We start from the raw sequence: 230,686 nt of genomic DNA on the forward strand, positions 1-230,686 counted from the left end.
GAAAAAGGTTGTTTTTTGCTGTGAAGGAGGGTTTCCAATTTGAAGAAAGAAGCATTTGCATTTCGTTTTCACCATTCTGATGTGACATTGCCGGCACAAATCTGGTCTGTTGGCTGGGAAGTTCAATCTTCTTCGTTATATAGCTGGAATGGCGTGGAGCGGAAGGATCAAGGCAAGTGCATCTTTCAGCTCACACTGTCTGGACATGGCATGATTGAAATCGGAGAGAAACGTTTCAAAGTATTGCCCGGTCAGGCCTTTCTCGTGAAAAGCCCAAGTGCCTACCAATATTATTTTCCAGAAGACAGTGAGCATTGGGAATTTCTCTATTTAACGCTTTACGGGGAAGCCTGCGATCTTTGCTTTGACCAATTTATTGACCAAGGAAAGCAGGTCATGCGTTTTCATCCGAATTCCAGACCGATCCGCCTGCTCAAGACCATTTATGATGAAGCCAGTGAAAGACGGATTACCAATCCATTTGAGGGGTCTAGCCTTGCTTATCAATTTGTCATGGAACTGTATTCATATTTGCCAAAGCTTGAGGGACAAATGGAGAAATGGCCCGAGCCCATCGTTCAAGCTGCCTTGTTTGCCAGCCATCATTTTCACGAGGAAATTGGCCCAGACGATATGGCAGCTGCGGCACGTTTATCCAAAAGTCATTTTACAAGGGAATTCAAAAAGGCCACTGGCTTCACACCTATTCACTATCTAACCAATATTCGGTTAGAAAAGGCGGAAACGTTATTGAAAACAACAAAATACTCGATTGAAGAAATCGCCATACAGTGCGGCTACAGAAATGCGAATTACTTGAATAAAGTCTTTCGAAAGAAAATCGGCATGTCTCCAAAGCAACTGCGGGAAACAAGCGATGCATAATAAAAAGCAGCCGCTTTCACAATTGGCTGCTTCTTTTACGCTTTCATCAGATCAACATGAATTCTCCCTTGTCTTAAAACAATGGTCATTTGCGTGTCAGGTGTCATTAAGTTTTCCAAAATGTCCGTTGCTGTTTGAAGCGCAATGTCCATTCGGTTGATCTTTTCCTTTTCTTGTTCCGAAAACGCTTCTGGATGTGCGGTCATTTCTTTGACTAGCCTCAGCACTTGTTCATGCTGCTTTTCTGTTTGCTGATATATGACATCATATAATTCGTCTGGCCTGCTGCTCATTTCACATCACCTATCTTTTTTCATGTGTTAAATCGCATCTTCTTTTGTTTTCTTGAAGACGAACCATTTGCTGGCGACATAATTCACGACCACAATCACAAAGTTGACAAGAATTTTTGCGACAGTTTCATTGAGCGCCATTTGGCTCACAAATAAAATCATCAACCCTAGATCTACACCGAGAGACATGAGACGAACACTAAAAAATGAAGAAAGCTCACGCATAAGGCTTTTCGTATCACGAGCCTTTTGCTTGAAGACATACTTCTTATTGGTGATATAAGCAAAGAGAACAGCAAATACCCATGAAACAACTGTAGCTGTTTTATAATCCATGGAAAACATCTCAACGAATAAGTAGAAGCTGACTATGTTGACGATGGTTGTACACACACCCATCACAAGATACATGACAACTTCTTGATACTTTTGAAAAAGGCTATACATGTCTTTCTTCATTCCTTCTTGGTGGTTTCTGTTTCTTTTAGAATACCATCTTGAGAAGAACTTCCCAAACGAACAATATGTACGTCCTGCACAGATGAAATTTGTTCTACTCGATGGCAAATGTCAACCTAATTGGTTTATATAAGCCAAATGTTTTAGGTCTTTTTCATTATTTTAATTTATAATCTTTTAACTGACTTTACAATTGTTTATTATTAGAAGTAAGAAATCAATATTTATGGGTTTTTTAGTCATTTTTTTAGGAACGTGGTAGGTGATAGATTTTACAAAATAGGTTAAATGTCATCATTTTTCGACAAAATCTATTTTGCGCTGTTTTCATCCACACGTACAGTTACTAGACGGTTTGTTCAAGTCATTGGTTGCAGATGAATATGTCTTATTGAACTGGAGGATATTATGGATACGCAAGTGAAAAGAAGAGTTGACGAAGAGTGGGTTTATTTGATTCAGGAAGCGAAAAAAATGGGACTAGCCATCGAAGAAATACAAGCTTTTTTAACATCCAACGGTGATCAGAAGATGATAAACAAACCGTAAATCAACGCCGTTATCCTTTGTCTTTCAGACTGCTTTGGCTAAAAGTTCTGACTTGTCAATTGACCTTTTGAAAATCCTTTCATGACGATACGCTACAGTAGAACACCCCTTCATACCAATCCCTTCCACTCATGGGGTTCTGTCTTTCTATATTAGGAGGACAGTCCGTTTCCCGTTCTTTATATGATCCCTTTTTAGCCACTATTCATGAAAATTGTCCTTCTCTCGTTATAAAACCAAGCTCCCCACCCATATATTAAGCATGAAAGCATTGAGAAAGCAGAGAGGTGGGTAGAGCGTGAGTTCAGATTCCCTTTCCTATTATCACCAAAAAAAGGATCAGTATTATCATGGCGTGAACCCGGTCATTGTCAGCCGTATCCGCGCGGAATGGACGTCTTTATTGGATATCGGATGCGGCACAGGCAAGCTTGGAAAAGTCCTGAAACAAAAGGACCGGACCATTTATGGAATTGAATCGTTTGAGGATGCAGCAAAAGAGGCTGAGCAGGAGCTAGATCATGTGCTATGCGGAAATATTGAACAGATGACGCTCCCTTACGAACAGGAACAATTTGACTGCATCATATTCGGAGATGTCCTTGAACATTTATTGGACCCGTGGGCCGTTTTAAAGAAGGTCAAACCCTTCCTTAAAAAAGAAGGAGCCATCTTGTCATCCATTCCGAATATCGGTCACATATCAACCGTTTTAGAATTATTAGCCGGCAGATTCACTTATACAGATGCAGGATTAATGGATCAAACTCATTTACGTTTCTTCACTCTTCATGAAATTCATGCACTCTTTCATTCAGCAGGCTTTCGTATTCGCGAACTCGAAACCATTCGCGTACAGCACCCTTCCTACGAGAGCGTGATGAATGATTTACATGAATTACTCATGAAGCATGGCATTCGTTCAGATTTTCATGAGGCCGCTACCGCCTATCAATATGTGGTTGAGGCGGTTCAGCTTCATGAGTAACCCCACCATCCTGTTTGTTTTATGTGTAAATGATGAGTCTATGTTTCAGGCTTGCTTTCGGCAGCTCGCTTCACTTCCCGCTCCCCATGGATATCATGTGGAGGTTTTGCCGATTAGACATGCATCTAGTATGACCTCTGCCTATAATGAAGCCATCACTCATCCAGCTCAGTTTAAAATTTATCTTCATCAAGATACATTGATTGTCAAACAGCATATGCTTCTTGAGTTGATCCCGCTTTTTTTACAGCATCCATCCCTTGGGATGGTTGGGGTCATAGGTGCAGAAAGCGTGCCTGACAATGGGATCTGGTGGGAAAGTTCTGATTGCAGGGGAAAAGTCATTGAATATCGTCACGACACCTATCAGCTGCTTTCATTTGAAAGTGGTCGTCAACAGGCAGAAGCGCAAGATTATATGAACGCTTCGGCGATTGATGGTCTTTTCATGGCGACGCAGTATGATGTGAAGTGGCGTGAGGATCTCTTTGATGGCTTTCATTTTTATGATGTTTCGCAATCCTTTGAATTCATGCAACAGGGCTATGAGGTTGGCATTGTGAGGCAAGAAGAGCCTTGGTGCATCCACAAATGCGGAGATCATTTTGATGCGGAAGCGTATGAAAAAGCGAGACAAACATTTCTTGCAAATTATCGATAGAAAGCACCCTTTTCGGGTGCCTTTTTTATGATATACTGTCATAAACAGCCAGATCGTCTCTTATGCATTGGAGTACCTTGTCCCTAATTCGTACAAAGGAGGAAACAATGGCAGACAAAAAAGTTCATTATAAGAAGGTTGCCGCTTCAGAGGATTTTCGAAAACTTCTTGAGGAAAAACGCAGATTTATCGTACCGATGACGATTTTCTTTTTTCTCTATTACTTTTCACTTCCGGTTGCTACATCCTACTTCACCTTTTTGAACACGCCGGCAATTGGCGCGATCTCATGGGCTTGGTTATTCGCCCTCACACAATTTGTGATGACCTGGGTTTTATGTGGACTTTATGCAAGGAAAGCTGCTCAGTTTGACAAATATGTAAGCGCTTTAAAAATTGATTCAAGAGGTGATGACGAATGAGCATGACCGCTTTTATTTTATTCATTGCGATCGTAGGGCTCACATTGGTCATCACATATTTTGCTGCGAAAAAAACGAGCAATGCGAGCGATTTTTACACAGCAGGCGGAGGTCTGACTGGGTTTCAGAACGGCCTTGCCATCGCCGGGGACTATATGTCTGCCGCTTCATTTTTAGGGATCGCTGGAATGATCGCTTTAAATGGATTTGACGGCTTTTTCTATAGCATTGGCTTTCTAGTGGCGTATCTTGTCGTTCTTTACGTTGTGGCCGAACCGCTTCGAAATCTAGGAAAATATACGATGGCCGATATGATTGCTGCACGATTTAAGCGTCCTGCCATTCGAGGGGTAGCCGCGTTTAACACAATCACAGTCTCTACTTTTTATATGATTGCACAGCTTGTTGGGGCAGGTGCATTAATCAAGCTGCTTCTTGGCATTGATTACTGGATCGCGGTGCTGATCGTAGGTGTCTTGATGACCATTTATGTCGTGTTTGGCGGCATGATTGCGACCAGCTGGGTACAGATCACAAAGGCTGTGCTTCTCATGCTCGGGACGTTAATTATTTCTCTGCTTGTGTTTGCAAAGTTTGATTTTAGTCTGCTGAAGATGTTTGAAGAGATGAAAACAGCGACCCCGCTCGGTGGGGCATTTCTTCACCCGGGAAATAAATATGATGTGCCTTTAGAGACCTTGTCTTTGAACCTTGCTCTAGTGCTTGGGACAGCAGGTTTGCCGCACATTTTGATCCGGTTTTATACGGTGAAGGATGCCATTTCTGCGCGTAAATCGGTTCTATCCGCTACGTGGATCATCGGTATTTTCTATTTAATGACGGTATTCCTTGGCTTCGGTGCTGCTGCCTTTGTTGGAACAGACGCGATCACCGCAGCAGATGCAGCAGGAAATATGGCCGCCCCTCTACTCGCTCAAGCCCTTGGAGGAGATTTGTTATTTGCCTTTGTTTCCGCTATTGCCTTTGCGACCATTTTGGCGGTCGTAACTGGTCTCGTCCTATCTGCTGCGTCTGCCTTTGCGCATGACTTTTATAGTCAGATCATCCGCAAAGGGAAAGCGAGCGAACGGGAACAGGTGAAGGCGGCACGCTTTGCTTCCATCGGCGTGGCCATTCTTTCTATCATTCTCGCATTATTTGCCCAATCGTTAAACGTTGCTTTCCTTGTGTCACTTGCTTTCGCAGTGGCAGCAAGTGCAAATTTACCATTGATTATCTTCACTGTCTTTTGGAAACGATTTAATTCTACGGGTGCCATTGCAGGGAGCTTAGTTGGACTTTTGAGCGCACTGATTATCGTCTCGCTCAGCCCAAGCGTCTGGGACCCATCGGGAGCAGCCATCTTTACAGGAGACCCGCTCATCCCGCTGTCGAACCCTGGAATTATCTCGATCCCGCTCGGATTCCTTGCCGCTTACTTAGGCACGATCTTCTCCTCTGAAAAAGCTGATGAAGACACCTTTACGGAAATTCAAGTAAAGGCACATACAGGAATGCATATGGACACTGATTCATAAGGAAATGCCGGCCTCAGATTGTTGACAAAGGGCTAAAAATGATCTTGATTTTAGCCCTTTGTCTTCTTTTCAGCGTGAAGAAAACCTTTGCAGCCCTAGGAAGGACGAGTACTGGCGCGGAGCGAATTTGACATTCGTGAGCACCAGCACGCAGGACTGACACCGAATGCGAGGGTTTGTCTACACGCTGGAGCCGGCTTTTTTGTGTTCTTCTTTTCCTTAGTAAGGTATAAATTGACCCTTCAATTTATTTTTATACTTTTCTAACCTGGCAAATTTTCTACACGTAATAAGAGAGCATAAGGTGACGATGATCAACAAAATTTCATGCGTTTCTCCTCTATTATCAATCACTTTCTTCATGCCTATCCCCCCATTATTGATCTATTTCTCCTACACTACGTCATTCATATGTTATCATTTTATACACATACTGGAAATCATTTTACACGTTGAGACACTCATATTTGTACAATGATAAGCTGCAAGAAAGAAGTGACATTACTTATGCTTCAGATATATTCTGCCAAGTTATTATTTGAATCCATCTCATCACCAAGCAATATGCCCAATAAAATATTTGAAGAACGAATCATTTTGGTGCGAGCCAAAAACCATCGTAAAGTAAAAGATATCGTCCAAAAAAGCTTTCCAGAAGAAACCTTTGATAATGCTGAAGGTGGACAAACGACCATAAAATTAGCAGCCATATTAGATGTCTTTGAGCTTGTAGATCACTTAGAACAAGAATCGCTGCATTTAAGTGAGGTGTACAGCCGCCACCTTATTTTTGATAAAGAAACTTCGGCGAAAGAAGCCATCGAGGCTTATTCTTTAGACAAATAAAAGAAGCCGGCTGATGAGCCGGCTTTTTAATAGCGCTGAAATAACTCTGGATTTTTCGGAACGTTTTCTAAATAAACGATCTTTCCTTTGTCGTCTAGTTCTGCAATATCAATTCCTTCTGCTGTATACACACGACCATCCGAAAGTTTTCCACAAACGGCCCAGTTGGTTTCATACTTGCCATCTTCTCTTTTTTTCCATCCATCCCACATATGCTTGATGTCTTCATGCACGTGGAAAAATGTGTTTAAAAACTGTGTAAACGCTTGGATACCAGGCTTCTCTGCACCATTTAAGACAATCATGACATCGTCAGAAAACAATGCGAGCAATTCATCCATTTGCTCCTGCCCTTTTCCAGCTTCATCGTAGCGGCGAAAATACGTATCGAGCACTTCCATTGTTCATTCTCCTTTATTTACCTGTCATTTCGATAAAAATCGAACAATTTGATTGTACACAATTGTTTCTCACCTGTCTATTTTCACCGAAATCAGAAAAGACATGAATTGAATCAATCCATGTCCCCTACAAATTAAAAAGATGCTTTTTCTGATGCAACAAGTGCTTTCAATTCTTCTGCTGCTTTCTTAGGGTCAGCACTCTGGCTAATGGCACTGATGATGCTGATACCATCTGCCCCTGCTTGTATGACTGGTGCTGCATTGCCATATGTGATACCCCCAATGCCAACAATCGGAATATGAAGACCATGATGACGTACTTTAGTGATCAATGATACTCCTTGGACACTGCGTGTATCCTTTTTCGTTTCTGTTGGATAAACTGGACCCATGCCTACATAATCTGCACCGTCCTTCATGGCTTGTTTCACTTCATCTAGGTTATGCGTAGACACACCTAAGAAAAAGCCGGCTGATGAGCCGGCTTTTTTAAACTTCGCTAATTCAAATTTTCCACATCAGAAATCTAAACGCTTTTTACATGTTATAAATTGTGAACATTTTAGACACACACAACTTACATTATTCTCAACTTAAAATTTAACAGTAAAAGTGACTACTTTAGAATAACCAACTGATTGACCAACAACATTCATACCATACAACTTTGTTCCTCGTACATAGGCCTTACCACCAGTTTTTTTAGCGTTTAACTTATGCCATGTGGACTTTTCTGTCCAAGTAATAGCAAGCATGAGACCGACTTGCTCACTCCATACTTTTACACCACTTACTTTGCTACCAACTCTTGTTACACGTGCATAAGAAGCAATATATCCAACTCCATTATGTTCCTTAAAGCTATACGTTTTTGTAGATTTTTTTGCTTTAGCTTTTTTAGCGGCTAAAGCCTTTACAGTATTCCCAATAACACCTTGATCAGTTTCATCATTTTCGAGATCCCCATTTGACGCTTTAGCGTTTTCTTCTTTAAGGAATTTCTCAAACTCTTCAACAGAATTAAAATCTAGTGAATTCTCCGGATTTTTTTTAGCATCAGTAGCAATATCGAAACCATATTTTTTAGCTATTTCATTAGCTTTACTCACTGTTAGTTTATCTTCTTTCTGTACTTCTGCCTTAGTATAATTTCCCCCTACGAAAAGTGAAGAAATAGAAAACAACAAAATAGTCAAAACAACAAATAAATTCTTCAAAATAACCCTCCTAAATATTTAAATCTTCCAAATCATAGCACATTATAGAAAAAGAGGGTTAATTAACCTATTTTTTTAAGGTGATTTTAAGCTTTCTCATTATTTGAATATTTTAAAAAAAGCTTCATATTGTTTTATTCATTTTTTATTATCTCATTCCATCTAAAAAATATTTTCTCTAACTCTTTTCTAAATCAACAAGTGCTTCCAATTCTTCTGCTGCTTTTTTAGGATCAGCGCTCTGGCTAATGGCGCTGATGATGCTGATACCATCTGCCCCTGCTTGTATGACTGGTGCTGCATTGCCGTATGTGATACCCCCGATGCCAACAATCGGAATATGAAGACCATGATGACGTACTTCAGTGATCAGTGATACTCCTTGGACACTACGTGTATCCTTTTTCGTTTCTGTTGGATAAACTGGACCCATGCCTACATAATCTGCACCGTCCTTCATGGCTTGTTTCACTTCATCTAGGTTATGCGTAGACACACCTAATATTTTATTCCCGATTTTTTGTCTGACGTCTTCTGCATTTGTATCTTCCTGTCCAACATGAACGCCATCTGCATCAAGATCTATCGCTAGCTGCACATCATCATTTACAATAAAAGGAACATCCGCTTCTTGGCAGAGTACTTGAAGTTGGCGAGCCAATTGTTTCTTCTCTTCTCCTTGCAAGGCTCCCTCACCCTTTTCTCGAAATTGAAACATGGTGATTCCGCCTTGAATCGCCTCTTTCAACACATCAAGCGGCTGCCGGCTTGTATTCGCTGTTCCCATAATAAAATAAACCGATAATTGCTGTTTGATTTGCTGTTGATCAGCCTTTGTCATGTGACATTCCCCCTATTTTCCCCAGCGTTAACACATCATCGCCAGTTGTGTGTGTAAGTGCATTGAGCAATTCCATTTGAAACGTACCTGGCCCTTTATTCTGGGTATACTGAGCTGCCTTTTCAGCTGCGACACCATAAAACAATAGAGCAGCTGCCGACGCGTGAAGCGGCCTTTCATCTGCTGCACAAAATGCCCCGATGACAGACGTCAGTAAACAGCCTGTTCCCGTCACCTTGGTGAGCCATTCATGTCCATTATAAATAGACAACACGTCCTCTCCATCTGACACCACATCAACTTTCCCAGTGATCACCACAACGGTTTGAAGTGTCCTCGCTGCTTGTTTGACTAGTGCCGATACATCTCCGTTCGCTGCTTTCGCATCAACGCCTTTTGACTCCCACCCATCTACTTCAAGTAAATGAGCAATTTCTGCAGCATTCCCTCTGACAACGGTCATGTTTACTTGCTCTAACAGCTGTTTTGCCGCTTTCATTCGGAACGCTGTCGCACCGACGCCGACAGGGTCTAATAGAACAGGTATCCCCTTTTTATTGGCAGATTGTCCAGCCAGAATCATGGCCTCCACCGTCTCCTTGGTCAGCGTACCAATATTCAGTACAAGCGCATCGGCTAATTGCGCCATTTCAGCCACTTCTTCTTTGGCATTTGCCATGACTGGCGAAGCGCCTAAAGCAAGCAGACCATTTGCTGTAAAGTTCGTCACGACTTGATTGGTGATATTATGAACAAGTGGATTTTCCGCTCGAACCTTCTCCAATAAATGAGATGCGCTGCTTGTTTTCATCCGTATCGTCCTCCCTTTTACTCTGCTCCCCATACATAGGATTTCGTATGCTTTAACCATTCTCTTGCCGCAAACGACAAATAGCGGTCTTTTCGCCAAATGACACCTAAATGCCATGGGATTGACGTATTTAAGGAAATGACTTTCACCTTTTCTGGATCAAGATCACGGCAGATCCGCTCAGGCAGAAGGCCAATTCCCAAGTTCTCGGCTACCATCTCACTAATGAAATCCCATTGAGACGTTTCATAAATGACATTGGGACGGAAGCCCGCATTCATACATTCATTCAATATCCGGCTATGCAGAACAAAGTCTTCTCGAAAGAAAATAAAAGACTCTTCCTTTAAATCAGCTAAATCAACCTTATCTCGACCTGCCATCGGATGTGATGGATGCGTCACGAGCTTCATGTCCTCTTTAATAATGGTGTATGTATGAAAGATTTTATCATTTGCAGGCAGAACAATGACACCAATATCTAATGAACCATCTTCGACCCCTTCCTCTACTTTAATAGAGCCGTGCTCCACTAATTGAAAGGTGACATCAGGATATTGCTGGCGAAATTCTCCCATAACGTTCGGGAAAAAACTCGATCCAATCATCGGTGGCAGCCCGATGCGAATATGCCCTTTTTTGACATTCATTAAATCATTTAGCTCGCTCGTTAAATTTTGAAATGATTGTGTGATTTCACTCGCCTGGGTATACATCGTTTGTCCAGCATCTGTCATTTCAACCTGCCGGCCATTCCGATAAAACAACTGCACCCCCAGCTCATCCTCGAGATTTTTGACCATCTTGGAAATGGTAGGCTGCGACACATAAAGAGATTGTGATGCTTTTGTGAAGCTTTTTAACCTCGCCACTTCTAAGAAATATGTTAAATGTCTAATGTCCACATGACTCACCCTTCCTATAGACAAAAGGAATAATAATTATTCGATATATGTATTTTACCTATAACTGAACGTGCTGTACACTTTAAAGTAAGCGAATCAATTGGAACGTTGTCATGTTTTTGTGAAACAGTGAACAATTTATATAGAAAAAGGAGTGAACAGAAAGTGAAATTGCTCAAAACGCCGCTGATTGCTGTCCTTCAGATTATGGCTTTGTTTGTTTTTGCGAAATTGATGAATGTGCTCGCGGCCTTTTTGCATTTAAGAATTCCGGGCACGATTTTAGGCATTCTGGTCATTTTCTTATTACTTCATTTTAAAATTATTCAATTAAAATGGATTGAACTTGGTGCCGTATGGCTGCTCGGAGAACTGCTTCTATTCTTTATCCCGTCAGCCGTTGGTGTCATTGATTATGGAACATTGCTTTCTCAATCTGGTACAAGTATTGTTCTTGTCGTCTTACTGAGTACCTTTGTCGTCATGCTCTCGACTGGTATCATGACGCAAATGATTGCGAAAAGAAAGGAGCGAAAAAAGCTATGTTAATTGGCGCATTATTTCTGATCTTAACGGTTCTTTTATATCTCGGATCAAAAGCGATATATAAACGACACCCGAAGGTTTATGTATCCCCATTACTTGTGACACCGCTTGTCCTTGTCGTCTTTCTGTTAATCGTCAACATTCCTTACGACGCATACAATCAAGGCGGGAAATGGCTGACGAATATGCTTCAGCCTGCGACTGTTGCTTTTGCCATTCCCCTCTATAAGTATTTTCACATTCTGAAGAAGCATGCAGTGGAAATCATTTTGAATGTGGCTTGCGGTTCTGTCATTGCGATCCTATCTACGGCATTTATCGCGAAGTTGTTTCATTTGGATACAGGCCTAATTGAAAGTCTTGTGCCAAGGTCGGTCACAACACCAGTAGCGATGAGTGTGTCAGAAATGATTGGCGGGATGCCGTCCGTTACGGCAGTATTCGTCATTTTAACCGCACTGTTTGGGTCAATCATCGGTCCAATGATCATTCGTTATTTCCGTATTGATAATGACATTGCCATGGGCGTCCTGCTTGGTACAGGTGCACACGGGGCAGGAACATCGAAGGCATTTGAAATGAGCTCCGTCTCAGGGACGATCTCAAGTGTATCCATGATTATTTCAGCCATTATTACTTTATGTGCAGCGCCTATCCTCATGTCGTTCGCCTTATAAAAAAAGCCATTTCCTTTAACGGAAAATGGCTTTTTTCTTATGTTTGTATGAAGACAACCTTTAAATAATTTCCTTCCGGATAATTCTTCGTCGTACGGAAATCCTCAGGAAGGGTATATTCTTCAAGAATACGATAGCTTTGCCCTGATTCTTTAAAGGCCTGCGCAATAAATCCTTTGAATTTTTTCATACCAAATGCACTGCTATTCGTTGATGCCACAATGACGCCGTTCTCAGCTGTGATTTGGATGGCTTCTTTTAATAGCTTCTTATAATCCTTCGCTGCACTGAATGTGTGCTTTTTCGTGCGTGCAAAGGAAGGCGGGTCTAAGATGACAAGATCATAGGTCCATCCTTTTTTCGCAGCAAACGGAAAATACTTAAAGACGTCCATGACTTTAATATCCTGCCCGTCCACATCTATATCGTTGACTTCAAACTGTTCACATGTTTTTTTCAAACTGCGGTTCGCGACATCTACACTTGTCGTCCGGCTCGCTCCGCCAAGCGCTGCTGCCACGGAGAATGCACCTGTGTAAGAAAATGTATTGAGCACGGTCTTTCCTTTTGCATAACGATCTCGAATTGCTTTTCTCACATGACGTTGATCAAGAAAAATGCCTGTCATCGCACCATCATTTAAGTAAACCGCTACATTCATGCCATTTTCTTTCACGATGAGAGGGAATTCACCTTTCTCTCCCTTTACAAAATCATCATCTTCTATATACTGTCCCGACGTATCAAATCGTTTCTTTTCATAAATGCCTTTATAGTCTGGATATACATGCTCAAGTGCAGCCAATACTTCCGCCTTGAATGTATACACTCCTTCGCTATACCACTGGATGAGATAGAAACCGTCATAATGATCAATCGTGAACCCGCCTATGCCATCTCCCTCTCCGTTGAACACACGGAAAGCAGTCGTCAGTGCATCACGAAATAAATGCGTTCTGCTTTTCGCTGCCTGCTCAAGCTTGGAGACAAAAAAGGCATGGTCTATTTTTTCGTTGGCATCAAAGGTGAGCACCCAGCCGATCCCTTTATTTTGCACACCATAATATCCTTTTCCTAAAAAGGCGCCTCGCTCATCCACCCATTCAATTAGCTCGCCTTCTTTCACACTGCTTACATGCGATACAGCATCTTTAGAAATGAGTGGATATCCCTTTTTCACTTGTTCTGCAAATGTTTGTTTTAATGAGATTTTTTTCATTTGTGTCATCCTTATCCTAAATTGACTCTCTCTATCCTATCATATGAATGTATACGTTACTTCTATTATGATAAGATGAGGAGAAAAATATCAACACACCATTGAGGAGGCTCTTTTTTTGACGACATTACGATTAGATCATACAGGTATTATGGTTTCAAATATTGATACGTCCATTGATTTTTATGAAAAGGTCGTGGGCATGAAATTAAAGGATCGCATCACTCATACAAACGGAGTGATTGAGCTTGCATTTCTCGGCTTTAAAGATGAGGCAGAAACGGAAATTGAGCTCATCCAAGGGTACAGCAGCGACCTGCCATCTGAAGGAAAGGTTCACCATCTTGCCTTTACAACAGACAATATTCATGCTGAATTCAATCGTATTCAAAAGCTGCAAATTGAATTGATTGATGAAGAAATTACGACGCTGCCAAATGGATACTGCTACTTCTTTTTCAGAGGGCCAGACCAAGAATGGATCGAATTCTTCCAGCGCTAATATTTCCTAGGAAATGAGGCTGGCTATGCCCCATAAAAGAAAAAGAGTAAGAGCATCCATATGCTCTTACTCTTTTTTTATAACACCTTACTAAGAAATAATTTTGTACGCTCATGCTGCGGGTTTCCAAAGAGAGCTTCCGGTTTGTCTTCTTCGACAATATATCCACCATCCATAAAGATCACGCGGTCTCCCACCTCTCGTGCAAAGCCCATTTCATGTGTGACCACAATCATTGTCATGCCTTCGACGGCTAATTGTTTCATAACTGCTAATACATCCCCGACGACTTCAGGATCAAGAGCAGATGTCGGTTCATCGAATAATAACACTTTCGGGTCCATTGCCAAGGCTCTTGCGATGGCGACACGCTGTTTTTGTCCACCAGATAATTGGTTCGGGTAGCTTTTGGCTTTGTCTTTTAAGCCGACCTTTTCAAGCAGGTCCATTGCTTTATCAACTGCCACCTTCTTGTCTGTGCCTTTTACCTTCATCGGCGCGATCGTGATGTTTTCTAAAACGGTTTTATGAGGAAATAAATTAAAGTGCTGAAACACCATCCCCACTTCTTGACGTACCTTATTGATATTCACCTTTGGATCTGTAATCGTATGTCCGTGGACAACGACTTCACCAGCTGTAATATCTTCTAATTTATTGAGACATCTTAGAAACGTGCTTTTGCCCGATCCAGAAGGACCAATCACACACACTACTTCCTTTTCTTCGATGACTGCATTAATATCCTTTAACACTTCGTGATCGCCAAAGGATTTCTTTAAATTTTTCACCGTAATCATACTCATTTGATATCAAATCTCCTTTCTGCGTAGCTAGCCAGTAGAGAAAGTAAATAAATGATCACGAAATAAATGATTCCGACAATGAGCCAGACATTCAAAGGATCAAATGTTGCCGATGCCTGTACTTGTCCTCGCTGCATAATATCGGCAATTCCGATAATAGATAAGAGAGATGTATCCTTCAAGCTGATGATGGCTTGGTTTGTAATTGCTGGAAGCATGCGGCGGAATGCCTGTGGAAGGACGATAAAGCGCATGTTTTGCCCCCCTGTAAAGCCTAAAGAGCGCGCAGCTTCTGTTTGTCCTTTATCAATGGACTGAATCCCTGCACGAATAATTTCTGAGAAATAAGCCCCTGCATTAATTGCTACTGTAATAATCCCTGCCGGCACTCGATCAAGCGAAATGAATTCAAGTGTATTCAAACCAAAATAAATGAAGAATAGCTGTACGATAAATGGTGTGCCTCGAATGGCATTGACAAAGACAAGTGCGATGAAATTTAAGATTTTAAAAGGTGATAGACGGAATAATGCCACTATTAAACCGATGATAAATCCTAAAATGATGGCAACAACAAAGATATATAAAGTGGTTTGCAAACCGTCCATTAAATACGGGAATGCATTAATAATCGTGTCCATGTTTCTCCCTCCCTAATTCACATACGGCGCATCATAAAGAAAGCGCGCTCGGAACGCGCCTCGCTTGTATTATGACTTCAAATATTTATCAATAATTTTGTCATATTCACCATTTTTCTTTAGGTTCTCTAGACCTTTATTGATCTTTTTCAATAGGTCTTGGTTTTTCCCCTTCATCACAGAGATACCATACTGGTCTCCATTTAATCGGTCTCCAACTGTTTTCAATTTTAAATCTTGCTGTGCAATTGCATACGTAATGACAGGATAATCCTCAATTAAGGCATCTGCGTTTCCGTTTGAAACTTCTTGGAACATCGATGGGCTGTCATTAAATTGAACCACTTCATACCCATATTTATCTGCGTTATCTGATGCAAATTTTGCACCCGTCGTCCCATTTTTAACAGCTAGCTTTTTCCCCTTTAAATCATCAATTGATTTGATGCTGCTGTCCTTTTTCACAACAACTGTCAATCCAGCGTCGAAGTACGGATCTGAGAAATCTACCTTCTTCTTACGCTCATCTGTAATGCTCATTCCGCCCATCCCTACATCAAGCTGACCTGCCTGCATTGCCGGAATAATGCCTGAGAAGTCCATCGCTTCAAGTTTCACTTTGAAGTCTTGGTCTTTCGCGATGGCGTTAATCAGATCAACGTCGATTCCTTCAGTTTTACCGCCCTTTTCAAATTCAAATGGCGGATATGTTACATCTATCCCAATTTTATATGTGTCTTTGCCTTCTCCCGAACCGCTGTCCGATTTTGATCCACAGGCTGCCATGACGAGCACAACTATGAGTCCCATGATCAGTAACATCGATTTTTTCATAAAACACGCCCCCTATTGTCAGTTTTGTCTAAATATTCACAATACCAATAATACTATACCATGCTAAAGCTATAGTGTGTGATGTTTTTTATCAATACCAAAGATCCATACAATCCTAGATCAATAGTCTCTTTAAATTTTACTTTTTTGCGAATAACTCATTTTATTCTAAAAGAAGAGCGATTCACAATCATAATGTGAGATAATCTTACATAAAACGAGATATCACCTTGATAACCGCCGTTTTTTCTAATATACAAAAACAGACACTTGAATGATCTTCTTCTCTCTATTGATATCGTAATATATCTTCTCTAAAACCCTCTTTTTACCTAAAAATATGTAAGCGCATACAAATAGACACCTGATCCCTATTTCTTTCACAACTGGTTGAATTTACATCAAAAAACATGTTTTACAAATTGCGAGAGAGCGCTTAAAATATAAGAAGATACTGAATATGGAAAGTGAATTCAGATGAACGGAAATCGAACGAGATGGATAGATGAAGAAAGGAGGATATAAATTGGAAGAAACAGGTGTTTTGTCGTCCGTTGATGTAGCGAATATGTTAAATGACTGGTATGTCATGATGAAAAAAAGAGAAATACAAGGTGCGATCAAGCTAAAAGAAGAAATCCTTCAAGCGTTTGATCGCATGGAAGAGAATCAAGACGTCTTACTTTACTATCAATTGCTAGAGTACCGTTTTAAGGATCTCATTGAAGATACAGCTTCGCTGGATCATAGTCTTTTTGTTGATGAAAATGCAATCCGTACAGATGACATGCTCAGCTACTATTTCTATTTCTTTAAAGGGATGTATGAAATGCGCAGAGGCAATCAGGATACCGCATTTCACCTTTTAAAATTGGCAGAGGATAAATTAGATCTCGTCCACGATGACATTGAAAAAGCAGAATTTTATTATAAAACAGGGTGTCTTTACTATAATATAAGATCCACGCTCCTCTCCATACACCACTTGAAAATGGCTTCATCTATTTATGACGCAGATCCATGTTATGTGAAAAAATCAATCAGCTGTCAAATGATGCTCGCTTTGAATTATGCTGATCAATCAAAATATGATGAGGCAGAGTCATTATTTAAAAAAGTGATTCATTCACTAGAACAAATGGAAGATCCAGATTTGCTTGGTCATGCGTATTGCAATGCAGCTTTTATTAAAAGTCTTAGAAATGAATACAATGAAGCTGTGCCGCTCCTAGAAAAAGCTTTATTAATTGAGACATTTGAAACGTCTTCTCCAGGCGGCTACTTACTGGCCATGTATGCCTACACAAAAGCACTATTCAAGCTGAAAAAGCCTGGTTTGTTCCACTATTATGTACAGCTTTCACTTCAAAAAGCAGAAAATTTAAAACAACGAAACATTTCACTTAAATTATCTATTTTAGAAACACTTATGCTTCAGCAAGACAACATGATAGAGCAAATCAAGTCTTATTGTAATCAATTAGAATCTATGAATTTTCTTGTCGATCTTGAAGCCATCTGTCAGGATGCAGCTGCTTACTTAACAGATCTTGGACTTCATGAAGAATCCACTTATTTCTCGAACAAGGCGTTGTCCTTAAAAACAGATATGGAGTGATGTAAGATGAAAAAATGGCTTATCACAAGTGCGATTTTGACACTCTTGATAACAGGTGTTTCCATTGGCGTTTCCATCCAAAAAGACAGCCAATCTGCACAATCTCAAGATATCATTCAAAAGAGAGACCGCGGCACCAATCCTTAAACATGAAAAAGAGCAGCTGTGAATATCGCAGCTGCTCTTTTTTATGCGTTAATCGATTTCTCGTTTAATATTTTGCATTTTTTCATCTAAGTAATGGGCTATATCAGCCGCTTCCTTCAGTTCATCGGTTAGCTGATGAGGGACATCGTTTTGCAGTTTATAATAGATTTTATGCTCAAGACTCGCCCAAAAATCCATCGCTATGGTCCGCACCTGAATCTCAACCTTTACATGTTCCACACGATTCGTTAAGTACACAGGGATCTCCACAATTAAATGAAGACTTCTGTAGCCATTTGGTTTTGGATGTTGAATATAATCCTTCACTTCAAGGATTTTCAGATCCTCTCTTTGCCTCAATACATCCATAATATTATAGATATCTTGAATAAAGGAGCAGATGATGCGGACACCTGCGATATCATGAATATACTCCTTGGCACATTGTGTTGTGATGTCGCATCCTTTTCTTGCTAATTTATTTACAATGCTTTCAAAGGATTTGATCCGTGATTTTGTATGCTCTATTGGATTGTGCCCATGGATTAAATTATATTCCTGGCTGATGATTGAAAACTTCGTATCCATTTCATCTAATGCAAATTTATATACTAATAATTCATTTTTCCAGTCTTCCATGACGTTTTTCAAATCTTCTACATGAGTTGCTGACATATTCATTTCTATTTGTCATCTCCTTTTGGGAAACGGCGGCTGCACCGCTTTCCGTTTACTAGACGGAGATGAGACTCGAAAGGTTTTAAAAAATACGTCGTCAGCCTCGCTGTTTGTAATACGTCAACGCCAGCGCAAGCGCGAGTACAGAGCCTTTCACAATATCCATCGCGTAATAAGGGACAGACATCATCACAAGCCCATTTTGCAAAATTCCGATCAGTACAGCCCCAATAAAAGTACCAAATGCATTTGGTTTTCCTGCTCCCATGACGGAAAAACCGATAAAAGCTGCCGCTACGCCATCCATTAAATAAGGTGTGCCCGCATTTATTTCCGCTGTCATCACCCTTGATGCCAGCACAATACCACCGATTGCTGCAAATAAAGCCGAGAGCAGATATGCCGCGATTTTATATTTATTCACATGAATACCAGACAATCGAGCCGCTTCCTTATTTCCTCCAATGATGTACATAAATCGTCCGTGCTTTGTGTATGTCATGAAAACATGTGCAAATAGCACAATCACTGCCATTAAAAGAATGATATATGGCACCTGTCCAATTTTGCTGAAAAAGGCGGGGATTGTACCCGTTGAGAATGTACCGTCAGGCAGCACCATGTTTTCAGAAATAGTCGCCCCTTTCGTATACGTTTGAGCCAAACCTTGAATGATAAACATCATGGCTAATGTCATGAGCATATCTGGAATTTTCATTTTGACAATCATCAAGGCATTGAGTAACCCAACAATAAGGGCAGCCGCTAGCGCAGAAAGGATCGCAATCAGCGGGTTTTGCGAAAACCACACAAACATAGAAATCACGATTGCATTCGATAACGTTGCGATTGATCCGACTGATAGATCAAAGCCGTTGACTGCCAATGAGATGGTAAGACCCACCGCAATAATGGTCACAATGGAGATAGACCGTAAAATATTGATGATATTCCCTGTTTGTAAAAATGCTGGATTCGATGCCGCAAATACCACAATCAATAAAGCAATGGTTAAGATCGTGCCATATCGATAAAAGAAATCAAATAGATGAAAGGATGGCCGCTGTTTTTTCGTTTGCTGTACAGGGGCTGGAATTTGTTGTTCACTCATGATTGTCCTCCTGTTGAATGATATAAAAGCTCTTCCTCAGTCGTTGGAGCCGTCATTTCCCGGGCAATGCTGCCATCATACAGCACATAGACGCGGTCTGCGATACCTGCAATCTCTGATAGCTCACTTGACGCATAAATCACAGATTTCCCGCGGGCAGCAAGCTCTGCAATCAGCGTGAAAATATCTTTTTTCGCTCCAACGTCTACTCCTTTAGTTGGTTCATCAAAGAGATAGACATCCGCTTCAGCAAGCAGCCATTTTCCGATGGCAATCTTCTGTTGATTTCCACCGGATAGATGCTTCGCCTTCGCTTCAAGAGATGGGGTTTTGACACCAAGTCGTTTGACGATTTCGTCTGCTTTCCGCTGTTCCTTCGAACGATATAAGAAGCTGAACACGCTTGAGAATGAACGAAGACTTGCGGCCGTTAAGTTCCAGCCCACGCTCTCTTCCGTTAGAATCCCTTCCTTTCTCCGTTCTTCTGGCACAAGGGCCATTCCAGCTCTCACGGCTTGATGAGACGATGTGATGCGAACGATTTGACCATGAAGCTTTACAGTCCCAGTCTTTTTTTCTGAGGCGCCGAAAAGAGCTTTACACAATTCTGTTTTTCCAGCACCGACAAGGCCAGCAATTCCGAGAATTTCTCCCTTTTTCACATGAAGATGAATGTTGCGTAATTTATGCTGGTCATTTAGCTGCTTCACTTCAAGGACAATGGGTGCATCCTTCAAAGGTGTACGGGGCGGAAATTGCTCCTCTAATGGCGCACCTAGCATTTCTTCAATGATCTGCTGCGGATTTGTATTTTGAACAAGATGAGCTGCGACATCGGTTCCATTTCGCATCACTGTTAGTTCATCACAGATGGTGAAAATTTCAGGCATACGATGAGAGATAAACACAATGCCCGTTCCATTCTGTTTCAGCCGATCAATCATTGAAAATAACTTGTTTGTTTCTGTATGACTTAGCGGAGCTGTTGGTTCATCTAAGATTAAAATGCTGCATTTGATTGAAACGGCTTTGGCGATGAGCACCAGCTGTTTTTCCGCAAGGGTTAGATCACTCACAAGGCGTTTTGTGGAGATGTCGATGTCCAGTTCTTTTAATCGTTGCGCTGCCTTACGGTGCAGCTCTTTCCAGTCGACAAATGTTTTTTTCTCAATCTGATGCATCATCATATTCTCACCAACACTTAAGTAGGGAACGAGAGCTGTATCCACTTCTTGATGAACCGTCTGCACACCATATGAGACCGCATCCTTTGGGGTTTGAATCGATGCCGCCTGACCATTAATTTGGATGCTTCCTTCATAGTGCGAATGAGCGCCAGAAAGAACTTTCATTAACGTGGACTTCCCAGCACCATTTGCTCCAATCAGTGCATGAACTGTCCCTTTTTTTAATGTGAAATTCACTTGATCTAACGCTTTTACTCCTGGGAATTCAATCGAAATATGTTTCATACAAACTAGCGGCGAAGTCATAGATGTCCTCCTTCTCATGATCATCATCTGAAAAACGAAACACCCTCTATAGAAGAGAGTGCACGGTGTTTATTTTGTATAATGCTTCTTCAAGGTCTTCATCCAATCTTCTTCAAAGGCAGTCGATGAGCCGAACCCCTTCACTTCGTCCGCAAGATTGACCATATTGATGGCTTTTCCTGATTGTTGAAGCTGTTTTTGTGAGATGAGAGAGGCCTCAAGGTCATAGGAAGACGGGGTTTTCTCACCCGCTATTTTCTTCGCAAGAATTCTCACGTCAACTGCGCCAATAAGCTTCGGATCAACCGCTGCTGTGTACTTCCATGGACTGTCTTTTGCTGTCATTTCTTGAAGATCAGCATTTGATACATCAATCCCATAAATCTTCACTTCTGTTCTTCCTGCTTCCTTTAGCGCTCTTGCTGCGCCAATGGCAAAGGCATCCCACGTGGCAAAAATAGCGTCAAGCTTACCCTTTGGATATTTATTCAGCATCGCTGCCACTGCATTTTGTGTTTGAACAGACGTATCAGAGGAGGCAATACCAAAGCGGTCAAGTTCCTTGATCCCTGAATGTTGTTTGAGCGTTTCTTGATAGACCTTATTCCGTCTCACCATTGGCGGGAATCCATCTACCCAGAGGTACGCAATATTTGCTTTTCCTTTAAAATCAGACACGAGTGCATCTAGTGATTTTTTCGCTAATTGTTCGTCATCTTGAGACGTCACTGTGACTCCTTTGATGTCCTTCAGCTTAGGATTTGAATCGAACGCTACGACTGGAATGCCCTTCGATGTGATCTTTTTCACATCAGCGACGGTCGCCTCGTCATCCCCATGAGAGATGATAAAGCCATCATAATTTTCTTCCAGCGCCTGAGAGATCGCGTCATGGAACTTCGCTGTATCTCCATTTGCGGTGTAGACATCTACCGTAAAGCCAAGCGCTTCACCTTCTGCCTTCGTCCCAGCTAAAAACTGTGCTGTATGATCATCTCCTCCGATTTTACGGATGACTTTAATTTTCGCTCCCTGTCCCTTTGCAAATCGCTTCGGTACATTGTCAAAGGAGACCTTTTCGTTCGCATTTGCCTTTGAGCCTGCACTTGATCCAGTGCCGCAGCCTGTTAATAGGACGGTCAATACCGTTAATAATATAAGACATGATGTAAAATACTTACGCTTCATTGCTGTTCCTCCTCAAGTTGTTTTTTATTTTTCACATCGGAAAACTAGGTAAAAATGTGAGAAAACGCCAGTAAACTGTTCTTCCATTTGAAAAAGAGACGAAAAAAAGCCTCTCTTGGAAAGAGAGGCTTGATCACCGTTGCATGAAACATGTATCGGGAATTCTTCCTCTCTTATCTGTCAAAGCTGTCACAGCTTTGCAGGAATTAGCACCAATTTCTATAGTAGAAACGGTTGCCGGGCGTCATAGGGCCAGTCCCTCTGCCTCTCTTGATAAGAGATCCGTTATGAAATTTTGTTTTAGTTGAAATGTCTTCTTTACTTTAATGTGATGTCACATCAATGTCAATGATTTTTTTGAAAATTTAAAACAATAAGCTTGTGGCTCAGACATGCTTAACTTCCGATGATTTTCTTAGCAGGTGATGATTTCTTCAGGCGAAAATCATATTTTTTCTCATTCACAAATTGTGGATTGAGGTGTGCTGATCCTCTATCTTGGCCGCTTGTAGAGAGATACGTTTTGTAGCCTTCCATCCATTTCCCGCGCCATACCCACTGTGATGCCTTCGCACCTTTGCGGTCATCATATACGTTCTTTTCGAAGGTATTCTTTTGGTTCACTCCATAAAGATTCACAACTAAGTAATGCGAGGCACTCGCTGTCATGATATTGCTCTTGATACGATTGTTCACGGCTTGATATTGCATCAACAATTGACCGCCTTCTAAGCCGGCTGTGTCATTTTTGTATAAAATATTATGTGAAATCGTCGTATTTATAGTTCCGCCTCGCTTTTTATCATAACCGCCAATTGAAATGCCTGTATAACGGTTCAAATACACTTGATTGTGTTCAATTCGAATACGATCTGCCATTTTTTCTTTATGTTCACTTGTGACTTCAATCCCAAGGTCATTGTGATGTGTGATGTTATGATCAATCACAATGTCCTTCCCGCCATCGACATAAATTCCACCAGCGGAGATGTCTTTGCCATAGGCTGGATTTCCTACACTCGTAATCTCATACACTTTGTTTCTTGATACAACACCATTTCTGACTTGATCGTACTTTTTAGAAGGTGCTACGTTTTCAAAACCAATTAAATCAATCCCTATATTATCAGTATGGCGGACGGTGTTATGTGTCACACGGAACTTATTGACGTTCCCATTGAGCACAAGCGCTTCACTGAAGCCAAGCTTTAATTTTTCAACAGTGTTTCCTTTGATTTCAATGTCTTCAATAGCCGCAGGAGCTTTTGTTCCATAGACCGCAATACCGTGCGCATTCCCATTTTTGTGTGTCGTCTGAATGTCATACACTCGGTTGTTGAGCAGTTTGACGCCTTTCCCGCTTCCTTTGATAAAAATACCGACTGGAGTCAGATCTTCCTTATTTGTCTTGAGATGTCCCACCGTCAGCCCTTTGAGGGTAATGTAACTTTTTTGATCGATCGTGACAAGACCACCATCTGCTTGATTTCCTTTTAGTGAAGCCCCGCTAATGACAGGTTTTTCTTTTCCGTAAGCTTGAAAGATAACAGGTGCTTTCTTTGTACCTGAATGGCGGACAATCAATTTTTCTTTGTATGTACCGCCTCTCACGTATATAGTTGCCCCGGCTTTTGCCATACTTGATGCCTTTTTCAGCGTGCGAAAAGGTTTTTGCTTCGTTCCTGGGTTTTTATCGTTTCCGTTTGTCGCTACGTAATAGGCTGTGCTTTGCTTAGCGCCCGCCTTCTCTGTCATCGCTTGACAGCCGAAGCTGATCACGGTCATGAATAAAATAAGGAAAATGCCTGGTATCGCTCGTTTCATCTTGTTGTTTGCTCCTTTCGCTTCTCTTCTTTCTTTATCGGTTAAAAAAAAGAGGATTAAAATATGAGAATGCCCCTTGCAATGTACTGGTCAAAAGGTGTATGGTTGAAAGAATATCTTACAGGAAATTTATCCGCTTTTAAATTGTCAGATTAATCAGTTAATAATGTATTTGGATTTTATTTCTTTATTAAAAAGGGGTGACATGAGGCAGACTGACGGCAGAGAGAAGGAAAGCGCTTTAACAGATTTTTCTTGTCTGAATTCCAGAAAACCTATTGCTAATATTTTGTGAAGGTATAGAATAGAATCATAATTATTTCATATTATTAGAATTTTCAAATAATCAAACAGCAAGGAGATTTACGATGCCAAAACAACCCATCCGCGTTGAACTTAGTTCAACAAAAAAACCAAAACCTCAATCTGATCAACTTGAATTCGGAAAAATCTTCACAGATCACATGTTTGTGATGGATTATTCCATTGATCAAGGCTGGTATGATCCAAGAATTATCCCTTATCAAGCCATTCCAATGGACCCAGCTTCGATGGTCTACCATTATGGGCAATCTGTTTTTGAAGGCTTGAAGGCTTATGTTTCTGAGGATCAGAAAATTCTCTTATTCCGTCCGGAAAAGAATATGGAACGCTTAAACAGATCCAATGACCGCCTGTGCATCCCACAAATTGATACAGAAACGGTTTTAGAGGGCTTAAATGAACTCATTCGCATTGATAAGGATTGGGTACCTGATGCAGAGGGCACTTCCTTGTATATCCGTCCATTCATTATTTCCACTGAACCATATTTAGGCGTTGCGCCGTCAAGCACATATAAGCTGCTTATTATCCTATCTCCAGTGGGATCTTACTATAAAGAAGGCATCCATCCGGTCAAAATTGCCGTTGAAAACGAATTTGTCCGTGCCGTTAAAGGCGGAACAGGTAATGCCAAAACAGCTGGAAACTACGCTTCAAGCCTCAAGGCACAGCAAGTTGCTGAAACCAAAGGTTTTTCACAAGTTCTTTGGCTTGATGGAGTTGAGAAAAAGTACATTGAAGAAGTCGGGAGTATGAATATCTTCTTTAAAATCAATGGCGAAATCGTGACGCCTGAATTGAACGGCAGCATTTTAGAAGGCATCACACGTAACTCTGTACTTGAGCTATTAAAACACTGGGGAATTCCAGTGACAGAGCGTAAAATTTCGATTGATGAGTTAATTGAAGCACATCAATCAGGCGAGCTTGAAGAAATCTTTGGAACTGGAACGGCGGCCGTCATCTCTCCTGTCGGGGAATTAATTTATCACGATCAGCCATATGTGATTCAAGATGGTCAAACAGGCGAAGTATCGAAGAAATTGTATGAGGCCATTACGGGTATTCAAAAAGGAACACAGCCAGATATCTTCGGCTGGACAGTAGAAGTCGACTCGGTCGTCAAACAAGCTTAAGCATGTAAAAGAACCTTTCATTCATGAAGGGTTCTTTTTTTGTTTATTTACCTTTCTAATATACCTTATAATGGTAATCACACATATAAGGAGTGATGGTATGTTTTTTACTTATCTACTAGCGTTTTTGGGATTTGCATCGGATCGATGATCATCGCTACAGGTTTCGACGATTCACCGTTCCACACCCGTGTTCTATTTAAGTTTCTCGGAATTTCTATCTTTGTTCTTTCTATTACTTTTGTAAAGGTGAGACGAAAAAGGTTACGCAGTAAAAAGGCGAAATAGACTTAGATGTCCAGTCAGCCTCCCATCAAATCGTGCACCAAAATAAGACCGATACCCCCACAATCGCCCCTGCATATATCCACTGTTTCCCTTTGATGCTCCGCTTTCTTTCAATCAGTAAAAAGATCTCTGGTAAAAAGACGATGATGATTTCTATGAAAAAGACAAGATAATAAACAAACGGCATCGGCTGAAAATCAAAGTCTCTTTCATCTCCACCAATTGTTGCGAAATACATCAACAGGTTGGTTACTGGAATGGTAAAACAAACGAGCAGGCGAAGAACATACATCCACACATACTGTCTATGACGAATAAGACCAATAAATGAAGCGATGATGCCATACAAAAACAAGACCACTGTGCCATAACTCAACAGAGGTTGAACGACAAAGCCGTAAAGCATTAAACCAATTGCAACCATACTCAAACCGTCCCTTCTTTGAAGCCATACATGTTGTTTTTTACTATCATACACTTCTTTCTTGAATTTCCATATGGGGCCATGATAAAAAAACGACCCCATAAAGGGGCCATTTTGTTTTATGCTTTGACTGATTTGAAGAATTGCGGTAAATATTCACGATGCGCTTCGAGCATTTCATCTAAAATTTGCTTTGCAATTTCGTCAGATGGGACAAGCGGATTGATCGTCATTGCTACAAGAGCCGTCTCGTAATCTCCTGTGACTGCCGCTTCTGCTGCCACACGCTCGAATGATTTGATTTGTTGAACGAGCCCTCTCACAGCCACAGGCAGATCACCCGTCGCAATTGGTTTTGGTCCGTACTTCGTAATGATACAGTTCACTTCAACCGCTGAATCAGCCGGAATGCTGGCAATCGCCCCTCTGTTCACTGTATTGACTGGTTGGATGTCATGCTTATCATTATAGATGGAGCTGATTAAGTTACATGCCGCATCACTGTAATATGCCCCGCCTCTTTTTTCGAGCTGCGGTGGTTTAATCGATAAATCAGGATCTTTATAGAGCTCAAATAATTCGTGCTCAACCTGCTGGACTACCTCTGCTCTTGTTCCTTTTTCTTGGGCTGCCTTTTGCTCTTCTTCCAGCATATCTTTTGTTTTATAGTAATAGCGATGATATGGACATGGGATGACCCCTAAGCCTTTCACAAAAGAAGGTTCCCAGTTTTTCGCTTCAATGTTCTTCATAGACCACTGACTATTCGGATTTCCTAATTCTTCGAGCACTTGATCCATAATGCTGACCCCGTCTAAATACACGTCTAATCCATAGACCATGTGATTGAGGCCTGCAAACTGTACCTCGATCCGTTCAACATTTACATCAAGCGCCTTGGCAATTCCCATTTTTATCCCAATTGGGACATTGCATAGTCCGACTACTTTTTTTAGATTCGTGTAGCGCAGCACAGCTTCTGTGACCATGCCGGCTGGATTTGTAAAGTTCACAAGCCATGCATCTGGACAAAGCTCTTCCATATCCTTCACGATGTCTAAAATGACTGGGATGGTTCGAAGACCTTTAAATAAGCCACCTGGTCCGTTCGTTTCCTGACCGATGACACCATATTTAAGCGGGATTCTCTCATCCTTTGCCCGTGCTTCCAGCAGTCCTACACGAAATTGTGTTGTCACAAAATCTGCGTCCTTCAGGGCTTCCCTTCGGTCGAGTGTCAGGTGTACCTCAATCGGCAGCCCGGCTTTTTCGACCATGCGTTTCGCGAGAGCACCCACGATGTTTAACTTTTCCTGACCCGCTTCAATATCCACGAGCCATAATTCCTTTACAGGCAATTCATGATATCGTTTGATAAATCCTTCGACAAGCTCAGGCGTATAGCTCGATCCTCCGCCTATTGTGACAATTTTGATTCCATCTTTCATGAATTGACACCTCCAAGTTGCTTCATTTTTTCATGGAGCTCGATGATTTCCGCCGCAAGCTCCTTGACAGTCATTGCGTTCATGAGATGATCCTGTGCATGGATCATTAAGAGACTGATGTCGGTCTTTTCTCCTCTAATTTCTCCTTGGATCAGCTCTGTCTGTGCGTGATGCGCCTCATTTAACGCGTCTTGTGCTTCCTGCAATTTTTGCTTCGCCTCATCAAAGTTTCCTTCCTTTGCACATGTAATGGCCTCCATCGCGGAGCTTCTGCCATTCCCGCCGTGTAAGATGAGTTGAAACACAATTTGTTCCATTTCCATCGGCCGCATCCCCCTTGTTCCCTCAATTACATGCTGACGACATTTTCATCAGTTGTTGCTTTTGTTTCTAGTTCACTTTCTTCTTTTAATTTCTGCTTATCCCACATTCTAAAGAATGGGTAGTATAAAGCGAATGACAACGCCAGGTTAATCAGCTGCATGACAGCACCAGAGATTTTGCCTCCTGTGGCGAGATAGCCTGAAATGATAGGGGGCATCGTCCATGGAACTGCAATCCCCGCCGGTTTTGCCACAAGCCCTGTGCTCATTCCGATATATGTGGTAATGATCATCATGATTGGCGTAAGGATAAACGGAATCAAAAGCATTGGGTTCATGACAATCGGCATTCCGAAAATGATCGGTTCGTTGATGTTAAAGATGGCTGGCCCAATGGCAAGTCGGCCAAGCTGTTTCATTTGTTTACTTCTGGCACGTAAGATCATCGTCAGCACCAAGGCAAGCGTTGCACCGCTTCCGCCGACATTGATGAAGATTTCAAAGAACTGCGCTGTGAAGATATTTGGCAGCACTTCTCCTGCTTGGAATGCGAGACGGTTCTCATCCATCGCACCGAGCCAAATTGGTCCCATGACGCCGCCGACAATGGTTGCTCCGTGAATACCACAAGCCCAGAGGAGCATTTGCACGCCTATGGCGACAATACTTCCGCCTAAGCTTCCACCAAGAATGGAAAGCGGTGTGCCAATTAAGACCGTGATGATATTATGAATACTTTCAAATGGTGTCATCTCAATCAAAAGTCTAGCGACCCAGATCAGTGTGATGACCACAAAACCTGGAATAAGTGCGATAAACGATTTACTCACTGCTGGCGGTACACCATCAGGCATCTTAATGACGATATTCCGCTGGACAATGAATCGGTAAATTTCAGTTGAAAGCATGGCAATAATCATGGCAACGAATAACCCTTTACTGCCCATCAATGTGACTGGAATTCCTCCACCTACTAGGATGGCTTCTGTTGAGCCCTCAGGTGTAAAAGGAACTTGATATGGTGTCGCCAAAAGAAATGCTGCAACAGCGATTGCACCAGATGATAGGGCATCCACTGCATACTTTTCAGCAAGCCTGTAGGCAATCCCGAAAGTTGCAACAAGTGCCATAATGTCAAAGGTTGCATTAACAGGATAGGATAATTTCGTGGCCCATTCTGCTCCGAAGATACTTGCCATAAAATCGCTGTATCCTGGGATCGGAAGGTTGGCTAAAATGAGAAACAGTGAACCGACAATAATGAGAGGCATGGTTAAAACAATTCCGTCACGCAATGCTTGTAAATGTCTTTGAGCGGCAATCTTCCCTGCAAACGGCATGACCTTCTCTTCTAGAAATCGGTTGAATCCATTCATCCCTTCCGCCCCCTTTATCCGTTCACTAACTGTTCAGCAGATTTTAAAACCTCAGCCCCATTACATACGCCATAATGCACGGTATTGATGACGTCGACTGGAATCCCTTTTTCTTCTCCGAGCTTTTTCATTTGTGGTAATAAATATCGAACCTGTGGTCCTAATAAAAGCACATCGGCTTGATCAATATGATTTTTTGCTGAATCTCCAGATACTGCCCAAATACGATAGTCTTTTCCTTGTTCTTGTGCGCTTTTCTCCATTTTTGTGACTAGTAAGCTTGTTGACATACCTGCTGCACAAACCAATAAGATGTTCATGTGTAAACGCCCCCTTTTGAAAGTGTGTAGCTTTTCTTTACACATTCATCATATTATGAAACCGCTTTCATAAACACCTATACTTTTTCCTTTAGGAAGCGGAAAAAGTTAAGATCACACAGTTAATTCTTGTACGAAGGGGTCTTTTTATACATGATATCGAGCATGTCTTCAAATGTATCACAGGCGATGAGGTGCTGAATGAATTTCACATTGTGCACAAGCTCGCCCAGCAGACGGTACATCCCTTTTAAATCTTTTGCATTCTCTTTTTCGACACAAAGCAAGCACACAAATTGAACTTTTTTCTCTCCCCATATGATCGGTTTTTCTAATGTACATATCGCCCAAAACGTCTCTTCTGTCAGCGGCGTCATAGGGTGCGGAATGGCTGTATAATGCCCAAAGGATGTGGGAGCAGCCTCTTCTCTTTCCATCACATAAGATGTAAGCTCTGCTGATGCTAAGCCCATGTCGATGACTTTTTCCGTGAGAAAGGTGATGACCTCTTCCTTTGTTTGAAAGGCGCGTTTTGTAAAAACCAATTCCTTTTTCATATATTGAGAGGCCAATGTCACTCTTGTTTCACTCGTCAGGGCTTCTTCAATTTTCAAAAAGTCGCCGCCTCCCAAAATCGTATTCACTTGTATGACGGGAATCGGTATATCCATCTGAATCGGGACCGTTGTAATAATCAAATCAAGGGCATGTAAAGAGACATGCGGAAGCGAATAAAGCTCTGCTGTGCCTAAAATGGTCAGCTTCGACCCAAATTGTGACCGCAGACGATCTTGAAGCAGTCTTGCACTTCCTGCACCAGACGCACAGACGATGAGACATCGCTTCGGTGGAATCTCCATCTTTCTCCGTTCTAAAGCCGCACCAAAATGAAGCGCCATATATCCGATTTCATTCTCATGAATACATAGACCCGTTTCTTCTTCAATCACCCGGCTGGCGATAATTCCTGCTTCAAAGGCAAGTGGATACCCCGCCTTTATTTCATCCAGCATCGGATTTCTTAAGTTCATCCCATATTTACACCGGGTCATGGCTGGCTTTAAGTGCAGACTGAGCCCAATCAGCAATTCCGCATCTCCCGCTAAATTCAGCTGCAATTTTTGGTCAATGGCTTTCAGCATGAGCTGAACAAGACGGCTCGTGTCATCATCCACAATTTGTTTTTGACCGCTCGATGAAAAGGACTGTACCATTTTGGCTGTTCCTAATAAATGAATGGCGATATAGACGATTTCCTCTTGTGGAAAAGAAACGTCCAGCAGTCCTTCAAGGCATTCCACTATTTTTTTAGCGACCTTGTATTCCTTTGCCTGTGGAATCTCATTGATTTCCTCTGGCAAGACAGATACATAGTTCCCGTGCCTAATCCGCTTGCAGGCAATCGCAACATGAACGATTAAATTATTCATGCAAATGTCTGATAGATTCATTCTTTCTTTATTGATATAATCAATGATTGTTTTCTGAATCAATTCCAATTCATGTTTCGGCAAAATGGTCACTGCTGTGTTCAGCATCGTTTGGTAAGATCGCCGTTCACTGAATAGATATTCTGACATACAATAACGGATTTTCATCTCCGATCCTTTGAGCCTGCAGCCTTTATTCGGCTTTGCTTCTAGCTTCAGATCAAAAGGCTCAAGCTTGCGTTTGACCCATTTCATATCGTTACTCATCGTCGATTTACTAATAAACAGCTGTTCCTGTAAGTCTTCCAGTTTCACATAAGACTCTGCGAGAAGGAGCTTTTTTAAAATAAACCGAACACGCTCCTCCGGCAGAACAGCCAGCGGCTCTTCCTGTTCGACCTCTTCTTTCATAAAACGGCGAAAGGCATTCTCATCGTTGATCAACAGCTCATAACCAGCTCCTCGAACAGCTATTACAGACGCTTGATAAGGAGCGAGACGGTCGTTCAGTTCCTTGATGTCTGTACGAATGGTGCGGCTTGTCACTTGTAAGCTGACAGAAAGCGCAGCGCTTGTGAGCGGGTTCTCCGCTGCCATTAACTGACTTAAAATGTGCGCCAGTCTTTTACTCAGCATCAGATCGGCCTCCTTATGTAAGGGTGAAGAATCTGCCTTGTCTGGACAGGTTGTATACGCTTGCAGTTCTCTTCATTACTCATATTCTACTGAAAAGAAATAAAAATTGCCAACTCATTTATATGACAAACGCCCCTATTTATACAACAAACCATTTCTAATGACCTATGAATCTTTTTGTAGGACCGTTTGGAAGAAATGAAAAAAAGGCGCTGCACCTTCGTGTCATCGCCTTTTTTATGAAGAGGTCAGCTGCGTAAAGACAACCAATCTTTTTTCGTGAGTTCCTGCTGCATGATCAAATGTCCCTGTACATGTGATTAAATTGAGATTCCGTGTAAAGGCATACCCGAAAAATGCATGTGGCTTTTCTTCACGTGGATAACTTTGCACTTTGATGACTTCAAAGGTTCGCTTTTTTCCTGATGAGGACGTCACGATCACCTTATTTCCCTTTTTTAGCTCCTTTAGTCGATAAAAAACAGAAGGTCCCCATTTATTATCAACATGACCATTCATGACGGCATTCCCTTTATCTCCTGGTTTTGGACCATCTTTAAACCAAGCTGTGTTGTCCGTATTTTTTGGAACGCCCATACTGCCATCCTTAGATAAAGTGGTTTTCTCTACTTTTGCTTTGACATCAATCGCTGGAATCGCAATTTCAGCTGGAACAATACCGGACGGTTCGTCTTTTAACATGCTTTTTGCATGAGACTGTTTTGCAGCTTGGTTTGTTGTCATTTTTTCAGGAGATGTGGTTGTTTTTGCAGATGACGAATCATCCATTGTTTGTGATGCGCAGCCCGTGATGGTGAGCAGCATCAGAAGACCAAACACCCATCTTTTCAAATCAGTCTGCCTCCTTTTAAAGAAAGGAACGGCACAAATGTGCACGTTCCCCTTTAGTTTTTACGAGCTTAATTTGATGTCTTGCGGCGAATAAGGAAGAACGCACCCATTGCACCACCGGCTAGGATCAAGCTAGCGATTAATCCCGCAAAGGCTTCATATGACATACCTAGAGGACCGGCTGTACCTCCCATACCTGTTTTAGGCATTTCATTAGGCATCTTGGATTTGAACATTTCAGGATGCTGATCAACAATTGCTGATGCGACATCCTGTCCAACCATGAACATATGACCGTACGCCTCTCGCACTGTTGGATAAAGCTGATCATAATCGCCATTATGGTATGACGTATATGTTTTGATCAGTTCATCAATATGCATTTTTAAGCCAGCTTCTAAATCTGCTGCCTTCAAACGTCCATCTGTCGCTTGATCTAAAAATTTCGCTTGCTTCATTCGATACGCATCTAAGTTTTTCATAGCTTTTTCTTTCGCTTCTTTGTCTCCTGATGCATCCGCTTTGACATAATCAACTAAATAACCGATATGGCTTGACCAAATGTCTTTAAATTGTTTTCCTGCATCCTTGCCATAAACAGAGGCAATCGCATCTGATAAATCATTTGTGTTTTCGTTCAAAGCTGCAGCTGCTTGATCAAAGTCCTTGCTGCCATCATTTCCTTTTTGCATAGCAACGACCGCAAGCGCCAAATGCTCTGAGAACAAGTAGTTTAAATCTTCACGAAGGTCTGCGGCTGGTGTGTCGACTGATTTGTGATCAAATTTCCCAGGAAATTGATCTGTGATCGCCCACGATACGCCTTTGCCTACTTCAAACATATGATGAATAGATTTTCTAACCGTTTCATAGGTCGTATCAAAATCCTTTTCAGTGTAGCTATCAAACGCTTTTAACAGTTCATTGACGTGCATTTTTAAGCCTTCTTCTAGTTCGCTAGCTTTCAATCTGCCGTCTGTTGCTTGATCGAGCATATCGGCTTGTTTCATGCGATATTGGTCAAGCTGCTTCATGGCTTTCTTTTTACCTGCTTCATCTTTCTTTGCCGTTGCTTGCACATAGTCAACAAAGTAGCCGATATGACTTGACCAAATGTCTTTAAATTGTTTCCCTGCTTTTTTTCCGTACACAGAGGCGATGGCATCCGATAAATCATTTGTGTTGTCGTTTAGCGCTGCCGCTGCTTGATCAAAATCTTTACTGCCATCAATTCCCTTTTGCATCGTGATGACTGCTAAATAAGCGTGCTCTGAAAACAGCTGGTCTAGAGCTGCTCGAAGATCGGTTGCTTTGTTTGACACCTCTTGTGACGAAGATGTCTTCTTTGCCTCTCCATGCATATGTCCTTCGTGTGCACTTGCGCTATGAGCTGCCGGAAATAGTAATGCTGCGCTAAGCGGGATGGTTAAAATCGCTTTTTTCATGTTCATCTGTTATTGCCTCCTCTTTCCGTTTGTTATGTACTTAACGGAGTGAGGCATGACTTGGATCATTCAAATCTATCTTTTTTTTCATTCATTGCGAAATCGGTGTGTATGCATAAAAAAAAGCCGGATTATCCGGCTGATACGTTACGACGTTTAGATGCTTTCCGTTCTTTATATATTTTTCTCACCACTGGATAAACCACAGGTGCCCATTTAAAAATTTGTTTCAGCCATTTTTTCATTTCTCCCGCGCCTCCTTATTGTCATTCTTACAAAGAAGATTCCCCATCTTGTCATGAAATAAACAGGTGCGGGAGAGCAGGAGTTAAATCACGCCTTGTGCGATCATCGCATCTGCCACTTTGCGAAATCCTGCAATATTTGCTCCTACTATTAAGTTTCCAGAGTGTCCATATTCATCAGCTGTCTCTGTACACTGACGATAAATCGTCTGCATCATTTGTTTCAGCTGATCATCTACTTCCTCAAAAGTCCAAGACATTCTCGCACTATTTTGCGCCATTTCCAGTGCTGAGACACCTACCCCGCCAGCATTCGCCGCTTTTGCCGGCGCAAAAAGAATATCATTCTGTTCAAAAACTTTGACTGCCTTTAGAGTAGAGGGCATATTGGCTCCTTCTCCTACCGCAATGACACCATTTTCCACAAGCTGCTGTGCCTGCATCTCAGATATTTCATTTTGCGTTGCACATGGAAGCGCAATGTCACAAGGAACAGACCAAATTTGTTCGCAATCTTCAATCAATTCAGCATGCGGGTGAATGTCTATGTATGCCCCAATTCGTTGATTGCTTCCTTCCTTCAGCTGTTTCACTGTTTCTAATGAAATGCCTTGTGGATCATAAATCGCTCCGCTTGAATCACTGCACGCAACGACCTTACCGCCTAGCTCTATGACCTTCTCCATCGCATAAATAGACACATTTCCTGAACCAGACACAACAACTGAACGTCCTTCAAATTGAAGTCCATGCGCTTTTAACATTTCTTCCATAAAGTACACCAATCCATAGCCTGTCGCTTCTTTTCTCGCTAAGCTGCCTCCAAATCCAGGGCTTTTTCCTGTAAGCACACCTGCCTCATAAGCACCACGCATTTTCTTGTACTGCCCGAACATATAGCCAATTTCGCGTGCCCCTACACCAATATCACCTGCTGGTACATCTTGATCAGGTCCAATATATCGGCTGAGTTCACTCATAAAGCTTTGGACGAAACGCATGATTTCTCCATCCGATTTTCCTTTAGGATCAAAATCTGATCCACCTTTTCCTCCACCGATCGGCATACCAGTCAGTGCGTTTTTAAAGATTTGTTCAAATCCTAAAAACTTAATAATGCTTGCATTGACAGATGGGTGGAAACGAATGCCTCCTTTATAAGGACCGATGGCACTATTGAATTGAACCCTAAATCCCCGATTGACTTGTACTTTCCCCTCATCGTCTACCCATGGTACGCGAAATACCACAAGCCGCTCAGGCTCGATGAGTCGTTCTAAAATGCCTTGTTTTTCATACTCTGGATGCTTTGCAAAAACAGGAACGAGTGATTCTAGAATTTCTCTTACGGCTTGCTGAAATTCCTCCTCACCAGGATTTCGTTTTTCCACCTCTTCTAACACACGGTCGATGTAGCTTTGTGCTGTTTGTGCTGCTCGATCTAAGGTCAACATGTCTCATCTGCCTCCTTTGTATATCTTCACACATTTATCCTGTTAGATTTTCTAACGCATATTGAGATTAATTTAACACCATTTGTAAAAACTGATCAATACTGATAACAGATGAAAATGATGCCGATTTGAGATGGATCAAGCAACCGCCGCAATCGTTTTTAGAAAGTATCTCTTACAGAATGACTATTGAGCTAGAAATCATGATTAAGACGTTATATATCCCGCACTCTTTGACAATTAGATGAATCATGAATGATTTCTAGTTGATCTTCAACACGAAAAAAAGGCCTAAAGTTTTATAGGCCGTCTGCTCAATCTTTTCGGATCTTCCCCTCTTTTTTTCGATCAGGGTACACGACACAAAGCCAATATAAAATAGAAGACGATGGGAAGTTAATTAAACCGACAATGCCCCAAAACCACTTATAACGTCCTCTTTTCTTTGCATCCATAAATAAAAGAAAGCCCTGCGCAAATAGTAACGGCAATGCGCACAATAAGATGATCATCTCCGTCTGACTCATAAGGAAGACCCTCCTTTAATATGTTGATATTCCTTGATGCCGACAACGACGCAGAGCGGCACACTCACTACTTGAAGAAGAATGAAGATGATAGGCATATGGGTGATGGCAGCGACAAATAGTGCCAGAATGGTCAGACTGATGAGAACGTACGCCAGTACTTCTTGTTTAAAACGCCTTTTCTCTTGTTCCTTCGCCTGCTTCAGCATGATCATGACAGCCTGTTCACTTGGCTCTTTCACTTCAATTTGTTCATCTAGCTGCTGTAACTCTTCCTTGAAACGTTCTGTGAATTGATCTTCCTTCACTGAGACCACTCCTTTCGAATTTTCTTTAATCCATGATGAACCCTCGACTTCACAGTGCCTTCTCTCATCGCGAGCATTGAAGCAATCTCTGGATAAGTAAAGCCATAATAATAGTGCAAAATAATCGGTGCTCTCTCCTCAGCCTTCAATTCGTTTAGAGCATCCCACATCTCATGCCATGTATAGCCCTTTTGCTGAACCTCCCATTTAAAACGGCGTATCGTCTCTTGATTCGCCTTTCCTTCCCTCAATTGTTCACGTTTCCTTTTCTTCTGGTGATCCAAAAATTGTCTAGATGCAATGGATATGAGCCATGTTGAAAATAAGGAATCTCCTCTAAATGAAGAGAGTTTCATGTACGCTTTCAGCATCGTTTCTTGCATGATTTCTTCTGCAAGCTCTTGTTGAAGGGTGAGCTTCATTATATAACGGTAAAGAAAGGAATAATGATGACGATATAGGGCTGTAAATGCAGCATCATCCCCCTGTTTTGCCCCCTGAATCAATGTCTCTTCTGTCTGCTCCAAACACACCCCTCCTTCCTTTTTCTTCTCTTATTCATGAGACGACACGTATGACGATATCGTTCAAAATACACTTTATTTTTTTAGCTTGTTGTATTTGAAGCATTGAATAAACAGTTTTTTCTTATGTAATGATTATGACATTCCTTCGTCTCTAACAAAATGATGCGTTCTGATTTTCTATCAAGCGGAGATGCTCTCCCCCATAATCACTAGGTCATCCCAATACCTATCGTCAATGATCCTTGTCTCATTTAGTTGAAAATAAAATAATCATGGCCTTAGTTTTCTAGAAAATCATGGAATACACAGCGCCAATTCTTAGCCGATGATACCTTTTTGCATGCTATGCTCTTCCTACATTCCGAAAAAGGCGATACAAGCGAAGAAAGGAGGAGCAGTTGAATTGCAGCTTATTTTTGGAAACGTTTACATTAAAACAAAAATGAATGGAGATGTTGACTTTGAAGAAAAAAGTTCCAATGTTAGCTGGTGTGTTAGCGGTTGGTCTCGTGACTTCATTATTTGCACCAAATGGGGAGGCAAAAGCGGCAGCAAAGTATCCCGAAAGCCCTTCTATTATGGCCAATTTTAATCAACAAGGATTCTCCACATTAAATGGCGGTACAACAGGCGGTGAAGGCGGTAAAACCGTCACAGTCAAAACTGGAAATGAACTATTGGCTGCCCTCAAAAGTAAAGGAACAAACGAAAAGCTAAAAATTGTTGTCGACGGGACGATAACCCCTTCTAATACATCTGCCAATAAAATCGATGTGAAAGATACAAACAATGTCTCGATCGTCGGCAAAGGCACGAAAGGTGAATTTAATGGAATTGGCATTAAAGTATGGCGTGCCAATAACATCATCATCCGCAACCTGAAAATCCATCACAGCAACATCGGTGACAAGGATGCCATCGGAATCGAAGGCGCTTCTAAAAACGTATGGGTCGATCATAATGAATTGTACAATACATTAAACTCTGGTAAAGATGATTATGATGGATTATTTGATGTGAAAAATGACTCCGACTATATTACCTTCTCATGGAACTATGTTCATGACAGCTGGAAAACGATGCTCATGGGCAGCTCTGATAACGACAACTACAACCGAAAAATCACATTCCACAACAACCGTTTTGAAAACCTGAATTCTCGTGTACCATCTATGCGCTTTGGGGAAGGTCATGTGTATAACAACTACTATAAAGGTATCCATACGACAGCGATCAACTCTCGCATGGGCGCAAAAATGAGAATTGAGCACAACGTATTTGAAAATACAAAAAATGCGATCGGCAGCTGGGACAGCCGCCAGGTCGGTACATGGCATGTCATCAACAACTCATATATTAACAGCTCAGGCAGTCTGCCAACGTCTTCTACAGGTACGTACAACCCTCCTTATAACTACTCTTTGCTTAACGTGAACAATGTCAAATCAGAAGTGGTATCAAATGCTGGTGTCGGAAAAGTAAACCCTTAAAACCACAAAACGTTCGGGCAGAAATCTCTGTCCGAACGTTCTTGTCATTTCATCTATTTATATTGTAGAAAACGGACGATCCATCTCATACAATTTTTGATAGCGTGGGTTTTCTTTCAGTAAATCCTGATGCTCCCCCTGCATTTCAATTTGTCCATCTTCAATAAACATAATGCGGTCACATGCCTCACAGCCAGTGAGATGGTGGGTAATCCAAATGACCGTTTTTCCTTTTAACACACGGAAAATGGTTTCAAGCAGCTCACGCTCTGTGCGTGGGTCAAGTCCAACGGTGGGTTCATCTAATACAACAATCGGGGTGTTTTGCAGCAAAATCCGTGCTAACGCCATCCGTTGTCTTTCTCCGCCTGAGAAACGAATTCCTGTCTCCTGCACACCGGTGTGATACCCCTCTGGCAATGATTCGATTGTATCGTGAAGCTGTACTTGTCTCGCTGCTTCTTTTACTTGCTCCTCTGTCGCATTTGGAGAGCCTAAGCGAATATTGTTTAAAACAGAGGTATCGAATAAATACGGCTGTTGATTGAGTACTGACACATAGGTGGACACGTTCTCTCGAATGCTTTCGACCGGTTTCCCCTGGATACTGACAGCTCCTTGATTTGGCACGACAGCTCCTTCTAACAACTTCAAAATAGTCGATTTTCCTGCACCGCTTTTTCCTAAGAGAGCGAGTGATTCTCCTTGCTTCAATGAAAATGACAGGTGCTTTAGCACGTGTTGGTGCGAATCATACCCAAAGGACACTCGATCAAAAGAAACAGCTTCATTTTGAGAAACAGCTGACTGATCCGCTGTCTTGCGCTCAGATTCTCCTTCATACGAAAGCTTTTCATAATGATGTAATCTGCTGACAGCATGCTGATAGACTGGAATATCACCTGCTGCATCTGAGAGTGGAAGAAAGGCTTCTGTTAACGGAAAAAGCACAAGCACGAAGGCTGCAATCAGGGTGTGTGACATCGAGCCTGACTGCACAACTGAACCGCTCCAATACACGACAAGCACGACAGCTCCTCCAATGATAAGCTGTGCCATAAATTGGCGCAGACGGATAAATCGGTGCTTGGCTGCTTCAAGCGCTAACAGCTGCGCTTCTTTCTGTTCATATTCATCAACAAAATCTTTCTGCCTGCCGCTAAACAACCAGTCACTCACACCCATGACGGCATCTGTTAAATGGCTGTACAGTTCATTTCTGCCTTTTTTCATTTGAATTTGTCTCGCCCGGTTCACTAGCACTGTGACGTATGGAAAAACAAATACGAGAAGTGCCATATAAAGCAGCATCAAGCCAGCAAAAGGCCACGAGAATAGACCAAGTGCCCCAATGGATGCAGCATATAAAAGCAGCGCACCGATGGATGGAAAGATGGTTTTTAAATAGGCGTCCTGCAGTCTCTCAACATCATCTGACAAGAGCCCAAGCATTTCACCTGTACCTAGCTTTGTCTGTTTCGCACTTCGTTCAGCCATGTCATACAGACGGACACGCATTTTTTCAATCATGGTCAAAATGAGCTGGTGGCTCGCCAGTCTTTCTGCGTAGCGGGCAGCTGAGCGCGAAATACCAAAGGTACGGACAGCTACAATTGGGACGTAGACCATAAGTATATTCTCAGGTCTTGTGGCAGCTTTTGAAATGAGAAATCCTGACGTATACATCAGCATAGAAGCAGAGAATACTGCAATTGCCCCTAGAAATAAAACCAGCGCAAACAGCTTTTGATTCTCCTTGATATAAGGTATAAACCAGCCTTTACTTACCATGTGTGACCGCCCCCATTTGCTCCTGTACCAATTGATAATACACGCCTTTTCTTTGCATTAATGATTCATGTGTACCCATTTCTGCAATCGTTCCTTGATCCATGACAATAATCTCATCCATGGCTGGCATCCAATGGAGCCTATGTGTCGCTAAGAACACAAGTTTATCTTCAAACAGTAGAAGCATTGTTTTCTTCAATTCATACTCTGTCTCAATATCGAGATGCGCCGTTGGTTCATCTAACAGCATAATGGACCGCTTGCCCAGCACCGTTCGCGCAAGCGCAATTCTTTGTGCCTGTCCCCCGCTTAGCCCTCTTCCCTGTTCTCCAATGACCTCATCGAGCCCATTTGGCAGCTGCGCTACGAGCTGAGATAAGCCAGCTTCACTGGCAGCTCTTTCCACTTCTTCATCTGTTGCATGCGGCTCATAAAAACGAATGTTTTCTCTTAATGTCATGTGAAATAAATAAGGGTGCTGCGGCATATAGACGACTTCCTTTTGCCATTCCTTCATCTGTAAATGAACAAGCGGCTGGCCGTTTAGCGTGATTTGACCTGAGGTCGGTTCAACAAAGCCGCCGAGCACATCGGTCAACGTCGATTTCCCTGAACCACTGGCACCAATGATCCCGATTTTTTTCTTCCCTTTGACAGTGAGGTCTACATCCTGAATCGAATAAGGGGCATGCTCGTCATGCTGGACACTCACATCTTGCAGGGTGAGCGCAGATTGTTCATTCCACTCGTTCAACTGCACTGATTGTGTCTCCTGCATGCGGAAGCCCTTTTCTTCTAAAATGACCTGCATCGCCTCATTCGCTTCTTTTCCATTTAGTGTGGCATGATAATCATTCCCCACTTCACGTACTGGCAGGAAATATTCCGGTGCCAGCATGAGCGCCGTCAGAGCCGGCAATAACAGAAGCTCTCCTTCAATCAATCGCAAGCCAAGAAAGACAGCGACGGTTGCAATTGATAGCATGGAAAAGAAATCAAGCGCAAACGATGAAAGAAATGCGACCTTCAGCGTGCTCATGGTCGCCTTTCGATATCGCTTTGACACTTCTCCGATATTGCGGGAGTGTTTTTTGCTAATGCCTAAGTAACGAAGCGTTTCAAGGCCGCGGAGAGAATCAGTGAAATGATTGGATAATTTCTCATACGATCTCCATTGTTTGGCCGCTTTACGCTGAGCGACAAGACCTAGCAAAATCATAAAGACAATTAAAATTGGCAGCGTCACGATTAAAATGACGGCAGATGTTTCGTCTAATGTCCAAACATAGATGAGAACCATTGCCGGTATCACAGCCATGTTCACCATTTTCGGTAAAAACAGCTGTAAATACTGACGATATTGAGCAATCCCCTCCATCGCTAATGTGACAAGCTTTCCTGTACCCTTTTTCTTTGTGAAAGCAGGACCTAAACGAAAGAGTTGGTCTAACAGCTGTTTTCTGACGTCTGCTCCAATTCGGGAAGAGTAGGTAAACATGACCTTCTCCCGAATCAAGGTGAGACCGTGCCGCACCAGAAAGGCAGCAAGAAACAGCAGGACATAAGGCGTTGCCTGCGAAAGGCTTTTCCCGTCAAACAGCGTAGTAATGGCATGTGCCAGCCACTGTGCTTGGAAAATAATACTTGCTCCTTGGATGAGTGACACAATACCTAAGAGGGCAAGAAGCCCTCTCATTCCTTTTAATTGAAGCAAACGTTTATCCATTAGTAGGTCATTGGCTCCTTACCGCTTACACGTTTACGGAAGACGTAATAGCTCCAAATTTGATACCCAAGCACAAAGGGCAGCAAAGAAATGGCAACAATCGTCATGACCGTTAGTGAGTAAGATCCAGATGCAGCGTTTTGAATGGTCAGATCAAATGTATGGTTGATTGAGCTAATCATGACGCGCGGGAACAATGCAGTGAAAAGCATCGTCACTGTCACCATGATGCCCGCACCTGTGAATAGGAATGTCCAGCCATCACGTTTCTTTTTCATAAAGAATAGAGCCGCTACGTAACAAACCACAATGAGGACAGTTAACGGAATGGTGATGATCGGGCGTACCGTATAAATGTCTGTCTCCATGATAGATACACCAACAAATAGGACAAGAACTGGCAGCGCAATAAGCAGGACACGCTTGCCAAGCTTTCTCGCACGATCTCTTAAATCACCCTCTGTACGAAGTGTAACGAAAATCAATCCGTGCAGAAGGCAAAGAACCGTTACAGCTAACCCGCCAATCACTGAATAAAGGTTCACAAAATCCGTAAAACCAGCGTACATGTTCATGTCTTGATCAATTGGCATCCCGCGTAAAATACTTGTGAAGAGCACACCGAGTAAAAACGGCGGCAGCAGACTGCCAAAGAAGATGACCCAGTCCCATGCTTTGATCCAAGAGGCTTTCTCAACCTTCCCTCGGAATTCAAAGGCGACACCGCGCCCGATAAGTGCTAAGAGGAGAACCGCAAACGGTATATAGTATCCACTGAACATCGTGGCATACCAGTGAGGGAAAGCAGCGAAAATAGCGCCCCCAGCTGTAATCAGCCAGACCTCATTCGCATCCCAGAAAGGACCAATCGTGTTAATTAAAATGCGGCGTTCGTGTGCATCCTTTCCAAGCAGCTGCATGGACATCCCAACTCCAAAATCAAACCCCTCTAAGAAGAAAAATCCAATAAACAATACTGCGACAAGAATAAACCAAATCTCGTTAAGATATGCCATGATATGCGCCTCCATCAAATGGATCTGTAGACAGGTCCGTTTCATCCTTTTGATCTGTATCCTCTTCCGAATGTGCACCCTTTTTAATTTCTCGAATGAATAGGTAGGCAAGCAAGATGGCAAGAATCAGATAAATCGTCGTAAAGCTAATGACTGAGAATAACAGCATGCCGTACGATACGTTTGGCGAAATCGATTGAGCCGTCGTCATCATACCAAAGACCGTCCACGGCTGACGCCCAATTTCGGTCATAATCCAGCCAGCTGAGTTCGCAATAAACGGGAACGCAATCATCCCTACCATGAAGCGTAAAAACCATTTGTTCGTTTCGAGTTTTTTTCTAAAGCTCAAGTACAAGCCCATCATACTGGCAAAAATCATCAACATGCCGGCACCAACCATGATTCTAAAGCTCCAGAAGGTTGTTTTTACTGGCGGAATATAGTCTCCAGGACCAAACTTTGCTTCATATTCTTTTTGAAGTGTCAGCATGCCTGGCACATCTCCACTAAACTTCGAATAAGCCAAGTAACTTAAAGCAAACGGAATATTGATCTCCGCAGAGTTTTCTTTTTTATCTGTATCAATGTTGACAAATAGTGTCCAAGCCGCTGGATCTCCACTATCCTTCCAAAGGGCTTCACTTGCCGCCATCTTCATCGGCTGTGATTCCATTAAGTGCTTCGCTTGATCATGTCCAGAGAACGCCACACCTAAGCCAGAAATTAAAGCGAGAACCATGGCAATCTGGAAGGACTTTTTGAAAAAGGAAATTTCTTGTTTTTTGATCATTTTATAGGCACTAACTCCTGCAATAAAGAATGCACCTGTAGCCAGCGCACCAAACAGAACGTGCGGGAATTCAACCCAAAGCTGCGGGTTTGTTACAAGTGCGCCAAAGTCATTCATTTCTGCACGGCCATTTTTAATGACAAACCCAACTGGCTCTTGCATAAATGAGTTGGCGAGTAAAATCCAAAATGCCGAAAAGATCGTACCAAGGGAAACAAGCCAAATACACAATAAATGAATCTTCTTCGGCAGACGATCCCAGCCGAATATCCAAAGTCCAATAAATGTAGATTCAAGGAAAAAGGCAAGCAGTGCTTCAATGGCAAGCGGTGCACCAAATACATCACCGACAAACCTTGAATAATCTGACCAGTTCATCCCAAATTGGAATTCCTGGAGAATCCCTGTCACTACACCTACTGCAAAATTGAGTAAGAATAGATGACCCCAAAACTTCGCCATTTTTTTATAAATCTCTTTTTTCTTGACAACATAAAGGGTCTGCATCAATGCAACGATAAACACCAAACCTATTGACATAGGAACAAAAATAAAATGAAATAATGTCGTTGAAGCAAATTGAAATCTTGCTAAAAACAGCTCACTCACAGCCTTACATCCTCCCTTACTTTCACATGCCGAATGATTGGAAACGCTTATGCTCATCACTTCACAAAATATTCACTATTTGTTCAATGGTTCACAAATAATAGCCTGTTTGAAATGATTTACTCGGTGAAATTTTACCCTTGCTTTTCATTCGGTTAGTTATTTATACCTGTACTTTACACCCATACGCTTCAAAAATAAAGTAAATTTTACCTAAAAATTGGATGGTATTGTGTCAGTTGTTTGAATACTTTGTCAAAAATATGTGACAGAAAGTAAAAAAATAGCGCTGCACGTGAGCTGCAGCGCTGTGTTTCTTTTTTAAGCTTTTTTCTGTAAGGCTGGTCTAGTAACTTGCACTTCATAGTACGTAATTTTATTTTTTAATAGGCCTTCAGGTTTCGCTTTTCCATGAGCATGCGCATCACCAAATGCCTGAGATTTTGTCCAATTCACAAAGTCTTCTTTTCGATTCCAGCGTGTATGAATGGTCACTTCATCGTAATCGGTTGTCTGCTGTGTGACCCATACTTCCATACCTAAAAACCCTTCCATGAATTCTACTTGTCCCTGCTTGTTAAAACGCTTGACGAGGTGGTCGGCACTGCCTTTTTCTACTCTTACCTGGTTGTTGACAATGATCATGTTTTGTTCATCTCCCTTTTGTTGTTGGATCGAAGCGATCGGAATAATCAGCGGGTGCTCACCGTCTAAGTGAACCTCAGCCTGAATCCCAAAGACCTCTTTGAAGAAGCTTTCTGTTAATACTTCTTTTGGTGTCCCTATTTGATAAACCTGACCACGCTTCATCGCAATAAGGCGGTCACAATATTTTGCTGCCTGCTGCAGGTCGTGAAGAACCATTAAAATGGTGATTCCATGCGTCTTATTCAGCTGTTTGAGCAACTCTAGTAAATCAAGCTGATGCGCAATATCTAAGTAAGTCGTCGGCTCATCCAGAATAATCGTCTCTGTCTTCTGAGCGAGTGCCATCGCAATATACGCTTTTTGCCTTTCTCCGCCAGACAATGTATGCAGCATTCTATTTTCATTGATACGGCTATTGGTCACATCAAGCGCCCACTCAATCGCTTCTTGATCTGTCTTCGAGCTTTTTTTCCAGATCGAACGATGCGGGCTGCGTCCAAGTGCGACCAGCTCCCGTACGGTCATAGATGGAATGGCTGTTCTCGTCTGCATGAGAACGGCGATTTCCTTTGCAATCTCCTGAGCTGTCATCTCTTTTTGCGGTATATCGTGAATGTATATCGTGCCGCTTTCGATTGACGTAAGACGTGCGGCTGCTTTGATAAAAGTCGACTTCCCTGATCCATTTGGTCCAATAATTCCTGTCACGCTTCCTTTAGGAACAGCTGCTGATATAGAGGACAACTGAAAGCCTCCTTGACTGAGACTCACGTCATCCATAGCGATCACATCCAACTTAACCCCTCCCTTTCTTTTTTAATAAATAGAGGAAGAAAGGTGCACCGATGCAGGCAAGCAGGATACCGACAGGCAGTTCAACTGGTGTAAACCATACCCTTGCCGCTGTATCTGCAAAAACCACAAGCACGCCTCCGCCCAGCATCGAGATCGGCAACAGGTACCTATAGTCATCTCCAATTAAAAGACGGATAAAATGAGGAACGACCAGTCCGACAAAGCCAATTAAGCCGCTCACACTTACTGCTGCACCAGCTAAAAGTGCCGCCAGTGCAATTAAGAAAAACCGGGTGCGCTCTACTCTGAGACCGAGCAGCTGAGCCGATTCATCGCCAAGCAAAAGAAGATTTGCCGGCTTGATGGCAAAAAAACAAAGGCACAGCCCAGCGAGCGCATAAGGCGACACGAAGGTTAGATGATGCCAACTCCGTCCATTTAATCCTCCTGATAAAAAGGGCAGGACTGCCTGCACACGCTCACTATAAAGCACCATAAACCCATTCATCACCGCCCCAAGCAGGGCATTGACTGCCACTCCCGCCAAAATCAGCTTCAGCGGTGAAACCCCTTGATCAAATGAGAGCATATACACCACAAGTGCCGCTAATAAAGCGCCAAGGAAAGCAGCGGCTGGCAGCAAATACGTGAATTGCGGAAACACAATCATGCTGAGCACAGCAGCCAATCCGCCGCCAGCCGTCACACCGATGATGCCAGGGTCAGCGAGTGGATTTCGGACGACTCCTTGTAAAATCGCCCCTGATGCCGCGAGACAGGCCCCAACGATGAAACCGATGAGAACGCGCGGCAGGCGTAAATCCATCACAATTTTCTCATGGACAGGCTGACCTGATCCCGTCAAAGCAGCGAATAAATCTTGCAGTGATAATTGAACAGAACCTAATGCAAGCCCTAGGCATGCACCTACAACTAACGAGATGAATAGTCCGGGTATCAGCCATCTTCGCCTCGACTGTCTTTTTTGAAAATCTAATTCTGCATTCATTTTCATGATGACAATCGCTTCAATCTTTTCTCTAGCTCATCAATCGCTCTGATCACATCTGCGCCTGGATTCGTTCCAAATAGATCACTAGGCAGAATCTCGACGTGTCCATGTTTGACGGCTGATACATCGTGCCATGCGGCATTCTGTTTCATTTCACTCATAAAGCCCGCTTTCACATCTTCAGGATTGCTATGGGTCATGAGCAGGATAAGATCAGGATCAGCTTCGATGACCTTTTCTGCATTGATTTGAGCGTATTGAGGGAATTTCTCGAGTGCTGGTTCATTCTCAGCAATGTTCGTCCCTCCAGCGATGTGTAGTAAATCTCCGCTTAAGGATTGAGGAAGAGCCGCCATATATGTGCCAGGTGCCCCGTACACAACGAGTGTCTTCACTTTTTTCTCAGGCTGTTTGACCTGCTTTTTCCGCTGATCGATTTGCTTGTTAAGCTCTTTTGCCTTTCGCTGCTTCCCTAGCAAATCTCCAAATAACGTAATTTGGCGCTGGATGTCCTTCACGGAATTGGCACTTGTCAAAAGAAGCTGTGAACCAATTCCTTCTATTGTAGAGATGTCCTTGCGGTTTAATTGTTCATTCCCAAGTACAACATCGGGCTTTAAGCTTGTGATGAGCTCTACATCAAATTGATGTGTTGTACCAATTGTTTGGACTGATGCAGCCTGTTGTAAGCTGTCTGGTAATTCGGCGGCCGGACGACCGACCACCTCACCGCCTAAGGCATATAGGATGCTCATGTCTCCAGTCGACAATGAGACAATGCGCTGAGGGGATTCTTCAAACGACAGCGTTCTGCCGGCAAAGTCCTTAATCTTCAGCGCACCTTGACCGCTCCCTTTCTCTACAGGTGCTGCCTGACTGCATCCGCCGAGGAGAAGCATCAAGACAAGTCCCATGAAGATCACATGTGAAAATTTCAACCGCCTGTCTCTCCTTTTCTAGTAAACTTTCTTTAGCTTTGCCTGTACCACGAGACGCCCGTTTTTCGGTGCAAGCACATGATCACAGGTCGATAGAGTGAGAATAAGGTCATCTGTGGACACGTCTGTCTTCGTTTGGTAGATTGATTTTTTTCGCACAGATTGCAAGTAGTGCGCATATTCGCCAAGATCTTGAAAATCGGTTTGTATATAATCAAAGTCCACCGTTGTTTCATACACGGCAAAAATCTCCGCCTCATAGCTTTGATACAGCGTATCGTACTGAAATGTCCGATGCTCATCGAAGAAATCCCCTTTTAAATAGTTTGTGAGTCCAGCGAACATGGACCCATCCCTCATTCGATGCCCGTACACCACAGTATTCGGGCTTTCATGCAAGACATCATTGCGATAATCCATAAAAATACTGCCTGCCCTGGTGTCGTTTTTTAAGTAATTACGGGTTAAGTAGAACGCATTGTCGCGAGATTGGACGATTGGGTACTGGATCATCGTGTCCTTCATATTGATCCAGCCGACAATGTCATCGTTTACTTTCCGCAGTTCATCAAATGACGTACGAATGGTCCCCGACTCCCGGTTTTCATTCATTCCTTGCTCATGTCCATACATCGTCTGAGCCTTTGCTAGCACCTGACGATTTTGATAATAGCCGAACAGTTCTAAGCCAATGGCCGAACCACTATAAATGAATACACCTAAACAGACGATTGTCAGCACACGCTGACAGACCCGTTTTCCTCTTTTCACACTGTCTCACCTGCTTTTTGCACAGCTTATATCCCAACAGGCACGATGTACATCCCTGTTTCTGCATCCTGTTTAATCGTGACAGACACATCATAAATGTGCCGCACATTCTCTTCTGTTAACACATCGCTTGGCTGTCCTTCACTCATAATCCGGCCATTCTTCATCGCAATGATGACATCACTGTAGCGGACAGCCTGGTTCATGTCGTGCAGTACCATAACAATTGTTAGTCCATGTACGACATTGAGTTCACGGATCAGCTCAAGAATGTCAAATTGATAGTAGATATCCAAATAGGTTGTCGGTTCATCTAAGAAAAGGATTGGTGTTTTTTGCGCAAGTGCCATCGCGATCCATACTCGCTGCCGCTCACCACCTGACAATGAGGCGAGCGGCACCTTTCGTTTTTCCGTTAGCTTTGTACTGGAAAGTGCCCACTCTATCGCTCTCTCATCCTCTTCCTTGTCTCCACCTCGCATCGTCTGGTACGGCGTTCTGCCGAATGCCACGACCCTCTCGATCGTTAAATCAAGCGGTGCTTCGTTTTGCTGATGGACGACCGCCAGCTTTTTTGCCAGCTCCTTTGGCTTAAACGCATTCAACGCTTGGCCATCTAAATGAATCTGCCCTTTGTTTGGCGCATGGTTATGCGCCATTAATGAAAGCAATGTGGATTTCCCTGAGCCATTCGGACCGATAATGGTTGTGATTTTTCCCTTTTCAATCTGTGTTGTGACCGATTGAAGGATGTCCTTCTGCTGGTCATATGAGAATGACACCTCACGAATGTCCATGGAGACGATCCCCCCTTCTTAGTAAAAAGATCAGAAATGGCCCGCCAATCACGGCCATGATCGTAGAAGCAGGAATTTCATTTGGTGCGACAAGCGTCCTGCCGAGCGTATCAGCCGTCAGAATCAGCAACGCCCCGCTTAACGCAGAAAATGGAATGAGTACCCGGTGATCCGACCCGACAAGTCTTCTTGAAATGTGCGGGATAAGCAAACCGACAAAGGCAATCACGCCCGCTACCGCTGCTGTCACCGCCGCAAGCAATACAGCTGTGATGGAAATCAAAAGGCGCATTCTGGTCACACGCAATCCTAAATTTTTCGCTGTCTTGTCCTGAAGAGCCAAGAGGTTACACCATCTGCTAAAGAAAAGTGCTACGACAAGGCCGACGACGCCATAGACTCCGATTAAACGGACATCCCCCCACGTTTTCATCGTGAGATTCGACTGTCCTGACTGATTGATCGTGATATTGAAATAACTGCAAATGGTCACAAATGCTTCAGCCATTCCAGTAAACATGGCATTGATGGCAATCCCAACCAAAATCATACGGATGGGGCTTAATCCACCCTTCCAAGACAGAACGTATACGAGGAAACACGCAATGGCTCCGCCTAACACCGAAAATAAAGGAGAGTAGAAATAAAATTGAGGAAGTGCTGTTATTGCCATTAAAGAAAAGAAGCTGGCTCCTGATGAAATTCCAATGACGCCGGCATCAGCTAATGGATTCCTCATGACCGACTGCAGCAGTACACCGGAGACAGATAAGGCGGCCCCTGTAAACATGGCAATGAGTATGCGAGGAATTCTGAGATCTTTAATGATTTCTACCTGTGCATGTTGACCGGTGATGAGCCCTTCCAATAATTCAATCGGGGTGACATGAATGCTCCCAGTAATGGCGGAATAAATAAACACGCACACCAGTAAGACACTGACTGTCAGAAATAAAATCCCTGTTTTTTTCATCTTAAACGTCCTTTTATCATTCAGATTCGTCACTTATAACGGATACAGCATACGCGTTAGTTCATCTAATGCTTCAGCTGCTTTTAAATTGCCCGTTGTCCCAAATAAGCTTTCTTCGAGGTCATACACTCGATCTTGCTTGACTGCATGAAAATGCTTCCAAATGTCATTTGTTTTAAATTCTTGATCAAACATGCGGACGACTTCATCTGGCATCCCATGTGCGGCCCGGAGGATGATATCTGGATTGGCTTTTTGTAAATACTCCGTATTGGAAGCCAAGTACTCCATTTTCTCACCTTTGACAATATTCTCCCCGCCTGCGATACGTACAAGATCACCAATATATGAATGCTCTGTCGCCACCAAATAACTGCCTGGTACACCAAGCAAAATCAGAACGGATGGCTTTCGTTTTCCCTTCGTCTTCTCTTGTATGTCTTTCTTTTTTTGCTCAAAATCAGACACAATGCGCTCAGCTTGTTTCTTTCTGTCATACTGATCTCCGAGCTTCGTGATCGCCTTCTCCATGTTAGCCATGCTCTCGAGATTTAAGTATGTGGTAGGGACACCTGCTTGCTGAAAGGGTGTCTCTAAATCATATTGAAGGGTTGTCACAGACAGGACATCTGTCGGTTGAAGTGATTGGATGATTTCCATGTCCGGGCTCATTGGATTGCCGACTTCCGGCAGTCCTTTATAACGAGCTGGCAAGGATTTTTGGCTTGTTGGCACCCCGACAAGATCGATCTCTAAGGCATCCATGATCTCCACAGCAGCTACAGTTGTTGCCACAATGCGTTCACTTGATTCTACGCTTTTTTTGCCTTTTGCTGAGCTTGCAGCTGACTGTGAGCAGCCCGATAAGATCACGCACACACTAAGGGCAGCGATCAAGGCACATAACATTCGATGCTTCAAAAACAAAAGCCTCCTTTCGAAAAAAGAGAGTGGATGCGTCGATGATCTCGGCGCATCTCACTTCAACTAAACCATCTATCTTGTTCTTGTTTGATACTTTCTGACGAGTACGAATAATGACCCGCCGAATAAAAGAATATACACCCAAAGAAGAGAGGTATCTCCTGTTTTTGGATTCAACTGTCCAGTCTCAGACTTGGTTTGGTCATCTGATGGAGTAAATGTTAGCTGCTCTGCGCCTGTTTCCTCTGGCGCTAAATTCTCAAGTTGATTTGGTTGATTTGATTGAGAATCGCGATCATTTGGATTTTTGACAAAGCCGATACTCTCATCGTCTCCGATGATCGATCGAATCCCACTTCCTTCACCAAGAGCAATTCCTTTTGTGTCATAGATAAGTTTGACATCGTACTGCTCATGATAATTCGCAGCTGGAATATCAATTTTCACGCGTGCTGCCTGAGCCGTGCTTAAGCTTTTGGCTTCGTATTGAATCACTCGTGTATCTGATTTTTGATCTGTTTTTGCAACAAGCGTCTCTTCAAACTTTCCACCTGATCCTACTTGGAAGGACGTGATAGCTGAGCTATTCTTCACTGTATAAGAAACGAAATGGCGGCCATTTTTCACAACCAATGTCGCAGGGCTCACGACGTAATCGTTCATACGAGAAAGCTCATCCTTGTCTGCTTTCTTCATTGAGAAAGGAAGCTTGTATACACCATCTTTAAGCTGAGCCGTCTCTTGAGGAGCTCCGCCGTTATTTGTTTCTGGTGATGGTGTGTTTGGTTTTGGTGTTTCTGGTGCAGCAGGTGTTTCTTCCTCTACCTGTCCGCCTTTAAGTGGCGCGATACTCTTTGCATTGAATTGAAAACGAATATCGTAGGTTTGCTCATAGTGAGCGGCTGCTACTACAACGTGTACTTTTCCTTTGACCGCTTTTTTCAAATCAGCGACATCAAATGACACCACTCTTGTGTTCTTTGCTTTATCTGTGCTGACAGTCTTCACTTCTTGAAAAGAACCGTTTTTCTCTGTTTTCAAGGAAGCGACAGATGTATCGTCCTTCACCGTAAAGGAGATGGTTAGCTTCCCATTTTTGATGGTTAAGGATGCAGGATGTGAGAAGTATTGGTTCATCCGAGATGCCTCATCCTCATCCCCTTTGAGCACACTGTAATTGATGCGGTACTCGCCATCTTTCAGTTGATTTTGCCTAGGTTCCACTGGCTTTGTGCCATTGTTAGTGCCTGGTGTTGTCTGCTGATCGTCTGGCTTTGTGCCATTTTGATCATCCGGCTTTGTTTCGTTATCGTCTGGCTTTGTGCCATTTTGGTCATCCGGCTTTGTTTCGCTATCGCCTGGCTTTGTGCCATTTTGGTCATCTGGTTTTGTTTCGTTATCGTCTGGCTTTGCAGGTGTAACGAGCGTTAGGCTGCTTTGATCGAATGCAAGCTGTACGTCATATGCTTCGTCATAGATAAGGCCGCCTAAATCCCAGTAAATTTTCACCCAGCCGTTTAATTTGGCTGATAAGTCAGCAACATCAAACTTGATTACACGTGTATTGGCAGTTTCATCCTCACTGACGGTTTCAGTGGTGACAAGCGCGCCATTTTGTTCAACCTTGAAATCTGTAATCTCTTTGCTTTGCTTCAGTGTGACATAGGCAGTCGTCTTGCCATTTTCCACAATCAGCTTAGCTGGCTTTTCTGTATACGTATCCATCATGGACGCTTCTGTGCTGCCATTTTTTAAAATGGTGAATCCGACCGTGTATTCACCATCAACAAATGATGCAGCTTGAGCCGTTCCTTGAGGAATCTGAAATGCAGTCAATAAACTGAATAAAACGAGCAGAATGGCTGCCTTTAGATGAAAAAGACGTTTCAAATGGTGACACTTCCTTCCTTAATGCTTAATGATCCACTTTCTTGCTAAAAATCCGCCTGAGCATAGAGCAAGCACAAGGAGCCACCCTGTCTGGTTTGTATCACCAGTTTGAGGATTCTCTTCTTGTTTTGTCGTGGATGAATCAGATGTTTTCGTTGATTCTTTTGATGGCTGCTGCTTTTCTGCTTCACCTGCTGTTTTGTTTGTGCTGTTAGACGAAAGTGATTTCATGCTGCTCTCATCAAATTTCAGCTGAATGGTATAATCATGATCATAATCAGCAGATTTTACAGTGACATGAATTTTTGATTTGATTGGTTTAGACAAGCTCTGAGCTTTGAACTGAACAATCCTTGTGTTGGCTTTTTTATTGGTTGAGAGAACCGTTGTATCGACATAGCCGCCATTTCCGGGAACTTTAAATTCCGTCACCCAGCTGCTATTTTTAATGGTCATTTGTACTGTCAGCTTCCCATTTTTTGCAATCACTTTTGCTGGCTTCAGCCAGTAGTCATTTGCCATGGAGACCGCATTTCCTTCAGCCTTGAGCACAGTATAGTTGACAGAGTATGTACCATCCTTTAACGTGGCAGCCTGTGCGTTTGAAAAAGGCAGCATGAGTGCCAATAATAAAGCGGTCATGAAGACTGATAGCCTCATCATTTTTTTCATCAAGCGAATTTCCTCCCTTTTTATTGAACAGATGCTGCATCAAACTTGAGACGGATGTCGTAATTGCCTGTATATCCAATGACCGGTACAGTCACGCTCACTTTTGCTGGTACGACTTCCGTCAGGCTGTTCACGTTAAATTCTACTGTTCTCTTATTCGCAGCTGTGTTTGTACTGATCACCTTCGCATCTTTGTAGACACCTTGTTCAAGTGTTTTAAAGCTAGTGATCCAAGAGCTATTTGTTAACGTGACTTGTGCTTTGATTTTTCCATCCTTCACGACAAGCTTTGCTGGTTTTTCAAAATACGTATTCGCTGTTGAAGTCGAATCGCTATCTGCCTTCCATACCACATATTGTGCCGAATGTTGACCATCTGCTAAGCCTGCTGCTGAGGCTGAGCTAATCGGAGCTAGAGCAAATAATAGAACAAAACTAAAGAACAATAATGCGTGTGATGTTGAACGAATGGCTTTCATGTGAACCCTCCTAAATGATATTGATAATTATTCTCAACAGACAATAAAAAAAATAACCTTCATAAGCGCTTGAACACACTTATAGATGATTATGATAATCATTATCAATTGAGTTGAAAAAATAAATCTTTGCTTCTTAAAAGCCAAAGATGTCTGTTTCTAAATGATGATTTGACACGTGTTTTAGGCAATCTGTCCCATTCATGATTCCATGGCATGACCTCCATTCCATTACAGGGAAAAGAACCCTCTTCTTCTTGATCTTATATGATGGGTGAATTTATTGTCAACATCATTTTTCATACTATTGACTTAGATTTCTGGAAAATCGCACAAAAAAATTTCGATCAGACAGACTGATCGAAATCGATTAGGAAGGAACATGTTCCACTTTTTTGCTATTTTTACGTTCTAAAGACCAAGCATACATTTCACGAATAATCGGCTCTATTTTCTTCCCTTGCGCTGTTAATTCGTATTCAATCCGTACTGGAATGTCAGGGTATACGTTTTTCTCAACGAGTCCTTCAGCCTCTAAATCCTTCAGCCTTTCAGATAATAATCTGCCGCTGATGTTCATTTCATTTTCAAGCTGACAGAAACGCTTAGGGCCTGTCAGAAGCTGATTGATGATGAGAATGACCCACTTCTTGCCTAGAATCTCCATGGCATCTGTGATTGGACAGCCATCTACTTGAGCCATACCTTACTCCCTCCCGCTTTTCTCTCTTTTTTTCATTATAACATAATTAATTACTTGAAATAAGTCACTAACTATTATATAGTTTAGTTACTAAAAGTAACAAGGTATTCATTTTTATCAATTTTCAATAAACCATTGAACATGCAGATGCATATAACATGAAGGAGATGACCGAGCTTTGAATACAATAGAGCAGGTAAGATTAGGTGTAACAGAATTACATGTATCCAGCTTTGAGCGTTCTTTGCCTTTTTATACAGACATTTTAGGTTTTACTTTATTAGAACAGACGGAATCCACCGTCACTCTTGGAAGCAATGCAAAGGAACCAATCCTTTTGTTAAAAGAAGATGCACAGCTCAAGGAGAAGCCTGATCATGAGCCAGGCCTTTATCATTTTGCTGTTTTATTACCTACCAGAAAAAACCTGGGCACATGGCTGGCACATGTGATCAAAAAAGGCTATCCTTTAATTGGAGCAAGCGATCACTTTTTCAGTGAAGCCATTTATTTAAGTGACCCTGACGGCATTGGCGTAGAAATATATGCTGATCGCCCTGAGGACGTTTGGGTAGGTGAGCATGGAGAACTGAAAGGTGGCGGAAATGCACCTCTTGATGGAGATGGTCTCCTGCAAGAAGCCGCTGATACGACGTGGGAAGGAATTCCAGCTGGGACAGTCATGGGACACTTACATTTCCATCTGAACCCAGAAGAAGCTGATTCCTTTTATGTCAATACGCTCGGTTTTCATATCCGAATGGCTCCCACAGCAAGCTTATTCATTGCAGGTGGCGTCTATCATCACCACCTTGCCTTTAATGCATGGGGACGCGGAAGAAAAGGAGCCATTGATCCACGTTTTTCAGGAATTAGAAGCTATACACTCGTATTCCCACAAGAAGCAGACAGACAGTCCGTCGTTGAGCGCCTAACAAAAGCAGGCACTCAAGTGAAAACAATAGGGGAAAGTAACGAATTTGTTGATCCATTTGGCGTTCTCGTTCGTTTACAGATTGAAGAAACAGACAAAAAAGAAGGTGCAGAATATGGACAAACACACAGATCTTAAAACAGCCATTTTAAAAGATAAAATCAAACGAGTACAGCAAGAAGACGGGTATATATATATCACTGGACCCATTAAATTGCCAGTGAATTTAGACGGCAGAACGGTGATGTTCAACTGGTATTCATGGTTAAAAGACGACGGATTAGAGCCATTGTCAGATGAAGCTTTAATCGAAAGCCTCTCGTCCCGCCAGCTTGCCGATCATCAGCAGTCAAGCGTGCTAGTGTATGGAGATTTCGAGCACGCTGACGAAGCTCTTATCCGCATGCATTCCATCTGCCATACTGGTGATATTTTTGGAAGCAAGCGCTGCGACTGCGGATTCCAATTGAAGCAGTCCATGCGAATGATTGAGGACAATGGTGCAGGTGCCCTGTTCTATTTAGCCAACCATGAAGGCCGCGGCATTGGACTTTTCACGAAAGCCATGGCTTATATCCTTCAAGAAAATGGCTACGATACAGTAGAAGCGAACGAAGCTCTCGGCTTTGAAGATGACACGCGTCAATATGAAGAAGCCATTGCGGTTCTTCAAACACTTCGTACAAAGCCAGTCAGACTCATTACCAATAATCCGAAAAAGACAGATGCCATCAGCCATGCAGGTTTATCTCTTTCTGGACGTATTCCGCTTTGGGGTGATGTCTCGGAGTTTAATGAAAAATACTTGCAGACAAAAATTAACCGCTCAGGTCACATGAAGGCGGATCAAGAGGTGCGTACGATTGCCACATCATGAGCGATATATGAATCTAGCACTTGAAAATGCACGGGCAATGAAAGGTCAGACATCTCCAAACCCGCTCGTCGGGGCTGTGATTGTGCGTGAGAATGAGATTGTTGGTGTCGGTGCTCACATGAAAGCCGGTGAACCACATGCTGAAATTCATGCACTTAAAATGGCCGGAGACAAGGCAAAAGGAGCCACCATTTATGTGACCCTCGAGCCTTGTTCTCACCATGGCCGTACAGGTCCTTGTGCGGAGGCACTTGTGAAAGCAGGCGTCGAAACGGTTGTCGTGGCGGCTCTTGACCCGAACCCGCTTGTCGCTGGCCGCGGAATCGCCATTTTACAAGATGCTGGCATCCAAGTGATTACAGGCGTACTTGAACAGGAATCCATTCTCATGAATGAAGTGTTTAATCATTTTATTACGAAAAAAACACCTTTCGTGACGCTCAAGGCAGGTATTACCTTAGACGGAAAAATTGCGTCTGCTACGTCTGACAGCAAATGGATTACATCTGAGACATCCCGTTATGATGCTCATCATATCCGCAGTATCAATGATGCGATTTTGGTCGGTGCTCAAACGGTTATTCATGACGACCCTTCACTAACTGCACGGATTCCAAATGGGAATCATCCGATTCGAATTGTTTTAGACTCTAAGCTATCAACACCGCTGACAGCAAAGATCGTCACTGATCAGATGGCACCTACTTGGATCTTTACAACAAAGCAAGCCGATGAGGAAAAACGAGACGCTTTAGAAGCAGCCGGCGTCAGCGTCTTTGTAACAGACAGCGAGACGCGGGTGCCCCTGCAAGAAGTGCTTCAAACGCTGGGAGAAAGAAATGTCTCCTCCCTCATGATTGAAGGCGGCGGCCAGATCAATGCTTCATTTTTAGAACAGCAGCTTGTAGATAAATTGGTCATTTATATGGCACCCAAACTCATTGGCGGAAGACTTTCTCCTTCCTTTTTCGGAGGCGAAGGCATACGCCTCATGAGTGATGCCATTGAACTCGATCAGCTCTCAGTAGAAACACTAGGGAAAGATATTAAAATAACGGGATATCCCGTTTATCAATAAACAAAAAAGCTTGTAGACCCCATCTACAGGCTTTTTTAAAATGACAGTTTGAGGTGGATGTGATGTCGATAAAAGGAATGAATCATTTGTTATTTTCTGTTTCTGATTTAGAAACCTCTATTGATTTTTACACAAAAGTATTTGACGCCACTTTATTAGTAAAAGGGAAAAAAACAGCTTACTTTGATTTAAATGGGCTATGGCTTGCACTGAATGTGGAAAAGGACATTCCTCGTCAAGACATCCAGCACTCTTACACACACATCGCTTTTTCAATCGATGAAAAGGATATAGATCACATGTACAACAAGCTAAAACATTTGAATGTCAACATCTTACCAGGTCGCCCAAGAGATGAAAAAGATCATCAGTCGATCTACTTTACGGACCCTGACGGACATAAATTTGAGTTTCATACAGGTACCATGAAAGATCGAATCGATTATTACAAACAAGAAAAAGCACATATGGAATTTTTTGATGAATGATAAAAAAACAGAACTTCCATTTACATGAATGTTCTGTTTCGCTTTTGAACCGCCAATGTCGATTCACCCATCATCACCGTGAAACTTGTCGTAAATTGTTTCATGTGAAACATTTATCGTTAATTCCCTTCTACCAGCCTGCCAAAGCTTTCTGGTGAAAGTCCCGGTGAAATGCGGACGCGGTGCAAGGACATCATGCCTTGTTCCTTTTTCGCATGTCCTGGTTCAGTGGTGACAGCCATTTGATAACCGGCTTGCTTCGCCAGTTTTAGCGTGTCTTCGTTATAGCGCCCGACAGGATAGCTGACCATTCGCGTACGCTGAGAAAAACGTTGATCAAAGAATGCCTTTGATCCTTTTAATTCCTCTTTCTGCTGCTCCTTTGATAAACGATTGAGCTCTAAATGATGTATTGTATGACTCTCGATCGACAGCCCATTTGCTATCATTTCATCCATCTGTTCATCCGTTAAATGGTTCGGACGGCCAATGGATTGCTCAATCATGAAAATCGTTGCCTTCATTCCATACTGCTTTAAAATCGGAAATGCCTTTGTATAGTTATCGGTATATCCATCATCGAATGTAATGAGGACACACTTTTCACTTGGCTTCGTATTTGTTGTGAAGACGCGGTACGCTTCTTCTGGCGACAGCGTGACATAACCATTGTCCTTCAGCCATTTCATATGAGCCGCAAACTCGCTCTTTGGTACACGCAGCGAGTTACCACTGGAGATGCTGTGATACATCAAAATCGGAAGCTCTACCGGCTCCTTTTGCTCAATCCAGCTCTGTGTATCAATATCTATCGCTTCTGTCTGCTGAATCTCTTCTGTTTCTTTTAATTGTAATGAACCCTTTTCCTCTTTGACCACCTGCTGGTTTCCTTCCGTTTGCTCCTTCGTTCCCATACAGCCCGAAATGAGCAGCGCCAAAAGACCAACCGTCATCAACATACATGTTTTTTTCATTCACCAATCCTGCTTTCTCTCTATCTATCGAATGATTATAACAGAAATTGGTTACTAGCTGATATCTATTTTGACAGGGTGTTCATTTTTTTACACATTTCAATCATTTCGATGGCAAGCAGATGAATGGTCTCTGTTGTGAGCATTTGATCTTCTGCATGTATTAGCAGCAAAGAAAAGGGAAGCTGCTCACCTGCCGCCTCTTTTTGGATCAGCGACAAGTGCAGGTGGTGGATGCTTCGAAACGCTTCCTCCCCTTTTTCAATCAACTGCTGTGCTTTTTCAAAATCATCAGCTCTTGCTAGACGAATGGCTTCGACATAATGGCTTCTTGCCTCGCCCGCATGAGCAATGATTTGAAAGGCTGCTCCCTGCATTTCCTCTAATACCGTCATCTGCTTCTCCTCCAATTACTTAAGATTCATTTGCTAGTTTCAGAGCATGTTCTAGTATTTTTTCTCCGTTCGCTGTTCCGTATAATCTCACATTGATGACATCGACAGGTACTTGGTAAGGTGCCGCTGTTTTTTCTGCTGCCTTTTTCATAAAGCTTACTTGCGGTCCAAGTAAAATCACCTGCACATCTTCTCCGTGCTCTTCTAATTCATCCGCAATTGCCCCTTCAGGTATAGCGTATATATCATATTCCAGCCCCTTAGCTTCTGCGGCTGCCTTCATTTTGGACACTACAATGGACGTCGACATTCCTGCGGCACAAGCGAGAATGATTCGTTTCATATCCCAACACTCCTATCGATAGTTGACTTCTGTTTCGACCTTCAGTTCCCTTGTTTTAATTAATGTCTGGTACCAATATGCTGATGCTTTCAACTGGCGATTCCGTTCATTTTCCAGCTGGATTTCGACTAAACCGTAGCGGTTTTTAAAGGCATTCATCGGCGATACATTATCCGTAAAAGCCCAAAGCATATAGCCCGTGCAATTTGAGCCTTCTGCTTTTGCTTGAAGTGCTCGCTTTAAATGCTGGCTGATAAATGAAATGCGATACTGATCATCAATGATACCGTCTTCTCTTTTAAAACGTTCTTCTTTTTCCACACCCATGCCGTTTTCAGCCACAAACCACTCAATATTTCCGTATTCTTCTTTTATTCTCATGCCCATATCATAGACAATGTCCGGGTAGATTTCCCAGCCTCTGAATGGATTCATTTTTCTTCCTGGAAGCTCAAACATATCGTAATAATAAGACGGGTGAAATGGCGTCATCTCATTCCACGCCTTACTCGGTGCTTTGACCCGATGCGGATAGTATAAGTTGAGCCCGACGACATCGACCGTATGATTCTTGATGACCTGAAGCTCTGCCTCTGTCGCATCAAAAAGAATCTCATGCTTTTTCAACACATCGAGCAATTCCTCTGGATACTCCCCTTTGATGGAGGGATCTAAGAACATTCGATTGAAAAACAAATCATACATCCGTGCCGCTTCTTGATCATGCGGAGCAGAGGACCTTGCATACGTCACTTCTGGATTGAGAATCACCCCAATTTTTGCACCTGTTGATTCCTTCAATCCCATCTCCCGAAACAGCTTCACCACTTTTGCTGTTGCCAGTGCTTTATGATAGTTCCAATGCATCCATTTCTTCGTATTTTGCTCAAAGGGATAACGGATAGCATCTAAGTACACACGTGTTTGGACAACAATCGGTTCATTAAAGCTAAACCAATGCTTGACCCTGTCTCCATATCGCTCAAACACCTTTTCCGCATAGAGAACAAACAGCTCGACGACATGCTTTGATGACCATCCGTCGTACTTTTCAAGCAGCACGGCTGGAAGCTCATAATGCTCTAAGCAAAACATCGGCTCTACACCTGCTGCGATTAATTCATTGATCAAATCATCAATGTAACGAGCATAGTCCTCATCCACAATCCCCTTCTCGTAATCGATAAAAAATCTCGACCAATTGATCGATGTCCTATAATGAGTCAGGCCGATTTCTTTCATGATGGCTACATCTTCTGGATAGCGCTCGTAAAAGTTCGTCGCACCAGCCGGTCCATATCCTTCGTGCCATACGTGATACCCATTCTTATACCATAAATCGATATACGAATCCTGATGTGCCTCCTTTCCCTTCCATCCCTCCGTTTGCCAAGCAGAGGCCGCAGCACCTAGGATAAAATCTCTTGGAATCTCGATTCTGTTCATGTCGCCACCTTTCCTTTCCTCGTTTGAACGTGAAGTCCTTCCCAAATTCCTTGCAAATACATAGCCCCAAGCGCCCGATCATATAAACCGTAGCCAGGCCTGCCTGTCTCGCCAAAGATCATACGCCCATGATCCGGACGGACATAGCCAGCAAATCCCTCTTCATACAAAGCCTTCACAATTGTCCCCATATCGAGACTTCCTGCTGATGAAAGGTGCGCTGACTCTTCAAAATCACCGTTTTCATGCACGAGAACATTGCGCAAATGAGCAAAGTGGATGCGTCCTTTTTTCGCATATTTACGTGCAAGTGACGGTACATCGTTCTGCGCATGACAGCCGAGTGATCCCGAGCAAAACGTAAAACCGTGCTGGGAGCGTCCATCGATTTGAAGAATACGATCCAACTGCTTTTCATTACTGACAATACGAGGCAGTCCGAAAATATCCCAAGGAGGGTCATCTGGATGGAGTGCCATGTTGACCTTTTCTTCTTCTGCTACCGGAATGATATGTTGCAAGAAATAAGACAGGTTCTCGAATAGCCTTTCTGCCCCTAATTCCCTGTAATCAGCCATCAATTGTTTCATTTCCACCTGTGTATAAGAGGTATCCCATCCTGGCAGTGAAAATGGGTCTTTCTCTATGTCCATATGTTCTAGTTGATGCTGAAAATAGGCTAGGGTCGTCGATTGATCAGCCAATGAAAGGTCGAGCTGCGTTCGTGTCCAATCGAGGACAGGCATGAAGTTATAACAAATGACCTTCACACCGTGCTTCGCTAATCGTCGAATATTTTCTTGATAATGCTTGATATAAACGTCCCTCTTTGGTTTACCGAGTTTGATGTCTTCATGGACCGGAAGACTTTCGAAAACCTCGAAGGAGAGATCATGTTTCTCAATCTGTTCTTTTACATGAGCAATCCTTTCCTCAGGCCACAGGTCACCAGCTGGCACATCATAGACGGCACTCACAATGCCTTTCATGCCTGGGATTTGACGTATATGCGCGAGTGATACGGGATCACCCTCTCCGTACCACCTGAATTGCATGTTCATTCATGTCACTCCTTTTATTCTGAATCTGGTGCCGCTTCTGGTTTGCGGTTAGACAAGAGAACAAATGGCAAATAGATGAAGACTGCGACCAAAATACAGATGAGCTGTGTGATGACAGCCCCCATGCTGCCGGCGGTGGACAGCCATGCATTCACAATCGGTGGTGTCGTCCACGGCACCATCACGACGGCTTTTCCAGCAAACCCTGTAGCCGTCGCAATGTAACCAATCGTTCCTGTCACAAGCGGTGTGACGATAAATGGAATTGCCATCACAGGATTTAACATGACAGGCAAGCCAAAAATAACGGGTTCATTGATGTTGAAGAGGCCCGGACCAGATGAGAGCTTGGCAATACTTCGCATCTCTTCCCTTCTTCCAGCAATAAAAATCGCAATCAAAAGCCCAATGGTCACACCTGAACCACCGATGCTCATATACACATCCCAAAATGGCATCGTGATGATATTCGGAATCTCTTTTCCTTCTTGAAATGCTGTCATATTTACTGCAATTGATCCTAATAAGAGCGGCTCCCGAATCGGTTTGATCATCTGGTTGCCATGGATGCCGATCACCCAGAAAAATTGCGCCACAAACATCAACGTTAAAATCCCTGGCAGACCCTGTACAACACTTTCTAGCGGGCGCTGCACCACGTTATACACTGCTTCATGCAAATAAATGCCTGTCAAGCGATGAAATGCAAAGCCGAATGAACTAATGATCGTAATCGTAATGATCGAAGGAAAAAGTGACGAAAAAGATGTTGCCACATTCGATGGAACAGAATCCGGCATCTTGATTTGCAGCCATTTCACCTTGGTCAGCTTACAAAAGATTTCCACAGATACGATTGCAATGATCATCCCTAAAAATAAACTTTTTGGATCGGAAAATTGCCTTGCCAGTACATCTACAACTTCACGCATCGATCCATCCACTTCAAGAAGAAGTGTCGTTGGAATAACAGATATAAATGAAATCAATGCCATCAGCCCTGGGAACAGAGACTTGTGCCCGTTGATTTTCCCAAGCTCTATCCCGATGAGGAACACAGCCCCAATGGTTAAAAAGTTCAGCGTGGCATAATTGATTGCCTTCATAATTGGCTGAAGCTCCGCTAAAAATCTGAACATCTCAAAATGAGCAAGCCCTGTTTCCGGGCTCATGATCATATTTGCCACCAATACAGCAAAAGCCCCTGTAATGATGATTGGCATCAATGTGACAAATGCCTGTTTAATCGCCATAATATATTTTTGATTCGTGATACGATAAGCCACATTCCCCATGACGTCTGCCGCTTTCTCCTTAAAGCTCATGATCTGTCTCCCCCTTTGCAAAAACTCGTGATCATCCTCCTTTGATGTTATTTTAAAAGCGCTTTCATTAACATCTAATCTTTTTCCTCACAGATGCGGAAATGGGTGTCCCGTTTTTTCATTTGGATGCTCCAATACTTGCAGCGCCGCCGTCAGTTCCTCAAATGAAGCGGCCTTGATGAGTTGCTCTACCACTTCCTTGCGCTCTGTCAGCCGTACAAGAAATTGATACAGAGACTGTAACTCTTTTTGATACGTCTTCTGGATACTCAACAAACAAACGACTTGCACCCGATTTTCACCCCACAACACCGGTTTTTTCAACGTACAGATCGCACAAAACGTGTCATCTGTTGCTGGCTTAATCGGATGAGGAATCGCAACTAAATGACCGAACGATGTCGGTGACACTTGCTCTCTTTCCAGCAATAATTGTTCAAACTCTTCCGGGATGCGATCCTGTTCCTTGAGCACATTTACGAAAAATTGCAGTACCTCTTCCCTTGATTGAAGGTCTTGCTGAAAATATGTCAGCTCCGGACTTACATACCGCAAAACCCCTGTATCCTGCGGACCCTGCACAAAGCGTTTCAGCCGCACAATATCATCGTCACTTAGAATCGTATGTACATCAATTACTGGCACCGGCAACGTGTTCTGAAGCGGAATGGTACTAATAATAAAATCAATGCTTCTCAAATCGTACGAAGAAATTTCCCCAACACTTGCAGAACCAGCGATATCCAGCCTTCCGCTAAAAGCTGCTTTCAGCTTATGAAGAAGGAGCTGACTGCTGGCGACACCCGTCGCACACACAATCAGGCATCTCTTTTTCACATGCTGTGATTTTGTCCGCTCGATTGCAGCCCCAATATGAAGCGCCAAATACCCAATCTCATCCTCATGAATCTCAATTCCCTCTTTTTCTTTCAGCCATCTCCCCATATAAACGCCTGCTTCAAATGCAATGGGATAATGCCTTTTAATGTCCGTTAAATAAGGATTACGAATGTTCATACCGTACCTAAAACGATGAATAGCGGAACGTAAATGAAGACTTAATCCAACGATGAATTCTTTATCAAATTGAATACCAAGTGACATGTGCTCCTCTACATAAGCAAGCAATTGGTGGATGAAGCGAAAGTGATCTTCTTCTAGAAGGTGAAATAGCGTATGACCCGCATCTCCGTAAGCCATCATCTTAGCTCCCATCAAGTGAATCGCAATATACGCCATTTCAGATAATGGAAAATCAATTGCTAGGACATGCCGAATATCCTCTGCCATTTGTTGAGCTACTTGGAAAACAGGCTGCACTTGGATCTCTTTTAATTCCGTTTCTGGCATCATGACTAGTTTTTTCTCTTCAATTCGTTTGCATGCTATGGCGATGTGGGTGACTAAATTACTTAAACCGATTTCTGACAGATAAAGTCCACTAGCTTTTGTACGTGAACGCACGATATCCTGGATCAATTGATACGTTTCTTCAGGTAACAGCGCCGAGTTCGCATGCGCTTGCTGAAACACATGCTCAGCCATACAATATCTCAATTTCATTTCATCTCCTGTCAGCCGCAGTCCATATTTAGGACGATGTGACACAGAAAGTCCATGTAATGAAAACAAATGTCTGACCGCTTTCAAATCATTTTTCACTGTCGATTCACTCACAAATAATTCCTCTGCCAACGCATCTAACTTAATATAGTCTTCTGATAGAAGCAGCCTTTTCAATAGAAAGGCTACACGGTCTTCAGGCTGATTGGGAATGATCTGTTCCTTTTTTTCGCTTCTTTCTCTCAATGACTTTTTCAAAAATGTACGAAAAGACCCATAATCCTCGACGGTCAATGTATACCCTGCCCCGCGTTTGATATGCAGTACGGCTCCACATTCTTCTAAAATATATTTAAGCGCTTTCATATCTGTTCGGATCGTTCTTGATGTGACGCCAATCATGCGGGCAATTTCTTCACTAGTCAGTTCCTGTTCCGCTTGCATCAGTCGTTTCAGAAGCTCCTCCTGACGTAGAGATAGCATGATCTCTCCTCCCTTGGCATTTACTTTTGCCTATCATCATAAACGAAAGTAGAACTCTTTGCCCAGTTTTTCTTTCAAGTCGGGAACCACGATATGGCTCATTCGTATGAATAGAAAACAAGAGGAGGGATGCATCATGGGTTCTTTTATGTTTGTTATTATGATGATATTGGCTTCTTTAGGAGCAATCATTGCCCATTTATTCACATCAAAGGATCAGCGTACGTCTGCTAAGCGTTCTTCACATCACAGTTCAACATCAAGTAACTATACTGATTCTTATACTCATCACGCTTCTGATGCCTCCTGCGGAGGAGATTCCGGGGATAGTGGTGGTGGATGTGACTAAACAAAAAAACAGCCGCTCGCTAATGAGACGGCTGTTTTTATTATTTTAAAGAGCCTTCCAGCCCCGTTCAATCAGATGTTTAACATCGAGTGCAAAATCCTCACCCTTTTCCATCACGTCCTGGGCTCTTCCGGCAAAGTTACTGGCAACAGCCAGCTCCATTTTTTTCAATTCAAAGTGCAAGATTTTTTGATCAATCTCTGCGATATATTTTTCATACTCATTGTTCACGATGTCATGCATGACATGATAAGCATCTTTTCGGTGGCGATGAAAGTCGGTTCCTCTCTCACCTTTCCATGACGAATCTAGAGCAGGCTTCTTGATTTCCTTTATGTCAGACTGCGCAAGATCTTGTTCTGTTCGAATATTGCTTTTGGCTGTCTTTAACCGAGAGATCATGTCATCAAATTCTGCACGTCTGTTTTCAATTCCCATATGCAGATGGTGTAGCATCTCGGATAAACTCATGTCATCCACCTCTATCGGACCTCATACGAAAGCACAGATCAGAGCCTTGGAAACGATCGACTCACTTGATTTTTCCAAACCTGGCATTTCTATCGTTTGGCTTTCATTAAGTATAGTATAAGGTGAAAAGCCTCAGTCTTAAATAGGGAAAAGGTGTCCTTTTAGTGACGTGTTTGGAAGAAAAGAGGAATAATACAAGGTCTTACATCCCGTTTTATATATGAGTCCTTAGATCTATATTTCGCATCATACCATGAAACCCATTAGAAAAATGATTGCCATTATTTTGCCGCAATCGCTTCGTCTTGTTCTTTTAAGGTTTTCACATTCGAGCGCGTGTCCTGGACATTTTTGGTTAAGGCTTCTTTAAAACTTGAGACCATTTCGTTCACCTCTGCCTCGCGTGCCGTCCACTTGGTTACAAATTCAAGGCTGTTTTCACCTGCTTTATCTGCTGCTTTTTTCATCGTTAATGCTTCGACTGCTTGGGAGACTTCATCTAGTTGATCCATAACTGTTTGGTAGTTTAATTTAATTTGTCCCATCTTGATATCCTCCAGGTTTGTTCAGCATGAAGGGGCTTATAAGCTGCTCCATGCTTTTGAGATCAAGCGTTTGGCGTCCTCTACTGCGTCTTCTCCTTTTTCAGCAAGACGTGCGGCGTCTCCAGCTAGGGAACTGGCAAAGGATAACGCAGCTTGTTCGGCTTCCAACGTACTGATTTTGAATTCGATGCGGCTCACGTAACGCGGGTACTTATCGTTTACAATCGTTTGCAGCGCATCATGTGCTTCATTCCGCTCTGATTTGAAATCCTGGCTTCGTTCACCTTTCCAAGAGGTCCCAAGCTTTGGCTGCTTGATTTGCTTCAGGTCTGTTTCTGCCGCATCTTGTTCACGTTCGACCTTACTTTTCGCCTTTTTCAGTCGAGCGATTTTTTCTTCGATTTCTGCTTTTTTACTTGTAATGCCACCATTTAGGGCAGACAGCATATCCGATAAGCTCATTATGGGTTCCTCCTCCTGACAAAAAATAAAAACGCTGCTTAGAGTTCATCTAAACAAGCGTAAGGTGAATAGCACTTTTTCCATTATTGTTATTATAAGGTTCAAAGACTCACGTTTGAATAGGGATTTGTACCCTTTTTATGGGATAAATATGCTTTCATTCTGCTTCTCATTACCCCTTAAGACCTCTTTTATAGGGGGTCTTAAATCCTGATTATTTGTTGCATGTCACATATAGCTATAAAGACCTAGGACAAACAAAAGCCGCCCGGTTGAGGAGCGGCTTTTGTAAACGGCTTATGAAGCCGATTCTTCTGATTCTTGTGGATTCTTAACGTACCAGATGAATTTCCCTGTATATCCATAAATAATAGCAAGACCGATGGCAACAAAGCTCAACCACATGAATGGTAAATAAGAGAATGTGGATACGCCTAGAATTCCCGCCATATAAATCCCGTTATCTGACCAAGGGACCATACCAGACGTCATTGTTCCACCGACTTCAGCGTTTCTAGATAGAACGCGTCTGTCTATTTTCAATTTATCGTAGCTTTTCTCCATTATTTTCGGTGTAAGAATTAATGAAACGTACATTGCACATCCAAAAATATTGGCAAAGAATGCTACAACAAGTGTAGATAGGGTTACATTTCCTGCATTATATAATTTCTTCTCAAAAGTAGAGACAATCACTTTTAGAACGCCTAGATATTCAAGTACGCCACCAAACCCAAGCCCGAGAATAATGACCACTAAAGATCCAAGCATATTCACAATACCACCACGATTTAACAGCGTATTTAAGAAATCTACATCTGAATTAATAGAGAAGCCATTGTATGCTGAACCAATCGCATCTGCCGGATTCATTCCTTGGAAAGCCATTGCCCAAATAGATCCTAAAAGAGCACCAATGGCAATAACAGGCATTGAAGGTTTCTTAAATACGAGCAGTAATACAACCACTACTGCTGGGATGACCATCCAAATGTTAATGGTAAATGTATCATGCAGGGCATTTTTCAAAAATTCTACTTTATTTTGATCAATGTTGCGTCCGCCATACATAAAGCCTGTAACCGTAAACATAATGGCCGTAATGACAAAGGCTGGTATGGATAAAACCATCATCGCTCGAACATGTGCCAGCACGTCCACTTTTGAAAGAGAGGAAGCGAGCACTGTACTATCTGATAATGGGGATAATTTATCTCCAAAATAAGCACCGGATAAGACGGCACCTGCCACGATCGGAAGTGGAATACCTAGCCCTTCACCAATTGCGATCATCGCAATCCCTGCCGTTCCAACCGTCCCCCAAGAGGTTCCTGTTGCAATGGACATGAGTGCACAGATGACAAGTGTAGCTAATAAGAAGATATTAGGATGAATAAATTCTAAACCATAATAGATTAACGTAGGTACAACCCCACCTGCAATCCATGTACCAACAAGTGCACCTACTGCAATTAAGATTAAAATGGCTTCTAAACCATTCGATATCCCTTTTGTGATCGCATTTTGAAGATCCTTATAGGAATGCCCCAATCGAATACCTAATGCGATAACCATAAACCATGAGATAAACAATGCTAGTTGAATATCCAATTTGAAATAAAGAGTAAAAGATAAAACAATTGCTAAAAACAAGCCAAGTACAGACACGACTTCTAACATAGACGGCAGACGTGGTGATTTCATTGTGTTTCCTCCCTTTGTGTACGCGTTAAGCGTTTTCAAAATATTGTGAAAAAAGTGTGTCAATTCGAAAGAAAGTGAATTGCCTGTTTTTCTCTATTTCACAGGCAATTCTACATATTAATAAAATAAAATTTTTGATATTATTATCGCTCTAGGAGCTCTGCACCCGCAATTCCAGGCTTTGTCATCTCGAATGGATTCAAAATAATATCAAGTTCTTCTTCTGTTAACACATCATTTTGCAAGCAAAGATCTCTGATCGATTGTCCTGTCAAAATGGCTTCCCTTGCGATTCTAGCCGCTGCTTCATAGCCTAAATGAGGATTCACGGCAGTGATCACGCCTGCGCTTTTTTCTACATATTCTTTCAAACGTTTTTCATTTGCTTCAATGTCCACTAAGCAATGATCTGTGAATGAACGGAATCCGTTATTCATTATACTAATAGATTGAAGTAAGTTAAAGACCAAAACAGGCTCCATCACATTTAACTCAAGCTGACCTGCTTCAGAGGCAAGACAGATGGTGTGGTCATTCCCAATGACCTGGAATGCGATTTGGTTAATGAGCTCTGCCATGACTGGATTGACTTTCCCAGGCATAATGGATGATCCTGGCTGACGAGCTGGCAATGCAATTTCAGCAAGACCTGCACGCGGACCAGAAGCCATTAGACGAAGGTCATTGGCAATCTTAGACATGTTCATCATGCATACTTTTAATGCGGCAGAGACTTCTGTGTAAGCATCTGTATTTTGCGTCGCATCCACAAGATGTTCTGCGCCTACAAGTGGAAGACCAGAAATATCGGCTAGCTTCTTCACGACGATCTCAATATAACGAGGATCTGCGTTTAAGCCTGTCCCAACTGCTGTTGCCCCCATATTGACTTCATATAAATGCTGTTTTGATTGGTTGATCCGCTTAATATCGCGGCTGAGCACGCGGCTGTAAGCTTCAAATTCCTGTCCTAAACGAATTGGAACAGCATCCTGCAGGTGCGTACGTCCCATTTTGATCACATGATCAAATTCTTTCGCTTTCTTTTGGAATACGTCCTGCATCGTTTGCATTGTCTCAAGCAGAATGTCTAACTGCTTCAATACAGCAATATGGATCGCTGTTGGAAACGAGTCATTCGTTGATTGTGACATGTTTACATGTGTGTTTGGGCTTAAATGGATGTATTCACCCTTTTGATGTCCCATGATTTCTAGCGCTCTGTTTCCAATTACTTCATTGGCATTCATATTCATCGACGTTCCTGCGCCGCCTTGGATTGGGTCTACAATAAAGTACTCATGCAGTTTGCCTTCAATGACCTCATCAGAAGCTTGTACGATGGCATTTCCAATTCCTTCATATAAACGCCCAACTTCCATATTGGCTTGAGCTGCTGCTTTTTTCACGATGGCAAAGGCTCTAATCAGTTCCTCGTGCATGCGGTATCCAGTTATCGGGAAATTTTCCTTTGCACGAAGGGTTTGAACTCCATAATACACGTCTGCCAGAATTTCTTTTTCTCCAAGAAAATCCTTCTCATAGCGATAAGTTGCTTGAACCATCTGATATGACCTGCTTTCTATAGAATAGTTAAATCACTAAATCTTCTGCGATCGGCGTTTCCATAATCTTTTTCACTTCTCTTGGGTCTGTTGTTTTACCTAGTGCCCACATGAGTTTCGGCACAATGGCCTCTGTGTTCATGTTTCGTGAACGTGCCACTAGTTCTTGATTGATTTTGCGTCCTACTTCATACACGCTCATGTCTTCTCCTTCTTCAAGACACTGAGTTGTGATGACAACAGAAATGCCTTCTTCGAGCAATTCGTTGATTTTCTCTAAAAGGTTTCTTCCTTCGAAAGGAATTCCGCCGCTGCCGTAGCTTTCGATGACGACTCCTTTGTATACACCTTTGATTGCATCTAAGAATTCAGGCTTTAGACCTGGGTGCAATTTCAAGAGACAAACGTCGGTGTTTAAGGATGCGTCTAATTTAAGCGGTTTCATTGACGATCTTTTTACTTTGCTATTGTATTCAATTTGATGGTTTTCAATCGATGCAATATATGGATAGTTAATACTTTCAAATGCATCATAGCTTTTCGTTCTTAGTTTGATTGCGCGTGTCCCTTGAATGACTCTGCCATCAAAGACAACATATACGCCGCCTACGCCGTCACATGCAAAGCGAATGGCATCGGTAATGTTTTTCTTTGCATCTGTTTTCTTGAACGTAATCGGAATTTGTGAGCCTGTAATGACAATTGGCTTATCCGGATTTTGCAGCATATAAGATAGTGCTGCTGATGTATAGGCCATTGTATCGGTTCCATGCGTTACGACAAAGCCGTCATATTGATCATAATTTTCATAAATGGCTGTTGCGATATCCACCCAGTATTCAGGCTGCATATTTGTACTATCTATACTCATTAGGGACTTTGTGTCCATTGTGTAATCTGCATTAATTTCGTTTAAATAGCTTAAAAGGTCCTCAGCCTTAACACCTGGAGCCAAACCATTTTCACTCTCTACAGATGCAATTGTCCCTCCAGTGGTTAAAAGCAATAATTTCTTCAACAGGTCCACCTCTTTCAGTAAAATTACTTCGTTTGTCACACATATTATAAGCCAGCTTGTGCTATTCTATAATATACGCTTTACGCGTACCTTCATTGCCATTATAGTCACATAACGCGAATTAATCAAGAAATTATTACGCATAACGCGTACATTCTATTACAAAATATGATATACTGTTGTTGTATATAAAGGAGCGTTCATGTAATGATACTCGATCGTTTAACCACTCTTAGAAAAAAGAAAAAATGGTCTCTCCAGCATACGGCAGATCGCCTAGGTATCGCCAAAAGCACCTATGCCGGTTACGAATCTGGGTACCGACGACCTTCGCTTGAAGCAGTGAAGCGCCTGGCTGATTTGTATGATACGTCCATTGATTTTTTACTTGGTAGAACGGACGAGCCAGAGATACAACGTAAAATCTCTGATATCAAAATTGAACTGACGGAAGCAAAAGAAGGAACAATCCTTGTAGACGGGGTTCCCCTAAATGATGAAGAAATCAAACAGCTTGTTGCCTTTATTCGGGCGAAAAACACCCTAAAAGTATAAAACACAGAAAAGAGAGGCCCCTATTAATCGGGTGCCTCTCTTTCCTTTTTCAGCTGCTTAAGAATAAGGAGAAGACAGCTGACTTAATTCCTCTAAGCGCCGCTTCGCTTCTTCTTTATTAAATGAACTATAATAGCGATAATTCTCATCATCTAAGATGCGGTAATGCTGACTCAGCACATTTTGCTGAAGACGAAATGTGCCTTTTTTGATAGACGTCCGCCACCAAACCTTTCCGCCGATTGTACGTTCCACCGATAGATGCAATTCATCATGTGCCACAACTTCCAGAATCTCAAGCGGATCATCCCCGAGTGTCCCTTTTAAAATGTCACTGTCCCTGAATAATGCACATACGGCCGCAGTTTGCGTCCAATTGAGGCGAAGCCTGTTTTTTTCAACCTGCTGCAAATGCCGTTTCGATAAACCAAGTACCTCAGCCATGCGGTCCTGCGTATAATTCTTTTCTTTTCGAATCCGTGCCATTTGTTCTGTGACGAGGTCGATTACCATCTCTTTATCCATCTCTCATCACCTCTCCGAGTGTTCAGTGTTTACTGACATCATACACGATTTTTTCGAAAAAGTGGCGCCTCATCCTTTAGAATATTGGAAAATACTACCTAGTTAATCTATTCTTCGACCTGACCATGCTGCTGTCTCCAGCTCTCTTGGGCTGCCTGATTTAAATGTGGGTAGATCTCTTGTTTGACGGTTTGCTCGAATACTTCTTCATCTAAAATACTGTACGCTGGAATCTTAATCAATTTCCCATCTATTGTCCGAATGAGCACATCCATGAAGAGAAATCCTCTTACACTGTACCGATGCCTGCGCATATCAATGGATTGAATATCATGAAAAGGGATCGTCCGCTCTCGATGCAGAACAGCACCATTTTTTCCGCGCTGAATGCGAAAAATCACGTTTCCCCTCTTCGTAAAAGCCGGTAGAATCATCAAAAAAGAGATCAAGCCATAGAAAATGCCTAATAATCCGCCTAAAAATAAAAACAATGTATAATTCGATTCAAATGTAAGAGCTTCTGAAAACAGCCAAATACCGATGATACCGAAGCCGCCCGTTGCTAAGAATGCCCATACCCTTAGAAAGGTCCTGCTTCTCACTTCTATTACATCACTTGGATTCAAGCGTCATTCTCCTTTTCTCCATTAGAATATAGAACGTAATCCGTCTCTATGAGCCGTCTCCACGCGAAATTCACTTTCTTTTATTCCCGACACAAGCCACGACTGTTTCTCACCTGGAATGACAAATAACATGGATTCCACATCAGGCGTATTATTTTTGTCGTAGACGACCTTCATTAGGGAGTCCATCTTTCCTTTTCTCTTCTGTACATCAGAAACAAATGCCTGCACGAGTTCTTCGTTCTCTGCTCGATGAAGGAAGGAGGGCCACTCATTATTCGCCTCACTTGCTTGCTCTAATAGCTTTTCAAATTCCTCTGCTTGCAGAGTAATGACAGATTCAGGGTGATCACTCATCTTTATGTTGAAAAAGGCCGTCACTTGCTTCTCTGCCTGCTGGTCGTCTTTCAGTTTTTGAATCTGATGGACTTGTTGATCATACAGCGTATGGTGCGCATATACGCCCATCTGTGTCGTATGAAAGGAGGTACTGACTTCTTCATCTTCATCCCCAAATCGAGACGCCTTGACGGTGTGAGATGCGTCATTCATCGCCTGGATGAAATGACGGTATTCCGCTTTATAACGATATTGTCTGTTTCGAAATTCAAGTACACCTTTTGCGAGCAAAGAGCGACATGCAATTTCAAATAAAAACCCTAGGCGCTCGTCCTCTACATCAGGATAATAGGCTTCCTTTAAGGACATGCCTTGTTCAAAATAGCCTTCACTGTAAAAACTAAAGATGAGTTCCTCAATACTTAGACTTAGCTGATCCAACTTGATCTCTCCTTATCCAAAAGAAAATGCACCCTTAAAGAAATCGCCTGCACCTTTTATGAGCGAATCTGCGGTTTCTTTTGTTTTTTCTATCCCTTTATGTATCACCTGATTTGCCTGATCAATGGTGTCATTAACTGCTTTCACACCTTGACCCGCCAGCTCGAATGCTTGTTTCCCTTTATCCACGACCGCATGAATTGGGTCCTTTAATTTCACTGCAACCTGCTCAGCAAAGCCTGATGTCAACTTGGCGACTTTTTCTCCTATAAATCCACCGACTGCGGAACCAATGGCTCCTCCAACGACGGTTCCAATCGGTCCCGCAAAGCTTCCAAGAGCTCCTCCGACAACGGCACCTGCGACAGACCCGCCAGCAATAAAGACCGTATTGTTCACTGCATTTCCAACAGCCTTCGCATTTTCACGCTTAAGGACTTCTGGCTGATCACCGAATTCTGCATAGTTCTCAGCAATTTTCAAACCACAACCGACCGTTTCTGTTGCGCCAGTGACAACCGTTGCAATGATGGCATTTCCTTTGGCGAATCTTGATCCATTTTTCAAAACAGACTTGATCGCAGCTGTGTCCTTCCAATTGATACTTCCTTTTGTAAAGTCACGGACACTATTCGTGAATGCAACTGTATCGTCAGGATAAAATTTTGTGAATTTCTTATGAACCAAATCAGCCATCGACCAGTTTGATCGTTTTAATAATTCTTTTTTACTCAGCCAAATCCTTGCTAGTCGGTCAAATCTCGTTCCTTCTACCCGGCTGGTCAGATCAAGCAGCAGCTTTGAATGCTGCGCTGCATAACGGCCATTGTCTTTAATGAAGGTTGTCATCCCAAGCCCGTAGTATTTCGCCTGCATCATCACAATACCAGCTAAGCTCGTGAGTGTACCATATTGATCATAGATACTGTACAATTTCCGTAAAATATCATCCGCTTCGACCATTTTATCTTTTGCATGACGAATCGCAATATCATCACTGCTCAATTTACTGATCAACGCTTGTCCTGCTCCCCATGCATCCCCGACGCCTGAAAAACAGCTTCTATACCGAGGATCACAGCCTAAAATGAGACCATCCAGTTCACTATGTAAATCGCGGTGCTTCGTTTCTATGACAGAAAGTTCGCCTACAACATCATTCGCCAGCCCTGTCAGCTGATCTGGATCAACCACTATGTCACGTGCCATCACATCATCTCCCTTCTCGATTTCTTTCTCTCCGTTCTTCTTGTCTCTTTCGCTCAAGCTCTTCCATTCTGGCTATTTCAGCTTTCCGTTCCTCGATTTTAACTGCTGCATCGCGCAGTTCCTGACTTGTTTCAAGCAAATCCTTTTCGAATTGATCATAGCGTGCCGTTGTTTCCTCAAAGCTTTGATCAAATTTATTCCTTGCTTCTCCCTGCCAGCCTGATCCTACTGCCTTGAGCCGATTCACAAGCAACTGCTTTGACTGCCGAATCTCCTCAGCTGCTTCCTGAAACTTTTGAGCGAGTGCCAGCGTTTGACTAGAATCCAACTTTCGCACCCCTTTCTCCCAATTTAACGTACAAATGGATGATTTTATATGTCCTCATTATAAATAAAAAGACACCCAAAAAAATCACCCTAAAGAACCATTCAACACATCACAAAATGAAAGTAGGTCTTTTTCCTCTCTAATTGCCAGAGAAAGCCTTTCTTGTTATGAAGCGCATTCAAGACGTGATAAAATGAACGTATTCTACAAAAGGAGTGACGTATACATGAAAGAAGAAATGATTCAGCGATTCACAAGTTATGTGAAAGTAGATACACAGTCGGATGCAGATAAGGAAAGCTGCCCATCGACTGAAGGACAGTTGAACTTAGCGAGACAGCTAGTTGAAGAAATGAAGTCCATCGGAATTCAAGAAGTGACAATGGATGAAAACGGCTATGTCATGGGAACGATCCCGTCTAACACAGAAAAAGACGTACCCACTATTGGCTTCCTGGCTCACATCGACACAGCGACTGACTTCACTGGCAAGAATGTGAAACCGCAGCTTCATGAAAACTATCAAGGCGGCGACATCACCTTAAATGAAGATTTACATATCGTTTTATCTCCATCACAGTTTCCAAATTTACAAAAGTATCAAGGACATACGCTGATCACAACAGATGGCACAACCTTGCTTGGTGCAGATAACAAAGCGGGTATCGCAGAAATTATGACTGCCATGCATTACCTGATCGAGCATCCAGAAATCAAGCATGGAAAAATTCGCGTCGCCTTTACACCAGATGAAGAGATTGGCAGAGGGCCGCACAAATTTGATGTGGATGCCTTTGGCGCTTCCTATGCGTATACAATTGACGGAGGACCGCTCGGGGAGCTGCAATATGAAAGCTTCAATGCAGCAGGTGCGAAAGTATCCATTAAAGGAAACAACGTCCACCCTGGGACAGCAAAGGACAAAATGGTCAGCGCTGCGAAGATTGGGATGCTCTTCCATAACAAGCTTCCTTCTGATGAATCTCCGGAATACACAGAAGGCTACGAAGGATTTTTCCATCTCACGAAGTTTGTAGGAGAAGTTGAAGAAGCAGAGCTGCAATATATTATTCGTGATTTTGATAAAGACAAATTTAACGATCGCAAAGCACTATTTAAAAAAATAGCAAATGACTTAAAAGCCATTTACGGAGAAAACAGCATCAATCTCAAAATTCAAGATCAATATTATAATATGAGAGAAAAAATTGAGCCGGTGAAACATATTGTGGATATTGCCCATGAAGCAATGGAAAACCGCTCAGTGACACCTGTGATCGAACCGATCCGCGGCGGTACAGATGGCTCCCAGCTTTCATATAAAGGTCTTCCAACGCCAAACATCTTTACTGGCGGGGAAAACTTCCACGGTAAATATGAATTTATTTCTGTCGAGAACATGGTGAAAGCAACAGAAGTCATCCTTGAAATCGCCCGTCTATTTGAAGAAAAAGCATAGATATGTTTAAAACCGTTCCTGTTCGGGAACGGTTTTTTAATAAAAGTTTACAATTTTCTGAAACTTTTATGACACTTATTCGTACTAATAGAGACAACCCCAGAAAAATTCTTCTTGACGAGTGCAATAACTGGAAATATAATAGTTAAAAACAACCGGTATTTTAGACCTAAATTAGCAGATCATCTAAACCTTAAGAACTAAACCGATTTGCTGCTTATTTTCAGTTATAAACATCACTCACCCTGTCTACACTTAAAGAATAGGATGAATTGGAGGAATGTCATATGATGATTTTATTGATTATCGCTTCACTTTGCTGCTACTTACTATTCTCTTTCAAAAAAGATAACCGCACACCAAAACGAAAAAGCGCAGAGCTTTCGGAGTTTGAAATCTTTCGTATGCGCCGCCACTACAACGGAAAACGCCGTCACCCACTAAACGAGGCACCTAAACAAGTATAAATCTAAAAAAAGAGCCTCATAAGGGGCTCTTTTTGATTGAGTAAATAGCAAAAAACGACCAGATACAGTGGTCGTTTTTTTATTTATATACCTTCGCAGGAACTTGAATCATCGGAATTCCTACATAGTAAGGTGAAATCTCATATGGTTGGAAGACAACAGCAATTCCCTTTTTCGTGAAGTAATACTGCGTGTTGTAGTTAATTTCAATGTCTCTTTTTTTCAGGTTCGCATAGAATTTGCTTTTATGTTTCTTTGTGTAGTTATAAATATAATCTCTTACTTTTGTACGCTTTTTCTTTGTTTTCACAACGTCTGTCAAGAACACTTGCTTTGTCTTTTTCTTCGTTAGCACATAGTTCATGCTGGAAACCATCGTATCGCCGTGCATTCCACCATCATTCATGTAGTCATAGTTTAAGATACTGAGTTTCTTCCCATTGTTAAATTTCGTTTTAAACGATCTTTCGTACGTGATCTTCCCAAAGCCTTCCTTTTTCGCTTCGTCCTTTAAGAACAAGTAAGTAGAATAAGAGAACGCGATGTCTTCTTTTAAATCACGATTGATGGTTTTCATATGCGCCTTACTTAGGTTTTTCACCTGTGCATATTTAAACGTTTTTTTCTTTTTATAATAGTGTGTGCTTACTTTCGCTTTTTTTGCTTGTTTGGCATCCGCAGATCCAACTGGCGCAAACAACGAAACAATCAGTGAAAAAATGAGCAGACTGATCGTTAGGCCTTTTTTCATTGTCATAGTAAAAACCCCCATTTTTGTCTATTACCAATTGAGTATACCATGACAAAAGAACCAAAAGAAGCAATATTTCCATATTATTCTTCCTTTTTCCACTTCGGGTTTGTTTACCGTTTTCATAAGTTCCTGTATGCTTAATGTAGAATGCTAGATGAAGTGTGGTGTTTATCATAGAAGAGAATATTTTTAGTCACATTCGGACGACGTTTCATAGTTTGTCTCCAACCCAGAAAAAGATTGCCAATTACATTTTAGAAAACCCTCAGAAAGTTGTGCTTCATTCCATTAGTGCACTCGCTGCTGAATGCAATACAAGTGAAACGACGATCTTTCGGTTTTTACGGAAAATTGGCTATGAATCGTACCAAGTGTTTCGTGTCCATGTCGCACAGGATATAGCAACCAATACACCCCAGTCCATATACGGTGAGATCGAGGCATCCGATAGTGTAGCTGACATTAAACATAAGGTCATAGAGTTAACAACAAACTCTATTCAAGACATGAAACATATATTAGAAGACCATGCCGTCACGCAATTCATTGAACAAATGAATCAGGCACATAAAACCGTCTTCTTCGGAGCCGGTGCATCCAGCTTTATTGCTGGGGATGCTTATCATAAGTTCCTCCAGCTTGGTTTTGAAGTGAGTCTATGCAGTGATCCGCATATGATGAACATGATTGCAACTCACGCCACGGAACACGATTTTATCGTTGCGATCTCCCATTCAGGAGAGAGTAGAGAAATTCTTGATGCCGTGCAATTTGCTAAAGAAAAGGGAGCAAAGGTTGCCTCTATCACCAGCTATCCGAAATCAGAGCTCGCAAAGCGATCTGACTTTCATCTGCTCAGTTCCTCTAGGGAGACAACCTATCGATCTGACTCCATGATCTCCCGTATTAACCAGCTTGTGATCATTGATGTACTATACGTTGCCGCTGTTTTAGAACTAGGATCAAATGCCATAGAAAATGTGAAAAGATCTCGATTAGCCGTAGCTAAAAATAAAACATGAACGCAAAAGGCCGGAGCTGATTCCGGTCTTTTTTTGTGACTTTTCTCATATTTTCCGTTGACACATTCCTAACACGTCATGTACATTAAATGGACAATAGTTTATTTACTACTATCAAAAACGAAAGATAGTATATATACTAACAAATGAAAAAGAAAGCGCTTTTTGTAAGGGTTTTCTATAGGAGGCGTTCCATGTGACAAAGAAAATTGGATTCATTGGATTAGGTATTATGGGAAAGCCTATGGCACTCAATCTATTAAAAGCCGGTCATACTGTGACTGTGTTCGATCTAAATGAGGAAGCGATTCAAGCGTTACAAAAAGCCGGAGCAAAAGGTGCCGTTTCAGCAGCTGATGCCGCTACTGAAAGCGATATCATTATTACAATGCTTCCTAAAGGAGAGCATGTAGAGGCAGTTGTTTCAGGTGATCATGGTATTTTAGCTACAGCTAAACCTGGCACTATTGTCGTAGATATGAGCTCAATTTCCCCTGTTACTTCTAGAGCTTTAGCTGCTCTTACAAAACAGCATCAGGTGGAATTTATCGATGCGCCTGTCAGCGGCGGAGAACCGAAGGCAATAGACGGAACACTTGCCATCATGGCTGGCGGCGAAGAAGCCATCTTTGAGCAAGTGAAGGATGTCCTGCTTGCGATGGGCACAGAGGTTGTATTAGTTGGCACAAATGGAAGCGGAACAACAGCGAAGCTCGCCAATCAAATCATCGTCAACTTAAATATTGCCGCTATGTCCGAGGCGCTCGTTCTTGCTGCTAAATCGGGCATTGCCATTGACAAAATGTATGAAGCCATTCGCGGTGGGCTGGCAGGAAGTGCTGTTCTCGATGCAAAGGTCCCTCTCATTTTAGAACGAAACTTTGAACCAGGCGGACGTATCGACATCAACTTAAAGGATTTAACCAATGTGATGGAAACTGCTCATGATATCGGCGTTCCTCTCCCGCTTTCTAGCCAGCTGCTCGAAATTTTCCACGCGCTCAAAGCGGACGGAAAATCTGGGCTTGACCATTGCGGCATCGTTCAATATTACGAAAAAATGGCTCATGTCGAAGTGAAGAAAGGATGAGATAGTCATGAAGAAAAGCACTGACATACTGAATACCCTTCCGAAAACGGATGTAAAGATTATTCAATCAGCATACGAACAAGCACTGAACAGCTTTCATCATAAAGTCATTGTATTAGATGATGATCCAACAGGGATTCAAACCGTACATGGCGTCTCTGTTTTCACCGATTGGTCAGAAGAAAGCATCGAAGCCGGTTTTCTTGAAGACAGCCGCATGTTCTTTATTTTGACCAACTCTCGCAGTATGACAGAGAAGGAAACGGCGGCTGTGCACGAAACAATCGCTTCAACCATTGTAAAGGTAGCGGAACGGGTTGATCAGGATTTCATCATTATCAGCCGAGGAGATTCCACTCTTCGTGGACACTTTCCGCTGGAAACTGAAGTACTCAGAACCACTATTGAACAACAAAGTTCCCGCCAATTCGATGGAGAAATCCTTCTTCCTTTTTTCCAAGAAGGTGGACGCTTGACGATCAACAATATTCATTACGTCCAAGAAGGACACGAATTCATTCCTGCTGGTGACACAGAATTTGCACGAGATCGCACATTCGGCTTTCAGTCATCTCATCTAGGAGAATGGATTGAAGAAAAGTCAGACGGATTGTTCACGAAAGAGAACACCACCTACATTTCGTTAGATGATCTACGGGCTTTACGGATTGATCAAATAAAAAAACAGCTCTTGAGTGTGACCGATTTTAAAAAGGTGGTTGTAAACGCTGTGGACTATGACGATGTCAAAGTCTTTGTCACCGCTCTCATTGAGGCCATTCAAGCAGGAAAGCAACTCATGTTCAGAAGTGCGGCGGCACTTACAAAAGTTCTTGGCGGTATAGGGGATCGTGCCTTATTAACAAGACATGACTTGATACAGGAAGAAAGCTCGCACGGTGGTCTCATTATGATTGGTTCTCATGTGAAGAAGACAACAGATCAATTAAAGGCGCTTCAACAAAATAAAGAGGTAGCTTTTATTGAATTCAATACACACCTCGTGCTAGAGCCTGAAGCATTCCAACAAGAAATTGACCGCGTGATTCAGCAAACTGAAGCATTATTAGCATCTGGTCAATCTGTGGCTGTTTATACAAGAAGAGAACGGCTTGATCTTGGGAATGATCGTCAGGAGGAAGAATTAAAGCTCTCTGTAAAAATTAGTGATGCTGTGACAAGCATTGTCCAGCGTCTCACAATTCGTCCTAAGTATCTCATTGCCAAAGGTGGCATTACCTCGAGCGATATTGGTACTAGAGGACTTCACGTGAAACGTGCAACCGTAGCAGGGCAGATCAGACCAGGCATTCCCGTGTGGCAAACAGGCGAAGATAGTAAATTCCCTTTTATGTCTTATGTGATTTTCCCGGGAAATGTTGGTTCAAGGGATACGTTAAAAGAAGCTGTAGACATACTTGAAGGATAAAGCATAGGGGGTGTTTTCGCGCTCCCTTATGCACCACAAAGGAGGAAAGATCATGTCGTTAGTGTTTATCGGAATTGGCGTTTTATTATTGCTTTTACTCATGGTTGTCTTTAAGTTAAACGCTTTCATATCTTTGATTATTGTTTCTTTAATTGTTGCTGTTTTAGAAGGAATGTCACCACTTGAAGCGATTGCTTCCGTCGAAAAAGGACTCGGCAGTACGCTCGGGCACCTCGCACTCGTTCTCGGTTTTGGTGCGATGCTTGGTAAATTGATGGCTGATTCTGGCGGAGCTCAGCGTATTGCGATGACACTCATTGACCGATTCGGTATTGGAAGAATTCAATGGGCAACGATGCTGACTGGATTTGTAATCGGAATTGCTCTATTTTATGAAACCGGATTCATTATCTTAATTCCACTAGTCTTTACGATCGCACAAGCTGCAAGACTTCCTGTGCTTTATGTGGGTATGCCCCTCGTCGCTGCACTCATCACCACACATGGCTTCCTCCCTCCTCATCCAGGGCCGACTGCCATTGCAAATGTCTTTCAAGCAAACATGGGACAAACTTTATTAGTTGGGATTATTTTAGCGATTCCTGCTGTTTTAATAGGCGGACTTCTCTTTACAAAACTATTTAAACAAGAACAGTTACACGCACATATTCCAAAGAACTTGTTTAATCCAAAGGAATTTACAGAAGAAGAAATGCCAAGCTTCGGCATTAGCATTTTCACCGCTGTTTTGCCTGTACTGCTCATGACATTCAGAGCATTTTTAGAAATTTTCTTCCCGTCCTCTCCATTACTGCCAACCGCTGAGTTTTTAGGCGAACCGGCCATTGCACTGTTAATCTCCGTGCTTCTTGCTATCTACACGTTTGGACTTGGCAGAGGCAAGAGCATGCAGGATGTGATGAAATCGATCACAGATTCTATCGGTTCTATTGCAATGATTTTATTAATTATTGCAGGTGGCGGCGCCTTTAAACAGGTGCTCATTGATAGCGGTGTTGATCAATACATTGCAGGAGTCATGCAAGGAAGCACACTTTCTCCACTGCTTCTCACCTGGCTGATTGCCGCGGTCCTTCGTGTATCTTTAGGATCAGCCACTGTCGCGGGTCTCACAGCGGCTGGCATTTCTGCTCCTTTGATTGGATTGACAGGTGTAAGCCCAGAATTAATGGTGATCGCAACAGGTGCCGGCAGTATTACGTTCTCTCACGTGAATGATGCGGGTTTCTGGATTTATAAAGAATACTTTAACCTGTCTATGGCCCAAACCTTTAAAACGTGGACCTTGATGGTGACCGTTCTGTCACTTGTCGGACTAGCAGGTGTTCTCGTCGCTGATTTGTTCATGTAGAAAATTAACTGTAAAAACCATTGACTTTCTCTCGCAAAAGTTGAATAATTATGTTTATTAAGAAAATTGAATCAAAAGGTAACCTTATTAAGAGTGGTGGAGGGACTGGCCCTGTGAAACCCGGCAACCGCTGTTCCTTGGAACAGAATGGTGCTAATTCCTTAAGCAAGCAGATGCTTGTTTGAAGATAAGGCAGAGTTCTCTCAGTATATGATGCTCTTCCTTATCCAAGGAAGAGCTTTTTTATTTGATTTTTAACCTGTAGAAAGAAGGGATTCAGCATGACACAAGTACAAACCATTGGAAAGAAAACAACGAAACCGCCATTTCGCGCAGATCAAGTAGGCAGTTTACTTCGTTCAGAACGTATCAAGGAAGCACGCAAGCAAAAAGCAGACGGTACACTCACAGCAGAGCAGCTCCGACAAATTGAAAATGAAGAAATTACTCGTATTGTCGAGAAGCAAAAGGAGATTGGATTAGAGGTTGTCACAGATGGAGAGTTCAGACGTGCTTGGTGGCATTTTGACTTTCTTGAGGGATTAGATGGAGTCGAAGGATTTGAAGCGGATCAAGGTATTCAATTCCACAATACGACGACAAAAGCGCGGGGCATCAAGGTAACGGGCAAGATCGACTTTACCGATCATCCAATGCTGGAGGATTATCGATTCCTTCACAGCATCGCTGGTGATCATACAGCTAAAATGACGATTCCAAGTCCGAATATGCTCTTTTTCCGTGGAAAGCTTGAAGAAGGAGTATACGACAGCCTAGAGGCATTCCACCATGATGTGGCACAAGCGTATAAGAAAGCCATCCGTGCTTTTTATGATGCAGGCTGCCGTTATCTACAGCTGGATGATACAGCATGGGCCGTGTTCTTTTCTGAAAAAGGGCATGAACAAATCAAAGCCTTTGGCCGAGAAGAAGATGAACTGCGTGAGTCATTTGCGAAGACAATCAATGAAGCGGTTGCTGATCGTCCAGAGGATTTGGTGATCACTATGCACATTTGCCGTGGTAACTTTAAATCGACGTGGGCAGCTGAAGGCGGATATGAAGCAGCGGCAGAAACGATTTTTGCTGGCTTAGATCTGGATGGTCTCTTTTTAGAATTCGACGATGATCGTTCTGGCGGTTTTGAACCTCTTCGCTATGTGAAAAACCCAAATCTCCAAATCGTACTAGGGCTTGTCACTTCAAAATACGGTGAGCTTGAGCCGGCTGAACAGATTAAAAAACGAATCGCGGAAGCGGCTCAATACGTCGATATTAACCAGATTTGCTTAAGTCCGCAATGCGGGTTCGCCTCAACGGAGGAAGGCAATCTGTTAACAGAAGAGCAGCAATGGGAAAAGCTTCGTCATGTGATTGAGATTGCAGATCAAGTGTGGACTTCATAGTCCCCTTGACGAAAAAAAGACAAACCGCAGTATAAACGGTTTGTCCTTTTTCTTTTATGCATCTAAATGATCACCATTTGTCGCAATCACTTGTTTATACCAATCAAAGCTTTTCTTTTTCTTTCTATCTAATGTACCTTTTCCTTCGTTATCACGGTCGACATAAATGAAGCCGTAGCGTTTTTTCATTTCAGCTGTTGATGCGCTGACAAGGTCAATTGGGCCCCAGCTTGTATAACCCATCAAGTCTACTCCGTCTGCAATGGCTTCTCTCGCCTCTAGCAAATGGCTTCTGAGGTAATCAATTCGGTAATCGTCTTGAATGGAACCGTCTTCTTCTACTTGATCCACAGCACCTAATCCATTTTCTACGATAAACAACGGTTTTTGGTAGCGGTCATATAGTTGGTTTAGTGTTGTACGAAGTCCTTTTGGATCAATTTGCCATCCCCAATCACTTGCTTCTAGATAAGGGTTTTTCACGCCTTCAAATAGGTTACCACCAGTCACTTGTCCAAGAACCTCTGGATCTGTACTTGTCACAAAGCTCATATAATAGCTGAAGCCAATATAGTCCACTGTATGGTTTCTTAGGATGTCTTCATCACCATCTTGGATCTCAATATGAATTCCATTTTCGCGGAAGTATCGTTTCATGTAACCTGGGTAGTAACCTCTTGCCTGTACATCTGAGAAGAACAATGTTTTACGGTCCTGATCCATTGCAGCAAACATATCTTCTGGTCTTGAGCTGTACGGATAAGTTGTCATCGCTGCAATCATACAGCCGATTTTCGCATCAGGAATGATTTCGTGTCCTGCTTTGACAGCTAAAGCACTTGCAACAAATTGGTGATGCGCTGCTTGATATTGAATGCTCTTCTCGTCTTCGCCCTCTTCAAACACAAGGCCGCCCCCTGTGAAAGGTGCATGTAACACGACGTTGATTTCATTAAAGGTCATCCAATATTTCACTTTGTCTTTATAGCGAGTAAACAACGTTTTCGCATATGTTTCATAAAGATCGACAAGCTTACGGTTTCTCCAACCACCGTAATTTTTCACAAGTGCAAGCGGCATTTCATAATGAGAAATCGTAACAACTGGTTCAATTCCATGCTTATGCAGTTCATCGAATACTTTGTCATAAAAAGCAAGGCCTGCTTCATTTGGTTCCGCATCGTCGCCATTTGGGAAAATACGCGGCCAAGAAATAGAGAGTCTGAAGCATTTGAATCCCATTTCTGCAAAGAGTGCAATATCTTCTTTATAGCGATGGTAGAAGTCAATCGCATCATGATATAAGTTTAAGTCTTTCATTGATTCATCGAATGGATGCATAATCCCGTGCGGTGATACATCAGCTGTCGATAAGCCTTTTCCATCTTTATTATAAGCACCTTCAATTTGGTTGCCCGCAACAGCGCCGCCCCATAAGAAACCTTTAGGAAATGTTTTTTCTAACTTGTTCATGTTGAATGCCCTCCTCATTTTCTTCTACACTGACTGTGAGCAGTGTCTCTAGTACTGAAATCGTGCCTTCTGTTTTCGCGTCAACTTGTGCAAAATCATTTGTGTTGGTCACAATAATTGGTGTGGTGACATCATAGCCTTCTTGCTGAATGCTCTCGATATCAAATTCAACGAGCACATCTCCTGCTTGAACAAGATCACCTGACTCTACATGACTTGTGAAATGTTTTCCGTCGAGCTTCACCGTATCAATTCCAACATGAATGAGAAGCTCAGTGCCATGGTCACTCTTTAAGCCAATGGCATGTTTCGTTTGAAAAATGGTTTCAACCTTGCCGTTAAATGGTGCTACTACACGTCCAACTGCTGGGACAATAGCTGTACCTTTACCCATGATTTCATTAGAGAATGTTGCATCATTTACTTGATTTAGCGGCTTTAGTTGACCTTCAAGCGGGCTTTGTACCACTTCATTTTGAAGTGTTACTGTGTCTTTCTTTTCTTCTGGTTTATCTGCTTTTGTATCATCTTTCACTGGTACATCTTTGAATCCTAGAACAAGTGTCATGATCGTTGCTAAGACAAAGGCGATTACTAAGCCGATGATAGAGTAGACAAATGTTGGGCCAATGAATGTCGGGAGACCCGGGAGACCTGCTGATCCAGATATCACATATGATTTTACTTTAAAGATCGACATGAACACGCCGCCTCCTGCTGCACCAATGAGGGCTGCAAGGAACGGTTTTTTCAATCGCATGTTCACACCATACATAGCAGGTTCAGTAATACCCATTAATGCAGTGATACTTGTAGACATCGCCAATGATTTAAATGTTTTGTTTTTTGATCTTAAGAAGACACCGAATGCTGCGCCTGCTTGTGCCATATTTGCTACAAACATCATTGGAAGAATGAAGTCAAAACCGTTTAACGTAATGTTGTTGATCATAATTGGGAGTAGTGCATAGTGCATGCCCGTAATGATCAATGGTGACATGAAGCCACCGATCAAGAGTCCAGCCAAAATACCTGAATGTTTGAACAATAAATCAATTCCACCTGAAAGGCCATTTCCGATAATCCCACCAAGCGGTCCTACTGCAATAAGCATAATTGGTACTACGACAAGAAGTGTGACCGTTGGAACAAGGATAATCTTCAATGATTTTGGGCTATATTTTTCCGCGAATCTTTCAACATATGAGCCGAGCCAGATGGTGAGTAGAATCGGAATGACCGATGAAGAGTACACAACGGCAACCACTGGTAGCCCTAGAAATTCTGTATTTCCTGCGCCTAGTAAAGCCGTTAACTGCGGGTGCAGTGCGGCGGCTGCAATGGCAGCGGCGATATACTGATTTGTGCCAATTTTTTTGGCTACGCTTACAGCAAGCAGAATCGGTAAGAAGTAAAAGGCTCCGTCGCCGATAGCTGTTAAAATTGCATATGTGCTGCTTTTATCCGATATCCACTGGAACGTAAGCATGAGTGCCAAGATCCCTTTGATCATACCGGCACCAGCAATGGCTGGAAGAATCGGTGTGAAGACACCAGAGATAAAATCGAAAAGCTTAGATATCACATTTTGTTTTGACGCTTCTTCTGTACCGCCTGATTTTACATCTGTTGACAGGCCTGAGTCAGCAATCATCGCTTGATAGACATTTGAAACATCATTGCCAATAATGACATGATATTGACCTCCGCTTTGATTCACACCCATGACCCCGTCTGTTGATTGCAGCTTCTCTTTATCCGCTTTGCCTTCATCGTATAAGTTGAAGCGAAGTCTTGTCATACAATGCGTGACTTGCTTTACATTCTTTTCACCGCCGACAAGCTCTAGAACTTCTTTTGCTGTTTGTTTGTGGTTCATTGTATTACCCTCCAATCGTTGATTAAATCATGATATAGAAAAAACCTAAACATCCATTAATGTCCGAAAAATAGCGATTCAGACATTAATCGATATTTAGGTTTTGCCTGCTTAACCAGTAACAATCCTTCATAGCGATTGATCGTTATTTAATTTTTATAAGTCTTTGGATACAAAAAAACCTAAATCACGCCTTATCAAAGATAGGGACAATGATTTAGGTTTTGCCTGCTTGACCAGTAACAATCCTAAAAGATTGTGGGTTATGTTGTTTATAGTTATAAAGTATCATGTTAATTTTATGATGTCAACGCTTTCTTTTTAAATTTATTTTCTTTTTATCACTCTGTCGATATGCAAAGTTAAATATAGCATCTCATCTTCTATGAGACTTCGGTTGTGTTCTTTTTGAACATAATCGTTAATTTTCTCAGCACATTGGAAAGCTGCAGTGTTTTTCTCTTTTACGACTTCATACAGGAATTCATTTTGATTTTCCATTTGTGTTTCGTTAAACAGACGCTGTCCAAAAAACTTCAAATGCGTGACAAAACGGAAATAGTTTAATGATTCCTCGTCTAAATCAATTTGAAAGTGATACTTAACGATATTTAAAATATCTTGAATGAGTTTGGTAATTTGAATTACGTTCGGCATTTCTTCATTGAGCTCTGCATTGACAATATGCATCGCAATAAAACCGGCTTCATCCTCAGGAAGATGAATATTAAGCTTGTCCTGAATAATCCGAATCGCTTCTACACCACACATAAACTCATCTTTGTACAACCGCTTAATTTCCCATAGTAGGGCATTTTTGATGTCCATTCCTTTTTGATGACGTTCAATAGCAAAGGTGATATGATCTGTCAGTGTTACATAGATACTGTCATTCAAATTTTTATTAAGGGTTGTTCTCGCATGATCAATAATCGCCTCACACACTTGCATATACTCGATTGGAATATCATAAAGCAGGGTTTTGAATTTTTCTGATATATCTTTATTTTGAATGGAAAATACTTTTTCAATACGTTCTTCGTCAATCGGGTCTCCACTTTTCTTTTGAAAAGCGATCCCTCTGCCCATAATGACCAGCTCATGCTGCTCGTCATCATACGCACTGACCACATTATTATTGATTACTTTCGAAATGATCAATTGATACCCCCCAGTACATTCCGCTTTTTCGAGCATCTCATTGTTGATTGATATGTCATGTTATTATTATTTTCAAAAAAGAGGACTTTAAGATGATTTTACATTTTTTTTTGATACGGTCAACTAGAAAGAATGACATATTACCTCTCAAAAATGACGAAATAGGGGCAAAAAAGTCTAAAAACATACACAAAAACACTCTATAAAGAGTGTTTTTTACAAAATCAGGAGCAATCCCAATTATAGACGACATTCTCGAAATTTTTTCGTTTGAGGTCTTCTGGTTTGATAAAAAAGTTGGCGATTCCGCAATCTCCCCACAGCATATCCACTTCATCATCTGAGTCGATTTGTAATAACAGAACGGTATGTTCCTGATCTTCGTAGGTACGCGGGTCCTCTTGTGTAAAGCCTGGATATCCACCCAATTTGTGACCAAAGCCACTCTCTGTTTCATAAAATTCATCTAACAAAGCATCCGCTTCATCTCCATCAATACCTTCAACATCTTCGAATAGGTCCCAGCTCCGCTTACCTGTGATTTTCTCAAAGCGGAAATCTCCTACACTAATCGTTTCACTTGATCGTTCACCTGTAATGGCGCCTTCCTTCGTTACAGGAAAATAAAAATCATCAGGAATTTTCACAAAAGAAAAATCAGTCAACAACTCTTCTTCTGCCAAGAAAGGTTCCTCAATAAATTTGATCCGAAAATCTTTTTGCTCTGTTTTATGGTCAATATTCATCCCATAAAGATCATCATGCACAGAAATAAAAATTTGCAGAAGTCCTGTTTCTGGATAATCTTTCAGCTTCGGCAGCTGGCCAAAATTAATTTGTGCCAAAAGCTTCATAGGGTGTCCTTCACCATCAACTGGATATTCGTCGTTTTTAGGGAAGTAAGGATCACCTGCAATTTTGCTGTCGTATGGTCTTGTTTTTCCTTGTTTCATCTTTAGTTGAATCGTTGGCTGTTCAGTTTGATCTAACATTTTACGGTAAGGTGCTATGATTTCTTGCAGCTTCGCTGATTGTGTCACGATGGTCTTCCTCCTTATGTATGGGTCTACTGACCAGACTAGTATCTCTTTTTCTATCATACAGAAGTGTACCCTGCCTGTCAGCGATAAATCGGTCAATATCCTAACAACTTTCCCACCTTAAAACGAAAAAAACCTCCATTTTATTTGGAGGTTTTGGTCAATCTATTTTTTATTTCACTTGATAATTCACTAAGTCTTCTGCGAGTGATTTCATCGTTTCATTTGTTTCATGAAGGCCTTCAATAATTTTTGTGAACGTGCCTACAAGCTCTGCTTGATGCTCAGAAGAAGCGACAATTTGTGCTATTTCTTCTTCCATTCCTTTAATCGATCCCTGCACATCTTTTAAAGCTGTTTCAATATCAGTCGTCGCTTGTTTCGCATGAGTTGACAGCTTTCTCACTTCCGTTGCGACCACTCCAAAGCCTGCTCCTGCTTCACCTACTCTTGCAGCCTCTATTGATGCGTTGAGTCCAAGTAAGTTCGTTTGATCAGAGATACCTTTGATAAGATTGGACACTTGATTGATTTTAGAGGAATTTTCTACAGTGGTTTTCGTGTTTTGTAGAATTTGTTCACTTGTCGCTTGTAGTTCCTCTGAATGTGCAGCAACTTGCTGTACCATTGCGACTAGTTTTTCGGAAGCTTGGTTGCTCTCTGTCATGATGTCATCTAATCGTTGTTGATTGGTCTGGTCATAGGCCACGCAGAAAGCAGCGACTACTTGACCCGTTTCATCTTTAATTGGAACGGCTACAATATCCATTGGAATCCCGTATACTTCTTTCGGAATTTGAATAAACGATGGCTCTCTCCCATTTTTCAACATAGAAAAGTTTTCGAATCCTGGAGCTACGATATCTCCAGCTTTAAACCCTAGGTCAATGTTTCCGTGTTGCTGATAATAAAGAACCTTCTCTTTCCCTAAAACAGAAAAGGTTAGTTGCTCTCTCATAGCTAGTCCAATGATTGGTAAAGCGTCTATTATGTTATCAATTTTCTGTGACATTCGCTCACGTTCATCCTCTCTTTTTCTCAGTACATCCTCTTTATCGGTTCGTTATAAGATCTATTACAGCCTGTAATGTGTACTAATATCAATCAAATGATCTAAGACATATAAAAAGCCCACATTCTATCAAGAGAATGTGGGGGTTTTTAAAAAAAGGTCATGCATATCAAGACACTGATAACGATGAGCAAAAGATACATATAGTCGATCCATGAAGTGCTGATGACATGATAATACGTCCGCTCCCTCTCACCCGTGAAGCCTCTTGCTTCCATCGCAATGGCCAAACGTTCTGATTTTCGTACGCCCTGTGTAAAAAGTGGCAGTGCATAACGCATAAAGGCTTTCCAGCTGTTTTTTTGCTTATAGCCTCTGATTTTATGTGCCGCCTTCATTTGCTTTAATTCACTTTGAAATAACGGAATAAACCGGAAGCCAGCAAGCATTCCATACGCCCATTTTGGCGACATTTTGCACTGATGAATGAGGCTCATCATAAATGCTGTCAAATCTGTTGTGGACGTAAACAAAAGACCGAATGTCACAAAGCCAAGCATTCTGAGAGCGATGGTGAGTCCATTTCTTAAACTCTCCTCTGTCATATGAAACCATGCCCATTTCCAAACAGTATGATCCCCCTTGCCAAAGGCCGCCATCATCCAAAACACGAGAATAAAAAAGAGCAGATAAGGGACAAGCCTTGTGAAAAGATACTTCAAATTCCATCCGCCTAAGACAAGTCCAACACAAAGTGCAAACAGCCAGATGATGAAGGTTGTTTTAGGATCAGATATCGCCATGAGACAACACATTGCAAGCAGATGAGCGAGTAATTTGATGACTGGATTCACAGTGGAAAGAAAGGAGTGATTACTTTGCAATCGTCAGCACGTCCTTTCTTTCAGCCACATAGCGATAATGCAGCGGGGCTCTCAGCTGATAAGCATCGACAAGTTCCTGATTTGAAAACAAATCATAAGGCGTGCCATCATAAACATGCTTTCCTTGATGAAAAAGAAGCACTTGATCGGCACACTCATCGACAAGGTCCATATCATGTGTGACCATTAAAATTGTGGTACCTTGGCGTTGACGCTCTTTCAAGCGCCTGATTAATTCCTTCGCTGTTCTTTCATCCTGTCCGAAAGTTGGTTCGTCTAACAATAGGACATCCTGATCAAAAAGGAGCATTGTGGCCACACTCAACCTTCTTTTTTGGCCTAAGCTTAAAGTGAAAGGATGAGCTTTTGCATGTTTTTCTAAACCGAACTCTTTCAATAGCTGAATTGTTTTTTCTTGCACAACGGATTCTGGCCAATTACGCTGCCTTCCACCAAATGCAATTTCATCGAACACTGTATCTTGTATGAATTGAAGCTCCGGATTTTGAAACACAAAGCCTGCTTTTTCATATAGTTCTCGGTCAGACCACTGTTTTAGAAGCGTCTCTTTTAAAAAAATACGGCCTTTTTTCGCAGGCTCTAAACGAACCAAATGTTTAAGACATGTACTTTTCCCGCTTCCATTTTCCCCAATGATCGCCACCCAATCCCCTGCTTTGATATCAAGCTGAAGATCATTCATAATCCTTTTTTTCCCGTAGCTTAATTGAAGATCTTCTGAGCGAATGATGGTCTCACGCTCAGTCGACGGCACTTGTTTATGCTGCTCTTTTCTCGTTTCAAAGGTTTGCTTAAGCGTGTGACTCATCGGATGAAATGGATCTTGAAGGATCGTAGACCATTTCTCGGGAAATAATTTCGGCCGCCAAATTCCTGCCTCTTTCATTTCTTTTTCATATGTCACGAGCACATCTTTTGGAGAACCATCTGCTAAAATGCTGCCTTGATCGTCTAATAAAATCACCCGGTCCATCCATTCGATGACTCCATCTAACACATGCTCTACAAAAATCATCGTTTGCCGCTCATCAGTTGCAAGCTGCTGTAGAAGTTGAAATATCTCCATTCTGCCTGCTGGATCAAGCTGTGCGGTCGGTTCATCAAAGAACAGCACATCTGGCTCTAATGCTAGTAAACAAGCAAGCGCCAATCGCTGTTTCATGCCGCCAGATAATGTGTGAATGTCTGTATTCGGATCGACATCGAGTTGAACTTTTTGCATGAGCTGTTGAATGATGCCATCCATCTCGACACGAGGGACGGAGCGGTTCTCTAAGCTAAAGGCAATTTCTTCATTGACGCGATGCATACAAAACTGGGAATCAGGGTCCTGAAACATGACGCCTGTATGTCTTTGCAATATCACTTCACCCTGCATGTCAGCTTCTAAATGTTCTGGAATGATGCCAGCCAGAACGGAGATGAGCGTGGATTTACCGCTGCCGCTTGGTCCTAAAATAAGCACCTTTTCTCCTTTTTGAATGGAAAGAGAGATTTGATGCAAAACGGGCTGAGGCTGTTCATAAAATCGGACAGTGAGATTATTGCACGCGAGAAATGAATCCATGCTGTTCACCTTTGTTTCGTTTTTCTTTCATGATGGCATATTGATTTAGTACACCGGTTTTAGATAATGCGTCCACCACTACTTTCGCTAAACATCCGCCCAGTATCATTCCGCTAATGATTTGAGTCATCAGTGTGATGAGTAAAACTTGAGGCGTGTAATAACCAAAGCCGTTTGCGACGAGGCTGTAAGCCATTGCTCCAACAGCTGCAAAGGCACCTGACAGCATCAGTGTCCACATGCGATATTGTTTATAACCAAAAAGAGCAAAGGCGATTTCTGCCCCAAGTCCTTGGCATACACCAATCAGCAGGGCTGAAAGACCGAAATGGCTACCTGTCAATAATTCCACAGCGGCAGCGGCTGTTTCTGCAATCAGGGCAGCTCCCGGCTTTTGGATGATATACGCGACGATTGGACTGGCAATTACCCAAATGCCAAACATGATGTTGCCTCCTGCTGGGCCAACAAGTGCTGTAATGGGTAAGTAAAGTGTGGACCATCCTAAATAGATGACACCACATGCAACGGATAAAATGACAGCAAGGACAACTTCTTTCATCTTCCATGTCATGATGAATGCACCTCCAATGGAACTGGCCAATCTTCCACCGTAAACGCCATGTCCCAAAACTTGTACTCAAGCTGACAGCTTAAGATAAAGTGCTGTTTCATTTTTTCCTTTTCTTTCTCACTTGCTGCTTCCGCCAGCTGATCGAGCCGCTTGCAAAGCTCTACTGTAATAGAGTCGGTTAGCCCTCCATAAAATGTGATCCATTCATAAAACGGATGTGATGGGTGAGGCTGCACATCTGCGAGCATTCGTTTTCCAATTTCCCAATATGTCCAAGGGCATGGAAGCAGGACAGCGATGATTTCCCCAAGCGTGCCTTCCTTGGCGACTTGCAGCATATGATGAATATAGTGATGAGCGCTCGGAGCAAGCGGGGCACCTTGGAGCTCATCATAAGATACACCTGCCACTCGGCAAAGATTTTGATGAGGGTGTGTCTCGCTATCTAGTACAAACGCAATCTGCTGATGGAAGAAGGAAATATCTTCTTTGTCTGCACATCTGCTAAGAGCCGCTGCATAAATTTTAATAAAAGCATGTAAGTATTCTGCATCTTGTTTGACGTAATGAATGATCTGTTCCTTTTCCAGCTTTCCTGCTGCCAGCCCTCTGACAAACGGATGCTGATAAATAGCTTCAAATAATGGTTCTGTTTCTTCTCTTAATTGCGCTGAAAACGTCATAAAAAAAGCCTCCTCTTCTTCAGTTGAATAAATGAAAAAGCCACCCCGAATGGAGCGGCCTTCTTATCAATTCAATCATGAATAAGACGAGGTCCAGCTCCACTTCCCTCCGCTAGTACAAACTAGATCAGGTTCAAAGGGTCCAAGATTTCCTCTTGTCTCAGTCATACATGACTCCCCTAGTGGACTTTTGTCATTTAATTATCTTTACTCTACACATGTGGAGATTTGCTGTCAACCGCCTTTCTTAATTCAACGTTCTGATCGTAGGCAGCTTTTCGATCCCTGCAGCATAGTAAAAATTAAGGACACTGAAGAAATCAATTGGTTTTCCCGTTTTCAAATCAACAGCTAAAATATGATCGCCATAATTTGTCATATCATCAATATCTAAACGCCTTGGCGTTGTCTTCCCAAGTGTATCAACAAAGCTACTATGGTAGTATTGCCCGCTAGCAAACGATGATTCATGATACATAAATAACGTCTCCACATCTAAGTAGACGAGAATAGCCTCAGATGAACTCGCATAAGGAGCAGAGTACGATACTGGTGCAGAAATACTTTTCACTTTCACACTTTCAACAGAATGGGTTCTCTGATCATATTTTCCGTCATACGAGAAATAAAATACACGCTCCCATTTATAATCGGCGGTCTTAGATTGTTTGTTATACACTTTAGTCCCATTAGCGAAAACATCCCCATTCGCATACTCAGCTACAAAGTATTGCAAGGTTGAGGAGAGGGAAACAGCCCCAGTGAAATTGGGTGGGTTTTTTGCATTCACTTGTAACGTGTAAGAGTCTCCGAAATCTCCACCGCTTGTGATACCGAATGCGTAGTCACCTGCTGGTAAATTGGTCAAACCAAGGAGACTGCCTGCCGGCTGAATCAAGTCCGTCGGATAAGCTTGTCCAGTTTCATAATCAACAACAAATAATTGTACGAAATAATCGGGATTTGAAGAGGTAATTCGGCTGATGAGTGCCTGAGGTGAAGTCGTACTTAACAACCATAAATCGACTGGGTCATTTTCTGATAAGACAACCGATTGGTTGATGGCTAGTCCATCAATGGAGCGAACAGAAGATGTACGCATCTGACCATCTTTAGCGGCTTTTCGTTTGATACTGATTCCATTTTTCTTATCTACTTTAAAAGATTTTTTTAGCTGCTTCTTTTGGATAGCGGTTCCTTCATCCTGTTTCAAAAACGAGTCTTGCACTTGCTGAATGGCTTTTTCCGTCAGTGGTGACAATTTCCCATCTGATTTCGGTGCTTCTTCTGCTTTTAATGCTGGTGAAAATAAACCTGTTGTGACGAGTAGAATGGATAATAAAGCTGCAGTGATTTTTCCAAAAATTGCTCTCACAGGAACATCCCCTTTTTCCTTAATTGGGTTTTATACCCTGTGAATATTTTACCATTGTTTTATTCTATTTTTGGACTTTTTTAGGAAATTTTTATGACAAAAAAACCAGCCGTTTTTGCTACGACTGGTTTTTTGATCACTTTATGAAATGGTTTTAACAAACAGGCGTGCTGTTTCTGCACTAGACCCTGGGTTTTGTCCAGTAATGATTTGTCCGTCAACTACAGCGAATGGAGCAAAGGCATCTCCTTTTTCAAACGCTGCCCCTTGCTCACGAAGTTTTGTTTCCAGTAAAAATGGAACTTTTGATGTCAGCTGAACAGCTTCCTCTTCTTCGTTTGTGAAGCCTGTCACTTTTTTACCTTCGATAAATGATTTTCCATCTTGATCCTTCACATCAATGAATGCTGAAACACCGTGACAAACAGCTCCGACTGCACCATTTTTGTTTGAAATAGCTAAGATTGCATCAGCTACCAGTTGATTAGACGCAAAATCGATCATTGGACCGTGTCCTCCCGCAAAGAAGATGCCATCATAATCAGCTGGGATCACATCTGTAAGCGCCTTTGTGTCTTGAAGTAATTCATATACATCTTCATATTGCGCTGGAACACCTTCTGGAATTGAATTTTTATCAATCGGGACAGTTCCACCTTGAATAGAGACTATTTGAACATCTAGTTCATTTTCTTTAAAAATATGAAACGGCTCTGCCAATTCTTCTAGCCATAAGCCTGTTGGATGTCCGTTCATTTCTGAACTGCTTGTCGATACTAATAACACTTTCTTACTCACCTTGATCATCCTTTCGATTTATCATGTGGCTATTTTACATTTTGCACAATTAAATATCAAGCAATTGAACTTCGATGTAACTCTTTATGGTATACCCGATTTCCTGAAAATTATGGCATGACATCAAATCTAATCAATATGTCACATTCTATTGGCAGGGAATTTCATGTAAAATTGTCATTGAGTGATATCATATGAAGTAAGATGGATAGACCTCACGGATGTAAGGGGACTTTTAAAGGAGTGGAAAAGAGATGAAAACCTATTCGATTGTGATGATCATCATCACGCTCTGTATCATATTGGCTGTCTTTTTGATGAACTTAACAGGGGTCATGTATGGAAAAATTATTTTGGCTGTTGCCGTTGCACTATGTCTAACATCCATTATTCGTCTGATGGGTCTTCGAAAAAGATAAAAACCGCCCTTCACTAGAGCGGTTTTATTTATGGTTAAATTGCTAGGATAAGCGCAATTAACGCAAGAAGCGCTGGTACTCCTTGCTTGACAATAATTGATTTATTAGAGGTCACACCGCCAAATACTGCAGCGATGATCACACAAAGAATGAAAAATAGCTGAATCATATATCCAACAGTATTCGATCCGAGAATGAGCCCCCAAATCAGTCCTGCAGCTAAAAACCCGTTATAAAGCCCCTGATTGGCAAACATCACTTTTACATTTGGATCCTTTTGCAAGTGTTCTGGCAGCTTAAAGGATCTCTTTGCCATCTTTGATTCCATAAAAAACATTTCTAATAACATAATGACAAGGTGTTCTAATGCGACAATTCCTACTAGTATTATTGCTAAAATATTCAATTTAGTTAATTCCTTTCTGATAGACGATCACGAATCTCTATTTTATCCGTGTATAAATCAAAGTCTTGTATTAATTCAAGCGCTTCAGTAAAGCGGCTTTGTGGAATGTCTTTCATTTTCCTCACACCAAACTCCTTTTTAATAAAAGCCATGATGGTATTGATATGAAGCTTACCGTGACCATCATACTCCAAATGGCTGCAAAAAGTCTGCATCGTCCCTCTTATCACCTTTAATTGCTTAGCAGTGACACAACTCATTGGTAACGCTCATCCTTTCCTTTGTTTTAACAGCTAAAAAGAACCATGTATGAAAGAAAAACCTTCCAGTCTCTATTATATAATGATTTCATTCGGATATCAAAATAAAAAAGAACAGACATTCGACCAAAAAGCCGCCTTTTTCATCAAAAACAATTTATTATCATATCAAAAAGCCGGATTCAATGGTAGAATCCGGCTTTCTATTTAGTTACTTTTAGAAATTAATACCTTTCCAACAGAACGATCCTTACTTTGTCCAACAACTTTAAAGGATAGACCGTATGTTGGGACGTCACGCCCTGCATCTGGATTATTTGGATTCACATAATTCTTTTTATCACTAAATGTACGAGTCGGGCGAATATAGCGATCTACCAATGTTAAGCCAGTTGTCGCTGTATAATCAATATTGAGCTTCGTACTTGGATTCAAAGAAAATGCGGCATCATGTACTTGGAAACCTGTAGCAGCAATGGAGCCGTCACTCCACTTCAATACTTGCTGATCTGCATCTACTACCCCAAGGAAACCGTTCCCTGGGTGTTTTCCTACCCAGTTATCACTGTAGGATTGATCGACATACCACACGACCAAACCGTTATTATAGCTCATGAGGCTTGCCCCTCGTTTGATATGCTTTAACCCTTTATCGACATCAGCATATGAGCGCCACTCTAGTAAATAATATTGTGCTGCATATTGTTTTCCATTCGATTTCGAGAATCCGTTAAAGGTGAAAGTAGACGTGCCCTCTGCATCATCTGACCACACTTTCGTTCCATCTGCAGTGATGTTTAAATCATCTACAAATAACCCTGGCAATGAATAGCCTGCATCGGTTGTGTAGCGGAATTGCAGGTCAATTTTCTTCCCTGCATAAGCAGAAAGATCAAAGGCTGCATCTACCCATCCGTCTGATTTTCCATCAATGCCATTGCCTTCGTTCGCTCCAGCTTCATTTCGATCGTTCGTGATGTTACCAGCAATGGTCTTCCACTGATCAGTTCCTGTTTCACGAACTTCTACATACGCATAGTCATAATCCTCTTCGATATCGTACCATGCTTTAAATGTCAGCTCTGCTTTGCTCCCTTTCGACAAATCGATACCTGTTGTCGTCATGGTCGCATTTAAATTGTCACCCGTTCCGCTAAAGTACGCATTTTGTCCTTGAGCAGGTTTTGTGACCACAATCTCTTTATCTGGTAAATCCACTCGAACCGCATCATGATTCGTTCCTTTTGTTGCTGCTTCATCAATCAGCACTGTTTTGCTTTTCTTTAATGTTTTACCATCAATGGTTTGTCCAGTAAGCCAGTTACCGCCATGCAAATTTTGAAGCATTTCTTTCGCATATGGACTAAAGCCTGTTGGTTCCGTACCAGGGACTTTACCTGCCCAGCTTCCGCTTGACATGATCGACCAGTAGGAAACAGGTTCGCCCCCGCCTGTGTACTGTGTATCGTACTCATCAGGAAGACCCAGATCATGTCCGAATTCGTGTGTGAATACGCCTGCCGCGCCATCTTCAGGCTCAATGGTGTAATCTAACGCGCCTAATTTTCCGCCTTGTCCGACTTCAGATTCAGTGTTTGGAATTTCAAATACATCACCAAGTGACCAGCGGTGCGACCAAATCGCATCAGAGCCAAGTTGTCCGCCGCCTGCTTCTTCACCTACGCCAGCATGAACGACCATCAGATGGTCAATGATGCCGTCTGGTTCGTTATAAACGCCGTCGCCATCCATATCATATCGATCCCATTGATCATATTCACCGAGATCAATGTTCGGGTCCTTTGCTGCTGCTTCGAGTGCTTCTTTCACCAATTCACGCGGTCTGCCGTCACTGCCTGATTCATCAGGTACATTCCCGCCATAATAGGCTGCTTCATGCTTCGCAGTATACCAGCCAGCAACCGTTCCACTGATCGTGTAACTGCCGCCAGACTGTTTCTCATAATATTGCTTCATGGATACTTTTCGTTTCCCATCTGGACCAATGTAGCCATTTTTTCCGAAAAGCATGTCTTGATAGTGCTGTTGATCGTACTTGTCATAGTACATATCAGTCTCTTCTTTTTTAATACTATTATGCTTATAATCTTTAAAATCTACTAATAAAACTAATACCTTATCATTGCGAACTTCGCCTTTATACTTTTCCTTTTTGACCGGTTTTACATGATTGCTTTCTTTTCCTTTATGCTTCTTTAACTTTTTCTTTTTAGCTAATTTGTTATGTACCTTTTGTTTGTATTCTTTCAGAAATTCAGGCTCTTCTGTTAAAGTGCTTGCACTTTGTTTCATAGCAGATTCTTCTTTTTTCTTAAGATAGTTCTTTAGTGCTTTTTGGGTTTCTGCTTCATTGGCATTCTTTTTGATCTTTCCTTGTTTTTTCAAGGCTTTGATGAGACGGTCTTCATTCACGACACTTGCGTCAAATGGAATACCTGAATAATGACCGCCATCTGAGGATGTTGATTTCTCTGTGGTGTGGGCAGATAGAGGGGTGCTGAAAGCTGCCAATGTGCCTAAACTGAGGACAGCCGTTAGTGCAATACTCGTCCATTTCCCTTTTTTCATATTGGTTCCTCCCTAATTTGGTAATAAATAATATCTAATTCTAGCATATTCCAATATACTTAAGTCGAAAAACATTTTATTTTCAGAAACTTTGTGGAAAATGCACAATACGGGAATGAAATGGGTGGAACAAGGTGTCGAAAATAAAAGAACCCTAGACGATAACCGCCTAGGGTGTTTGTTGTTTTACTATGAAAGTTGCTGGCCTTGAAAGGCAACAACGTCAAGTGGAGCGGCTAAGAATTCTTTTGCTTTCGCGACGAAAGCTTGGAAATGAGCACTAGCATTATGACTCTGAACCGCAGCGTCATCTTTCCACACTTCTACCATTAAGAAGGTATTTTCCTTATCTGTATCCTTGAACAGCTTGTAGGATACATTGCCTTCTTCCGCTTGTGAAGCTTTCATTAATGCATTGATTTCTTCTAGAAATACGTTTTCTTTTTCTGGATGAATGGTCATCCCTGCATGAATAATAATCATCTAATCGTCTCCTTTTTAAAAAATATTATTTCCACTCTGTAATGCGTTCAATCGGTAAGCGGTAAGATGCATAACCTTCGTCAGCAGCTTTCCCAATTGATAACAGCATCACTGGTACAAAACGTTCTTTATCCCAGCCAAATGTTTCAGCGATGACTTCTTTATCAAATCCGCCAATCGGGTTTGTATCATAGCCATGAGCACGAGCAGCAAGCATCAGCTGCATAGACACAAGTCCACCGTCAATTAAGATCGTTTCACGATTCACTTGCTCTGGAAGAGCTTCAAAATGTGCAGTTAATGCAGCAATTTGTCTTTCTTTTACTTCTTGCGGCATGTAGCCATTTTCTACTGCTTTTGAATAAATTTCTTCTAAGTATTCATTGTTTTTCATATCTGCAAACACTGCGATGACAGCTGATGATGTTGCCACTTGTGTTTGGTTGAATTTTGCAAGTGGTGCAAGCTTTTCTTTTCCTTCTGGGCTGTCAATGACCATGAAGCGCCAAGGCTGTGCATTCACTGACGATGGTGCAGTTGTTGCTTCTTCTAGAATCTCTGCCATTTCTTCTTTGCTGATTTTCACAGCTGGGTCATAGTTACGAATGGAGCGGCGTCCTTTCATAATTTCCATAAAATCGTTTGTTTTTAATGTTGTAGCCATGTTGAAACACTCCTTTAGGTTGTTTGAATCTTTTCGATGTTTTGTTGTATTCGGATGAGCACATCAGTGAGAAGCTTTCGTTCTTCGTCACTTACGTTTTCAAGCATTTCTGAGATAAATCGTTCTTTTTCTTTTTTAGAAGCTTCAATTCTCGTTCTGCCTTCTTCTGTCAGACGAACAAGCGTGACTCGATTATCTTCTGGCTTTCTTCTGCGCGTGACCATTCCTTTTGTTTCTAACTGTTTTAAGTGACGCGTCACAGCCGCACTATCAATATTTACTTTTTTCTGCAAATCTGACTGGCTGATTTCGTCTGCTTGAAATAACAGTGAGAGCAACTCTAGTCTTGATTGGCTGATGCCCGTGCATGCTTCGAACTTCACGCCCATCATACGGTTCACACACTGCAAACGGTATAATACCTCTGCTTCTTCAGAGCAAAATGCAGTCAATGCCATCCCCTCTTTTCTATTCAGATCAATTAGTTGATATATCAATCATTGACTCGTCAACTAATATACACCCATTATTTCATGATTGCAAGAGGTTTGTTTCATAAAGTGAAATTTTTTATCTCAATAGAAAAAGACGAGCTGAACGCCCGCCTTTTTAAACACCATACAGGTGGGAATCCCCACCTAAATCTTACATAAAAAAGGACAAAAGCGACGAAGCACTTTTGTCCTTTTTTCTTTATTCTGTGATCACCGTGTGAATGAGAGTTGGTGCATCAGCATGATCTGCGATGCGGATGTTGTCATAAATTTTCTCCATGACATTCGCAACATCTTCACGATTTGCATGAAGTGTCACGAGTGAATCTCCTTTTTCAACACGATCGCCGACTTTTTTGTTCAGCATGATACCAACAGATAGGTCGATATCGTCCTCTTTTGTTGCACGCCCTGCTCCAAGAATCATCGCTGCAACACCGATTTCGTCTGCGACGATTTCAGCAACGACACCTGCTTCTTTTGCAGGCACTTCGATTTGGTAAGGGGCTTGCGGCAGTTTTTCTGGTTGATCTACAATCGAGCCGTCTCCACCTTGGTTTTCTAAGAATTCCTTGAATTTCTCAAGTGCTTTACCGTTTTTCATGACTTCAATTAGCTTTTCTCTTGCTTCATCAAGCGTTTCTGCTTTTTTCGCAAGAACGACCATTTGACTTCCTAAAGTGAGCACAAGCTCGTTTAAGTCTTCAGGGCCTTCGCCTTTAAGTGTGTCAATCGCTTCTTTCACTTCAAGGGAATTTCCAATCGCTAATCCTAACGGCTGAGACATATCAGAGATGACAGCCATCGTTTGTCTGCCAACGTTGTTTCCGATGCGGACCATGGCTTTTGCAAGCTTCTCAGAGTCTTCAGGTGTTTTCATGAAGGCACCTGCACCTGTTTTCACATCTAATACGATCGCATCTGCGCCAGCAGCAATTTTCTTACTCATAATCGAGCTTGCAATGAGCGGGATCGAGTTAACGGTTCCTGTTACATCACGAAGGGCATAAAGCTTTTTATCTGCTGGTGTCAGGTTGCCTGATTGACCAATGACCGCTACTTTATGACGGTTCACGAGCTCGATAAATTCATCTTTTGTAATTTCTACGTGGAAGCCTTTTACCGCTTCAAGCTTATCCACTGTACCGCCTGTATGTCCAAGACCGCGGCCAGACATTTTCGCAACAGGTACATCAAGTGCAGCCACAAGAGGAGCAAGTACAAGCGTTGTTGTATCACCTACACCGCCTGTTGAGTGCTTGTCTACTTTAATGCCCTCAATGGCAGACAGGTCAATCGTGTCCCCTGAGTTCGCCATAGCGAGCGTTAAGTCAGCACGTTCTTGATCCGTCATATCTTGGAAGAAAATCGCCATCGCCAAGGCACTTGCTTGGTAGTCAGGAATTGTTCCGTCCGTATATCCTTTGACAAAGAAAGAAATTTCCTCTGAAGATAATTCTTTTCCGTCACGTTTTTTCGCAATGATATCTACCATTCTCATTGTTTTCACCATTCCTTTTTTTAAATTAGTAAATCAAACCGACAACGCCTGCTGTTAAGAAGCTGACAAGTGTTGCACCAAATAGAAGCTTTAATCCAAAGCGTGCAACAACGTTTCCTTGTTTTTCGTTTAAGCCTTTGACTGCTCCAGCAATGATACCGATAGAAGAGAAGTTCGCAAATGATACAAGGAATACAGAAATGATCGCTTCTGTACGAGCAGTGAAATGCAGACCGTCTCCAGATAGAGCGAGCATCGCCACAAATTCGTTAGATACCATTTTGGTTGCCATAATACTTCCTGCTTGTACCGCTTCACTCCAAGGTACACCAACAAGGAAAGCAAATGGTGCAAATACATATCCAAGTACATCTTGGAAAGAAACACCGATGACAGCTGTGAAAATGCCATTAATCATCGCAATTAATGCAACGAATCCAATCAACATCGCAGCGACAACAATCGCTACTTTGAAACCATCCATAATATATTCGCCAAGCATTTCAAAGAAGGATTGCTTTTCTTCTTCAACGACTTCGAGCATGTCTTCGTCCTTAGCTACTTCATATGGATTGATAATAGACGCGATAATAAATCCACCAAATAGGTTCAGCACAAGTGCTGTGACCACGTATTCTGGTTTAATCATTTGCATGTACGCACCGACAATGGACATTGAAACAGTCGACATCGCAGATGCACACAATGTATAAAGACGCTGTTGAGGTAATAATCCGAGCTGTTTCTTAATGGAAATGAAGACTTCGGATTGACCTAAAATCGCTGACGCCACTGCGTTGTACGATTCTAATTTCCCCATTCCATTGACTTTACTAAGCAAGTATCCAATTCCGCGTACGATCAACGGAAGGATACGCCAATGCTGCAAAATACCGATCAATGCTGAAATAAAGACGATCGGCAGTAAGACGTTGATGAAGAAAGTTGATGCCTTATCATTCATTAATCCGCCAAATACGAAGTTGATTCCTTCACCGGCATAGCCTAAAAGCATTTGGAATCCTTTTGCAAAGCCCCCGACTAGGAAGTTCCCAACACCTGTATTGAGCAGAATATAACCTAAAATAAATTGCAGTACAATCATGACAATTACTGGACGGAATTTTACTCGTTTTTTGCCGTTACTAGCAAGCCATGCAATGGCGAGAATCACCAGCAAACCGATGATACCAATCACGTATTTCATGTTTTTCCTCCTCGAATGAATTCGTTTACATTAATGCGCTTGTATGGAACAAACCCTATTTCGTAAACAAATTGCGGAAGAAATTCCCAGAAGTGAGATCCTTCCGCATATGACTTTTTCATTATTTATGAGTCACGAATGTTATCCTACCATAGGATCGTATGAATTAATAGTCTTTCGAAGGAGCTGATTGATCCCCTTTGATAATAGAAACACCTGCACTCGCACCAATTCGGGTAGCGCCTGCAGCTAGCATTGCATCAACATCTTCTTTTGTTCTCACGCCGCCTGATGCTTTCACACCAATGTCAGGTCCTACTGTTTTACGCATTAATGCGATATCCTCAGCAGTTGCACCGCCTGTACTAAATCCAGTCGATGTTTTCACAAAATCAGCGCCAGCTTTCACTGAAAGCTCACAAGCTTTGACTTTCTCTTCATCTGTGAGTAAACACGCTTCAATAATGACTTTCACAAGTGCTTTCCCTTTTGCCGCGTCTACAACTGCACGAATATCTTCCTCAACTGCATCATATTCGCCGTCTTTCAATGCCGCGATATTGATGACCATGTCCACTTCGGTTGCACCGTTCTCAATGGCATCCTTTGTTTCAAATGCTTTCACTGCTGTTGTGTTTGCACCTAGTGGGAAACCGATGACTGTACAAACATCAACGCCTGTTCCTGCTAGTTCTTTCGCCGCAAGAGACACCCATGTTGGATTCACACAAACAGATGCGAACTGATGAGTCTTTGCTTCTTCAAGTAACTGCATGATTGCAGCTTTCGATGTATCTGGTTTTAGTGCTGTATGATCAATGAGCTTTGCTATCGTCATGCTTACACTTCCTTTTATTTATGATACTTTCATCATATATGACCGATGAACAATTGTAAACATAGTTATGAAATTTTGTTCATCTATTTTGTGACATTTAAAAGAGCCTTTGCTGTATGCTGATCAATAATCAATACGTTCGCATATTTTCCTCTTAGTGCCCCGTGGATAGAAGCAACCTTGCGATGTCCACCAGCAACAAGAATAGAACGTTCTTTTGCCCTTAAATCATCAAGCTCCACGCCAATCGTACGGTTGTTAATCGCTTCGCTGCAAATGCGTCCTTCTTGATCATAAAAGCGCGAACAGATGTCGCCAACGCTGGTTGCTTTGAGCAGTGCTTTTTCTTCTTCACGGAAGTAACCAAGTCTAAACAAAAGTGCCTCGTCTCTTACCGTTCCAACAGTGAACACAGCAATATTCGCCTGTTTGCCCATTTCAATGATGCGCTGAATATGTCTGTCCTGTTCAACCATCTCTTTGACGGCAGCACTGTCAAATACAACAGGAAGCGGCAAATAGCGGGGTGCTGTTTGAAAGGCCTCGGCAAACAGCTGGATGGTTTCCGCAGAATATGTATTCACATGGGAGTGGCTAATCCCACCCTTCAGCTGGACAACTTCTACACCTTTGACCTGTTTAGGTTGCATCTTTTGGGCAATTTGATACATGGTGGTTCCCCAGCTCACCCCAACGATATCACCGTCCTTTACTGTGTTTTGCAAGTACTCGGCACCAAATTGGCTCAAGTATTCGGTGATCGTTGGATAATCATCTTTGGGCGAAAATACCACATGAGCTTCGAGCAGGTCATATTTTTCCTTAAGCAATGAAGACAGCTCATTCAAGTCTTCAAACGGGTCCATTACCGTTATCTGGACGTACCCCTTCTCCTTTGCATATTGAAGCAGCCGAGATACAGTTGGTCTCGACAGGTCGAGCTGTTTGGCAATTTCCTGCTGGCTGTAATCCGATAAATAATATAGCCTTGCCGCTTCAATACTCAGTTGTTGTTTCTCCCGATCCATTCGTACGCCTCCTTTTTTCTTCTATCATAACAAATTGTTCAACCTATCATGCACAAATGTTCATTTAAAGAAAATCGTATAGGCGGCTTGGAAGGTCTCATTCTTCTCTAAAGTTTGAATACCGAACTTTTCCTTGTACTGCCCATTCGTCCCTTCAACATCGGCAATACCGTACCAAGGCTCAATACAAACAAAAGGAGCCATTGTGCCATTTTCTTGATGATAAGGTGACCAAATACCAACGAACGGAAAACCAGTGAGATCAACCTCAACCCCGTGACCTGCCTGAGACGTCAATGACACTCGATTGATATGACTAAAGATCATCGCATCATGCTGAAAAAGTTCTGGTCGAAGCTGAATTGGTTGAAGCTGAATGCTTTTTTCTTTCTCCCTGACAAGTGAATTTTTCAGTTCATATTGGGCAGGAAGATGCTCAGTAGAAGGCGTCAATGTCAGAGAGTAATCTGCTGTGCGCTCTCCTTCAACAAGCGGGACTTGGAATGCAGGGTGGCCTCCGATGGAGAAGTACATCGTGTCATCCCCGGCATAATCAATTTCCCAGGAAATCGTCAGACCATTTTCTGATAGCTCGTACCGAATACGGGCGGTAAATTCATAAGGATACTGCTCGATGTGACGGCCTTTTGATTCATATTGAAAGGTCACTGTATGTTTCGTTTCTTCATGTAAATCAAAATCAACATCACGCAAGAATCCATGCTGCGTGAGCTCATAGGTTTGATCACCTATCTTATATTGGTCATTCTTTAATCGTCCAACAATCGGGAATAAGACAGGCGACACCCTGCCCCAGTAAGCAGGATCGCCAGACCACATATATTGACGTCCACTTTCCTTATGAAGCACCTCTCTGACCTCGGCACCTCTCTCATTGATCTGAATCAATAACTGATTATTTTCAAGTCTTCTCATTTCACACATCCCCTTTCCATCTTCTTTTATTATGACAGGGATTTTGGTTTTGAGTATAAAAGAGTTATTTATAATAAAAAAGACTTCTCCCTTCTAGGGAAAAGCCTTTAAAATAACTTATTCATCATCTTCTTGTATAGTCCATTTAAGACCTTTGATTTGTTTTAAACTCTCAATTTCTTCTTCGTTTTCAGGAAAAATATAGCTCTCCTCTTCATGTGAGCTTGAAACCATCCACTCTTTTCCATTTTTGAAGAATGATAAATCCTCCAGTAAATTAGGGTGAACCCACCCGTATAGAGAGTTCGAAAGTTCTTTTAACAAATTTTTTGTGTGTTCATTGGCATAATAATAATAAACATAAGCTGTTTGACCATCTCCTAGAATCGTGGTAGCCCACTCAGACTCTTCCTTCATTTCTTTAAGAGATGGTGAAAGTTTATTTAGAATTTCACGATAATCATCAAAATCAGCTAAATCTTTTCTAAAAACTAATTGGAATTCATCACATACTTCACAACATAAATCGATGAGCGCATTGTATTCCTTGTTTCTTGGTTGACGATTAAGAACAATCATCGAAAACCTCCTCTATCTGGATTTCTTATCTAGGAGCGCCAAAAAAAGCATGTGCTCCAGTTCTTTCATATTTACCTTTTAATTTATAAACTGGATGATAGTGATAGTGTTTATTTTTGCCTTTTTTGTCAATTTCCGCACCTATTACTTTTCCAATCGGACTGGCTGCTTTAGCAATAGATTGTGCATTGCTTTTGGAAGTAGACCATGTATCTTTTTTCTGAGCTAATCTTTTTATAGCGTTTGCTCGACTTATACCTTTTCCAATAAACAAATGAGGTTTATCTTTGTCTCGATAAGCAATAAAGTGATTATGTTTATTGTCTTTCCTTTTTATAAATTCAGAATAAGCAATATAGGTAACACCTACTACTGTTACTGCAAGTCCCAAAGCTAATAAATGTTCTAATAAAACTGCACCAATAGCAATACCAATAGGAATAACAAATGCAAAAGATGCTTGAATATCTTCAGAGTTCACTTCATATTTCTTATCATCTTTTGTATCTTTAAACGTAACATCTAAATTATCATTTATAAGTGTCTGCAAGTCAACTTCATAATCCTTTGAAACCTTTTCACCTTCACTACTAATTTCTTCAGTTTTATAACTGATTTCTGTTGTTTCTTTATTTAGAGTTAGAATACCAGTTACTCCGTCTTGCTCCTGTGAAATTATATATTTTTCATTACTATCTTCTAAAACATGAAAATCTTTTGTGGTAACAGCCTCTGTTTTATTCGGAAATTGGAAAAACAAAGTTATAACCAGCGATAGACATATAACAATTGAGAATAACTTACTTATTTTATTCATCCTAAACTAAACCTCCGAGTTTCTTGTTTATCAATACCATTTTTTTAAGATTTTATATATTTGTTGGTTTAAACTTTCTTCAGAATTAATATTAAAACGTTCCCGGTACTGTAATATTAAGCTTACTACACCTGTAATATGAGCACTCGCTAAAGAGGTGCCACTTTCAATCGCATAGTTGTTATGAGGCCTTAGAACTGGTATATCTACACCAGGAGCAGCAAAATTGTAATTTCCTTTAGATGAAAATTCAGCTACCTTCTTATGCTTATCCACAGCGGTTACAGAAAAAACATTCTCATAAGCAGCTGGGTAATCCATTTTCCTTCCATACTTATTACCAACAGCAGCTACTATAATTATGTTTCTTTGTATTGCTTTGTCTATAATCTTCTTAACAGATGGATCATCTTTCATTAATCCAAAACTAGCATTGATAACATCAATTTTATTATCAATACACCATTGAACAGCTTTGACAAAATATTTTTTTGAACCCTTGCCTTTTGAATCTAGAATTTTAACAGGATATAACTCTACATTCTGTGTTATACCCACAAGTCCAATTTCATTATCATTAGCTGTGATTATTCCAGCTACAGCAGTTCCGTGCCCTAAACTGTCCTCTTGTGCTCCTCCTGTACCAATTGTGTTAAGTCCTTTTTTAACTTTACCTACCAAATCAGGGTGTGTCCCATCTATCCCACTATCAATTATTGCTATTCGTACACTTTCTCCTTCCCTATTATTTTCCACATATTTTTTTGTTAACTTTATGCTCCATGGAATCTGTTGATGAATATTACTAGTGTAGTTTAAATTTTTTGAGTGCAATTCAAAGCACTTAAAATAAATTAAAAGAACTATTAATATTATCAAAAATCTCTTTATCAAACTATTGATTCATCACCACTCCTTTTTTCATATATTATTCTATATTATGGTTTTTAGTCAATATAAAACCAGATATGTTATATATTAATATTTTGGTTTACAATAAAAATTTATTGAATAAATTCAAACTAAATATTATGCGTTGACGTCTATTATATATACAATATATGAGTAACCATTATTAAATACAGGTTTCTTTACAATTGATGGGGGATTCATTTTCATGAACAGCAAGGAGAATCGTTTACGTTATATATTAGGATTGGATGGGCTAAGAGCCGTTGCTGTATTGGCGGTCATTGCTTATCACTTACATATTGGACCTGCGAGCGGCGGGTTTCTTGGCGTTGATTTGTTTTTTGTGATCTCTGGTTACTTGATCACGACGATCTTGTTATATAAACAGGATCTAAGCTATCAAGAGCTTTTGCCATTTTGGATGGGCCGGATCAGAAGGCTTCTCCCAGCTGCTTACGTGATGATTTTCTTAACCGTCAGCTGGTGTGCGATTGCGGGCTCGAATGCACTATTGTCCATTCGTGGCGATGCCTTATCGTCCTTTTTTTATGTCAGTAACTGGTGGTACATCTTCCATCAGCTGTCTTATTTTGATAGCTTCAATGCTGTATCTCCACTGAAAAATTTGTGGTCTTTGGCGATAGAAGAGCAATTTTATATCATTTGGCCGGTACTACTGATTGCAGGTCTAAAATGGGTGAAAAATAGATCCCATCTGCCAATGATCACCTTTGGCCTTGCACTTGTCTCCGCCTTATGGATGGCGATTCTTTATTCACCAGATACGGACCCAAGCAGGGTTTATTATGGAACAGATACTCGTGCATTTGCACTTCTGATTGGGTGCAGCCTGGCATTTGTATGGCCCATGCAAAGACTGTCCAGCAAAAAGCTACTTCCTGTTGGCAGACGTATTTTACATATCGCTGGTTTTGGTTCGTTTGCGATTTTTCTTCTATGTGTTTATGCAGTGGACGAATTTGACGGTTTCCTCTATCAAGGCGGCATGCTTTTATTCTGTCTGAATGCGGCGATTTTAATTGCGTGTATCTGTCACCCTGCAAGCCTACTAGGAAAATGGCTCTCCTATCAGCCGCTCGTCTGGCTTGGAAAGCGTTCTTATGGTATTTACCTGTGGCATTATCCCATCATCGTGCTGACCACCCCTGTCATTGAAATTGGACAGCCTTCTATAGGGCGTGTCGCATTGCAGATCATTGCCATTTTACTCATTGCAGAGGCTTCTTACCGCTTCCTCGAGCAGCCGATTCGCCGGCTTGGCTTCAGACAATATTTTGCCTCTTGGTCTATTTGGAAAAAGGGTTTCAAACAATGGTCTACGTCTCATAAAGTGTTCCTTGGAATCACTGCAGCTCTTTTGATCTTATTTACCATTGGCATGTCCAGCTCGTCCCATACATCTCCACATGCCAAGGAAGTGACTCAAATTAAGACGGCACCGAAAAAGGCAGGAGACTCTGCTGAATCAAAAACGAAGAAAAAGAAAGAAACACACGAGAAGAAAGCAGTAGATCAGAAGCAGTTTCACCAAATTCTTGCTATTGGTGACTCCGTCATGCTAGACATAGCGCCGAATCTTGAAAAAGCATATGCCCAAATCACCATCGATGCAAAGGTTGGCAGACAAATGAACGAAGCCGTCAGCATCGCTCCTCAGTATGCTTCATTTAATCAATCTAATGCCGCTGTTATTATTGAGCTTGGCACGAATGGCTATTTTACTGAGGGCACATTGACCGCATTTATTCAGCAATTTTCAAAGGCGCACATTTTCCTTGTGAACACGAAAGTCCCAAGGTCTTGGGAAAATGATGTGAATGCCGTCATTCAGCGAGTAGCCGATCAACATTCCAATGTGACCCTGATCGATTGGCATTCAGCCGCTACCGGACAGCCATCTTATTTTCAGCCTGATGGTGTTCACCTTTCAACAAAAGGCTCTGACACATTGACCCAGCTCATTACAGCGAGCATCAAGAAAAAAGGAGATGTGTCATCGTCATCATAAGAAGACTAGCATCCTGTGAAGAAATTTGTGCAATTGCTCTACTAATAATAGAAGATGAAAAAAAGACATGCTTTCCCATGATTGGGGGCATGTCTTTTTTGTGATGGATGGCAGGAGCATCTGCACTCGGAGCTGCATTATGTTTTACTTTTAAAAGACCAAACTATGACAGGTATGAGAATTAACGATAAAATTCCTCCGCTTAAAGATAATGCAGCATAACTCGTATTCGCAACGATCATTCCTGAAAGAGCACCGCCAGAAGCACCTGCTAACGCCACAAAAACATCGAGTGTTCCTTGGGTTTTTGCCCGGGTTGATGGTTCTGTAGAATCAACTATTTGAGCAGTACCACTAATTAAACCAAAGTTCCATCCCAATCCAAGTAAAGACAGAGCAATGATTAATAGAATCATTGAATCACTTGGTGCGAATGCTGCTAATAAACCAGCAAGTAACAATGTGATGCCCGACGCTATGCTCATAGCTGTTCGTCCTAGTTTATCTACAAGTACACCCGTGATAGGTGAAGGAAGATACATCGCACCTATATGAAAACCAATCACAATGCCCACTTCGGCTAACCCATGACCATGATGCTGCATATGCACCGGTGTCATGGTCATGAGTGCAACCATGACGATTTGAGTTAAAATCATAACCGTGGCACCTACTGTAAGCCCTTTTCTATCTATTTTTTGATCGGCAGAATCTCGTTTATTTCCATGCCCATGCTCTGCTTTGTAAGCTGCTATTTTTTGGGCAATGACTAACGGATCAGGACGCAGCAGAATAAAAAGGACAAGACCTGCTACAACAAATGCTGCTGCTGATAAAATAAAGGGACCCGCAAGTGCTGGAACACCAATTGATACTGCAAATTTACCCATCATTTCAACTAAATTCGGACCTGCTACTGCTCCAAATGTTGTCATGACCATTGTCATACTAATTGCTGTTGCACGTTGTTTAGAATTCGCTAAGTCAGTCCCAGCATAACGAGCTTGTAAATTTGTGGCTGTTCCTGCACCGTAAATGAAGAGCGATGCAAATAATAAAATGACACTATTCATCATAGCTGCAACCACAACACCAATTGCTCCTAGCCCTCCAGCAACAAAACCTGTCGATAAACCGATGCGCCGTCCATAACGTTGCGAAAGCTTTCCTACAATGAAAGCTGACCCAGCTGACCCCAAAGTAAATAAAGCGATTGGCACACCTGCATAGGCTTCAGTTCCAAGCATTTGTTGAGCTAAAAGTGCACCTACCGTAATTCCTGCGGCTATACCAGCCCCTCCAAATATTTGCGATAGACTGACAACGAACAATACTCGTTTAAATAATTTTTTCAATTTTTGGGGTGAATCTATATAATTCTTCACTACATCTTGTTCTGTATCTAACACTTGTAAACACCCACTTGAGATTTATTTGCAAAATGTAACCATTATATCAGTTCAGCCTACAATCCTCGATTCGAATCTTTTTCAATCTCGGCCATTTACATTGAGGACAACTTGTTTTTCAAGCAGATCATGAATAAAGCTGCCACATGACTGATCTATTCTTTTGAACTGACGCATATCTTAGAGTGAAAATGTCTTCATCTCGTTACCCAGACTAGCATCCTGCTAGTCTTCTTTTATGCCGTTAAAAGGCTGGCTTTCAGCGCTAACACACGCTTTCCCTTCGTTTTTTGATCCACCAACGCAAAATCACCATTCTCATACGCTAATGAAAATAATTGTTCGATATGAAACACACCTGTCTGAAACCGCCTGCTCAATAAATGCAGTGCTGCAGCAGAGGCGACTTGAGCTGTTGCTTGAGACTCATCATGCCCTTTTATTCCAAGCGCTGCTTGATGAATCTTGTTCCCCTCCATTCCTGTCGCCTCCACTTTCACTGCATATTGATCTGTTCCCATTTGAGCAGATTGAATCATGGAAATAGCACGTTCCTTAATTTTCGGCACATTGAGGAGGGACGTCATTCCAAGGCTCCTTGTGAAGGCAAATGCCCGCGTTGCCGCGCGAGAATCAAAACAAAGCCTTGTTGTCACAGAAGGCACGCTGAGCGTCAAAGGCAATGTTTGCTGATCAGAGAAGGGGAACTGATAGGCTTGCCGCTTTCCAAGTTTCACACCAAAGTCTATACGCTTGCCTCCGGTAAAGCTTTTGACTCTTTTATGCTGATGATGCTTAGTAATCACATAGTCAGTATGGACATTGTCAAGCGTCCATTCAATGGCGGCTTTTCCATGCTGATCACCCAATCCAAGCATAATCCCTATATCTATTTGATTCACTGATGAGAGCATAGATGCTGCTTTTGCTGCCAATAAGTTCGTAAGACCAGGCGCAAGCCCGACACTGAGTAAAGCCGTTGCACGGGTGTGCTGCTGATCCAGCTTTGCCACCTGTTCCATGTACGACCCTTTCGCAGAGATATCTATATAATCAATACCTGACCGCAGAACTGTTTCGGCAAATGACGGATCTTCTTGATCAAGGCACATGATCACCAGTTTTGTTTGATCCACCCAGTCCGAAAATAACGGCTCACTGACATCTAGTTGATAGGGAAGAACTTTCCCTTTTGTCTGGCGTGAAAATTTCTCTGCCTTCTCATAGCTTCTGCCTGCCGCTACAATTTGCCCGGGATACACTTCGCTTAGCTGAAGACATATTTGCTGTCCAACATGTCCATAGCCGCCTATTACCATCACCTGTGATCTCATTTCTCATCCGCCTCTCTACGACCTCGCTTACAAACAAGCCCCTTAATCATTCCTGCCTGAAAATAAGGTCTGATGTCTTCAAATCCTGCTTTGATTAAATGCTCTTTTATTTCTTCATCGGGAACAGGGTGTGTCGTGTGTCCCAGTCTGTTTTTAAAGGACGTAAACACTTCTTTTTCTAGGCCTTGCCGCTGCATGAAAAGAGAAAGCATGTGAAGCTCCTGTTGAAATGCTTGGGACTTCAACTCTCCCTGTATAAATGCCAACACAAACGGCGCACCTGGTTGAAGCCTGCGGGCAACCTCCTCTAAAAAGAGCTGGCGCTTTTCTATAAAATGAATGACAAGCAAGCTCACCGCTGCATCGTAAACAGTTTCAGCTGAAACTTTATCTAATGAGGCCTCATGCCATGTGACACGCGCCTCCATCTCAAGCTGTGCAACTCGCTGTTTCGCCATGTCCAGCATAGAAGGTGACGGATCGACCCCTGTGATGAGCCAGTCTTCCTTTCTTTGAAGCATGTTGATGATCTCTTCGCCCCCGCCCGCTCCAACAGTCAGGATGCAGGAAGCCGCTCCCTTTAATCCAGTTTCTAATATGTCTATTGTCAACTCATGCAATAGCTGATAGCCGGGTACTTTATGGGCAATCGTCGCTGCATATGACTCAGCAACGGGATCGTGCCAATGCTGGTTTCCTTTCATATCCTTCTCCTCCAGTTCCTTTCCGCTTTACATCGTTTCCTGTACACTAACGGTATGATATCTTTATTGTAAAAAGAGACAACAGAAAACACGATCCCTAAAAGTGGGGATTTTTGAGGAGGAGATTATGTGACCAATCCAGCCACTCATTTTCAGCAGCTGAGACAACACATTCGGGACGAACTTGCTGCCGTCCTTGATTTTGATGCCGCCTGTATCACGACCATTGATCCAGCCACTCTCCTCTCGACAGGTTCCTTCACAGATGAACCAATTGAAGAAATTCATGACCAGCTGTTTCAAAATGAGTTCTTAAAAAAGGACGTGCATCAGCATGAGACTCTAGCCAAAGGCCCTGTTCATGCTGCTAGCCTAGTCCAAAGCGGGGAATATCTCGACAGTGAGCGCTACCAAGACATTTTGTTACCTAAAGGATGGTCTGATGAATTGCGGGCAGCTCTTGTGATTCAAGGAGAATGCTGGGGCATTGCCAGCCTCTATCGTCTAAAGGACAAGGAACCTTTTCAAGAAAAAGATATCCGAGTGGTCATCGAACAAACGCCTAGACTCGCAGCCAAGCTGAGAGATGAACTTTTCAAGAAAAGAGATACGGAAGAGGACGCGGCGGCGGAGCAGCAAGGCTTCCTCATTCTCTCGCACGATTACAACCTTCTTTATGGAAATGAAACGGGTCTTCATTGGCTTCAGACGTTTCAAGCCTTTGAACAAATTCATGACAAGGCGATTATGCCGCGCCCGTTTAGAGCATTAGGGGCTAAACTTTTATACGGCGGTATTGAGCAAACAGCGGCAAGTATGACGAGATTGCCTACGGGGCTGTTCCTCTCTCTTCAAGCATTTCGATTAACTCAGGCAGCAGGGCAGGAAGAAGCTGTCATGATTCACATCAAGAGAGCCCAAACCAGTGATATTCTTCCTTATGCGGCAAAAACGTACAAGCTGACAGAAAGAGAGATGAACGTCCTAGACTGCTTATTAAAGGGACAGTCTACAAAGGAAATTGCCAGTACTTTATTTATTTCAACCCATACCGTCCATGACCATGTGAAGGCGATGCTGCAAAAGACAAATTTGAGCAGCAGACGGATGCTTGTTTACTTTTTCTCTCACATTTAAAAAAAGCGGCTACCTAACTGGTAGACCGCTTTTTTGTTTATTTTCCTAGAACTAACTCATGCAGGATATGTGCAACGCCGGCTTCATTATTGGATTTTGTCACAACATCCGCTACTGCTTTGACATCATCAATGGCATTTCCCATGGCAACGCCGCAGCCCGCAAATTCCAGCATCGATACGTCGTTGCCATTGTCACCAATGGCCATGACCTCTTCACGAGCAATCCCCAGCTCTTTCGCTAGAAGCTTCACGGCATTCCCTTTGCTGACTTCAGGATGCAGGATTTCAAGGAAGAAATCTGTGCTTTTCACCATCATGTACTTGTCTTTTACTTCAGATGGAATGGCTTGTATCGTCTTTTCCAACCGTTCTGGCTGATCAATATACATCATCTTCGGAAGTCTCATTGATGGATCTGCCTCTTCAACAGGTAAATATTTAAGCGGCAGCTTTGTTAAATAAGATTCAAGTACTGTGTACTCACTAATATCACGATTCGGTGTGTACAAATGAGCGGAATCGAAATAATGCATCGGTGTATCAAGCTCACGGCTCAGCTTATATAAAGAAGTTAAATCCTCATAGGATAACGTCAGTTCTGACACTACTTCATTTGTGTGACTGTTTTGGACAAGCGCCCCATTGTAGGCAATCACATAATCTCCCTCTTGATTGAGCTGAAGATCATCTAGATAGCGATTCACTCCGCCAATAGGCCGTCCTGTACATAATACAATTTTAACGCCCTCTGCTTTCGCCTGTTGAATGGCTTCAAACACCTCATCCGGCACCATATGTTGATCATTTAATAACGTACCATCCATATCAATTGCAACTAATTTATACATTCACTGGTCCCCTTTTCTCAGCAAAAAACGTGCTGCACTATTTTGAGCCATCATCTAATGATGACAGGTTATATCATTACTATTTACCTATTTTAGCCTATCGTTTTTTCATCACGCTGTCTACTTGTTCTCACCTGTAACAAAATTGTCATATGCCTTCTCTATTATATCGTATTCTATTCATCCTGCTTTAAATAGAGTTTCTGCCCTTTTCCAACGTGAAAATGAAGACAAATGTTCACCAGTGAATATTTTGAAACTAGCAAATCTAATTGTATGATGGATAGCAAAGAAAGGAGGTGCAGGGAATGATTACGTTTACTAGAGGTAAATTGTCAAAAATGTCTGGTGTGCATATTGAAACCATTCGTTTTTATGAAAATGAGGGTGTGCTCCCCGAACCAAAAAGAGCACACAATGGCTATCGTTTATATGATAAAAAATATGTACTCATGCTATCCTTTATCACAGAAGCTAGAAAGCTAGATTTCTCACTCAAAGAAATTCGCGAAATTATCAAATCGCTATTTGAAAAACAATCAAAGACAGAAGCTGAACAGCTGCTCGAACAAAAAGTTGAGGATATTCAACACTCCATTCAAGAGTTAAAGAAGAGGAAAGCTGCCATTCAATTGTTAACAAAACAAACATTAGCGAACATCAGCTAATTGTAAGGGCTGCCAAAGATGTGCCAGTGTTTGCCGCTGGCGCCCCTCTCCGCCCAGGTGCCAAGTGCGCGTGCGATTCAAACATCAGTTATACTAGAGACAGCTTTACTTGATATCAAACGAGTGGAAGGGGTTTTGAATAGAATGAACATTGCAACCATTGGAACAGGTGTGATTGTGGAAAGCTTCTTGCAAGCGATTGACCAGCTTGACGGCGCTTCTTGTCATGCCGTCTATTCAAGAAAGGAAGCAACGGCAAAGAAGCTCGCAGACCAATTTGGTGTAAAAACGACTTATACAGATTTAACGGCTATGCTAGAAGATCCAAATATTGAAGCCGTTTATATTGCTTCACCGAATCGATTACATAGCGAGCATGCCACGGCTGCATTAAGAAACGGAAAACATGTGATTTGCGAAAAGCCTTTCACCTCTAATGTCAAAGAGCTGGAAGCCTTAATCGCACTCGCAAAGGAAAAGCAGCTTCTCCTATTTGAAGCCATTACGACCGTTCATATGCCAAACTATCATTTAATCAAAAAACACCTTCATCAATTAGGTAAAATCAAACTGGTTCAATGCAACTATAGTCAATATTCAAGCAAATATAATCAGCTGCTAGCCGGCGAAACGCCAAATGTCTTTAACCCTGAATTCTCAGGAGGAGCATTGATGGACATTAATATCTATAATGTCCATTTCATCATGAATCTCTTCGGATTACCGGAGCAGGTCCGCTACCAGGCAAACCGTCACCCAAATGGCATCGATACATCTGGTGTTTTAACTTTCACCTACAATGATTTCATTGCGACAAGTGCCGGCAGTAAGGATACAAGCAGCATGAATTTTGCATTGATTCAAGGTGAAAAGGGCTTCATTCATGTGAAAAATGGGGCGAATGGCTGCGAGGAAGTGCTGCTTCATGTGAATGACCAGGTGATCTCACTCAATGCACAAACAAATTCAAACCGCCTGTTTTATGAAGCAGAGGCTTTTCAGCACATCATTGAAACAAATAATCATGAACAGTGCTATGCATGGCTTGATGAAAGTCTCTCCGTCATGAAAGTCCTTGATTCTGCAAGAAAAGATGCAGGTATTGTTTTCCCAGCAGATCAATTTTAATGAAAAAACCGCCTTCTATGCGAGGGCGGTTTTTGATGATTAAATACTCTTTGAATAGGCAACAAGGCGCTGAGACATGTGGTTCACTTCATCGACTGAAGCATTTACTTGCTCTGTTAAAGCAGCCTGTGTTTGTGTAAGAGCTGTCATGTTCGAAATATTTTCAAGAATTTCATCAATTTGTGTTTTCATTTCCGTTAAACTAGATTCGATATTCTCCGTTGCATTGGCACTATGAAGCGCCAGTTTACGCACTTCATCTGCAACGACTGAGAATCCTCTTCCTTGTTCACCAGCTCTTGCTGCCTCAATCGCAGCATTTAGACCAAGCAAGTTCGTTTGGTTCGCTACTTCTTTGATCAAGTCAGAAATATTTTTCGTCTCATCTGCACTATTTTTTGCTAAATTGGCAGCAGATGTTGACTGCTCCTGTGCGACAGCAAGCTCTTGCGCTTGGTTTGTCACAGAGCTGATGCCTGATACCATCTCGCTGATTGAACTTGATAGCTGTTCTACTTGTGAAGCCATTTCATTCGCTGTTTTCTCTTTGTTTTTTTCTAACGTGATGTCACGAATGGTTCCAGCCACACGAAGAGGAACACCTTTTTCATCACGAATGGTTTCACCACCGGCATGATACCAGCGATACTCGCCATTTTTGCTCTGCAATCTGTAATCAATATCAAATGGTGTGCGTCCAGAGTGATCATTTAAATGATCTGCAAAAGCTTGGAGAGCTTTTTCTTGATCCTCAGGATGCAGACGGTCGCTCCAGCTGCTTAATACGTTCGGGAAATCCTTTTCGTCCGTAAAACCAAGCGTTTTTCTGAATTGCGGGGACCACCAGAACTCGTTATTCGGGTTGACTGGATCGCCGGCCTCTACGACCATGTCCCAAGGAGCCTCCACAAGCGCACGGTTGATTAAGTCATATCTCGTCACGAATGCTTGCAGTTCTTCTTCTTTCAATTTCTGATCATGAATATCAAAAAGAGCTCCCGCCACACGAAGAGGGACACCATTTCGATCACGAATGGTCGTGCCAGTTGCTTTGAACCAGCGATAATCTCCGTTCTTCAACTTCAAGCGATATTCGATATCATATGGTGTACGTCCCGAATGATCCGATAAATGCGAAGAGAATGCATTTAGGGTATATTCTTGTTCATCCGGGTGAATTCGAGATGCCCAGCTGTCTAAAACGTTCGGAAAATCGTGCTCGTTTTGAAAGCCGATCATTTTGCGGAAATCATCCGTCCATGTGAATTCATTTTTTGGATTGACTGGATCTCCAGCGATCACGACCATATCCCATAAACCAACTTGAATGGCTTTTGTCACTAAATTCATCCGCATTTGAATATCTTCATTTACTTCCTGCATCTTTTGCAAAGCTTCATTTATTTGGGCTACTGCTTCAATCGTTTGACTTGAAGAGAATGCAGCAGTATCTATTCTTGCTGAAAGGTCTCCCTTCTCAATTCGTTCTACTAATCGACTGCTCTCATTTAAAAGGGTTCCCGACGATGAATCATTTGCTTTTCTCATAAACATCTTTCATAACTCCTTTCATTCCTTCATACTTTTTTGAAATATTTTACAGTTATAAACAATTCTTTATTAGGACTTTAGTAATACAAAAGATATATCGACAAAAACTGAAAATTGTTTATGTCAGAATGAAGGCAAATGTTCATTTTTTCACGAAGTTTCAGATTATGGGGGTGGGTCATGAATGATTCTATGGAAAAAAACGGCTCATTTGATAGAATCAACCGCCTTTTTTGTCTGAAAAATCTCTTTTTTATATTGACACTGACGTCCCGAAAAAAGAAAATGGAACATAAGCATTTTTAAAAAAGGAGAACGTTATGAGCGCGAATCAGGAACAACAAGAATTAAAAAAGCTTTTATCACCGCGTCACATTCGCATGATTGCATTGGGCGGGGTCATTGGTACAGGAATCTTTAAAGGAAGTGCCGATACAATCGGTTTAGCAGGTCCTGGGGTCATCTTTTCCTATGTATTTGCTGGATTATTATTGCTCATCGTAATGGCAGCCTTAGCTGAAATGGCGATTGTCTATCCGGGAAATAACCTTCGCGACCTGATACAGATTGCGCTTGGTCAACGTTTTTCATTTGTTGTCGGCTGGGTTTACTGTTTCATGTGGCTCACTGTGTGTGTCATCGAGATTATTGCGGCAGGCAGCCTGCTTCAATACTGGTTACCGAACGTGCCGCTATGGTCACTTTGTTTACTCTGTTCTCTCTTAGTCATCGGAATTAACTTAAATAATGTAAAATACTTTGGTGAAATTGAGTTTTGGTTCGCTGGAATGAAGATTTTCGTTATTATTGTGTTTATTATTCTTGGTGCAGCTCTATTATTTGGGATCATTCCGAACGAACAAAGCACATCGGCACTCACCAACTATCAAAACTTCGTCCCGAACGGATGGGGGGCGATCTTTGCATCTTTATTAGTTGTTATTTTCTCTTATGGAGGCTCTGAATTGATTGGGCTAACCATTACAGAAACAAAGGATGCCGAAAAGGTCTTACCTGGTGTTGTTAAAAGTATGATGTGGCGTATTATCTTATTTTACACTTTGCCGATTTTGATCATCTGCGGACTCATTCCTTGGAATCAAATTGATCCAAATAACAGTCCATTTGTTCAAGTCTTTTCAGCAGCCGGTATGCAAGGTGCTTCTCACTTCATTAATTTTGTATTGATTACAGCCGTTCTATCAGCTGCCAATTCTGGCATTTATGGAACAACGAGAATGATGCATTCTCTCTCTAAATCAGATGGCGGTCCGAAAAAACTGGCACAGGTCAACAAAAGAGGCGTACCCATTTTGAGTTTATGGGTGACCGTTCTGTTTCTTCTCATCGGAACATTCTTTGCTTACTTATATCCAGAGCAAATTTTCAGTTATATGCTGGCTATTCCTGGTTTTGCTGTTTCACTCATTTGGATTAGCATTTGCCTGGCACATCTGAAACTTCGCCCGAAATATCCACAGGAGCCGTATTTCAAAGTGTGGCTGTTTCCGTATTTGACATTATTTGCAGGTCTTGTGTTAAGTGTGAGTTTTGTGATGTTTCTATTCAGACAAGAAAACTTGCCTAGCTCGATTATCAGCATCGGTTTCTTAATCGCAGCCATCATCGCTTCATTCTTAATGAAAAAGAAGGCTTAAACACTAAAACCCGCCATTGAGGCGGGTTTTTTCATAAACTGCTGTCTTTTGTCACTTCAAAATCAACAGACGCTTTCGGTATGCCGTTGATGATGATTGTTAATGTATGAGTCCCCTCATAATGTTTTCTCGTCGTCATATTTTGAAAAGACTGTGACCTGACGAATTCTCTATGTAACGTTGCGTCTGTTTCAAACTCTGTGATTTTAAATACCTTCTGATTGCGGGTACCCCGAGCTTTGACGTAGTCTATGGCATACTCTACACGCAGCTTTAGCGGCTTTTCAGCTTGTAGGGTAAAATGAAATGTCATTTTCTCTCCGATTCGAATAGGATCTTGTACAATCTTCAAATCCGTTACCTGAACGGATGGATCGTCCCCATAGCCAAACAACGCCATAATAGCTGGATCTCCTTTTTTGAGTAAGGTACGAGATGCATGTTTGACAATCCAGTTCGTATGTTTGTTAGTTCCATACCAGCTTTGAACCGTCTGCTTCATCAGATCTGGCTGAATTGCAGAGATATCATTTAAATGATTCGCTACACTTTTTTGCACATACCGCGATGGGTCAGCATTCAAGTTTTCCAAAATGGGCAGCGTGACCGAAGGATTCTTTTTAAGTGAAGGGACAGATAAGCCCCATGGCAGACGCGGTCTGCAGCCTTCACTAGCCAGCCTCCGCAAATGTTCATCATGATCCTGAGACCATATGAGCATTTGCGCCAGCATTTTGTCCTGATCTTGAATCAGAAATGGCCGAACGGCAAATTCAGAAGTGGAAAAGGGTGTGAAGAATTCGAGCGCTTTGATCGAGAGGTCCCAGTATGCAAGGCCGTACGTCTCGACGTAGTCTGGAAATACGAGCGCACTAAGCCCTGAAAAATGCGGGGCTGCCTGACGCAGTACCTCAATTGCCTTCTCATAGTTTTGAGGCAGACAGGCGTGCATCGATTCAGTGACTCGTCGCATCCGCCCTTTTAATTCAAGCTGCTGCCAATCCTCTTGAAATACGAGCCGCTTGAATGGCTCAGCATCAAATCCAGACGAAGCCTGCGCAAGTTTCTCCGCTAATTCTTGGATAAATAATTCATTGTACACATGTTTTAATGGTTCGATCGTGTCCGCCTCCCACATCTCAATATCATTATTTTACCCCAATCTGAAGAAAGTGGTATCACATCACACAAAAACAGCCCGACTCATATGAATCAGACTGCTTGTTCGCTATATAAACATATTAATAATCATAATAAATGCAATGGCACTAACGGAAATGATCGTCTCCATAGCCGTCCATGTCAAAAACGTCTCTTTAATGGTCATACCAAAATACTCCTTGATCAGCCAAAAACCAGAATCATTGACGTGAGATAAAATTAACGAACCCGCTCCTGTTGCTAACACAAGCAGCTCCCTGCTCACATCCGGCATAGTTGCAGCAATTGGTGCTACAATACCTGCTGCCGTCATCATGGATACCGTCGCAGATCCTGTTGCCACACGAATCACTGCAGCAATCAGCCAGCTAAGCAAAATCGGTGAAATCGGCGAGTGTTTGGCTAAATCTGCAATATAATCACCAACACCCGAATCAATGAGCACATTGTTGAAAGCTCCGCCTGCTCCAATAACAAGCAAAATGGAAGCGATCGGACCTAAGCACTCATTACTAAAGGAAAGCACCCGGTCACGGCTCATTCCTTGCATAAAGCCAAGACTGAAGAAAGAATAAACCGTTGCAATCAGCAATGCTGTTATCGGATCTCCGATGTACTTGAATACCTGAAACCACATATTGCCCTCTGGTAAGATAATGTCCGCCAATGTGGCAAGAAGCATCAGAATCACCGGCACCAATATGGTAAACATCGTATTCACAAAGCCGGGGAGTCTTCGATCTTCATTGCGTTCAGTGAATTGCTTTCTCAGCATCTCCGGAACGGGTTTATGTATACGTTTTCCAATCCACTTACCATATAGCGGTCCAGCAATAATCGCTGTCGGCAATCCCACAATAATAGAGAAGAAAATGGTTTTCCCCACGTTGGCATGATAGATGCCAACGGCTGCCATTGCCGCTGGATGAGGCGGGACTAGCCCATGCACGACAGACAGGCCAGCGATTAACGAGATCCCAATGGTCACGAGCGAGATGCCTGTTTCAATGGCAATTGTAAAAAGTAAAGGAATGAGAAGAACGAAACCGACCTGGAAAAAGACAGGTATCCCCACGATAAAAGCAACAAACATCATTGCCCAATGCACATTTTTCGTCCCAAACCGCCCGATTAGAGTTTGCGCTATTCGCTCTGCTCCCCCTGATTCAGCCATCATTTTCCCAAGCATGGTACCAAGCGCTAGAACAATAGCCAGCAATGATAACGTATTGCCTAATCCCGTTTTAATCGATTGAATGATTTCCTGCAAATCCATCCCCGTCGCAAAGCCTACTAGCATCGAAGTAATAATTAAGCTCACAAACGGATTCAACTTAGCGACTGTAATGAGAATGAGTAAAAGGACAATCGCCGCAATCACAATGAATAAAAGCATGTTCTCCCACCTTTTCCCTGATGTTTAACGATTTTGTTTTAATTGCAGCGCACTAATGACATCAAATTCATCCTTCAGTTTGTCGTAGAGGCGCTCATATAAATAAAACAACTCTATGTAAGTTTCATTGTTTTTCATATTAGGTTCATGACGAGCAGAGATTCGAATCCACTCTTGAACCTCTTCTATCTCTTCCATATGACCTAAACTATGTAGTGCAAGGACAGCAGCCCCCAGTGCTGACGCCTCGTAGCTTTCTGGAACAAGCACTTCTCTACCCATCGTATCCGCTAAAATTTGCCGCCACAGCGGAGATCGTGCAAATCCGCCCGAAGCTCTGACATCTTTTGCTGAACCGGTTAAATCTCTTAAGGCAACACCGATCGAGAAAACACTCATAATGACGCCTTCTAACACAGCTCTAATAAAATGCTCTCGCTTATGCTGAAGACCAATTCCAAAGAAGGTGCCTCTCGCATTTGGATTCCAATAAGGTGCACGCTCACCTGATAAAAATGGCAGAAACAGCAAACCCTCAGAACCAGCTGGAACCTTTTCCGCGATATCCATCATCAGATCGTAAGGGTCCACCCCTAGACGCTTTGCTACCTCCACCTCTGATGACCCGAATTCATCCTTCAGCCATCTCAGCATGATCCCGCCATTATTGGTCGGTCCTCCTACAACCCAATGCTTATCTGTCAGGGCATAGCAGAACGTTCTTGATTGCTCATCTGTAATTGGTTTGTCTACAACCGTACGGACTGCACCGCTTGTCCCAATCGTCACAGCTACCTCTCCTTGACCAATCGCGCCCACACCTAAATTCGCTAGAACGCCATCATTCGCACCAATGACAAATGGTGTATCTTCTTTAATGCCCATACGCAGTGCAATCTCTGGCTGAAGTCCTCTCAGTTGATATGTCGTTGGGACAAGTTCGGATAGTTGACTGGCTTCAATTCCAGCAATACGAAGCGCCTTCTCATCCCATTGAAGCGTTTCCAAATGAAACATGCCCGTTGCTGAAGCGATTGAATAATCGACGACATACTGACCGAAGAAATGATAAAGAATATATTCTTTGATCGAGATAAATTTTGCTGCCTTCTTAAAGACATGTGGTGCCATTTCTTTCATCCAACGTATTTTTGAAAGCGGTGACATTGGATGAATCGGAGTACCTGTCCTTTTATAAATGTGGAAGCCATCCATATCTGATTTAATTCGTTTCGCTTGTTCTGCACTTCTGTTATCTGCCCAAATGATACTGTTCGTTAGCGTCTTTCCATCCTGATCCATCACAATTAAGGAATGCATCGCTGTACTGATCCCGATGCCTATAAGATTTTCTTCATCAAATGCTGCTTCCGTCAATGCACCTCTTACACTCGCAATGACGGCTTCTAATATCTTCTCAGGGTCCTGCTCAACCCATGCTGGCTGGGGCTGAATGAGCTCGTAAGGAACTGAATGCTTCGATAATACCTTCCCCTGAGGTCCAAACAGAACCGCCTTTGTACTTGTTGTTCCTATATCCAAACCAATTACCGCCTGGTTCCCCTTCATCTGTATCACGCCCAATCATTGATTTGAAGTCACATATGTAGTTTTTGAATGCCTGCTAAATCCCATTATAAAAATAATTTTTTCGACATTCAACGACCGAAAAGAAAATTATTTTCAATAAAAAGCTCACAATCGTTACCACATCAGCATTTTTCATTATCAGAAAAATTTATTTTTGGAATAACTACACCCTTTTTTGTGAAATGGTTTCTCGCATTTGTTTTAAATTCGTTATTGTTTCCTGCTGCCTTAAATGAGCAAGTGCAAAATATAGAACGTCAATGACCGTCAGCTGAGCAAGTCTTGCGGACATTGCTTCTGTTCGAAAAGCCGTTTCTTGCGTTGCTGTATACAACGTGACATCTGCAAGCTGGCTCAATGGAGAGCGCTGATAGCTTGTAATGCCAATGGTTTTGGCTCCTTTTTCCTTTGCAGTTTTCATCGCATCAAGCAAATCTTTATTACGTCCAGAATGAGAAATACCGATCACTGTACTGTGCCGGTCAAGAAGACCAGCAGACATCGCTTGAAAGTGAGAATCTGTGTGAACAATACAGTTGATGCCTGTCCTCATAAATTTATGAAAAGCGTCAGTCGCAATGAGGCCAGACCCACCACTCCCATAAAACTCTAAGCGTTTTGCTTCATGAATGATTTGGATAGCCTTTTCTACATCCCCTGGATTCAATAATTGAAAGCTATCCTTTAATGCAGATATATTCGTCTGAAAAACCTTTTGCATAAAAACAGCCATATCATCATCAAGACTCATTTCTTCATCTACATAATTAGGCTTTGTTTGGTCTATTTCCTGGGCAATAGCAATCTTCAAATCTTGAAAGCCCTCAAATCCAAGCCTTTTACAAAGGCGAAAAATCGTTGCCTCTGAGCTTGCGGTCTTTTTCGCAAGTTCCACGATAGACAAATGGATGATGTCGCGGGGCTCACTCGTAATATGCTCTGCAATTGCTTTCAGCTTTGGCGGCAACCCTCTGCTTGCTGCTCGTATTTTTTCAATACTACTTAAACTAACAGAAGCCAATTGACTTCACTCCTCCCTTATTCATGTGAACGCATACATTTCCTCATGTTCCCATCTTATAAAAAAGAAGCCTGTTTGCACAGACTTCTTTTTTAAGCGCTCATTGTTTTGATCAATAAATCAAAGAATGCGTCAGCATCTACATCCGTACACACTTGAACGTTTCGTTCTTTCTCCCATTGATGCTGAAAATCACAGATCATCTGTCCATCACAAAGCTCACTCTTCGTCTCGACATCCACATGAAAGGCCTGTGTGCTCACGAGCTGCTTGTCAATGGCAAGACTGACAGCAAGCGGATCATGCATGGCACACGCCCACACACCATTCCGCTCAAAATAGCGCTGACGGTAAATGCTTGTGCTCTCTCTAATATAATGGGCTACTGTTTCATTCTGAATCGCATCGATTCTTTCATCCGTAAGCAAGACCTGTCTCGTGACATCTAATCCCACTTGAGTTAATGTAGGGAACCCTGCATTCAGCACTAACTTTGCCGCTTCTGGGTCTGCATATGTATTAAATTCCGCAACCGGCGTGACATTCCCCTGTCCTTCAACGACACCACCCATAAAAATGACTTCTTTCACGTGATGAATCAGCTCAGGACACTTTTTCACTGCAAGGGCTAAATTCGTTAAAGGTCCTGTCAACACAAGCGTAACCTGCTTCGAATACTGCATCACCCGGTCGATGATAAAATCAGGCGCAAAACCAGCATCTGCTTTTTTCATAGGCTGAGCATCCTTTAAAGCACCGCCAATCCCATCCTCTCCGTGAACCAGATGTTCATAATGGGGCGCTCTTAAAAGAGGCGTTGCTGCACCTTTGATGACAGGAATATCATCTGTCTCAACCAGCTCAAGCACTTTACACGTATTCAATGTAGCCGCATCGACAGACACATTCCCACACACCGTTGTAATCCCCAACATATCAAACCGATTACTTTTCACTGCCAGCAATATCCCGATGGCATCATCTATTCCAGTGTCTACGTCCAAGATCAATTTCTTTTTATTTGCCATGGTTGAAATCTCTCCCTTATTTGAAAGTGTTGTTAGGGGAATGATAGCATATGCCTTTTTCAACGATTGGGAGATAATCAGAAGTTGAACACTTGTAATTACTCTTTTTCTCCGATGTCTTTGAGATACTGTTCGCGTTCTTTTTCAGAGAGTCTTTTAAGATAGTTTTCCTTTATTTCAGGCTCATCTTTATATTTATCCCAGTCTTTAAATCGATAAGACAACTCTGGAGAATAGCTCATTGAACCAATTTCCTTAGATTTATGCATTAATGATGCTGAGAAATAAAATTTTTCAGGCTCATCATTTATATAACCATCAACTGTTACATATCCCATTGGACTTATGACTACCTTTTTTTTGAATGTTATTTTCTCTATAAAATGATGGATATCTTTATTTTGTAATCGTTCTTCTATTTTGGATTTCATCTTCTCTGCATAATCTTCTGCTTTTTCTTGATCGCTTTTCTCTTGCACCGCATCATTCGATTGACTTTGCTTATTGTGCTGAACGATTAATGAAGTTACTGAGAAAAAGATGATCCCAATCAATACAGATACAAGTTTTATTGTATTTTTCATATCTAGCACTTCCACCTTTTTATGAATGAAACATAAAAAAGGCACGTAAATACCTGTTTTACTCTTTTTCTCCAATGTCTTTCAGATACTGTTCGCGTTACTTCTTGGTGAAACATTTAAGGTAATTTTCTTTTATTTCCGGCTCATCTTTATATTCTTCCCAATCTATGAAGCGGTCGGATAAATCAGAGTCAAAACTCATTGAACCTATTTTTTTAGCTCTATATTGTAAAGAAGCTGAGAATCCGTACTTCTCCGGTTCATCATTTATATATCCATCAATCGTAATATCTCCCATAGGGTTGATGTTCACGTCTTTTTCAAATGTTATGGTTTTAATAAATTGATGAATGTCTCTTTTATGTAAATGCTCTTCTATCTTAGGCTTCATCTTCTCTGCGAGTTCTTCTGCCTTTTCTTCATCGCTCTTCTCTTCCACTACATCATCTGACAGACTCTGATTCATGTACTCTACAACAAACGCAGTTACTGAGATGATAACGACCACAATTAATATAGAAAATTTCATTGTATTTCTCATAAAAAATAAAAACTCCTTAATGAACCTTTAATCAATCTACCAATGAAATTGACACAAATAAAAACAGGTAGGTGAGTACCTGCTTCCTGCTCTACTCTTTTTCTCCAATATCCTTAAGATACTGTTCGCGTTCTTTTTCGGAAAGGCTATTTAGAAAATCTTCTTTCACTTGCGGATCAAAATCATCCCAATTCTCGAAACGGTCTGATAGGTCAGGATCATAGCTCATCGAATCTACTTTGTCAGATTCGTATCTTAATAATGCTTCAAAACCAAATCTCTCAGGGTCATCATTGATATATCCTCTAATCATGATATGTCCCATCGGATTGATCGTGACTTGATTTTTAAACGTAATCTTTTTTATGAATCCGTGAATATCTGACTCACGTAAATCCTCTTCTACTTTTGGCTTCATTTTCTTTGCATACTCTTCTGCCTTTTCTTGGTCGCTTTTCTCTTTTTGTTGCATACTGTTATTCCCTCCAGCATCATGGGATTGGTCTCGCTTATGTTGGATAATTAAAACGGCTGACATAATAATGATAATAAGGATAAAAACAAACAAAAAAATTTTGAGGTATTTCATGTTATAATATCCACCTTTTCAACTTCAAATGTACCTCTAATCATAGTTAAATATTTTTACTTAAAATAGATATTTATCCCATAGTATATTATAATTTACATCATTGTTAATATTATTATAGGAGTGACTACTTTGTCTAAGTTAAGACCATATGCACTAACAGATGAGGATTATAATTTGATCTCTTCTAGATCTTATAGTATAGAAAGCTATAAAAAATCTAAGGCAATAAAAATTAGCAACGGTAGAAAAATGTATGTCGTTGATTATAAAGAAACAAAAAAAGGTCTAAATGCACTAACCCTTGTCTCAAGAGAAGATTATCGAATTTCTAACAAAGGAAAAGACCTCACCAAAATCAAAAACGCAGTCATCGCCTACCGCGGGTCAGAACCGATTGGCGCTGGCCAATATAAAGATACCATTAAAAAACATGGAAAAAAAGAGTCAGATGATCTTCTTTCTACCATTTTGACGAAGCTGCCTCCTTTTCGTCAGTCACAGACGTCAAAGGAAGTCACGACGAAGGTGGCGACAGGGACAACGACCTATACAAATGAGATTGTGCAAGATTGGCTGATATCAGATACAAAGTATTTGATTAAAAATATTCCCTTTGAACACGGCGCAGAGAATCAAATGGTGCAGGCGGACAGGTATGCGAAAGAAATACATAAGAAAATGCCAAATGCCAAGATGTATGTGACAGGGCATTCACTTGGCGGGTCGAATGCGTCCTATGTCCTTGTCAAAAATGATTTTATTAAAGGCGGGGTCACCTTTGAGAATCCGAATATTTACCCCAATCTATCGGATGGCCTCCAAGCCAAAGCATTAAAAGGTGATTACCGTAGTAGATTAACAGAATATATCAATCTCAATGACGGGCTTTCTCTTTTAAATCGACATACGACAGAAATCGGACGTGTGAAAGTGATGTATGATGCCGCTTTACCTGAAGGCGTCGATTACTCCGAAGACCCCTCCAAAGCCGTCCAATTTATGAAAAATCTCCTTAATCGGGCAATGAGCGTTAATCCTTCATTGGATGCAAATTTGTTTCTTGAAGCCCTTGCTGGCAGCCATGGCTTAAATCGGTATGCCTTTTCATCAGATGGCTCTGTTGAAACCATTGATGACATGTTGAGAAAAAACCCTTCTCTCACTGCCGCCATGTTACATCAATTGAGTCAGTCGAATGTTCATCCGCAAAGTGTGGTGGCAATTTTAATCAAGTCCCATGTTCTCATGAACACAGGTCGTAAATTCTCGACATATGCCGAGCACCATATGCAGCAAATTATCCGCAAAATCGAGAAACTCGATGACAAAGTGGATCAATCTGTGGAACAGGTACGCTCGAGATACAAACAGATTGTTGGCTTTGGTTCCTATGATCAGCTGACGGCTTCTGATGTGGATGCCGTGATTCGTCATTTAAAAACGGAGGGACTTGAGAATGAGTTCTATTCCGTCAAAGAGTATGATACAGCGATTGATAGCGCGATGAATATAAAAAGGTGGCTGGACTCAATATCAGATGATATGAGCCAGCTAGGGAAAGAATACCATGATGCAGATACAGCCCTAGCAAAGAATATGGGCATTTCATAAGGAGAACGAGGAATGGAATTTTCAAAGAAACAACCAACAGATGCAGACCGTTTTTTGCAACGAATGACAGATACGCATACATCAAGCTCCATCTTTTCTCAAACAAACTTTCGCACTGAAGACATGACACCAGCAGAGCTGGCTGCTTTGAAAGCAAAGATCAAAGAAGAGCAGAAAACAGCGCTAAGCAGAGCCATCCGGCATCAGCTGCAACATGAATTTGCAGAAGACCGCCAAGAAGCGGGGAAAATTTTAGATCTAATTGATGAACTTCAGAACAAAGTGTATAAACATCAAAAGCGTATTCATACGCATATGTCAGGACAAGCCATTGACGCTTTAACAGAGAAAATCGAGCAAAGACTCAAGTTTTACGAACTGAAAGAAGATGTTCAATCCGCCATCGACTCGATTGGCATTTAGATGAACCTTCCGTTCGATGAATCTTTTCCCCGTCTCACTCGTATATACTAAAAGAGTAATTGATTTGAAAGGAGATCTGTTTGTGGGATATATTTTGTTATTTTCGGTTGTGATCGGTCTTGTCTTGACCCTCTTGCTCACACCGCTCAGATTAATCGTTAGAAAGAAAGGGACAGAACAGCAGGTTCCGCTTATGTGGATTGCAGGCCTTGCTTTACTGTTTATGGTCGGAATTTTTGTATTCTATTACATCACCAATTTGGATCGCAATCCTTCATCCCTCTGGTTGATTGGACTTGTTGTGACAGCAGCAGGCGCCTTTTTATCAGTTGGATTGGAGCGTAAGATCAAAGGCGTGCTGTTTCTTATTCTCTTACTGCTCGGTGTTTATATGGCGACAGCTTTTCTATTCAATGCGAATGAGAAATTTGATGTCTCCAAAATGGAACAAAAGGTAGAAATCAAAGCGTTTGATGAGACGGAAACACCTGCAAGTGTACCGCCTCAATTTGCTCGGAACAAAATGAAGAAATCGTTCGGACAGGTTCCGAACACAAGCTACTATGAGCTTGGCAGTCTGCAAATCCAGAAGGTCAACGGTGAGTATGTATACATCGCCCCAGTGGAATTCTCGGATTTCTTTAAATGGATTCGTTCAGGGAGTACGCCGGGTTACTTTACATTAAGTGCGACCGACTCATCTGCCAATCCAAAGTTTGTGAAAACAGAGATGGTCTACACACCTTCCTCTTATTTCAACAAAGAAATTGAGCGGCATATCCGCCTTCAATACCCTGATTTGATTTTCTACGGCGACACACAGCTGGAAATCAATGATGATGGAAAGCCTTATTACATTCGTACGTATGGCGATTTTATCTCTGCCCGAAACGGCTTTAAAGCTTCCGGCGTGGTCGTTGTTGATGCCAAAACAGGTGCAACGAAGAAATATTCGCTAGATCAAGTACCTGCTTTTATTGATGGCGCTGTTTCACCAGAGGCCGTTAGTCTGCAAAACAGCTATTTCGGAAACTATATTCACGGGTTCTGGAACAGCATGTTTGGAAAATCAGATGTGAAGCTGCCTTCAGATGAAGGAACAGAAGCCAATGTGAGTCCAGTATTTGATTCAAAAGGAGATATGTACTACTTCACAGATTTCACAAGTCCGAAAGAGGGCGTTGATTCGATGCTTGGATATGCCCTGACAAATGCCCGAACAGGAAAAGCGACTTATTATACCGGTAATCTTGAAGCGTCCTATATGGATTCTCAAGGCGCTCTGCAAATTATCGAGAAACGTTTCATCGAGAAGAAATGGAAAGGCCGCATGCCGATTCTGTATAATTTCTATGGAGAAGCCAGTTGGCTCACGCCGGTTCTCGATTCAAATGGATTCCTGCAAAACTACTTTATCGTGTCGGCAGCCAATCCAGAAATCGCTGCGTACGCTTCTACACCAAACGAAGCACTGAGAGCCTATAAGACAGCTCTGCAAAAAGGCGGCGGTACCGTTAACAGTTCCTCTAAGCAGGAAAAGAAAGAAACTACAGGGAAAGTCAAACGAGTGTATAAAGAAAAGACCGGTGATTATACAACCGTCACCTTCCTGCTAGACGATGGAAAAAGCTACACCATGTCATCTGAAAAAGAACCTCTCGTCATTTATTTAAAAGAAGGCGATCAGGTCGCCATGAAATACACAGATACAGGTGAAATCTTCCTTCCAGTTGATGAAATCACCATTAAAGGGTTATAAAAAAGATGCTTCTCCTACCGAGGAGAAGCATCTTTTTTCTCTTTCCTTAACAATTCAACAAGCAATTCCTTATTTTTATTTCCCCCTGTCATAGGTGACTCGACATAGGAGAATTTTCGTTTGAAATCCATTCCTCTCACAGAAAGGACAGCCAATTCCCCCCCAATGCTGCCTCGCTGGAGGACATATTTAGATAAAACAGAAAGCCCCATTCCATGAATTACAGCCTCTTTAATCGCTTGATTGCTGCTAAATGTTACAAATGTCCGGGCTTTCAGTCCATTTGATTTCAGGACGTGCTGTAAGTATTCTCCGGTACCTGATCCCTCTTCTCTCGTGATCCATGTTTCGTTTTGCAATTGATCAATCGTGACATCCTTTTTCTTAGCAAAGGGGTGATCTAATGGTGCGACGATATAAAGCTCGTCTTCTAGAAAAGTTTCTACTGTCAATTCTTTGTCATTCGTCTGTCCTTCAATCAAACCGATGTCGACATGGAATAAGCGGACATGACTGGCAATCGCCTCTGTGTTATCAATGACCACCTCAATGTCCACATGCGGATAGAGCTGATGAAACTCTGCCAATATTTGCGGCAGCACATACTCTCCAATGGTAAAACTCGCCCCGATTGTCAGCTTCCCTCTTGCCAGATGATGATGTTCATAAATATCCTGCTTCGCCTGTTCATATAAACGAATGATTTGTTTTGATCGATGGTACAGCATATCCCCAGTTGGTGTAACAGTTAGTTGCTTTGGCGAACGATTGAGCAGAACGGTCTGGAATTCCTGCTCCAAGTTCTTAATATGAAGACTGACACTCGGCTGAGAAATCCGCAGCTTTTGGGCTGCCTTTGTAAAGTTTTTCTCTTCCACAACTGTCACAAATGTCTTCAGTGCATCGTAATACATCGGTCCCTCTCCTATCAGAAATCTTAATCCAAAACCTTTCTTATATATATCTTACTAATTCCTTCCCAGTGCGTAAAGAAGCGCTTTACTGAAAACAATTTAATAAAAATATTTACTAATTTTTTTAAAGACTCTATACTAGAAGGAGATATTTTCTATAGGAGGTGCTGATTTGGCAGCTAAAATAAAGGACATTGCTGAAAAAGCCGGATTATCCATTGCGACTGTATCTCGCGTACTGAACCAAGATCCCAACCTATCTGTCACGGATCAAACACGCGAGAAAGTATACGCCGCCGCTGAAGCTTTGTCCTATCAAAAGAAGACATTCAAACATTCATTAAAAAAAATCGCCTTTCTCTATTGGATGACAGAAAAGGAAGAGCTTGAAGATATTTATTTTAAATCCATCCGTCTGGGCATTGAGGAACTTACGAATACTCGTAGTTTAAATGTCACCGCTTACAAACCATCTGACGGGCTTCACTCCATTGATCCTTCTACAGAAGGGATCATTGCCATCGGCCGATTTAAAAAGTCAGAGCTTGACCAATTATATGCGATCACCCAGCATATCGTTTTTATTGATACGTCACCAGATGAAGACCGTTTTGATTCTGTAAAGCCAAACCTGAAACGCATTGTTGAAAAGATCATCGATTCTTTTATTGAAAAAGAACATACATCCATTGGATTTGTTGGCGGCACAGACCTTGATCTGAATACGAATATGCATATTCCAGATATTCGTGAAACGACTTTCCGTGAATATATGATGGCTCACAATGTCCTTGATGAGCGATTGGTCTATGTCGGTCACCATTTCTCAGTGGATGAAGGTTACGCGCTGATGATGAAGGCGATTGATGAGCTTGGAGATGACTTGCCATCCGCATTTTGTGTCGCTAGTGATCCTCTTGCCATCGGCTGCTTACAAGCATTAAACGAGCGCGGATTTTCTCTGCCGAACCGCGTGAGCGTCTTTAGTATCAACGATATTCATGTGTCTCAATATGTATCACCACCGCTCACCACGTATCATATCCACACATCTTTGCTTTGTGAAACAGCAGTCGATTTACTGTTAGAAAGACTTGTAGACGGCAGAACATTACCGAAAACTGTGCTGATTGCCTCAGAGCCTGTCTTTCGAAAAAGTACAATCTAAACAACTGGAAGCCCCGTCCAATCTGGAGGGCTTCTTTTCTCTCTATATGAGTAAAAAATTTTACTTAATAAATTTAATAAAACATGTTTACTTTTTTTACTTAAGTTGATATTCTCACATTAAGAAAGCGTTTTCTTATTATCTATGAAAAAAGAACGAGAGGGGATTACGAATGAAAAAGGGAAAATGGGCGACATTATCAGCAGTCGTTGGGACTGCTGTGCTTCTGCTTTCAGCTTGCGGACCGGGAGATGACAATTCTAGCGGAACACAGCCAGCATCTACAGGTACAAAGACCTTGCTAGTGTGGGAGGATGTCAAAAAATCTGATGGGATTCAAGACGCTGTAAAAGAATTCGAAAAACAACATGATGTGAAAATCAAAGTGGTCGAAAAAGCTTATGCCGACCAAATTGAAGCTCTCCGCCTAGATGGAGCAGCTGGGACAGGTCCAGATGTCATCACGATGCCTCACGATCAAATTGGATCAGCTGTCACTGAAGGGCTATTACAGGAAATGAAGCCCGATCAAAAAGTGATGAACTCCTTCACAGACGAATCCATTCAATCACAAACGGTAAACGGCAAGCTGTATGGTCTTCCTAAATCCGTTGAAACGACAGTGCTTTTCTATAATAAAGATCTTGTCAAAAAGGCACCAACGACACTTGATGGCTGGTATGATCTTTCGAAAAAGCTGACAAAAGACGGAAAGTACGGTTTTGTTGCGAAATGGGATGAAATTTACTACGCACAAAGTGTTTTAGGCGGATCTGGGGGTTATATTTTCAAGCAGAAAAGCGATGGCTCTTATGATGTCAATGACATTGGTCTGAACAATGATGGCGCCATCCAAGGCGGAGAATACATTCAAAAATTCTTTAGCGAAGGACTTTTCCCGAAAGGCATCATTGGTGAACAAGGAATCAACGTCCTCAACTCCTTATTCACAGAGAAAAAAGCGGCTGCTGTCATTTCTGGTCCATGGTCATTTGGTCCATTTAAAGAGGCGGGTATTGACTATGGCGTGGCCGAGCTGCCAACACTCCCTAACGGAAAACATATGAGCTCATTCTTAGGTGTGAAGAGCTACAACGTCTCCTCTTATTCTAAAAATAAAGAACTAGCTGAGAAATTTGTTGAATTTATCACGAATGAAAAAAATTCGAAGAAGCGCTTTGAATTGACAGAGGAAATTCCACCAGTGAAAAAACTGATGAAAGATCCAATCATTACGGAAAACGCGAATGCGGATGCTGTTTCAAAACAAACGAAATACGCCACACTGACACCGAACAATCCTGAAATGGCAGAGGTGTGGAAGCCGATTGACAGTGCATTAGGTCTCATTGCAACTGGTCGTACAGATGTGAAAAAGGCATTTGATGATGCGGTCAATCAAATCGACTCTCAAATTAAAGCAAATCACTCCAAATAACATCAAATGCGGGTAGTCGGTAGTCTATCAAACTGCCCGTAGTTGATCTAATTTCATATGAAGTAGGTGTTAGACGTGACGGGTAACCTTGAACTAGACCGCACACACACAATGGAATCAAAGACACACCGGAGACGGGCGCTAATGTTCTCCTTTATACCCGGGATGGGGCAGATATACAACAAACAGTACGGCAAAGGGGCACTCTTTTTCCTGTTCGGCGTCGCTTTTTTGATTGTATTTTATGATTTATTCAATATTGGCTTCTGGGGACTGTTCACACTGGGGACGATGCTGCCTCGTGACAACTCTGTTTTTCTTTTAGCAAAGGGGATTATTGCGCTGTTAACAGCTGGTTTTGGTATCGGCTTTTATGTACTCATGATGCGTGATGCTTTTATGAATGGAAAGAAACGGGATCAAGGGGTACCACTTCATTCCATCCGTGCTCAATATCATCAGCTCATCGATCAAGGCTTTCCTTACTTAATGAGCACTCCTGCTTTCTTTTTACTTCTATTTTCTGTTGTCTTTCCTATTATGTTCAGCTTTGCGCTTGCCTTTACGAACTATGATTTATACCACTCGCCTCCTGCCAATCTGATCGACTGGGTAGGAATCAAGAACTTTCAAAATATCTTTTCCATTGATATTTGGAGAGACACCTTCATTGATGTACTTGGCTGGACCGTCGTATGGACTTTGGCTGCATCGACCCTTCAATGTGCCCTCGGCATCTTTTTAGCGGTTCTGCTCAATCAGAAGGATTTAAAGGGAAAACGGTTTTTCAGAACCATTTTGATTCTTCCTTGGGCTGTTCCAGGCTTTGTGACCATTTTGGTGTTTGCTGGACTGTTCAATGATACATTCGGGGCCATTAACAATACACTTTTTGCATCGATAGGGATTGATCCAAAACCATGGCTGACAGATCCATTTTGGAGCAAAATCGCCCTCATTGCGATGCAGACTTGGCTTGGATTTCCTTTCGTTTTCATTATGACAACAGGCGTTTTGCAGGCAATTCCCGAGGATTTATATGAGGCTGCGACCATTGATGGAGCCAATTTTTTTCAGAAATTCCGGTCCATCACGTTACCGCTTGTTCTCTATTCCATTGCCCCCATCCTCATCACACAATATACGTTTAACTTTAACAACTTTAATATCATCTACTTATTTAATGGCGGAGGACCGCCTGTTGCGGGGTCAACCGCTGGAGGAACGGACATCTTGGTATCTTGGATTTATAAACTCACAATGCGGTCCTCTCAATATGCACTCGCTGCGGCTGTCACGATTTTACTTTCAATCTTTGTCATCGCCATTGCACTCTGGCAGTTTAAGAGAACGAATTCATTCAAAGAGGAGGACATGATGTGATATGGGATCAAAACAAAACAAGCTCATTCGCCTGAGCATTACTTATTTTATCCTTTTCATTGCCTCCATTTGTATTCTATATCCACTGCTTTGGACAATCGGTGCTTCCTTTAATCCTGGAAACAGCCTCATGAGCACAAGTATGTTTCCGAAGAATCCAACGTTCAGTCACTTTACCGAGCTCTTCTTTGGCCAAGGCGCACTTTATGCAAAATGGTATTGGAACTCCATGAAGATCAGTATTGCCACAATGTTGTTAACGCTGATTCTTGTTAGTTTTACAGGCTATGCCTTTTCTAGATTCCGTTTCAAAGGACGGAAAAATGGGCTGATGCTCTTTTTGCTGCTGCAAATGATTCCTCAATTTTCAGCGCTGATTGCGATTTTCGTTTTGGCTCAAATGCTTGGACTGATTAACAGCCATCTTGCACTGATTTTGATTTATGCAGGCGGACAAATTCCGATGAATACGTATTTAATGAAAGGCTATCTTGATGCGATTCCGAAAGATCTTGATGAATCGGCCAGAATGGACGGCGCAGGGCATTTCCGAATTTTCATCCAAATTATTATGCCGCTTGCTAAACCCATTTTGGCGGTTGTCGCCATCAACTCATTTACAGGACCACTGGGTGATTTCATCATCTCCAGTGTCATTGTCCGCTCACCCGAAATGTATACACTCCCGATCGGTCTGTACAATCTAGTGTCAGACAAAATGGGGGCCAGCTACACGACCTTTGCAGCCGGGGCTTTACTCATTGCGATTCCAGTCGCTTTATTGTTCCTTGTGTTACAAAAACAATTTGTGTCCGGCCTCACACAAGGTGGGACAAAAGGATAAGGGGAGATTTGATGAAGAAATGGATGCTTGTGACGGTTATCGTTTTCTTTTTGATGGGGTTAGGGATTTTACCTGAAGCAAAAGCGGATGCCATTTCCGTTCAGCCGATCAATGGACTGCAAGGTGATTTCATTAAAGGAGCCGATATCTCCATGCTTGCGGAGGTGGAGAGAAGCGGGGGCAGATACTTCGACCAGAACGGAACACAGGTGGACCCGCTCAAGCTATTAAAGGAAAAAGGCGTCAACTATGTGCGCATTAGACTGTGGAACCATCCATACGACAACCAAGGTCGTGCCTATAATGGCGGGACAAATGATCTTAATACAGCCATCGCTTTATCGAAACGCGCAAAAGCACAAAATATGAAAGTACTGCTTGATTTTCATTACAGTGATTTCTGGACCGATCCTGGTAAACAGTTCAAACCGAAAGCATGGGCATCTCTTTCACAAAACGATTTGGTAAAAGCGGTTGGCACTTACACTGGGGATGTACTCAAAACGATGAGAGCCCAAAATGCACTGCCGAACATGGTACAGGTTGGAAACGAATTGAACTCAGGTATGCTCTGGCCGAACGGCAAAAGCTGGGGTGAAGGCGGGGGTGAATTTGACCGGCTTGCTGCTTTGCTAAAAGCGGGAACAAATGCGGTTCGCTCTGTCGATTCAAACATGAAAGTCATGCTTCACCTTGCCCATGGCGGGGACAACGGGGCCTCCCGCTGGTGGTTTGATGAAATCACCAAAAGAGGCGTCTCATTCGATACGATCGGTTTATCTTACTACCCGTATTGGGACGGGGGATTTAGCGGTCTTACTAACAATATGAATGACATTAGCGCCCGCTATCACAAAGACGTCATCGTGGTAGAAACCGCCTATGGCTTCACAACAGCAAATGGCGACAACCTAGAAAACTCATTTAACCAAGATTCAGTCAATACTGCTGGCTACCCAGCTTCACCTCAAGGCCAGGCATCTTTTATACGAGATCTATCAGAAAAAATTTCACAAGTGAAAAACAATCGCGGGAAAGGGTTCTTTTATTGGGAGCCGCTTTGGATTCCAGCGAAAGGTGCCCCGTGGTCAAGTCAATATGGGCTGGCTTATATCCAAACAACCGGTACAGTCGGAAATGCTTGGGAAAATCAAGCGATGTTTGATTTCAACGGAAAAGCACTGCCTTCTCTAGACGTATTTAAACAAATGACACCGTAATTAAAAGGATAGGACGTGACAAAATGGGAAAGCGTTACCCACTCGTTCACCCAAATGTGAAAGGCTTTTTGCATGGTGGCGATTATAATCCAGATCAATGGCTTCATATGCCAGAAATCATTGACGAAGATTTTCGATTAATGAAGCTTGCACATTGTCAAACATTCTCCATCAACATTTTCGCATGGAGTAAGCTAGAGCCAAAAGAAGGTCAGTATGATTTTGCATGGCTGGATGACATCATGGACCGCTTGGCAGCTCAGGGGGCACACGCCATTCTTGCAACACCAAGCGGAGCTAGGCCTGCTTGGCTGTCACAAGCATATCCTGAGGTATTGCGCGTCGAAGCGAACCGTCAGCGTAATTTACATGGACTGCGCCATAATCATTGCTTCACCTCACCAGTTTATCGAGAAAAAACGAATACGCTCAATCGTTTGCTCGCTGAACGCTACAAGGATCACCCAGCACTGATCATGTGGCACATTTCGAATGAGTACGGCGGCGAATGTCATTGTGATCTCTGTCAGGAAGCATTTCGAGGCTATTTGAAAGACAAGTACAATCATGACCTTGAAGCTTTAAACCAAGCATGGTGGACGGGGTTTTGGAGCCACACGTATAGTGATTGGTCACAAATCGAATCACCTGCACCGCACGGGGAGCACATGATTCACGGAATGAACCTAGACTGGAAACGCTTTGTCACAGCGCAAACGATCAATTTTTATCAAAATGAAATTGAACCGCTGCGGGAATTGACGCCTCACATCCCAGTGACCACCAACTTTATGGGCGACTACCCGCATATGCGCCCATTTCTCGGACTGGATTATCATGAATTTGCAAAAGAGGTTGACGTGATTTCATGGGATAGTTATCCAGCATGGCATAGCGGCAGAGAAACAACCGCTGAATTAGCGTCAAACGTAGCCTTCGTTCACGACTTATATCGTTCATTAAAGGACGGTCAGCCATTTCTCGTGATGGAGAGTACACCTAGCCTTGTGAACTGGCATGAAGTGAATAAGGTCAAACACAAAGGCATGGCACACCTTTCTGCCATACAGGCGATTGCCCACGGATCAGACTCTGTGCTTTACTTCCAGTGGCGCCAAGGACGAGGTGCCTCCGAGAAATTCCATGGCGCCGTAGTCGATCATTCTGGACATGAACATACGCGCGTGTTTCAAGAAGTCGCTGATCTAGGGAAACAGCTGGAGCAGCTGCAGCCCATCGCAGGGACATCCGTTCAACCAGAAGTCGCCATCATATACGATTGGGAAAACCACTGGGCCATTGATGATGCGCAAGGCTTAAATAATACAAACAAACGCTATGTAGAGGCTTGTCAAACTCATTATCGAAGCTTTTGGAAAAAAGGCGTCCCTGTTGACATTGTCGGCATGGAAAAGGATTTCTCATCCTATCGTGTGCTCATTGGTCCAATGCTCTACATGATCAAACCAGGCGTTGCAGAAAAAATTGAAGCCTTTGTTAAAGCGGGCGGCATTTTTATCGCAACCTATTGGAGCGGTATGGTCGACGAAAATGACCTCTGTTTCCTCGGCGGTTTCCCGGGTCCTCTCCGCCATGTACTTGGCATTTGGGCGGAAGAAATCAACACATTGATGCCAGATGAACACGTATTAATGACCACAGGAAATGGACGCACCTACCATGTCGGGCAATATTGCGAATCCATCCATCCTGAAACGGCCTCTGTGTTAGGACATTTTGAGAATGGCTGCTACGAAGGACAGCCAGCCCTGACTGTCCATCCTTTTGGAGATGGAAAGGCATACTATATGGCTTCCGAAAATGAGCAGATTTTTTATGATGATTTTTACGAGGATCTCATCGCAGGAATGGAGATACAGCCCGTCCTATCAGCGGTGATTCCAGAGGGAGTCAGTGTCCAAAAACGAACAGATGGGTCGCAGGACTATGTGTTTATGATGAATTTTACGGAAAAACAGCAGCTCCTTTCACTAGATTCAGAAGAGAGCTATCAAAATATGCTGACAGGGCAACATGTGCCTCAAGAGCTTCACCTTGATCCTTACGAGTACATTATTATGAAAAAATAGATTGAAAGAGGCGTCTACTCATTGGACGCTTCTTTCATTTTAATAGATCTAAATACCTATATAAATTTATGTATTTTATATATAAACTTGAATCTTTATATTTTATCTAAATTTTTTGACATGTTTCATCCTGCGCCAATACTGGTTCGACCATCCTTTTTCACCATTTTATAGGTATGAAAGCGGTTGCCTAATACTCATATTTTTGATACCTTTTTTTCAATGCAGATATGGGACTGCATTGTCATAAAAAGAGCAAGAAAATGTAAACGGTTTATTGTAGGGGGAGGGACTTATGTTAACGTTTGTTGGATTGTTGATTATTTTAACGATTGTTGTATTGCTGATTTGGGGGAAAGCAAGTCCAATTGTTGCCATGGTCATGGTGCCTTTAATCGGGGCATTCATCGCAGGATTTGGGATTAATGACATTCAAACATTCTTTGAAGAAGGGATTATCAAAGTACTGCCAGTGGCGACCATGTTCATTTTCGCCATTTTATTTTTTGGCATTTTACAAGATACAGGGTTCTTTGAACCTGTAATAAAAACGCTGATTAAACTGACTAGGGGAAATGTAGTCACGGTTGCGATGGGGACAGCTCTAATAGGAGTCATCGCTCATTTAGACGGAGCAGGAGCGACTACATTTTTATTAACTGTCCCTGCACTGCTTCCACTTTATAAAAAATTACATATGAGTCCGTACTTATTGCTGCTTTTGATCGGGACGAGTGCCGGCTTAACGAATATGGTGCCGTGGGCTGGCCCCACAGGACGGGCAGCAAGTGTGTTGAACATGGACCCATCCGAACTTTGGGTGCCGCTCATCCCCATTCAGCTCATTGGGGTCGTTCTCGTATTAGGAATGGCATTTATTTTAGGAAAAAGAGAAGAAAAACGCATTCGCGTCAAAATCGCCGCAAATGAAATCGCTGCTGTTCAATTAGAAGGCGCAGATTGGGACCGGGCTATTCAATCCATTAGTGAGACAGGTGATGCTGCTTTAAAACGTTATCACTTAATTTGGGTGAATTTCATTCTGTTTATAGCCGTAGTTGTCCTTCTTGTGCTCAACGTGATTCCGGCTAGTTATATGTTTATGATTGGTCTTTCTCTCGCACTATTAATTAACTATCCGAAAGTGGATGTACAAATGGAGAGAATCAAGGCGCATGCACCTAGTGCACTCATGATGGCCGCTGTTATTTTCTCCGCAGGTTCGTTTCTAGGCATTCTCGAAGGAACGGGAATGCTAAAAGCTATCGCTGTGGACAGCATTCAAATTCTACCTGCTTTCCTGCTTCCATTTTTACATATCATTGTCGGGATGTTTGGGGTACCACTGGATATGCTGACAAGTACAGACGCTTATTATTATGCACTTCTGCCAATTGTCGAATCCATCACATCTGAGGTTGGTGTGACGGGCACTTCCGCGGCGTATGCCATGATGATCGGAAACATCATAGGAACCTTTGTCAGTCCTCTCGCTCCAGCCGTTTGGCTTGCAATCGGCCTTGCAGGAGTCGATATGGGGAAACATATTCGCTACTCTTTCTTCTGGATGTGGGGATTCAGTATTGTTCTACTGATCGTTGCCAAACTGATAGGCATTATTTAAATAAAAAAAGACATGCGCACAGCGACGCATGTCTTTTTTATTTATGAAGGATATTCACTTGTGTGAATGTCTGTATTCGGCTTTCTAATAAGAGACATTAATCCAATGATAAACAATAGAACCATTGGAGCGAATGCAAGACCGATTGTTCCAATTAAAAGAGTCACAGCAGACACCAAGAAAAGAACACCTGAAATCACGGCACGGCGGTCTGTTTTCAAAAGAATCACAGCGACAATCGACAGCACTGCTGCAATTCCAGAAACGACCATAAACTGCGTACCAAATGCATTGACTGAAGCTTGAAGCGTTTCTATCGGTAATGTTTCGCCTTCCTCTTGTAACACTTCATTAATTTCATTATAAAATGATGGACCTACCGAGAGGATTAAGGCTCCAAATCCAACACCAATGGCATTGAGGACAATACTAATAATCCCCATAATTTTTTCACCTTTACGACTAATCATGTGTAAACCTCCTAAAAATTTTTAAAATTTAACTGCCTGTTTTCACTTCTCGTTTTTGGAAGACAATTAAGGCAATGGCTAAGAAAATAGCCCAATAGATGACTAGGACGATTAGTGAGAATCCTAGAGACATACCTTCGATAACAGTAACCTGTTCCATAAAGTATTGGGATGGATCGTTTGCAAATAACAAATATTTTGACCAATCAAAGAAGAGCATTAAAATACCTGTAACTGATCCACCCACAATATAAGCTAACACACTAATGGCAATGGAGATGGCTTCACTTCTAAATACTGTAGAAATGGCAAACGAAAGGGTTCCCAAAACGACAAACATTGCACAATGAGCAAGATAATAATAGATCATATTTGCAAACTGCGAACGTTCAATCACTTCACCATTGTGATACACCAAATTCACATAATCAGTGCTAAGTCCAAAGAAAATAGCACCCAATATGAAGGACAAAATAAATAGAACCACAACAAGTAATAGAGCATACAGCTGTACTGTAATATATTTAGATATTAGGATCTTTAGCCTTGATGGTGGACGAATCAATAATAATTTTATTGTACCATGCTTGTATTCAGCCGACACAATAGTGGAAGCAATAATGATCACAAACACACCTACTAGCTGAAGTAAATTGGCGTTTGTTTTCACATAATCCCATACACTGTGGCTAAACTGATCAGCTGGCGGCAAGTTATGCTTGATTCGATAATCATTAATAGCGATCTCTTTTTCAAGGTTTCTTTTAAAAAAACCAGCCTCTGTCTCTTTGAGCTCTTTCTTGTTTTCCTTATTCATCATTTCTAGCTGGGTTTTCCAATCACCTGAAGCTTGATCTTTGTCATTTGTTTTCACTACAAAGATCAGTGTAGCAATCATCCCTAAAACAAGAAGTCCAACCATAATCCAAGTTCCAATACGATAACTGATCTTCATCCACTCGTTTTGAATGAGGCGAATCATACGTCTGCCTCCTTTTTACCTGTTAAGCTTAAGAACTTATCTTCTAAGGTTTGTTTTTCTATTTTGATTTCGTACAAATGAATGGACGCGCCGCTTAAATGACGAATCAATTCCGGCATTTTCTCTTCTGACAAGGAGAAGAATAAATACTGCTCCTCTTCTCGTACAGTCGTGCCCTCCTCAAATATACCAATGAGCTTCTGTGTTTCTTCCAGCTCACCAGATGCGACCTTCATTCGATAATTGACCAATTCGTCTTGATTCGTCTCTGCACGCTGATCCTCAATCGCAATCAGCTTTCCTTTTTGGATAATCGCAAAACGATCACACATCAATTCCATTTCTGACATGAGGTGACTTGAAACAATGACAGCAAGCCCTTCTTCCTTTGCCAGCCTTCTCAAGTAATCTCGTATCATACGAATTCCCTCTGGATCTAGTCCATTGGTCGGCTCATCTAATATCAACAGTTTCGGTCTATGTATAAGTGCTTGCGCAATGCCTAAACGCTGCTTCATTCCTAATGAAAATGTTCGGACACGCTTATGTTTCACGTGCTGTAAGCTGACTAGTTCTAGCAACTCATCAATTCGCCCTTCATCCACTTTCCCATTCATTCTGGCAAAGTGAACAAGATTTTGTCTGGCTGTTAAATGATTATACATTTCTGGGTTTTCAATAATGGCACCAACATCTTGGATGGCATGCTGATATGAAGATTGAATACTATGACCATTAATCAGAATGTCACCAGATGTAATTGGAGAAAGACCGACCATCATACGAATGGTTGTCGTTTTCCCTGCGCCGTTTGGTCCTAAGAAGCCAAAAACTTCGCCCGCTTGGACAGAAAAGCTCAAGTCTTGAACGATCTTTTTCCCGTGAATATGCCTAGATACATTATGCAGTTCTAAAACGTTCGTCACGTTACCTCTCCTTCTTTGTCTAAGTATCATCTATCATCTATTTCCAAATAAACACCATGATCCGTTAAAAATAGAAGAACACTTCCATATGGTACAGCAATGCCCAAAAGTTGTGAAGGGGATGAGCCAAAATTTAGTGAATCATCTGTCTTTTTTAAGGTAGGGTTAAGAAAACAACCATTTTTTATGTGAAAAGAGGCTTGATTTTTTAAAAATGAATTATTTTCAACAGGTACATATGTATGGAATTTTGTTTAAGTTTATTCCTTTCACCTATAAATAAAGAAAAAGAGGCTTCTGACTGACAGCCTCTTTTCTCTCATTATACCTTTTTCACAAACTCTGATTTTAACTTCATTGCACCGAAGCTAGGAATTTTACAATCAATGTTATGATCGCCTTCCACTAAACGAATGCCTTTGACCTTCGTCCCTATTTTTAAGACAGAAGAAGAACCTTTTACTTTTAAATCTTTAATGACAGAGACCGTATCCCCATCACTCAATAGATTTCCATTCGCATCTTTGACCACTAGCTGCTCATCTGCCGCTTGTTCTTGTTCAAGTGACCATTCATGCGCACATTCAGGACAAACCAGCAGACTGCCATCCTCATAAGTATACGTTGAACTGCATGAAGGACAATTTGGTAGATTAGACATTTGTGTTTCCTCCAACTTTCTATTTCATTTCATACAATTTTACCACATTTCTATAGAAAGAATGTGATAGAAAAGGAAACATTATTCATCGTTTACTTATTTTTTCCAATTGATATAACAGCCGCAATATTTCGAGCGGTTCTCTCTACATGAATAGCCCCATCTCTCATCGCCTCAGAAAGAGAAGTGACACCTGGAACGATACTAAAAAGGGCATCAATGCCATGCTCATGTACGACTGCACTATCCCTTGAGAGAGAGCCCGCGATGCCGATCACAGGCAGGTGATACTGCTTTGCTGCTTTAGCTACACCAATTGGGGTTTTTCCATAAATGGTTTGCTGGTCAATTCGGCCTTCACCAGTAACAACTAGGTCTGCCTCCTTGATGACATCATCAAACTGAACTGCCTTCAGCACAATATCAATGCCTCGCTGCAAATCAGCGTGTAAAAAGCCTAATAAACTCGCACCAAGTCCTCCTGCCGCTCCTGCCCCTTCTGCATCTTCAAAAGATACATTAAACTGCTTTTCTGCTATTTGAGCAAAATGAGCTAAATTCTTGTCTAGCACTTGAACCATATGTTCATCTGCACCTTTTTGAGGGCCGAACACAGCAGACGCTCCTCTCTCACCCGTTAAAGGATTATCCACATCACAGGCTGCCTCCAGCCGAACGGATTGCAGTCTAGGGTCAAGTCCAGTTAGATCAATTGAAGCTAATTGATGAAGGGTCCCACCGCCTGGCGACAGCTCCTGTCCTGCTTGATCAAGAAAAGCCGCACCTAATCCTTGCATCATCCCAACGCCGCCATCATTTGTTGCACTTCCGCCAAGCCCAATGATGACATGTTTTGCTCCTTGATCTAGCGCCGCAAGCATTAATTCCCCAGTTCCTCTCGATGTCGTGAGTAACGGATTGCGTTTTTCTTGCGGAACAAGGTGTAACCCAGAGGCTGCGGCCATCTCTATAACGGCCGTCTCACCGTCTCCTAACATGCCAAAAAAGGCATCGACGGGGTCACCAAGCGGGCCTGTGACCACATGATTGATTATGTACCCACCCGTCGCATCAACTAGCGATTGAACAGTTCCCTCTCCTCCATCTGCCATGGGAAGTTTGATATATTCAGCGTCTGGCAAAATCGCATGAAATCCCCGTTCGATGGCACATGCTGTCTCATATGCAGATAAACTTTCTTTAAATGAATCTGGTGCAATCACAATTTTCATCCTAAAGCCCCTCGTTTCTTATCAAATGTCATCAGCCAAACAACTGGAAAACGCCAAATATAATGGTCGATACGACGGTTAATGTCAAACCAATTAACGATTCAAAAGGCATGAGCTTCAACCGCTCTTTGATATCCATTTGAACACTTCCTGCTGTTGCATGGAAAAAGCTCCCATGCGGCATATGATCAAGCACAGTTGAACCAGCATGAATCATCGCTGCCCCTGAAAGAGCCGATACGCCGAGGCCAAGTAACGTACCGCTAAATACGCCACTCGCTACTGCTGTTCCTGCTGTTGTCGAAGCAGTGGCGGCAGACATAAAGATCCCTGAAGCTGGTGCAAGTAAATACGGAGGTAATCCCGATGCATCAAGTGCTTGTATAAACACATCTTTTAAGGAAGAATTTGATACAATTCCTGCTAGTGTGCCTGTCCCTAATAACATAATCGCTACACCCGACATTTTGTTCAGCCCGGACATCGCATAATCATTAATAAATTTCCCTTTTTTCATGAAAAGAGCGCCTACAATGCCTCCGATCGGTAAGGCGATCATTGGGTCTATATTAATTTGAAAAAGCGGTCTTAAAGCCAACAATAAAATGGTGACAAGTGGACCGACCACCGCTGGTAAAAAGGCAGGTACTTGAAACTGGCTTTGATTAACTTCTTCTTCAAGTACAGGCGCTCCTTTCTTAGCAAGCTTTTTGGCTAACACGTATGTGACAGCTAAGCCAAATATAGCCGGAATGACACCTGCTGCCATCATTGAAGTAAGCGGTACACCAAACGCATCAGAAGCGGCAATGGCATTCGGATTCGGTGACATGATATTCCCCGCTTTCCCTCCTCCAATCATAGCAAGTAGAATTCCCGTTTTTGACAGCTTTGCCCGTTTGGCAATGGCAAGTGCAATAGGTGCCACCGTGATAACGGCTACATCTACAAAAACGCCCACTGTCGTTAAAATCATGGTTGCAAGTGCCAGTGCTAAAAGCGCTCTCGCCTCTCCAAGCTTTTTCACGATCGCCTCAGCGATAGATAAAGCTGCACCCGATTCAATTAAAACGCCAGCCAGCACCCCTGCCGCCATAATTCTAAGGACAGCCGGAATCATGCCTTTAGCACCTTCCATCATGACATTGACGGTCTGAGCAATATCTACGCCGCCAATTAAACCGCCTATAAATGCACCTGCCAGCATGCCATACGCAGGTGATACTTTTTTTAGAATAAGAACAATCGCAATAACCAGTGCCATAATGGCTCCCAGTGTACTTACAGTCACATCACCATTCATCCTCGATCCCCCCAAAATTGTCTTTCTTTTATTGTAAGCGTTTACTAATCGGAATCGGGTTGTGAATCTAGATGAACTTTTTTCATTTATCACTTCAGCTCATTGTGCATATGCACAATCAAGATAATTGATACATCAACTGCGCCATATAAAGCTCCATCAACTGTTTTACATGACGAGGATCTTTTCCGGTCAAAGCTTGTATCTTATCTAAACGATATCTCAATGTATTCCTGTGAATATATAACCGATCAACAATTCTTTGTAAATCACCACCCTCTTCAATGTAACTTCTTAATGTGTGGGCAAGTTCCGCTTCTTGTGTTAATGGCTTGTAAAAGTCAGCCCAACTACCGTTTTCTTCAACAGCTCCTGCAGTGATGAATAGCCTTTCCAGCTGATAAGATTCAAAAAAATAAATACTTCCCTCCGGATCAAGAGCCTTCCCTAACCGCAATGAATCTCTAGCGTGTTCAAAGGACAATGACAGCCGGCTTATGTCGTCTGCGACAGTTCCTATCGCCACCAGCACCTGGCCTCCTACTGCATTTTCCATTGTTCTTTGCAGCTGCCCAACCACATGCTTTAAATGATGATCAGAAATCGGCTGCCTTAAAAGAACCAATTCATGACGAAAAGTCATGCCAAGCAAATCATCCGCATTCTTATCGTATTGAATTGCATGCATCATTTTATGCACAGCGTCTTCTGAGGATGGAACTGGCTGAAAAATGATGGCCATTCGGCGCTTATCTAAATCCATTCCCAGCCATGCAGCTCGGTTCTTTAGCTGATGATCACCAACGTCCGAATCAGAAATTAACTGATTGACAATTTCACTCTCTATCCGCTGCCGCCACTGCACTCGTTCAAGCAGAAAAGACTGCTCTAACACTAGCTCAGCTGCCATTTTCACCAGCTCGGCATGATGCCGAATGTCCTCTGGCTCACCAGTAATGCCAATCACACCAACCACTTGTTCACGAAAGCAAATGGGCAAATTGATTCCTGGTCTTACTCCTTCTAAGTGCAAGGACGCATCGTGGTCAATTTCCATACTGTTCCCGTTTGTGAGCACAAGTCGTGCACCATCATGTTTCTGACCAATCCTTTTTCGTTCACCAGAACCAATGATGACACCATCCGCATTCATTACATTGATATTTTTATCTAAAATACGCATCGTACGTTCAACCATTTCTTGTGCCAATTCAGTGGTTAAAAATTGCATGAGGCATCTCTCCTGAAGGTGTTTTCATTCAATGTAACATAGTGTCATTGCACAATAAATGCAAAGTGTTTAAAAATGAGCCATTGACAAAGGTACATTGAAAAGTGTTTAATCAAATCAAAGGACCGACCGACAGTCTAGTCAAAAGAAAGGATGGCTTTATGAGAACCGTTAAACATCCTGAGGAACGTAAAAATGACATCTTAAACGCATCAGAAGAGCTCTTTTCTACCAAAGGCTATCAGCAAACAACGATTATCGACATTCTGAAAGCTGTTGGCATTGCAAAAGGCACTTTTTATTATTACTTTTCATCCAAAGAAGAAGTGATGGATGCCATTATTGACAGGATCATCAAAGCAGATATCATCGTGGCAAAGCGTATTGCGGCAGAGCCAGCCCTTCCAGTCGTCGACAAACTATTTCGCATCATCATGGCGCAATCGCCAAAGCAAGGAAGCAATAAACAGGGCATGATTGAACAATTTCACCAGCCTTCTAATGCAGAGATGCACCAAAAAAGCTTAATCAAAGCGATTAAAGAACTATCACCCGTTTTAGCTGATGTCATTCAGCAAGGGGTGGAAGAAGGAACATTTAAAACAAATTACCCTCAAGAAACGGTGGAATTCCTTCTTGCTTCTGCACAGGTCATATTTGATGAGGGCCTTTTTCAATGGACAGCCGAAGAGAGTATGCAGCGAGCGCTAGCTTTTATTGATATCCTCGAATCCTCATTACATGCAGAAAAGGGGAGCTTCTCCTTTCTTCTGAAACGTTTAACTGGAGAGCTTGATGAACACAATCAGTGATTGGTCACTTCAATACCAATCCTGCATACATTATAGACTGACGGTCGGTCTAAAAGGAGAGTGATACCCTTGTCTTTATTATCTAAAAGAGGTTCATCCGACTTTATTTACCTCGTGCTCGGACAGATTATTTCCGTTTTTGGGTCTTCCTTAATTCGGTTTGTTCTATCTTTACACGTGCTGGATATGACTCAGCGCGTTGACTTATATGCCTTACTATTCGCTTTATCCAATGTCCCGCTCCTTCTTTCCCCCTTAGCAGGCGCAATCGCTGACCGGTATAACAGAAGGAACTTGATGATTTTATTTGATGTTCTCACCGGCATCATGATTCTGGCTTTTTATTTTTGGTTATTCTCAGGCAATGATTCACTCTTTATGATCGGAGCGGTCATGGTGCTTCTTGGTGTGATGAGCACGTTCTATGCTCCCGCTGTGATGTCCAGCATTCCACAGTTAGTAAAACAGGAACACTTAGAACAAGCAAACGGGATCGTTAATGGCGTGCAGGCACTTTCAGGTGTTCTCGCTCCTATTATCGGCGGAGTTCTGTACGGACTGATTGGAAGTCAATCCATCATAGGTGCCAGTGCCATCGTGTTTTTTCTATCAGCATGCATGCTTTTACGGTTAAACATCTCCTTCTCCCCTAGCCCCTTAACGGAAAATATGGGCAAAGTGCTCGTAAAAGATATGAAACAAGGATTTACCTATATTGGCAGTCAGACATTTTTAAAAAGAGCCATGTTGCTTGCTGCAATGTTAAATTTCATCCTCACGCCATTTTTTATCGTAGGTGGTCCAATTATTTTAAGGGTCACAATGAAAAGCAGTGACATCATGTATGGTGTAGGCATGGGCTTAATTGAGTTCGCTGTCATCGCAGGAGCTCTGCTAGTTGGACTTGTAGCAAAGCATTGGCGCATCCCTACTTTATATCGCTGGCTGATCGTCATCGCGATCATCTTGCTACCTGTCGCATTCTCAACATCCAACACAGCTCTTCAATTTGGCACTTATCCAGCTTATTTTCTCTTTCTAGCAGGATGTCTTCCAATTGCTATGCTGCTTACAATGATCTCAATCGTTGTGATTTCACATGTTCAAAAGAAAACGCCAAATAATCAATTAGGAAAAGTGATGGCCAATCTGACAATGGTTTCTCAATGTGCTGCCCCGCTTGGTCAAATGATGTATGGGTTCTTGTTCAATACGTTTTCAGCAAACATGTATGTGACAGTACTAATAGTCAGTACTTTCATGTTTGCCCTTGCCTATTTAACAAAAAATATGCTGCAACATGAAGGAGAATCAGCCTCATGAGACTGACGTTTATCAAGAAAGACTTAACCCGCCATCGTCTCATTTCCATCGGTTTAATCATTTGCATTATGATGACATCATTTCTAGCAACAAGTGCCGCTCAAATGATAGTACAGCTGAATGGTTCCATTTCTAATCTGCTCCATTCAGCTAAGGCACCAGACTTTGTCCAAATGCATGACGGCAGCCTAAAGGAAAAAGATATTGAGGCATTTTCAAGAAAGCAGTCCATGGTAAAAGCACATCAAATCGTCCCGATGATTCCAATTGAACATGCAAATATCAAGTTCGGAAACGAACCCGCTAAAGCAGGTGTGATGGATCATTTATTTGTAAAACAAAATCGTTATTTTGATTTTCTTTTAAATGAACAAAATGAAAAGCTCACTGTCAGTAAAGGTGAAGTGGCTGTGCCTATCTACTTTCAGCAAAGGTATCATCTGAAAATAGGAGAAACGTTACTGATTGGGAAAGGGTCTCATCAATTCTCTTTCCGCATTAAAGCATTCTTGCGAGATGCACAAATGAACCCCAGTCTTGTTAGTTCGAAAAGATTCCTTCTTCATCACAAAGATTGGGACGCAATGAATCAAGTGTTTCATAAAAAGGAATATTTAATTGAATTTTTACTGCATGATGCCGCTCAGGCAGATGCCTTTCAAGCAATCTACCAGTCATCACAGCTTCCACAACAAGGGCCAGCTGTCACATTACCTTTGCTGCGTATGCTGAACGCATTGACAGATGGAATGGTGATCGCCATTCTCCTACTTGTTTGCATGCTGCTCATCGGTATAGCTCTTCTCTCTCTTCATCTTGCTATGACTGCTTCTATAGAAGAGGACGAACGTGAAATTGGAATATTGAAGGTGCTTGGGATTCCTTTAACAAGAATCAAGCAATTATACGTTGGAAAATATGCCTTCCTTGCTAGTATAGGGTGTACAGCAGGATATGGGTTAACTCTTATATTTGGTGATATGTTTACAGCCAATATTCAGCGATACATGGGGAGTCAGCCTTCTTTTACTTCTTGGTTCATCCCGCTTTGTGTTTCTATTGTGATGGCAGTGATCATCATTTCTTGCAGCTATACTGTCCTAAGAAAGTTTGGCCGAGTATCAGCCGCTCAAGCACTTCAAGGCAGCGTCATTTCAACGAATGATAAAAAACAAATACCCTTGCATCTCAAGAAAAACAGGTTCATCTCAGTCAATATTTGGCTTGGTTTAAAAGATCTGTTATCACGAAAGAAGTTGTACACAACAATTACTTGTATTATCGCCCTTTGTACATTTTTGATGCTGCTGCCTATTCAACTATGGTACACCTTACAATCACCGGATTTCATCACATATCTTGGCTCTGGTCAAAGTGACCTTCGAATTGATATACGACAAGGAAATCATCTAGAAGAAAATACTAATAACATAGAATCAATGATCCGTGAAGATCGAGATATTCATGCATCAGCCATATATGAAACAACCTCTCTTCAGGCAAAATCAAAGGAGAATTCATTAGAAACACTCTATTTAGAAACAGGGAATCTCTCAGCATTTCCTCTCACCTATTTAAAAGGACGACAGCCTTTAAAGAAGAAAGAAATTGCCTTATCAGTTCTCAGTTCAGATTCACTCCAAAAAAAGATAGGAGAAAAAATTACTCTCGTAACAAATGGACAGGAAATTCAAAAAACTGTGACTGGCATTTATCAGGATGTCACCAACGGCGGGAAAACAGCAAAAGCAATAACACAGCCCTTTCCTCAATCAGTCCTTTGGAAAACCATTCAAATTCAACTAAACCAAGGAATAGAAATTGCGGAGAAAAAGACAGTATTTGAAAAAGAGATATCTCCTGCAAAAGTGACAGATATGAAAGAATACGTTCATCAAACAATCGGCAGCACAGCATCTTTAGTAAAAGTCGTTGCATTTTTGTCTATATTAGCTGCTTTTGGAACTGCCAGTTTGATGTTATTCATGTTTCTGCATATGTTAAAAGCAAAAGATTCAAGTCGAAACCATTTATTACGAACGATTGGATTTTCTAAAAAAGATGTAACAGTACAATATATGACAAGTTTTATCGTCGTTATCTCTTTGGGCATCTTTATTGGCACGATCGCTGTCCACACAATTGGACCAGCTTTAATGAGTGTAGGTGGAGCATCCTTAGGGGCATCAAGCCTTCAGTGGCTGGCACCACAATGGGTGTCAGTTGTGTACCCAATCACACTGTTGATTGTCAGCTTAGCTTTAACCGCTTCGTTATTGAAGACGTTTTTTACTAGTCAAACTACTCGTCATACACTTTCATAAGGAGATGTTTCACATGGAACACTTGATTGAAACAAAACGATTGTCTTTGCAAATTAATTCTTTAATCATTCTTAAAGATATCCATTTATCGATAAATCCTGGGGAATTTGTGACGATTATGGGCCCTTCCGGATGCGGGAAAACCTCCTTGCTTTATCAGCTTAGCGGGATAGAAACAGCCTCAACAGGAGAGATCAAATATAAGGGCCATTTATTATCAGAAATGACAGATAAACAGTTAACTGCTCTGCGTTTAACAGATATGGGATTTGTCTTTCAACACAGCCACTTACTAAAAAACCTTAATCTGTTTGATAACATCATTGCTGCAGCTTACTTAACAAAGAAAAAGCCAAGAAAAGAAGTGAATGAACGAGCTAAATATTTAATGGAGAAACTTGATATTGATCATTTAGCAGATAGATATTTGTCAGAAGTATCAGGAGGTCAGCTTCAAAGAGCCTCTATCTGTCGAGCGCTTATGAATGAACCAGACATTCTTTTTGCTGATGAACCAACAGGTGCTCTTAACTCTCATGCAACGAAGGATGTGATGAATATATTTTCGAAAATCCATTCTGAAGGAGCAACACTATTGCTTGTCACACATGACCCAAAGGTTGCTCTTCGTTCTGAAAGAATCATGTTTATGAATGACGGAGAAATAACAGCCAGCTTACATTTAGGGAAATTTGATGAGGCAAGTGCCGAGAAACGGGAGACCAGATTAAATCAATGGCTTCAAGATTTAGGTTTTTAAGTTGGAATAAAACAGGCAGCTTTCTGCCTGTTTTACTTTTCCTGGCACTCAAATGAATAATCCATAGACAAACTATTAGTTTCTAATATGATTTTGCCGCCTACTTGTTGGCAAGATTCTGTCAGCAATTCTATTTCTTTGCTATAAAAATATCTCTTTGACATATAAAGAGTCAATAAAACAAGTAACAGTGTCGCCATAATCACTGTGATTTGCCAGTTTAAGATTTTAAATCTTTTTTTCATATCAACATCCTTTCCAACAGACTAGTGTTTGTGCTTGCTATTTATTTTGTCTGCTTCTATCAGTTTCTATTCCAAATTTGATCTAGCATCATCATAACTGATTTTCTTTAATGGATCTACCTTCCAACTTACCCACAGATCACATAAAATCCCTTTATTTGTAATATACCAGTGATATTTTCGATCATAATCATAAAACCCATTGTATATATTCCTTTTTCAGACGATTAAAAAAAGATGTTAATCATTTGTAAAAACATTCAATCATCATTACAATTTCGTACATCACATGACCATAGGTCCTTTTTATTACCTCTTGGCAATCACCTCACAGAAATGATTATATTTTTCCGAAAATTGTGATATCGTTTTTTATGAAACAGGTGAAAGGATCTTAAAGAGGTGAAATTTCATGGCTATCATTTCTGCTGAACAGGTGGGGAACCGTTTAAATGATTGGCGAATTGCGATTCGCAAACATGATGTACAAAGTGCTAACGCAATGTACACAGAATTAAAGCAATTACTTCAAGAAATGGAAGAGAATCAGGAGGTATTGACTTATTATTCATTGCTAGAAGGCAAGTATAAACTCATGATATATGAACGAAGAGGTAAAAAGCTGAATGAACAGACAGAGCTAGATTGCCCCTCTAAAACAAACGACTTAATTGAATACTATTTTTACCTATACAAAGCCCTTTACGCTTCATATAACAGAGACTATGCATCAGCCATTGGACTGTTTAAAATTGCCTAGAAAAAACTGCAAAACATTCCGGATGAAATAGAAGTAGCTGAATTCCATACGAAAATCGCCAACTTATATATGCTACTTCGTCAGAGCCTAATTTCTCTTCACTATATTCAGAATGCTATAGATATTTTCAAAAGTCATGAAGGGTATGAAAGAAGACTAGCGACAGCCATTGTCATCGCTGCTGCTAATTATATGGATATTGGCGACTTCACAAGAGCAGAAAACTACTACAAAAAAGCATTACACATCGCTGACAGTCTAAATGATCATTTTCTAACTTCACAGCTTTTTCATAATATCAGTATTCTTTATGCCGAAGCTGGAGAATCGAAAAAATGTATCGATGCCCTAGAAAAGGCTCTAAGTGATGAAAACTACCTCTCATCGTGCTATTTCCATCACACCATGTTTATGTTAGTCAAAGAGCTGCTCTCTATTGATGAAAGAACACAAGCTCTCTATTACTTCGAATTGGTCAAACAAAAACATGAATCAGAGAAATGCCCCATCTATACAGCAAAAATGAATTTGCTTTACCATCTATACTTTACTGAGGATATGTCTCAAAAAGCTCAAGCCTGTTTCGAGGAAATCAGTATTCTAAAAGAATTAAAGGATGCTGAAGGTGTCTGTGAATTAAGTGCACTAGCTGCAAAACACTTTGAAGATTTAGGTGCCATTCATCTAGCCTATCTCTTTTTGAAGGAAGCCTATCACATGAACCATCCTATATTTGAATGGAGGAATTCTAATGAAAAAAATGAGTTTATTGATCATCGCATTAACCATCGTCGTTTTCGGACAAACAGTGTCTTTCAATTCGTTAAATGAGACGAATTCTGGCACAACAGAACGACCTATCGGAACTTAATATAAAATTGATCACAGCAAAGAACCACTTGCCCGATCACAAGGCAAGTGGTTCCACCATTATTTTAATTGCTGATAAGATATGAGGCGGTGTATATGTACCGCAAGATAAGTAAGCTCATCATTAGGAATGACGATACTATGCACCTGTTTAATATAATCTTTGATTTTAAAAGCAACATCCATCGCCTGAGGATACAAGTGTGCAATTTGTTCAAACAACTCATTTTCTTGATCCGAGAGTAATTTATTTGCATAAAACCTCTCTACAAAGAACTTCACATGTGTAATGAACCGACTGTAATGAATATTTTCTTGGTCCATTTTCATATTCAGTGTATAGCGCACAAGATTGACAATGCTTCCGATCATTTTGGCATATTTCATGCTATCTTTCGAATCGGATTCTTCACCTAATGCATTGATTAAGTGAAAGGCGATATTGGCAGCTTCTTCTTTTGGCAATTGTATGCCCAATGTATCATTGACTAACTCAAGAGCGTACTTCCCTACTTCAAATTCTTCAGTATAGTAATTTTTGATTTCCCAGTACACTCGGTTCGTAATATTAATATTCTTTTTATGTCGTTCAACAGCAAAATTCAAATGATCCATTAAGGTAAAATAAACCCCTGAATTTAGATTTGAATTTAACCTTTTTTCTGCATATTGGACGATGCGCTGAGTTAAATCGATAAACTCTTGAGGCATTGAATCTAACAATTGAAGAAATTCCTTTGCTCTCATGTTATCGACTGACATAAAGACTTGGTCCGCTTTTTTCTCTTCTATCATTTGACCCGGTTTCTGTCCGTAGCCAATCCCACGGCCAAACAAAACCATCTCCTGTTGGTTCTGATCTTCCGCCAGGACCACACTCGAGTTTAAAACTTTTTTTATTTTAAACATCGTCATCACCTGTTTTCATGATTGTGGTGTTCAATCAAGCGATTCACCATTTGTCTCAATGACTTTTTGGTACCAATAAAATGAGTCTTTTCGAGATCGTTTTAACGTTCCGTTTCCATCATCATCTTGATCTACGTGAATAAAGCCATAGCGTTTTGACATTTGTGATGTACCTGCACTAATAATATCAATTGAGCCCCAGCTCGTATATCCAAAGAGATCGACGCCCTCTTCAATCGCTTCTCTCATCTGGCGGAAATGCTCTTTAAAATAGTTAATCCGATAGTCGTCATGGATAGAGCCATCACTTTCAACTACATCCTTTGCACCCATTCCATTCTCGACAATGATAAGAGGTTTTTGATAGCGATCATACAGTTCAATTAAAGAAATTTTCAGACCAACCGGATCAATTTGCCAGCCCCAGTCAGTTGAAGGCAGGTAAGGATTTTTGACTCCACGAATCGTGTTTCCTTCTGTCTGTTCTAACCCTTCTTGAGCTGATTCAGTTAAAGACATATAGTAGCTAAATGAAATGAAATCGACTGTGTTTTCTTTTAGAATGTTGAGGTCTTCTGCCTCCATATGAATATGAATATTTTTTCTCTCAAGCATCCGTGTAATCAGTGGTGGATATTCGCCAAACACCTGAACATCTGCATAGAAATAGTTTTCTAAGTTTTGTTTTAAGGCTTGTTCCACATCATTCGGGTGACACGTATGCGGATACGTTGTCAATTTTGTCAGCATACACCCAACCTGGCTGCCTGGGATAATACGATGGCAATCAGCTGTGACAAGAGCAGATGCAACAAATTGATGATGAAGTGCTTGATACACCGTCTCTTCTACTTTACCTTCTGGGCAACGATCAGGAATAATTCCTGCTGTAATGAATGAGTGGCGGTGAATACTATCAATTTCATTAAAGGTGAGCCAATATTTCACATCATGTTGATAACGTTCGAAACATACATTGGCGAACTTCACAAAGAGATTGACCACTTTTCTTTCCACCCAGCCGTTATATTTCACACTAAGGGCTAAAGGCATTTCATAATGAGAGAGTGTCACAATCGGTTCTATATTGAGTTTTTTCATTTCGGCAAATACACGATCATAAAATTGCAGCCCTTTTTCATTTGGTTCAGCTTCTTCTCCAGTAGGGAAGATCCGACTCCACGCAATAGAAATGCGAAGTGTTTTAAAGCCCATTTCAGCAAATAGAGCCAAATCCTCTTTATAGTGATGATAGAAATCAACCCCTCTGCGTTTAGGGTACTTTTTATCGTCTGGGTCTTTTATTGCACGATCTATATTTTCAGAAGTCACAGCAAGATGTCCTTCATAATCTTCTACACTTAAATTGGAACGATACATTGCAATATCTGCAACTGATGGTCCCTTTCCATCTATATTCCAAGCGCCTTCTGCTTGGTTGGCGGCAATGGCGCCGCCCCATAAAAATCCTTTTGGAAAACCTTTAATTGTTGTCATCTGTTTAGCCTCCTAATTGTGTGACAACCATCAATGTATCTTGACGATTGACCTCTTGTAATGGCTGTACCTTTATTTCATATTGATCTGTATTTGTAATGACAGCAAGTGTAACTGGATCATAACCTGCTGCTATGATTTTTTCTACATCAAATTCAATCAGTAAATCTCCTGCTTGAACACGTTCCCCTGCCTGCACTTTTGGATGAAAATACTGTCCTTCCAGTTGAACGGTATCAAGGCCAATGTGGAATAATACTTCAACCCCTTGGTCCGTTTTCATACCAAGTGCATGATTTGTTTCGAACAGCATGGTCACTTCACCATCTACTGGTGCGTAAAGCGCACCTTCTGAAGGGACAATGGCAATCCCGTCTCCCATGACCTTTGAAGAGAAAATATCATCTTTCACTTCAGATAGAGAGATCATTTGACCAATCACAGGACTTTTGAATGTTTCACCCGCTCCAATTTGTTCAGCAAATGCAGCTTGATCATTTGTCTTTTCTTCTACTGTTTTATCCTTACCTAATACAAAAGCAGCGATAAAAGCGACAATAAAGGAAATGATTGCTCCAATGATAGCAAACATTAGATTTCGTGGGAGCTCATCTGATATAAACATTGACATACTTGCTAATCCAGGGCCAACAAGTACAAAGGCTTGTATACCAACTAATCCAATGAATATCCCGCCAACAAACGAACCAATCATGACACTTCCAAGAACTCGCTTATTTTGAAGTGTCACACCATACAAAGCAGGCTCTGTGATACCAAAAAATGCTGAAATTCCTGCCGAAATGGCTGTTGATCTGAGTACCTTGTCTTTTGTGCGTAGTGCTACAGCGAAACACGCTCCACTCTCCGCAATATTATGTGCAAGTGATGCAGGTAAATAAAGTGCTTCTTTCCCAAGGGTTCCCATCGTTGTGACTGCATAAGGGACCATTGCTTTGTGCATACCTGATGCGACCATGAATGGGAGGACTGCTGCTAAAATCGCGACAGCTACCCAGCCTACTGTATTAAACATTGCGAGAATGATGGATGAAAAACCTTGTCCTGCTGTAAAACCAATCGGTCCTAATAGAAGTAATGTAATTGGTACAGTAATGACCAATGACATCATTGGAACAAAGAAAATCCGAATTGGTTTTGGTGAAAATCGTGTAAAGAATTTTTCCATTTGAGCGTATAGCAATACAGAAAGGATTGCTGGGAACACTTGATACGCATAAGCTATATTTTTCACGTCGAATGACAGCAATTGCGCACCTTCAGTAAGCATAGCCGTCATGTTAGGAAGAAGAAGCGCGCCGACTGCTGATAGTGCGACCAGTGGATTTACCTTTAGTTTATTCGCCGTCGTTACAGCGACTAGTAAAGGCAGGAAGTAAAGAGGTGCGTCCCCTACCATATTCAATATTTGATAGGTTTGACCTTTTGCATCCATCCAGCCTAATAGAGAAAAAAGGAGAAGAAATGATTTTAAAATCCCTCCGCCTGCGATAGCTGGAACAAGCGGCTGGAAGACACCGACAATGAAATCTAACAGAACTGTGCCTATTTTTCTTTTTTCTTTTGGCTGATTGGATGGCATGACTTGCCCCGATGAGCTGCCACCCATTAGACTTGTTACCTTTTGATACACTTCAATCACGTCATTCCCAATCACCACTTGGCATTGTCCTGACATTCTGACAGCTATGACACCTGGTGTTTTTTCTAGTGCTGGTACATCTGCTTTTTTCTGATCAATTAGCGTGAAGCGAAGTCTAGTTGAACAGTGCTCAAGGTGCGCAATGTTTTCTTTACCACCTACATGCTGTAAAACGTCTTTGGCAACTTGTGTATAATTCATTTTTCCTCCCCCTTTTCCTCATACATGAGACCTATATTTGGGCAATAAAAAAAGGACCTAAAACGACAAATTAAAGAAATTCATCGTTTTTAGATCCTGCCTGCATGACCAGTCACATGTCTAATTTATTTATATTGGATTTGATTTTAGTATATATTGATTATATGAAAGCGTCAACATTTATTTTTCAGAAATTTATTAAGGTCTATATACCTAAATTGATTTTCTTTGATTTAGTTAAAACAACCTTTCTCGCTTGTTTATACATCGATATCCTTTTATCATCACTAAGAACTATCTCCATTATAAAAACCAGATAAGTTTACTCATCTGGTTTCCATCATCTATTTTTTTCTTTCTTCTGCCTGCTTTTTGAATGCTTTCGCTTGTTTTTGGTATTCCTGTTTCGTAACCGCTTTTAACTCTACGGTACCGCCTGTCATTTTAAATGGAAGTTTGATTGATTTTACATCTCGATCAGTGGAACCTTGAATGATCCCATCTTCAATTGAAGGCTCATGGCCCATTACAAAAGTTCTTCCATCCGTATCACCCATGACTTCTAATCTCATTTCTTTATAAGGCTTACACTCTTCTCCGGGAACAGTTGTGATTAGAAGGAAGCCGGACCATCCAAGTTCCATATGCATCGTTTTCACCTGTAAAAATAATTGTTTGTCCTTTGCCGTATAGAGAAAGCCATATACCTTTGCCACTTTCTCCTTGAAGTTTCTCATACTATCATAAAACCTATCTTCCGCGGTATCAAATAGATAATCATATTGTTTTTGGATATCTTTATGATATTTCTCTAGCTTTTTTTGATTGATTGCCTTATAAATCGTGCTTTTCTTTTCGCCTTGTTTTTTCACTGAAAGGTTTTTTCCTGAAAAATGAACATCGTATACGATCGTTTCTTTACCTTGTGTGACTCTGAATTCATACCCATTTTCTTTTGAACTGCCGGATACGACAAATTGTTTTTTATAGATATGCGGATACCATCTTTCTTCTTCTATATACTTTTCATTCAAATGCCCTGTTACTTTCCCTTTGCTCTCAGATACCTTAAACCAGCTCATGCTATCCTTCGTTTTATACGCAAATGCATAGGAATGATTCAATGAATTCTTTTGTGCGATTGCTTGATATGCTGTCCAGCCGCCTCCACCTAAGATGAGTACTGCCAGGATAGACACGACCCACATTTTCAATTTACTCATACGTACCTCCACTAATATATGATTTAAAAAACCTTCATGATCCCTATTTAGATATTCAACTAAATTCTGATCGCCCTGAAATGCCATTCACAACATTCATCTGTTCCAACACGATCTACTTTTGCAATTCTTTCGCCTTCTTTTTGAATTCTTCTGTTTGTTCTTGATATTCCTCTTTCGTGACCGCTTTAAATTCTATTGTCCCGCCTGCCATTTTAAAAGGAAATTTAATGTATGTTGCGTCTCGGTCAGTTTCACCTAAAATAAAACCCTTTTCAATTGCAGGATAAGTACTCAAATCAAACATCATCCCATCTGAAACTCCACCAGCTGTATGTTTCGTTTCTTTATAAGGTTCACCACCATCTCCTGGGGTCTTTCTCATTAGAAAAGAACCTGCCCATTCAGACTGCATATACATTCGTTTTACTTTTAGAAATAGTTGGTACGAACCATCCTCTGCCGTATACAAATAACCATAAGCGCCTGTTACTTTCTTAATGAAGTTTCGTACATAATCATGAAATCTATTTTCCGTGTCATCCATCAGTTTCTCATATCGAGTATGAATGTCCTGTTGAACAGCACGTAGGTTTTTTTGATCAACTGCTTTGTATGTGATGCTGTGCTTTTCACCTTGTTTTTTCACAGAAAGATCCTTTTCGGCAAGGTGAACTTCATATGTGACCGTTTCTTTCCCTTGCTTCACATAAAATTCGTAACCGTTTTCAATTGATTTCCCAGTTAATTGATATTTGTTGATAAACATATTGGGATCATAATGCCTTTTCGGATTTTCCTCTAAAATGGTTTCATTCAGATGACCTGTTACTTTTCCGTTTCTTTCCGTTACCTTGAACCAGTTCACACGATCATGAGTCTTATATGCAAAGGCGTAGGGGTGATTTAAACCACTCTTTTTTGCGATTGCTTGATAGGCTATCCAGCCGCCTCCACCAATAATTAGTACTGCCAAAATAGCCATGGTCCAGACTTTGTATTTACTCATATGTCCCCCTCCAAAATATGATCTTTCAATCTATATGAATGATTCATTTCATGAATTAACAAATCAGTGATCTCTTCACCTCCTTTCTAGCATTTGTTTTTTTCTCATACATCTTGTGTCTGCAGCTATACATCGTTTATTATATATCTAAATGATATATCTTTTAGATAGGTGTGCTGATATGAAAAAATACAATGATACGACGTATGCGATTTTAGGTATTTTAACGACAGATTGTAAGTCAGGGTATGAAGTGAAGCAATTAATTGATAGGAGCTTGCATCACTTTTGGAAAATTAGTTATGGACAAATTTATCCAGCTTTAAAGTTAATAGTCGAGGAAGGGCTTGCGAAGGTTTCACCCGCTTCTACAACTGGGCGCTCAGACAAGCGGGAGTATCATCTGACTGAAAAAGGGCTGGACACGTTGAGGCAATGGCTGGCGCATCCGCTCGATCAAGTACCATCAGAACGAAATGAAGTGTTATTAAAGTTATTCTTTGGTCAATATCTTTCGTTTGAGAAAAAATTGGTGCTTTTACAGGATTATGAGAGGCAGCTCCGTATCCGTTATGAGACATATGTTGCGATTGAACAAAACATTCAAGAGCTGTATCCAGATGAAGCTGATGCGAAGTATTGGCTGTATACGTTAGATTACGGAAAGAAAGTGGCGCAGGCTGGAATTGATTGGTGCGTGGAGACCTGTGAATCGATGAAGAAAGAAGGGTGAACAAGTGAAAAAAAATATACGTGCTGGCAGGTATACAACAGACAATTCTGAGCCGATTGTTGTGTTCATTATCGGAATGAGAATCAATAAACGCTGGGCTGTCCATCAATGGCTGCCAGTATTTAAGGCGATGCCGGGGATGATCAAAGAACTTTATACACATCAAGAAGAACTTGGTTTTCTAGGGACAGAAAATTACTTCGGTTTACGCACAACCACCATGATCCAATATTGGAAATCAACAGAGGACCTCCTTGCCTACGCCAAGATGGAGAAGCATTTGGCTGCTTGGAAAGGATTTAACCAAAGAGCACGAAATAATGACGCGGTCGGAATTTATCATGAAACGTATCAAATTCAAGCCGGCTCATATGAATCTATCTACGTGAACATGCCTTCATATGGATTGAGCCAAGCTAAAGCGCCCATCCTAATTGGAAAAGGGAAAGGAAAAGAAACCGCAAAAGAACGCCTTTCTACAACAAATTCCTAGAGCTGATTCTCTAGGAATTTCTTTTTGCAACCATCACAAAATGTTTTAATATGCGGGCAGTTAATCCCCAAATGGTGTAACGATCGTAATCATAAAACCACTCCTCAATCGAACGACTCCCCCAGCTGTATTTTTCTCCATTCATGATTTTTTCATAAGGAAAGTCCTCTCCTGGTGTTGGCTGCACCGATACATGGTGTAAGTACGGTTCGTATTGGATGAGCCATGATAGAGGCACAGTAAAGGTCTCCTCTACTTCTTCTTGATTAAAGGAATGTTTGACCTGCTGTTCATCAATGATTCCGACAAATGGATATACCACAAAGGATGGAGAGGCAATATAAGGACTGAGCTGTCCTAACACCTTGACGGATTCGGGCGGAATCCCTAGTTCTTCATATGTTTCCCGCAGTGCAGCTTCCTGTGCGGTTTCGCCGCCGTCGAGTTTGCCTCCTGGGAAGCTAATATCGCCAGGCTGTTTTCTCATCGTCAGTGATCGTACTTCAAATAAAACATGCCATTCCCCGTTTACTTGCACCAAAGGGACAAGGACTGCAGCTTTGAACGCTGTTTCTTCTCCAATAAATAAAGGTTGAGATTGATGTAAGTCATTTTTTAATTGGTCAATGAACACGGGCATCACCTATTTTCTGTTTCTCTTTCTTTTAGCGTATCATGGTTCATCTTTTGAAGAAAGATGATCTTTCTGACAATTATTTTTATCAATTTGACAACTTTACTTGTCAAATTGAATAATATGCTTTACAATCAAAGAAAGATTCAGATCAAATTGAGGTGACAGAATGAAAAATCGATTAAAAGAGCTTCGTGCGCGTGATGGTTTGAACCAAACTGAGCTTGCCAATCGTGCAAAAGTTTCTCGTCAGACCATCAGCTTAATGGAGCGAGATGAACTAATGCCATCTCTCTTGCTCGCTGTTAAGCTTTCACGAATTTTTCAGGAACCCATTGAACGTATTTTTCTATTCGAGGAGGATGAACTATCATGAAAACTGTATACAAAATGCTCTTAGGTGCTCTCCTTGGCTTTCTCGGTGCTTACTGTCTGCTTGCAGCTGAATTTGAGATGACCCTTCTTGATGTTGCATTTGAAGCGACTCTTGTCATCAGCGGCTTGACGATTGTATTAATTGTTTATTGTTTTTCAGGGATTTCACGTATGAAGAAAAGAGTATCACTTTCGGTATCTGGAGATGAAGAGGATGAACTCGAAGTAAAACAGTATCGCACCTTTACTGATTCGACTTTAGCCAATACGGTAAGTACCATTTTATCCATTATTGCCATCGGTATGGCTATCGTCACCGAACAGCCTATTTGGCTGATTCTCGTCAATGTTGCTATATTTATCGTCACCATTATCAGTTCTTACGTAGCAATATCCGTTCTAAAACTTGTCTACCCTAATCGCAATCTCCCAAGCCCTTCTGACAAAGATTATAGTAAAAAACTGCTTGCTATTTCCGACGAAGGTGAAAAGCATGTGATGCTTGGCGGATTGTTTCACACGTATCAAATGATGAACATCTTATTGACCGGTGCCATGTTTATTCTGATCGTGTATTCCCTTGGAGCCAATCACTCTCAGCTCTTTTCAATCATCGTGATTGGACTTGTTTTAATTATTTTGAATGCAAATTATATGTTCAGGATTAGAAATCGTTAAATAAACAAAAAGCACAGCCTAATACAAAGGCTGTGCTTTTTTCTGTCCATTATGACGCACGGCGTTTCTTTCGTGCATAAATCAATAATAAGAAACCAAACCAAACCGGTGTTAACAAGAGCGCCGGACGTGTTGCATCCGCAAACAGCATGATCACAAGAATGGCAGCAAAAAGGACAAGAACACAAATGTTTACAAAAGGTGTGAACGGTGCTTTAAAGGTAGATGCTGCATGCAGTTCAGGCTTTGTTTTTTTATATTTCAAATGGCAAATTAGAATTATACTCCATACCCAAATGAAACAAATGGCGCTGATGGTTGTGACAATACCAAAGGCTTGTTCTGGAATCAGCTTGCTTAAAAGAGCACCGACCGAAACTACAATCGTTGAAACGAATAGTGCATTACTTGGAACAGCGTGCTTGTTCAGGCGGCCAAAGGAAGATGGGCCCTGTTTTTGATGACTGAGATTATACAAAATTCGGCTCGTTGAGAACATACCGCTATTACAAGCCGAAGCCGCAGACGTCAAGACAACAAAATTAATGAGTCCCGCTGCTACTGGAATTCCAATCAGCCCAAAGGTTTTCACAAAAGGACTTTCTGATGCACTGAGCTCAGTCCATGGATTGATACACAGTAAGACAAAAATGGCGCCCACATAGAAAAAGAGAATTCTTAATGGAATTTTATTAATCGCAGATGGGATGTTTTTTTGCGGATTGGCTGTTTCTGCTGCGGACACACCGACCAGTTCCACTCCCACATACGCAAAGATGACCATTTGGAATGACAGTAAGAAGCCTGTGACACCATGCGGGAATAGTCCGCCGTGTGACCAAAGATTCGTTACCGTCACCGGCCCTGCATCTGTTTGGAAACCAATGATTAAAAGGACAATTCCAACGCCGATCAGCAATAGAATCGTAATCACTTTAATGAGTGCAAACCAAAATTCCATTTCTCCGAAAAGCTTCACCGTTAATAAATTAAACCCTAGTAAAATCAACAAACAAATAATAGCAGGAATCCATTGCGGGATATCAAACCAATACTGCACATACACTCCGACCGCAATAACATCCGCCATCGCGGTCATAATCCAGCAAAACCAATACGTCCACCCTGTCACAAAGGAAGCCCACGGACCAAGGTAATCCTCTGCAATATCGGTTAATGACTGATAGCCTGTCTTCGATAAGAGTAGTTCACCAAGTGCCCTCATGACAAAAAAGATCGCCATTCCGACAATTAAATAAGCAAAAATGATCGATGGCCCTGCCAACTGAATGGCCTTTCCAGAGCCTAAAAATAGCCCAGTTCCAATGGTTCCGCCAATTGCAATCAACTGAACATGGCGGTTTGATAAATCTCGTTTTAATTCTTGTTGTTCCAATGCTAACGCCCTCCTACGACACGATCTTATACTGAAATAATGAACTCTCAAAAAGTCCATAAAAAAAGAGATTGGATGCGCTCCAATCTCACGGTCATAAAAGAATAGCAAAATAGAGAAAAGCAATACATGGCTTCATCCATGCATTACAAATACAATATTTCGTACTCTTCTGTCCTTTTGCCTGAGATTGTGAACCCTTCGGCGCCGCACATACATGCGGTCTCTCCAGAAGCTGCTCCTGCTATAGTGTGACCCACAGCAATCATAGCCTTCGTTATTTACTTAAAATGTTGCTATTTCTGAATAATTTCATATTTTACGCCTCTAAAAGAAAGCTGTCAATGGAAATCTTTTATGAGTGACGGTGGCAGCCATATAACTTCACTTCATCAATCCCCCTTGATTCATGTATAATAAATCAAAAGATGTTCGGCTCGTTTGATGGAGAAATCCCTCTTGATCAAGAACAAAGTTAGGTAATCCATGGAAGTTGGTGAAAACAAATGAAAAAAATGAACAAACAGCGTGTCACATTACAGGAAGTCGCCAAGCATGCCGGTGTTTCGACTTCAACGGCATCACTTGTTGTTCGAAATAATCCTAGAATCTCTGAAGCCACTCGAAAAAAAGTACTGCAATCCATGGAGGACTTAGGATACGTATACGACCGCGTTGCTGCCAACATGCGGTCAAAAAGCTCAAATATCGTTGGCGTGATTGTCACGGATATTTCTAACACCTTTATTTCTGAGTTTTTAATTGGCGTGCAAACCACACTTGAGTCACTGGGCTATACTGTTCTACTTGGTACGACCTTTGACAGTGTCGATAAACAGGAGCGGCTCATTTCCACAATGGTAGAGCACCGAGTGGGCGGGATTATTTTAAACCCAGCTTCAAAAAGCTCTGCACGAACGGTTAAACAATTAAATCAAATTCGCACCCCAAAAGTACTGGCAAATCGTGAATTATCAGATGTGCAATGTGACTATGTCGGTGTTGATTATGAACAAGGTGCTTGGATGGCGGTTCATCATCTTCTTCAAAAGGGGCATCGGCGTATCGCCTTCTTAGGCGGCATCAAGACCTCATCGACTTGGATTGAGCGGATGAAAGGTTTCAAAAAAGCACATGACGAAGAAAATCTGACGATTGATGATTCTCTTATTATTGACATAGAACCTACTCGTGAAGGCGGGAAAGAAGCACTTGGCCAAGTGCTTGATCAGCCTGAGCCTCCTACTGCTATTTTTTGTTTTAGCGATCTAGTCGCATTTGGGGTCATTCAAGAACTGTCAGCACAGGACATTAAGCCTGGTGAAGATATCGATGTGGTTGGATTCGATAATGTTCCTGAAGCAGAGATGTACCATCCGCCGCTCACCACTGTTTCCTCCTTCCCCCGATCCATCGGGGTAAAAGCAGCGAACCTTTTATATCATAAAATGAACGAACAGGATGAAGAGCTGCAGAGATTGATCTTAAAGCCTCAACTTCATATTAGAGAAACCGCTCCCTCATGATGAAAAAGAGAATTGCATGCAGCAATTCTCTTTTTTTGTTGATCAAGTCAATGATTTCTTTGTTTCATTTTCCTTTTTTTAAATCACAAAGTCATAAACTTGACACATTTAAAACACAGGAGTATATTTATCTCGTTGCTTCTTTTAGTATATCGTTATACCTATTTCATCTTATCGTTATTTCTATTAAAAAACAGGTGAAATTGATTTTTTATGATTCTGATCAAATCATGAACTGTCATTTTCTAATCAAGACTGGTATTATTTTTTACATTTTAGTAGAACGATGTACTTAAATGAAGAACAGATGAATATTCATTATTTTACTCATCAATCACACAAGGGGTGTTGTGATGGACTTATGTACATGTAAGGAAATATCAAAGGGTATACAAAGAATTTAACCTTAAAGGGGTTTCAAATATAGGAGTGGGAACATGAAAAATCCTTATATTAAATCATCACTTGGAATGTATTTAAACTACTTCATGCTTGGCATGATCAATATTATTGTAGCTTCTAACATGGACAGCTTATCTGAACGTTACCATGTAGATATTCCGAAAATCAGCTTGCTTGTATCGGCGATCGGAATTGGTAAACTCATTGCTCTCTTTTTCTCAGGCCGGTTAGCCGACAGTTGGGGACGTAAGCCTGTCATTATTACAGGAAATTTTCTTTACTTATTATTCTTAATCGGTATTCCAACGACAACGAGTTATACACTGGCATTCATCCTTGCGATTTCAGCAGGTATTGCAAATTCACTGCTTGATTCAGGAACCTATCCTGCTTTGACAGAGTCATTTCCGAAGAAAGCAAGTTCGGCTTCTGTTTTAGTGAAGGCGTCTGTATCCATTGGTGCGACTGTTCTTCCATTTATCTTGGCGTTCCTAGTGGCACATGACATCTTTTGGGGCTGGGCTTTCTTTGGACTAGGACTTCTTTATTTACTTGTTGGGATTTACTTAATCTTTATGCCCTTCCCGAACCATAAGCAAGTTTCTTCACAAGACGCTCTTCCAGTACAGGAGCAGCTGAAAGAAGAACCAAAAATGCTTGGCGAAGGCTTAGCTGTTGTACTCATGGGATTCACGTCAACTGCATTATTTGTCGTATGGCAGACATGGCTTCCGCAGCTCGGGTTAAAATTAATCGGACTTGGCACAGAACAAGCCACACAGCTTCTATCTTATTTTAGTATCGGTGCACTGGTATCTGTTCTCTTGCTATCGATCGTCTTAGATAAATTCATTTCACCGATTATGGTAGCGATCATTTATCCAATTGGGGCGTTCCTTGCAATGCTTTCACTTTTCCAAATCGAAGCATACAGCATTGTCATTATCAGCACTTTTTTCTTAGGGCTATTTACAGCGGGAATCTTCCAGCTGGCGATGAGTATTATGATGAAACTATTCCCGACAAACAAAGCAACGGCTTCATCCTACGTCAACATTGCGGCAAGCTCCGCGTTTATTCTCGTGCCGCTCATTACAAGTGGATTGGTCAGCACGTACGATATTAAAATGACGTTATTTTTCGATATGATCATTGCGGTTATGAGCGTATTGCTAGCGGTCTTTGTTCTTGGACGCATGAAAAAATTATTTAGATAATTAAGGAGATGTCAATCATGACAAACATACATGAACGAAATATTGATGGGAAAACAAAATTAGTCGGTCTTCTTGCTACACCAATCGGGCACAGCCTTTCACCACGGATGCATAACCTTGGCTATACACTAACAGGGATCAACTATGCTTATCTCGCATTTGAAGTAGGGAACGATGAACTAGAAGCAGCCGTATACGGTATGAAAGCAATGGGTGCAGCTGGATTTAACGTCTCTATGCCGAACAAAATGAAAGTACTAGATTACTTAGACGAACTAGACGATTCTGCAAGATACACACGTGCAAGCAATACCGTTGTCAACAAGGATGGTAAGCTCATCGGTTACAACACAGACGGTCTTGGGTATGTGAGAAACTTGATTGAACATGGCGTTGAATTAGCCGGTAAAAAGGTCACTCTCGTTGGCTCTGGCGGTGCGGCGACTCCGATTGCGATTCAGCTTGCACAATCTGGCATTCGTGAAATTAGTATTTTCGCTCGTAATGATCAATACTTTGTTCAAGCAGAAGAAAATGTAAATTATATCAACAACGAAATGAAATCTTTCGGTGTCAAAGCAAACATTTTCCCACTTGAAGACAAAGACGCGTTCCGCCGTGAAGTAGCAGAAAGCGCGATTCTAGCAAATGGGACAAGCCTTGGCATGAAACCACTAGATCAACTCAGCATTATCGATGATACACTTGATGTACTTCGTGAAGATTTGATCGTGACTGATGTCGTATACAACCCGCAAAAAACAAAGCTTCTTGCGCAAGCACAGGAAGCTGGCGCCAAAACCATTAACGGTCTTGGAATGATGCTATGGCAAGGTGCACTTGCTTACAAACTCTTTACTGGTGAAGATATGCCAGTTGATCAAGTAAAACAAATTCTTTTTGAAAATGACCGATTCTAATACAAAAAAAAGACGACTTCCCTGAACGGAGGTCGTCTTTTTTTAATCATGTACCATGATTTGGCGGTATCGATACAGGATATACAATGCGCCGATAATGGCCGCAACAGCCACCACTGCATCGAACATAAAGATTTGTAAAATGGACGAGTGACTCTGAATTAAACCTGTTACAACCGGGATGACGATAGCCGACACGCCGCCCGCAGTGGAGATAATCCCTGTCATCGTCCCTTTGTTTTTCCAGAAGAATTCAGCCATCACAGTTAACGTCAGCTGAAAGACTCCTGCTGTTGAAAATCCCAATACAAACGCATTGACGGTTCCGATGACTGGGGATTTCACGACCAAGAGCACACAAATGGAAACAAGCGTAATGATTGGATAGATCAGCAGCACAGTGACTGGACGGACAAAACGGCGCAACAGAAATGCGAGCATCACGACAGACAGCAGCCCGCCCATGCTATAGTAACTGAGCAGTTTCACAGCACTGCCCGATGCCATCCCCAATATAGCCTCACCGTACGTAGGAAGCCAAATTTGCGGCAAAGCATATAACCCATTTGACGTAAAGCTGATCACAATGAGTGCGATCCCTTCTCTCCAAAATGTAGGCTCTGTCGAGAAGCGCGGAAGTCCGTCATGGTCCGTTACCTGGACTTGTTCTACCTTGCGATGATTCGGAAATGGCAAGGTCCACAGCATCAAAACATTCACAAGATAGATCAGAGCAGGAACAAAAAATGCCATTCCATAAAACAAATCATGCTCTGCCAAAAAGAAAATCGCGAGTGGCAAAATGGTTGCCCCAATTGATATAAAGGCCTTCACCATCACATTCGCAGATCCCGAGTTTTGCGGGAAAGCCTCCATTAATGCAGGATACGTCCCAGCATCCATCGCTGAATTCGCGACTCCTGCCAAAATCGCAAACGCAAACGCAATTTGATAATTCGGAGACAATGGAATTCCGATCAGGAACACCGCCATGAGCACACCCGAAACCAAAATGACCGGCTTCCGCCCAAAACGATCTGACAGCACGCCCGATAAACCATACGTAAGTACCCTGCCAATGCCAAGCGCCGAAATCATATAACTAATTCCTGCACTATTGGTATCTAACTGTTTGATTAAAAATGGCATATTGGAAGCCAAAATTATATTGACCATACCTAATAAAAAGTAATTAATATACAGACTAGAAGCCGTTCTCACATACGGATTCCTCATCCTGACACACCCCTCAACACCATCGCAATGAAGTGACCGCTTATAAGATCTCATGTGTGAGGAAGAACAGCTTTACAGCCTTCACGTTCATACATCTCATCATGTCATGCAGCTCGCAGCTTACATGCCCTTCATGTATCAAGCATTTCTTCAATTTTTCACTGCTCTTATTTTATATGAATGTGAAAAGTAATGATAGTGAATTGCTTAAATTTGAGGGAATTGAGACGCTCTCGGTAGTGGTTTCCATGTATTTGAATTTTATCTTCTCTTGATTGAAGGAAAGTAAAAACCTTTTGACAAAACAATTGATTTTCTTCGATATCTAAAAATACGTTTCCTGGTAGTGTCATATAGCTTAATTCGTTCATTAAGTGCTTTCTTCTGCTTCTTCTTTTTAAGGTGTCCATTTTTGCTTTAGAGTTATTCATGTTAGCGACCTTAATCTTCCCTTTCCATCTCGTACTTATCATTACGATACATACTTCATTAGAAAATTCATTACATCAAATCATGTAATAAAACCTATTCATATCTTTATCTCTTTTCAACCTCTGCAGCGATATGAGACAATGCTAACTAAAAACAAACCACTCTCAAAAGGAGTATCCATATGTATAAAAAAATTATTCCTGTTGTTATGGTAATATTCGTCCTTTGGATTCTTCTTCAAATATCCTTGAACATGAATATCCTTCACAATCCAATGAACTATTTTGTCGCTATTACTCTCTTTTTTCTTTGTATTCAGTCTCTATTAAAACATAAACGATGAAAAACCCGAACAAGCATATACCACGCTCATCCGGGCTTCTATTATTTTCTTTATTACACTTCTTCACCATTCGTGGCAATGACGTTTTGGTACCAAGTAAACGAATCTTTTTTGAGTCTCTTCATTGAACCGTTGCCTTCGTTGTCGCGGTCAACATAGATCATGCCGTAGCGTTTTTTCATTTCGCCTGTTGTGAATGACACGATGTCAATGATACCCCAAGGTGTGTAGCCAATCAGGTCAACACCGTCGTATTCGATGGCCTTTTTCAGTGCTTCGATATGAGAAGCGAGATATTGAATTCGTTCTGGATCATGAATGGAGCCGTCTTCCTCCACTTGATCAATGGCACCAAACCCATTTTCAACGATGAAGAGCGGGATTTGATAACGATCGTAAAAACGATTCAACGTATATCTTAAGCCTGTTGGGTCAATGGACCAGCCCCAGTCGCTTGATTTGATATAAGGATTATCTACACCATGCGGAAGGGCTCCGTTGACAATGTCTCCGTCGTTATCAGACACCGCATCACTTTTAACCGTTGTCGACATGTAGTAGCTAAAGCCAAGATAATCTACTTTCCCTTTTCTTAAGCTTTCTTCATCACCTTCTTCAAACGGAATATGATAGCCTTCGCGTTCGAATTCTTTCAGTGCATAGCTTGGATAGTAGCCCCGAACTTGTACATCTGGAAAGAAATAGCGTTGTCTCATATATTCTTCAGCAAGCATGACATCCTCTGGATTTGAGGAATATGGATAGATTGGCACATGAGAAACCATTGCACCAATTTGAAAAGCAGGATTGATTTCTTTTCCTTTGGCTACTGCCCATGCACTTGCAAGTAATTCATGGTGTCCTGCTTGATACATGACTTCTTTGGCATTTTCGCCTTCTTTGACTGATACCCCTGAGTTTGTCCAAAGGAACAGTGGGTTGTTGACATCCATTTTGTTATTGATTTCATTAAATGTCATCCAGTATGTGACCTTGTCCTTGTATCGATTGAAGCACACTTCTGCGAATTTTGCGAAGTATTCAGCAACTTTTCGGCTTCTGAATCCGCCGTATTCTCTTGCCAAGTGAAGCGGCATCTCAAAGTGAGACAGCGTAATCACAGGCTCGATGCCATGCTTGAGAAGTTCATCGAATACATCATCATAGAATTGTAAACCTGCTTCATTCGGTTCCGCTTCATCCCCCTTAGGGAAAATCCGGCTCCAGCCGATCGATGTACGCAGGCATTTTAACCCCATTTCAGCAAACATCGCGATATCTTCCTTGTAACGATGATAGAAATCGATTGCTTCATGGTTCGGATAAAATTTGCTGTCTTCTATCGTCTCCGTCATTTGTCTCGGTACTCCGTGAGCACCAGCTGTCATTACATCCACAACACTTGGACCTTTTCCTGCTTCATTCCATCCACCTTCAAATTGATGTGCAGCTAATGCGCCGCCCCATAGAAAATCTTTTGGTAATGTCATTATCTATTCCTCCTATTTCACAATTGTGATCATGACGTCCGTTGGCTGACATGTCGATTGTTTTTCCACGATCACATCTTCGTACGCTTGTGTATTGGTGATGATGATCGGTGTGACTGTTTTTAATCCTTTGCTTTCAATGGCTTCTTGATCAAATGTCATCAACAAATCACCCTTCTTTACCTTGTCACCTTCTTTGATCTTGAGTGTAAACGCTGAGCCATCTAGAGAAACCGTATCAATTCCTACGTGAACAAGTAACTCCACACCAAATTCTGAACGAAGTCCAATGGCATGCTTTGTTGGTGCAAGCATGACGACGCTGCCGTCAAACGGTGCATACAGCTTATTGTCTGTCGGTTCAATGGCAAACCCTTTGCCCATCGCCCCAGAGCTAAATACAGCATCTGGTACTTCAGATAATGCGAGCACTTTTCCAGTAAGTGGTGCAGTGATTGTTTCTTCATTGTTCATCGAAGCATTTTTATTTTCTTCATTTTGATCTTTGATAGCTGTTGCGCCGGCGGTCTGTTCTACTGTATCTTCCCCATAACCAAACATTTGAATGAGTACAACTGGTAAAATCAGCGCAATTGCCACACCAATTAAAATACCAATGATCGATGTTGGATAATCTGCACTAATTCCGTTCACAATTGTCAGCGGACCAGGCAAACCTGCATACGCAAAGTAATAAGGTGTGAAGAAGCTGGCAACGATGGCACCGGCTGCTCCAGAAATACATCCGAAAATAAACGGCTTTTTAAAGCGTAAGGTAACACCATAAATCGCTGGCTCGGTGATTCCGAAGAGTCCCGTGATTCCAGCTGACACTCCGACTTTCCTAGTTTCACGGTTTCTTGCTTTTAAAATAACCCCTAACACTGCGCCGACCTGAGCGATAACAGCGATGGTTTGATATGCCTGGAAGGAGTCCCGTCCGTATTGTTCAAAGTTGGCGAGCACCATTGGCGTGATGCCCCAGTGAACGCCGAAAATGACAAGCACTTGCCAGAATCCACCGATAATGGCGCCTGCTAAAGCCGGTACATTTTCTGCTAAAATGTTGTATCCGTTTGCAATCCCATTTGCACCTGCTGTTGAAAGAGGACCAATTAATAGAATGGTTAACGGAACCATGACGACCATACAGAGAAATGGCACAAATAACGGTTTGACAACCTCGTGAATCCGTTTGTTTAAAAATCTCTCTACATATGAAAGAATCCACACTAAGAACAGCGGAGGCAAAACGGATGACGTATAAACAGTTTCAGATAATGCAATCCCTAAAAAGGTAACGCCTTCACCTGAAGCTACACGTCCAGCAATTTCTGTCCATGCCGGACTAACAAGCGCTGCTGTACACGCCACGGCGATATACATATTCGTTTTAAAATGCTTGGCTGCTGTGATGGCAATAAAGATTGGCAAGAACGTAAACGGCGCCCAGGAAATAAAACTAAAGACTTCATACGTTCCCGTTTTCGAAAAGCTTGGAAATAACAAATTAATGAGGATAAGTGCACCTTGCAAAATACCAGCTGCGGCCAAAATATACACAAAAGGCGCAAACACAGCGGACATGGTCGCGATGACACGGTTCAGTATCGTTCCTTTGTTTTCATTAGGCTGGTCATCATCTGACGTTTGAAGCTGAACAAGGCTTGAAAAATGCTCGTATACCTCACCAACATGCTGGCCGATGACGACCTGAAATTGACCACCGTTTTCCACCACGGTAATAACGCCAGGCATCGCATTGACTGCTTCCTTAGCCTTAGGATTTGAACGTTTTAGTACCAAACGCAGCCGCGTGGCGCATCTTGCGGCACTCACCACATTTTCTTCTCCGCCAACTGCCTCTAAGATGTCTTCTGCGAGCTTTTGATAATCCCTCACTTTTGACATATAAACCCCCCCTTTATCACCAATAGTATATATACATTATAATTATACCGGTACAATTTATCAATGCCTATATAATTTCATTTAGCATATCAAAGAAAAATCGGTATGTGCTATAATCAAAGACAATAAATCGTGAAAACAAAGAGGAATGGCTATGTTAAAGTATCAACAAATTGCGAGCGATATTGAAAAATATATTGTCACCCATGAGCTGCAGCAAGGGGACAAGCTTCCTGTACTCGAAACCCTCATGAGCCAATTTGCTGTGAGCAAAAGCACCATTATTAAATCATTAGACTTACTCGAAAGAAAAGGAATTATCTATCAAGTGAGGGGTAGCGGCATCTTTGTTCGAAGACACAGGCGCAAGGGCTACATTAGCCTTTTATCCAACCAAGGGTTTAAAAAAGATTTAGAGGAATTTCAATTGACTTCAGAGGTTTTAATGCTAGACACCCTCAAACCGCCTGAAGAAGCAGCGCTTAATTTGAATATTGAACAAGATGAAGATGTTTTTTACCTCAAACGCATCCGTTACATCAATGGACAAACCTTATGTCTAGAAGAATCCTATTACCGAAAAACCATCATTCCCTATCTCAACACAGAAATTGCCGCCGATTCTGTTTTTAAATTTATCAGTGAAGGCCTTGGGCTCAAAGTCGGCTTTTCCGATATGTACTTGCAAGTAGGCAAACTGAATGAAACCGAAGCAAAACACCTCGGCCTTAAACAAGACGATCCCGCTCTCCGTGTCGAAACCGTCTTTCATCTCACAAACGGCCAGCCTTTCGATTTCTCGAAAATCACATATAACTACATGCAATCCCAATTTTTTATTCAAGCGAATAATTATTATGGGTGATGGTTGGAAAAAGCCTCCTGAGACATTCAGGAGGCTTTTTTACGATTTACCTTACAACCTTTAAACTTTCCCTCCTTCTTTTTTGAGAAGAAAGACCGTCAATCGCCACATCACCATAATAAATGTCTATGTGATCTCCTTTGCCAATTAGAGCAACTGGAAAAGCATGCTGTTCTTGCAGACACTTTTCAAACTCATCTGGATGAATCTCGACTTCAATTTCATGTCCAATGAACGCATATTCAAACATAATCGTATGATAAAGATTCACAAGACAGCGTATGATCTCCTGCTGAAGATGAATGAAATCATGAGAAACAACCTCTGTCCACTTTAAACAGATAACAAACCCTACATAACCTGTTTCTTTTTGTATGTTGATGGTCATATCATTTAGCTTCGACCCCGACAATTCAAACTCTGTATAATAACCTGAAAAGTTATCATCTTTGATGATGTTCTCTTTTATACTTTGTTCAATCCCTATTTCGCCATCAGAATCCTTACTATACTTTACTTTGGTAATAGACATTTCTTTTTCAGCTAGATAATCAGCCAATTGGCGAAAAGCATTTGGTAAATGAATGGTCTCATAAAAAACGATGCCAATATTGATGTATCCACCTATAGCTATCATGCATCCCTCTCTTTATTTTTTCTTTCATTATACTTTACTCAAACCTGTATTCTGAGAAAACTCCTTCACTTACATGAACACTTCCGATTTAAAGTATCAAAAAGATTCATTTTACGAATGCATTAATCAAACTTATGATAAACGTAACAAGAATGTATAGGGGGATTCATTATATGAGAGATGTTAGGGTGTACCATGTCGATGCGTTTACAACTGAGAAATTTGGAGGAAATGCTGCTGGGGTCGTGTTGGATGGTGATCTTTTAATGGAGGATGAGATGCAGAGCATTGCCAAGGAGTTGAATTTACCGGAATCCGTCTTCTTGCTGCCTGCCCATGATAAGGAAGCCGATTATCGCGTCAAATACTTTACACCTACGGAAGAGGTTAATTTCTGCGGGCATGCGACTGTTGGATTGACTTGGCTTTTGGCGACGGAGCTTGGGCTGGCAAAAGAGAAAACAGGGGTCGTGTTAGAAACGAAGATTGGCAAGGTTCCTGTTGTGTGGCACGAAGAAAATGGCAAAGTCATCGATGTGGAAATGACGCAGGTGACACCGGAAACGCGGGATTTTATAATCGATTTAGAAGAGCTTAGTGACATGCTTGGTATCAGCAGTGACCGCATTGATCCATCGTATCCTATCAAATTAGCAAACACCGGAAACTGGCATCTTCTCGTTCCGATGAAGCACCAGCAAGACATCGATCAAGCGGCACCGAACTTAGCCGCTTTAGGGAAAATGAATAAAGAACAAAATATCACGACGACTCACCTTTATTCATTTCACACCACAAAAGAGGTCGATCTTTACACGAGGGATTTTGCACCTGGGATTGGGATACCCGAAGATCCGGTGACAGGGGCAGCAAACGGAGCATTGGCTGGCTATCTTTATTTGGAAGGTATCATTTCTCAGCAAGAAACCACTCTCCTGCACATTGCCCAAGGAGATGCCATCGGCAGACCTGGCATCCTTCTTATCACGGTCATTCCGGATGAATCAAAGCCTGTGATCAAAGTGGCAGGCGCAGCGGTTATCACTATTCGCGGCGTGTTGACCTTATAAACCATCAGCTTGAATGGGTGACATCCTGTTCAAGCTGATTCTACTTGAAATGATCTTTGACCACTTCGATCCATCTTATAGCCGATGGAGATGCCGCTTTGAATGATTTGAACGCCAAGTTGATCTCACGATATACGCTTTTCTCAAGTGGAATCACTTTCGTATCAGACATCTGCTCCGGCAAAATTAACGTCGGAATAATGGTCACTCCAAGTCCCTCTTGAACCATAGAAATGAGCGTATTGTTGTCTCCTATTTCAAACAAAACATGAGGCTTCACGCCTCTTTCTTTTAATAATTTCTTAATGAGCAGGTCACAGCCCGCTTTTGGCATAATGAATGCTTCATCATGGAACGAGTCAACTTCTATCACTTTCTTCGTATTGAAGCGATGATCCTCTTGCATGAGCACCACCAATTCATCTTGGAAAAGTGGAATGGTTTCGAATTCTCTCGATGGCTGCGTTAAAAAACCAACATCAATCGTACCAGATGCAATCCATTCCTCAATCTCCTCATAACCACCTTCATATAACTCTACTTGGATATTGGGATACACTTTGGTAAAACGGTGAATCAGCTGCGGAAGCATTTTTGAAGAAAAACTAGAAAACGTTCCGATCTTGATATTTCCCACTTCCATCCCTTGAATCAACGCCGCCTCCTGCTCAAGCAATGACGCATGATGAATGATTTGCCGAATATGCGGCATCACCCGCTCACCTGCATCCGTTAACGACAACCCGTTTCGATTCCGCCGAAGCAGCACTACCCCTAATTCTGACTCAAGCTTCGCAATATTATGACTGACTCCAGACTGCGTTAGTCCTAGCTTCTCCCCGGCTTTTGTAAAACTGCCGCACTCGACGACTGTTAGAAATACTTTGTATTGGAATGTGATCAGTGTGCTCACCTCGTATTTTCATATCGTAAATCGAAAAATAACTCAACATGTCTAATTTATCTCGAGATTCAATATTTACACCTATAGCCACTGAGATATTTTGCTAAATTTATGATACGATAATAGGCAAAAAGACTACAGGGGCTTGCTAAATGAGTGAACTTATTATTGAAAAACGCGATTTTATGACAGATCAAATTCTTTCTTTACGAACAACCGTATTTCATAATCAACCTATTGTCTATATTCTTTATGATGAAAAGAGGAAACCATCTGCTTATATTGGTCAGTCAGTCCAAGCTAGCAGACGTTTGAAGGATCATTTGAAAGACCCAAAAAAGAACAAATTAACTAAAACAATTCTGATTGGACATGAACGATTTCATCAATCCGCCTCTTACAATATTGAGACAAATCTCATAAACTACTTTATTGCAGAAAATCGTTTTCAATTAAAAAATGTTAGCCAGACACGATCGAGGGAAATGCACCATTATTATCAGAAAGACTTTTACAATGAAACTGTCTTTGAAGAGGTATGGAAGCAACTTCAAAAAGAGGAGATCGTTACTCATTCAATAGAAACATTAAAAAATAGAGATATTTATAAACTGTCTCCCTATAAAGAATTATCACCTCAACAAGTAGAAATTAAAAATGAAATCTTATCTTTTTGTAAAGAGCATATCAAACAGTCCGGTCACCATGTGATTTCGATAGAGGGTGATGCAGGAACTGGGAAGAGTGTTTTACTAAGTTCTCTCTTTAATACGATTCAGGATTTATCAAATGATATGGAATCTGTCTTAAACAAAAAGAGCAATTATTTACTTGTGAATCATGCGGAAATGCTTAAAACATATCAAAACATCGCAATGAGTCTGCCAAATCTGAAGAAGAAACAAATTATGAGGCCAACCTCGTTTATTAATCAGATGACAAAGTCAGGTGATATAGCTGACATCGTGTTAATTGATGAAGCCCACCTTTTATTAACAAAAGATGATAAGTACAATAACTTCCATTACCAAAACCAACTTGAGGAGATTATCAAACGAAGTAAAATCACCATTGTCATTTTTGACCCAAAGCAGGTACTCAAAATTAAAAGCTACTGGAATGAAAAATTACTCGAGGAAATAACAAACAGATACCATGCCAAGACTGTGAAACTTACAGAACAGATGCGTATGCATGCTGATACTGATACGTTGAAATGGATTGACCAGTTTGTCTCAAAACGATTATTAACTCTGCCTAAAAAACAGGAATCTTTCGAACTCAAAATTTTTGAGAATCCTAATCAATTTAAAACTGCCATTCAAGAAAAAGATAATGAAGTAGGCCTATCCCGCATTGTATCTACCTTTGACTTTTTACATAAAAAAGATGGAACTGCCTATATCGTAGATGAAGACGGTATTAATATGCCATGGAATTTTACAAATGATAAATGGACATGGGCTGAACATGCAGATTCAGTTAGAGAAGTGGGCTCAATCTATACGGTTCAAGGATTTGATTTAAATTATGTCGGCGTCATACTTGGCCCTTCTATCAGCTATGATGAAGAAAAGGATGAACTTCTCATAGACACGTCAAATTATAAAGACACAGGTGCATTCACATCAAGAAGTGACATGTCTCCAGAGGAAATCAAACAGGCAAAAGAAAAGATTATACTAAACTCAATTAACGTTCTGATGAAAAGAGGCATCCACGGTCTTTATATTTATGCAACAGATGAAAAATTGAGAAGAAAATTGCATGAGTTAACTGAGGGAGGCAAATATGACTGAGATCAAAGATTTAATACATTCGATTAATCAATTTAGAGATGATCGGAACTGGAGACAATATCATAATCCAAAAGACTTGGCCATCTCAATTTCGATAGAAGCAGCTGAACTGCTTGAAGACTTCCAATGGAAAAGTAATGAAGAAGCTCTTGAGGCGAACGAAGAAAATATCAAAGAGGAAATAGCAGATATCTTAATATTTTCTCTTATGCTTTGTTCAGATCTTCATCTAAATGTAAAAGAAATAATTGAAGAAAAATTAATAAAAAATGGAGAGAAGTACCCCATTGAAAAGTAAAGTAACATGATTCGTTCTACTGATTAATGAAGAAGAGTAATGTCCTATCACTCTTCTTCAATTCATTATACTTTAAGAACATATTTGTCTAATTCGTCGTTGTCGACGACGAAGACCTAGACGCTGCTTCATCAGCCTTCACACAATCAATCGCAACAACGAGCGCAATCATCACAGGCTCCATCTCTTCTTTCAAAATATCAACCTTATAGCTGTCACCCCAAGTAAACCATTCCTTCTTCACCTGGCCGATCACTTCGCCATTCTGCAGCACCTGGAAATTCATATCCCACCAGTTACCTTGCACTTCTATACCCGCTGCATCAATTGAATATTTTGCTTTAAAGAACGTAAACTCTTTTTTGATTGTCAATACCTCTTGACCACCAACTTCTACTAAAAACTTCGGCAAAAAGCTAAACATTTTCTTCGTAATTACAGCAATTTCTTCTCGTTCTGTATTCAGAATGGTAAACGTCTTCGGTACCTTCATAAAACTGCCTTCGACCACATACACATCGTTCTCCTGCTGATCCTTTACTGTAAACCTGCCGCTTAGACTAAATACTTTCTGCTTCATGTATAGTTGCTTCATACGTACCTCCGATTAAATTCAAACTTTTATCAGTCATTTATCCATTCTTTATTTACATCTAATTATACCAAAAAATAGAATGATCAAATAACATGTCGAAACTCATGCAAGTTATAATGGAAATATAAACAAAATTGAGAGGAGACCTCATGAAAAAATAGCGTTTTTTGACTGGACCATTCAATTACAAGCAGACTTAACGGCAATAACAGATCATCATGAAAAGAAGATGGTCATTTTAGAACCATCCATTGAATTAAACGGTGTGATCTGGATAGATGAAAACAACGAGCTACAAATCAAACCTACTTGGGATTGTGTCATTACAATCGATCCAACCAACAAAACTCTAACAATCCGGCAAACAGAAGAAGTATTCGGAGAAGTGTACGAATGAAAAAAGCAGGAGGAACTATGAAGAAAATCACTTTTTATGATTGGACAGTTCACTATCCTGAACATTTAACAGCTGTCAAAGATGATACAGAAAAGAAAATGGTCTTTCTAGAACAGACTGTTGAATTTAAAGGGATTATCCGTATTGATGAGAATGATGAACTGCAAATGAAGCCAACGTGGGATTGTGTCATTATGATTAATGCTAAAAACATGTCTGTTACAGTTCGTGATTCAGAAGATGTTGTAGGCTTGCCATAGACATTTAAAAGTCTCATTTGACACACCGCAAATGAGACTATTCTTCACTAACTACTCCTTTGGAAAAAACGTCGTAAAAGTCGTTCCTTCCGCATTGCTTTCTACCTCAATAGAAGCATCGTGATAAGAGAGAACTTCTTGTACAATCGATAATCCTAGACCCATTCCTTCTTTATTTCGAGCTTGATCTACCCTGTAGAATCGTTCAAATATTTTTTCCAATGTCTCTTTTTCTATTCCAATCCCCGTATCTCTGATCTTCACGACCGCTTCTGATTCATTTCCTTCACAATGAATACTGATCTCTCCGTACTCTTTGTTGTATTTAATCGCATTGCCAATTAAGTTCTCCCATACGTTGATCAGCAATGTACGGTCAGCATATACAGTGACAGGCTGTAAATCGATTTTAATTTCTAAGCCCTTCTCTTCTATCCGCCATAGCATTGAATGAACCACTTGATGAAGCTGATCATCGATCCTGACTAGCTGTTTATTCGTTGGATATGTCCCTTGATCAATTGAGGTAAGAATGAGAAGTTGTTTCGTTAAGTTTGATAATCGCTTCGCTTCTGTTTGAATAATGTGATTGTATTTTTTCCCTTCGCTTGACGAAAGCTCCCCATCCAGTAATTCAGAATACCCCCGGATATTGAGCAGCGGCGATTGGAAATCGTGCGAGACGTTATTCACGAATTTCTTTCTCGCTTGATCTGTATTCTCTAGCTTCTGCTGCATCATCCGAAAGCTATCGGCAAGCTGCCCAATTTCATCTTTTCGATTAATCATCAATGGGTACTGGAAGTTATGGTTGGCCATCTCTTGCGTGGCGCTCGTCAATTCTGAAAGGGATTGGGTGACCTTTCGAGACATCAATAAAATGCCAATGATGCTGCTAATAAATACGGCGAATATAAACCCAAATATAATCAAATGAAATTCTGTGAAAAGGCTAATATTATTCGGACGTAAAAATAATCCCCATTCTTCCCCTTCAATTTCTATTTTCGTTCCCACTGTATTTTCTATATCATTTGCGAAATGACTCATGATTAAATATGAATTTTTAAAGGATTTGATCCCATTATATGCTTTTCCGCCTTCAAATAAGGCGTGCATTTGGTCATTCCATTGTGTCGTTTTAAAGGGTTCCCCAAACATCCGCATTTCTCCATCTTCTTTAACCAATGCAATTTGATACCCTAGATCGCTCATGGTTTGCAGAAAATCGGAAGAGGCCTGTAATGTGATTTCGTGTTCTTTGATTTGTTTCGATAACTGCTCCGCAATCACTAAATAACGATCATTTAATTGCTCTTTTACAAAGGCATTGTAAATCAGATTCGAACAAATAAACCCAACAAAGATGCTGATACAAACAATCAAACACGTATATAACATAAACCGTTGTTGTAGTCTCATTCTTTTACCTCTAGTTGATAGCCAAAACCACGAATTGTCACAATTTCAACATTCGCTTTAGCTCTTTTTAATCTCTCACGAATGCGGTTAATATGGGTGTTTAATGTGAATTCGGGTTGTTCTAACGTATCCCCCCAAATGTCATCAATTAAATCCCAGCGGCTCACATTGCGGTTTGCCCGCTGCAGCAGATAATGGAGAATTTCTAATTCCCGCATGGGCCAAATATATTGCTGATTCTCAATCGTTAATTCCCAACGGTTCGTATCAATCTGAATATTCCCCGCAGTTGTTAAAGCTTCTATGGATTTACGATATCGGCGTAAAATGGCATTTACACGGAATAGCAGTTCTTTCGTTTCAAATGGTTTGACGATATAATCATCAATCCCTTGTTCAAACCCTTGCTGCTTATCTTCAATTTGCCCTTTCGCTGTCAGCATAATGACAGGCAGTTCATATTGTTTGATCACAATACTAGCCAGCTGAAAGCCATCCATTCCAGGCATCATCACATCAATAATCATGAGATCAAATGACTGATGTTGCAAAAAAGCAAGCGCTGCCTCAGCATTGCTTGCTTTTGTCACGTGATATCCTGCCTGCTCTAGATGGATGGACACTAATTGCAAAATGGCTTCATCATCATCCACGACCAATACATGCAATTATCCTTCCTCCTTTATCGCCTTAGCTTTGTCTTTTTCAAAGAATAATATGAGCGACGGCAGCAACATTCCTCGAACTAAGAATGTATCGATGATAATCCCAATAGCGACAATAAATCCAAAGATAAATAAGTCGGTAATGGGCATGGTCATTAATGCGGCAAACGTCGCGGCAAGAATGATTCCCGCTGAAGAAATGACCCCTCCTGTGTTTCGTATCGCCACTTCTAATGCAGCTTTGACGTGTAACGTTTTACGTTCTTCTAAGAAACGGCTCACAAGGATGATATTATAGTCAATTCCTAAAGCCACTAAAAAGATAAAGGCATAAACAGGGGCACGAGTAGAAATGGCATCATAACCAAATAACACATCAACTAAGAAAATGCCTAACCCTAAAGCAGATACAAAGGAGATTAAAATCGTCGCCATCATATAAATCGACATTTTGATCGAGCGTGTCAGAACGAGTAACAAGAGAAGAATGAGTAACGTTTCCAGCAAAACAATCTTTTGAATATCTGATTGATTCACTTGTTGTTCATCCACTAATTTAGCCGTTGTGCCCGCAAAAGATAGCTGAACCTCTTGACCATCTGATAAACGATACGTGGATTGATCTGTACGGAATTCTTTTAAAAATTCAATGGCCTCTATACTGTATGGATTCACCTTCAATGATATCGTCATTTTGCCATGCTCTCCATCTTTGGTAACTCCCGAAGGACGAGCCGACCCTATTTGGTCATTTTCTGAGAATTGAGAAGAGATTTCTTGTAAATGTTCCTGAGATAGGTTTTGACCGGTCACTAGCACCGTTGTCTGGGCTAGATCACCTTTATTAAATTGATCCTCGACGATTTCAAATGCGACACGAGAAGGTAAATCCTTCGGGAAATTTTTCACTGAGTTAAATTCATAATGTAAATTGAAAACATTCGCCCCTGTCACAAGTAAAAACAGTAAGACAGCACCGCCAATCAATCCTGGTTTTCGAACAACAAACTTTGCAATAGGCCCCCAAATGCCATGTTTCACTTCTTTCGCTTCACCATATTTGGGCACTTTCGGCCAAAATGCTTTGCGGCCAAATAATGCAAACAAGGCTGGAATCAGTGTGACAGAAGCCATCATAATGACCACCATCGCAGCACCAAAGATTGGCGCAAAGTTTTGATAATCACGAAAATCCGCCACAAATAATATGATCATAGCCGCAAATACTGTACCGCCTGCAAATAATACGGGTTTGGCTGTTGAACGCATCGCCACTTTCATCGCTTCAAATTGATTTTCATGATGTTGTAACTCCTCACGATAACGTGAGAAAACAAACAATGAATAATCAATCACAGCAGCAAATAACAAAATGCTCATAATCGAAGTGGTCGAGTTATTGATTTCAAGTCCACCGACGCCAAGTAAAGCCACGACTTGATTCACCACTTGATAGACAATCACCGTTGCAAATAATGGGATGATCGCTAATAACGGGGAACGATAAATGGCGATTAATAAAACCAATATGATCGCAACAGTGGCGAATAACAGCTTCAAGTCGGCAGATTCAAACAGCTTCACCGTATCCCCTGCTATACCAGCTGGGCCAGTAATATAAAAATCAGCATCTAGCCCCTTCGCTATGTTTGTACCGACTTCTGTTGTCTCATCATTAATCTTTGCATAATCAGCATTGCCTAATCCTGCTTTCAAATTCATTGGCACAATCATGGTCGATTGATCTTCTGATAAAAATGAAGATATCACTTGAGGAGGCAATGCGGACACATCGACAATTTCTTCAATTCCCTCAATCTTTGCCTCTTTGATTCCTTGAATGATCGTTTTTACATCTTGAATAGCCAGCTTTCCATTAGGGTTATGGAACACATATAATCCCGGAGTCCCTTTGTCATTTGGGAAATACTGATCTAACTTCTTTTGGGTCACGATGGACTGAGCATCACTAGGTAAAGATTGAAAATTGCTCACTTTATAATCGCCCAGTTTAGGCCCAGCACTCAACCCGATCATGAGAACAAGCCAAATGATAACAGTCAGCCAAGCTCCCTTTTTTGTAGATATTTTATCAATAAATGATCTAAATACATTCATCAATGGTTCTCCTCCTTTTCTTACCGGTTCGAGTATATCGCCTGTATATAAACTTGATATAAACTCGGTGGAAGGAAGAGACAGGAAAATAAAAAAAGCAGAGGTTTATCCCTCTGCTAATCCTTCATAACCATTTACAAAATAAACGATCGTCTCCAACTCATCTTCTTTCAGTTCTCTGTTCACAAGTGCTTGATATTCATTCACGATTCTCTGTCGATCTCCACCATAAAGATCAGTGTATTTCGCAATCATCCGAAGCTTGTCTCTTTCCTGACGAAACTCCTCTTTTGTCCACGGTCTTTGATGTGAAGGAATATACGTATCTGCATCAAAAGCATCTAACTCATCTAAAAGACACAAGATTTCTTTCACCGTATAATGAACTTTTTCAGCATACATTTTCGGATAAATACAATCACCAAGAAACAGGATTTTTTCCTCTTTCACATACACGATCACTGAATCTGCAGCATGATCGCCTCCAACATGCTGCACAACACAAGTGACCCCGCCAAGATCAATTTCCATCCGACGGTCAAACGTGACATCCGGTAAAACCACCTGAATATCTCGATGTTTCTTATATTCTTCTTTTATCGCCTTCGCGCAGAACTCAATCTCCGTTCCTTCCCTCACCCGCTCATCAATCGCCTCATCTGACCAAGAAAACGGAACAAGCTTCTCCATTTCCTTTCTGGTCTTTGCAGAAGCAATTGAAACCGAATGAGGCAACGCCGGTAGACCAAAAATATGATCCCAATGCCAATGCGTGAGGACAACGAGATCGGGCGTGGCGTTCTCTTGTTTTAAAGTTTTTTGGATGAAATAGTTCGCATGATCTTCTGAGTTACCGGCATCGATCATTAATGTTTTTTTATTGCCTACGACCATGCCTAGGATAGGGCGGTCTGTGAGTGATACTGGTGTGATGTACCTAAAACTCTGACCTATTTTTTTGATTGAGTGCATTGGAGCTTCCTACTTTCTGTCATTATATTTTAAATTGAATCACGTTTTTTCCCATCGTTCTGCTGTTTATGATTAAGTATATCGAATTTCATTACTCGAAGTAGCACGTGAAGCCAATATTGTGACAATGATCGCGATTGCAACGCCTAAAGCACCTGCCCAAGTAACGGAAGATAGAGAAACTTTCTCTACAAAGATACCTCCAATAGCTGCACCTGCAGCCATCGCCAATTGCATCATTGACTGATTGAGACCTAATAGTATACCTGATGACTCTGGCTCCATTGTAGCTAAGTGATATTGTTGAGTCGGGCCAGAAGACCATGCAGCAAATGACCATAATATTAAAATGAGCAATACTCCAACATAAGAATGCGTAACTAGTGAGAGCAATATGAGCATGATGACATGTAATGTCATTCCACTAATCAGAGTAAAATTCACACCCCATCGATCGGTACTAAATCCACCAAACTTTGACCCAACTAGACTAGCAATCCCGAATATGAGAAGAACTCCACTCAGCAATTTGCTGCTTACACCTGATATGTTTAAAAGGTAAGGGGATAGGTAGGTATAGGCAATTGAATAACCACCGAGCCAGAAAAAGGTGATGGCTAATCCCAACACTACTTTTGGTTTTTTAAAAAGAGCGAGTTGTTGAATTAAAGGTACAGGTTTATCCCCTTGAATTTTTGGAATCGTAAGAGAAATTATAGCCATAGCTAATAATCCGAGTAAGGCTATTCCTCCAAATACAGCTTTCCAACCAAAGAAATCACTAGTCATTCTGCCCAGTGGGACTCCAATGATCAATGATGCTGTAAATCCCATTACTACTGTAGCAATAGCGGTACCTTGCTTACCTTTTGGTGCAATTTTTTCAGCAATTGTTAATGCAGTAACTACGACCATCCCCGCTCCAAGAGCCATAATAATTCTTGACACAATAAATAATTGATACCCAGGGAGGACGAATGCAAGAATATTACCTAGAATAAAAACGCTAAGTGAAAATAACATTAACTTGCGTTTATTCATTCCCGATGTTAAAGCCATTAATACTGGGGTGAAGATGGCATACACAAGAGAAAAAATCGTAATTAACTGGCCAGCTGCAGCTATCGTAATTCCTAATGATTCAGAAATATTATCCAAAATACCAGAGATGATATACTCTGATGTACCAACTAAAAAACTTACAATAGCTAAAATGTAAATCTTTACAGTGTTTGACAATGTAGATCACTCCTTATATATAATAAATTCACATATCTAGAATTGTTAATATGTATGGACAAAAAAACATATTACGATAAGTCGATTTGTATTTAATAAATGAAACTGAATTCTGATGTATGAATTCAGTTCATTTATTAAATATTTTTTTCTAGAATCTTAGCAATTTTTTTTATGGCATTTTCATCTCTTTTATAATACGTGTATTTACCTATACGCTCTGTCGTAATTAATCCAGCTCGAAGTAAAATTGAAAGGTATTGAGATGCTGTTGATTGCGTCATTTTCAATTTATCTGTTATTTGACTAACACATACCCCTGTAGTATTCATATCAATCCCTTCATGAGGTGTAAAATGACGATCAGGTTCCTTTAGCCATTGTAAAATTTGCAATCTGGATTCATTGGATAAGGCTTTAAAAACTTCTATTGGCTCCATACACCCCATTATATCGATAAATAACGATATGTCAACATGTGTTGTTGGAGATTCCTTACAACGTTGCCGGCATCGATCATTAATGTTTTGTTATTGCCTGCGACCATACCTAGGATGGGGCGGTCGGTGTGTGATACTGATGTGATGTAGGAGAAGGTTTGGCCTATTTTTTATTGTGTGCATGGTGTGCCTACTTTCTAATATTTTTAAGTTTTATCCCCGTTGAATTGTTATGCTCTACTTAATCAAATATTATTTCTTTAACAAATGTTTGGCTAACTTTCGATCTTCTTTATCATCAGTCTTAATGGATATATGTTCAATCAATTCCCTTGTGGCCGCTTTCTGCGCATACGAAGGAGGCCATTCCTTTAATACACTTAAAGCATGATACTGTAAATTTCCATCATCTGATCTAAGTGCAGCTTGAATCAATGACAATCCTACACCTTCGTGTTCATATAAATCTTGCACAATATATTGTAGACAAGCCACTTCATCATCGGAGAGGTTTAATAACGATAAATGTGTTTCTGCAAATGTGCAAAGCTCTCTAATATGCTCTTGATGATTTGTGTCCATCACAGCAAAGTATATTTCACTATTTGCCGGATCTTTCTCAAGTAAAGCAAATAGATGCTCAATCACATCTAAACGATAAAAGAGAGCGATTTCAAGTGCTTGGGAGCTAAAACCCTGTTGTAACGAATCGATCGCAAGCTTTGGCCATCTACTGTCATTAATAAACGGTTGAACAGCTTCCTGGATAGCCTTATAATCGTCCTGTTTCCATGAGGCATTCAATCGGTCTTCCCAAATCTCTTGTTCATCATTTAAAAACTCATTTATTTTCAATATTGTATAAAAGTCCTCAATTGCTTGGCAGTGCTTATGAGCATGGTGAATAAATCGGCAGAGAACTGAGCTTGCATTTGAATACTCATCGATTCCGTAGATAGAAACCTCATCTTCTAATAATGCTTGAATGATGAGACTCGCTCCATCATATAATTCTTTGGAAATTTCATCTTCTGATAAAGCTGTTTCCAGACCACCATTAAGAGCGCAAGTATAGGCTAAGTATTCATTCATGATTGTATTTTCGCAGCCCTTTGTTAGTAACCAACGTTTTATTTCTGGCGTCGAGGCTTCCATTTGCTCAACAGCCGAAATTTTTCCCCATCCATCAACAGACTTTGCAAGACGCCAAACATGTTCGTTTCCTTGAATTGTGCCATTCTTCAATGCAAACACGACATAAGAAGTAAATTCTTCATGCATACCTATTGTGAATAAAAGCTCTTTGTATTTTTCACAGTTCGTACATCCCAGTATCATGACTGCAAATTTGACGACCTCCCGATGTGCCGCATGCTCAAAAAGCCATAACGCTTCTTGCTGTACAAGAGACTCATCCCATTGTGTTTGTTGAAATCGGTCAATTAACTCACTGTTGCGACTCGCCATATTGTTAGAAATGATTTTTTCATATGTTTTTTTTCTAGTTTCGTTTGTAGGATGATTCAGTTGTATTTCAAAAAGCTTCAATAGTTTCTTCACATAAAAAGGGGCAGGTCGTTCATCTACATAATAATCAGATAAACCGGGAGCCAATCGTGGTTCATTTTCGTCAAATAAATAATCTTCATCGGGTAAACGGTCGTCTACTATTTTATGATGTGATTGAATTTGTTGTTGAATAAAGGGAACGATTTTCTCTTTATGATCCCATGGGAGAAAGTCTATCTTCATTGATTCATCTAAAACCGTTTCATGATCTACCTTCACCATACAACGAAATCGTACATACCCACCAAGTTTAACGGACACTTTGTGTTTTGTACCATCTTGAAGCTCCAATATCCCCGACAATTTTGAATATGGAATTATATGAGTCAAAAAACTTTTTCGTTGTTTTTTATCAACTGTCACACCATCAATGATTAGTTGCTCTTCTTTTATTTGGTTTGTAATTTCTATAGAATGCCCTTTATATTCAATTTTCCATGTTTTATTTATTTCTTTTTCTACATCTTTTATTACGTTACGTATTTCATGTTTAAAGTCAGCTTTGAAACCCATGAAAGTCTCCTTTGAGTAATTGTAGATTGAATATGTGATCGTTCCCAATACCTGCTGTAATCGTTTCTTGAACTAAGTTTTCATTATATATAATACGATATTTATTAAGAAGAGTCTTCTTTTCTTCTTACATGAAAAAAGGTATGAGAAATGAATAATTCCCGTACCTTTTACTATTTAAAATTATTGATTAAATGTCGGCTCTTTTTGCTTTGCATCCTCAAAATACTGAGTAAACAAAGAAACACCTGAATAAGATATTGATAGGTACTCTTTAGCACGAGTCATTCCTATATACATTAAAGACACTTCTTTTTCTTGATCCTCTTCATACTTTAATGGCATCAGATCAGCTTTCACAATAAAAACTGAGTGGAAGTCAAGACCTTTACTACTATCGAGAGAACAAATTTTGACTGTCTCTTCCTCTGGATTGAACTTATGTTTGGTTGCACCATTTTCAGTTATCCAATTGTAAGGAATATTCTTTGTTTGAAATTCAGATTGAATCGCTGATATATAATGGTTATTATATCCCTTTATACGATATAAAATAGCCATTTCAGAGTAAGGTATGTTCTTTTCATTATGTTGATCCACTATTTGTTTAGTAATCTCTTCTATTTCTTCTTTAAAGGTATTACATCTTAAAAGTTCTACTTCTGGCCCTTTACGTTTCGTCTTTTTTGGAGGGATGATTTCGATTGTCTCTGTCTGTTCTTGTTTTAATTTAAGATCTAAAGCTCTATGGCTATCGTAAAATTTCCATCCAAAATCCACAATTTGTGACGTATTACGATAATTTATATTTAAGATTCTAGATCTACCTCTAAAATCAAGCCCCGTATCTTTCACATAGCTTCTACTTTTCCGATAGATATCTTGCGCTCTATCTTCTACTAAAAGTAAAGATTGCGTCTCTTGATCTAAGCATAAGCTGATGAGATGCAGCCAGCTCCCTTCAAAGTCCTGCCCTTCATCAATTAAAATGGCATCATACTTTACAGGAGTTAAAGCATCATTTTCTATTTTTTCAATGTAATCATCTATTTCAAGTTCTGAAATACCATGATCTTTTTTAATCCAGTGATGAAAATTTAATATTTGTATATTATTTAAATTTGGTGTTTTTCTATGATCGGATGTCAGAAAATCATCTGGTTCTGTAAATTTAGAATGAATCATTTGTTTAATATTTTGTTTCAAAGCTACATTGTAACAGAGTATTAATATCTTCCAATTCGGATGTTGTTCAGCTAACATTTTTGCTCGAGTCGCTAAGATTAAGGTTTTACCACTTCCTGCTACTCCTCTAATTAGCCGATGTTTATCACCAATCTGTTTAGCCAAGTTTTCTTGATGCAGATCCATCGTTTTGATGTTTCGAAAAGATAATAACAGTTTTTCTTGGTATGGGACTGGTTCAACATCTGCTCCAACGCGTATTTCTTTGTATAGATGATAACGAATCCTTTCTAATTCGTCAGATGATAGTGGCGTATTTAACTTGAAAGGCACATGAAACATATCAAACAATTTTTCTATTAAGATCTCAGGATCAAAATGGTCATTATCCGGATCAATCTGATCACGCGATAAAATAAAATGTGGATCAATAACCTCATATACTTTATTTTTTAAAAGTTGTTCTTCCTGAAGCCGAGTGAAGACGACACCATAACCATAAGGAAACTTTAATTTAAACTGATATTTCCCTTCTGTATTGATTAAATCAATGTCTTTCTCAAGCATATCTTTTATTTTAAAAGCATACTCTCTTGATTGAACTAGAGGACTCTTCACTCTATGTAAATCACCAGAAGAATTTAAAATGCCCCAGGTATTATCGTTTAGCTCTCTTATTGTATTTTTGGTGTAATCTTTTACTTCCAAAACTAATACTCCTAGATCCGGACCGATTATCACAAAGTCTGGTCTAAACCCATTGATATTAGGCTCATAATGTACAATATACTCCTCGGGTAGATATTCCTTTAATGTTCGAAATAAAATTCGTTCTCCTGCAGTAGCAGTACTTTTAATACTTTCTGGTAATGTGATTGCCATTCATACTCCACCCCTCTATTATCCTTATACATCATATATCGGAATAATATGGTTTTTTTAAATTATTGACTTAGAAGCTTACAAATAGTTTATTTTCGACTCAAGTCAGAATTTTTAGGGCTTTCCTTTAAATAACTAGATGAAATTCTATCAAAAAAACTTCAAATTAATAATAGAATTTTTTAGATATCCTACTCAACAGAGACGTTTTCTATAAAGATACTATACCTCTTTAGAATTTTCCTTAAAAATCAGGAAATACTCGAGCTATTACAAAGTATTTTATACAATACCTTTTCTCATTTCTATGTATAATATTACTCCTTCAAATTTAAGTAATTTTATGGTATTATATATATTAATATAATACCTCATATTAACTTTTTTTGATATTTTTTTATTTTATCGACTTTGTGTGTTTTATCTGTCTAAATATTTTATTTTTCATCTACATCTTAATATAGAATCAATAATTTGATTAATTTATACGGTTTAGTTCGACAATGAATCTAATTCATTTATTCTCCTAATTGAGTTATTAAGAAAGGGGCAGTCTCTGTGAGCTATTTTGTTTTCAAATTGAATATTCAACCAAATATTTTATTGAAATATAAAGATAACAATGAAATTGAATACTTACTTTCTAGAGTTATACCGCTCGGGTTCGAAAGTGTTTTACAGATCAAGGAGAATAAAAATTTATTTGAATTGATTCCAGAAAAAAATGATGAACAGGATTTCCAAAATTCATTTGAAGATTTAGAAATTAATACTATCAAATTATTCAAACTATATAACAAAGTACTATCACATTATAAAGAAAAGCATGAGATTCATTATTCCCAAGATTTTTTAAATCTAAATGAAATATGTATGAGTGCTAGAAGAACTTTGGAAAATAAATATCCTGGTATAATAAAAGCGTACGAAGTAATTGAAGATGAAAAAATAGATCAATTTGAAAATATAGAAACGAACAGTAAGGTCGGAACAGGCATTACACACCTAAGGAAATTTTATAAAATAAAGTTTTATTTAGAAAATTATAAAGAGGATAATGTAATTAATACATTGAATCTAAGATCTTTTTATAATCCAAGAACTGAACATATACTCGTAGAAAGCTCTTCTGAAATAGCAGCATTAAACTACATAAGTGACTTAGTTAAACTAGTAAATAGCAACAGCTCAGCAAACAAGCACTTAGGAAAAATTAACATAAATCCTATTTATGATTCTATTTCCTTAGAAGGCGAGTACAGTGAAATAAGTTATGTTATTGTTTATCCTAATGGTAATCCACCTCTAGATAGACATAATATTTTACAAGAAGCGGAAGCAAAAGAAGTTGAGACTAAGCTCCTAGGTGCTGATGGTAAACCTTTAAATAATCCCCCCATTCAACAATTATTGGAGAATGAGGCGAGACAAGGATATCTGAAGTCCGTAATATCTAAAGGGAGAAATATATTTAAAAGAATCAAAACACTAACAAGGATTGATGAAACCTCATAAGAAAGGAGAGGTGACCTATGAAAGAAAATTTTTATAATAATCCTTTAAAAATAATTTGGAAATCAAAAAGCAATTTAATGCCCAACTATCTATATGCAATATGGATTCTATTTGTATTAATATCACTAACAGGCGCTACATTTTTTGATTTTATGGATTTTTCCTCATTTCAAATAGGAACTTACTTTTCAGTATCATCAACAGGATTAACATTGACATTGGCTTTATTTGTTGCAGGGAAAAATGCCTTCAGCGAAGAGGAACTGAAAAGATTAGCAACACATAAAAAAAACAGCAAAGCTGTGCAAGGACAAGCATTAATTGATTTTTTGGGACCTTTTGTATTTACAGCATTACTATTTTTAATTACGGGATTACTTTCACTTTTTGGTCCATATATTAATCTACCTCTAAAAAAAGAATATGTAGAAATAATTAAAGTTATTTTCATTAACATACTTTTTTTAGGATTGTTAAGTCTCTTTAACCTTGTAATTACGATGCTAAATGATGTTTATGCTTCCGCATTTAGAAAATAGAATTATTGCTTTTCAAAACACAATAATGAAATAACAATTACTCCGAGGTAGCAATCTTATAAGAAGATGAGCTATCTTTAATTAGCCTTCATAATATAAAATTACTATTTTTCAAAACGATTCACTTATGATAAGGCTCAACGTAACTGTTTTAAGTGCGATTTTTGAATCTAGTATTTTCGCGATTAACTCTACTATATATTTTTCTTGAAGTATGACAAAATAATTAATATATGCGTAATTAATTATCTTGTAAATAAAAAATAAATTAAGAGGGCGTATTTAATGAAATATGTAACAACTTTTTTTATTTTCTTAATCGCATTTTTATTCTCACATCCTGTGTCTGCAGAAGAAAATATAAAGATTACAAAAGTAATCGATGTAAGTACAATAGAAATAAATAATCAAAGTAAAATAAAATTATATGGTATTTCAGATAGTATTTATAAAGAATATAAAACCTTTAAAGAGAAAAATGATATGCTTCCATTTGAAATTAATTATAATTCTGTAGGTGATTTAGAACACTATACTCTAGAAGGTAATACATATAACGAAGAACTTGCCATTGAAGAAATAAAAAAACTGCTTCTAAATAAATATATATATATCAAAGAAGTTCAAAAAGATAAGTATTTAATATTTTTTTCTGATAAAGACGAATATAGTGTTAACCAGCTAATAATTTCGAAAGGTTTTGCACTGGTAGACGAAAACATTGATATCGATTATAAAATGAAATTTTTATTAGAGCAGAAAAATGCAGAAGAAAATCAGGTAGGAATTTGGAGTATTAATTTTAAAACTGTAAGTTCGGGTAAATCGGAATTGAGCATGTCTAATAGCATCTATATAATAATATCCATTATAATTTTTATTAATACGATAATATTATTATTTGCTTTTAAAAAATTATCGTCCTTACCTAACTGGAAGGGGCTGTTTTACGGGCTATTTTCGTTAATGAGCTTTCCTTGTCCTTCCATTATTATTTCATTCCAACATGAATTAATAGCTAAATTTTATCTACTTCTTATTTTCAGTTTATATATATTTATTTTTTATTATCTAATTAAATATATATTCAAATTTAAAGAGAATTTAACTATAAAAAAACTTCTTTTACTGATAATAGGTGCTATTATAATAGTTATTTTTTATTTTTCAAATGTATATAGTGTATTTGATAAACCACGTTCTATACACACGTTAGAACAAACATTTGCTTACAGTCATATTATTTCTGATTCTGTAATATTAACAGGAGATTATATTTATGTAAATAACCAATTAGATTCATTTAATTTTATCGATGATTATCTATATTTTAGTGCAACAACGTTTTTTGGTGGCTCATATGGCGATGTTATACCAAAAGGAAACATACGATATATTGTATTGATTGAGATGTTAATTAGTTTCATATTACAGTTGGTTTTTTTTGGAATAATTTTTAATGTTGTATATGAAAAATTCAACAATAATACATTAAAACAAATAACAAGAAAAAGAGAAAAGGAAATAGAGAATTTAGATTTCAAAAAATACGATGTAATAGAAGTTCCAAATTTTGAAAAAGAAGAGCAACTACCATCTATACCCTCTAAAAAAAGCACTAACAAAAAAACTCTACTTTTATTAGTTCCCATATTTATTTTACTTCTTCTCTTTAGAAAGAAAAAATAATCCAAATAAGTTCGCTTATTATATATAAATAATTTCAGCAGTCATCTATGTAAAACACATAAGGAAAGTGGATAGATCCATTTTCCTTTCTTATTTTAAATCTTTTCTTTACTATTTGTTATGCCCACATCTAATATAGCCACAAAATATTAATACTGAGTAACAAAAACAAACCACCAACTACAATAAAACTACTGTAATTGATGATTCATTAAAAACTACACTCACTTATGATAAGGCTCCCCCCGAACAATCCGAAACGCCCGATAAACCTGCTCCACCAACACCAACCTCATCAACTGATGCGGAAACGTCATCCTCGAAAACGACAACTTCTCATTCGCCCGCTGCATCACAGCATCACTTAACCCGAGGGATCCCCCTATGACAAAACACACCTTACTTTTTCCGTATGTTGCCAGCTTATCTATTGTATCGGCTAATTCTTCGGAACTTTTCATTTTTCCTTCGATGGCGAGGGCGATGACGTGGGCGTCAGGATTGATTTTGCTTAGGATGCGTTCTCCTTCTTTGTCTTTGATGATTTTCATGTCTTGCTCACTGAGATTCTCGGGTGCTTTTTCGTCTGCGAGCTCAATGATCTCGATTTTTGCGTATGCTTGTAATCGTTTTGTGTATTCGGCTATGCCTTGCTTTAAATATTTCTCTTTTAATTTTCCTACTGTGATAATTGATATATTCACAGGTCATCCCCACCTTAAGAACAAGTTATTCATATAAGTTATCAACAATTGTGGATAAAATTTGTGTATTTTGTGTCCGATCATTCGTTCCCCACTATATATATTGCAGGTTCATCGCACAATTCACAGGTTGTGGATAAGCTGTGTGTATGTTCGATTTTTCTGAATTCTGGCGGTGTTTCGTGATCATCTATGTACATGTCTAGTACGGTTTCTATATGTTCTGCACAAGCATAAAGTGATTTGTTCATAAGTTTCTGATTCCTCCAATATGTTGTTTGGTTATTCACAAGTGTTTCGCTCATTGTTCAATATAACCGATTTATTCACATGTTAATAGTCTTTTACCATTTTCCACATCTTTTATCCACAAACCAAATAAAAAAGCCTCCACTCCTGTGAAGGCTTCCTTCTATAGAAAAGGATTATAAAATCTCGTTCCTCTAACAAATGTAATCACAAGCGACACGATCAGCACCACGCCAACAAACAATAACGCCACATAATCTGCTTTTTGAAAGTCTTTCGCCGTAAACCATGTGCGTTTTTTATGCTTTCCAAACCCGCGTAGTTCCATCGCATTGCTGATCGTTTCAATCCGCTCTAGGCTGGAGAAAATCAGCGGCATCACAATCGACAGCGCATTTTTAATTCGTTTTCCCAGTTTTTCATTCTTCGATAAATCAATGCCTCTAGCTTGCTGAGAAATGGCAATCGTTCGAAAATCACGCTGAATATCCGGAATATAGCGCAGAGCAATCGCTACCGCATACGAAACCCGGTAGCTGACCCCAATTCGGCTGAGCGATGAGGCGAATTCACTTGGATTTGTTGTGACAATAAATAAAAGCGCTGCTGGCATCACGGTCACGTATTTGAGCGTAATGTTTAACTGATAGAAAAGCTGTTCAAGTGTGACATTGTACCAGCCAGCAATATGAAACAGCTCATGCTTTGCCCCATAAATCGCGACTCCTTGCTGGGGTGCAAAAATGTAAATGGCGATGTTGTTGATGACAAGAAAAATCGCCAAGACAATCACTACGAAAGAGATATCACGAAATCCTACGTTCGATAGCTGAAAGAACACGATACTGGCAACTAACATAAACACTAATACGCCTGTATCATACGTGAGCATCGCTGCAGATGACCACAGGATAAAGCAAATGAGTTTGGTTGCACCAGTCAGCCGGTGAATTGGCGACGGGCGGTCGATATAGGACAGCATGTCTACAGCCATGTCATTCGTTCCTTTCTATCAACCTCAATGAAGCGATCCACGAGTTCATTTGGATTCGACCAGTCTGCTTTCAGCGCTAGTTCATACAGCGACGTTTCCTTTAAGCTCGCCCTTTGAACAAGCAGCTGATCTGTCAGCACTTTGGCTGGTGTATCATCTGCGATTTTTTCTCCATCTGAAATGACAATGGTTCTTGTTGTGTATTCAAGCATCAAGTGCATATCATGGGTGATCATCAAAATCGTGATACCCTGCTGATTTAATTGCTCTAAAAACGTCATCATCTCTGTGTAATGTCTAAAATCCTGTCCAGCGGTTGGCTCATCTAAAATAATGATTTCTGGTTCTAATACAAGAATTGATGCGATCGTGACGCGCTTTTTCTGTCCAAAGCTGAGAGCAGAAATCGGCCAGTTCCGAAATGGGTATAAACCGCATACTTTTAAGACTCGCTCCACCCGTTCCTTGATGTCGTCTTCTTTTACGCCTCTTAAAACGAGACCAAATGCGACTTCATCAAAAATCATTTGTTTTGAAATCATTTGATTTGGGTTTTGCATGACGACGCCGATTCGTTCGGAGCGCTGTTTGATCGTATCTCCTGTGATGTCATCACCATTTAAAAGAATGGACCCCTTCGTTGGCTTTTCAAATGCACAGAGCACCTTGGACAATGTCGTCTTGCCCGCTCCATTGGCTCCTGCGATGCTGATCATTTCTCCCTTTTTGACGGTAAAAGAGATGTTGCTCAGCGTATTTGGTCTTGTCGGATAGTCAAAACTCAACTCGCGCACTTCTAGTAAATCCTGTGCTGCATTCTGCTCGACTGACAGCTCAGATGCTTCCATCCATTGCTCGATTTTCTCTTTTGCCTCGTCATTTAAGGTGAGATGCTGTAAATTAGCGATCTGATCTCCTGCTTTGACCGGAATGCCTGCATATTTCATGGCTCTTACATATAAAGGCTCACGTAAATAAGCCGCTTCTAATACATTTGAGGCGAGCAATTCATCTGGTGTCATGTCTGCTGCAATCGTGCCGTCATTAACGACGATGATGCGGTCGACTTTGCGGAAAAGGACGTCCTCTAATCGGTGCTCAACCATCACAATGGTTTTTTTCGTTTGTTTTTGCAGCCGGTCAATGAGGTCGATGACTTCTTTGCCTGTTGCAGGGTCAAGGCTTGCAAGTGGTTCATCAAACAGCAAAATGTCGACATCGTTGACAAGTACACCCGCAATGGCGACACGTTGTTTTTGTCCGCCTGACAGCTCATGCACGGACGATGCCAGCTTGCCGTCTACCTCTGTTAATCTTGCTGCTTCCTCGACACGTGTTTTCATTTCTTCGCGTGTGACTTGATCATTTTCAAGTGTAAACGCGATATCTTCTCCAACGGTCAGCCCAATGAATTGTCCATCAGGGTCCTGAAGTACCGTTCCGACAAGCTGTGAAAGGGAGAAAATGTTCTCTTTCTCTGCATTTTTCCCGCCGATGTGAAGACTTCCTTCCATAGAACCTTTATAAGACGCAGGAACTAGCCCATTGATACAATGGGCTAGTGTGCTTTTTCCCGATCCAGACGGGCCTGCGATGAGGACTTTTTCGCCTTCATAGATGGTCAGGTTGATATCTTTCAATGTCGGTTCTGCCTGACTGCGATATTGGAATCCGAAATGTTCGAATTGAATCATCGGTTTCTTCATTTATGTGTTCCACCTTGCTTCATGATGTTTCTTTCGATAGACTGCCGCTTTTGCTTCTCGTTTTCGCATAAGCTGCAATGATGATGGTTCCTAGTACACCGACTGTGATGATGTTTGAGATTCCTGCCACGATGCCTTGAACAAATACTTTGTTCGCAGGTTCTGCATAGATCACAATGTCGAGTAGTGGGGCAATGACAAACCAGCCCAATGCCTGTGCGCCTGCTTGTACGGCGTTGAAGAGCGTGATTTTTTTCCAGCCAAAGTCGCCCTCTTCTACTTTTAAACGGTTCGAAATGAAGCCGATCAATAACCCAACAACACCTGAAACAATAATCCAGCTCCACCAAGGACCAAATGTAGTAGCATCTTTAATAAGATGACCAATAAATCCAATCAGTGCGCCTGCAACAGGACCAAATAGCACGGCCATTAATGCAAGGAATGCATACGATGTCTCAATTTGTGTATTCGGAATCCCAGTTGGAATGGAGACGAAGCGTCCTAAAATCACAAAGACGGCTGCGCCAATTCCGATGGCAACGACAGTTTTCGTTGAAAGTTGTTTACCTGCCATGATGTATCCTCCTCTTATTCGTATATAATGCGCGGAGCTTTGCGAATCGAAAGGCGCCAGCCTGTGCCTGTCCCGATATTATAAGCCTTTGCAAATGACCCTTGATTGATCGCCACGCCTAAATGATCGAGTGAATTGACATATACGAGTGGTTCGCCTACCTTTAAATCGGCAAAAGATCGTCCATAGGTCATGATATTTTTATACACATTTTTTGGCCCGTTGGCAATGGTAACTTCTATTGCATCCCCATAATTGATTGAAAGCTGTTCAAATAGCGTGTGATGAATGTTTGTCCATAGGTTTCCGAACCGCACGTCTAAAATATCAATTGTTCCTGTGATTACTTCTTCTTTCGCATAAGCCTGTACGACTGGAAGGTGAATAATTTCATCAATATTCGCCTTTGGCCCAACCTCTTCAAAAGAAATCACTCCTGAAGCAATTCTCGCCCCTGTATACGCGTAAATGTCTCTCCCATGGAATGTATGTGATTTTCCCGACTTCGGCAGCCGGTTAATGGTTTCATCTAAATAACGTGCTTCTACAATGCCTATATCCTGTGCGACGTGTGTGAGTGTTCCGTTATCTGGGGTAATAATGTAGTGCGAGCTTGTGGTTTTGACGACAAGACTCTTTCTTTCTGACCCAACCCCTGGGTCAACGACGGATACGAATACCGTCTCTTCCGGCCAGTATGTGACGGTTTGGAGCAGGCGGTAAGATGCCTCCCAAATGTCATACTGCGGTATATTGTGTGTTAAATCAAAAAGGCGGATGCTGCTGCTGACCGTATTTGCCACTCCGTACATGGCGCTGACTGCTCCATCATCAATGCCGAAATCTGATTGTAAAACCAATGCATGTTCACTCATGTCAATCTCCCTTTCATTTGAAAAAATGGATGTGGTGTTTCACGTGGAACATTTGAACATTTGTATGAAAAAAGTGGACAATAAAAAATACCCCATCCTTATCTTTGAATCATAAGGACGAGGTATTTGTCTCGTGGTACCACCTTTATTTACTGTTTGCTCGCGCTAAACAGCCTCTACAAGTACAAAGCTCCAATTTGGCTCATATACTGTGGTTTTGATAACGAGTACCAACTCTCGTCGTGTCCTACTAATATCATGGATATGTTCAGCACGAGGCTCAGAGACCATTTTTCGAATCATTATTTTTGCTTCTTTTCAGCTGCCGAAGCTCTCTGTGGAAAAATTGATGATTGTACTTTCTCTCGTCATTGCCTGTTTAACTATCTTGAATTAAAGCTATCATACATGATGTTTTTTGATAAATCAAGATATTTTTCTGAACATTTTCAAAAATGAGTTAACTGTTCTGGAAGAGTCTTCTTTTTTATAAAATTTAAGCAAATGTTAAAGAGCGAGATATGGTGTCTTTCCTTTCTAGCGGTATAATAAAGATGAAGGGAGGTACAGCGTGTGTGGACCATCTGTATGAATGAGTTTAAGCAGCTCTTCAAAAGCACAAAATCTATTTTAACAATTGTTATTATTTTCATTTTATCTACTTTTGTTTCAACTCTACCGTTTATTGCTGCTCATCAGGACAAATGGGAGCAGGCAAAGGATCCTTATTCCATTGGGAATGAACTGGTGATGTCTCTATTTGGTTTCTTCCTTATTTTCTTATTGTCTCACGATATTTTAAGCAGAGAAATTCATTTGAAAACCATTCGTTTTCTCGTCAGTAAAACCACCCGTTTGAACATTATTATTGGGAAATATCTTGGACTGATGCTGTTTTGGCTTAGCTGTATTATGACGACCTACGTACTGAATATGGTGATTTCACATCGTTTTCTGTTTTCTGATGCGTTAAAAATCTTAACCTTTATCAGTGTCGGTATCTCATGTGCTTTATTTTTGTCCATGCTCTTTCCAACCCCGCAGAAATCTATGTTTGTTGGGATGTTGTTTTCCTTTCTTTTCCCGATCGTCAGTATGATATCTGTTCTTTCTTCAGAACGATTGATTCATTGGTTCCAATATATCACGCCATATTATTATGCGCGCTTGAGTGAACCGCTGACCTATATACTCTTGAATACAGCATTAACCGTTGTATTACTCATTGGAACAGCACTCCTATTTCAAAGGAGGGATGTCTAAATGCTATATACAAAAGAACTCACAAAAAAATACAGGACAAAAGTCGCAATAGATCACATCACCCTTGATGTCAATCAAGGCGATATCTTCGGACTCATTGGACCAAAGGGTTCTGGTAAGACAACGTTTTTCAATATCATTACGGGAATTTCCCGGCCAACCTCTGGGACGTTTACGATGATGGATATGCCTTCATTAAAAAAGGTGAGACAGCATATCGGTGTTCTACCTGAATATACGGATTTATATGAAGGGCTGACGGCACTTGAACATATTGCCTACTTATCAAAAATCACCGGGACGCGCCAGAAAACGAGTGATTATGAAGAACTGCTCGAATTTGTCGGCTTGGATCACTATCGGCAGGAAAAGGTCGGTTCCTTCACACCCGGTATGAAAAAACTGCTTGGCATGGCGCAGGCCATCGCCCATCGGCCCGAATTTATTTTACTCGACGAGCCTTTTGCCGATATTGACGCAGATTCGATCTTGCACATCCAGCAGGTCATTGACACGTTAAAACATGAAGGGAAAACCGTCTTTTTAACGGCTGACCGCCCAAGGTTCACAAATAATATTTGTACCAAAACTGCTTTTATTTCTGAAGGAAAATTAGTGTCCCCCCATACACTCCCTCAAGAGAAAACCATCACATCCTCAAACATACGTGCAACCTTCAAGCATGCGTGGATTGATGATGAGGTGAAGCCTGTTCTCACGCAGTACTTACAAACTGTAGGAACAGATCTTGTGATCAGTGATGACGAGACCTCATTGTTGATTCGTTCAGAAGCTCAAATTCCATCGATCATTCGCGCTTTCGTGAAATGCAAAGTCGATATTTACAGAGTCACGGCTGAAGATGCCATGAGCTCCTCATAAAAAAGCACCGTATGCGATCCGCACGGTGCTTCTTCTTTATGATAAAGGTTTACTCATATAGATTCCGGTTTCTTCAAATCCCGTCTTCTCATACAATGAACGGGCAATTTGATTGTGAGCAAAGACATGCAGCGAGAGTTTCTGCACTCCTAATGACTTTGCCTGCTTCTCTAATGCAGCAATGGCCTGCTTTGCAAAGCCTTTCCCTCGATAAGCTTCGAATAAGAAAAAGTTATAAATGAATCCTTCCTTCTGCGGGTGATTGGGGTCATAACAAAGCCAAACCCAGCCAATCGCTTCCTCCCCATTCAAGAGATTCCATAGCTCATGATGCTCTGTCTGCAGTCCTTCAGGAAGCAGCCGATCAAATTGTTCTTCGGCGTTTGCAAGTGATTCTTCCTTTCCCCAAGTCCCTGCAAGTACCTTTTCTTCTGCGTACCGCTGAATGGACTTCTCCATCAATACATCGTAATCCGTCTGTGACATTGGCTGTAATGTAACCAATCGTATCGCCCCCTTTCCTCCATCATATGATGAGCATGCAAAAAAAACCAGTCCCATCAAGGAACTGGTTATCCGCCGAATCGGTCGGTTTGAGAAAGTTTGATCTCTACTGATTTTTTCTTTCCACTTCGGTAAAACTGCACCTTTACCTTGTCGCCGACTTTCTTTTGATATAAATACTTACGAAGGTCTACGATATTCTGTACACTCTTGCCATCAAAGGAGGTGACGACATCCAGTTCCTTTAGCCCCGCTTTTCCTGCTGGAGACAAAGGCTCGACACTCATCACGACAACACCTGATGTGATTTTAGACGGCAGCTTTAACGTTTCCTCCCAGTGATAGCTCGCAATATCTGCTAAAGACTTCATGCCAACACCTAGATACGGACGCTTCACCTCTCCGTAGCGCTCTAAATCCTCTATAACAGGGATGACAAGATTCGCCGGGATAGACAGCCCGATGCCTTCTACCTCTGATTCAGCAATCTTCATTGAATTGATGCCGATCACTTTTCCGTCCATATTGATCAAGGCACCACCGCTGTTACCTGGATTGATGGCGGCATCTGTTTGCAGTACCTCCGCATTCCAATCCGCCTGTCCGTCTCCATTCGAGTCTACAGGAATCGCACGTTCCGTTCCTGAAATGACACCTTGTGTGACAGAGCCTGCGAATTCAAGCCCTAATGGATTTCCAATGGCGATCACTGGCTCACCGGGCTTCACATGATCTGAATTTCCAAAGGCAGCGGTTTGCTTGATCTTATCACTTTTAACGGTGAGAACCGCTAAATCCATGAGCTGATCGCTTCCGACAAGGTTGGCGCCAATTCTTGTCCCATCCTGAAGACTCACTTCAAGCTGGTTGGCACCTTTGATGACGTGATGGTTGGTCACGATATAAAAGGTGTCACCCTTTTTCTTATAAATCACACCTGACCCGCTGCCTGCCTCTCCGCCTTCTTCCCAAAAGCTCGACTTTTGGATATTAATGACGCCGACAACCGTATCCGACATATGAGATACGACTTTTGTTACCGCATCATTGACGTTCACATTGATGGTCTTTAAAGGACCCTGTGCTGCTTGCCCATCTCCGTTCTGCTGCCACCCAAAGGGACTGCCGCTCTGACCTGATACATAGGGGAAAAAGAATCCCATTAAAAAAGCTCCTACCAATACGCCGATCAGACCAGATAGGAAATATCCTTTTCTGCTTCGTCTCGGCTTCCACTCTACATCGCGATAATCCACTATGTTTCCTTCCTTTCAGTGAATAGATGATGTATATAGTGTTGGTAAGAAGCTCTTATCTTAATCATCCGATTGTAAAAATCATACGGCGCAAAGCGGGGTTGCCTTTTTCGGGTCCGTATCATATAAATCAAAGCCATCCCCGACAACAAAGCCTTTCATCTCAAGCGTCTGCTGGACCGCCATACGGGCTAAATCCTTCATGTTGTTGTCTTGACTCAAGTGAGCCAAGTAAATGCGTGAGGTGGCATCTCCAATGACATCTGTCATCGCAAGAGCGGCATCTTCATTTGAAACATGTCCGACATCGCTCAAAATTCTACGCTTAATACTCCACGGGTATCGGCCCATTTGCAGCATACCGACATCATGATTGCTCTCAAATACAAATGTATTGGCTGACTGAATGATCCCTTTCATACGGTCACTCACATAGCCTGTATCCGTCATTAGGGCAAGTTTGCGCCCGCCATAATGGAACACGTAAAACATGGGCTCAGCCGCATCATGTGAGACGCCAAAGGACTCAACATCGAGACTGCCGAAGGATTGGACGGTTTCCATATCAAAATGGAATTTCTGCTCTGTATCAATCTTTCCGATATGAGACTCCATCGCCTTCCATGTTTTCGCATTTGCATAGACAGGAAGCTTGTACTTTCTTGCCATGACACCGAGCCCTTTAATATGATCTGAGTGCTCGTGTGTCACAAAAATGCCGTCCAAGTCTTCAGGCTTGCGGTCGATTTGACTCAGCAGCTCGACCATTTGTTTGCCGCTTAAACCAGCATCCACTAAAAAGGCATGCTCGTCTGTTTCTAAATAAAAAGCGTTCCCCGTACTTCCGCTCGCTAGTACACTGAACTGCAAGCTCATGTTCTCTCACTCCATTGAAGATTTGTCATCTTTCTCTATGTGATCAAGTGTTGAGCCATCGATGGCATTGATCAAATATTCTTCTTCTGTCTTTTTCTTTGAACCAGTTGATACGCCCTCAAGCTCGACTCGCCATACAGGCACCATGACCTGCGTGCTTGCACCCGGGTATTGCGTATAGTAGCCAAGTTCTACTTTTTTCACGGTCGTGTTTTGGCTCAGCATGTTTTGCGTATATAAGTCCTTCACGGTTTCAAGCGCTGGGACAAGGGTTTCTTTTCTCACTTCATTAATCGATATCACCATCGACTGCTGATACGATACGACCTCGTTTTTATCATTTAGATCTAGGGTGATTTTTCCGATGGTTTCGGAGTCATCAAGCCCCTCTTGGAAAATGTATTTCCCTTTATACGTTTGGAAAAAGACGATTTTCCCTGCCTCTTCATCAATACTCCACAGCTTATAATTCTTCCCATCCAGCAAACGCTGGTTCACCAGGTTTGCCGCCGCTGTTTTCATATCTTTTTTCGGCAAGGCCACTGGTTTATTGAAGGTCATTTCAAGCAGCGTGACAGGATCATCTTTGTCTGTTTTCGGGAATGTGCTTTTCGCCTTTTGATCAGCTAATTCGTCGACATCCTTTTTCGTATATTGCTTCTTTTCAGCTGTAATGCGGTAGCCAATCTTCGCTTCATCTGATAGATTGCCATATTTGATCCCGTCTGCCTTCATTTCTTCCAGCGTATCCGTTTTTTCGATAATCGCAAAATGATCGGTTGATCGTTTTTCAAAGTATTGAAAACCTAGAAAGATATCGAGAACGAGAAAGGCTAGGATAAAGATCGTTTTGGTCTTATTCCACTCCATGATTCTCGCTCCCCTCTGTCAACAAATCATGCGATAGAATCACGGTTTTGCCGTTGTATTTCATGCACCATACTGGCTCCAGCCAGACAAACATCGCTTGATCTTGATCTGATGCGGTGGAAGCAGCTTGATAGGCCGGGAAAATTTGTTCAATTTTCTCAAGATCATCATATTTCGTCTGCTTGACGATTAAGTCTTTCAACTCTGTCCCATTCATCAGTTTGACCTGTTCACTCTGACTTGCTTTGTTGCCTAGAATATAGTTTGGACGCTTGTAATTCAAGATGTCATCATTCGCCCACTGTACTTCAAGAGAGGTCATCCCAAATGGATGCTTTGTACTGTTGACGATCGGCAGGCCATCCATAAACATATTAAAGGAAAGCTGCTGGTTGCTATTGATGCCAAAGTATTGATAGTCATCGGTAAAGCTCCCCGTATCATTGAAATATTTCACACTTCGCTTGATCAAATCGCCCGTTTGGAAAACGGTGCTGGAATTGATATTGCGGTGCTGATATTGGATGCGGTGGTCTTTTTGATTGGCTTCAAGACGACTTGTGCCATCTGTGTACACCGTCCGGTTTAAATTAGACTCCTCACCGACTAGACTCGGGTCCGTAAACAGAGCGTCCTTGAATTTGCTTGTCTTAATCGTTTCGATAAAGAACATTTTCGCTTCAAGCTGCTTTTGCTTTCTCGGAAGGAGGAAATCTCGTTTCGAATTCGCTGAGAATGTATAGAGATCGTAGCGCGGCATCTCGTTTTGAGCTGCTGCGATACTGTCCATGAGATTTCGATAGTTAGCGGACTCTATTGTCAGCTCAAGCACCGTTTCCTTGCTGTATGAAACCAAATAAACTTTCTTGTTGGCCTTATCCTTCTGGGAGAACGGCACAATCATCCGATCAAACGAGTTGTATTCAATGGACTTGTTCGGCCATTTAAACAGCGCTTGGAAAATATCAATCGGAATCGGGTCATTGAACACAAGATCCAATGTCTTCCCCTGTCCTCCGTTTCCATAGAAGAAATTCTTAAATTTCTGCTCCGAATATTGATCTGACACATCCGAAATCTCTTTCACATCCCAAAGGCTCACATCATTCCAGAAGTTTTGAAAGAGTTCCTTTTGATCCACTTTCAAATGCTCCCCATTTGAATGGATGAACATCTCGCGCGGCTTCACGACATCAATGAGGCTCCGCGGCTCGTCGCTTGAAATCTTCTTCGTTTCCACGACCTTAGTGCCGGCATCTGCCTGGTCCTGCATGACGGGCTGGAACATCCAAATATTCCACGTAAACACAAGACTGATCGCAATTAGGATTGTCAATATTATGGTTTTAAAGGTCTCACGCTTCATCCCAATCATCCTCTTGTTCTTCATTGTACGGAAGGGTAAAGGTCACTGTTGTTCCTTTTCCTTCAATGCTGTCAGCCCAAATATCTCCGCCATGAGCCTGAACCATTTCTTTTGCAATCGCAAGGCCTAGGCCGGTTCCGCCAAGTTTTCTTGTTCTCGCCTTATCCACTCGATAAAAACGTTCAAAGATTTTATCCATATCCTTCTTCGGAATACCGATTCCTTCGTCTTTGACGCTGAATAATACAAGGCCCTTCTCCTCATCCAGATCAACGGTAAACGTGATATGTCCACCCTCTGGAGAGTATTTCATGGCATTGGAAATGATATTATCGAGCACTTGTGTGATTTTATCTTGATCAATTTCCACATATATTTCACGCTGCGGAAGATTGCGGATAAACTCGACATGCTGCTCCTTTGTCATTTCAAAACGATCAATGACCAATGAGATAAATCTGATAAAATTCGTCCACTCACGGTTGAATTGATAATCCTTGCTGTCGAACTTAGACAGCTGCAGCAGGTCGTTGACAAGCCGAATCATGCGCTCTGTTTCATTTTGCGTGACACTGAGGAACCTTGGTGCAAGCTCTTTATCACCAATTGCACCTTCAGCCAGCGCCTCAAGATAGCTTCGCATCGTCGTCAGTGGGGTGCGCAGCTCATGTGATACGTTCGCAACGAATTCACGGCGTTCTGCATCAATTTTCTCCTGCTCTGTGACGTCGTAAATAACCGCAATTAAACCATCAATCTTTCCGTGCTCTTTCTGAATCACTGAGAAATTCACACGCAAAACAGACAGCTGATCTTCGCGTTCAATTTCTAGCAGCATGGAATCTTGATTTTCGACTAAATCCTCAAAGGTATGCGTGTCCTCAAGACCCAGTAAGGACGTAATCGGCATCTCTAGTGCTGTTTCACGTGAAACATTTAACAGCTCTAATGCTGGGCTGTTTAATAGAATAATCGCACCGTTTTGATTCGTGGCGATGACGCCATCTGTCATATAGGCAATGACAGAAGAAAGCTTCTTCCGCTCTCCCTCTGTCATGAGCTGCGCTTCCTCCAGCTCTCTCGTCAGATGGTTAAAGGTTGTCGCAAGCTGGCCAATCTCATCATGTCCATACTTTCGAACCTTCCTGGAAAAGTTCCCTTTGGCGAGCTCAATCGCTTGCTTCCTCATATCCGAAATAGGATGAGTGATGGTTCTAAAGATGAAAATCCCAAGTAGTGCGGTCGTCCCAAGGGCGATCAGTGTCCCCGTCGCCAAAATGGTGTTAATGGTTCGCATTTGGTTAAACACGCTCTCCATCGAAGACACAACATAAATCACACCGACAGTTTCTTGGTTTTCATTTTTCACGGCTGTCGCAGAAATACGCACCCGTTTGTTTGATTCTGGGTCATAGAATTTCTTTTCATAGTCTTTGCCTACTGCGAAAATCCGGCTAATGATTTGATCTGTGATTTTCTTGCCGGCAATCTCCTGACTGCCGTTATTCACAGAGGCAATCACCTCTCTGCTTTCGTCAATATAGCTGACTTCAGAAATTTCATTAGACTCATCTTTGTTATTAAAGTCGTTTAATATTTTTTGAGCATCCTCTTTTAATTCTGCCTTACTTTTCGATGAATCTTGTTCTAGGTAATACGATAACGAGTAGATTCGCTGATTCAAGGAATTATCATATGAATTAATTAAGGACTGCTCTAGCTGCTTCACAAAGTACACGCCAATGATCTGCATGGCAACGATGATCAGCAGCACGTAAATCAAGGTCAATTTAAAGTGAATCGAGCGAAAAAAACCTACTTTATTCATAAGAATCTTAGTCCTGCTCTGGGTTTCTTAAATAATAGCCGACGCCTCGTCTTGTCACGATCCAGCTTGGGTGGCTAGGGTTGTCTTCAATTTTCTCACGAAGACGGCGGACGGTGACGTCTACTGTCCGGACATCCCCAAAGTAATCGTAGCCCCATACGGTTTGCAGCAAGTGCTCACGTGTCATGACTTGTCCGATATGTTTCGCTAAGTAATGAAGCAATTCGAACTCACGGTGCGTCAATTCAATTGTTTCCTCACGCTTAGACACCACATACGCATCTGGATAAATGACAAGTGATCCAACTTCAATATCATTTGATTCAGATTCTTCCTCTGTCTGCGGCGTAGCAATTTGCCTTCTTAAATTCGCTTTCACACGGGCAAGCAGCTCGCGCGTGCTAAATGGCTTCGTCACATAATCATCTGCGCCAAGCTCAAGACCGATGACTTTATCAATTTCAGAGTCTTTTGCTGTCAGCATGATAATCGGCATATCATATTTCTTTCTCACTTCACGGCATACCTCAACGCCATCTTTGTTTGGCAGCATAATGTCGAGCAGGATAATGTCTGGTTGGATTTCTTCTACCATTTCAAGGGCTTCATTTCCGTCATATGCACAATGAACCTCATAGCCCTCTTTCCTTAAGTTAAACTCCAATATATCAGCAATCGGTTTTTCATCGTCTACGACAAGAATCTTTTTTTCCATTGTGATTTCCTCCTGCATTTTTAGCATCTATGTCATTCATTTTTGCATGTCTCATCAGACCTTTTTCATTTGAGCAAAAAAGGCTCACTGTCTATTATAACGTTTTACGTGGCAAAGATAAAAATAATAACGGCTTTCTTTTCTAGCAATCGTTGGATAAGAAGACGACGCTCAAAAAAATGATGGTTTTTTTCCTTTTTTATTGAAACTTTTCCAGTCATAGATCGTCTATATAGATGTAACGTCTTCTTCTTATGGAGCCGGGCCCTACCTAGGTCCGGCTTCTCCCTTTTTATGCCTTCTTTTCATAAGAAAAACGCACCTGCGATTGCAGATGCGTTTGGAAGTGGCTCGGGACGGAATCGAACCGCCGACACACGGATTTTCAGTCCGTTGCTCTACCAACTGAGCTACCGAGCCATCATCAAAAAGATGAATAAATATAAATGGCGGTCCGGACGGGACTCGAACCCGCGACCTCCTGCGTGACAGGCAGGCATTCTAACCAACTGAACTACCGGACCTCAGTAACTTGCCCGAAAAAGCAATCGTGGTGCTCTTCCAAGCAAGTGAGGAAAAATTAGCTTAACGCTAAAGTAAATCAATGACCCGTACGGGATTCGAACCCGTGTTACCGCCGTGAAAGGGCGGTGTCTTAACCGCTTGACCAACGGGCCAATACATGGTGAGCCATGAAGGACTCGAACCTTCGACCCTCTGATTAAAAGTCAGATGCTCTACCAACTGAGCTAATGGCTCTCGGTTTGTGAAAAGTAATTCTGAAGAAGTTGTACTGCGTCAAACCAATCGCTTTAAAAAAGCTGGAACATCGCATCCTAACAAGTTTCAGAGACCTTTGCAACAACGAGATTTATAATATCATAGAGTAATTACATATGGCAATACGTTTTTCGACATTTTTTTAAAAAAAGTGTCGGATTTGAAATCTCCTGCCAAATCCCTTCTACTTGCAACCGCCTTCATTTTCACTGCCTCTTTTCACGACCTCTGCCTATTCAAGCACATAGAAACGTTTTAGACCGCCCGAAATTGGTTATACATGAAACAAGTGACATTGTGATTGAAAAAGGAGGAAGCAGTATGAGTTCATTCAAATTAGGAGATAAAATGCCCAATTTTTCACTCCCAACCATTCAGGGCGAACATATTGATTTTCACAAACATTTAGAGGAGCATCAAAGCTGGCACCTCATCATCTTCTTTAGAGGCTCATGGTGCCCGGTATGTGTAGAAGAATTGAAAGAGCTTGAACAGCAGCAATCATACTTTCAAGACAAGGATATCCACTTAATGGCGATTTCAACGGATCATTCTGATGACTTGAAGGAATTTGCGGATAAAGAAGGACTATCCTTCCCAATCATGTCTGACAAAGACCTCACTTCCATAAAAGCATATGAAGTCCACTATCATGGAGAAGATGCTCCTTATGAAGATCACGGAGTACACGGGGAACCTGCCTATTTCTTACTAAACGAAAAGGGCCAAGTCCTCTATCAGCAAAGACAAACAAGTCCGTTTGGCAGACCGCATGCCAACGAACTGCGCAAAATCATTCAGTACATCCGCAAAAACTTAAAAGGTCAATATAAAAGCGTGAAATAAGAAAAAAGCCCTCAAGACGAGGGCTTTTTTTATGAATTCCTTTTATGATATAACCGGTCTGCGGCAAAAAACACAAGAAGACCCGACATGAGAATGACAAAGGTGACGGGCGGTTTATCATCCTGGACATAAGAGTACAGCGCATGTCCTCCTAATGCGAGAAGATAAAAAATAAATGCCGCCACTGCTGCTTTATGTGCATTCGCTTGTTCTCTTTGCGTACTTTTTTTGAAAAACATTGTAACGATTCCCCTTTATACTGCTTTCTTCATCGTCACCCGGCGAAGTGCCCGCGAACGAATATATTCCATTGGACCAATTCTCCAAAGCTTTAGACAAAATGCTGATATGGCGATTTGCAGAAGAGAAATAAGCAGCCATGACAATACGATAAGAGGGGCGTTGATTTGTCCGCCAAGACCCAATCCCCAGCTATAAAAAAGAACCGAGCAGATGACATTTTGCAGGATGTAACAGCTAAGCGCCATTTTCCCTACATATACGAACCAATTCCACATGAACCATGACTCTGTGTGAGCCAGGAGCTTCGCAATAATAGCGATATAGAAAAGAGAAAGGAATGGCGAAAACGCATAGCGAACCACGAATTCCACTAGTTCGTTCGGAACGAAGACAAGTGCATTCAGCGGCAACCCCACCCATAGACCGATTCGAAATAATCTTTTCCGTAGAGACTGCCCGCATTCATTTGCATAAAATACACCGGCTCTCATCATCCGCACACCTAATAAAAACAAAAATGTGTTCATTGGAATGATAAAGATCGCTTCCACCCGGTACATGAAAAAGTGTTGTAATCGTTCTTGAACTTGCAAGATCCATGTCTCTGGCAGCTGCTCTTCCAGCGCGGGTTCACTACCTTGATCATACGATGCTGTTTCCATTTCAGAGAGGGCGAACACCATCAGACAGGACAGAACAAGTAGATGAATGACTCCAGAGAAGATCATGCCTCTTTTGATTCGTTTGCTCCCTCCTCGTACAATAAATGCCACAAGCAGACCGGTGACAGCGTAACTCATGAGTACATCATATTCCATCACAAGTGCAAAATGGACAAAGCCTTCAATAAATAAGAATAAAAGAATCCACAAATATGTACCCGGCCAAGGCGTATTTTTTCTTTTCGCCTGCTGATATTTCAGCTCTAGCCCTACACCAAACATAATCGTGAGCAGCGATAGCATTTTCCCATAGACGAACATGGAAACAAGGCTTTCTAGAAAACTGCCATTCTCATATTCATCTGCAATCTGATCTGTCGCAAAGGTATCCCCTGCATACGCAAAAAACCAGACGTTCGTTCCCAATGTGCCTAATATGGCGAAACCTCTTAAAATATCTAATAATCTTATTCTTTCTTTCACTAGAACGCTCCTTCCCCCTATACAGTTATCATATTTTGGTAATGACCGGAAGCCTGTTCTACTGAAATTAAGAAATATTTAAACAAAAAAACACCAGTAAAATGTGCAATTTTACTGGTGTTTGATCAGTCTATGATTATGGACGGTACACGCTGCGGACAACGTTCGTTTGGGAACGATCTGGTCCGACTGAGAAAATGGAAAGTGGAATACCTGTTAATTGTGAAATACGCTCTAAATAATGACGGGCATTTTCAGGCAGTTCGCTTAAATTCTTCACGCCTGTAATATCCTCTGTCCATCCTGGCATTTCTTCGTAGACAGGCTCACATTTCGCTAGTTCCTTTAGACTTGCTGGGAATTCTTCTGTGATTTCTCCGTTCAATTTATAAGCGACACAGATTTTCAATGTTTCAATCCCTGTCAATACATCAATTGAGTTAAGAGATAGATCTGTAATCCCGCTCACACGGCGAGCATGGCGGACAACCACACTGTCAAACCAGCCAACACGGCGCGGGCGTCCAGTTGTTGTACCGTATTCACGGCCAACCTCACGGATTTGATCACCAATTTCATCATGGAGTTCTGTCGGGAATGGGCCATCTCCAACACGTGTTGTGTACGCTTTTGACACGCCGACCACATGTTGAATCTTTGTTGGTCCTACACCAGAACCAATCGTCACTCCTCCAGCCACTGGGTTAGATGACGTAACAAATGGATATGTCCCTTGATCGATATCAAGCATAACACCTTGTGCCCCTTCAAATAGCACGCGGCGGCCTTCATCTAGTGCGTCATTCAAGACAACAGATGTGTCCACGACATATTTTTTCACTTGCTGGCCATATTCATAATACTCGTCTAAAATATCTTCAATCTTGAAGCCTTCTGCGTCGTACATTTTCTCTAAAAGACGATTTTTCTCTTCTAGATTACGGGCAAGCTTCTCTTCAAATACTTCACGATCTAATAGATCTGCGACACGGATACCGATACGAGCTGCTTTGTCCATATAAGCTGGTCCGATTCCTTTTTTCGTCGTACCGATCTTGTTAGCCCCTTTCCGCTCTTCTTCTACCTCGTCCAATTTTAAATGGTAAGGTAAAATCACATGGGCTCTATTGCTGATTCTGAGGTTATCTGTACTCACATTCCGTTCGTGAAGATACGCAAGCTCAGTGACCAACGCTTTAGGATCAACCACCATTCCATTACCGATGACACAAGTTTTCTCTTGATAAAAAATACCGGACGGAATGAGGTGTAACTTGTAAGTCACTCCATCAAATTTGATCGTGTGACCTGCATTGTTTCCCCCTTGATAACGGGCAATCACCTCTGCATTTTCTGAAAGGAAATCGGTAATTTTCCCTTTCCCTTCGTCACCCCACTGCGTACCTACTACGACTACTGAAGACATATCGTGCACCTCCGTTAACCTTTCAAAACGTTATCTCTTTCAAACACATTTATTTTATCAATGCAAAACGAAAAAGTCAACGTGAAATCCGAACATTAATATCTCGAAATCAAATTTTGTTCGTTTTAAATATGAGAAAAAGCGCTTTACTCACTTCTTCAGCGCTTAAAAAGGGAGATTTTGAGTAAAACCAACGTTTTTGATTGTTCTTACTTTCTATTGATTTTCAATTAAATGAATCATCGAGCTTGCCATAAAATCAGGTGAGTACGGTCGCCCTGTCCTCAGCCACCATTCAGCTGTTCCAACGTAAGCCGAGATGACGAATTGCTTCTGCATGTCGATAGGAACGAGATGCGGATCGGGCTTTGAGCCTGCAACCCCCTCTACCCCCAAAGAAAAGCTTTCTTCAAAAAAAGCACGAACCGTTTCATGAATATTGAGCTCTCTCCCTCGTTTCAAGAGAATTTGATACTCCTCTTCATGTTCCTGCAAATGCTGATAAAATCGAAAAATATATACATATGCCGCATGCTCTTTTTCCAAATCATCTTCTTGTACAGGCGCATAAATGGCACATTTCATCACATCAAACATCTCATCCATCACCTGCTGGGCAAGATCAAATTTATCCTCATAATGTTGATAAAAGGTCGTGCGGTGGATACCTGCCACTTTTGTCAAATCCTGTACAGAAATCTTCCCCCATTCTTTCTCACTTAATAACTGAAATAATGCTTTTCTTAATTGCTGCTTTGATTCCGTTGCGCGCTTATCCTCTCTGTAGCAGTCCGCCACAAGCCGCTCTCCCCTTCCTATTTTCTTCAACAGATTTCGCTTTTCTGTTGGTTGAATCCTCCAGGCTGATGAATTAACTTTAATCTAACACAATGAAAAAAAGGAATCATCTGACAACCTATAAGGAGTGATGATCATGGAAACAACAGCCCCAAGTGCCGTGCAAAAAACGTTATTAAGAGGAAAGAACAAGCAGGACCCGTATCACCCATTTGATTGGTATGCCAACATGCGCCAGACATCACCTGTTCATTTTGACGAAGCCAGCCGAACGTGGAGCGTATTCACCTATGAGGAAGCAAAGCGTGTGACAATCGATAAAGATATCTTTTCGAGTCAGCCTCCTAAAAACCAGCGGAAGCATTCACTGATGAAAACAATGGTGATGATGGATCCTCCCAATCACACTCGCATCCGCTCCATTGTCAGCAAAGCCTTTACCCCTCGAGTCATGAAATTGTGGGAGCCTCGTATTCAAGAATTAATGGATGAACTCATGGCACAAATAGAAGGAAAAAAAGAGATAGACCTAGTGCAAGACATCTCTTATCCACTTCCTGTCATTGTCATTGCAGAGCTTTTAGGTGTGCCATCAGAGCATAAACAATCCTTTAAAGAATGGTCAGATATTCTCGTCAGCATGCCTAAAAGCGAAAACGAGGAAGATGTAGCTGAATGGCAGAAAACACGTGACAAAGGAGAAGCTGACATGATGGCGTTTTTTGCAGACACCATTGAAAAGAAACGTCACAATCTCGGTGATGATTTGATTTCCCTCATCATTCAAGCGGAGGAGAATGGAGAAAAACTGTCAGCGGATGAACTAATACCATTCTGTAATCTTCTTCTTTTAGCAGGCAACGAAACAACCACCAACTTGATATCCAATATGATTTTCAGCTTGTTAGAACAGCCGGGTGCGTATGAAGCGCTCGCCCAATCACCTGAACTCATCCCACGTGCGGTGGAAGAGGCCGTCCGTTTTCGTGCACCAGCTCCTGCGATCGTCCGCTACGTCACAAAAGACACAGAGCTTGGAGGGAAAGTGTTGAAAAAGGGAGACAATGTGATTGTGTTTCTTGCTTCTGCCAACCGAGATGAGCGTCAATTTTCAAACGCACATGAATACGATATACACCGCCACCCTAATCCTCATATTGGTTTCGGGCACGGTATCCATTTCTGTCTTGGCGCACCACTAGCACGTCTTGAAGCATGTACAGCTATAAAGATTTTAATAGAACGATATGAGGCGCTAGAGCTCCTCTCTTACGTTCCGATGACAAGCAGCAGCATGTATGGACTGAAAGAGCTGAAACTGCGTGTCACACCTCGTTCATAACAGAATAGACTCCCGGGCATGGGAGTCTTTTTTTCAAACGGGGGTGATTCCATCTGTGTTCATGAGCACAATGCGATACCCATCTGGATCTTCAATGGTTGCTCCTCCCCGTTCCCAATATGGATTTGTAGAGGTGACTTGCCGTCCGCCAAATGAGAGCAATCTCTCTTTCATTTGCCTGAATTCCTCAGCATCTGGAATATAGAACACGAGAAGCTGTTCTGGATGCGGGGCGGGCAGGCTTTCTTCTTCTTCATGCTTCGTGATTTCTAAATGAACATGCTGATGAGGAAGCCCCAGCATGACTCCATCATATCCTTCATGCTGATCAAACGAACCTATTCGTTTGAGTCCTAAGCCTTCTTCATAAAAGGAAACAACCTCTTCCATGTTGACAGTTGGGCGTGCGATGCGTAATTGAGCGGCTTCGAACTGTTGAAATTTCATCAGTCATCACTCCTTTTCTCTTTTTAGTATACGATTTCTCTGTCTTTCTCTCCTCCTCATTTCGATCGTTTTTCAATCATTCTTTCGATGTAGATAGATCAAAAAAAGCCCAGCTTCTTGAGCTGGGCTTTAAGCACCGGGCGGAACACCCGCATCGTCAAATCTTCTTTCCAGGTTGACGAATTTGTTATATTCTTTGACGAATGCCAGTGATACAGTACCAACTGGGCCGTTACGCTGTTTGGCAATGATGATTTCAATAATGTTCTTATTCTCTGATTCTTTGTCATAGTAATCATCACGGTAAAGGAATGCCACGATATCGGCATCCTGCTCGATACTTCCTGATTCACGAATATCTGACATCATCGGGCGTTTGTCCTGACGCTGCTCTACTCCACGTGAAAGCTGAGACAAAGCAATAACTGGAACTTCAAGCTCCCTTGCCAGCGATTTCAATGCCCTAGAGATTTCAGACACCTCTTGCTGACGGTTATCGCTTGATCGTCCGCTCCCTTGAATGAGCTGTAAATAGTCAATCAGGATCATGCCAAGACCGTTTTCTTGCTTCAAACGGCGGCATTTTGAGCGAATTTCACTTACTCTAATTCCTGGTGTATCATCAATGAAAATCCCACTATTTGATAGCGAGCCCATCGCCATTGTCAGCTTGCCCCAGTCCTCTTCTGTCAGATTACCGGTTCTTAAGTTCTGTGCATTGATATTCCCTTCTGCACAAAGCATACGCATCACTAGCTGCTCAGCTCCCATCTCTAAACTAAAGATGGCGACACTTTCGTCCGTTTTGGTCGCAACATTCTGTGCGATGTTCAATGCGAAAGCCGTTTTCCCTACTGATGGACGAGCCGCGACAATGATTAAGTCATTTCGCTGGAATCCAGCTGTCATCCGGTCAAGCTCTGAGAAACCTGTTGGAATCCCTGTGATATCGCCTTTTCGGTTATGAAGCTGTTCAATATTATCATATGTCTGAACAAGCACGTCCTTAATGTTTTGGAAGGCTCCTGAGTTTTTACGCTGCGCCACTTCCATAATGGTCTTTTCAGCATCACTCAACAGATCCTCTACTTCATCTTCACGCGTGTACCCATCCTGTGCAATGGTTGTCGCCGTGCGGATCAGACGTCTTAAAATTGATTTCTCTTCTACAATTTTTGCATAGTATTCAATGTTTGCGGCAGTTGGGACAGAGTTCGCAATATCGGTTAAATACGAAATCCCGCCTACCTCTTCTAGTAAATCTGTATTGGCCAGTTCAGAAGTCACCGTAACAAGATCGACCGGTTCCCCTCTATCACCAAGTATAAGCATCGCATTGTAAATCTTTTGATGCGACATTCTATAGAAATCCTCTGGAATTAATACCTCAGAAGCGAGCGTGAGCGCAGATGGTTCTAAAAAAACAGCACCTAATACGGCCTGCTCGGCTTCTATATTTTGCGGCGGCAGCCGGTCATCGAGAAGTTCCGTCATGCCAAGCACCGTCCTTTCATAAAAAAATACGCTACTCATCATTTTAACATTTTCATCAATAAAAAAGTGAAAAACATCGACTATAGTCAAAATTACCATGAGGATGTTTCGTTGAACAGCCAACTAACGCATTTCAATAGAAAAGACTCTGTAACATAAGTTGTTATAGAGTCCTTCATTACCGCTAATGGGATTTGTATCTGTTGCCGTTCACATGTTATTAATCTATCGTTTTCTTCACTCCATAATTTTCTTTTTGTCCAATATCATGCAAAGACCCGTTTTGATAACCAATTGATAACACCAAATCGGGAATAGAATCAAACCCGTTTTTCGCTAGATCAAACAGCTGTGCTCCGTAATGTGAAGCGGCAATTCGTGCATGTTCTGCTGTGTATGGATTTTTCAGGAGATCTTCTTTGTATATATCAAAAATATTCGTTCCTTTATCCGTTACAAATTGACCATTTACAATGCTTAAATCCTTTAAATTGTAGCCTGTCACCGTTTTGATTTGATTCACAAGATGGAACTTTGCAAGAGAATCAGGCGTGAATTGAGTAGAATCATCATTTCTACTTTTCATAATATGAAAAAATAATTCTCTTGTATTGTTGCTTGTATTTAATAGGTCTTCTATTTGTTTGGTTAGCGATTCATCTGTTGATCCACTCACCACTAATTTGAAATGATTTGGGTCAATGGTAAAAGTTAAATTTGTGTTTTTAGGAATGGTTATACCGTTTTTAGAGAATAAATCTTGCAATTGTTCGTTGACCTTTTGTCGATTGAATATTTTCTTTTCTACGCTTTCTTGAGTAGGATCGTACCGTTTTTCGTTACGGAAGATGGCGTCATTAAAGTCATATTGCCCACCCTTATTATTCCTTGCCCAACTCATTTCCATAGTGTACGCAGCTTCTCTTTCAGACTTGGTTAGATCACTTCTGAAATAAGAGGAGTATGGATTTCTATACTTATTATATATGTGGTCTTGAGGATCATTGAATCTTTTATTTTGTTCATTAATTTTTTGATATTTCTCATCAAGTATCTTCATTCGTTTATCTGCTTCGGTCATCGTCTCGTTTGTGCTTTTAATAGTCGATTGGTTTTTAGAATCTGTTTCTTTATGAGTGTTTGAAGTAGCTGCCCTGTATGACGTATTAATATTCATTTTGATTCTCCTTTTTGAAAAATTAGTGATTATTAAATATATCGGCAATTCAGTTAAAATTTGTTAGTTTTGATCCGATATAGTAATTATTACAAGGAGGGTTAAAATATGCCAAATACTATCTTCAAACGTTTTTTATTACCTGCATTATTATTAGTGCTTGTTACTAGTTTTTTTGCACCTAATTCAGCAGAAGCAGCAATTACGGGGAATAACAGTCCTAACACAGCAAGCTTAATGGGATATTGGAAATATAGTCGTCCAGATACGACAATCTTACCTGAAGGTGAAAATGAAGCTTATTATCAGTTCACGATCAATAAGGGTGAAAGGGTTTATGTGCGAAGCTCATATGATAAGAATTATACAGGTATGAAAATAGAAGTGTATAATTCAAAACAATCTATGACAGGGTCCGAGGTTATAAATCCTGATTCAATTACACCATTTATTTTTGCTAATACTGGTGACGTTACTTCTACTTCAGAAACTTATTTTGTAAAAGTGACCCGTGGTACATATACAGGGAATATGTACTTTACTGTTTCCATTCAAGATCGAATTAAATCTGGAAATGGGACATTCAACTTTACGGGGGCCGCTACCAACTTGGGGAATACTTCTTTGAATTTTTTAGGAGTTGATTCTTCTGTCATTACAATGGATTTAACTAATCATACGGCTATTCCCCGAAGTGCAATCGTTAAATCAATTTCAACAACGAGTACCCAATCGCCTAACCAAGGAAATGTCACACACAAGCTGATGGCTGATGAAAACAAAATTTGGAACGAATCTGTTTTTTCATCTGCAACAAGTGGTTCTTACCGTATTTCTCTTGAAGATCAATTAAAAGTCGCGCAAAAATGGAGCTTTAAGTACAACGCAAAGGCTACAGCGAGATCTACTATGAGCAATGTCAAAGCCGATATCCGTTACGAATATGATGTCACAGATGGATTCTAATTGAATGGTGTTTACAGAATTAAAAAGTAAGGGTACATCCCTTACTTTTTTTAATTGTTATCATTCGCCACTAGTAAAAAGCTGTGCATACTATTGAATCAGTTTTGAGATATGAGACCATCTACTTTTCGCAAAATCCTCCTCAATGTCCCTAAAAACACAAATGAGTCTAAAGACTTATTTTTCCTCAAAATCATTTCAAGAAGAAAAGCCCATATTTATTCCTGTATCAAACAGAAGAAAATGGTAAAAATTCCGAGGCAGTCAAGGTCTTTTGACATTTCTCCTATTTTTAAATGGCAAGGTCCGATATTCCCTATTTCAAATCATTTGTTAGTGAGTTAGTCCTTTATTTTCTGAATATTAGAATAAAAAAACCAAGTACACAACTTGATGAACATTTGACTTCATAATTGATAACCATTATCATTTGTTTTGCTTGCGGATAGTTGAGAATCATTTTCATTTGGAGAAGCCATTCTTCAAGTACTACACTCATCCAATAGCTACAAGCCTGCTTTTATCATCGTATGAGAGTCGAATTTGAGGAAGGAGATTTGTCACATATGTCCAAACGCCCTGAAGGAATGGGTACTGAGGATTCATTTTTCGGAGAAAGCCGTCCTTTTTTTATACCTGGGACGGAGCAACTAGATATCACAGCACACCCATACAGACTTTTTATATTTAAACCGAATACTACTCCTCCAGCGGCTGGTTTTCCAGTCATGTACGTGCTTGATGGGAATTCACTTTTTGGCACAATGGTCGAAGCCATTCGTTTACAGTCAAGAAGACCTGAAAAAACAGGTGTTGTACCTGCCATCATTGTTGGAATTGGCTATCAGACAGAAGCGCCCTATCATCCACTCAGGCATTATGATCTCACTCTTACCAGCCCTGACGCTTCCATCGGGGGCAAAAGAAAAGACTTCTCCATCCATACATATGGCGGGGCCTCTGCTTTCTTTTCTTTTTTAGAAGAGACTATAAAGCCTTATATCGAGCAACGCTTTCCGATCAACAAGAGTCGCCAAACACTGTTTGGGCATTCTCTTGGCGGTCTTTTTGTATTACACACACTATTTGAGCACCCTGATGCTTATCAGACATATATTGCAGGCAGTCCTTCTATCCACTGGAACAAAAAATTATTTCTAGAAAAAGAACACCAATTTACCAACCGCATACGTCAGGTGCCTATGAATGTCAGGCTGCTTGTAGGTGTAGGTGAGTTAGAAAAACATCATCCATGTCAAATGAATGCTCATGCAAAGTCACTAGCAAATCGGATGCTGCCTTTATCCTCATATGGCTTACATACGGCCTATCACGAGTTCCCTGAAGAAGGGCATACGTCCGTTTTACCGGTGCTGATGAATTACGCTTTTCGTTTTGCGCTCTATCATGATGATCTTTTAACAACCACAGACATGAAAGAAAGGTAGTGAACGTATGAAACATAGTGGTCTATCTCAAAAGATTGCCCTTGTCACAGGCGCAGGGCAAGGTATCGGACAAGCAGTCGCAAAAAGACTAGCCGATGAAGGTGCGATCATTGCAGTAGTTGACGCAAATGAAGATCAGCTTCAAAGCACCGTCCATCAAATGAATGATGAAGGCTTACGTGCCTTTGCCTATTCAGGTGACATTACCGATCAAGCATCTGTTCAGCACATTGTCAATCAAATTGAAAAACAGCTTGGACCCATTTATTTACTAGTCAATGTAGCAGGCATTCTTCGAATCAGTTCTATTGACCAGCTTAGTGCAGATGACTGGCAACAAACCTTCGCAGTCAACACACATGGTGTCTTTTATGTTTCACAAGCTGTCTCCAAATACATGATGAAAAGATCAGCAGGTGTCATTGTGACCGTCAGCTCTAACGCAGGTGCCATTCCTAGAATGAATATGGCTGCCTATGCCGCTTCAAAGGCAGCAGCTACTTCCTTTACAAAAACGCTTGGATTAGAGCTGGCAGACTATGGAATCAGATGCAATGTTGTCTCTCCTGGCTCTACCGCAACACCTATGCAATGGGCTTTATGGTCTGATGAACAAGGAGCAGACCATGTGATCAAAGGGTCATTAGAGACGTATAAAACCGGTATTCCATTACAAAAAATCGCTGATCCTCAAAACATCGCTGATGCAGTCATCTTCTTTGCATCTGAACAATCCAGTCATATTACGATGCAGAATCTCACGATTGATGGTGGCGCAACACTCGGAATCTAGCATTTCATCAAAAAGGAGGCCTTTTCATGAAACATTCATTATTGCCGTCAGAAGAAAAAGTACAGTTGATTCAAGACTATCAGCCAGGCGCTTTTTTCCTTGCTTCCCCTAAACGTACAATACTTGCAGAAGGAATTTTCCAGCATATTGAAACCAATCAGCTCAGTGAACTCTCCACAAGGGTAGCGCACGTATTTGACACTGCCAAACAAGCTGGTATTCAATCACCAATTATTGCTGGTGCTGTTCCGTTTGATCCGGCGCAACCCGTTCGTTTAAATGTGCCAATCCATGTACAGTTTAGTGATCCACTTGAATTTCATCAAGGTGATGAGGAATCGGAAGTGACATCGCCATCCTATGAGGTGACACCTGTCCCTTCTCCTGAAGTCTACATGAATGGTGTGAACGAAGGGTTAGCTAAAATTGAAAAAGGAGAGCTTAGCAAAATCGTCATTTCTCGATCTCTCCATCTCAAATCAAATCAAGACATTCATACGAAAGCAATACTCGAACGGCTGGCTCGTCACAATACGACTGGCTATACGTTTGCTGCAAATGTAGCTGATCCGAAATCTCCCCAAAAGCGCACACTTCTTGGGGCAAGTCCTGAGTTGCTTCTTTCAAAAACGGGTTCATCTGTGATTTCCAATCCACTCGCTGGTTCTCGGCCGCGTAGTTCAAATCCAGTAGAAGACCAGCGCCGTCACGATGAACTCCTTACTTCAGCGAAGGATTTACACGAGCATGCAGTGGTTGTCGACGCTGTCACTAAAGCGCTTACTCCTTACTGTAGTAAGTTAGATGTGCCTGTATCACCATCCGTCATACAAACAGAAACGATGTGGCATTTATCTACTGTCGTAAAAGGTGAATTAGCAGATTCCAGTGTATCCTCAATTGATTTAGCGCTGAGCCTTCATCCAACACCCGCAGTATGCGGAACACCTACAGCAGATGCACGTGAAGCAATCCAAGCGATTGAACCCTTCGATCGAGGATTTTTCACAGGAATGATCGGCTGGGCAGATGCAAATGGTGATGGTGATTGGATTGTCACCATTCGTTGTGCAGAAGCTGAGGGTCAATCCCTTCGCCTCTTTGCTGGTGCAGGAGTGGTCAAAGGATCTAAGGCAGAAGAAGAGCTAGCCGAAACATCTGCAAAGTTTAACACGATGCTTCGTGCGATGGGCATCCATCAGCTATAAAAATACATAGGAGATGACAAAAACATGTTTGTTCAACCACCTACATGGCCAGAAGAATTTGCAAAACGCTACCGTGAAAACGGCTGTTGGCGTGGAGAAACCTTTGGCGGTATGCTTCGTGAACGCGCCGTATCGTTAAGGAATAAAACTGCGATTACATACGCTGATACGCACATGAGCTACCAAGAACTTGATGAGCGCGTCAGCAGTCTTGCCGCCGGTTTCCATCAGCTTGGAATTCAAAAGGGCAGTCGAGTTGTCGTGCAGCTTCCTAACATTCCTGCTTTTTTTGAAGTCATTTTCGCTTTATTTCGAATCGGTGCTTTACCCGTCTTCTCACTGCCATCTCATAGAAGCAGCGAAATCACTTATTTTATTGAGTTTGCCGAAGCAGACG

General features: G+C 41.3%; 226 protein-coding genes, 4 tRNA genes, 2 pseudogenes, 4 riboswitches and 1 other annotated feature (1 of these 237 cut by a window edge). Of the genes and pseudogenes, 75 read left to right on the top strand and 157 right to left on the bottom strand.

The window, feature by feature from the left end:
* The first annotated feature begins 39 nt into the window (after positions 1 to 39).
* Positions 40 to 885 carry an AraC family transcriptional regulator gene (locus MHH68_RS17390; protein WP_003214606.1) on the top strand — a complete coding sequence of 282 codons (846 nt, stop codon included), beginning with the start codon at positions 40 to 42 and terminating at the stop codon, positions 883 to 885.
* Positions 886 to 920: 35 nt separating this feature from the next.
* On the opposite strand, the gene MHH68_RS17395 is transcribed toward MHH68_RS17390, so the two are convergent.
* Entirely contained in the window at positions 921 to 1,178 is a 258-nt protein-coding gene (locus MHH68_RS17395) for a hypothetical protein (protein ID WP_187704230.1), read from the bottom strand.
* 27 nt (positions 1,179 to 1,205) lie between these two features.
* The gene (locus MHH68_RS17400) at positions 1,206 to 1,589 is read right to left on the bottom strand and encodes a GtrA family protein (protein ID WP_012011676.1); all 384 of its coding nucleotides are present in this window, start codon (positions 1,587 to 1,589) and stop codon (positions 1,206 to 1,208) included.
* Between the two features lie 456 nt (positions 1,590 to 2,045).
* Between MHH68_RS17400 and MHH68_RS17405 the strand changes: the two genes are divergently transcribed.
* From MHH68_RS17405 to MHH68_RS17430, 6 genes are all read left to right on the top strand, one after another.
* On the top strand, positions 2,046 to 2,186 hold the full coding sequence (locus MHH68_RS17405) for an anti-repressor SinI family protein (RefSeq protein WP_058013382.1): 141 nt from the start codon (positions 2,046 to 2,048) through the stop codon (positions 2,184 to 2,186).
* A 298-nt stretch (positions 2,187 to 2,484) separates the two neighbouring features.
* Entirely contained in the window at positions 2,485 to 3,174 is a 690-nt protein-coding gene (locus MHH68_RS17410; RefSeq protein ID WP_144461534.1) for a class I SAM-dependent methyltransferase, read from the top strand.
* The gene (locus MHH68_RS17415) at positions 3,167 to 3,835 is read left to right on the top strand and encodes a glycosyltransferase family protein (RefSeq protein ID WP_339164416.1); all 669 of its coding nucleotides are present in this window, start codon (positions 3,167 to 3,169) and stop codon (positions 3,833 to 3,835) included. The genes MHH68_RS17410 and MHH68_RS17415 overlap by 8 nt, the downstream gene beginning before the upstream one ends.
* A gap of 107 nt (positions 3,836 to 3,942) precedes the next feature.
* Positions 3,943 to 4,257 carry a DUF485 domain-containing protein gene (locus MHH68_RS17420; protein WP_339164418.1) on the top strand — a complete coding sequence of 105 codons (315 nt, stop codon included), beginning with the start codon at positions 3,943 to 3,945 and terminating at the stop codon, positions 4,255 to 4,257.
* Positions 4,254 to 5,795 (top strand): cation acetate symporter, encoded by a 1,542-nt coding sequence (locus MHH68_RS17425; RefSeq protein WP_058013379.1) that lies wholly within the window; start codon positions 4,254 to 4,256, stop codon positions 5,793 to 5,795. Before MHH68_RS17420 ends, MHH68_RS17425 begins: the two co-directional genes overlap by 4 nt.
* 507 nt (positions 5,796 to 6,302) lie before the next feature.
* Positions 6,303 to 6,641: a DUF4288 domain-containing protein gene (locus tag MHH68_RS17430; protein WP_339164421.1), complete on the top strand. Its 339-nt coding sequence runs from the start codon at positions 6,303 to 6,305 to the stop codon at positions 6,639 to 6,641.
* Positions 6,642 to 6,667: 26 nt separating this feature from the next.
* On the opposite strand, the gene MHH68_RS17435 is transcribed toward MHH68_RS17430, so the two are convergent.
* From MHH68_RS17435 to MHH68_RS17460, 6 genes and pseudogenes are all read right to left on the bottom strand, one after another.
* Positions 6,668 to 7,042 (bottom strand): nuclear transport factor 2 family protein, encoded by a 375-nt coding sequence (locus MHH68_RS17435; protein WP_060597556.1) that lies wholly within the window; start codon positions 7,040 to 7,042, stop codon positions 6,668 to 6,670.
* 134 nt (positions 7,043 to 7,176) lie between these two features.
* A pseudogene (locus tag MHH68_RS17440) lies at positions 7,177 to 7,506 on the bottom strand (thiamine phosphate synthase); the annotation flags it as partial.
* A 132-nt stretch (positions 7,507 to 7,638) separates the two neighbouring features.
* On the bottom strand, positions 7,639 to 8,262 hold the full coding sequence (locus tag MHH68_RS17445; protein WP_180309874.1) for a hypothetical protein: 624 nt from the start codon (positions 8,260 to 8,262) through the stop codon (positions 7,639 to 7,641).
* Between the two features lie 178 nt (positions 8,263 to 8,440).
* Complete coding sequence (thiE, locus tag MHH68_RS17450) at positions 8,441 to 9,103, bottom strand: thiamine phosphate synthase (RefSeq protein ID WP_339164422.1); 663 nt, start codon at positions 9,101 to 9,103, stop codon at positions 8,441 to 8,443.
* A complete protein-coding gene (gene thiM / locus MHH68_RS17455) occupies positions 9,090 to 9,914 on the bottom strand; it encodes a hydroxyethylthiazole kinase (RefSeq protein WP_339164424.1) in 825 nt (274 codons plus the stop codon). Before thiM ends, thiE begins: the two co-directional genes overlap by 14 nt.
* Positions 9,915 to 9,931: 17 nt before the next feature.
* On the bottom strand, positions 9,932 to 10,819 hold the full coding sequence (locus tag MHH68_RS17460; protein WP_003214744.1) for a LysR family transcriptional regulator: 888 nt from the start codon (positions 10,817 to 10,819) through the stop codon (positions 9,932 to 9,934).
* A gap of 165 nt (positions 10,820 to 10,984) precedes the next feature.
* Between MHH68_RS17460 and MHH68_RS17465 the strand changes: the two genes are divergently transcribed.
* Together MHH68_RS17465 and MHH68_RS17470 are read left to right on the top strand one after the other, a co-directional pair.
* On the top strand, positions 10,985 to 11,368 hold the full coding sequence (locus MHH68_RS17465) for a CidA/LrgA family holin-like protein (RefSeq protein ID WP_012011691.1): 384 nt from the start codon (positions 10,985 to 10,987) through the stop codon (positions 11,366 to 11,368).
* Positions 11,362 to 12,042: a CidB/LrgB family autolysis modulator gene (locus MHH68_RS17470; protein ID WP_144461526.1), complete on the top strand. Its 681-nt coding sequence runs from the start codon at positions 11,362 to 11,364 to the stop codon at positions 12,040 to 12,042. The genes MHH68_RS17465 and MHH68_RS17470 overlap by 7 nt, the downstream gene beginning before the upstream one ends.
* Positions 12,043 to 12,079: 37 nt before the next feature.
* Here the strand turns inward: MHH68_RS17470 and MHH68_RS17475 are convergent, their stop codons facing one another.
* Positions 12,080 to 13,261 carry a class I SAM-dependent rRNA methyltransferase gene (locus tag MHH68_RS17475; protein ID WP_339164427.1) on the bottom strand — a complete coding sequence of 394 codons (1,182 nt, stop codon included), beginning with the start codon at positions 13,259 to 13,261 and terminating at the stop codon, positions 12,080 to 12,082.
* Positions 13,262 to 13,379: 118 nt separating this feature from the next.
* Here MHH68_RS17475 and MHH68_RS17480 point away from each other — a divergent pair, with 118 nt between their 5' ends.
* Positions 13,380 to 13,763, top strand: a complete 384-nt coding sequence (locus MHH68_RS17480; protein ID WP_012011694.1) for a VOC family protein — start codon at positions 13,380 to 13,382, stop codon at positions 13,761 to 13,763.
* A gap of 77 nt (positions 13,764 to 13,840) precedes the next feature.
* On the opposite strand, the gene MHH68_RS17485 is transcribed toward MHH68_RS17480, so the two are convergent.
* From MHH68_RS17485 to MHH68_RS17495, 3 genes are all read right to left on the bottom strand, one after another.
* A complete protein-coding gene (locus MHH68_RS17485) occupies positions 13,841 to 14,569 on the bottom strand; it encodes an amino acid ABC transporter ATP-binding protein (protein WP_339164428.1) in 729 nt (242 codons plus the stop codon).
* Entirely contained in the window at positions 14,566 to 15,210 is a 645-nt protein-coding gene (locus tag MHH68_RS17490; RefSeq protein WP_003215015.1) for an amino acid ABC transporter permease, read from the bottom strand. Before MHH68_RS17490 ends, MHH68_RS17485 begins: the two co-directional genes overlap by 4 nt.
* Before the next feature lie 69 nt (positions 15,211 to 15,279).
* Positions 15,280 to 16,044, bottom strand: a complete 765-nt coding sequence (locus tag MHH68_RS17495) for a transporter substrate-binding domain-containing protein (protein WP_058013371.1) — start codon at positions 16,042 to 16,044, stop codon at positions 15,280 to 15,282.
* Between the two features lie 526 nt (positions 16,045 to 16,570).
* On the opposite strand from MHH68_RS17495, the gene MHH68_RS17500 reads away from it, so the two are divergent.
* Both MHH68_RS17500 and MHH68_RS17505 read left to right on the top strand, forming a co-directional pair.
* Positions 16,571 to 17,662 (top strand): Rap family tetratricopeptide repeat protein, encoded by a 1,092-nt coding sequence (locus MHH68_RS17500; RefSeq protein WP_339164429.1) that lies wholly within the window; start codon positions 16,571 to 16,573, stop codon positions 17,660 to 17,662.
* Positions 17,663 to 17,668: 6 nt separating this feature from the next.
* The gene (locus MHH68_RS17505; protein WP_180309867.1) at positions 17,669 to 17,809 is read left to right on the top strand and encodes a hypothetical protein; all 141 of its coding nucleotides are present in this window, start codon (positions 17,669 to 17,671) and stop codon (positions 17,807 to 17,809) included.
* Between the two features lie 48 nt (positions 17,810 to 17,857).
* Here MHH68_RS17505 and MHH68_RS17510 read toward each other — a convergent pair whose 3' ends face one another.
* The 5 genes from MHH68_RS17510 to MHH68_RS17530 all read right to left on the bottom strand — a co-directional run bounded on the left by MHH68_RS17510 (position 17,858) and on the right by MHH68_RS17530 (position 24,103).
* Positions 17,858 to 18,490 (bottom strand): GTP pyrophosphokinase family protein, encoded by a 633-nt coding sequence (locus tag MHH68_RS17510; RefSeq protein ID WP_003215004.1) that lies wholly within the window; start codon positions 18,488 to 18,490, stop codon positions 17,858 to 17,860.
* A 94-nt stretch (positions 18,491 to 18,584) separates the two neighbouring features.
* The gene (locus MHH68_RS17515; protein ID WP_058013369.1) at positions 18,585 to 19,598 is read right to left on the bottom strand and encodes an ABC transporter permease; all 1,014 of its coding nucleotides are present in this window, start codon (positions 19,596 to 19,598) and stop codon (positions 18,585 to 18,587) included.
* Complete coding sequence (locus tag MHH68_RS17520) at positions 19,595 to 21,091, bottom strand: sugar ABC transporter ATP-binding protein (RefSeq protein WP_339164432.1); 1,497 nt, start codon at positions 21,089 to 21,091, stop codon at positions 19,595 to 19,597. The genes MHH68_RS17515 and MHH68_RS17520 overlap by 4 nt, the downstream gene beginning before the upstream one ends.
* A 69-nt stretch (positions 21,092 to 21,160) precedes the next feature.
* The gene (locus tag MHH68_RS17525; protein ID WP_339164434.1) at positions 21,161 to 22,279 is read right to left on the bottom strand and encodes a sugar ABC transporter substrate-binding protein; all 1,119 of its coding nucleotides are present in this window, start codon (positions 22,277 to 22,279) and stop codon (positions 21,161 to 21,163) included.
* Between the two features lie 170 nt (positions 22,280 to 22,449).
* A riboswitch (SAM riboswitch) is annotated at positions 22,450 to 22,559 on the bottom strand.
* Between the two features lie 116 nt (positions 22,560 to 22,675).
* Entirely contained in the window at positions 22,676 to 24,103 is a 1,428-nt protein-coding gene (locus MHH68_RS17530) for a right-handed parallel beta-helix repeat-containing protein (RefSeq protein ID WP_339164436.1), read from the bottom strand.
* A 368-nt stretch (positions 24,104 to 24,471) separates the two neighbouring features.
* Here MHH68_RS17530 and MHH68_RS17535 point away from each other — a divergent pair, with 368 nt between their 5' ends.
* The gene (locus MHH68_RS17535; protein WP_003215056.1) at positions 24,472 to 25,563 is read left to right on the top strand and encodes a branched-chain amino acid aminotransferase; all 1,092 of its coding nucleotides are present in this window, start codon (positions 24,472 to 24,474) and stop codon (positions 25,561 to 25,563) included.
* Between the two features lie 313 nt (positions 25,564 to 25,876).
* On the opposite strand, the gene MHH68_RS17540 is transcribed toward MHH68_RS17535, so the two are convergent.
* From MHH68_RS17540 to sigY, 13 genes are all read right to left on the bottom strand, one after another.
* Positions 25,877 to 26,275: a hypothetical protein gene (locus tag MHH68_RS17540; protein ID WP_058013365.1), complete on the bottom strand. Its 399-nt coding sequence runs from the start codon at positions 26,273 to 26,275 to the stop codon at positions 25,877 to 25,879.
* A gap of 119 nt (positions 26,276 to 26,394) precedes the next feature.
* The gene (locus MHH68_RS17545) at positions 26,395 to 27,723 is read right to left on the bottom strand and encodes a 6-phospho-beta-glucosidase (RefSeq protein WP_339164438.1); all 1,329 of its coding nucleotides are present in this window, start codon (positions 27,721 to 27,723) and stop codon (positions 26,395 to 26,397) included.
* On the bottom strand, positions 27,720 to 28,046 hold the full coding sequence (locus tag MHH68_RS17550; RefSeq protein WP_058013363.1) for a PTS lactose/cellobiose transporter subunit IIA: 327 nt from the start codon (positions 28,044 to 28,046) through the stop codon (positions 27,720 to 27,722). The genes MHH68_RS17545 and MHH68_RS17550 overlap by 4 nt, the downstream gene beginning before the upstream one ends.
* A 26-nt stretch (positions 28,047 to 28,072) precedes the next feature.
* Positions 28,073 to 29,422 carry a PTS cellobiose transporter subunit IIC gene (gene celB / locus MHH68_RS17555; protein ID WP_058013362.1) on the bottom strand — a complete coding sequence of 450 codons (1,350 nt, stop codon included), beginning with the start codon at positions 29,420 to 29,422 and terminating at the stop codon, positions 28,073 to 28,075.
* Between the two features lie 14 nt (positions 29,423 to 29,436).
* The gene (locus tag MHH68_RS17560; RefSeq protein ID WP_003214824.1) at positions 29,437 to 29,742 is read right to left on the bottom strand and encodes a PTS sugar transporter subunit IIB; all 306 of its coding nucleotides are present in this window, start codon (positions 29,740 to 29,742) and stop codon (positions 29,437 to 29,439) included.
* Positions 29,743 to 29,864: 122 nt separating this feature from the next.
* On the bottom strand, positions 29,865 to 31,808 hold the full coding sequence (locus MHH68_RS17565) for a BglG family transcription antiterminator (protein ID WP_339164442.1): 1,944 nt from the start codon (positions 31,806 to 31,808) through the stop codon (positions 29,865 to 29,867).
* A gap of 237 nt (positions 31,809 to 32,045) precedes the next feature.
* Positions 32,046 to 32,660: a sortase gene (locus tag MHH68_RS17570; RefSeq protein WP_268497387.1), complete on the bottom strand. Its 615-nt coding sequence runs from the start codon at positions 32,658 to 32,660 to the stop codon at positions 32,046 to 32,048.
* Between the two features lie 68 nt (positions 32,661 to 32,728).
* Positions 32,729 to 34,111 (bottom strand): copper amine oxidase, encoded by a 1,383-nt coding sequence (locus MHH68_RS17575; RefSeq protein WP_339164445.1) that lies wholly within the window; start codon positions 34,109 to 34,111, stop codon positions 32,729 to 32,731.
* A gap of 125 nt (positions 34,112 to 34,236) precedes the next feature.
* The gene (locus MHH68_RS17580) at positions 34,237 to 34,350 is read right to left on the bottom strand and encodes a hypothetical protein (RefSeq protein WP_339164447.1); all 114 of its coding nucleotides are present in this window, start codon (positions 34,348 to 34,350) and stop codon (positions 34,237 to 34,239) included.
* Positions 34,351 to 34,433: 83 nt separating this feature from the next.
* Positions 34,434 to 35,804, bottom strand: a complete 1,371-nt coding sequence (gene gdhA / locus MHH68_RS17585) for an NADP-specific glutamate dehydrogenase (protein WP_044140284.1) — start codon at positions 35,802 to 35,804, stop codon at positions 34,434 to 34,436.
* Between the two features lie 314 nt (positions 35,805 to 36,118).
* Positions 36,119 to 36,331: a transcriptional regulator gene (locus MHH68_RS17590; protein WP_169055967.1), complete on the bottom strand. Its 213-nt coding sequence runs from the start codon at positions 36,329 to 36,331 to the stop codon at positions 36,119 to 36,121.
* Positions 36,328 to 36,639: a YxlC family protein gene (locus tag MHH68_RS17595; RefSeq protein WP_169055968.1), complete on the bottom strand. Its 312-nt coding sequence runs from the start codon at positions 36,637 to 36,639 to the stop codon at positions 36,328 to 36,330. Before MHH68_RS17595 ends, MHH68_RS17590 begins: the two co-directional genes overlap by 4 nt.
* Positions 36,636 to 37,166, bottom strand: coding sequence for an RNA polymerase sigma factor SigY (sigY, locus tag MHH68_RS17600; protein WP_339164450.1), 531 nt, complete (start codon positions 37,164 to 37,166; stop codon positions 36,636 to 36,638). Before sigY ends, MHH68_RS17595 begins: the two co-directional genes overlap by 4 nt.
* 452 nt (positions 37,167 to 37,618) lie before the next feature.
* Between sigY and MHH68_RS17605 the strand changes: the two genes are divergently transcribed.
* Positions 37,619 to 38,656, top strand: coding sequence for a pectate lyase (locus MHH68_RS17605; protein WP_058013874.1), 1,038 nt, complete (start codon positions 37,619 to 37,621; stop codon positions 38,654 to 38,656).
* Positions 38,657 to 38,713: 57 nt separating this feature from the next.
* Here MHH68_RS17605 and cydC read toward each other — a convergent pair whose 3' ends face one another.
* The 15 genes from cydC to MHH68_RS17680 form a co-directional block, all read right to left on the bottom strand.
* Complete coding sequence (gene cydC, locus MHH68_RS17610; RefSeq protein ID WP_339164451.1) at positions 38,714 to 40,447, bottom strand: thiol reductant ABC exporter subunit CydC; 1,734 nt, start codon at positions 40,445 to 40,447, stop codon at positions 38,714 to 38,716.
* Positions 40,437 to 42,173: a thiol reductant ABC exporter subunit CydD gene (cydD, locus tag MHH68_RS17615; protein ID WP_339164453.1), complete on the bottom strand. Its 1,737-nt coding sequence runs from the start codon at positions 42,171 to 42,173 to the stop codon at positions 40,437 to 40,439. Before cydD ends, cydC begins: the two co-directional genes overlap by 11 nt.
* Entirely contained in the window at positions 42,173 to 43,189 is a 1,017-nt protein-coding gene (cydB, locus tag MHH68_RS17620) for a cytochrome d ubiquinol oxidase subunit II (protein ID WP_169055973.1), read from the bottom strand. Before cydB ends, cydD begins: the two co-directional genes overlap by 1 nt.
* On the bottom strand, positions 43,176 to 44,591 hold the full coding sequence (locus MHH68_RS17625; RefSeq protein ID WP_339164455.1) for a cytochrome ubiquinol oxidase subunit I: 1,416 nt from the start codon (positions 44,589 to 44,591) through the stop codon (positions 43,176 to 43,178). The genes cydB and MHH68_RS17625 overlap by 14 nt, the downstream gene beginning before the upstream one ends.
* A gap of 321 nt (positions 44,592 to 44,912) precedes the next feature.
* Positions 44,913 to 46,034: a heme oxygenase gene (isdG, locus tag MHH68_RS17630; protein ID WP_058013351.1), complete on the bottom strand. Its 1,122-nt coding sequence runs from the start codon at positions 46,032 to 46,034 to the stop codon at positions 44,913 to 44,915.
* Between the two features lies 1 nt (position 46,035).
* Positions 46,036 to 47,049, bottom strand: a complete 1,014-nt coding sequence (locus MHH68_RS17635) for an iron ABC transporter permease (protein ID WP_061409998.1) — start codon at positions 47,047 to 47,049, stop codon at positions 46,036 to 46,038.
* Positions 47,046 to 47,984: an ABC transporter substrate-binding protein gene (locus tag MHH68_RS17640; protein ID WP_339164458.1), complete on the bottom strand. Its 939-nt coding sequence runs from the start codon at positions 47,982 to 47,984 to the stop codon at positions 47,046 to 47,048. The genes MHH68_RS17635 and MHH68_RS17640 overlap by 4 nt, the downstream gene beginning before the upstream one ends.
* Positions 47,985 to 48,002: 18 nt before the next feature.
* The gene (srtB, locus tag MHH68_RS17645; protein ID WP_339164460.1) at positions 48,003 to 48,755 is read right to left on the bottom strand and encodes a class B sortase; all 753 of its coding nucleotides are present in this window, start codon (positions 48,753 to 48,755) and stop codon (positions 48,003 to 48,005) included.
* Between the two features lie 26 nt (positions 48,756 to 48,781).
* A complete protein-coding gene (locus MHH68_RS17650; RefSeq protein ID WP_061410003.1) occupies positions 48,782 to 49,552 on the bottom strand; it encodes an ABC transporter ATP-binding protein in 771 nt (256 codons plus the stop codon).
* Positions 49,539 to 50,525 carry an iron ABC transporter permease gene (locus tag MHH68_RS17655; RefSeq protein WP_058013346.1) on the bottom strand — a complete coding sequence of 329 codons (987 nt, stop codon included), beginning with the start codon at positions 50,523 to 50,525 and terminating at the stop codon, positions 49,539 to 49,541. Before MHH68_RS17655 ends, MHH68_RS17650 begins: the two co-directional genes overlap by 14 nt.
* Positions 50,526 to 50,558: 33 nt before the next feature.
* Complete coding sequence (isdE, locus tag MHH68_RS17660) at positions 50,559 to 51,446, bottom strand: heme ABC transporter substrate-binding protein IsdE (protein ID WP_061410005.1); 888 nt, start codon at positions 51,444 to 51,446, stop codon at positions 50,559 to 50,561.
* Between the two features lie 75 nt (positions 51,447 to 51,521).
* Complete coding sequence (locus tag MHH68_RS17665) at positions 51,522 to 53,339, bottom strand: NEAT domain-containing protein (protein WP_339164463.1); 1,818 nt, start codon at positions 53,337 to 53,339, stop codon at positions 51,522 to 51,524.
* A gap of 18 nt (positions 53,340 to 53,357) precedes the next feature.
* Positions 53,358 to 54,011, bottom strand: a complete 654-nt coding sequence (gene isdC, locus MHH68_RS17670) for a heme uptake protein IsdC (protein WP_339164465.1) — start codon at positions 54,009 to 54,011, stop codon at positions 53,358 to 53,360.
* A 20-nt stretch (positions 54,012 to 54,031) separates the two neighbouring features.
* On the bottom strand, positions 54,032 to 54,490 hold the full coding sequence (locus tag MHH68_RS17675; protein ID WP_058013342.1) for an NEAT domain-containing protein: 459 nt from the start codon (positions 54,488 to 54,490) through the stop codon (positions 54,032 to 54,034).
* A gap of 370 nt (positions 54,491 to 54,860) precedes the next feature.
* Positions 54,861 to 55,193 (bottom strand): helix-turn-helix domain-containing protein, encoded by a 333-nt coding sequence (locus MHH68_RS17680; protein ID WP_058013341.1) that lies wholly within the window; start codon positions 55,191 to 55,193, stop codon positions 54,861 to 54,863.
* 178 nt (positions 55,194 to 55,371) lie between these two features.
* On the opposite strand from MHH68_RS17680, the gene MHH68_RS17685 reads away from it, so the two are divergent.
* The 4 genes from MHH68_RS17685 (at position 55,372) to fosM (ending at position 58,570) form a co-directional block, all read left to right on the top strand.
* Complete coding sequence (locus MHH68_RS17685) at positions 55,372 to 56,265, top strand: VOC family protein (RefSeq protein ID WP_058013340.1); 894 nt, start codon at positions 55,372 to 55,374, stop codon at positions 56,263 to 56,265.
* Positions 56,243 to 57,004 (top strand): GTP cyclohydrolase II, encoded by a 762-nt coding sequence (locus tag MHH68_RS17690; RefSeq protein ID WP_012011730.1) that lies wholly within the window; start codon positions 56,243 to 56,245, stop codon positions 57,002 to 57,004. Before MHH68_RS17685 ends, MHH68_RS17690 begins: the two co-directional genes overlap by 23 nt.
* Complete coding sequence (ribD, locus tag MHH68_RS17695) at positions 56,991 to 58,082, top strand: bifunctional diaminohydroxyphosphoribosylaminopyrimidine deaminase/5-amino-6-(5-phosphoribosylamino)uracil reductase RibD (protein WP_339164468.1); 1,092 nt, start codon at positions 56,991 to 56,993, stop codon at positions 58,080 to 58,082. The genes MHH68_RS17690 and ribD overlap by 14 nt, the downstream gene beginning before the upstream one ends.
* Before the next feature lie 62 nt (positions 58,083 to 58,144).
* Complete coding sequence (gene fosM / locus MHH68_RS17700) at positions 58,145 to 58,570, top strand: FosM family fosfomycin resistance protein (protein ID WP_339164469.1); 426 nt, start codon at positions 58,145 to 58,147, stop codon at positions 58,568 to 58,570.
* 119 nt (positions 58,571 to 58,689) lie between these two features.
* On the opposite strand, the gene MHH68_RS17705 is transcribed toward fosM, so the two are convergent.
* The 7 genes from MHH68_RS17705 to MHH68_RS17735 all read right to left on the bottom strand — a co-directional run bounded on the left by MHH68_RS17705 (position 58,690) and on the right by MHH68_RS17735 (position 66,160).
* Positions 58,690 to 59,544 carry a polysaccharide deacetylase family protein gene (locus MHH68_RS17705; protein ID WP_339164471.1) on the bottom strand — a complete coding sequence of 285 codons (855 nt, stop codon included), beginning with the start codon at positions 59,542 to 59,544 and terminating at the stop codon, positions 58,690 to 58,692.
* 65 nt (positions 59,545 to 59,609) lie between these two features.
* Positions 59,610 to 59,939, bottom strand: a complete 330-nt coding sequence (locus tag MHH68_RS17710) for a PTS lactose/cellobiose transporter subunit IIA (RefSeq protein WP_144461484.1) — start codon at positions 59,937 to 59,939, stop codon at positions 59,610 to 59,612.
* A gap of 19 nt (positions 59,940 to 59,958) precedes the next feature.
* Complete coding sequence (locus tag MHH68_RS17715; protein WP_058013336.1) at positions 59,959 to 60,282, bottom strand: PTS sugar transporter subunit IIB; 324 nt, start codon at positions 60,280 to 60,282, stop codon at positions 59,959 to 59,961.
* A gap of 12 nt (positions 60,283 to 60,294) precedes the next feature.
* On the bottom strand, positions 60,295 to 61,728 hold the full coding sequence (locus MHH68_RS17720; protein WP_339164474.1) for a glycoside hydrolase family 1 protein: 1,434 nt from the start codon (positions 61,726 to 61,728) through the stop codon (positions 60,295 to 60,297).
* Positions 61,725 to 62,789 carry a mannonate dehydratase gene (gene uxuA / locus MHH68_RS17725; RefSeq protein WP_339164476.1) on the bottom strand — a complete coding sequence of 355 codons (1,065 nt, stop codon included), beginning with the start codon at positions 62,787 to 62,789 and terminating at the stop codon, positions 61,725 to 61,727. Before uxuA ends, MHH68_RS17720 begins: the two co-directional genes overlap by 4 nt.
* A 14-nt stretch (positions 62,790 to 62,803) precedes the next feature.
* Entirely contained in the window at positions 62,804 to 64,114 is a 1,311-nt protein-coding gene (locus MHH68_RS17730; RefSeq protein ID WP_339164478.1) for a PTS transporter subunit EIIC, read from the bottom strand.
* 87 nt (positions 64,115 to 64,201) lie between these two features.
* A complete protein-coding gene (locus MHH68_RS17735; RefSeq protein ID WP_339164482.1) occupies positions 64,202 to 66,160 on the bottom strand; it encodes a BglG family transcription antiterminator in 1,959 nt (652 codons plus the stop codon).
* Between the two features lie 136 nt (positions 66,161 to 66,296).
* On the opposite strand from MHH68_RS17735, the gene MHH68_RS17740 reads away from it, so the two are divergent.
* Positions 66,297 to 66,509, top strand: coding sequence for a hypothetical protein (locus MHH68_RS17740; protein WP_257474592.1), 213 nt, complete (start codon positions 66,297 to 66,299; stop codon positions 66,507 to 66,509).
* Positions 66,510 to 66,554: 45 nt separating this feature from the next.
* Here the strand turns inward: MHH68_RS17740 and MHH68_RS17745 are convergent, their stop codons facing one another.
* The 6 genes from MHH68_RS17745 to MHH68_RS17770 form a co-directional block, all read right to left on the bottom strand.
* Positions 66,555 to 66,980 carry a DUF5082 family protein gene (locus MHH68_RS17745; protein WP_003214784.1) on the bottom strand — a complete coding sequence of 142 codons (426 nt, stop codon included), beginning with the start codon at positions 66,978 to 66,980 and terminating at the stop codon, positions 66,555 to 66,557.
* 281 nt (positions 66,981 to 67,261) lie between these two features.
* Positions 67,262 to 67,525 carry a YwqI/YxiC family protein gene (locus MHH68_RS17750; RefSeq protein ID WP_058013332.1) on the bottom strand — a complete coding sequence of 88 codons (264 nt, stop codon included), beginning with the start codon at positions 67,523 to 67,525 and terminating at the stop codon, positions 67,262 to 67,264.
* A 36-nt stretch (positions 67,526 to 67,561) separates the two neighbouring features.
* A complete protein-coding gene (locus MHH68_RS17755; protein ID WP_050944558.1) occupies positions 67,562 to 67,987 on the bottom strand; it encodes a DUF5082 family protein in 426 nt (141 codons plus the stop codon).
* A gap of 297 nt (positions 67,988 to 68,284) precedes the next feature.
* A complete protein-coding gene (nhaC, locus tag MHH68_RS17760; protein ID WP_169055994.1) occupies positions 68,285 to 69,691 on the bottom strand; it encodes a Na+/H+ antiporter NhaC in 1,407 nt (468 codons plus the stop codon).
* Positions 69,692 to 69,834: 143 nt separating this feature from the next.
* Positions 69,835 to 71,256, bottom strand: a complete 1,422-nt coding sequence (aspA, locus tag MHH68_RS17765) for an aspartate ammonia-lyase (RefSeq protein WP_012011744.1) — start codon at positions 71,254 to 71,256, stop codon at positions 69,835 to 69,837.
* 28 nt (positions 71,257 to 71,284) lie between these two features.
* Positions 71,285 to 72,274 carry an asparaginase gene (locus MHH68_RS17770; protein WP_058013330.1) on the bottom strand — a complete coding sequence of 330 codons (990 nt, stop codon included), beginning with the start codon at positions 72,272 to 72,274 and terminating at the stop codon, positions 71,285 to 71,287.
* Between the two features lie 207 nt (positions 72,275 to 72,481).
* On the opposite strand from MHH68_RS17770, the gene MHH68_RS17775 reads away from it, so the two are divergent.
* A complete protein-coding gene (locus tag MHH68_RS17775; RefSeq protein ID WP_003214932.1) occupies positions 72,482 to 72,829 on the top strand; it encodes a helix-turn-helix transcriptional regulator in 348 nt (115 codons plus the stop codon).
* 57 nt (positions 72,830 to 72,886) lie between these two features.
* Here MHH68_RS17775 and MHH68_RS17780 read toward each other — a convergent pair whose 3' ends face one another.
* The 5 genes from MHH68_RS17780 to MHH68_RS17800 all read right to left on the bottom strand — a co-directional run bounded on the left by MHH68_RS17780 (position 72,887) and on the right by MHH68_RS17800 (position 76,297).
* The gene (locus MHH68_RS17780) at positions 72,887 to 73,354 is read right to left on the bottom strand and encodes a helix-turn-helix transcriptional regulator (RefSeq protein ID WP_012011745.1); all 468 of its coding nucleotides are present in this window, start codon (positions 73,352 to 73,354) and stop codon (positions 72,887 to 72,889) included.
* Between the two features lie 107 nt (positions 73,355 to 73,461).
* Positions 73,462 to 73,980, bottom strand: coding sequence for a YfjD family protein (locus tag MHH68_RS17785; protein ID WP_058013329.1), 519 nt, complete (start codon positions 73,978 to 73,980; stop codon positions 73,462 to 73,464).
* 21 nt (positions 73,981 to 74,001) lie between these two features.
* Positions 74,002 to 74,760: a hypothetical protein gene (locus MHH68_RS17790; RefSeq protein WP_058013328.1), complete on the bottom strand. Its 759-nt coding sequence runs from the start codon at positions 74,758 to 74,760 to the stop codon at positions 74,002 to 74,004.
* Positions 74,761 to 74,772: 12 nt separating this feature from the next.
* A complete protein-coding gene (locus tag MHH68_RS17795) occupies positions 74,773 to 75,969 on the bottom strand; it encodes a glycine zipper domain-containing protein (protein ID WP_144461480.1) in 1,197 nt (398 codons plus the stop codon).
* Between the two features lie 4 nt (positions 75,970 to 75,973).
* Positions 75,974 to 76,297, bottom strand: coding sequence for a WXG100 family type VII secretion target (locus MHH68_RS17800; protein WP_058013327.1), 324 nt, complete (start codon positions 76,295 to 76,297; stop codon positions 75,974 to 75,976).
* Positions 76,298 to 76,523: 226 nt separating this feature from the next.
* On the opposite strand from MHH68_RS17800, the gene pepT reads away from it, so the two are divergent.
* Both pepT and MHH68_RS17810 read left to right on the top strand, forming a co-directional pair.
* Complete coding sequence (gene pepT / locus MHH68_RS17805) at positions 76,524 to 77,756, top strand: peptidase T (RefSeq protein ID WP_339164487.1); 1,233 nt, start codon at positions 76,524 to 76,526, stop codon at positions 77,754 to 77,756.
* 287 nt (positions 77,757 to 78,043) lie between these two features.
* Entirely contained in the window at positions 78,044 to 78,223 is a 180-nt protein-coding gene (locus MHH68_RS17810) for a hypothetical protein (RefSeq protein ID WP_041816054.1), read from the top strand.
* A gap of 79 nt (positions 78,224 to 78,302) precedes the next feature.
* Here the strand turns inward: MHH68_RS17810 and MHH68_RS17815 are convergent, their stop codons facing one another.
* Positions 78,303 to 78,980, bottom strand: a complete 678-nt coding sequence (locus tag MHH68_RS17815; RefSeq protein WP_058013325.1) for a DUF3298 and DUF4163 domain-containing protein — start codon at positions 78,978 to 78,980, stop codon at positions 78,303 to 78,305.
* A gap of 161 nt (positions 78,981 to 79,141) precedes the next feature.
* On the opposite strand from MHH68_RS17815, the gene MHH68_RS17820 reads away from it, so the two are divergent.
* The 5 genes from MHH68_RS17820 (at position 79,142) to MHH68_RS17840 (ending at position 85,296) form a co-directional block, all read left to right on the top strand.
* Positions 79,142 to 79,999 (top strand): MurR/RpiR family transcriptional regulator, encoded by an 858-nt coding sequence (locus tag MHH68_RS17820; RefSeq protein WP_186306799.1) that lies wholly within the window; start codon positions 79,142 to 79,144, stop codon positions 79,997 to 79,999.
* Positions 80,000 to 80,195: 196 nt separating this feature from the next.
* On the top strand, positions 80,196 to 81,089 hold the full coding sequence (gene garR, locus MHH68_RS17825; protein ID WP_339164490.1) for a 2-hydroxy-3-oxopropionate reductase: 894 nt from the start codon (positions 80,196 to 80,198) through the stop codon (positions 81,087 to 81,089).
* Between the two features lie 7 nt (positions 81,090 to 81,096).
* Positions 81,097 to 82,518 carry a four-carbon acid sugar kinase family protein gene (locus MHH68_RS17830; protein ID WP_339164492.1) on the top strand — a complete coding sequence of 474 codons (1,422 nt, stop codon included), beginning with the start codon at positions 81,097 to 81,099 and terminating at the stop codon, positions 82,516 to 82,518.
* Between the two features lie 52 nt (positions 82,519 to 82,570).
* On the top strand, positions 82,571 to 83,890 hold the full coding sequence (locus tag MHH68_RS17835; RefSeq protein WP_339164494.1) for a gluconate:H+ symporter: 1,320 nt from the start codon (positions 82,571 to 82,573) through the stop codon (positions 83,888 to 83,890).
* An 81-nt stretch (positions 83,891 to 83,971) separates the two neighbouring features.
* Positions 83,972 to 84,084: riboswitch (SAM riboswitch) on the top strand.
* A gap of 87 nt (positions 84,085 to 84,171) precedes the next feature.
* Complete coding sequence (locus MHH68_RS17840) at positions 84,172 to 85,296, top strand: 5-methyltetrahydropteroyltriglutamate--homocysteine S-methyltransferase (protein WP_058013320.1); 1,125 nt, start codon at positions 84,172 to 84,174, stop codon at positions 85,294 to 85,296.
* Positions 85,297 to 85,350: 54 nt separating this feature from the next.
* On the opposite strand, the gene MHH68_RS17845 is transcribed toward MHH68_RS17840, so the two are convergent.
* From MHH68_RS17845 to MHH68_RS17895, 11 genes are all read right to left on the bottom strand, one after another.
* Positions 85,351 to 86,769, bottom strand: a complete 1,419-nt coding sequence (locus MHH68_RS17845; protein WP_144461466.1) for a glycoside hydrolase family 1 protein — start codon at positions 86,767 to 86,769, stop codon at positions 85,351 to 85,353.
* The gene (locus tag MHH68_RS17850) at positions 86,741 to 88,648 is read right to left on the bottom strand and encodes a beta-glucoside-specific PTS transporter subunit IIABC (RefSeq protein WP_339164496.1); all 1,908 of its coding nucleotides are present in this window, start codon (positions 88,646 to 88,648) and stop codon (positions 86,741 to 86,743) included. The genes MHH68_RS17845 and MHH68_RS17850 overlap by 29 nt, the downstream gene beginning before the upstream one ends.
* A gap of 327 nt (positions 88,649 to 88,975) precedes the next feature.
* Positions 88,976 to 89,809, bottom strand: coding sequence for a PRD domain-containing protein (locus tag MHH68_RS17855; protein WP_058013317.1), 834 nt, complete (start codon positions 89,807 to 89,809; stop codon positions 88,976 to 88,978).
* Between the two features lie 224 nt (positions 89,810 to 90,033).
* A complete protein-coding gene (locus MHH68_RS17860) occupies positions 90,034 to 90,849 on the bottom strand; it encodes a YwqG family protein (protein ID WP_061410035.1) in 816 nt (271 codons plus the stop codon).
* A gap of 172 nt (positions 90,850 to 91,021) precedes the next feature.
* Positions 91,022 to 91,861 (bottom strand): methyl-accepting chemotaxis protein, encoded by an 840-nt coding sequence (locus MHH68_RS17865; RefSeq protein WP_058013315.1) that lies wholly within the window; start codon positions 91,859 to 91,861, stop codon positions 91,022 to 91,024.
* Between the two features lie 149 nt (positions 91,862 to 92,010).
* Complete coding sequence (locus MHH68_RS17870) at positions 92,011 to 92,745, bottom strand: energy-coupling factor transporter transmembrane component T (RefSeq protein ID WP_058013314.1); 735 nt, start codon at positions 92,743 to 92,745, stop codon at positions 92,011 to 92,013.
* The gene (locus tag MHH68_RS17875; protein ID WP_339164498.1) at positions 92,735 to 94,333 is read right to left on the bottom strand and encodes an energy-coupling factor transporter ATPase; all 1,599 of its coding nucleotides are present in this window, start codon (positions 94,331 to 94,333) and stop codon (positions 92,735 to 92,737) included. The genes MHH68_RS17870 and MHH68_RS17875 overlap by 11 nt, the downstream gene beginning before the upstream one ends.
* Complete coding sequence (locus MHH68_RS17880; protein ID WP_058013312.1) at positions 94,308 to 94,907, bottom strand: ECF transporter S component; 600 nt, start codon at positions 94,905 to 94,907, stop codon at positions 94,308 to 94,310. The genes MHH68_RS17875 and MHH68_RS17880 overlap by 26 nt, the downstream gene beginning before the upstream one ends.
* Positions 94,904 to 95,590, bottom strand: a complete 687-nt coding sequence (gene tenA, locus MHH68_RS17885) for a thiaminase II (RefSeq protein ID WP_180309824.1) — start codon at positions 95,588 to 95,590, stop codon at positions 94,904 to 94,906. The genes MHH68_RS17880 and tenA overlap by 4 nt, the downstream gene beginning before the upstream one ends.
* Positions 95,591 to 95,677: 87 nt before the next feature.
* Positions 95,678 to 95,781: riboswitch (TPP riboswitch) on the bottom strand.
* A 56-nt stretch (positions 95,782 to 95,837) separates the two neighbouring features.
* On the bottom strand, positions 95,838 to 96,965 hold the full coding sequence (locus tag MHH68_RS17890) for a hypothetical protein (RefSeq protein WP_058013310.1): 1,128 nt from the start codon (positions 96,963 to 96,965) through the stop codon (positions 95,838 to 95,840).
* Between the two features lie 141 nt (positions 96,966 to 97,106).
* Entirely contained in the window at positions 97,107 to 97,763 is a 657-nt protein-coding gene (locus tag MHH68_RS17895) for a type 1 glutamine amidotransferase domain-containing protein (protein WP_339164502.1), read from the bottom strand.
* Positions 97,764 to 98,017: 254 nt separating this feature from the next.
* Between MHH68_RS17895 and MHH68_RS17900 the strand changes: the two genes are divergently transcribed.
* On the top strand, positions 98,018 to 98,182 hold the full coding sequence (locus MHH68_RS17900; protein WP_003214630.1) for a hypothetical protein: 165 nt from the start codon (positions 98,018 to 98,020) through the stop codon (positions 98,180 to 98,182).
* A gap of 34 nt (positions 98,183 to 98,216) precedes the next feature.
* On the opposite strand, the gene MHH68_RS17905 is transcribed toward MHH68_RS17900, so the two are convergent.
* The 14 genes from MHH68_RS17905 to MHH68_RS17970 all read right to left on the bottom strand — a co-directional run bounded on the left by MHH68_RS17905 (position 98,217) and on the right by MHH68_RS17970 (position 110,818).
* On the bottom strand, positions 98,217 to 98,588 hold the full coding sequence (locus tag MHH68_RS17905) for a DUF1304 domain-containing protein (RefSeq protein ID WP_003215243.1): 372 nt from the start codon (positions 98,586 to 98,588) through the stop codon (positions 98,217 to 98,219).
* Between the two features lie 5 nt (positions 98,589 to 98,593).
* Positions 98,594 to 98,848 carry an ORF6C domain-containing protein gene (locus MHH68_RS17910; protein ID WP_012011773.1) on the bottom strand — a complete coding sequence of 85 codons (255 nt, stop codon included), beginning with the start codon at positions 98,846 to 98,848 and terminating at the stop codon, positions 98,594 to 98,596.
* Between the two features lie 207 nt (positions 98,849 to 99,055).
* Positions 99,056 to 101,437 (bottom strand): immune inhibitor A domain-containing protein, encoded by a 2,382-nt coding sequence (locus MHH68_RS17915; RefSeq protein WP_058013307.1) that lies wholly within the window; start codon positions 101,435 to 101,437, stop codon positions 99,056 to 99,058.
* A 189-nt stretch (positions 101,438 to 101,626) separates the two neighbouring features.
* Positions 101,627 to 101,920 carry a putative quinol monooxygenase gene (locus MHH68_RS17920; protein WP_058013306.1) on the bottom strand — a complete coding sequence of 98 codons (294 nt, stop codon included), beginning with the start codon at positions 101,918 to 101,920 and terminating at the stop codon, positions 101,627 to 101,629.
* 25 nt (positions 101,921 to 101,945) lie between these two features.
* Complete coding sequence (locus MHH68_RS17925) at positions 101,946 to 102,584, bottom strand: nitroreductase family protein (RefSeq protein WP_061410039.1); 639 nt, start codon at positions 102,582 to 102,584, stop codon at positions 101,946 to 101,948.
* Positions 102,585 to 102,598: 14 nt separating this feature from the next.
* Positions 102,599 to 103,042: a MarR family transcriptional regulator gene (locus MHH68_RS17930; RefSeq protein ID WP_008345718.1), complete on the bottom strand. Its 444-nt coding sequence runs from the start codon at positions 103,040 to 103,042 to the stop codon at positions 102,599 to 102,601.
* 235 nt (positions 103,043 to 103,277) lie between these two features.
* The gene (locus MHH68_RS17935) at positions 103,278 to 104,579 is read right to left on the bottom strand and encodes a pyrimidine-nucleoside phosphorylase (RefSeq protein ID WP_012011779.1); all 1,302 of its coding nucleotides are present in this window, start codon (positions 104,577 to 104,579) and stop codon (positions 103,278 to 103,280) included.
* A gap of 25 nt (positions 104,580 to 104,604) precedes the next feature.
* Positions 104,605 to 105,786, bottom strand: coding sequence for a NupC/NupG family nucleoside CNT transporter (locus tag MHH68_RS17940; protein WP_144525089.1), 1,182 nt, complete (start codon positions 105,784 to 105,786; stop codon positions 104,605 to 104,607).
* A 166-nt stretch (positions 105,787 to 105,952) separates the two neighbouring features.
* Positions 105,953 to 106,624, bottom strand: a complete 672-nt coding sequence (deoC, locus tag MHH68_RS17945) for a deoxyribose-phosphate aldolase (protein WP_180309819.1) — start codon at positions 106,622 to 106,624, stop codon at positions 105,953 to 105,955.
* A gap of 83 nt (positions 106,625 to 106,707) precedes the next feature.
* Positions 106,708 to 107,652 carry a sugar-binding transcriptional regulator gene (locus MHH68_RS17950; RefSeq protein ID WP_058013302.1) on the bottom strand — a complete coding sequence of 315 codons (945 nt, stop codon included), beginning with the start codon at positions 107,650 to 107,652 and terminating at the stop codon, positions 106,708 to 106,710.
* Positions 107,653 to 107,712: 60 nt separating this feature from the next.
* Positions 107,713 to 108,588 (bottom strand): aldose 1-epimerase family protein, encoded by an 876-nt coding sequence (locus MHH68_RS17955; RefSeq protein WP_339164507.1) that lies wholly within the window; start codon positions 108,586 to 108,588, stop codon positions 107,713 to 107,715.
* 117 nt (positions 108,589 to 108,705) lie between these two features.
* Positions 108,706 to 109,167: a hypothetical protein gene (locus MHH68_RS17960; protein WP_058013300.1), complete on the bottom strand. Its 462-nt coding sequence runs from the start codon at positions 109,165 to 109,167 to the stop codon at positions 108,706 to 108,708.
* A 25-nt stretch (positions 109,168 to 109,192) separates the two neighbouring features.
* The gene (locus MHH68_RS17965; protein ID WP_339164509.1) at positions 109,193 to 109,984 is read right to left on the bottom strand and encodes an SAR2788 family putative toxin; all 792 of its coding nucleotides are present in this window, start codon (positions 109,982 to 109,984) and stop codon (positions 109,193 to 109,195) included.
* Positions 109,985 to 110,014: 30 nt separating this feature from the next.
* Positions 110,015 to 110,818 carry a S8 family peptidase gene (locus MHH68_RS17970; RefSeq protein ID WP_339164511.1) on the bottom strand — a complete coding sequence of 268 codons (804 nt, stop codon included), beginning with the start codon at positions 110,816 to 110,818 and terminating at the stop codon, positions 110,015 to 110,017.
* A 283-nt stretch (positions 110,819 to 111,101) separates the two neighbouring features.
* On the opposite strand from MHH68_RS17970, the gene MHH68_RS17975 reads away from it, so the two are divergent.
* Entirely contained in the window at positions 111,102 to 112,925 is a 1,824-nt protein-coding gene (locus MHH68_RS17975) for an acyltransferase family protein (protein ID WP_339164512.1), read from the top strand.
* 137 nt (positions 112,926 to 113,062) lie between these two features.
* Here MHH68_RS17975 and MHH68_RS17980 read toward each other — a convergent pair whose 3' ends face one another.
* From MHH68_RS17980 to MHH68_RS17990, 3 genes are all read right to left on the bottom strand, one after another.
* On the bottom strand, positions 113,063 to 114,334 hold the full coding sequence (locus tag MHH68_RS17980; protein ID WP_339164514.1) for an MFS transporter: 1,272 nt from the start codon (positions 114,332 to 114,334) through the stop codon (positions 113,063 to 113,065).
* A 236-nt stretch (positions 114,335 to 114,570) separates the two neighbouring features.
* Complete coding sequence (locus tag MHH68_RS17985; protein ID WP_339164516.1) at positions 114,571 to 115,668, bottom strand: saccharopine dehydrogenase NADP-binding domain-containing protein; 1,098 nt, start codon at positions 115,666 to 115,668, stop codon at positions 114,571 to 114,573.
* Positions 115,665 to 116,372 (bottom strand): class I SAM-dependent methyltransferase, encoded by a 708-nt coding sequence (locus MHH68_RS17990; protein ID WP_339164518.1) that lies wholly within the window; start codon positions 116,370 to 116,372, stop codon positions 115,665 to 115,667. Before MHH68_RS17990 ends, MHH68_RS17985 begins: the two co-directional genes overlap by 4 nt.
* 129 nt (positions 116,373 to 116,501) lie before the next feature.
* Here MHH68_RS17990 and MHH68_RS17995 point away from each other — a divergent pair, with 129 nt between their 5' ends.
* The gene (locus tag MHH68_RS17995; protein WP_339164520.1) at positions 116,502 to 117,509 is read left to right on the top strand and encodes a helix-turn-helix transcriptional regulator; all 1,008 of its coding nucleotides are present in this window, start codon (positions 116,502 to 116,504) and stop codon (positions 117,507 to 117,509) included.
* A 37-nt stretch (positions 117,510 to 117,546) separates the two neighbouring features.
* Here MHH68_RS17995 and yidA read toward each other — a convergent pair whose 3' ends face one another.
* A complete protein-coding gene (gene yidA, locus MHH68_RS18000) occupies positions 117,547 to 118,359 on the bottom strand; it encodes a sugar-phosphatase (protein ID WP_169056025.1) in 813 nt (270 codons plus the stop codon).
* A gap of 308 nt (positions 118,360 to 118,667) precedes the next feature.
* On the opposite strand from yidA, the gene MHH68_RS18005 reads away from it, so the two are divergent.
* Together MHH68_RS18005 and MHH68_RS18010 are read left to right on the top strand one after the other, a co-directional pair.
* Entirely contained in the window at positions 118,668 to 119,027 is a 360-nt protein-coding gene (locus tag MHH68_RS18005; RefSeq protein WP_039182663.1) for a MerR family transcriptional regulator, read from the top strand.
* A gap of 144 nt (positions 119,028 to 119,171) precedes the next feature.
* Complete coding sequence (locus MHH68_RS18010) at positions 119,172 to 120,155, top strand: Gfo/Idh/MocA family oxidoreductase (protein ID WP_339165820.1); 984 nt, start codon at positions 119,172 to 119,174, stop codon at positions 120,153 to 120,155.
* Positions 120,156 to 120,194: 39 nt separating this feature from the next.
* On the opposite strand, the gene MHH68_RS18015 is transcribed toward MHH68_RS18010, so the two are convergent.
* Complete coding sequence (locus MHH68_RS18015) at positions 120,195 to 121,709, bottom strand: PAS domain-containing protein (protein ID WP_058013290.1); 1,515 nt, start codon at positions 121,707 to 121,709, stop codon at positions 120,195 to 120,197.
* A 317-nt stretch (positions 121,710 to 122,026) separates the two neighbouring features.
* On the opposite strand from MHH68_RS18015, the gene MHH68_RS18020 reads away from it, so the two are divergent.
* Positions 122,027 to 123,364 (top strand): amino acid permease, encoded by a 1,338-nt coding sequence (locus tag MHH68_RS18020; RefSeq protein WP_169056027.1) that lies wholly within the window; start codon positions 122,027 to 122,029, stop codon positions 123,362 to 123,364.
* Positions 123,365 to 123,395: 31 nt separating this feature from the next.
* On the opposite strand, the gene MHH68_RS18025 is transcribed toward MHH68_RS18020, so the two are convergent.
* The 8 genes from MHH68_RS18025 to MHH68_RS18060 all read right to left on the bottom strand — a co-directional run bounded on the left by MHH68_RS18025 (position 123,396) and on the right by MHH68_RS18060 (position 131,274).
* Positions 123,396 to 124,502, bottom strand: a complete 1,107-nt coding sequence (locus MHH68_RS18025) for a DNA alkylation repair protein (RefSeq protein ID WP_339164524.1) — start codon at positions 124,500 to 124,502, stop codon at positions 123,396 to 123,398.
* Positions 124,503 to 124,592: 90 nt separating this feature from the next.
* Positions 124,593 to 125,921 carry a GntP family permease gene (locus tag MHH68_RS18030; RefSeq protein WP_339164526.1) on the bottom strand — a complete coding sequence of 443 codons (1,329 nt, stop codon included), beginning with the start codon at positions 125,919 to 125,921 and terminating at the stop codon, positions 124,593 to 124,595.
* A gap of 24 nt (positions 125,922 to 125,945) precedes the next feature.
* Positions 125,946 to 127,490 (bottom strand): gluconokinase, encoded by a 1,545-nt coding sequence (gene gntK, locus MHH68_RS18035; protein WP_061410054.1) that lies wholly within the window; start codon positions 127,488 to 127,490, stop codon positions 125,946 to 125,948.
* A 184-nt stretch (positions 127,491 to 127,674) separates the two neighbouring features.
* On the bottom strand, positions 127,675 to 128,532 hold the full coding sequence (locus MHH68_RS18040; RefSeq protein ID WP_061410056.1) for a MurR/RpiR family transcriptional regulator: 858 nt from the start codon (positions 128,530 to 128,532) through the stop codon (positions 127,675 to 127,677).
* Between the two features lie 92 nt (positions 128,533 to 128,624).
* Positions 128,625 to 129,560, bottom strand: a complete 936-nt coding sequence (locus tag MHH68_RS18045; RefSeq protein WP_339164529.1) for a nucleoside hydrolase — start codon at positions 129,558 to 129,560, stop codon at positions 128,625 to 128,627.
* A gap of 98 nt (positions 129,561 to 129,658) precedes the next feature.
* Positions 129,659 to 130,144: a DUF1433 domain-containing protein gene (locus tag MHH68_RS18050; protein ID WP_339164530.1), complete on the bottom strand. Its 486-nt coding sequence runs from the start codon at positions 130,142 to 130,144 to the stop codon at positions 129,659 to 129,661.
* Between the two features lie 97 nt (positions 130,145 to 130,241).
* On the bottom strand, positions 130,242 to 130,685 hold the full coding sequence (locus MHH68_RS18055; RefSeq protein WP_339164532.1) for a DUF1433 domain-containing protein: 444 nt from the start codon (positions 130,683 to 130,685) through the stop codon (positions 130,242 to 130,244).
* A gap of 91 nt (positions 130,686 to 130,776) precedes the next feature.
* Complete coding sequence (locus tag MHH68_RS18060; RefSeq protein ID WP_169056032.1) at positions 130,777 to 131,274, bottom strand: DUF1433 domain-containing protein; 498 nt, start codon at positions 131,272 to 131,274, stop codon at positions 130,777 to 130,779.
* A gap of 123 nt (positions 131,275 to 131,397) precedes the next feature.
* On the opposite strand from MHH68_RS18060, the gene MHH68_RS18065 reads away from it, so the two are divergent.
* The 3 genes from MHH68_RS18065 to MHH68_RS18075 all read left to right on the top strand — a co-directional run bounded on the left by MHH68_RS18065 (position 131,398) and on the right by MHH68_RS18075 (position 135,070).
* Positions 131,398 to 132,888, top strand: a complete 1,491-nt coding sequence (locus MHH68_RS18065; RefSeq protein WP_339164535.1) for a lipase — start codon at positions 131,398 to 131,400, stop codon at positions 132,886 to 132,888.
* A gap of 12 nt (positions 132,889 to 132,900) precedes the next feature.
* Positions 132,901 to 133,311: a hypothetical protein gene (locus MHH68_RS18070; protein WP_339164537.1), complete on the top strand. Its 411-nt coding sequence runs from the start codon at positions 132,901 to 132,903 to the stop codon at positions 133,309 to 133,311.
* 82 nt (positions 133,312 to 133,393) lie between these two features.
* Entirely contained in the window at positions 133,394 to 135,070 is a 1,677-nt protein-coding gene (locus MHH68_RS18075) for a hypothetical protein (RefSeq protein WP_268497323.1), read from the top strand.
* Positions 135,071 to 135,084: 14 nt separating this feature from the next.
* On the opposite strand, the gene MHH68_RS18080 is transcribed toward MHH68_RS18075, so the two are convergent.
* The gene (locus MHH68_RS18080; RefSeq protein ID WP_268497322.1) at positions 135,085 to 135,984 is read right to left on the bottom strand and encodes a LysR family transcriptional regulator; all 900 of its coding nucleotides are present in this window, start codon (positions 135,982 to 135,984) and stop codon (positions 135,085 to 135,087) included.
* Positions 135,985 to 136,156: 172 nt separating this feature from the next.
* Between MHH68_RS18080 and MHH68_RS18085 the strand changes: the two genes are divergently transcribed.
* The 7 genes from MHH68_RS18085 (at position 136,157) to MHH68_RS18115 (ending at position 145,751) form a co-directional block, all read left to right on the top strand.
* Positions 136,157 to 137,152 (top strand): LacI family DNA-binding transcriptional regulator, encoded by a 996-nt coding sequence (locus tag MHH68_RS18085; RefSeq protein WP_058013278.1) that lies wholly within the window; start codon positions 136,157 to 136,159, stop codon positions 137,150 to 137,152.
* 172 nt (positions 137,153 to 137,324) lie between these two features.
* Complete coding sequence (locus MHH68_RS18090; protein ID WP_058013277.1) at positions 137,325 to 138,590, top strand: extracellular solute-binding protein; 1,266 nt, start codon at positions 137,325 to 137,327, stop codon at positions 138,588 to 138,590.
* 111 nt (positions 138,591 to 138,701) lie between these two features.
* Positions 138,702 to 139,973 carry an ABC transporter permease subunit gene (locus MHH68_RS18095; protein WP_339165821.1) on the top strand — a complete coding sequence of 424 codons (1,272 nt, stop codon included), beginning with the start codon at positions 138,702 to 138,704 and terminating at the stop codon, positions 139,971 to 139,973.
* Between the two features lies 1 nt (position 139,974).
* Positions 139,975 to 140,817 carry a sugar ABC transporter permease gene (locus tag MHH68_RS18100; protein ID WP_012011808.1) on the top strand — a complete coding sequence of 281 codons (843 nt, stop codon included), beginning with the start codon at positions 139,975 to 139,977 and terminating at the stop codon, positions 140,815 to 140,817.
* Positions 140,818 to 140,828: 11 nt separating this feature from the next.
* Positions 140,829 to 142,037, top strand: a complete 1,209-nt coding sequence (locus MHH68_RS18105) for a glycosyl hydrolase 53 family protein (protein ID WP_061410068.1) — start codon at positions 140,829 to 140,831, stop codon at positions 142,035 to 142,037.
* Between the two features lie 23 nt (positions 142,038 to 142,060).
* A complete protein-coding gene (locus MHH68_RS18110; protein WP_339164542.1) occupies positions 142,061 to 144,127 on the top strand; it encodes a beta-galactosidase in 2,067 nt (688 codons plus the stop codon).
* A 295-nt stretch (positions 144,128 to 144,422) separates the two neighbouring features.
* Positions 144,423 to 145,751 carry a citrate:proton symporter gene (locus tag MHH68_RS18115; RefSeq protein WP_058013273.1) on the top strand — a complete coding sequence of 443 codons (1,329 nt, stop codon included), beginning with the start codon at positions 144,423 to 144,425 and terminating at the stop codon, positions 145,749 to 145,751.
* A gap of 41 nt (positions 145,752 to 145,792) precedes the next feature.
* Here MHH68_RS18115 and MHH68_RS18120 read toward each other — a convergent pair whose 3' ends face one another.
* The 7 genes from MHH68_RS18120 to MHH68_RS18150 form a co-directional block, all read right to left on the bottom strand.
* The gene (locus MHH68_RS18120; protein ID WP_253621993.1) at positions 145,793 to 146,221 is read right to left on the bottom strand and encodes a DUF4064 domain-containing protein; all 429 of its coding nucleotides are present in this window, start codon (positions 146,219 to 146,221) and stop codon (positions 145,793 to 145,795) included.
* Positions 146,222 to 146,249: 28 nt separating this feature from the next.
* On the bottom strand, positions 146,250 to 147,203 hold the full coding sequence (locus tag MHH68_RS18125) for an ABC transporter permease (protein WP_144461448.1): 954 nt from the start codon (positions 147,201 to 147,203) through the stop codon (positions 146,250 to 146,252).
* Positions 147,200 to 148,129: an ABC transporter ATP-binding protein gene (locus MHH68_RS18130; protein ID WP_268497317.1), complete on the bottom strand. Its 930-nt coding sequence runs from the start codon at positions 148,127 to 148,129 to the stop codon at positions 147,200 to 147,202. Before MHH68_RS18130 ends, MHH68_RS18125 begins: the two co-directional genes overlap by 4 nt.
* Positions 148,130 to 148,451: 322 nt before the next feature.
* Positions 148,452 to 148,790, bottom strand: coding sequence for a zinc ribbon domain-containing protein YjdM (locus MHH68_RS18135; RefSeq protein WP_058013269.1), 339 nt, complete (start codon positions 148,788 to 148,790; stop codon positions 148,452 to 148,454).
* Between the two features lie 92 nt (positions 148,791 to 148,882).
* Entirely contained in the window at positions 148,883 to 150,022 is a 1,140-nt protein-coding gene (locus MHH68_RS18140) for a glycerate kinase (protein WP_339164548.1), read from the bottom strand.
* 31 nt (positions 150,023 to 150,053) lie between these two features.
* The gene (locus MHH68_RS18145; protein ID WP_268497315.1) at positions 150,054 to 151,325 is read right to left on the bottom strand and encodes a GntP family permease; all 1,272 of its coding nucleotides are present in this window, start codon (positions 151,323 to 151,325) and stop codon (positions 150,054 to 150,056) included.
* 118 nt (positions 151,326 to 151,443) lie between these two features.
* Positions 151,444 to 152,556: a sugar diacid recognition domain-containing protein gene (locus MHH68_RS18150; RefSeq protein WP_339164551.1), complete on the bottom strand. Its 1,113-nt coding sequence runs from the start codon at positions 152,554 to 152,556 to the stop codon at positions 151,444 to 151,446.
* A 161-nt stretch (positions 152,557 to 152,717) separates the two neighbouring features.
* On the opposite strand from MHH68_RS18150, the gene MHH68_RS18155 reads away from it, so the two are divergent.
* The 4 genes from MHH68_RS18155 (at position 152,718) to MHH68_RS18170 (ending at position 157,775) form a co-directional block, all read left to right on the top strand.
* The gene (locus MHH68_RS18155; protein ID WP_216888126.1) at positions 152,718 to 153,368 is read left to right on the top strand and encodes a TetR/AcrR family transcriptional regulator; all 651 of its coding nucleotides are present in this window, start codon (positions 152,718 to 152,720) and stop codon (positions 153,366 to 153,368) included.
* A gap of 69 nt (positions 153,369 to 153,437) precedes the next feature.
* A complete protein-coding gene (locus MHH68_RS18160) occupies positions 153,438 to 154,691 on the top strand; it encodes an MFS transporter (RefSeq protein WP_339164554.1) in 1,254 nt (417 codons plus the stop codon).
* Positions 154,688 to 157,015 (top strand): ABC transporter permease, encoded by a 2,328-nt coding sequence (locus MHH68_RS18165; protein WP_339164556.1) that lies wholly within the window; start codon positions 154,688 to 154,690, stop codon positions 157,013 to 157,015. Before MHH68_RS18160 ends, MHH68_RS18165 begins: the two co-directional genes overlap by 4 nt.
* A 13-nt stretch (positions 157,016 to 157,028) precedes the next feature.
* Positions 157,029 to 157,775, top strand: a complete 747-nt coding sequence (locus tag MHH68_RS18170) for an ABC transporter ATP-binding protein (RefSeq protein ID WP_339164558.1) — start codon at positions 157,029 to 157,031, stop codon at positions 157,773 to 157,775.
* A 32-nt stretch (positions 157,776 to 157,807) separates the two neighbouring features.
* On the opposite strand, the gene MHH68_RS18175 is transcribed toward MHH68_RS18170, so the two are convergent.
* The gene (locus MHH68_RS18175; protein WP_058013261.1) at positions 157,808 to 158,020 is read right to left on the bottom strand and encodes a hypothetical protein; all 213 of its coding nucleotides are present in this window, start codon (positions 158,018 to 158,020) and stop codon (positions 157,808 to 157,810) included.
* A 412-nt stretch (positions 158,021 to 158,432) separates the two neighbouring features.
* Here MHH68_RS18175 and MHH68_RS18180 point away from each other — a divergent pair, with 412 nt between their 5' ends.
* Both MHH68_RS18180 and MHH68_RS18185 read left to right on the top strand, forming a co-directional pair.
* Positions 158,433 to 158,780 carry a hypothetical protein gene (locus MHH68_RS18180; protein WP_339164560.1) on the top strand — a complete coding sequence of 116 codons (348 nt, stop codon included), beginning with the start codon at positions 158,433 to 158,435 and terminating at the stop codon, positions 158,778 to 158,780.
* 69 nt (positions 158,781 to 158,849) lie between these two features.
* Complete coding sequence (locus tag MHH68_RS18185; protein WP_339164562.1) at positions 158,850 to 159,611, top strand: tetratricopeptide repeat protein; 762 nt, start codon at positions 158,850 to 158,852, stop codon at positions 159,609 to 159,611.
* A gap of 99 nt (positions 159,612 to 159,710) precedes the next feature.
* Here MHH68_RS18185 and MHH68_RS18190 read toward each other — a convergent pair whose 3' ends face one another.
* The 5 genes from MHH68_RS18190 to MHH68_RS18210 all read right to left on the bottom strand — a co-directional run bounded on the left by MHH68_RS18190 (position 159,711) and on the right by MHH68_RS18210 (position 166,152).
* A complete protein-coding gene (locus tag MHH68_RS18190) occupies positions 159,711 to 160,559 on the bottom strand; it encodes a PRD domain-containing protein (protein ID WP_058013259.1) in 849 nt (282 codons plus the stop codon).
* A gap of 30 nt (positions 160,560 to 160,589) precedes the next feature.
* Positions 160,590 to 162,056, bottom strand: coding sequence for a glycoside hydrolase family 1 protein (locus tag MHH68_RS18195; RefSeq protein WP_216888116.1), 1,467 nt, complete (start codon positions 162,054 to 162,056; stop codon positions 160,590 to 160,592).
* A gap of 4 nt (positions 162,057 to 162,060) precedes the next feature.
* Positions 162,061 to 163,920 (bottom strand): beta-glucoside-specific PTS transporter subunit IIABC, encoded by a 1,860-nt coding sequence (locus tag MHH68_RS18200; protein ID WP_061410088.1) that lies wholly within the window; start codon positions 163,918 to 163,920, stop codon positions 162,061 to 162,063.
* 344 nt (positions 163,921 to 164,264) lie between these two features.
* Positions 164,265 to 165,143, bottom strand: a complete 879-nt coding sequence (locus MHH68_RS18205) for a hypothetical protein (RefSeq protein WP_058013256.1) — start codon at positions 165,141 to 165,143, stop codon at positions 164,265 to 164,267.
* Positions 165,144 to 165,258: 115 nt separating this feature from the next.
* Entirely contained in the window at positions 165,259 to 166,152 is an 894-nt protein-coding gene (locus MHH68_RS18210) for a hypothetical protein (RefSeq protein WP_216888107.1), read from the bottom strand.
* Positions 166,153 to 166,333: 181 nt separating this feature from the next.
* Here MHH68_RS18210 and MHH68_RS18215 point away from each other — a divergent pair, with 181 nt between their 5' ends.
* Positions 166,334 to 166,885 (top strand): PadR family transcriptional regulator, encoded by a 552-nt coding sequence (locus tag MHH68_RS18215; RefSeq protein ID WP_061410090.1) that lies wholly within the window; start codon positions 166,334 to 166,336, stop codon positions 166,883 to 166,885.
* 4 nt (positions 166,886 to 166,889) lie between these two features.
* On the top strand, positions 166,890 to 167,378 hold the full coding sequence (locus MHH68_RS18220; RefSeq protein WP_008347392.1) for a DUF4188 domain-containing protein: 489 nt from the start codon (positions 166,890 to 166,892) through the stop codon (positions 167,376 to 167,378).
* 10 nt (positions 167,379 to 167,388) lie between these two features.
* Here the strand turns inward: MHH68_RS18220 and MHH68_RS18225 are convergent, their stop codons facing one another.
* A complete protein-coding gene (locus MHH68_RS18225; RefSeq protein ID WP_061410092.1) occupies positions 167,389 to 168,012 on the bottom strand; it encodes a CoA pyrophosphatase in 624 nt (207 codons plus the stop codon).
* Positions 168,013 to 168,181: 169 nt separating this feature from the next.
* On the opposite strand from MHH68_RS18225, the gene MHH68_RS18230 reads away from it, so the two are divergent.
* Positions 168,182 to 168,388, top strand: a complete 207-nt coding sequence (locus MHH68_RS18230) for a helix-turn-helix transcriptional regulator (RefSeq protein WP_012011842.1) — start codon at positions 168,182 to 168,184, stop codon at positions 168,386 to 168,388.
* Positions 168,385 to 169,065 carry a DUF3169 family protein gene (locus MHH68_RS18235; RefSeq protein WP_061410094.1) on the top strand — a complete coding sequence of 227 codons (681 nt, stop codon included), beginning with the start codon at positions 168,385 to 168,387 and terminating at the stop codon, positions 169,063 to 169,065. The genes MHH68_RS18230 and MHH68_RS18235 overlap by 4 nt, the downstream gene beginning before the upstream one ends.
* A gap of 49 nt (positions 169,066 to 169,114) precedes the next feature.
* Here MHH68_RS18235 and MHH68_RS18240 read toward each other — a convergent pair whose 3' ends face one another.
* Positions 169,115 to 170,461, bottom strand: a complete 1,347-nt coding sequence (locus tag MHH68_RS18240; RefSeq protein WP_003214712.1) for an amino acid permease — start codon at positions 170,459 to 170,461, stop codon at positions 169,115 to 169,117.
* A gap of 162 nt (positions 170,462 to 170,623) precedes the next feature.
* A riboswitch (glycine riboswitch) is annotated at positions 170,624 to 170,703 on the bottom strand.
* 264 nt (positions 170,704 to 170,967) lie between these two features.
* Here MHH68_RS18240 and MHH68_RS18245 point away from each other — a divergent pair.
* The 3 genes from MHH68_RS18245 (at position 170,968) to MHH68_RS18255 (ending at position 174,526) form a co-directional block, all read left to right on the top strand.
* Entirely contained in the window at positions 170,968 to 171,987 is a 1,020-nt protein-coding gene (locus MHH68_RS18245; RefSeq protein WP_306011485.1) for a LacI family DNA-binding transcriptional regulator, read from the top strand.
* A gap of 437 nt (positions 171,988 to 172,424) precedes the next feature.
* Entirely contained in the window at positions 172,425 to 173,606 is a 1,182-nt protein-coding gene (locus MHH68_RS18250; protein ID WP_144461435.1) for an MFS transporter, read from the top strand.
* A 17-nt stretch (positions 173,607 to 173,623) separates the two neighbouring features.
* A complete protein-coding gene (locus MHH68_RS18255) occupies positions 173,624 to 174,526 on the top strand; it encodes a shikimate dehydrogenase (protein ID WP_058013249.1) in 903 nt (300 codons plus the stop codon).
* Between the two features lie 42 nt (positions 174,527 to 174,568).
* Here the strand turns inward: MHH68_RS18255 and MHH68_RS18260 are convergent, their stop codons facing one another.
* On the bottom strand, positions 174,569 to 175,762 hold the full coding sequence (locus MHH68_RS18260) for an MFS transporter (protein WP_339164568.1): 1,194 nt from the start codon (positions 175,760 to 175,762) through the stop codon (positions 174,569 to 174,571).
* A 613-nt stretch (positions 175,763 to 176,375) separates the two neighbouring features.
* On the opposite strand from MHH68_RS18260, the gene MHH68_RS18265 reads away from it, so the two are divergent.
* Entirely contained in the window at positions 176,376 to 176,537 is a 162-nt protein-coding gene (locus MHH68_RS18265) for a hypothetical protein (RefSeq protein WP_254107637.1), read from the top strand.
* Positions 176,538 to 176,590: 53 nt separating this feature from the next.
* Here the strand turns inward: MHH68_RS18265 and bglA are convergent, their stop codons facing one another.
* Together bglA and MHH68_RS18275 are read right to left on the bottom strand one after the other, a co-directional pair.
* Positions 176,591 to 178,030, bottom strand: a complete 1,440-nt coding sequence (gene bglA, locus MHH68_RS18270; RefSeq protein ID WP_216888370.1) for a 6-phospho-beta-glucosidase BglA — start codon at positions 178,028 to 178,030, stop codon at positions 176,591 to 176,593.
* 9 nt (positions 178,031 to 178,039) lie between these two features.
* Positions 178,040 to 179,938: a beta-glucoside-specific PTS transporter subunit IIABC gene (locus tag MHH68_RS18275; RefSeq protein ID WP_339164572.1), complete on the bottom strand. Its 1,899-nt coding sequence runs from the start codon at positions 179,936 to 179,938 to the stop codon at positions 178,040 to 178,042.
* Positions 179,939 to 180,092: 154 nt separating this feature from the next.
* Here MHH68_RS18275 and MHH68_RS18280 point away from each other — a divergent pair, with 154 nt between their 5' ends.
* The gene (locus MHH68_RS18280; RefSeq protein WP_310425077.1) at positions 180,093 to 180,803 is read left to right on the top strand and encodes a GntR family transcriptional regulator; all 711 of its coding nucleotides are present in this window, start codon (positions 180,093 to 180,095) and stop codon (positions 180,801 to 180,803) included.
* Between the two features lie 46 nt (positions 180,804 to 180,849).
* Here MHH68_RS18280 and MHH68_RS18285 read toward each other — a convergent pair whose 3' ends face one another.
* Positions 180,850 to 181,440, bottom strand: a complete 591-nt coding sequence (locus MHH68_RS18285; protein ID WP_339164575.1) for an Imm64 family immunity protein — start codon at positions 181,438 to 181,440, stop codon at positions 180,850 to 180,852.
* Between the two features lie 173 nt (positions 181,441 to 181,613).
* On the opposite strand from MHH68_RS18285, the gene MHH68_RS18290 reads away from it, so the two are divergent.
* On the top strand, positions 181,614 to 182,510 hold the full coding sequence (locus MHH68_RS18290; RefSeq protein ID WP_339164577.1) for a PhzF family phenazine biosynthesis protein: 897 nt from the start codon (positions 181,614 to 181,616) through the stop codon (positions 182,508 to 182,510).
* A gap of 40 nt (positions 182,511 to 182,550) precedes the next feature.
* Here the strand turns inward: MHH68_RS18290 and MHH68_RS18295 are convergent, their stop codons facing one another.
* The gene (locus tag MHH68_RS18295) at positions 182,551 to 183,423 is read right to left on the bottom strand and encodes a LysR family transcriptional regulator (RefSeq protein ID WP_339164578.1); all 873 of its coding nucleotides are present in this window, start codon (positions 183,421 to 183,423) and stop codon (positions 182,551 to 182,553) included.
* A 143-nt stretch (positions 183,424 to 183,566) separates the two neighbouring features.
* On the opposite strand from MHH68_RS18295, the gene MHH68_RS18300 reads away from it, so the two are divergent.
* Together MHH68_RS18300 and MHH68_RS18305 are read left to right on the top strand one after the other, a co-directional pair.
* Entirely contained in the window at positions 183,567 to 185,213 is a 1,647-nt protein-coding gene (locus MHH68_RS18300) for a DUF2075 domain-containing protein (RefSeq protein ID WP_339164580.1), read from the top strand.
* Positions 185,206 to 185,511: a nucleotide pyrophosphohydrolase gene (locus MHH68_RS18305; protein ID WP_339164582.1), complete on the top strand. Its 306-nt coding sequence runs from the start codon at positions 185,206 to 185,208 to the stop codon at positions 185,509 to 185,511. The genes MHH68_RS18300 and MHH68_RS18305 overlap by 8 nt, the downstream gene beginning before the upstream one ends.
* A gap of 88 nt (positions 185,512 to 185,599) precedes the next feature.
* Here the strand turns inward: MHH68_RS18305 and MHH68_RS18310 are convergent, their stop codons facing one another.
* On the bottom strand, positions 185,600 to 186,106 hold the full coding sequence (locus tag MHH68_RS18310) for an LURP-one-related family protein (RefSeq protein ID WP_339164584.1): 507 nt from the start codon (positions 186,104 to 186,106) through the stop codon (positions 185,600 to 185,602).
* Positions 186,107 to 186,335: 229 nt separating this feature from the next.
* Here MHH68_RS18310 and MHH68_RS18315 point away from each other — a divergent pair, with 229 nt between their 5' ends.
* Together MHH68_RS18315 and MHH68_RS18320 are read left to right on the top strand one after the other, a co-directional pair.
* On the top strand, positions 186,336 to 186,503 hold the full coding sequence (locus MHH68_RS18315) for a hypothetical protein (RefSeq protein WP_268497293.1): 168 nt from the start codon (positions 186,336 to 186,338) through the stop codon (positions 186,501 to 186,503).
* Between the two features lie 17 nt (positions 186,504 to 186,520).
* On the top strand, positions 186,521 to 186,763 hold the full coding sequence (locus tag MHH68_RS18320; RefSeq protein WP_061410283.1) for a hypothetical protein: 243 nt from the start codon (positions 186,521 to 186,523) through the stop codon (positions 186,761 to 186,763).
* 51 nt (positions 186,764 to 186,814) lie between these two features.
* Here MHH68_RS18320 and MHH68_RS18325 read toward each other — a convergent pair whose 3' ends face one another.
* The 9 genes and pseudogenes from MHH68_RS18325 to MHH68_RS18365 all read right to left on the bottom strand — a co-directional run bounded on the left by MHH68_RS18325 (position 186,815) and on the right by MHH68_RS18365 (position 197,768).
* Positions 186,815 to 188,185: an ATP-binding protein gene (locus MHH68_RS18325; protein WP_339164588.1), complete on the bottom strand. Its 1,371-nt coding sequence runs from the start codon at positions 188,183 to 188,185 to the stop codon at positions 186,815 to 186,817.
* The gene (locus MHH68_RS18330) at positions 188,182 to 188,853 is read right to left on the bottom strand and encodes a response regulator transcription factor (protein WP_323639872.1); all 672 of its coding nucleotides are present in this window, start codon (positions 188,851 to 188,853) and stop codon (positions 188,182 to 188,184) included. Before MHH68_RS18330 ends, MHH68_RS18325 begins: the two co-directional genes overlap by 4 nt.
* Positions 188,854 to 190,968 carry an MMPL family transporter gene (locus MHH68_RS18335; RefSeq protein WP_339164592.1) on the bottom strand — a complete coding sequence of 705 codons (2,115 nt, stop codon included), beginning with the start codon at positions 190,966 to 190,968 and terminating at the stop codon, positions 188,854 to 188,856.
* 105 nt (positions 190,969 to 191,073) lie between these two features.
* Positions 191,074 to 191,940 carry an MBL fold metallo-hydrolase gene (locus MHH68_RS18340; RefSeq protein WP_339164594.1) on the bottom strand — a complete coding sequence of 289 codons (867 nt, stop codon included), beginning with the start codon at positions 191,938 to 191,940 and terminating at the stop codon, positions 191,074 to 191,076.
* 72 nt (positions 191,941 to 192,012) lie between these two features.
* Positions 192,013 to 193,179, bottom strand: coding sequence for an MFS transporter (locus MHH68_RS18345; protein ID WP_061410122.1), 1,167 nt, complete (start codon positions 193,177 to 193,179; stop codon positions 192,013 to 192,015).
* Positions 193,180 to 193,316: 137 nt separating this feature from the next.
* Positions 193,317 to 193,619 (bottom strand): metalloregulator ArsR/SmtB family transcription factor, encoded by a 303-nt coding sequence (locus tag MHH68_RS18350; protein ID WP_045034889.1) that lies wholly within the window; start codon positions 193,617 to 193,619, stop codon positions 193,317 to 193,319.
* Positions 193,620 to 193,681: 62 nt separating this feature from the next.
* Positions 193,682 to 193,786 (bottom strand): annotated as a pseudogene (locus tag MHH68_RS18355) (MBL fold metallo-hydrolase); the annotation flags it as partial.
* A gap of 85 nt (positions 193,787 to 193,871) precedes the next feature.
* Positions 193,872 to 195,701 carry a hypothetical protein gene (locus MHH68_RS18360; protein ID WP_339164596.1) on the bottom strand — a complete coding sequence of 610 codons (1,830 nt, stop codon included), beginning with the start codon at positions 195,699 to 195,701 and terminating at the stop codon, positions 193,872 to 193,874.
* Between the two features lie 183 nt (positions 195,702 to 195,884).
* Complete coding sequence (locus MHH68_RS18365) at positions 195,885 to 197,768, bottom strand: 3'-5' exonuclease (RefSeq protein WP_339164597.1); 1,884 nt, start codon at positions 197,766 to 197,768, stop codon at positions 195,885 to 195,887.
* Between the two features lie 558 nt (positions 197,769 to 198,326).
* On the opposite strand from MHH68_RS18365, the gene MHH68_RS18370 reads away from it, so the two are divergent.
* The 3 genes from MHH68_RS18370 to MHH68_RS18380 all read left to right on the top strand — a co-directional run bounded on the left by MHH68_RS18370 (position 198,327) and on the right by MHH68_RS18380 (position 201,511).
* A complete protein-coding gene (locus MHH68_RS18370; protein ID WP_339164598.1) occupies positions 198,327 to 199,283 on the top strand; it encodes a hypothetical protein in 957 nt (318 codons plus the stop codon).
* A gap of 17 nt (positions 199,284 to 199,300) precedes the next feature.
* On the top strand, positions 199,301 to 199,822 hold the full coding sequence (locus MHH68_RS18375) for a hypothetical protein (RefSeq protein WP_339164600.1): 522 nt from the start codon (positions 199,301 to 199,303) through the stop codon (positions 199,820 to 199,822).
* Between the two features lie 285 nt (positions 199,823 to 200,107).
* Entirely contained in the window at positions 200,108 to 201,511 is a 1,404-nt protein-coding gene (locus MHH68_RS18380) for an ion channel (RefSeq protein WP_339164602.1), read from the top strand.
* A gap of 224 nt (positions 201,512 to 201,735) precedes the next feature.
* On the opposite strand, the gene rlmH is transcribed toward MHH68_RS18380, so the two are convergent.
* From rlmH to MHH68_RS18410, 6 genes are all read right to left on the bottom strand, one after another.
* Complete coding sequence (rlmH, locus tag MHH68_RS18385; protein ID WP_024718474.1) at positions 201,736 to 202,215, bottom strand: 23S rRNA (pseudouridine(1915)-N(3))-methyltransferase RlmH; 480 nt, start codon at positions 202,213 to 202,215, stop codon at positions 201,736 to 201,738.
* A gap of 80 nt (positions 202,216 to 202,295) precedes the next feature.
* Positions 202,296 to 202,466, bottom strand: coding sequence for a CxxH/CxxC protein (locus MHH68_RS18390; protein ID WP_008360116.1), 171 nt, complete (start codon positions 202,464 to 202,466; stop codon positions 202,296 to 202,298).
* 161 nt (positions 202,467 to 202,627) lie between these two features.
* The gene (locus tag MHH68_RS18395; RefSeq protein ID WP_339164604.1) at positions 202,628 to 203,458 is read right to left on the bottom strand and encodes an energy-coupling factor transporter transmembrane component T; all 831 of its coding nucleotides are present in this window, start codon (positions 203,456 to 203,458) and stop codon (positions 202,628 to 202,630) included.
* Entirely contained in the window at positions 203,449 to 205,164 is a 1,716-nt protein-coding gene (locus MHH68_RS18400; protein ID WP_339164606.1) for an ABC transporter ATP-binding protein, read from the bottom strand. The genes MHH68_RS18395 and MHH68_RS18400 overlap by 10 nt, the downstream gene beginning before the upstream one ends.
* A 19-nt stretch (positions 205,165 to 205,183) precedes the next feature.
* Complete coding sequence (locus MHH68_RS18405) at positions 205,184 to 205,741, bottom strand: ECF-type riboflavin transporter substrate-binding protein (RefSeq protein ID WP_339164608.1); 558 nt, start codon at positions 205,739 to 205,741, stop codon at positions 205,184 to 205,186.
* A 14-nt stretch (positions 205,742 to 205,755) separates the two neighbouring features.
* Positions 205,756 to 206,616, bottom strand: a complete 861-nt coding sequence (locus tag MHH68_RS18410; RefSeq protein ID WP_061410146.1) for an S-adenosyl-l-methionine hydroxide adenosyltransferase family protein — start codon at positions 206,614 to 206,616, stop codon at positions 205,756 to 205,758.
* Positions 206,617 to 206,726: 110 nt separating this feature from the next.
* Positions 206,727 to 206,997 (bottom strand) — a binding site (T-box leader).
* Positions 206,998 to 207,189: 192 nt separating this feature from the next.
* Here MHH68_RS18410 and MHH68_RS18415 point away from each other — a divergent pair.
* Together MHH68_RS18415 and MHH68_RS18420 are read left to right on the top strand one after the other, a co-directional pair.
* Positions 207,190 to 207,879 (top strand): ABC transporter permease subunit, encoded by a 690-nt coding sequence (locus tag MHH68_RS18415; RefSeq protein ID WP_169056087.1) that lies wholly within the window; start codon positions 207,190 to 207,192, stop codon positions 207,877 to 207,879.
* A complete protein-coding gene (locus MHH68_RS18420; protein ID WP_339164611.1) occupies positions 207,880 to 208,761 on the top strand; it encodes an ABC transporter ATP-binding protein in 882 nt (293 codons plus the stop codon).
* A 36-nt stretch (positions 208,762 to 208,797) separates the two neighbouring features.
* Here the strand turns inward: MHH68_RS18420 and MHH68_RS18425 are convergent, their stop codons facing one another.
* The 11 genes from MHH68_RS18425 to MHH68_RS18475 all read right to left on the bottom strand — a co-directional run bounded on the left by MHH68_RS18425 (position 208,798) and on the right by MHH68_RS18475 (position 216,935).
* A complete protein-coding gene (locus tag MHH68_RS18425) occupies positions 208,798 to 209,265 on the bottom strand; it encodes a GNAT family N-acetyltransferase (RefSeq protein ID WP_339164612.1) in 468 nt (155 codons plus the stop codon).
* Positions 209,266 to 209,333: 68 nt separating this feature from the next.
* Entirely contained in the window at positions 209,334 to 210,521 is a 1,188-nt protein-coding gene (locus MHH68_RS18430) for a S1C family serine protease (RefSeq protein WP_058013225.1), read from the bottom strand.
* Between the two features lie 81 nt (positions 210,522 to 210,602).
* Complete coding sequence (locus MHH68_RS18435; RefSeq protein WP_339164614.1) at positions 210,603 to 211,397, bottom strand: MBL fold metallo-hydrolase; 795 nt, start codon at positions 211,395 to 211,397, stop codon at positions 210,603 to 210,605.
* Positions 211,398 to 211,403: 6 nt separating this feature from the next.
* Entirely contained in the window at positions 211,404 to 212,267 is an 864-nt protein-coding gene (gene yycI, locus MHH68_RS18440; protein ID WP_058013224.1) for a two-component system regulatory protein YycI, read from the bottom strand.
* Positions 212,254 to 213,633 (bottom strand): two-component system activity regulator YycH, encoded by a 1,380-nt coding sequence (gene yycH / locus MHH68_RS18445; protein ID WP_339164617.1) that lies wholly within the window; start codon positions 213,631 to 213,633, stop codon positions 212,254 to 212,256. Before yycH ends, yycI begins: the two co-directional genes overlap by 14 nt.
* On the bottom strand, positions 213,623 to 215,461 hold the full coding sequence (gene walK / locus MHH68_RS18450) for a cell wall metabolism sensor histidine kinase WalK (protein WP_180309766.1): 1,839 nt from the start codon (positions 215,459 to 215,461) through the stop codon (positions 213,623 to 213,625). The genes yycH and walK overlap by 11 nt, the downstream gene beginning before the upstream one ends.
* A gap of 7 nt (positions 215,462 to 215,468) precedes the next feature.
* Entirely contained in the window at positions 215,469 to 216,176 is a 708-nt protein-coding gene (gene yycF / locus MHH68_RS18455) for a response regulator YycF (RefSeq protein WP_058013221.1), read from the bottom strand.
* 347 nt (positions 216,177 to 216,523) lie between these two features.
* Positions 216,524 to 216,596: transfer RNA gene (locus MHH68_RS18460), tRNA-Phe, on the bottom strand.
* A 27-nt stretch (positions 216,597 to 216,623) separates the two neighbouring features.
* Positions 216,624 to 216,700, bottom strand: a tRNA-Asp gene (locus MHH68_RS18465).
* Between the two features lie 81 nt (positions 216,701 to 216,781).
* Positions 216,782 to 216,853: transfer RNA gene (locus tag MHH68_RS18470), tRNA-Glu, on the bottom strand.
* Positions 216,854 to 216,859: 6 nt separating this feature from the next.
* A tRNA-Lys gene (locus tag MHH68_RS18475) sits at positions 216,860 to 216,935 on the bottom strand.
* Between the two features lie 342 nt (positions 216,936 to 217,277).
* Between MHH68_RS18475 and MHH68_RS18480 the strand changes: the two genes are divergently transcribed.
* Entirely contained in the window at positions 217,278 to 217,802 is a 525-nt protein-coding gene (locus tag MHH68_RS18480; protein WP_306011502.1) for a peroxiredoxin family protein, read from the top strand.
* 29 nt (positions 217,803 to 217,831) lie between these two features.
* Here MHH68_RS18480 and MHH68_RS18485 read toward each other — a convergent pair whose 3' ends face one another.
* From MHH68_RS18485 to MHH68_RS18500, 4 genes are all read right to left on the bottom strand, one after another.
* The gene (locus tag MHH68_RS18485) at positions 217,832 to 218,041 is read right to left on the bottom strand and encodes a hypothetical protein (protein ID WP_058013219.1); all 210 of its coding nucleotides are present in this window, start codon (positions 218,039 to 218,041) and stop codon (positions 217,832 to 217,834) included.
* Between the two features lie 15 nt (positions 218,042 to 218,056).
* Complete coding sequence (locus MHH68_RS18490; RefSeq protein ID WP_339164620.1) at positions 218,057 to 219,190, bottom strand: DUF418 domain-containing protein; 1,134 nt, start codon at positions 219,188 to 219,190, stop codon at positions 218,057 to 218,059.
* Positions 219,191 to 219,326: 136 nt separating this feature from the next.
* The gene (locus tag MHH68_RS18495) at positions 219,327 to 220,616 is read right to left on the bottom strand and encodes an adenylosuccinate synthase (protein ID WP_058013217.1); all 1,290 of its coding nucleotides are present in this window, start codon (positions 220,614 to 220,616) and stop codon (positions 219,327 to 219,329) included.
* 216 nt (positions 220,617 to 220,832) lie between these two features.
* Entirely contained in the window at positions 220,833 to 221,444 is a 612-nt protein-coding gene (locus MHH68_RS18500) for a TetR/AcrR family transcriptional regulator (protein ID WP_339164622.1), read from the bottom strand.
* Positions 221,445 to 221,550: 106 nt separating this feature from the next.
* Between MHH68_RS18500 and MHH68_RS18505 the strand changes: the two genes are divergently transcribed.
* Positions 221,551 to 222,756: a cytochrome P450 gene (locus MHH68_RS18505; protein ID WP_339164624.1), complete on the top strand. Its 1,206-nt coding sequence runs from the start codon at positions 221,551 to 221,553 to the stop codon at positions 222,754 to 222,756.
* Between the two features lie 33 nt (positions 222,757 to 222,789).
* On the opposite strand, the gene MHH68_RS18510 is transcribed toward MHH68_RS18505, so the two are convergent.
* From MHH68_RS18510 to MHH68_RS18520, 3 genes are all read right to left on the bottom strand, one after another.
* A complete protein-coding gene (locus MHH68_RS18510; RefSeq protein WP_058013214.1) occupies positions 222,790 to 223,203 on the bottom strand; it encodes a VOC family protein in 414 nt (137 codons plus the stop codon).
* A 129-nt stretch (positions 223,204 to 223,332) separates the two neighbouring features.
* A complete protein-coding gene (dnaB, locus tag MHH68_RS18515; RefSeq protein WP_024424034.1) occupies positions 223,333 to 224,697 on the bottom strand; it encodes a replicative DNA helicase in 1,365 nt (454 codons plus the stop codon).
* Positions 224,698 to 224,917: 220 nt separating this feature from the next.
* Positions 224,918 to 225,874, bottom strand: coding sequence for a DUF4885 family protein (locus MHH68_RS18520; protein WP_058013213.1), 957 nt, complete (start codon positions 225,872 to 225,874; stop codon positions 224,918 to 224,920).
* A 108-nt stretch (positions 225,875 to 225,982) separates the two neighbouring features.
* Here MHH68_RS18520 and MHH68_RS18525 point away from each other — a divergent pair, with 108 nt between their 5' ends.
* The 5 genes from MHH68_RS18525 to MHH68_RS18545 all read left to right on the top strand — a co-directional run.
* Positions 225,983 to 226,840 (top strand): hypothetical protein, encoded by an 858-nt coding sequence (locus MHH68_RS18525; protein ID WP_339164627.1) that lies wholly within the window; start codon positions 225,983 to 225,985, stop codon positions 226,838 to 226,840.
* Positions 226,841 to 227,406: 566 nt separating this feature from the next.
* On the top strand, positions 227,407 to 228,288 hold the full coding sequence (locus tag MHH68_RS18530) for an alpha/beta hydrolase-fold protein (RefSeq protein WP_339164629.1): 882 nt from the start codon (positions 227,407 to 227,409) through the stop codon (positions 228,286 to 228,288).
* A 7-nt stretch (positions 228,289 to 228,295) separates the two neighbouring features.
* Positions 228,296 to 229,081 (top strand): 2,3-dihydro-2,3-dihydroxybenzoate dehydrogenase, encoded by a 786-nt coding sequence (locus MHH68_RS18535; RefSeq protein WP_339164631.1) that lies wholly within the window; start codon positions 228,296 to 228,298, stop codon positions 229,079 to 229,081.
* 26 nt (positions 229,082 to 229,107) lie between these two features.
* Complete coding sequence (gene dhbC / locus MHH68_RS18540) at positions 229,108 to 230,289, top strand: isochorismate synthase DhbC (protein WP_339164633.1); 1,182 nt, start codon at positions 229,108 to 229,110, stop codon at positions 230,287 to 230,289.
* A 24-nt stretch (positions 230,290 to 230,313) separates the two neighbouring features.
* Positions 230,314 to 230,686, top strand: the 5' portion of a protein-coding gene (locus MHH68_RS18545) for a (2,3-dihydroxybenzoyl)adenylate synthase (protein ID WP_339164635.1). The gene runs 1,247 nt beyond the window's last position; 373 of the gene's 1,620 nt are visible here — the first part of the coding sequence; its start codon is at positions 230,314 to 230,316; its stop codon lies beyond the right edge, outside the window.

Origin of the sequence: Bacillus sp. FSL K6-2841, from assembly GCF_037976435.1 — a bacterium.
Taxonomy (GTDB): domain Bacteria; phylum Bacillota; class Bacilli; order Bacillales; family Bacillaceae; genus Bacillus; species Bacillus pumilus.

Coding starts and splice junctions, on each gene's coding strand:
- MHH68_RS17395 (WP_187704230.1), bottom strand. CDS start 1,178: ATGAGCAGCAGGCCAGACGAATTATATGATGTCATATATCAGCAAACA.
- MHH68_RS17400 (WP_012011676.1), bottom strand. CDS start 1,589: ATGTATCTTGTGATGGGTGTGTGTACAACCATCGTCAACATAGTCAGC.
- MHH68_RS17405 (WP_058013382.1), top strand. CDS start 2,046: ATGGATACGCAAGTGAAAAGAAGAGTTGACGAAGAGTGGGTTTATTTG.
- MHH68_RS17415 (WP_339164416.1), top strand. CDS start 3,167: ATGAGTAACCCCACCATCCTGTTTGTTTTATGTGTAAATGATGAGTCT.
- MHH68_RS17420 (WP_339164418.1), top strand. CDS start 3,943: ATGGCAGACAAAAAAGTTCATTATAAGAAGGTTGCCGCTTCAGAGGAT.
- MHH68_RS17425 (WP_058013379.1), top strand. CDS start 4,254: ATGAGCATGACCGCTTTTATTTTATTCATTGCGATCGTAGGGCTCACA.
- MHH68_RS17430 (WP_339164421.1), top strand. CDS start 6,303: ATGCTTCAGATATATTCTGCCAAGTTATTATTTGAATCCATCTCATCA.
- MHH68_RS17435 (WP_060597556.1), bottom strand. CDS start 7,042: ATGGAAGTGCTCGATACGTATTTTCGCCGCTACGATGAAGCTGGAAAA.
- thiE (WP_339164422.1), bottom strand. CDS start 9,103: ATGACAAAGGCTGATCAACAGCAAATCAAACAGCAATTATCGGTTTAT.
- thiM (WP_339164424.1), bottom strand. CDS start 9,914: ATGAAAACAAGCAGCGCATCTCATTTATTGGAGAAGGTTCGAGCGGAA.
- MHH68_RS17470 (WP_144461526.1), top strand. CDS start 11,362: ATGTTAATTGGCGCATTATTTCTGATCTTAACGGTTCTTTTATATCTC.
- MHH68_RS17475 (WP_339164427.1), bottom strand. CDS start 13,261: ATGAAAAAAATCTCATTAAAACAAACATTTGCAGAACAAGTGAAAAAG.
- MHH68_RS17485 (WP_339164428.1), bottom strand. CDS start 14,569: ATGAGTATGATTACGGTGAAAAATTTAAAGAAATCCTTTGGCGATCAC.
- MHH68_RS17490 (WP_003215015.1), bottom strand. CDS start 15,210: ATGGACACGATTATTAATGCATTCCCGTATTTAATGGACGGTTTGCAA.
- MHH68_RS17495 (WP_058013371.1), bottom strand. CDS start 16,044: ATGAAAAAATCGATGTTACTGATCATGGGACTCATAGTTGTGCTCGTC.
- MHH68_RS17505 (WP_180309867.1), top strand. CDS start 17,669: ATGAAAAAATGGCTTATCACAAGTGCGATTTTGACACTCTTGATAACA.
- MHH68_RS17510 (WP_003215004.1), bottom strand. CDS start 18,490: ATGAATATGTCAGCAACTCATGTAGAAGATTTGAAAAACGTCATGGAA.
- MHH68_RS17515 (WP_058013369.1), bottom strand. CDS start 19,598: ATGAGTGAACAACAAATTCCAGCCCCTGTACAGCAAACGAAAAAACAG.
- MHH68_RS17520 (WP_339164432.1), bottom strand. CDS start 21,091: ATGACTTCGCCGCTAGTTTGTATGAAACATATTTCGATTGAATTCCCA.
- MHH68_RS17525 (WP_339164434.1), bottom strand. CDS start 22,279: ATGAAGCGTAAGTATTTTACATCATGTCTTATATTATTAACGGTATTG.
- MHH68_RS17530 (WP_339164436.1), bottom strand. CDS start 24,103: ATGAAACGAGCGATACCAGGCATTTTCCTTATTTTATTCATGACCGTG.
- MHH68_RS17535 (WP_003215056.1), top strand. CDS start 24,472: ATGCCAAAACAACCCATCCGCGTTGAACTTAGTTCAACAAAAAAACCA.
- MHH68_RS17540 (WP_058013365.1), bottom strand. CDS start 26,275: ATGGTTGCAATTGGTTTAATGCTTTACGGCTTTGTCGTTCAACCTCTG.
- MHH68_RS17545 (WP_339164438.1), bottom strand. CDS start 27,723: ATGAAAGATGGAATCAAAATTGTCACAATAGGCGGAGGATCGAGCTAT.
- MHH68_RS17550 (WP_058013363.1), bottom strand. CDS start 28,046: ATGGAAATGGAACAAATTGTGTTTCAACTCATCTTACACGGCGGGAAT.
- celB (WP_058013362.1), bottom strand. CDS start 29,422: ATGAATGGATTCAACCGATTTCTAGAAGAGAAGGTCATGCCGTTTGCA.
- MHH68_RS17560 (WP_003214824.1), bottom strand. CDS start 29,742: ATGAACATCTTATTGGTTTGTGCAGCAGGTATGTCAACAAGCTTACTA.
- MHH68_RS17565 (WP_339164442.1), bottom strand. CDS start 31,808: ATGCTGAGTAAAAGACTGGCGCACATTTTAAGTCAGTTAATGGCAGCG.
- MHH68_RS17575 (WP_339164445.1), bottom strand. CDS start 34,111: ATGAACATGAAAAAAGCGATTTTAACCATCCCGCTTAGCGCAGCATTA.
- MHH68_RS17580 (WP_339164447.1), bottom strand. CDS start 34,350: ATGAAAAAATGGCTGAAACAAATTTTTAAATGGGCACCTGTGGTTTAT.
- gdhA (WP_044140284.1), bottom strand. CDS start 35,804: ATGTTGACCTTAGATCGAGCAGCACAAACAGCACAAAGCTACATCGAC.
- MHH68_RS17590 (WP_169055967.1), bottom strand. CDS start 36,331: ATGAGTCAGACGGAGATGATCATCTTATTGTGCGCATTGCCGTTACTA.
- MHH68_RS17605 (WP_058013874.1), top strand. CDS start 37,619: ATGTTGACTTTGAAGAAAAAAGTTCCAATGTTAGCTGGTGTGTTAGCG.
- cydC (WP_339164451.1), bottom strand. CDS start 40,447: ATGGTAAGTAAAGGCTGGTTTATACCTTATATCAAGGAGAATCAAAAG.
- cydD (WP_339164453.1), bottom strand. CDS start 42,173: ATGGATAAACGTTTGCTTCAATTAAAAGGAATGAGAGGGCTTCTTGCC.
- cydB (WP_169055973.1), bottom strand. CDS start 43,189: ATGGCATATCTTAACGAGATTTGGTTTATTCTTGTCGCAGTATTGTTT.
- MHH68_RS17635 (WP_061409998.1), bottom strand. CDS start 47,049: ATGAAAATGAATGCAGAATTAGATTTTCAAAAAAGACAGTCGAGGCGA.
- MHH68_RS17650 (WP_061410003.1), bottom strand. CDS start 49,552: ATGGACATTCGTGAGGTGTCATTCTCATATGACCAGCAGAAGGACATC.
- MHH68_RS17655 (WP_058013346.1), bottom strand. CDS start 50,525: ATGAAAAAAACAGGGATTTTATTTCTGACAGTCAGTGTCTTACTGGTG.
- isdC (WP_339164465.1), bottom strand. CDS start 54,011: ATGAAAAAAATGATGAGGCTATCAGTCTTCATGACCGCTTTATTATTG.
- MHH68_RS17675 (WP_058013342.1), bottom strand. CDS start 54,490: ATGAAAGCCATTCGTTCAACATCACACGCATTATTGTTCTTTAGTTTT.
- MHH68_RS17680 (WP_058013341.1), bottom strand. CDS start 55,193: ATGGCTCAAGTAGATGGCTGTCCAATCACAGATGCCATGGAGATTCTA.
- MHH68_RS17690 (WP_012011730.1), top strand. CDS start 56,243: ATGGACAAACACACAGATCTTAAAACAGCCATTTTAAAAGATAAAATC.
- fosM (WP_339164469.1), top strand. CDS start 58,145: ATGTCGATAAAAGGAATGAATCATTTGTTATTTTCTGTTTCTGATTTA.
- MHH68_RS17705 (WP_339164471.1), bottom strand. CDS start 59,544: ATGAAAAAAACATGTATGTTGATGACGGTTGGTCTTTTGGCGCTGCTC.
- MHH68_RS17710 (WP_144461484.1), bottom strand. CDS start 59,939: ATGACGGTATTAGAGGAAATGCAGGGAGCAGCCTTTCAAATCATTGCT.
- MHH68_RS17715 (WP_058013336.1), bottom strand. CDS start 60,282: ATGAAACGAATCATTCTCGCTTGTGCCGCAGGAATGTCGACGTCCATT.
- MHH68_RS17720 (WP_339164474.1), bottom strand. CDS start 61,728: ATGAACAGAATCGAGATTCCAAGAGATTTTATCCTAGGTGCTGCGGCC.
- uxuA (WP_339164476.1), bottom strand. CDS start 62,789: ATGAACATGCAATTCAGGTGGTACGGAGAGGGTGATCCCGTATCACTC.
- MHH68_RS17730 (WP_339164478.1), bottom strand. CDS start 64,114: ATGAGCTTTAAGGAGAAAGCGGCAGACGTCATGGGGAATGTGGCTTAT.
- MHH68_RS17735 (WP_339164482.1), bottom strand. CDS start 66,160: ATGCTATCTCTACGTCAGGAGGAGCTTCTGAAACGACTGATGCAAGCG.
- MHH68_RS17740 (WP_257474592.1), top strand. CDS start 66,297: ATGGGTTCTTTTATGTTTGTTATTATGATGATATTGGCTTCTTTAGGA.
- MHH68_RS17745 (WP_003214784.1), bottom strand. CDS start 66,980: ATGAGTTTATCCGAGATGCTACACCATCTGCATATGGGAATTGAAAAC.
- MHH68_RS17750 (WP_058013332.1), bottom strand. CDS start 67,525: ATGGGACAAATTAAATTAAACTACCAAACAGTTATGGATCAACTAGAT.
- MHH68_RS17755 (WP_050944558.1), bottom strand. CDS start 67,987: ATGAGCTTATCGGATATGCTGTCTGCCCTAAATGGTGGCATTACAAGT.
- nhaC (WP_169055994.1), bottom strand. CDS start 69,691: ATGAAATCACCACGTCTGCCGTCTATGTTAGAAGTCGTGTCTGTACTT.
- aspA (WP_012011744.1), bottom strand. CDS start 71,256: ATGGTTCAAGCAACTTATCGCTATGAGAAGGATTTTCTTGGAGAAAAA.
- MHH68_RS17775 (WP_003214932.1), top strand. CDS start 72,482: ATGATACTCGATCGTTTAACCACTCTTAGAAAAAAGAAAAAATGGTCT.
- MHH68_RS17780 (WP_012011745.1), bottom strand. CDS start 73,354: ATGGATAAAGAGATGGTAATCGACCTCGTCACAGAACAAATGGCACGG.
- MHH68_RS17795 (WP_144461480.1), bottom strand. CDS start 75,969: ATGGCACGTGACATAGTGGTTGATCCAGATCAGCTGACAGGGCTGGCG.
- pepT (WP_339164487.1), top strand. CDS start 76,524: ATGAAAGAAGAAATGATTCAGCGATTCACAAGTTATGTGAAAGTAGAT.
- MHH68_RS17810 (WP_041816054.1), top strand. CDS start 78,044: ATGATGATTTTATTGATTATCGCTTCACTTTGCTGCTACTTACTATTC.
- MHH68_RS17815 (WP_058013325.1), bottom strand. CDS start 78,980: ATGACAATGAAAAAAGGCCTAACGATCAGTCTGCTCATTTTTTCACTG.
- MHH68_RS17830 (WP_339164492.1), top strand. CDS start 81,097: ATGAAGAAAAGCACTGACATACTGAATACCCTTCCGAAAACGGATGTA.
- MHH68_RS17835 (WP_339164494.1), top strand. CDS start 82,571: ATGTCGTTAGTGTTTATCGGAATTGGCGTTTTATTATTGCTTTTACTC.
- MHH68_RS17840 (WP_058013320.1), top strand. CDS start 84,172: ATGACACAAGTACAAACCATTGGAAAGAAAACAACGAAACCGCCATTT.
- MHH68_RS17845 (WP_144461466.1), bottom strand. CDS start 86,769: ATGAACAAGTTAGAAAAAACATTTCCTAAAGGTTTCTTATGGGGCGGC.
- MHH68_RS17850 (WP_339164496.1), bottom strand. CDS start 88,648: ATGAACCACAAACAAACAGCAAAAGAAGTTCTAGAGCTTGTCGGCGGT.
- MHH68_RS17865 (WP_058013315.1), bottom strand. CDS start 91,861: ATGTCACAGAAAATTGATAACATAATAGACGCTTTACCAATCATTGGA.
- MHH68_RS17875 (WP_339164498.1), bottom strand. CDS start 94,333: ATGGATTCATTTCTCGCGTGCAATAATCTCACTGTCCGATTTTATGAA.
- MHH68_RS17880 (WP_058013312.1), bottom strand. CDS start 94,907: ATGACATGGAAGATGAAAGAAGTTGTCCTTGCTGTCATTTTATCCGTT.
- tenA (WP_180309824.1), bottom strand. CDS start 95,590: ATGACGTTTTCAGCGCAATTAAGAGAAGAAACAGAACCATTATTTGAA.
- MHH68_RS17900 (WP_003214630.1), top strand. CDS start 98,018: ATGAAAACCTATTCGATTGTGATGATCATCATCACGCTCTGTATCATA.
- MHH68_RS17910 (WP_012011773.1), bottom strand. CDS start 98,848: ATGAGTTGTGTCACTGCTAAGCAATTAAAGGTGATAAGAGGGACGATG.
- MHH68_RS17915 (WP_058013307.1), bottom strand. CDS start 101,437: ATGAAAAAAGGGAAATGGACGAGTATTGCACTAACGGCTGTCCTCAGT.
- MHH68_RS17920 (WP_058013306.1), bottom strand. CDS start 101,920: ATGATTATTATTCATGCAGGGATGACCATTCATCCAGAAAAAGAAAAC.
- MHH68_RS17925 (WP_061410039.1), bottom strand. CDS start 102,584: ATGGCTACAACATTAAAAACAAACGATTTTATGGAAATTATGAAAGGA.
- MHH68_RS17930 (WP_008345718.1), bottom strand. CDS start 103,042: ATGGCATTGACTGCATTTTGCTCTGAAGAAGCAGAGGTATTATACCGT.
- MHH68_RS17935 (WP_012011779.1), bottom strand. CDS start 104,579: ATGAGAATGGTAGATATCATTGCGAAAAAACGTGACGGAAAAGAATTA.
- MHH68_RS17940 (WP_144525089.1), bottom strand. CDS start 105,786: ATGAAATACGTGATTGGTATCATCGGTTTGCTGGTGATTCTCGCCATT.
- deoC (WP_180309819.1), bottom strand. CDS start 106,624: ATGACGATAGCAAAGCTCATTGATCATACAGCACTAAAACCAGATACA.
- MHH68_RS17950 (WP_058013302.1), bottom strand. CDS start 107,652: ATGGATCGGGAGAAACAACAACTGAGTATTGAAGCGGCAAGGCTATAT.
- MHH68_RS17955 (WP_339164507.1), bottom strand. CDS start 108,588: ATGAGAAGACTTGAAAATAATCAGTTATTGATTCAGATCAATGAGAGA.
- MHH68_RS17960 (WP_058013300.1), bottom strand. CDS start 109,167: ATGATTGTTCTTAATCGTCAACCAAGAAACAAGGAATACAATGCGCTC.
- MHH68_RS17965 (WP_339164509.1), bottom strand. CDS start 109,984: ATGAATAAAATAAGTAAGTTATTCTCAATTGTTATATGTCTATCGCTG.
- MHH68_RS17975 (WP_339164512.1), top strand. CDS start 111,102: ATGAACAGCAAGGAGAATCGTTTACGTTATATATTAGGATTGGATGGG.
- MHH68_RS17985 (WP_339164516.1), bottom strand. CDS start 115,668: ATGAGATCACAGGTGATGGTAATAGGCGGCTATGGACATGTTGGACAG.
- MHH68_RS17990 (WP_339164518.1), bottom strand. CDS start 116,372: ATGAAAGGAAACCAGCATTGGCACGATCCCGTTGCTGAGTCATATGCA.
- yidA (WP_169056025.1), bottom strand. CDS start 118,359: ATGTATAAATTAGTTGCAATTGATATGGATGGTACGTTATTAAATGAT.
- MHH68_RS18005 (WP_039182663.1), top strand. CDS start 118,668: ATGATTACGTTTACTAGAGGTAAATTGTCAAAAATGTCTGGTGTGCAT.
- MHH68_RS18010 (WP_339165820.1), top strand. CDS start 119,172: ATGAACATTGCAACCATTGGAACAGGTGTGATTGTGGAAAGCTTCTTG.
- MHH68_RS18015 (WP_058013290.1), bottom strand. CDS start 121,709: ATGTTTATGAGAAAAGCAAATGATTCATCGTCGGGAACCCTTTTAAAT.
- MHH68_RS18020 (WP_169056027.1), top strand. CDS start 122,027: ATGAGCGCGAATCAGGAACAACAAGAATTAAAAAAGCTTTTATCACCG.
- MHH68_RS18025 (WP_339164524.1), bottom strand. CDS start 124,502: ATGTGGGAGGCGGACACGATCGAACCATTAAAACATGTGTACAATGAA.
- MHH68_RS18030 (WP_339164526.1), bottom strand. CDS start 125,921: ATGCTTTTATTCATTGTGATTGCGGCGATTGTCCTTTTACTCATTCTC.
- gntK (WP_061410054.1), bottom strand. CDS start 127,490: ATGAAGGGGAACCAGGCGGTAATTGGTTTGGATATAGGAACAACAAGT.
- MHH68_RS18045 (WP_339164529.1), bottom strand. CDS start 129,560: ATGGCAAATAAAAAGAAATTGATCTTGGACGTAGACACTGGAATAGAT.
- MHH68_RS18050 (WP_339164530.1), bottom strand. CDS start 130,144: ATGAAAAATACAATAAAACTTGTATCTGTATTGATTGGGATCATCTTT.
- MHH68_RS18055 (WP_339164532.1), bottom strand. CDS start 130,685: ATGAGAAATACAATGAAATTTTCTATATTAATTGTGGTCGTTATCATC.
- MHH68_RS18060 (WP_169056032.1), bottom strand. CDS start 131,274: ATGAAATACCTCAAAATTTTTTTGTTTGTTTTTATCCTTATTATCATT.
- MHH68_RS18070 (WP_339164537.1), top strand. CDS start 132,901: ATGGAATTTTCAAAGAAACAACCAACAGATGCAGACCGTTTTTTGCAA.
- MHH68_RS18080 (WP_268497322.1), bottom strand. CDS start 135,984: ATGTATTACGATGCACTGAAGACATTTGTGACAGTTGTGGAAGAGAAA.
- MHH68_RS18090 (WP_058013277.1), top strand. CDS start 137,325: ATGAAAAAGGGAAAATGGGCGACATTATCAGCAGTCGTTGGGACTGCT.
- MHH68_RS18095 (WP_339165821.1), top strand. CDS start 138,702: ATGGAATCAAAGACACACCGGAGACGGGCGCTAATGTTCTCCTTTATA.
- MHH68_RS18100 (WP_012011808.1), top strand. CDS start 139,975: ATGGGATCAAAACAAAACAAGCTCATTCGCCTGAGCATTACTTATTTT.
- MHH68_RS18105 (WP_061410068.1), top strand. CDS start 140,829: ATGAAGAAATGGATGCTTGTGACGGTTATCGTTTTCTTTTTGATGGGG.
- MHH68_RS18110 (WP_339164542.1), top strand. CDS start 142,061: ATGGGAAAGCGTTACCCACTCGTTCACCCAAATGTGAAAGGCTTTTTG.
- MHH68_RS18115 (WP_058013273.1), top strand. CDS start 144,423: ATGTTAACGTTTGTTGGATTGTTGATTATTTTAACGATTGTTGTATTG.
- MHH68_RS18120 (WP_253621993.1), bottom strand. CDS start 146,221: ATGATTAGTCGTAAAGGTGAAAAAATTATGGGGATTATTAGTATTGTC.
- MHH68_RS18125 (WP_144461448.1), bottom strand. CDS start 147,203: ATGATTCGCCTCATTCAAAACGAGTGGATGAAGATCAGTTATCGTATT.
- MHH68_RS18135 (WP_058013269.1), bottom strand. CDS start 148,790: ATGTCTAATCTACCAAATTGTCCTTCATGCAGTTCAACGTATACTTAT.
- MHH68_RS18140 (WP_339164548.1), bottom strand. CDS start 150,022: ATGAAAATTGTGATTGCACCAGATTCATTTAAAGAAAGTTTATCTGCA.
- MHH68_RS18145 (WP_268497315.1), bottom strand. CDS start 151,325: ATGAATGGTGATGTGACTGTAAGTACACTGGGAGCCATTATGGCACTG.
- MHH68_RS18150 (WP_339164551.1), bottom strand. CDS start 152,556: ATGCAATTTTTAACCACTGAATTGGCACAAGAAATGGTTGAACGTACG.
- MHH68_RS18155 (WP_216888126.1), top strand. CDS start 152,718: ATGAGAACCGTTAAACATCCTGAGGAACGTAAAAATGACATCTTAAAC.
- MHH68_RS18165 (WP_339164556.1), top strand. CDS start 154,688: ATGAGACTGACGTTTATCAAGAAAGACTTAACCCGCCATCGTCTCATT.
- MHH68_RS18170 (WP_339164558.1), top strand. CDS start 157,029: ATGGAACACTTGATTGAAACAAAACGATTGTCTTTGCAAATTAATTCT.
- MHH68_RS18175 (WP_058013261.1), bottom strand. CDS start 158,020: ATGAAAAAAAGATTTAAAATCTTAAACTGGCAAATCACAGTGATTATG.
- MHH68_RS18180 (WP_339164560.1), top strand. CDS start 158,433: ATGGCTATCATTTCTGCTGAACAGGTGGGGAACCGTTTAAATGATTGG.
- MHH68_RS18185 (WP_339164562.1), top strand. CDS start 158,850: ATGCTACTTCGTCAGAGCCTAATTTCTCTTCACTATATTCAGAATGCT.
- MHH68_RS18190 (WP_058013259.1), bottom strand. CDS start 160,559: ATGTTTAAAATAAAAAAAGTTTTAAACTCGAGTGTGGTCCTGGCGGAA.
- MHH68_RS18195 (WP_216888116.1), bottom strand. CDS start 162,056: ATGACAACAATTAAAGGTTTTCCAAAAGGATTTTTATGGGGCGGCGCC.
- MHH68_RS18200 (WP_061410088.1), bottom strand. CDS start 163,920: ATGAATTATACACAAGTTGCCAAAGACGTTTTACAGCATGTAGGTGGT.
- MHH68_RS18205 (WP_058013256.1), bottom strand. CDS start 165,143: ATGAGTAAATTGAAAATGTGGGTCGTGTCTATCCTGGCAGTACTCATC.
- MHH68_RS18210 (WP_216888107.1), bottom strand. CDS start 166,152: ATGAGTAAATACAAAGTCTGGACCATGGCTATTTTGGCAGTACTAATT.
- MHH68_RS18215 (WP_061410090.1), top strand. CDS start 166,334: ATGAAAAAATACAATGATACGACGTATGCGATTTTAGGTATTTTAACG.
- MHH68_RS18230 (WP_012011842.1), top strand. CDS start 168,182: ATGAAAAATCGATTAAAAGAGCTTCGTGCGCGTGATGGTTTGAACCAA.
- MHH68_RS18235 (WP_061410094.1), top strand. CDS start 168,385: ATGAAAACTGTATACAAAATGCTCTTAGGTGCTCTCCTTGGCTTTCTC.
- MHH68_RS18245 (WP_306011485.1), top strand. CDS start 170,968: ATGAAAAAAATGAACAAACAGCGTGTCACATTACAGGAAGTCGCCAAG.
- MHH68_RS18250 (WP_144461435.1), top strand. CDS start 172,425: ATGAAAAATCCTTATATTAAATCATCACTTGGAATGTATTTAAACTAC.
- MHH68_RS18255 (WP_058013249.1), top strand. CDS start 173,624: ATGACAAACATACATGAACGAAATATTGATGGGAAAACAAAATTAGTC.
- MHH68_RS18260 (WP_339164568.1), bottom strand. CDS start 175,762: ATGAGGAATCCGTATGTGAGAACGGCTTCTAGTCTGTATATTAATTAC.
- MHH68_RS18265 (WP_254107637.1), top strand. CDS start 176,376: ATGTATAAAAAAATTATTCCTGTTGTTATGGTAATATTCGTCCTTTGG.
- MHH68_RS18275 (WP_339164572.1), bottom strand. CDS start 179,938: ATGTCAAAAGTGAGGGATTATCAAAAGCTCGCAGAAGACATCTTAGAG.
- MHH68_RS18280 (WP_310425077.1), top strand. CDS start 180,093: ATGTTAAAGTATCAACAAATTGCGAGCGATATTGAAAAATATATTGTC.
- MHH68_RS18285 (WP_339164575.1), bottom strand. CDS start 181,440: ATGATAGCTATAGGTGGATACATCAATATTGGCATCGTTTTTTATGAG.
- MHH68_RS18290 (WP_339164577.1), top strand. CDS start 181,614: ATGAGAGATGTTAGGGTGTACCATGTCGATGCGTTTACAACTGAGAAA.
- MHH68_RS18300 (WP_339164580.1), top strand. CDS start 183,567: ATGAGTGAACTTATTATTGAAAAACGCGATTTTATGACAGATCAAATT.
- MHH68_RS18305 (WP_339164582.1), top strand. CDS start 185,206: ATGACTGAGATCAAAGATTTAATACATTCGATTAATCAATTTAGAGAT.
- MHH68_RS18310 (WP_339164584.1), bottom strand. CDS start 186,106: ATGAAGCAACTATACATGAAGCAGAAAGTATTTAGTCTAAGCGGCAGG.
- MHH68_RS18315 (WP_268497293.1), top strand. CDS start 186,336: ATGGTCATTTTAGAACCATCCATTGAATTAAACGGTGTGATCTGGATA.
- MHH68_RS18320 (WP_061410283.1), top strand. CDS start 186,521: ATGAAGAAAATCACTTTTTATGATTGGACAGTTCACTATCCTGAACAT.
- MHH68_RS18325 (WP_339164588.1), bottom strand. CDS start 188,185: ATGAGACTACAACAACGGTTTATGTTATATACGTGTTTGATTGTTTGT.
- MHH68_RS18335 (WP_339164592.1), bottom strand. CDS start 190,968: ATGAATGTATTTAGATCATTTATTGATAAAATATCTACAAAAAAGGGA.
- MHH68_RS18340 (WP_339164594.1), bottom strand. CDS start 191,940: ATGCACTCAATCAAAAAAATAGGTCAGAGTTTTAGGTACATCACACCA.
- MHH68_RS18350 (WP_045034889.1), bottom strand. CDS start 193,619: ATGGAGCCAATAGAAGTTTTTAAAGCCTTATCCAATGAATCCAGATTG.
- MHH68_RS18360 (WP_339164596.1), bottom strand. CDS start 195,701: ATGGGTTTCAAAGCTGACTTTAAACATGAAATACGTAACGTAATAAAA.
- MHH68_RS18365 (WP_339164597.1), bottom strand. CDS start 197,768: ATGGCAATCACATTACCAGAAAGTATTAAAAGTACTGCTACTGCAGGA.
- MHH68_RS18375 (WP_339164600.1), top strand. CDS start 199,301: ATGAAAGAAAATTTTTATAATAATCCTTTAAAAATAATTTGGAAATCA.
- MHH68_RS18380 (WP_339164602.1), top strand. CDS start 200,108: ATGAAATATGTAACAACTTTTTTTATTTTCTTAATCGCATTTTTATTC.
- MHH68_RS18390 (WP_008360116.1), bottom strand. CDS start 202,466: ATGAACAAATCACTTTATGCTTGTGCAGAACATATAGAAACCGTACTA.
- MHH68_RS18395 (WP_339164604.1), bottom strand. CDS start 203,458: ATGGCTGTAGACATGCTGTCCTATATCGACCGCCCGTCGCCAATTCAC.
- MHH68_RS18400 (WP_339164606.1), bottom strand. CDS start 205,164: ATGAAGAAACCGATGATTCAATTCGAACATTTCGGATTCCAATATCGC.
- MHH68_RS18405 (WP_339164608.1), bottom strand. CDS start 205,741: ATGGCAGGTAAACAACTTTCAACGAAAACTGTCGTTGCCATCGGAATT.
- MHH68_RS18410 (WP_061410146.1), bottom strand. CDS start 206,616: ATGAGTGAACATGCATTGGTTTTACAATCAGATTTCGGCATTGATGAT.
- MHH68_RS18420 (WP_339164611.1), top strand. CDS start 207,880: ATGCTATATACAAAAGAACTCACAAAAAAATACAGGACAAAAGTCGCA.
- MHH68_RS18435 (WP_339164614.1), bottom strand. CDS start 211,397: ATGAGCTTGCAGTTCAGTGTACTAGCGAGCGGAAGTACGGGGAACGCT.
- yycI (WP_058013224.1), bottom strand. CDS start 212,267: ATGGAGTGGAATAAGACCAAAACGATCTTTATCCTAGCCTTTCTCGTT.
- yycH (WP_339164617.1), bottom strand. CDS start 213,633: ATGAAGCGTGAGACCTTTAAAACCATAATATTGACAATCCTAATTGCG.
- walK (WP_180309766.1), bottom strand. CDS start 215,461: ATGAATAAAGTAGGTTTTTTTCGCTCGATTCACTTTAAATTGACCTTG.
- yycF (WP_058013221.1), bottom strand. CDS start 216,176: ATGGAAAAAAAGATTCTTGTCGTAGACGATGAAAAACCGATTGCTGAT.
- MHH68_RS18480 (WP_306011502.1), top strand. CDS start 217,278: ATGAGTTCATTCAAATTAGGAGATAAAATGCCCAATTTTTCACTCCCA.
- MHH68_RS18485 (WP_058013219.1), bottom strand. CDS start 218,041: ATGTTTTTCAAAAAAAGTACGCAAAGAGAACAAGCGAATGCACATAAA.
- MHH68_RS18495 (WP_058013217.1), bottom strand. CDS start 220,616: ATGTCTTCAGTAGTCGTAGTAGGTACGCAGTGGGGTGACGAAGGGAAA.
- MHH68_RS18505 (WP_339164624.1), top strand. CDS start 221,551: ATGGAAACAACAGCCCCAAGTGCCGTGCAAAAAACGTTATTAAGAGGA.
- MHH68_RS18510 (WP_058013214.1), bottom strand. CDS start 223,203: ATGAAATTTCAACAGTTCGAAGCCGCTCAATTACGCATCGCACGCCCA.
- dnaB (WP_024424034.1), bottom strand. CDS start 224,697: ATGACGGAACTTCTCGATGACCGGCTGCCGCCGCAAAATATAGAAGCC.
- MHH68_RS18520 (WP_058013213.1), bottom strand. CDS start 225,874: ATGAATATTAATACGTCATACAGGGCAGCTACTTCAAACACTCATAAA.
- MHH68_RS18525 (WP_339164627.1), top strand. CDS start 225,983: ATGCCAAATACTATCTTCAAACGTTTTTTATTACCTGCATTATTATTA.
- MHH68_RS18530 (WP_339164629.1), top strand. CDS start 227,407: ATGTCCAAACGCCCTGAAGGAATGGGTACTGAGGATTCATTTTTCGGA.
- MHH68_RS18535 (WP_339164631.1), top strand. CDS start 228,296: ATGAAACATAGTGGTCTATCTCAAAAGATTGCCCTTGTCACAGGCGCA.
- dhbC (WP_339164633.1), top strand. CDS start 229,108: ATGAAACATTCATTATTGCCGTCAGAAGAAAAAGTACAGTTGATTCAA.